This is a genomic window from Pseudidiomarina planktonica, from assembly GCF_900177775.1.
GTDB lineage: Bacteria > Pseudomonadota > Gammaproteobacteria > Enterobacterales > Alteromonadaceae > Pseudidiomarina > Pseudidiomarina planktonica.
Genome location: NZ_FXWH01000001.1, coordinates 57,672 through 288,357, shown reverse-complemented (window position 1 = coordinate 288,357; position 230,686 = coordinate 57,672). Strand labels below are relative to the sequence as shown.

198 protein-coding genes, 1 tRNA gene and 2 pseudogenes (2 of these 201 only partly in view) are annotated in these 230,686 nt (G+C 47.7%); 85 read left to right on the top strand and 116 right to left on the bottom strand.

The features are described 5' to 3' along the window. From CCE91_RS01285 to CCE91_RS01275, 3 genes are all read left to right on the top strand, one after another. Positions 1–539, top strand: partial view of a TniB family NTP-binding protein gene (locus tag CCE91_RS01285; RefSeq protein ID WP_086433454.1) — the 3' portion only. 352 nt of this gene lie to the left of the window's left edge; 539 of the gene's 891 nt are visible here — the last part of the coding sequence; its start codon lies off the left edge, out of view; the stop codon is at positions 537–539. Continuing rightward, positions 497–1,597: a TniQ family protein gene (locus tag CCE91_RS12395; RefSeq protein ID WP_157984148.1), complete on the top strand. Its 1,101-nt coding sequence runs from the start codon at positions 497–499 to the stop codon at positions 1,595–1,597. The genes CCE91_RS01285 and CCE91_RS12395 overlap by 43 nt, the downstream gene beginning before the upstream one ends. A 425-nt stretch (positions 1,598–2,022) precedes the next feature. Beyond that, on the top strand, positions 2,023–2,997 hold the full coding sequence (locus CCE91_RS01275) for a hypothetical protein (protein ID WP_126797186.1): 975 nt from the start codon (positions 2,023–2,025) through the stop codon (positions 2,995–2,997). Here the strand turns inward: CCE91_RS01275 and CCE91_RS01270 are convergent. The 5 genes from CCE91_RS01270 to CCE91_RS01250 form a co-directional block, all read right to left on the bottom strand. Continuing rightward, complete coding sequence (locus CCE91_RS01270) at positions 2,994–3,413, bottom strand: hypothetical protein (RefSeq protein WP_086433451.1); 420 nt, start codon at positions 3,411–3,413, stop codon at positions 2,994–2,996. The two genes, CCE91_RS01275 and CCE91_RS01270, sit on opposite strands and share 4 nt — an antisense overlap. Continuing rightward, entirely contained in the window at positions 3,404–4,327 is a 924-nt protein-coding gene (locus CCE91_RS01265; RefSeq protein WP_086433450.1) for a zinc dependent phospholipase C family protein, read from the bottom strand. Before CCE91_RS01265 ends, CCE91_RS01270 begins: the two co-directional genes overlap by 10 nt. Before the next feature lie 73 nt (positions 4,328–4,400). Beyond that, positions 4,401–4,871: a hypothetical protein gene (locus tag CCE91_RS01260; RefSeq protein WP_086433449.1), complete on the bottom strand. Its 471-nt coding sequence runs from the start codon at positions 4,869–4,871 to the stop codon at positions 4,401–4,403. A gap of 34 nt (positions 4,872–4,905) precedes the next feature. Then, positions 4,906–6,621: a hypothetical protein gene (locus CCE91_RS01255; RefSeq protein ID WP_086433448.1), complete on the bottom strand. Its 1,716-nt coding sequence runs from the start codon at positions 6,619–6,621 to the stop codon at positions 4,906–4,908. A 128-nt stretch (positions 6,622–6,749) separates the two neighbouring features. Then, positions 6,750–7,079, bottom strand: a complete 330-nt coding sequence (locus CCE91_RS01250) for a YegP family protein (RefSeq protein WP_086433447.1) — start codon at positions 7,077–7,079, stop codon at positions 6,750–6,752. Between the two features lie 369 nt (positions 7,080–7,448). Between CCE91_RS01250 and CCE91_RS01245 the strand changes: the two genes are divergently transcribed. Then, positions 7,449–8,354: a WYL domain-containing protein gene (locus CCE91_RS01245; protein ID WP_086433446.1), complete on the top strand. Its 906-nt coding sequence runs from the start codon at positions 7,449–7,451 to the stop codon at positions 8,352–8,354. Between the two features lie 60 nt (positions 8,355–8,414). Here the strand turns inward: CCE91_RS01245 and CCE91_RS01240 are convergent, their stop codons facing one another. Continuing rightward, positions 8,415–9,347, bottom strand: coding sequence for a DNA-methyltransferase (locus CCE91_RS01240; RefSeq protein ID WP_234996229.1), 933 nt, complete (start codon positions 9,345–9,347; stop codon positions 8,415–8,417). 71 nt (positions 9,348–9,418) lie between these two features. Between CCE91_RS01240 and CCE91_RS01235 the strand changes: the two genes are divergently transcribed. Next, complete coding sequence (locus CCE91_RS01235) at positions 9,419–13,663, top strand: DEAD/DEAH box helicase (RefSeq protein ID WP_086433445.1); 4,245 nt, start codon at positions 9,419–9,421, stop codon at positions 13,661–13,663. A 149-nt stretch (positions 13,664–13,812) separates the two neighbouring features. Here the strand turns inward: CCE91_RS01235 and CCE91_RS01230 are convergent. Then, positions 13,813–14,632: pseudogene (locus CCE91_RS01230) on the bottom strand (integrase core domain-containing protein). A 160-nt stretch (positions 14,633–14,792) separates the two neighbouring features. On the opposite strand from CCE91_RS01230, the gene CCE91_RS12390 reads away from it, so the two are divergent. Then, a complete protein-coding gene (locus CCE91_RS12390) occupies positions 14,793–14,948 on the top strand; it encodes a type II toxin -antitoxin system TacA 1-like antitoxin (RefSeq protein WP_086433444.1) in 156 nt (51 codons plus the stop codon). Between the two features lie 61 nt (positions 14,949–15,009). Here CCE91_RS12390 and CCE91_RS01220 read toward each other — a convergent pair whose 3' ends face one another. From CCE91_RS01220 to CCE91_RS01195, 6 genes are all read right to left on the bottom strand, one after another. Then, the gene (locus tag CCE91_RS01220) at positions 15,010–15,426 is read right to left on the bottom strand and encodes an MbcA/ParS/Xre antitoxin family protein (protein WP_157984149.1); all 417 of its coding nucleotides are present in this window, start codon (positions 15,424–15,426) and stop codon (positions 15,010–15,012) included. Between the two features lie 104 nt (positions 15,427–15,530). After that, complete coding sequence (locus tag CCE91_RS01215; RefSeq protein WP_159454929.1) at positions 15,531–16,142, bottom strand: DUF4760 domain-containing protein; 612 nt, start codon at positions 16,140–16,142, stop codon at positions 15,531–15,533. A 550-nt stretch (positions 16,143–16,692) separates the two neighbouring features. After that, positions 16,693–17,391, bottom strand: a complete 699-nt coding sequence (locus CCE91_RS01210; protein ID WP_086433441.1) for a hypothetical protein — start codon at positions 17,389–17,391, stop codon at positions 16,693–16,695. Then, a complete protein-coding gene (locus tag CCE91_RS01205; protein ID WP_086433440.1) occupies positions 17,384–18,055 on the bottom strand; it encodes an ATP-binding cassette domain-containing protein in 672 nt (223 codons plus the stop codon). The genes CCE91_RS01210 and CCE91_RS01205 overlap by 8 nt, the downstream gene beginning before the upstream one ends. Positions 18,056–18,061: 6 nt before the next feature. After that, positions 18,062–18,829: a hypothetical protein gene (locus CCE91_RS01200; protein WP_086433439.1), complete on the bottom strand. Its 768-nt coding sequence runs from the start codon at positions 18,827–18,829 to the stop codon at positions 18,062–18,064. Next, entirely contained in the window at positions 18,822–19,679 is an 858-nt protein-coding gene (locus CCE91_RS01195) for a hypothetical protein (protein ID WP_086433438.1), read from the bottom strand. The genes CCE91_RS01200 and CCE91_RS01195 overlap by 8 nt, the downstream gene beginning before the upstream one ends. 591 nt (positions 19,680–20,270) lie before the next feature. On the opposite strand from CCE91_RS01195, the gene CCE91_RS01190 reads away from it, so the two are divergent. Together CCE91_RS01190 and CCE91_RS12250 are read left to right on the top strand one after the other, a co-directional pair. Beyond that, the gene (locus tag CCE91_RS01190; RefSeq protein WP_234996228.1) at positions 20,271–24,119 is read left to right on the top strand and encodes a reverse transcriptase domain-containing protein; all 3,849 of its coding nucleotides are present in this window, start codon (positions 20,271–20,273) and stop codon (positions 24,117–24,119) included. Positions 24,120–24,363: 244 nt separating this feature from the next. Beyond that, on the top strand, positions 24,364–24,534 hold the full coding sequence (locus CCE91_RS12250; RefSeq protein ID WP_157984150.1) for a hypothetical protein: 171 nt from the start codon (positions 24,364–24,366) through the stop codon (positions 24,532–24,534). Positions 24,535–25,171: 637 nt separating this feature from the next. Here the strand turns inward: CCE91_RS12250 and CCE91_RS01185 are convergent. The 3 genes from CCE91_RS01185 to CCE91_RS01175 all read right to left on the bottom strand — a co-directional run bounded on the left by CCE91_RS01185 (position 25,172) and on the right by CCE91_RS01175 (position 28,693). Next, complete coding sequence (locus tag CCE91_RS01185) at positions 25,172–26,284, bottom strand: hypothetical protein (RefSeq protein ID WP_086433436.1); 1,113 nt, start codon at positions 26,282–26,284, stop codon at positions 25,172–25,174. Positions 26,285–26,852: 568 nt separating this feature from the next. Then, positions 26,853–27,758, bottom strand: a complete 906-nt coding sequence (locus CCE91_RS01180) for a magnesium chelatase domain-containing protein (RefSeq protein WP_086433435.1) — start codon at positions 27,756–27,758, stop codon at positions 26,853–26,855. Positions 27,759–27,865: 107 nt separating this feature from the next. Next, complete coding sequence (locus tag CCE91_RS01175; RefSeq protein WP_086433434.1) at positions 27,866–28,693, bottom strand: alpha/beta hydrolase; 828 nt, start codon at positions 28,691–28,693, stop codon at positions 27,866–27,868. A gap of 96 nt (positions 28,694–28,789) precedes the next feature. Here CCE91_RS01175 and CCE91_RS01170 point away from each other — a divergent pair, with 96 nt between their 5' ends. Next, complete coding sequence (locus tag CCE91_RS01170; protein WP_086433433.1) at positions 28,790–29,257, top strand: DoxX family protein; 468 nt, start codon at positions 28,790–28,792, stop codon at positions 29,255–29,257. On the opposite strand, the gene CCE91_RS01165 is transcribed toward CCE91_RS01170, so the two are convergent. From CCE91_RS01165 to CCE91_RS01150, 4 genes are read right to left on the bottom strand one after another with little or no spacing between them, the layout of a single operon-like run. Continuing rightward, on the bottom strand, positions 29,254–29,733 hold the full coding sequence (locus tag CCE91_RS01165) for a PaaI family thioesterase (protein ID WP_086433432.1): 480 nt from the start codon (positions 29,731–29,733) through the stop codon (positions 29,254–29,256). The genes CCE91_RS01170 and CCE91_RS01165 overlap by 4 nt on opposite strands. Continuing rightward, a complete protein-coding gene (locus CCE91_RS01160) occupies positions 29,730–30,269 on the bottom strand; it encodes a DinB family protein (RefSeq protein WP_157984151.1) in 540 nt (179 codons plus the stop codon). The genes CCE91_RS01165 and CCE91_RS01160 overlap by 4 nt, the downstream gene beginning before the upstream one ends. Positions 30,270–30,298: 29 nt before the next feature. Beyond that, positions 30,299–31,237: a ketopantoate reductase family protein gene (locus CCE91_RS01155; protein ID WP_159454928.1), complete on the bottom strand. Its 939-nt coding sequence runs from the start codon at positions 31,235–31,237 to the stop codon at positions 30,299–30,301. A 27-nt stretch (positions 31,238–31,264) separates the two neighbouring features. Further along, entirely contained in the window at positions 31,265–31,606 is a 342-nt protein-coding gene (locus CCE91_RS01150) for a hypothetical protein (protein ID WP_126797188.1), read from the bottom strand. A 222-nt stretch (positions 31,607–31,828) separates the two neighbouring features. On the opposite strand from CCE91_RS01150, the gene CCE91_RS01145 reads away from it, so the two are divergent. The 3 genes from CCE91_RS01145 to CCE91_RS01135 all read left to right on the top strand — a co-directional run bounded on the left by CCE91_RS01145 (position 31,829) and on the right by CCE91_RS01135 (position 35,270). Further along, a complete protein-coding gene (locus CCE91_RS01145; protein WP_086433428.1) occupies positions 31,829–33,265 on the top strand; it encodes an aminotransferase-like domain-containing protein in 1,437 nt (478 codons plus the stop codon). Positions 33,266–33,419: 154 nt separating this feature from the next. Then, a complete protein-coding gene (locus tag CCE91_RS01140) occupies positions 33,420–33,869 on the top strand; it encodes a rhodanese-like domain-containing protein (protein WP_198677996.1) in 450 nt (149 codons plus the stop codon). 87 nt (positions 33,870–33,956) lie between these two features. Further along, the gene (locus CCE91_RS01135; RefSeq protein ID WP_157984152.1) at positions 33,957–35,270 is read left to right on the top strand and encodes an FAD-dependent oxidoreductase; all 1,314 of its coding nucleotides are present in this window, start codon (positions 33,957–33,959) and stop codon (positions 35,268–35,270) included. 41 nt (positions 35,271–35,311) lie between these two features. On the opposite strand, the gene CCE91_RS01130 is transcribed toward CCE91_RS01135, so the two are convergent. From CCE91_RS01130 to CCE91_RS01120, 3 genes are read right to left on the bottom strand one after another with little or no spacing between them, the layout of a single operon-like run. Next, positions 35,312–35,689 (bottom strand): RidA family protein, encoded by a 378-nt coding sequence (locus CCE91_RS01130; protein WP_086433425.1) that lies wholly within the window; start codon positions 35,687–35,689, stop codon positions 35,312–35,314. A 24-nt stretch (positions 35,690–35,713) separates the two neighbouring features. Then, the gene (locus tag CCE91_RS01125; protein WP_086433424.1) at positions 35,714–36,127 is read right to left on the bottom strand and encodes a type 2 periplasmic-binding domain-containing protein; all 414 of its coding nucleotides are present in this window, start codon (positions 36,125–36,127) and stop codon (positions 35,714–35,716) included. A gap of 9 nt (positions 36,128–36,136) precedes the next feature. Continuing rightward, a complete protein-coding gene (locus CCE91_RS01120) occupies positions 36,137–37,264 on the bottom strand; it encodes a putative porin (protein WP_086433423.1) in 1,128 nt (375 codons plus the stop codon). Between the two features lie 181 nt (positions 37,265–37,445). Between CCE91_RS01120 and CCE91_RS01115 the strand changes: the two genes are divergently transcribed. Next, on the top strand, positions 37,446–38,021 hold the full coding sequence (locus CCE91_RS01115) for a TetR/AcrR family transcriptional regulator (RefSeq protein WP_157984153.1): 576 nt from the start codon (positions 37,446–37,448) through the stop codon (positions 38,019–38,021). Between the two features lie 99 nt (positions 38,022–38,120). Beyond that, positions 38,121–39,731 (top strand): methyl-accepting chemotaxis protein, encoded by a 1,611-nt coding sequence (locus CCE91_RS01110; RefSeq protein WP_086433421.1) that lies wholly within the window; start codon positions 38,121–38,123, stop codon positions 39,729–39,731. 27 nt (positions 39,732–39,758) lie between these two features. Here CCE91_RS01110 and CCE91_RS01105 read toward each other — a convergent pair whose 3' ends face one another. Further along, positions 39,759–40,160: a Rid family hydrolase gene (locus CCE91_RS01105; protein WP_086433420.1), complete on the bottom strand. Its 402-nt coding sequence runs from the start codon at positions 40,158–40,160 to the stop codon at positions 39,759–39,761. A 426-nt stretch (positions 40,161–40,586) separates the two neighbouring features. Between CCE91_RS01105 and CCE91_RS01100 the strand changes: the two genes are divergently transcribed. Both CCE91_RS01100 and CCE91_RS01095 read left to right on the top strand, forming a co-directional pair. Beyond that, positions 40,587–41,129 (top strand): sigma-70 family RNA polymerase sigma factor, encoded by a 543-nt coding sequence (locus CCE91_RS01100; protein WP_086433419.1) that lies wholly within the window; start codon positions 40,587–40,589, stop codon positions 41,127–41,129. Between the two features lie 5 nt (positions 41,130–41,134). Next, a complete protein-coding gene (locus CCE91_RS01095) occupies positions 41,135–41,965 on the top strand; it encodes an alpha/beta fold hydrolase (RefSeq protein ID WP_086433418.1) in 831 nt (276 codons plus the stop codon). Here CCE91_RS01095 and CCE91_RS01090 read toward each other — a convergent pair whose 3' ends face one another. Continuing rightward, on the bottom strand, positions 41,966–42,559 hold the full coding sequence (locus CCE91_RS01090; protein ID WP_086433417.1) for a DJ-1/PfpI family protein: 594 nt from the start codon (positions 42,557–42,559) through the stop codon (positions 41,966–41,968). It abuts the gene before it with no gap. Continuing rightward, positions 42,552–43,340, bottom strand: coding sequence for an HD domain-containing protein (locus tag CCE91_RS01085; protein WP_086433416.1), 789 nt, complete (start codon positions 43,338–43,340; stop codon positions 42,552–42,554). Before CCE91_RS01085 ends, CCE91_RS01090 begins: the two co-directional genes overlap by 8 nt. A gap of 91 nt (positions 43,341–43,431) precedes the next feature. On the opposite strand from CCE91_RS01085, the gene CCE91_RS01080 reads away from it, so the two are divergent. Genes CCE91_RS01080 through CCE91_RS01070 form a run of 3 tightly spaced genes read left to right on the top strand, consistent with a single transcriptional unit; the run spans position 43,432 to position 48,179 of the window. After that, a complete protein-coding gene (locus CCE91_RS01080; RefSeq protein ID WP_086433415.1) occupies positions 43,432–44,502 on the top strand; it encodes an efflux RND transporter periplasmic adaptor subunit in 1,071 nt (356 codons plus the stop codon). After that, on the top strand, positions 44,499–47,552 hold the full coding sequence (locus CCE91_RS01075; RefSeq protein ID WP_086433414.1) for an efflux RND transporter permease subunit: 3,054 nt from the start codon (positions 44,499–44,501) through the stop codon (positions 47,550–47,552). The genes CCE91_RS01080 and CCE91_RS01075 overlap by 4 nt, the downstream gene beginning before the upstream one ends. A gap of 15 nt (positions 47,553–47,567) precedes the next feature. Further along, positions 47,568–48,179, top strand: coding sequence for a TetR/AcrR family transcriptional regulator (locus tag CCE91_RS01070; protein ID WP_086433413.1), 612 nt, complete (start codon positions 47,568–47,570; stop codon positions 48,177–48,179). 24 nt (positions 48,180–48,203) lie between these two features. Here CCE91_RS01070 and CCE91_RS01065 read toward each other — a convergent pair whose 3' ends face one another. Further along, the gene (locus CCE91_RS01065) at positions 48,204–48,944 is read right to left on the bottom strand and encodes a ferredoxin--NADP reductase (RefSeq protein WP_086433412.1); all 741 of its coding nucleotides are present in this window, start codon (positions 48,942–48,944) and stop codon (positions 48,204–48,206) included. A gap of 129 nt (positions 48,945–49,073) precedes the next feature. Here CCE91_RS01065 and CCE91_RS01060 point away from each other — a divergent pair, with 129 nt between their 5' ends. Next, positions 49,074–49,754 (top strand): DNA repair protein RecN, encoded by a 681-nt coding sequence (locus CCE91_RS01060; protein ID WP_086433411.1) that lies wholly within the window; start codon positions 49,074–49,076, stop codon positions 49,752–49,754. A gap of 1 nt (position 49,755) precedes the next feature. Here CCE91_RS01060 and CCE91_RS01055 read toward each other — a convergent pair whose 3' ends face one another. After that, entirely contained in the window at positions 49,756–50,007 is a 252-nt protein-coding gene (locus tag CCE91_RS01055) for an accessory factor UbiK family protein (protein ID WP_086433410.1), read from the bottom strand. A gap of 110 nt (positions 50,008–50,117) precedes the next feature. Between CCE91_RS01055 and rep the strand changes: the two genes are divergently transcribed. Further along, positions 50,118–52,136, top strand: a complete 2,019-nt coding sequence (rep, locus tag CCE91_RS01050; RefSeq protein WP_086433409.1) for a DNA helicase Rep — start codon at positions 50,118–50,120, stop codon at positions 52,134–52,136. On the opposite strand, the gene CCE91_RS01045 is transcribed toward rep, so the two are convergent. Together CCE91_RS01045 and CCE91_RS01040 are read right to left on the bottom strand one after the other, a co-directional pair. Continuing rightward, complete coding sequence (locus CCE91_RS01045) at positions 52,133–54,715, bottom strand: sensor domain-containing phosphodiesterase (RefSeq protein ID WP_086433408.1); 2,583 nt, start codon at positions 54,713–54,715, stop codon at positions 52,133–52,135. The two genes, rep and CCE91_RS01045, sit on opposite strands and share 4 nt — an antisense overlap. Positions 54,716–54,966: 251 nt before the next feature. Beyond that, complete coding sequence (locus tag CCE91_RS01040) at positions 54,967–55,392, bottom strand: c-type cytochrome (RefSeq protein WP_086433407.1); 426 nt, start codon at positions 55,390–55,392, stop codon at positions 54,967–54,969. A 100-nt stretch (positions 55,393–55,492) separates the two neighbouring features. On the opposite strand from CCE91_RS01040, the gene dinB reads away from it, so the two are divergent. Continuing rightward, positions 55,493–56,551, top strand: a complete 1,059-nt coding sequence (dinB, locus tag CCE91_RS01035; RefSeq protein WP_086433406.1) for a DNA polymerase IV — start codon at positions 55,493–55,495, stop codon at positions 56,549–56,551. On the opposite strand, the gene CCE91_RS01030 is transcribed toward dinB, so the two are convergent. Then, positions 56,548–57,000, bottom strand: a complete 453-nt coding sequence (locus tag CCE91_RS01030) for a DUF4399 domain-containing protein (protein WP_086433405.1) — start codon at positions 56,998–57,000, stop codon at positions 56,548–56,550. The two genes, dinB and CCE91_RS01030, sit on opposite strands and share 4 nt — an antisense overlap. A 52-nt stretch (positions 57,001–57,052) precedes the next feature. Continuing rightward, positions 57,053–58,942: a methyl-accepting chemotaxis protein gene (locus CCE91_RS01025; RefSeq protein WP_086433404.1), complete on the bottom strand. Its 1,890-nt coding sequence runs from the start codon at positions 58,940–58,942 to the stop codon at positions 57,053–57,055. Positions 58,943–59,182: 240 nt separating this feature from the next. On the opposite strand from CCE91_RS01025, the gene CCE91_RS01020 reads away from it, so the two are divergent. From CCE91_RS01020 to CCE91_RS01010, 3 genes are all read left to right on the top strand, one after another. Continuing rightward, a complete protein-coding gene (locus CCE91_RS01020) occupies positions 59,183–59,974 on the top strand; it encodes an ETEC_3214 domain-containing protein (RefSeq protein WP_086433403.1) in 792 nt (263 codons plus the stop codon). A gap of 71 nt (positions 59,975–60,045) precedes the next feature. After that, on the top strand, positions 60,046–60,651 hold the full coding sequence (locus CCE91_RS01015) for a putative periplasmic lipoprotein (protein ID WP_086433402.1): 606 nt from the start codon (positions 60,046–60,048) through the stop codon (positions 60,649–60,651). Between the two features lie 62 nt (positions 60,652–60,713). Then, positions 60,714–61,904 (top strand): transglycosylase SLT domain-containing protein, encoded by a 1,191-nt coding sequence (locus CCE91_RS01010; protein ID WP_086433401.1) that lies wholly within the window; start codon positions 60,714–60,716, stop codon positions 61,902–61,904. Here the strand turns inward: CCE91_RS01010 and CCE91_RS01005 are convergent, their stop codons facing one another. Then, positions 61,905–62,444 carry a hypothetical protein gene (locus CCE91_RS01005; protein WP_086433400.1) on the bottom strand — a complete coding sequence of 180 codons (540 nt, stop codon included), beginning with the start codon at positions 62,442–62,444 and terminating at the stop codon, positions 61,905–61,907. Between the two features lie 166 nt (positions 62,445–62,610). Here CCE91_RS01005 and CCE91_RS01000 point away from each other — a divergent pair, with 166 nt between their 5' ends. After that, on the top strand, positions 62,611–64,779 hold the full coding sequence (locus tag CCE91_RS01000; protein ID WP_086433399.1) for a prolyl oligopeptidase family serine peptidase: 2,169 nt from the start codon (positions 62,611–62,613) through the stop codon (positions 64,777–64,779). A 148-nt stretch (positions 64,780–64,927) separates the two neighbouring features. Beyond that, complete coding sequence (locus CCE91_RS12245) at positions 64,928–66,844, top strand: methyl-accepting chemotaxis protein (RefSeq protein ID WP_086433398.1); 1,917 nt, start codon at positions 64,928–64,930, stop codon at positions 66,842–66,844. 32 nt (positions 66,845–66,876) lie between these two features. On the opposite strand, the gene CCE91_RS00990 is transcribed toward CCE91_RS12245, so the two are convergent. Then, on the bottom strand, positions 66,877–67,596 hold the full coding sequence (locus tag CCE91_RS00990; RefSeq protein ID WP_086433397.1) for a YebC/PmpR family DNA-binding transcriptional regulator: 720 nt from the start codon (positions 67,594–67,596) through the stop codon (positions 66,877–66,879). 179 nt (positions 67,597–67,775) lie between these two features. Between CCE91_RS00990 and CCE91_RS00985 the strand changes: the two genes are divergently transcribed. Next, positions 67,776–68,408, top strand: a complete 633-nt coding sequence (locus CCE91_RS00985; protein WP_086433396.1) for a peroxiredoxin — start codon at positions 67,776–67,778, stop codon at positions 68,406–68,408. Then, positions 68,360–69,502 (top strand): cell division protein ZapE, encoded by a 1,143-nt coding sequence (gene zapE, locus CCE91_RS00980; RefSeq protein WP_198677997.1) that lies wholly within the window; start codon positions 68,360–68,362, stop codon positions 69,500–69,502. The genes CCE91_RS00985 and zapE overlap by 49 nt, the downstream gene beginning before the upstream one ends. Here zapE and CCE91_RS00975 read toward each other — a convergent pair. The 6 genes from CCE91_RS00975 to egtB all read right to left on the bottom strand — a co-directional run bounded on the left by CCE91_RS00975 (position 69,470) and on the right by egtB (position 73,778). After that, positions 69,470–69,907, bottom strand: coding sequence for an aspartate/glutamate racemase family protein (locus CCE91_RS00975; protein WP_086433395.1), 438 nt, complete (start codon positions 69,905–69,907; stop codon positions 69,470–69,472). The genes zapE and CCE91_RS00975 overlap by 33 nt on opposite strands. Positions 69,908–69,920: 13 nt before the next feature. Continuing rightward, on the bottom strand, positions 69,921–70,457 hold the full coding sequence (locus tag CCE91_RS00970; RefSeq protein ID WP_234996227.1) for a cytochrome b/b6 domain-containing protein: 537 nt from the start codon (positions 70,455–70,457) through the stop codon (positions 69,921–69,923). 19 nt (positions 70,458–70,476) lie between these two features. Beyond that, a complete protein-coding gene (locus tag CCE91_RS00965; RefSeq protein ID WP_086433394.1) occupies positions 70,477–70,755 on the bottom strand; it encodes a PepSY domain-containing protein in 279 nt (92 codons plus the stop codon). Positions 70,756–70,852: 97 nt separating this feature from the next. Next, a complete protein-coding gene (locus CCE91_RS00960) occupies positions 70,853–71,527 on the bottom strand; it encodes an SDR family oxidoreductase (RefSeq protein WP_086433393.1) in 675 nt (224 codons plus the stop codon). 25 nt (positions 71,528–71,552) lie between these two features. Next, positions 71,553–72,479, bottom strand: coding sequence for an L-histidine N(alpha)-methyltransferase (gene egtD, locus CCE91_RS00955; RefSeq protein ID WP_086433392.1), 927 nt, complete (start codon positions 72,477–72,479; stop codon positions 71,553–71,555). 21 nt (positions 72,480–72,500) lie between these two features. Further along, positions 72,501–73,778: an ergothioneine biosynthesis protein EgtB gene (gene egtB, locus CCE91_RS00950; RefSeq protein ID WP_086433391.1), complete on the bottom strand. Its 1,278-nt coding sequence runs from the start codon at positions 73,776–73,778 to the stop codon at positions 72,501–72,503. Between the two features lie 189 nt (positions 73,779–73,967). Here egtB and CCE91_RS00945 point away from each other — a divergent pair, with 189 nt between their 5' ends. From CCE91_RS00945 to CCE91_RS00935, 3 genes are all read left to right on the top strand, one after another. Then, positions 73,968–74,258 carry a hypothetical protein gene (locus CCE91_RS00945; RefSeq protein WP_086433390.1) on the top strand — a complete coding sequence of 97 codons (291 nt, stop codon included), beginning with the start codon at positions 73,968–73,970 and terminating at the stop codon, positions 74,256–74,258. 154 nt (positions 74,259–74,412) lie between these two features. Continuing rightward, positions 74,413–74,934, top strand: a complete 522-nt coding sequence (locus CCE91_RS00940; RefSeq protein ID WP_086433389.1) for an RNA polymerase sigma factor — start codon at positions 74,413–74,415, stop codon at positions 74,932–74,934. A gap of 3 nt (positions 74,935–74,937) precedes the next feature. Further along, positions 74,938–75,306 (top strand): DUF6768 family protein, encoded by a 369-nt coding sequence (locus CCE91_RS00935; protein ID WP_086433388.1) that lies wholly within the window; start codon positions 74,938–74,940, stop codon positions 75,304–75,306. Position 75,307: 1 nt separating this feature from the next. On the opposite strand, the gene CCE91_RS00930 is transcribed toward CCE91_RS00935, so the two are convergent. Both CCE91_RS00930 and zntR read right to left on the bottom strand, forming a co-directional pair. Further along, a complete protein-coding gene (locus CCE91_RS00930) occupies positions 75,308–77,164 on the bottom strand; it encodes a methyl-accepting chemotaxis protein (protein WP_086433387.1) in 1,857 nt (618 codons plus the stop codon). A 177-nt stretch (positions 77,165–77,341) separates the two neighbouring features. Further along, positions 77,342–77,776, bottom strand: a complete 435-nt coding sequence (gene zntR / locus CCE91_RS00925) for a Zn(2+)-responsive transcriptional regulator (protein ID WP_086433386.1) — start codon at positions 77,774–77,776, stop codon at positions 77,342–77,344. 162 nt (positions 77,777–77,938) lie between these two features. On the opposite strand from zntR, the gene CCE91_RS00920 reads away from it, so the two are divergent. Together CCE91_RS00920 and CCE91_RS00915 are read left to right on the top strand one after the other, a co-directional pair. Then, a complete protein-coding gene (locus CCE91_RS00920) occupies positions 77,939–78,868 on the top strand; it encodes an alpha/beta hydrolase family protein (protein ID WP_086433385.1) in 930 nt (309 codons plus the stop codon). A 63-nt stretch (positions 78,869–78,931) separates the two neighbouring features. Next, on the top strand, positions 78,932–79,669 hold the full coding sequence (locus tag CCE91_RS00915) for an SDR family oxidoreductase (protein WP_086433384.1): 738 nt from the start codon (positions 78,932–78,934) through the stop codon (positions 79,667–79,669). A gap of 35 nt (positions 79,670–79,704) precedes the next feature. On the opposite strand, the gene CCE91_RS00910 is transcribed toward CCE91_RS00915, so the two are convergent. After that, complete coding sequence (locus tag CCE91_RS00910) at positions 79,705–81,198, bottom strand: Ppx/GppA phosphatase family protein (RefSeq protein ID WP_086433383.1); 1,494 nt, start codon at positions 81,196–81,198, stop codon at positions 79,705–79,707. Between the two features lie 2 nt (positions 81,199–81,200). Beyond that, positions 81,201–83,273: a polyphosphate kinase 1 gene (gene ppk1, locus CCE91_RS00905; protein WP_086433382.1), complete on the bottom strand. Its 2,073-nt coding sequence runs from the start codon at positions 83,271–83,273 to the stop codon at positions 81,201–81,203. Positions 83,274–83,513: 240 nt separating this feature from the next. On the opposite strand from ppk1, the gene katG reads away from it, so the two are divergent. Next, on the top strand, positions 83,514–85,697 hold the full coding sequence (gene katG / locus CCE91_RS00900) for a catalase/peroxidase HPI (protein WP_086433381.1): 2,184 nt from the start codon (positions 83,514–83,516) through the stop codon (positions 85,695–85,697). Positions 85,698–85,838: 141 nt separating this feature from the next. Continuing rightward, positions 85,839–86,651, top strand: coding sequence for a UDP-2,3-diacylglucosamine diphosphatase (locus CCE91_RS00895; protein WP_086433380.1), 813 nt, complete (start codon positions 85,839–85,841; stop codon positions 86,649–86,651). A gap of 39 nt (positions 86,652–86,690) precedes the next feature. Here CCE91_RS00895 and CCE91_RS00890 read toward each other — a convergent pair whose 3' ends face one another. From CCE91_RS00890 to CCE91_RS00810, 17 genes are all read right to left on the bottom strand, one after another. Further along, entirely contained in the window at positions 86,691–87,749 is a 1,059-nt protein-coding gene (locus CCE91_RS00890) for a carbohydrate porin (RefSeq protein WP_157984154.1), read from the bottom strand. A 166-nt stretch (positions 87,750–87,915) separates the two neighbouring features. After that, positions 87,916–90,807 (bottom strand): TonB-dependent receptor domain-containing protein, encoded by a 2,892-nt coding sequence (locus CCE91_RS00885; protein WP_086433378.1) that lies wholly within the window; start codon positions 90,805–90,807, stop codon positions 87,916–87,918. A gap of 350 nt (positions 90,808–91,157) precedes the next feature. Next, positions 91,158–91,802 (bottom strand): response regulator, encoded by a 645-nt coding sequence (locus CCE91_RS00880; RefSeq protein WP_126797194.1) that lies wholly within the window; start codon positions 91,800–91,802, stop codon positions 91,158–91,160. After that, a complete protein-coding gene (locus CCE91_RS00875) occupies positions 91,799–92,542 on the bottom strand; it encodes a sensor histidine kinase (RefSeq protein WP_157984155.1) in 744 nt (247 codons plus the stop codon). Before CCE91_RS00875 ends, CCE91_RS00880 begins: the two co-directional genes overlap by 4 nt. Then, positions 92,517–95,546 (bottom strand): serine/threonine-protein kinase, encoded by a 3,030-nt coding sequence (locus tag CCE91_RS00870; protein ID WP_086433375.1) that lies wholly within the window; start codon positions 95,544–95,546, stop codon positions 92,517–92,519. Before CCE91_RS00870 ends, CCE91_RS00875 begins: the two co-directional genes overlap by 26 nt. An 82-nt stretch (positions 95,547–95,628) precedes the next feature. Continuing rightward, positions 95,629–96,480 (bottom strand): GAF domain-containing protein, encoded by an 852-nt coding sequence (locus tag CCE91_RS00865; RefSeq protein ID WP_086433374.1) that lies wholly within the window; start codon positions 96,478–96,480, stop codon positions 95,629–95,631. An 11-nt stretch (positions 96,481–96,491) separates the two neighbouring features. Next, positions 96,492–97,313, bottom strand: coding sequence for a DUF6689 family protein (locus CCE91_RS00860; protein ID WP_086433373.1), 822 nt, complete (start codon positions 97,311–97,313; stop codon positions 96,492–96,494). A gap of 116 nt (positions 97,314–97,429) precedes the next feature. Further along, a complete protein-coding gene (locus CCE91_RS00855) occupies positions 97,430–99,937 on the bottom strand; it encodes a S8 family peptidase (RefSeq protein ID WP_234996226.1) in 2,508 nt (835 codons plus the stop codon). Positions 99,938–100,102: 165 nt separating this feature from the next. Then, complete coding sequence (locus tag CCE91_RS00850) at positions 100,103–102,436, bottom strand: S8 family serine peptidase (protein ID WP_234996225.1); 2,334 nt, start codon at positions 102,434–102,436, stop codon at positions 100,103–100,105. Between the two features lie 298 nt (positions 102,437–102,734). Further along, positions 102,735–104,171: an amidase family protein gene (locus tag CCE91_RS00845; protein ID WP_086433370.1), complete on the bottom strand. Its 1,437-nt coding sequence runs from the start codon at positions 104,169–104,171 to the stop codon at positions 102,735–102,737. A 237-nt stretch (positions 104,172–104,408) separates the two neighbouring features. Next, positions 104,409–105,872, bottom strand: coding sequence for an FAD-binding domain-containing protein (locus tag CCE91_RS00840; RefSeq protein WP_086433369.1), 1,464 nt, complete (start codon positions 105,870–105,872; stop codon positions 104,409–104,411). 167 nt (positions 105,873–106,039) lie between these two features. Further along, positions 106,040–107,002: a hypothetical protein gene (locus CCE91_RS00835; protein ID WP_086433368.1), complete on the bottom strand. Its 963-nt coding sequence runs from the start codon at positions 107,000–107,002 to the stop codon at positions 106,040–106,042. Between the two features lie 166 nt (positions 107,003–107,168). Further along, positions 107,169–108,107, bottom strand: coding sequence for an HAAS signaling domain-containing protein (locus CCE91_RS00830; RefSeq protein WP_086433367.1), 939 nt, complete (start codon positions 108,105–108,107; stop codon positions 107,169–107,171). Further along, positions 108,107–108,457: a PadR family transcriptional regulator gene (locus CCE91_RS00825; protein ID WP_086433366.1), complete on the bottom strand. Its 351-nt coding sequence runs from the start codon at positions 108,455–108,457 to the stop codon at positions 108,107–108,109. Before CCE91_RS00825 ends, CCE91_RS00830 begins: the two co-directional genes overlap by 1 nt. Before the next feature lie 230 nt (positions 108,458–108,687). Next, the gene (locus tag CCE91_RS00820; protein WP_086433365.1) at positions 108,688–109,899 is read right to left on the bottom strand and encodes an NAD(P)/FAD-dependent oxidoreductase; all 1,212 of its coding nucleotides are present in this window, start codon (positions 109,897–109,899) and stop codon (positions 108,688–108,690) included. Between the two features lie 133 nt (positions 109,900–110,032). Further along, on the bottom strand, positions 110,033–110,626 hold the full coding sequence (locus CCE91_RS00815) for a hypothetical protein (protein ID WP_086433364.1): 594 nt from the start codon (positions 110,624–110,626) through the stop codon (positions 110,033–110,035). Continuing rightward, positions 110,619–111,140 carry an RNA polymerase sigma factor gene (locus CCE91_RS00810; RefSeq protein ID WP_234996224.1) on the bottom strand — a complete coding sequence of 174 codons (522 nt, stop codon included), beginning with the start codon at positions 111,138–111,140 and terminating at the stop codon, positions 110,619–110,621. Before CCE91_RS00810 ends, CCE91_RS00815 begins: the two co-directional genes overlap by 8 nt. 185 nt (positions 111,141–111,325) lie before the next feature. Here CCE91_RS00810 and CCE91_RS00805 point away from each other — a divergent pair, with 185 nt between their 5' ends. The 5 genes from CCE91_RS00805 (at position 111,326) to CCE91_RS00785 (ending at position 117,162) form a co-directional block, all read left to right on the top strand. Then, a complete protein-coding gene (locus tag CCE91_RS00805; RefSeq protein WP_086433362.1) occupies positions 111,326–112,789 on the top strand; it encodes an amidohydrolase family protein in 1,464 nt (487 codons plus the stop codon). 11 nt (positions 112,790–112,800) lie between these two features. Continuing rightward, complete coding sequence (locus tag CCE91_RS00800) at positions 112,801–113,067, top strand: superinfection immunity protein (RefSeq protein WP_086433361.1); 267 nt, start codon at positions 112,801–112,803, stop codon at positions 113,065–113,067. Between the two features lies 1 nt (position 113,068). After that, positions 113,069–114,016, top strand: coding sequence for a DUF3667 domain-containing protein (locus tag CCE91_RS00795; protein WP_086433360.1), 948 nt, complete (start codon positions 113,069–113,071; stop codon positions 114,014–114,016). Positions 114,017–114,106: 90 nt separating this feature from the next. Continuing rightward, a complete protein-coding gene (locus CCE91_RS00790) occupies positions 114,107–114,757 on the top strand; it encodes a cupin domain-containing protein (protein WP_086433359.1) in 651 nt (216 codons plus the stop codon). Positions 114,758–114,831: 74 nt separating this feature from the next. Next, positions 114,832–117,162: a DUF748 domain-containing protein gene (locus CCE91_RS00785; protein WP_086433358.1), complete on the top strand. Its 2,331-nt coding sequence runs from the start codon at positions 114,832–114,834 to the stop codon at positions 117,160–117,162. A 76-nt stretch (positions 117,163–117,238) separates the two neighbouring features. Here the strand turns inward: CCE91_RS00785 and CCE91_RS00780 are convergent, their stop codons facing one another. From CCE91_RS00780 to CCE91_RS00770, 3 genes are all read right to left on the bottom strand, one after another. Continuing rightward, on the bottom strand, positions 117,239–117,589 hold the full coding sequence (locus CCE91_RS00780) for a GGDEF domain-containing protein (protein ID WP_268802167.1): 351 nt from the start codon (positions 117,587–117,589) through the stop codon (positions 117,239–117,241). A 68-nt stretch (positions 117,590–117,657) separates the two neighbouring features. Further along, positions 117,658–119,289 (bottom strand): methyl-accepting chemotaxis protein, encoded by a 1,632-nt coding sequence (locus tag CCE91_RS00775; RefSeq protein ID WP_234996223.1) that lies wholly within the window; start codon positions 119,287–119,289, stop codon positions 117,658–117,660. Between the two features lie 87 nt (positions 119,290–119,376). Next, entirely contained in the window at positions 119,377–120,246 is an 870-nt protein-coding gene (locus tag CCE91_RS00770) for a LysR family transcriptional regulator (protein WP_086433356.1), read from the bottom strand. A 145-nt stretch (positions 120,247–120,391) separates the two neighbouring features. On the opposite strand from CCE91_RS00770, the gene CCE91_RS00765 reads away from it, so the two are divergent. Beyond that, positions 120,392–121,078 carry a glutathione S-transferase family protein gene (locus tag CCE91_RS00765; RefSeq protein WP_086433355.1) on the top strand — a complete coding sequence of 229 codons (687 nt, stop codon included), beginning with the start codon at positions 120,392–120,394 and terminating at the stop codon, positions 121,076–121,078. 28 nt (positions 121,079–121,106) lie between these two features. Here the strand turns inward: CCE91_RS00765 and CCE91_RS00760 are convergent, their stop codons facing one another. Continuing rightward, positions 121,107–124,925 (bottom strand): Ig-like domain-containing protein, encoded by a 3,819-nt coding sequence (locus CCE91_RS00760; protein ID WP_086433354.1) that lies wholly within the window; start codon positions 124,923–124,925, stop codon positions 121,107–121,109. 207 nt (positions 124,926–125,132) lie between these two features. After that, on the bottom strand, positions 125,133–125,255 hold the full coding sequence (locus tag CCE91_RS12335) for a hypothetical protein (protein WP_268802159.1): 123 nt from the start codon (positions 125,253–125,255) through the stop codon (positions 125,133–125,135). Positions 125,256–125,534: 279 nt separating this feature from the next. Between CCE91_RS12335 and CCE91_RS00755 the strand changes: the two genes are divergently transcribed. After that, a complete protein-coding gene (locus CCE91_RS00755; protein WP_086433353.1) occupies positions 125,535–125,855 on the top strand; it encodes a helix-turn-helix domain-containing protein in 321 nt (106 codons plus the stop codon). Next, positions 125,852–127,177: a type II toxin-antitoxin system HipA family toxin gene (locus CCE91_RS00750; RefSeq protein WP_086433352.1), complete on the top strand. Its 1,326-nt coding sequence runs from the start codon at positions 125,852–125,854 to the stop codon at positions 127,175–127,177. Before CCE91_RS00755 ends, CCE91_RS00750 begins: the two co-directional genes overlap by 4 nt. A gap of 140 nt (positions 127,178–127,317) precedes the next feature. Here the strand turns inward: CCE91_RS00750 and CCE91_RS00745 are convergent, their stop codons facing one another. Continuing rightward, a complete protein-coding gene (locus CCE91_RS00745; protein ID WP_086433351.1) occupies positions 127,318–128,487 on the bottom strand; it encodes a methyl-accepting chemotaxis protein in 1,170 nt (389 codons plus the stop codon). Between the two features lie 445 nt (positions 128,488–128,932). On the opposite strand from CCE91_RS00745, the gene CCE91_RS00740 reads away from it, so the two are divergent. The 3 genes from CCE91_RS00740 (at position 128,933) to CCE91_RS00730 (ending at position 135,953) form a co-directional block, all read left to right on the top strand. After that, positions 128,933–130,105, top strand: coding sequence for an EAL domain-containing response regulator (locus CCE91_RS00740; RefSeq protein ID WP_086433350.1), 1,173 nt, complete (start codon positions 128,933–128,935; stop codon positions 130,103–130,105). A gap of 15 nt (positions 130,106–130,120) precedes the next feature. Next, positions 130,121–133,255: a PAS domain-containing protein gene (locus tag CCE91_RS00735; RefSeq protein WP_086433349.1), complete on the top strand. Its 3,135-nt coding sequence runs from the start codon at positions 130,121–130,123 to the stop codon at positions 133,253–133,255. A gap of 94 nt (positions 133,256–133,349) precedes the next feature. Then, positions 133,350–135,953 carry a hybrid sensor histidine kinase/response regulator gene (locus tag CCE91_RS00730; protein ID WP_234996292.1) on the top strand — a complete coding sequence of 868 codons (2,604 nt, stop codon included), beginning with the start codon at positions 133,350–133,352 and terminating at the stop codon, positions 135,951–135,953. A gap of 78 nt (positions 135,954–136,031) precedes the next feature. Here the strand turns inward: CCE91_RS00730 and CCE91_RS00725 are convergent, their stop codons facing one another. From CCE91_RS00725 to CCE91_RS00685, 8 genes and pseudogenes are all read right to left on the bottom strand, one after another. Further along, the gene (locus CCE91_RS00725; protein ID WP_086433347.1) at positions 136,032–137,816 is read right to left on the bottom strand and encodes a sensor domain-containing diguanylate cyclase; all 1,785 of its coding nucleotides are present in this window, start codon (positions 137,814–137,816) and stop codon (positions 136,032–136,034) included. Between the two features lie 118 nt (positions 137,817–137,934). Next, positions 137,935–140,943: a hybrid sensor histidine kinase/response regulator gene (locus tag CCE91_RS00720; protein ID WP_086433346.1), complete on the bottom strand. Its 3,009-nt coding sequence runs from the start codon at positions 140,941–140,943 to the stop codon at positions 137,935–137,937. A 591-nt stretch (positions 140,944–141,534) separates the two neighbouring features. After that, a complete protein-coding gene (locus CCE91_RS00715) occupies positions 141,535–142,800 on the bottom strand; it encodes a serine hydrolase domain-containing protein (protein ID WP_086433345.1) in 1,266 nt (421 codons plus the stop codon). A gap of 81 nt (positions 142,801–142,881) precedes the next feature. After that, on the bottom strand, positions 142,882–143,952 hold the full coding sequence (locus CCE91_RS00710; protein ID WP_086433344.1) for a helix-turn-helix domain-containing protein: 1,071 nt from the start codon (positions 143,950–143,952) through the stop codon (positions 142,882–142,884). A gap of 727 nt (positions 143,953–144,679) precedes the next feature. After that, positions 144,680–144,808, bottom strand: a pseudogene (locus CCE91_RS12210) (integrase core domain-containing protein); the annotation flags it as partial. Positions 144,809–145,059: 251 nt separating this feature from the next. Continuing rightward, positions 145,060–145,136: transfer RNA gene (locus CCE91_RS00695), tRNA-Arg, on the bottom strand. 198 nt (positions 145,137–145,334) lie between these two features. Then, positions 145,335–145,943 (bottom strand): outer membrane beta-barrel protein, encoded by a 609-nt coding sequence (locus tag CCE91_RS00690; RefSeq protein ID WP_157984156.1) that lies wholly within the window; start codon positions 145,941–145,943, stop codon positions 145,335–145,337. 177 nt (positions 145,944–146,120) lie between these two features. Then, positions 146,121–147,065, bottom strand: a complete 945-nt coding sequence (locus CCE91_RS00685) for a helix-turn-helix transcriptional regulator (RefSeq protein WP_086433341.1) — start codon at positions 147,063–147,065, stop codon at positions 146,121–146,123. A 126-nt stretch (positions 147,066–147,191) separates the two neighbouring features. Here CCE91_RS00685 and CCE91_RS00680 point away from each other — a divergent pair, with 126 nt between their 5' ends. From CCE91_RS00680 to CCE91_RS00660, 5 genes are all read left to right on the top strand, one after another. Next, positions 147,192–147,806, top strand: a complete 615-nt coding sequence (locus CCE91_RS00680; protein WP_086433340.1) for a glutathione S-transferase family protein — start codon at positions 147,192–147,194, stop codon at positions 147,804–147,806. A 161-nt stretch (positions 147,807–147,967) separates the two neighbouring features. After that, on the top strand, positions 147,968–150,058 hold the full coding sequence (locus CCE91_RS00675) for a TonB-dependent receptor (RefSeq protein ID WP_086433339.1): 2,091 nt from the start codon (positions 147,968–147,970) through the stop codon (positions 150,056–150,058). 3 nt (positions 150,059–150,061) lie between these two features. After that, positions 150,062–151,114: a PepSY-associated TM helix domain-containing protein gene (locus tag CCE91_RS00670; protein WP_086433338.1), complete on the top strand. Its 1,053-nt coding sequence runs from the start codon at positions 150,062–150,064 to the stop codon at positions 151,112–151,114. A 97-nt stretch (positions 151,115–151,211) separates the two neighbouring features. Further along, positions 151,212–152,996 (top strand): lysophospholipid acyltransferase family protein, encoded by a 1,785-nt coding sequence (locus CCE91_RS00665; protein WP_086433337.1) that lies wholly within the window; start codon positions 151,212–151,214, stop codon positions 152,994–152,996. A gap of 68 nt (positions 152,997–153,064) precedes the next feature. Beyond that, positions 153,065–153,931: a prephenate dehydratase gene (locus tag CCE91_RS00660; protein ID WP_086433336.1), complete on the top strand. Its 867-nt coding sequence runs from the start codon at positions 153,065–153,067 to the stop codon at positions 153,929–153,931. On the opposite strand, the gene CCE91_RS00655 is transcribed toward CCE91_RS00660, so the two are convergent. Beyond that, positions 153,921–155,072 carry a GGDEF domain-containing protein gene (locus tag CCE91_RS00655; protein ID WP_086433335.1) on the bottom strand — a complete coding sequence of 384 codons (1,152 nt, stop codon included), beginning with the start codon at positions 155,070–155,072 and terminating at the stop codon, positions 153,921–153,923. The genes CCE91_RS00660 and CCE91_RS00655 overlap by 11 nt on opposite strands. A 160-nt stretch (positions 155,073–155,232) precedes the next feature. Here CCE91_RS00655 and CCE91_RS00650 point away from each other — a divergent pair, with 160 nt between their 5' ends. Together CCE91_RS00650 and CCE91_RS00645 are read left to right on the top strand one after the other, a co-directional pair. Continuing rightward, the gene (locus tag CCE91_RS00650; protein ID WP_086433334.1) at positions 155,233–157,299 is read left to right on the top strand and encodes a S9 family peptidase; all 2,067 of its coding nucleotides are present in this window, start codon (positions 155,233–155,235) and stop codon (positions 157,297–157,299) included. A gap of 3 nt (positions 157,300–157,302) precedes the next feature. Continuing rightward, positions 157,303–157,764 (top strand): hypothetical protein, encoded by a 462-nt coding sequence (locus CCE91_RS00645; protein WP_086433333.1) that lies wholly within the window; start codon positions 157,303–157,305, stop codon positions 157,762–157,764. Between the two features lie 2 nt (positions 157,765–157,766). Here CCE91_RS00645 and CCE91_RS00640 read toward each other — a convergent pair whose 3' ends face one another. Further along, on the bottom strand, positions 157,767–159,146 hold the full coding sequence (locus tag CCE91_RS00640; RefSeq protein ID WP_234996222.1) for an amidohydrolase family protein: 1,380 nt from the start codon (positions 159,144–159,146) through the stop codon (positions 157,767–157,769). Between the two features lie 126 nt (positions 159,147–159,272). On the opposite strand from CCE91_RS00640, the gene CCE91_RS00635 reads away from it, so the two are divergent. From CCE91_RS00635 to CCE91_RS00625, 3 genes are read left to right on the top strand one after another with little or no spacing between them, the layout of a single operon-like run. Further along, positions 159,273–160,700 carry a phospholipase D family protein gene (locus CCE91_RS00635; protein ID WP_086433332.1) on the top strand — a complete coding sequence of 476 codons (1,428 nt, stop codon included), beginning with the start codon at positions 159,273–159,275 and terminating at the stop codon, positions 160,698–160,700. A gap of 2 nt (positions 160,701–160,702) precedes the next feature. After that, positions 160,703–161,125: a YqaA family protein gene (locus CCE91_RS00630; RefSeq protein ID WP_198677998.1), complete on the top strand. Its 423-nt coding sequence runs from the start codon at positions 160,703–160,705 to the stop codon at positions 161,123–161,125. Between the two features lie 15 nt (positions 161,126–161,140). Continuing rightward, the gene (locus CCE91_RS00625) at positions 161,141–161,626 is read left to right on the top strand and encodes a YajQ family cyclic di-GMP-binding protein (protein WP_086433331.1); all 486 of its coding nucleotides are present in this window, start codon (positions 161,141–161,143) and stop codon (positions 161,624–161,626) included. A 7-nt stretch (positions 161,627–161,633) separates the two neighbouring features. On the opposite strand, the gene CCE91_RS00620 is transcribed toward CCE91_RS00625, so the two are convergent. Continuing rightward, the gene (locus CCE91_RS00620) at positions 161,634–162,197 is read right to left on the bottom strand and encodes a glutathione S-transferase family protein (RefSeq protein WP_086433330.1); all 564 of its coding nucleotides are present in this window, start codon (positions 162,195–162,197) and stop codon (positions 161,634–161,636) included. A 74-nt stretch (positions 162,198–162,271) separates the two neighbouring features. Between CCE91_RS00620 and CCE91_RS00615 the strand changes: the two genes are divergently transcribed. Together CCE91_RS00615 and CCE91_RS00610 are read left to right on the top strand one after the other, a co-directional pair. Continuing rightward, entirely contained in the window at positions 162,272–162,907 is a 636-nt protein-coding gene (locus CCE91_RS00615; RefSeq protein WP_086433329.1) for a DUF502 domain-containing protein, read from the top strand. Between the two features lie 2 nt (positions 162,908–162,909). Continuing rightward, positions 162,910–163,566, top strand: a complete 657-nt coding sequence (locus CCE91_RS00610; RefSeq protein ID WP_086433328.1) for an alpha/beta hydrolase — start codon at positions 162,910–162,912, stop codon at positions 163,564–163,566. On the opposite strand, the gene CCE91_RS00605 is transcribed toward CCE91_RS00610, so the two are convergent. The 6 genes from CCE91_RS00605 to CCE91_RS00580 form a co-directional block, all read right to left on the bottom strand. After that, a complete protein-coding gene (locus tag CCE91_RS00605) occupies positions 163,563–165,707 on the bottom strand; it encodes a GGDEF domain-containing protein (RefSeq protein WP_086433327.1) in 2,145 nt (714 codons plus the stop codon). The two genes, CCE91_RS00610 and CCE91_RS00605, sit on opposite strands and share 4 nt — an antisense overlap. A gap of 80 nt (positions 165,708–165,787) precedes the next feature. Then, a complete protein-coding gene (locus tag CCE91_RS00600; protein ID WP_086433326.1) occupies positions 165,788–166,876 on the bottom strand; it encodes an ATP-grasp domain-containing protein in 1,089 nt (362 codons plus the stop codon). After that, a complete protein-coding gene (purE, locus tag CCE91_RS00595; RefSeq protein WP_086433325.1) occupies positions 166,873–167,364 on the bottom strand; it encodes a 5-(carboxyamino)imidazole ribonucleotide mutase in 492 nt (163 codons plus the stop codon). The genes CCE91_RS00600 and purE overlap by 4 nt, the downstream gene beginning before the upstream one ends. 68 nt (positions 167,365–167,432) lie before the next feature. Further along, positions 167,433–168,494, bottom strand: a complete 1,062-nt coding sequence (locus CCE91_RS00590; protein ID WP_086433324.1) for a GGDEF domain-containing protein — start codon at positions 168,492–168,494, stop codon at positions 167,433–167,435. A 139-nt stretch (positions 168,495–168,633) separates the two neighbouring features. Then, complete coding sequence (gene cydB / locus CCE91_RS00585) at positions 168,634–169,635, bottom strand: cytochrome d ubiquinol oxidase subunit II (RefSeq protein WP_086433323.1); 1,002 nt, start codon at positions 169,633–169,635, stop codon at positions 168,634–168,636. A 3-nt stretch (positions 169,636–169,638) separates the two neighbouring features. Then, on the bottom strand, positions 169,639–171,027 hold the full coding sequence (locus tag CCE91_RS00580) for a cytochrome ubiquinol oxidase subunit I (protein ID WP_086433322.1): 1,389 nt from the start codon (positions 171,025–171,027) through the stop codon (positions 169,639–169,641). A gap of 236 nt (positions 171,028–171,263) precedes the next feature. On the opposite strand from CCE91_RS00580, the gene CCE91_RS00575 reads away from it, so the two are divergent. The 4 genes from CCE91_RS00575 (at position 171,264) to CCE91_RS00560 (ending at position 174,606) form a co-directional block, all read left to right on the top strand. Continuing rightward, entirely contained in the window at positions 171,264–171,812 is a 549-nt protein-coding gene (locus CCE91_RS00575) for a hydrolase (RefSeq protein WP_086433321.1), read from the top strand. 208 nt (positions 171,813–172,020) lie between these two features. Next, positions 172,021–172,227, top strand: coding sequence for a cold-shock protein (locus CCE91_RS00570; RefSeq protein ID WP_086433320.1), 207 nt, complete (start codon positions 172,021–172,023; stop codon positions 172,225–172,227). Between the two features lie 221 nt (positions 172,228–172,448). Further along, the gene (locus CCE91_RS00565) at positions 172,449–174,023 is read left to right on the top strand and encodes a methyl-accepting chemotaxis protein (RefSeq protein WP_086433319.1); all 1,575 of its coding nucleotides are present in this window, start codon (positions 172,449–172,451) and stop codon (positions 174,021–174,023) included. 79 nt (positions 174,024–174,102) lie between these two features. Next, the gene (locus CCE91_RS00560; RefSeq protein ID WP_407681270.1) at positions 174,103–174,606 is read left to right on the top strand and encodes a TIGR00645 family protein; all 504 of its coding nucleotides are present in this window, start codon (positions 174,103–174,105) and stop codon (positions 174,604–174,606) included. Here CCE91_RS00560 and cysE read toward each other — a convergent pair. Beyond that, on the bottom strand, positions 174,603–175,469 hold the full coding sequence (gene cysE, locus CCE91_RS00555; RefSeq protein WP_086434786.1) for a serine O-acetyltransferase: 867 nt from the start codon (positions 175,467–175,469) through the stop codon (positions 174,603–174,605). The genes CCE91_RS00560 and cysE overlap by 4 nt on opposite strands. A 185-nt stretch (positions 175,470–175,654) precedes the next feature. Here cysE and CCE91_RS00550 point away from each other — a divergent pair, with 185 nt between their 5' ends. Beyond that, the gene (locus CCE91_RS00550; protein ID WP_086433318.1) at positions 175,655–176,932 is read left to right on the top strand and encodes a metal-dependent hydrolase family protein; all 1,278 of its coding nucleotides are present in this window, start codon (positions 175,655–175,657) and stop codon (positions 176,930–176,932) included. 9 nt (positions 176,933–176,941) lie between these two features. Here the strand turns inward: CCE91_RS00550 and CCE91_RS00545 are convergent, their stop codons facing one another. The 3 genes from CCE91_RS00545 to CCE91_RS00535 all read right to left on the bottom strand — a co-directional run bounded on the left by CCE91_RS00545 (position 176,942) and on the right by CCE91_RS00535 (position 178,995). Further along, positions 176,942–177,394, bottom strand: a complete 453-nt coding sequence (locus CCE91_RS00545; protein ID WP_234996221.1) for a DUF2489 domain-containing protein — start codon at positions 177,392–177,394, stop codon at positions 176,942–176,944. Between the two features lie 12 nt (positions 177,395–177,406). Next, complete coding sequence (gene yihI / locus CCE91_RS00540) at positions 177,407–177,880, bottom strand: Der GTPase-activating protein YihI (RefSeq protein ID WP_086433317.1); 474 nt, start codon at positions 177,878–177,880, stop codon at positions 177,407–177,409. Between the two features lie 491 nt (positions 177,881–178,371). Next, positions 178,372–178,995, bottom strand: a complete 624-nt coding sequence (locus CCE91_RS00535) for a c-type cytochrome (RefSeq protein WP_086433316.1) — start codon at positions 178,993–178,995, stop codon at positions 178,372–178,374. 250 nt (positions 178,996–179,245) lie between these two features. Between CCE91_RS00535 and yihA the strand changes: the two genes are divergently transcribed. Beyond that, positions 179,246–179,872, top strand: coding sequence for a ribosome biogenesis GTP-binding protein YihA/YsxC (yihA, locus tag CCE91_RS00530; RefSeq protein ID WP_086433315.1), 627 nt, complete (start codon positions 179,246–179,248; stop codon positions 179,870–179,872). After that, positions 179,865–180,770: a DMT family transporter gene (locus tag CCE91_RS00525; RefSeq protein WP_086433314.1), complete on the top strand. Its 906-nt coding sequence runs from the start codon at positions 179,865–179,867 to the stop codon at positions 180,768–180,770. Before yihA ends, CCE91_RS00525 begins: the two co-directional genes overlap by 8 nt. Positions 180,771–180,916: 146 nt before the next feature. Here CCE91_RS00525 and polA read toward each other — a convergent pair whose 3' ends face one another. Next, positions 180,917–183,730 carry a DNA polymerase I gene (gene polA / locus CCE91_RS00520; protein ID WP_086433313.1) on the bottom strand — a complete coding sequence of 938 codons (2,814 nt, stop codon included), beginning with the start codon at positions 183,728–183,730 and terminating at the stop codon, positions 180,917–180,919. 519 nt (positions 183,731–184,249) lie between these two features. Between polA and CCE91_RS00515 the strand changes: the two genes are divergently transcribed. Continuing rightward, entirely contained in the window at positions 184,250–184,534 is a 285-nt protein-coding gene (locus CCE91_RS00515; RefSeq protein WP_126797196.1) for a hypothetical protein, read from the top strand. On the opposite strand, the gene CCE91_RS00510 is transcribed toward CCE91_RS00515, so the two are convergent. Next, a complete protein-coding gene (locus CCE91_RS00510; RefSeq protein WP_086433311.1) occupies positions 184,531–185,268 on the bottom strand; it encodes a TetR family transcriptional regulator in 738 nt (245 codons plus the stop codon). The two genes, CCE91_RS00515 and CCE91_RS00510, sit on opposite strands and share 4 nt — an antisense overlap. 28 nt (positions 185,269–185,296) lie before the next feature. Further along, positions 185,297–186,130, bottom strand: coding sequence for a shikimate dehydrogenase (gene aroE, locus CCE91_RS00505; RefSeq protein WP_086433310.1), 834 nt, complete (start codon positions 186,128–186,130; stop codon positions 185,297–185,299). A gap of 22 nt (positions 186,131–186,152) precedes the next feature. On the opposite strand from aroE, the gene CCE91_RS00500 reads away from it, so the two are divergent. Further along, positions 186,153–186,560, top strand: coding sequence for a group II truncated hemoglobin (locus CCE91_RS00500; protein WP_234996220.1), 408 nt, complete (start codon positions 186,153–186,155; stop codon positions 186,558–186,560). Here the strand turns inward: CCE91_RS00500 and hemF are convergent. From hemF to CCE91_RS00470, 6 genes are read right to left on the bottom strand one after another with little or no spacing between them, the layout of a single operon-like run. Further along, positions 186,557–187,474, bottom strand: coding sequence for an oxygen-dependent coproporphyrinogen oxidase (gene hemF / locus CCE91_RS00495; RefSeq protein WP_086433308.1), 918 nt, complete (start codon positions 187,472–187,474; stop codon positions 186,557–186,559). The two genes, CCE91_RS00500 and hemF, sit on opposite strands and share 4 nt — an antisense overlap. After that, complete coding sequence (locus CCE91_RS00490) at positions 187,471–188,049, bottom strand: Sua5/YciO/YrdC/YwlC family protein (protein WP_086433307.1); 579 nt, start codon at positions 188,047–188,049, stop codon at positions 187,471–187,473. Before CCE91_RS00490 ends, hemF begins: the two co-directional genes overlap by 4 nt. A gap of 42 nt (positions 188,050–188,091) precedes the next feature. Further along, positions 188,092–188,490, bottom strand: coding sequence for a DNA topoisomerase family protein (locus tag CCE91_RS00485; protein WP_086433306.1), 399 nt, complete (start codon positions 188,488–188,490; stop codon positions 188,092–188,094). Then, a complete protein-coding gene (locus CCE91_RS00480) occupies positions 188,491–188,964 on the bottom strand; it encodes a DUF494 family protein (protein ID WP_086433305.1) in 474 nt (157 codons plus the stop codon). A 2-nt stretch (positions 188,965–188,966) separates the two neighbouring features. Further along, positions 188,967–189,998 (bottom strand): DNA-processing protein DprA, encoded by a 1,032-nt coding sequence (dprA, locus tag CCE91_RS00475; protein WP_086433304.1) that lies wholly within the window; start codon positions 189,996–189,998, stop codon positions 188,967–188,969. Positions 189,999–190,034: 36 nt separating this feature from the next. Further along, a complete protein-coding gene (locus tag CCE91_RS00470; RefSeq protein ID WP_126797198.1) occupies positions 190,035–191,138 on the bottom strand; it encodes a LysM peptidoglycan-binding domain-containing protein in 1,104 nt (367 codons plus the stop codon). A gap of 83 nt (positions 191,139–191,221) precedes the next feature. Here CCE91_RS00470 and def point away from each other — a divergent pair, with 83 nt between their 5' ends. From def to trkA, 4 genes are read left to right on the top strand one after another with little or no spacing between them, the layout of a single operon-like run. Continuing rightward, positions 191,222–191,734, top strand: coding sequence for a peptide deformylase (def, locus tag CCE91_RS00465; protein WP_086433302.1), 513 nt, complete (start codon positions 191,222–191,224; stop codon positions 191,732–191,734). Positions 191,735–191,736: 2 nt separating this feature from the next. Beyond that, positions 191,737–192,690: a methionyl-tRNA formyltransferase gene (fmt, locus tag CCE91_RS00460; RefSeq protein WP_086433301.1), complete on the top strand. Its 954-nt coding sequence runs from the start codon at positions 191,737–191,739 to the stop codon at positions 192,688–192,690. Between the two features lie 2 nt (positions 192,691–192,692). Further along, positions 192,693–194,003, top strand: a complete 1,311-nt coding sequence (rsmB, locus tag CCE91_RS00455) for a 16S rRNA (cytosine(967)-C(5))-methyltransferase RsmB (RefSeq protein ID WP_086433300.1) — start codon at positions 192,693–192,695, stop codon at positions 194,001–194,003. After that, complete coding sequence (gene trkA / locus CCE91_RS00450) at positions 194,000–195,376, top strand: Trk system potassium transporter TrkA (RefSeq protein ID WP_086433299.1); 1,377 nt, start codon at positions 194,000–194,002, stop codon at positions 195,374–195,376. The genes rsmB and trkA overlap by 4 nt, the downstream gene beginning before the upstream one ends. A gap of 36 nt (positions 195,377–195,412) precedes the next feature. Here trkA and CCE91_RS00445 read toward each other — a convergent pair whose 3' ends face one another. The 4 genes from CCE91_RS00445 to CCE91_RS00430 are packed head-to-tail and all read right to left on the bottom strand — an operon-like array spanning position 195,413 to position 200,797. Then, positions 195,413–196,864, bottom strand: coding sequence for a TrkH family potassium uptake protein (locus tag CCE91_RS00445; RefSeq protein WP_086433298.1), 1,452 nt, complete (start codon positions 196,862–196,864; stop codon positions 195,413–195,415). Between the two features lie 2 nt (positions 196,865–196,866). Continuing rightward, positions 196,867–197,481, bottom strand: a complete 615-nt coding sequence (locus tag CCE91_RS00440) for a YigZ family protein (protein ID WP_086433297.1) — start codon at positions 197,479–197,481, stop codon at positions 196,867–196,869. A gap of 3 nt (positions 197,482–197,484) precedes the next feature. Next, positions 197,485–198,816, bottom strand: a complete 1,332-nt coding sequence (gene pepQ / locus CCE91_RS00435) for a Xaa-Pro dipeptidase (RefSeq protein WP_086433296.1) — start codon at positions 198,814–198,816, stop codon at positions 197,485–197,487. 10 nt (positions 198,817–198,826) lie between these two features. Next, complete coding sequence (locus CCE91_RS00430) at positions 198,827–200,797, bottom strand: transglycosylase SLT domain-containing protein (protein WP_086433295.1); 1,971 nt, start codon at positions 200,795–200,797, stop codon at positions 198,827–198,829. Between the two features lie 135 nt (positions 200,798–200,932). On the opposite strand from CCE91_RS00430, the gene fadB reads away from it, so the two are divergent. From fadB to tusA, 3 genes are all read left to right on the top strand, one after another. Then, positions 200,933–203,077 (top strand): fatty acid oxidation complex subunit alpha FadB, encoded by a 2,145-nt coding sequence (fadB, locus tag CCE91_RS00425; protein WP_086433294.1) that lies wholly within the window; start codon positions 200,933–200,935, stop codon positions 203,075–203,077. Positions 203,078–203,100: 23 nt separating this feature from the next. Beyond that, positions 203,101–204,264, top strand: coding sequence for an acetyl-CoA C-acyltransferase FadA (gene fadA / locus CCE91_RS00420; protein WP_086433293.1), 1,164 nt, complete (start codon positions 203,101–203,103; stop codon positions 204,262–204,264). Positions 204,265–204,406: 142 nt separating this feature from the next. Further along, positions 204,407–204,646: a sulfurtransferase TusA gene (tusA, locus tag CCE91_RS00415; RefSeq protein WP_086433292.1), complete on the top strand. Its 240-nt coding sequence runs from the start codon at positions 204,407–204,409 to the stop codon at positions 204,644–204,646. Here tusA and CCE91_RS00410 read toward each other — a convergent pair. Both CCE91_RS00410 and CCE91_RS00405 read right to left on the bottom strand, forming a co-directional pair. Then, positions 204,643–205,158: a GNAT family N-acetyltransferase gene (locus tag CCE91_RS00410; RefSeq protein WP_086433291.1), complete on the bottom strand. Its 516-nt coding sequence runs from the start codon at positions 205,156–205,158 to the stop codon at positions 204,643–204,645. The genes tusA and CCE91_RS00410 overlap by 4 nt on opposite strands. A gap of 6 nt (positions 205,159–205,164) precedes the next feature. Then, positions 205,165–205,761 (bottom strand): DNA-3-methyladenine glycosylase I, encoded by a 597-nt coding sequence (locus CCE91_RS00405; protein ID WP_086433290.1) that lies wholly within the window; start codon positions 205,759–205,761, stop codon positions 205,165–205,167. Between the two features lie 77 nt (positions 205,762–205,838). On the opposite strand from CCE91_RS00405, the gene glyQ reads away from it, so the two are divergent. Both glyQ and glyS read left to right on the top strand, forming a co-directional pair. After that, complete coding sequence (gene glyQ / locus CCE91_RS00400) at positions 205,839–206,774, top strand: glycine--tRNA ligase subunit alpha (RefSeq protein ID WP_086433289.1); 936 nt, start codon at positions 205,839–205,841, stop codon at positions 206,772–206,774. A 2-nt stretch (positions 206,775–206,776) separates the two neighbouring features. Beyond that, entirely contained in the window at positions 206,777–208,843 is a 2,067-nt protein-coding gene (gene glyS, locus CCE91_RS00395; protein ID WP_086433288.1) for a glycine--tRNA ligase subunit beta, read from the top strand. 86 nt (positions 208,844–208,929) lie between these two features. On the opposite strand, the gene gyrB is transcribed toward glyS, so the two are convergent. The 4 genes from gyrB to dnaA all read right to left on the bottom strand — a co-directional run bounded on the left by gyrB (position 208,930) and on the right by dnaA (position 215,070). Beyond that, on the bottom strand, positions 208,930–211,347 hold the full coding sequence (gene gyrB, locus CCE91_RS00390; RefSeq protein ID WP_086433287.1) for a DNA topoisomerase (ATP-hydrolyzing) subunit B: 2,418 nt from the start codon (positions 211,345–211,347) through the stop codon (positions 208,930–208,932). A 2-nt stretch (positions 211,348–211,349) separates the two neighbouring features. Beyond that, on the bottom strand, positions 211,350–212,462 hold the full coding sequence (recF, locus tag CCE91_RS00385; protein WP_086433286.1) for a DNA replication/repair protein RecF: 1,113 nt from the start codon (positions 212,460–212,462) through the stop codon (positions 211,350–211,352). A 12-nt stretch (positions 212,463–212,474) separates the two neighbouring features. Beyond that, positions 212,475–213,575, bottom strand: coding sequence for a DNA polymerase III subunit beta (gene dnaN / locus CCE91_RS00380; RefSeq protein WP_086433285.1), 1,101 nt, complete (start codon positions 213,573–213,575; stop codon positions 212,475–212,477). 61 nt (positions 213,576–213,636) lie between these two features. Further along, the gene (dnaA, locus tag CCE91_RS00375) at positions 213,637–215,070 is read right to left on the bottom strand and encodes a chromosomal replication initiator protein DnaA (RefSeq protein ID WP_086433284.1); all 1,434 of its coding nucleotides are present in this window, start codon (positions 215,068–215,070) and stop codon (positions 213,637–213,639) included. A 333-nt stretch (positions 215,071–215,403) separates the two neighbouring features. Between dnaA and rpmH the strand changes: the two genes are divergently transcribed. The 5 genes from rpmH to mnmE are packed head-to-tail and all read left to right on the top strand — an operon-like array spanning position 215,404 to position 219,266. After that, positions 215,404–215,538 (top strand): 50S ribosomal protein L34, encoded by a 135-nt coding sequence (gene rpmH / locus CCE91_RS00370; protein ID WP_086433283.1) that lies wholly within the window; start codon positions 215,404–215,406, stop codon positions 215,536–215,538. A 32-nt stretch (positions 215,539–215,570) separates the two neighbouring features. Then, positions 215,571–215,963 carry a ribonuclease P protein component gene (rnpA, locus tag CCE91_RS00365; protein WP_086433282.1) on the top strand — a complete coding sequence of 131 codons (393 nt, stop codon included), beginning with the start codon at positions 215,571–215,573 and terminating at the stop codon, positions 215,961–215,963. Further along, a complete protein-coding gene (gene yidD, locus CCE91_RS00360; RefSeq protein WP_086433281.1) occupies positions 215,897–216,181 on the top strand; it encodes a membrane protein insertion efficiency factor YidD in 285 nt (94 codons plus the stop codon). The genes rnpA and yidD overlap by 67 nt, the downstream gene beginning before the upstream one ends. A gap of 2 nt (positions 216,182–216,183) precedes the next feature. Beyond that, the gene (gene yidC, locus CCE91_RS00355; RefSeq protein WP_086433280.1) at positions 216,184–217,878 is read left to right on the top strand and encodes a membrane protein insertase YidC; all 1,695 of its coding nucleotides are present in this window, start codon (positions 216,184–216,186) and stop codon (positions 217,876–217,878) included. Positions 217,879–217,892: 14 nt separating this feature from the next. Next, complete coding sequence (gene mnmE / locus CCE91_RS00350; protein WP_086433279.1) at positions 217,893–219,266, top strand: tRNA uridine-5-carboxymethylaminomethyl(34) synthesis GTPase MnmE; 1,374 nt, start codon at positions 217,893–217,895, stop codon at positions 219,264–219,266. A 12-nt stretch (positions 219,267–219,278) separates the two neighbouring features. Here the strand turns inward: mnmE and CCE91_RS00345 are convergent, their stop codons facing one another. The 7 genes from CCE91_RS00345 to CCE91_RS00315 form a co-directional block, all read right to left on the bottom strand. Next, positions 219,279–219,782, bottom strand: coding sequence for a hypothetical protein (locus CCE91_RS00345; RefSeq protein ID WP_086433278.1), 504 nt, complete (start codon positions 219,780–219,782; stop codon positions 219,279–219,281). Beyond that, a complete protein-coding gene (locus CCE91_RS00340) occupies positions 219,779–220,768 on the bottom strand; it encodes a tetratricopeptide repeat protein (RefSeq protein WP_086433277.1) in 990 nt (329 codons plus the stop codon). Before CCE91_RS00340 ends, CCE91_RS00345 begins: the two co-directional genes overlap by 4 nt. Then, positions 220,761–221,279, bottom strand: a complete 519-nt coding sequence (locus CCE91_RS00335; protein WP_086433276.1) for an Ig-like domain-containing protein — start codon at positions 221,277–221,279, stop codon at positions 220,761–220,763. The genes CCE91_RS00340 and CCE91_RS00335 overlap by 8 nt, the downstream gene beginning before the upstream one ends. Before the next feature lie 12 nt (positions 221,280–221,291). Beyond that, on the bottom strand, positions 221,292–222,827 hold the full coding sequence (locus CCE91_RS00330; protein WP_407681279.1) for a DUF4331 domain-containing protein: 1,536 nt from the start codon (positions 222,825–222,827) through the stop codon (positions 221,292–221,294). A gap of 143 nt (positions 222,828–222,970) precedes the next feature. Next, the gene (locus CCE91_RS00325; protein ID WP_086433275.1) at positions 222,971–223,645 is read right to left on the bottom strand and encodes an anti-sigma factor; all 675 of its coding nucleotides are present in this window, start codon (positions 223,643–223,645) and stop codon (positions 222,971–222,973) included. Beyond that, on the bottom strand, positions 223,642–224,181 hold the full coding sequence (locus CCE91_RS00320; protein ID WP_086433274.1) for a sigma-70 family RNA polymerase sigma factor: 540 nt from the start codon (positions 224,179–224,181) through the stop codon (positions 223,642–223,644). The genes CCE91_RS00325 and CCE91_RS00320 overlap by 4 nt, the downstream gene beginning before the upstream one ends. Before the next feature lie 77 nt (positions 224,182–224,258). After that, the gene (locus CCE91_RS00315; protein WP_086433273.1) at positions 224,259–224,759 is read right to left on the bottom strand and encodes a DUF4199 domain-containing protein; all 501 of its coding nucleotides are present in this window, start codon (positions 224,757–224,759) and stop codon (positions 224,259–224,261) included. A 175-nt stretch (positions 224,760–224,934) separates the two neighbouring features. Between CCE91_RS00315 and CCE91_RS00310 the strand changes: the two genes are divergently transcribed. Beyond that, positions 224,935–226,401, top strand: a complete 1,467-nt coding sequence (locus tag CCE91_RS00310) for a diguanylate cyclase (RefSeq protein WP_086433272.1) — start codon at positions 224,935–224,937, stop codon at positions 226,399–226,401. 22 nt (positions 226,402–226,423) lie between these two features. After that, positions 226,424–226,744 (top strand): putative signal transducing protein, encoded by a 321-nt coding sequence (locus CCE91_RS00305; RefSeq protein WP_086433271.1) that lies wholly within the window; start codon positions 226,424–226,426, stop codon positions 226,742–226,744. On the opposite strand, the gene CCE91_RS00300 is transcribed toward CCE91_RS00305, so the two are convergent. Next, entirely contained in the window at positions 226,741–227,256 is a 516-nt protein-coding gene (locus CCE91_RS00300; RefSeq protein ID WP_086433270.1) for a DUF6702 family protein, read from the bottom strand. The genes CCE91_RS00305 and CCE91_RS00300 overlap by 4 nt on opposite strands. After that, positions 227,256–229,694 carry a M1 family metallopeptidase gene (locus CCE91_RS00295; RefSeq protein WP_198678000.1) on the bottom strand — a complete coding sequence of 813 codons (2,439 nt, stop codon included), beginning with the start codon at positions 229,692–229,694 and terminating at the stop codon, positions 227,256–227,258. Before CCE91_RS00295 ends, CCE91_RS00300 begins: the two co-directional genes overlap by 1 nt. A gap of 215 nt (positions 229,695–229,909) precedes the next feature. On the opposite strand from CCE91_RS00295, the gene dgt reads away from it, so the two are divergent. Beyond that, a protein-coding gene (gene dgt, locus CCE91_RS00290) for a dGTPase (protein WP_086433269.1) crosses the window boundary here: on the top strand, positions 229,910–230,686 show its 5' portion. The gene runs 684 nt beyond the window's last position; the window shows 777 of its 1,461 coding nt (coding positions 1–777); the start codon lies at positions 229,910–229,912; the stop codon falls past the right edge of the window.

The following is a 230,686-nucleotide window of genomic DNA, read 5'->3' as shown; positions in this document are numbered from 1 at the left end:
GGGCCCCAATTACTCCCAACGAGACCCTTGCCATGCTCCGGCGTACAGCTATCGACCAAATGATGCAGAGCAAAACAAAATTATTAATCATTGATGAGTTCCACACACTTATGAATGGTACCGCTAGAGCTCGAAGTGAAATACTGGCGGAGATTAAACGAATTTCAAATAAACTTCGGATCCCAGTAATTGCAAGCGGCGTCCCTAATGCTGCGAATGTGATAAGAGAGGATGCTCAGATCCAGAGTCGCTTTTCCATCGTTCGTTTACCTCTTTGGGAAAAGGGAAAAGATTTTATTTCGTTGCTAAAAACATTCGAAACAATGCTGCCCTTGCGTAAACCATCGAACCTTGCGAGCCGTGAAATTGGTGAGAAAATTCTTAATATCTCAAAAGGAAATTTAGGAAATATTCACGGACTACTGCAAGTTTGCGCAATAGAAGCTATAAATAATGGAACAGAGCAGATTGATAAATCAATCGTGGAGTCTTTCTCGTGGTATACACCAACGGAAGGGCCGCGGGAAATTCAGTTGTAAGAGGTCCATGGCCCGCTCGACTTAAACCCCTAGATGATGAGAGCTTATCCTCTTGGCTTGTTCGTGCAAGTCTAGCCAACCGCTCGACGCCCTCACAAATTGTTAATCACGTATGGCCAAAGTGGCGTGCTTGGACACGGGATGTTGACCGTGGTTTAGATGTTTCTCAAACGAATGCACTCACCCAAATTTCTACACTTCATCCTGAAGTAATTAAGCAAATGTTACTAGCCCCAATAGTTCAGAAAATCACAGGCAAAGATAGTCTGAGCAACTCAATTGCATGGAAATGGGTAGTTCAACGCAGTACTAGAAGCGTAAACACCAACCGTTCAACTCAGTTCTGCCCTGAGTGCCTGCGCACTGACCATAAACCATACTTGCGCCTTAAATGGCGACTCTCCTTCATTACTATCTGTACCAAACACCAAGTAGAACTTCTTGACTGTTGCCCGCAATGTGGGGAGTCTGTTGAGATCCACAAGCTCAAACGAGGAAAACTAAAGTATTGTGCTCATTGTCGGTGGGATATCAGTGATACAGATACGGTAAATTGTAACCCAGGCATCCTAATACTTACGGAACAGCTTATAAGTGAGCTAAGAAATAAAGAGAAAGCCGAGTCTAAGTTTGAGTTGTTACGTTTCACAATAGCATTGCTTCGTCGGTTAACTGATTCAAAATACGCCATTACAGATCCACTGCTTCTGAGTCTCGCAGCACAAACGGATGAATGCAGACTTTCTGATATTAGGAGGCTATCGTTTGACTGGCTCAACTCCGACGACCGCCGCAACTTACTCACAATGACAGCTCCGCTTATAGAACTGCCACCAAAGGAGTTAGCTTCTGTTCTCCTAAACTCAGGCATCCCAATTGGTCGACTTAGAAGTTTCGTGCCACACCTCCCAAAGTCATTAGAGCAACACTTTCCACGAAGAGAGACTAAATCATGTCGATTAAATAAAACTTCACCTAAAAGCTCACTTAAACCAACACCCAAGCGACTTGTCCAAAGACGCTGGGAAACGTTCTTGAAGAAGCATGGGCTGTCATGATGGACGATCTAAGACAATGCGACCAATGCAAACAATACGCAGATACTATTCATCGTAAGTATCGCGGTAAGCGTTACTGTGGCCCATGTTATACATACTTTTTTATAAAAAGAGAGTGCTCGAATTGCAACAAAACAAAACGCATTCACCGTGCGGAAAAGCGTCCTCTATGTTATCAATGCTACTCCAAAGTAACGCCGTGCAGACGCTGCGAACGTATTGGCCGTCCGGTCGGAAAGATCGATAAATTCGGCTTGTTTTGCAGTTCATGCGCAAATGAATTAAGGCCAGAAAGTAAGTGCTCCCTTTGTGGCCGAGTAGCAATATTATCTATCGGTAAGAAATACAACTTAAGCACAGCATTATGCAGAAATTGCCGTTATCGCTTGAATCCTAAATGCCCTCAATGCGGTGCTAGGCGGGCTTTGCACGAGATAAAATCAGGCATATCTATCTGCTCTGGCTGCGCGAATAGTAAAATCTATTTTTGTCAGGGATGCAACACACCAACTAAAGGCGCTAGAAATGCCTTGTGTGATCATTGCTCAGCCCTGAGGCGCAATGGCAAGCGCAAAGACATTAACTGTGCAGGTTTTACATCCCCACGTATCGAGCAGTTATTCTCAGGTTTTGTCGATTGGTTGACTCTGGAAGTGGGCGCTGAAAAATCAGCGTTTACTCAGAATCGGTTTGTAGAATTCTTTATGCGACTGCAGGAAAGTCCTATTGTTTGGACAGAAGATGTATTCTTTCTATCGTCTATTCACGGCGGGTTCCTCAGGGCATCTTCGCTACCGAGACGATATCTAGAATCAACCGGCACTCACTTTCATCGCCTGGCCCTAAAAGAAGCCATGGACCTGCGCACAATAAATAAGAACTTGGATATTATTAGACTGAAATCTGCCGCAAACTGCATCCCCCTTGTTGAAACTTACTTTGCAGATCGCATTGATGAGTATAAGACTGGGAAAACGAAGCTTCTAACCATACGACTTGAATCAACTAGCGTGCGATTGTTATTTGAAACCATAACTGACCTGAATCTCATCGAAGATGGTCTATTAACATTGGCAATAAAATCGCCCGGAGTGCGGTGCTCGCTAACCCGATTCATCAGCTACTTATCTCTGTTTGTCGACCGCCCATTGATGTACCCAAATGTCAGCGCAGAGTTAAAACTAAAACACTTAGTCGAAAGTTGCTTAACGCCAACAAATGAGCCGCTAAATATCCGAGAATACTTAGCGACTTCGATATCATATCTTCATCACATCAGCGCTTGGGCACAAGACATAACAGAATTTAATACCGTCGAAGATGGTTTTAGTGTCTCTCTTTACGGAGAGAGTTACTGGGTACCTAACCCCCTGACACGCCTAAGGGCTAAACAGAATTAGTCACATACTTTGTCAAGGTTAAGAACAAAACTGCATTGATTTGCTACGTCGGTATTCCAGTGGTGAAGATCAACTTCAGGCGTGCATCCCGAATCCTCGATAAGCGCTATATCATCATCACAAAGCAAAACAGATGAGCGTTGTCCGTCCACTCGCACGCGCAAGGTGTAATCGCTAAAGATCTCTAATCTAGATTCGTCGTTATCGATAGCCTGCAGTATCAAGTTAGACTCAGAGAGTTCATTGCCATTACCATATTTAACAAGCCCCTGAACTGATGTTGATATATCTTTTAGCTCTGACGCGATATCGTACATAGTTTCCGGATCTTTGGTATCAGCGTGACTATTGCAGCCGGATAATAAGACTGCCAAAACAACTGCAATTCCCGTGACTGTTCTATAAATCATAGCCATGCCGTTAACTCCTGATGTTCATCCTTTCCGTTATCAAGGTTCCAGTTCTTAAACTCATCGAGCGAACCGTCAGAGAATACATATCGGCCTAAATACCCGACGTACTGCTGAATATTGCTTACAGCTAAGTCAAAAATATCGTCGTAGTGCATTTTCCCTTTTGGAGTATCTAAGTCTTCTATGTATGTCATTTCCAGCTCTTCAGGAGTTGGGTAGGCAATGCCGGCACCAAGTGCAGCTGATACATGTCGGGCCCATTTAAATAAGCGCCGATATCCTTCTTCAGCATTGTCGACAACTCTTTGAAAACCATTGTGCCAATCACTCATTTGCGGGGGAGCTTCACGGGCATAACTCGGATGAACTTCGAGCAACCCAGCCTCCCATATACTTTGAATGTCTGGATCAATATCACCGCTACGGTCAACGCAATCACCAATATTTAACTTAACGCGATCAGCGACACCTATTTGGCCTAAATTTAAACGTTTCCAAATATAGGTATCCTGGTTCATTTCGCAGGTCCTATGATCACTTTGATTCTGTTCATATTCTCCGACTTTCATCTCGACAACCGGATGAATCGTTATGTCGGCGATAACATGTGAAATGTATCCGCAAAGCCAAGCAAAAACCTTTTCCTGAGGCTTTCCATTCATTTCCTTACAGCGCCTCGCCAACTCTTTAATTAACTCACCAGTATGCTCATAGTGCATTAAATCTGCCCACTTATTCTGGACTGAATTACCAAGTACTAGGTATGGGTAGTCTGGAGAGACGCACCCAAGCTCTGTAAACTTAATGTTCTGACTTAAAATTAGCCGAGCGCTGTTTGGAATCGCTATTTGATCTAAACTATTTGTACCTGCAAAAGCTAAGTTAGCAGCTGTAATGTGCGCGAAAGCTCCTGGCATATCAATTCTCCTTTTGAAATGGTTCAGTTATGTTTGTTGAAGTAAGCTGTCATTCCCATCCGTGAGTAAGATGCTAATAATGGCTCTTATAGTCAGACTCAATGTCCGATTGACATGCTAATTGGTCCAGTATTATTTTGCCTAAGCTCATCAGCCTAATATTGCGTTTAACATCATATAGTTCGATATCACCAGATTTACCACCATGAAATAGATTATTCCTTACTGCTTTTAAGTACGCGACTAAAACGCATAAGTCGTTGTTGCAGTGGTTCAGTTTTGTTTTAGCCCAAATCAGTCCGCCGGTTCCTGATATATACTGTGTTTTAGGGACCAGCTCTATTAGCTCTGCTGCTTCCGATGAAACCACGTATGTGCCTTTGTACCTATTGGTAAAGCGCTCCCAACAAGGGCGAGCTTTGGATCCCTCAGTTCGGTCACGAAGATACGATTTTTCTTTTAGAGCAAACTCAAATCGCGCAAACCAGTAAAAGAGTTCAAACGCTGCGTCCTTGGCAGCAGTATCAAGTGCTTCATATCGCATAATTTTGTTCCTTATCATAAAGCCGCTATCCCCCTTAAGAACTGCTGTCGCTAAGCTTTAGCTTCATTCGAATTTGAGATGCGATACTTTTTGCATTTCCTGAATGAGTAATAACCCTGTCCAGCGAATAGTCGGAATCAAAAACCTTCTTCCAAACGCCTTTGTGTATTTCTAGAACCATCGCGATTGCGCCCAAAGAATTAACAAATTCTTCTTTACACCCCATATCAAAGATAGCCGTTCGAAAACTCTCTTTTTTAATTCTCTCGATAGCAACAAAAAAATATGAAGAGCCATTGATCGACATATGAAAAACACCAAGAACACGGGGAGAATATATCTGTTTGCCATTAATATTCATTAAAACATTAGTTCTATTGACGCCCCATCTTTGACGGCCAGGTAGTTCATATAACTCCGATAAACCGGCGTCAATAGCGCTAACCCACTCACCATTTTTGTTTAAATATTCAATCTCATTCGTCGACAAAGTGTTCGATAGTATGGTCAACGCTCTTTGTATCAAAGTGACTGCATTAGGCATCGTTTTTGGACGCTCCGATGTCTTGTTATCCTCCTCGGGATTTCGAGTCAGATTAGCTTTACCTGCTGTTGAGTTAGATTTGTTCATCCCGCTAGGAGATACATTTCCAAGATCGCTTTCTTTAGGTGGGAGTGTCAGCTTTTTAGTTTTGTTCTCTTTCGGAATCGCTTTTCGAAGCTCAGTGCTACCCCATAGTTCATCTTCACCAGACATTTTTATATCAGTTGGAATCGAGTTGCTGCCGGGACGAGTCTTTGATGCTGCAGTCGGTTTAGTATTCGTGTTTTTCTTTTTGCCAGGTCGCGGTTTTTCCTCTTCTTTATGCTCTTCTGCAGCAATATTATGGTTTTCACGGACTACAAAGAAATTCGGACTCGACGGGTATTGGAAATTCAAAATTTGTAATACGAAAAATCGCTTCCGTTCACTTAGCCAGACACCTTGAACTTTCCAATAATGATCTTGATTAAACCACGGCTGAACCTCGATATAACTTTTTTTGCTGCGATTCTCACTTAATTGCCGATATATCTTATTAACCGCATGTGCTGCATTAATGGCCGTTTTTAGGTGATACAAAAAGTATCTATCGTTATCGCGTATATCTTTCGCAAGCCCAATCACCACCTCATCTTCTGTTGGTTGCTCTTGATAATCCTCCACATCGAAGTCCGTAAACTCCATCAGTTTCATCGAATCCTCAGCACTATAGTTAAATACAATCTGCTTGGCTTTCATGCTGTGCCCGAATAACCCGTCAAACAGAGTTATTGAGCTCACGATGACTTCAGTCCCGTCTTTGGCATAAAAAACGTGGAACCGACAGTCTCTGAGTTCTTTAGGGATATAATAACTATAGGGCGGGATATAAAATAATTTAGGGGTCTCGGAAACGCTAGAAATTATTGGTTCCCAAGGCGTGATGCTTTTACTGTATTCGAGCGTGTCAAATCTAAATTCTGTTTCTACAGCATCGCTACGCACACCAATTCTCTCACCCTTGAGCCAAATCGTTCCCTTTGTCGCGTACAATGTGTAGCTTTTTGCAATTTTCACGATCTTGGTCTTTTTCTGTACTTTATTCGTGAGAACAACTTCTATTAGGGGTTCGTCAGGTAACTGCTCATTCCAACTAACATGCCTATACTCGATTACAGTCCAAGGAATATCATCTTGAGGGAAATCCTTAATCACTAATTCAGTCATCAATAACAGCCTTACTAATTTTAAGAGGCAGCATTCTTCCTTATTCGGAGAATAAGGGTCCAAACTGCGCATGCGTGCACAAATAATGGAGCCCGCGCGGGGCCCCAACTTGGTCCTAAAGGAAGTAACTAAACGTAAGTTATTGGTGCAGTCGGCCCATTACGCTTAACAGACTCAATTCCGTCATCACGAGATGAGCTGGTCGTATAGGTTTCACCGACACCGATAACTTCGTTGTTGGCTGCTTTTAACGTGAAGTAATGCTGCTGATCAGCGCTACGCAAACGCGAGTAATAATGGTCGTGGGGGCTATGCTCTCTAACCGATCGGACGCCATTTTCTGCGCCTTGGCGGGAGAGATACCCTTCACTTTGTAAAATCACCTCGCTGTTGGCAGCTTTAAGACGGAAGTAGTATTGGGTGTTACGGGCTAGGAAAATCTCATATCGTGCTGACATGCTACTTCTCCTTCCGAACCCCTTTAAAAGGGGCCCCGTCTGATTTTACATCCATGAATTGACCCGTTGCAGAGTCACGCTTAACCCAATGACCACTTTGAGTCTGAGAGCGTTGGCGCACAGCGCCACGGCGTTGGTTATCACCAACAGGGGGATTGGTAGCCATAGTTGCTACTCCTATATCTAAATGATTTGACACTAATCAGGAGTTAATAGACACTATGGTTCTCACACGACAGTGGTTACTAACTCCAGTTAGTTACCTCAGAGAAAAAGCTACCAAAGGTGGCTTTTTTTCTGCACTTACGATAATACTAGTCATATTGACGTAGTCAAGCTTTTTGATTAGTTTTTCCGATCGAAATTTTGATGCTGATCGATTTTTCCAATGGAGAGCGGATGTTAAGCAAACTTACTGGGTATCAAAAAGAACTGCTCGCACATATAGAGTTTATGGGGCGTTTCTACGGAGTAGTCTCACGAGCTGATCTGACTTCCCGTTTCGAAATTAGCGACGCCAGTGCAACGCGGACGTTCCGGATTTATAACGAATTAGCGCCAGATAACATCATTTACAGGCCTAATATCAAACGTTATGAGTGGCAGGAAGGCGCACAACCAATTATTCCTGTATCTACAGCAAAGTGTGTAAGTACATTAACAGATGGCTTTGGTGATAGCTTTGCACATATAGAAGGGCAAGCGATTGCAATTAAGAACTCATTGTTCAATGTCGACCTAAATATCTTGTCTGCAGTAACAAGAGCGATTCGACGGAACCAGGTTATTTCAATATCTTACCTCTCCAAATCAAACCCTGATGGGTCAACTAGAGATATCGTACCTCACTCAATTGCTGATAGTGGATTACGTTGGCACGTAAGAGCCTTTGATCGGAAAAGAAATCAGTTCATAGACTTCGTTATCAATCGAATTTTGTCGGTAACAAAAAGCACAAGTCAGATAATAAGTAGTGAAGAGAAAGCTAAAGCAGACGATGATTGGAACACTTTTGTAGAGTTAGAGATACAGCCCCATCCTCGACTGCAAGGCAGTACCAACGTAATCGCCCATGAGTACCGCATGGAAGACAACTTGCTCTGTAAACGAGTTCGTCGGGCGTTGGCCGGCTATTTGCTCGATAGCTGGAATATTGATGTTTCAGTTGATGCTTTATTAAACGGCGATCACATTATGCTGCATTTAAGAAACACATCGACTGTTCACTTTCCCAACAAGCATTTAGCACCTGGAGGGGTACCTGACTCTACTTAAATGCCCAATTTCAACGATCTAACTACTACTTAAGAAATATCACATCAATTATTCTAAGGGCTACGGAGCGAGCGGAGCCATGTGAGGGCACTCGCCTTTTTTTCTGGATTTTGGTTTAGATTTAGGCTTTATGGTTAATCCTAGTGCCTTGTTTATTTTATCACAGCTCAACTTGACATACTCCTCACTCATTTCAATCCCAATAAATTGCCTTTTCAATTTAATACAGGATAGCGCTGTTGTACCGGAGCCCATGAATGGATCTAAAACTACGCCTCTCTCACGAGTAAATAGCTTAATAAACCAACTAGGTAGTGATTCAGGAAACGCCGCGGGGTGACCCACGTTTTTACAGTTTGTCGCTAAGCTGAGGACATTACTTGGGTAGGCTTTATCACGTTTCTCCCAGTTAGCAATATTCTTCGCAAACGAGTTGCCAACTTGCGAAGCGTGTCGCTCTAAATCATTACCTGTCAGATACTTAAATCGCTTGTCCTTCCAGTCGCCCATCTCGACCATTACTGAGTCTTGATCCATATAGAAGCTTTTATCCAAATTAAAGTGTAAACACCTTTCGAATGAATCTCTGAATCTATTTGGCCACTTTCCTGGAAACGCATTCTTCTTGTGCCAACTATATTCCTCAGTCCAACGCCACCCCATTTTCCTCAATGCTAAGATTAGTTCGAGAACATAAGTATGTCGCTCACCGTTCTCTACGTGCTCTTTAATATTAAGAATGAACGAACCATCTTGGGTTAGAACCCTTTTAAGTTGCTCCGCAATGGGAAGAAACCACTCTACATATTCATTTGGCTTTACTCCGCCGTATGATTTAGAGCGCTGGTTAGCGTATGGCGGAGATGTGATTATAAAGTCCACGCTATTATCAGCGATTGATTTCAACATCTCAGCGCAGTCGCCTTGATAGATTTTATTCTGGAAATTGGTTCCCGGTATTGTCGTTTCAGGTTTTAGCATGGTCTTTCGCATTTACAATAAGGTTACTATTACTTTAACATCGTGTTAAAACATGGTCCAGTTAAAAAAGGATTTTGTAAACCATGGCAACTCTAAAAAAGAAAGCTTTATCTCACTTTTTACGCACTAATTGCGCTCGCCGACTCAGACTCGATTTATATCCCGAGGACTCGAACATTGAAGCTCGTGATGAGCGGGCGGCGCAACTCACCATGCCACCTGCAGACTCAGGACGGCCAGCTCTAGTTGGCCTCACAGAAGCTGGACAAGCGTGGGAAGAAGAGGTTTTTAACGACCTCATAAAAGTGTTCTCCGATGAGGTCCTGTTTAAAGTCAATACCAAGTCAAAATTTACAAGCTGTAGCCTTCTAGACGTATTAAATCGAAGCGAGCTGCCACGGTTTATTTTAGAGCCTTCTTTCACTGTCTCTCCCTCCTTCGAAAAGACATTTCAATTGAACTACCTCTCTGAGCAGTTGAAGAAGCGAGGTGAACATGGACTAAGATTCTCCAAAGAATTTCGCCCAGACATAATAGAACTAATTACGCCAAATGACGACGTTGATAGAGAGGCCATATCCAGTAACGGAGAAATTGAAATAGCTTCCCAAAACCTTATTGGCTTGCGGGTAATTGATATAAAGCTGGCGGCAAGTGCATCAATCCCATACTTTGGTGAGGTCGCATTTTATTCAATGATACTCGCCGCGTGGCTTGTCGATAATAATTTGAGTGATCGTTTCTTTGTATCGGCCAAAGCTGCAGTTTGGCCCGGAAAACACTTGGGCTCGACGTTAGGAACAAAATACTTAGAAGCGGAAAAAGCGAAAGTCATACTTTCCTCAGAGGAAGCTACGAGCTCCCTGCATGAGGACCTAACTGTTCTACCGAAAGACGTATATACATCCCGTGTCAAAGAGTTCTTAGAGGAAGATCTTCCTCAAGTTTTATTGGAACAAAAATGGGATGAATTGCCATGGCATGTTTCTCCGGCCTGTATCGGTTGCGAATACCTAGGCTATAAATGGACTAAGAATACCAAAATTCACGAAGAGCACTGTTGGCCGAAAGCGGTGGATAAAGAAGAACTATGCCAAGTGATTGGGCTCACTCGAGGAGCTTCTGATGTTTTAGTTAAACATAAAATAAAAACTATTAAAGATCTATCAGCTTTGTCAGCTACGGACAAAGTATATGACAAACACTATACGTTAACAGCGTCTCGCTCAGTTCTCGCAGAACGAGCTTCAGCGCTAGGTTCACTTACAGCAAAAAGAGCTCCACGTTCAAGTAATACCTTATTACCTAAGTCTATAAGTGTTTATGTTTTGCTCGGCGTTGAGTTTGATATTTCTTCTGGCCTAACTTTAGCTTTCTCGTGGAAAGCCTGGAAACTTCACAATGGTAAAAGGGAAAGTTTGAAGAGCGACGTTTATATTGTTGAAGAGAAAAAGCATGATACAGAGCGATCAATACTCCTTTTATGGCTGACCAAAATAACGCAATTTTTAAATGAACATAAAACCGAAAATGATGAATTGAAATATCAAGTATATTTATGGGATGAGACTTCCTTTGCTCAACTAAAAAGAGTGATATCAAGACATTTAACAGATATTTTAAATTCTCCGGATGACTTGGCATCATTCAGTTGGATGTTTCCATCCGAGGAGGTTTTGCCCGATCCTAAGTACGCGAATAGCAGCCGACCGTTATCTATAGTTAAGTCATTAATTATGAACTCTGTATCTGCAGACATTCCATTCTACTATAATATGACCTTGCTTTCGCAGCAGTACTATCCAAGCTTTTTTGATGCTGCCCCAAGTAGTGTTTTTTCAACAATGTACAACGATCCTTTATCAGATCACATCCCCTCAGAGAGGGCCCACGATATTTGGTCGAAATCAGAGCGAAACAATTTCCACTACAAAGAAATTGAAAAGCAGGTTATTCAGACGTGCAAAAACAAGCTAAATAATTTAGATCGAATAATACTAAGAGCCAATGAGGATTTTCCTCTCAAAGCAAGGCCAAATGGTCCCGCTTTAAAGTTACTAGAGCCGAGAAACGATCTACCAGGAGTTAGCCACGATGGTGAGATTTGGTACTCATTTGCTAGCCTAAACAACGCCCTTCAAGAATTTGAAACAGATAGAGTCCAAAGCTTAGATGAATATGAACGAGAAGCGCGATTCTACTCTATTCGATTGGACCAACGAATCACTGGAGCAGACGCCAAGAAGATTCTGAAGGAGCATAACCTTCACTCAAAAAACACTATGGTTTTCAAAGTTTGCGCTCGCTCTATACACTCAAAAATAAAAGTGAACTCCATTGGGTATTCTATCTTGCCGGAAAAGCTATCTTCAGAAGCATCATACAAAGTAATATATTTTTTAAGAAAGCTAGGCTTGGATTACCGGAACTTTGCGGATAAACACAAAAGCATCTTGAATAAACCATTACGAAATCTCTTTGACATAACAGTTGAAGTATTTGACAGAGATTCAAAATATATTGTTGTTAGATTCAGGGACTGGGGTTCAGAAATCAGGAGTAAACTCTTCAGTACAGGCACGGTGGACTTTTCAAGCATCACTGCGAAAAACCGAGCGATCATTGATCCAATCCATATCAACTTTTCTCTAAAAAAAATAAAATCCAGCATAAAAGCGATTAAGAACCCCCCATTAGCTAATAGCAAACCTGTTTTATCTGTTCCTAATCGGATAAAACCTCGTCAGAAGAGGCGTTCTATAACCCCTACGGTACCATGTGAGAGTTTTATATGGGCAGCAAGCTCGCTCCCCACCAAAGCCAAAAAACCTAATGAGATACTTAAAACTTTGGACCTGTTAGAAGCATCGGAAAACTCAAAACTTAATGAAAGCCAGCGCGATGCAGTTTCAACCATTCATGATAAGAAACTAGGAATTATTTGGGGTCCACCGGGGACAGGAAAAACATCAACCCTTGCCAGAGGCATTGCGACCCTTATCCATCATAGAAACATCAACGAAGAAGCACCATTAAGAGTGCTTGTGACGGCTAACACCTGGGTAGCAATTGACACTTTATGTCGCAAGTTAGCAAACGAGGTAAACAATTTTAATAAAGATTTAGAAATTGATTTATATCGGCTATTTTCCAGCCAACTGGTTACTCCAAAACACTTGAGCGAGCCAATTCGTCTAGTAGCAACTAGTGATGAAAAAAATCCTGACTTGCGTCAACTTTTGCATCAATTAAGGACCAAAAATCGTCATACAGTAGTATTCGCAACCCCTCAGCAAGTTTTCAACATTCGTAATAAAATGGCAGGAAATGAATGTAGCACTGAGCCAATGTTTGACCATATTATCGTTGACGAAGCATCGCAACTAGATATGGCATCAATGATGATGGTATTTCCAAGCTTTGCGGAAAACGCATCTCTCACGGTTGTGGGAGACGATAAGCAAATGCCTCCGATATTTCAGGCGGAAATGCCTCTTCATTGTGAAAGCCAGCTCGGAAGCATTTTTAATTTCTACACCGGTTATTGGAACATAGAAAAGACCATGCTTCAGTTGAATTATCGTTCGAATGAAGAAATTGTTGCTTTCAGCAGAAATGCCGGCTACAGAAAGGAATTCCGCTCTAATAACGCGCAATCTAAAATCGCTTTACAGCGCACGAATACGCCAAGCCGACAATCCGATAATTGGTTAGAGTTTGTGGTCGATCCAGAAAAAGCTCTTGTTTGTATAGTCCACGACGACACCACAAGCCCACAGAGAAGCACTGTCGAAACAGAGTTGACTGTAGAAATTATCGAGGCTTTATATGGAAGTTTAGCTCCTAGCGAAAAGTCACTAGCTTACGGACATGACGATTTTTTTGAGCATGGGGTGGGTATCGTCACTCCACATGTCGCGCAGAAATCATCTATATATTCCTCACTGACCAAAAAATTGTCGAGCCCTAGTATTGATAAATCAAAAATATATGATGCGATTGATACCGTAGAGCGTTTCCAAGGCCAAGAGAAAGATGTAATTATTGTTTCTTACGCTTTAAGTGATAGAGACTCGATCATGCAGGAGGAAGAGTTTATTTTTGGTTTAGAGCGCTTTAATGTTGCTATCTCTAGAGCAAAGCACAAAGCTATTGTAATTATTAGCAAAGAATTAGTAAAACACATACCCAAAGAAATAGAGGTGGTTGAGGCCTCCCGTCTCATAAAGCTCTATTCATCGAACTACCTAAGAAATTCGAAAAAATTTAGCCTTTCTGATCCGAAGTACGAGATGAATCTTAACATTAAATACTCAGATCGAAGCTAATACACGCCTTTAAATACCTAAGATTGAATATTGGAGCATCACACTATATACAGCGATATTTAAAGAGGCGCATAAAAAACATTGCTTTGAAGAACTAAGTTTATGTTCATCTCAGTATGTAAACATCCCTTAGTTAGTGCTACGCATTTTTAGAGGTCTGTTCGTTCGTTTTTACCAATCCGTATTCCGACGGTGTGACGGTGTGACGGTGTCAGGTTACCGAGTGATTCATGTGGTCGCTCATCGTTATATTGTGGCAACCAATTATCAGTTATATCCCGGACTTCTCTCAGGCTTCTGAATACGTAGCAATCAAGCACTTCATTGCGGTAAGTTCGGTTAAATCGTTCAATATATGAGTTTTGCGTCGGTTTTCCGGGCTTGATGAACTCAAGGTGAACCCCGTTTTCCTCCGCCCATTCAGCCAGAGCGATTGAAATGAACTCGGGTCCATTGTCGACGCGAACCTGCTCTGGATAGCCACGCCAGGCGGCTAGACGCTTCAATGTTCTGATCACTCGAGTTGCCAGTAGGTTTAAATCAATCTCTATCGTCAACGTTTCAATGACCTCGTCTTCTTTGCTTGTATCAGGTTGATAGGTGTAAACAGAGCGGCTCAGCTTTAGTACTTTGCAGCTGCGTCTTACACTCAAACCGTGCTCTGATATCAAGTAGTCGACGGTTTCGCGCTTGTCTGCCGGCGTCAGAGCTTTTTTCTATGACATCCTTGAGCGCGGTGTTTTCCAGCGCCATATCCGCGTACATGCGCTTAAGCTTGGCATTCTCTTCCTCAAGCTCCTTCAGTCGCTTGATGTCTGAGACGTCCATACCACCGTATTTTGATTTCCAGTTGTAGTAAATGGCGTCGGCGATGCCGTATTCACGGCAAACATCCTTTACCTGGCGGCCTGCTTCAACCTCTTTCAAAACCTTCAGGATCTGAGTTTCTGTAAAACATGATTTTCGCATTTTATTGTCTCCGTGGTTAAGGGTATTATCCACAGACACACTAAAAATTCACTGGTCCTATTTTAAGGGATGCTTACATCTGCAGCTGGACCTATAATTAAGTTCAGAGACGGCAAACTCAGTATCAGTAGGAGCTCAACTCGAAAGGGTTTGATAAGATATGGACAAAGTTAATAAGCAAGAAGAGGCTGAAAACAGATTACCGCAACCGAGGGTCATGAAGCTTAACCCTCATGCGTGGAAGAAATTATTACAATCTCTCGATACCCCGCCAGAGCCTACTAAATCGTTAGTCGATTTGATGAAGGATAAGTAGCGCAGATTAACGGAGCTTAACGTTTTCGAATATTTCGTACGCTTATATTATTCTTAGTCATTTAGTTTCGAACCGCATCTAAATATCGACGTATATCGTATAGGTTTATCATTGACCCCATTACCATCACGGCTTTTGGTGACAATTCATTTAGACGTTTGTTAGGATTGTTGACCCACTTAGCGTGGTGCATATCTTGGACAAAAATGATGCGAAGAGCCTTATAGATACCCAAGATTAAGGAAATGCGAGTTCTGCAATCTGCAGTTAAACGCCTCTTCATTTCTCCTCGTTTGTATCTGCGAAAAGTTGAAACAGAAATATCACCAAGAACTTTTGCCTTCTCTTGGTCGTTAAACCCCCAAAAATCCAACATTCTAACGGCGATATCAAAACATCGTCGGTCATCATCAACGCTAGCGCCGCTATGATGTTCTTGAAATCGGTTCGGGTCTTCAGTGAGTGTATTCGTTTGCACAATATATTCCCTCAGTCGTTTGAAGGCTCCTTTTCGCATCGACTTTCTTACATAAAATAGCGCTGATCAAAAATCGCCTGATAGCTTTTACTGCAATCAAAATATTAGCGTCTTGTCCGGAAACGAAAAAACGATCCTTGGGTCACATCTGGCTTGCCTTTTCCGTTTAACAGATCATATGGATTGTCCTTACGGGTGACAAAACAAATCTTATACTCGACTCCATCTATTTTCTTCGGGTCAAGAGGACCATTCCAAGCCTTCCCGAATTTTTCTAAGTACTCAAAAATATTGTCATTACCAGAACTCTCTCTAATAGCGTACACATAATCTTTGGAGGCATGCCAATCATGTACTAAAGAACCCCGCATCCATTTAAACATAATGAGCTCATCAATAGCTCCATAGTATATTCCTATACATAGTAATTCACATTGGTTAAGGTAATTGTCGATTAAAAACTGTTGGCTTTTTAAAGCTTTTTCTGACCCGCCAGTTACTCTTTCAAGAAGCTGCGACATTGCGAGTAGCCCGCCTTTGCCATCACGCACATCTCTGAACGCCTCTGCAGCGTCCTGAAACTCTTTATCCGCTTCTAGAGAGGCGAGCATATCAATTGCCGCGCGTTTACGGTTAACCTCTCGTTGATTAACTATTCCCAAGTAAGCCATCAGAGCAGCAGCGGCGATAGAGATTATATAAATTGTTACAGGCACTTGAGATCCTTCAAAAACGATAGTGATGCTTTGGTTCTTGACCATACATAATCACGAGGACTAACCTCGTGTCGAAGCATTGATAGGGGTTGCTAACCATTCGAAACAATTTTGTATAAAAAAAATGGCCTAACGGCTTTAAAACCGCTAGACCATTTTTTTATACACAATTGGGTTAAACGCCTTTTTTCTCATTGATACTCATACTTGCTCCTCCTAGTACCTTTACGACTACTCTTTCAAGCTTAAATCTAGTACAACATTCTAAACATAGTAAGCCTAATTATACAACATTTTCCGAAATCACTCTCGAGGTACTTGAGTCGCTACTAGCTCACTAGATACTCGGTAGGCGCTTTTTTTTAAGACGTTTTCACATTCTACTGCCAGAAATATCAACGAAAATTAGAATCTAGACAATGGGAACGGTCATCTCTTACGATTGATGGGCCAGGTAAACTTGCAGTGTGGACTCATTGACCGTATCGAATCCGAACTATAGAGATCACCTTGACTAAAAGCGTAGTAGAGAATGACCAGATCCTTGGACTTAAACCCCCCCAGTTCTTTTTTTTCTGTAGAGAGTGTAATCAAAAGTCTTGAATCCTATCGCTGATAAAGCTGTAAATAGTAGCGAGTAAATTGCTAAGTAAATAGCCGTAGTAGAAGAAAATCCTTCGCTTATGACGAAGAAAGCTTCATATGCATAAGCCAGATATAATAAGAGTGCGACCATTATACTTGATATAATAGATACTAATTCGTGTTGCTTAACAAAAAATAGCGCACTACCAATAGAGATTGAAATACAAACAACTACGGGAATCAAAATAACATAATAAATAATTATATCTATTATCATGCCAGTATTAGCTTGACTAAGATCGAACATGAATTTCAGAACGAAAAAGTAAATTAAAAACAATAATATATCGTAAGGGATTCTGACTAGGACTCTCGCGGCAAGCGTTTTCTTGTAGGAATAAAACGATGTAGTTAGAACGCCTAACATTTTGTTATCAGTATCGTTTTTAATACTGCTAATTACATGAGATATGACTCCAGACAGCAATACCCATAACATATAATAAGGAAGATATTGAGTTATCTTACTTTGCTCTTTGTCCGTAAACCAGAAAATACCAACAAAAATCGCACAGAGAAAAATCGTGCCAAACAGAACTTCTATCTTTTTAGCGTTTAACTCTTGTAAGAAAAATAAAGCTTCATTTTTAATTTTATTAAGCATTTTCTAATACACCGTCAGAGAGAGAGGATATGTCAAAAGATGTACTTTTTTTCGATACACTCCCATTGGCAACAAAGTAAAAAGAATCAGACACATTTTCTACAAAACTCAGGTCGTGCGACGTAAGTATTATCGTACATCCACAATCTACAAGCTCTCTCAAGAGCGAATGAAGTTTTCCTAGCGCTTCGAAATCTAGACCTAATGTTGGCTCATCCAAAAAGAGATATTTAGGCCGGGAGCTTAGTAACGATATAATACTAGCTAGGCGCTTGTTACCGGTGGAAAGCTCAGAACAACGAGAGTCTATTTTGTCTTTAAAGGATAACGCATCAGCTAGATACTCAATGTAGTTGTCAGTGGCTTTCACACCTCGACAAGAGGATAAATATTTTGAGTTTTGTCTCGTTGTATGTGTCGGATAGAAGCAATCACTGCCTTCTATTAAAACAGACGTCTCCCGCCGAACAGAAGCTGCTCTAAAGTTCGGTGCAATAGAATATTCATCACTCTCTATTATCCCTATAAGAGATTTGATAAAGGTTGATTTTCCGCTACCATTTTTTCCTACGAAAGCATTTATGCAACCATCATCTATTTTTAAGTTTGACACTTCTATCGAAAATCCAGATTTATATTTATGTTTCAATGATTTAATATGCATAAACGATCACTTTAGTAGATTACCTTCATTTCTTTGGTTAAAATTTATAAGGCCCGTGGCCTTGCTGAAAGTCTTTAATCTACCTTCTGTTTCATCGTTAAAAAAGTAGCCTGACAACTCCAGTATCGATTTTCCTATTTCATTTCTAATAGGTCTAATTATTTTTTGATTTTCAATATCAAATTCAAATTGCTTTGTTGACGAACCAGAGGATTTTAAGATATTGAGCGAGATGCTTAGTTCGTTAGGCGGCAATTGTACGTGAATATCATGATTACCTTTCATGAACAATGCTGATCCTTGGGTTAATTTGAAGGTGCTACAATCACTGAGCTTTACATCTTCTCCTTTGAACCCTGTCACAGCATCCGCATCATATGAGTACATATAGGTAGTGTAGCCTGTACCAAGGTAACCTATAGTTAACAGGTCAAAATTGTGGTCATGCGCTAATCCGTACGCAAACACTCGACTTGATACTAGTTCACCATCAGGGATCCAGACTGGGGCTCTTATGGTGTAATTTTCCCTTTCCGCCAGGATGAATACTTGGCTTGTGTAGTGATTAATATTTTGACTATCTGGGTTTTCAAGATAGTTTTTTACAACATCCAAGAGAAACTCTCTATTTGCATATAGGCGCTGCAAAAGATGCAAGGTTTTATCGAAATGTTCTTTTGAAAAGATGGAGTCACCTAGTTTGTCTAGTTCATCCAAAAAGACATCAAGACTGATGGGCTCAGGGGCATTTTTGAGTTCGTAATAACTAGCCATTATAAGTGACTCCATTCATCTCTAAGGATTTTATAGCCGCATTTTTTAAATCTGGATGGGGTTGACGTGATGCGTCAATTAGTAACTCTGTAGCTAAATTGGTTGAAATGCAGCTCGCCGCTTCAATAGCTTTCCATTTTATGTAATGTTGACTTGTACTGTGGTAATGCTTCCTTACAACATCTACACAATCCTCTTTTCCCAAACACGATATTATGTCAAGTGCAACCGCGGTTCTTGCGTCAAGTATGCTCCCCGAAGAAAGATGAAGCATTTTTTCCGTTTGTACATCAAAGTTCCATACTAAAGGCTGGTGCGAGTTAGAGCTTAACTCTAGAAAAGCCAGGTTGCGATTCGAATTTATTCTAAACGCATGTATCCCTGATTTAAGGTAAATTACATCGCCATCTTTAAATATGGACGTCGTTTTACGTATGAGTTTTCTGTTGTGATTTAAAATGTCATTATTTGGTTCATCTTCAAACTCATAAACCGTTGCTTCACACTCGCCCTTACCAAAAAAAATTATGCAGACGTCGTTAGGTATAATGTATTGCTTTCTTTCTGTGAGTGGTCGCGATGTATCTAATATTCTAACTACTGCCGCCGACCGTTCTCCTCTTCCGAGCCTGAACTCAATAAAGCTGTCAACGTCATTTAATTGGACAGTGTTTAAGTAATTATTGAAATTACTCGCAGCTGGATTCTCTAAGAGATCATTAATCTTCTTAGCCACCTCTTCTTTTATATCATTTTTTTGTATGATTTCGTCGAACTGACCAAGTGGATCAACATCTAAATCGAGAAGTTTATCTAGAACCTTAGAAGATGTGCTTTCATAAAATTGCATAAATTTTCCCTTTAAAATGTGGCTCAAATCACTCTGAGCCACATTGTCCTTTACAGAACTTCTGCTCTATTTATTTTGCAACAAACAGAACAAGAGCAATTACCATGCATGGTCCACCGACAAGGTTCGCACCATCGCTCGCAGTTGCAACTTGGTTTTCTAGTTTTGCTAATTTCATCTTTGCTTCCTTTCTTGTTGAGTTTAAAGTTTGTATCTAGACATGTATTGAGGAGGGCGATAAACATTTGTATCTCGCAGTGACCTCCATATCTTTTTAAGATACCTAACGACCCTATCAGCCATAAAAAGTAACCGCAACAAAAAATTAACAGATTTACAGCCATTCATTCCTCTTATAGCTATTTTTAATTCGTGTAGCTAGGTACAGCATCGCTATAAAATTTTAGCGCACTCATAAAAACACCAAATAAAAACATTATTAATCAATACTATAAATAAAATCAAAAGACTTTAGGCTTATTGATAATCGTCAATTACTCTGATTACAAATGTTATATTTTTTAACGTTTACTATTAACATTCGCTTACATAATGTGTAATTTAAGTACGTCAAAACCCGATGCGGATATCATGATGAAATTATTACGTGAAAAATATTGGAAGTTAAAACCTTCGTTTGATTTACTTTCAGACGAATTGATACTTACTCAGGCATGGAAAAAATCTCATTCTTACATCCGTACGCGTAATTGGTATGCAGATACATTAGCCCTTGATGTATCTGCACTCACCATCGAAGAATCCGTTAAGAAGTGGCGGAGTGATTTAGGCCCAAACCTTACTACTCACAAAGCGGAACTGATATTAGCTGGCAAAAGTGAAACTTGGGAATTTAGTGATAAGCAAGGGTGGCAACCTACAGAGTTAGTTAGTTCATCAAAGAGTAAATCTGGGAAATCGAACTCTCGTTTACCATTACGCCCGCTTTCACACCTTTCGGTGAGAGATCAGACATATGCAACCGCTGTTATGTTGTGTCTCGCTGATTGTATAGAGAGTCGTCAAGGCGAATGTACAGAAGATCCGTTCTCAGACCAAAGAAACAAGGTATGTAGTTATGGCAACCGATTAGTTTGTGATTGGCGAAGCCCTCATGACGCTTGGTTCAGGTGGGGCAACTCAGAGTCTTATCGGAAATTTTTTGTCGATTATCAGAATTTTCTAAGCCGCCCCGCCTCTATTGGCCAGAGCATTCAAAAGAACCTGTCTGGTGAGCGCGAAGTATATATTGTTAGCTTAGATTTAAAATCCTTCTTCAACTCAATCGATCTGGCACATTTAAATGATCTACTTCTGAAAATGTCTAATGAAGATAAAAGTACTCATACGTCAGATAAGGATGAAGTATTTTGGCTAACCGCTAAACGAGTTTTAAACTGGACTTGGGATATAGACGAAGTCAAGCATGCGACAAAGCTTGGCTTGAAAGATGTTGCAAAGGGGCTACCTCAAGGCCTAGTAGCATCAGGTTTTTTTGCAAACGTCTATATGATCGAGTTTGACGAGGCAATTATATCTAAGATTGATAAACCTATTACAAAAACCCAATCCGTTTGGCTTCATGATTACTGCCGCTATGTGGACGACTTACGTCTTGTAGTGAGTGCAGAGATTAACAACACGGAAGAGTTAAAGGGTATCGTTGATAAGTTTGTTCAAGAGATTTTAGATAATTCGAGTAGATCGACATTAAAAATAAACAAGGATAAAACTAAAGTAAATCCTGTCGCCGACTTGGCGAGTTCTGGGAGTATGTCTCACCGTCTGAGATCAGTTCAGCAGGAGTTAAGTGGTCCCAATGACCGGGATAGCCTTGATACAACGTTAGGTATTTTAGAAAGTTTATTAACACCTCCATCATCAGCTCCTGGAAAAAATACCCCACCAAGTAACAAACATGAACGGCAGTTGTACACGTTAATCCAATATGATCATGATGTACGAGCCGATACATTAAAGCGATTCGCCGCAAACCGGCTCGAGTCGGTAGTAAAAGAAAAGAGACGCATCTCGCTATCAATGGTTAGTGAAACCGACAATGAACTGTTGGCTGATACCGAGAATGAGCTCTTAGCAAAGAAGCTCATTCATGCCTGGACTACAGACCCTTCATTAGTGTTGTTGATTAGAAAGGCAATGGAAATCTACCCCGATGCAAAGCTATTCGAACCAGTACTTCAAGTTATCTTTGACCGGAGTTCTTTCGCAGATGCTGCAGATAGGAGTGGATCTAAAAAGAATAGCGATACGATAAATCAAGCTATTATGAATTTCTTGTTGGCAGACCTCTTTCGTTGTGGTGTCGATTTTGTATATTATTTCAACAAAATGGATTTCCCCAGTAGTCTTGAACCAAAATCTATCCTCGAACTCTTATCCAGATTTGCCGTAAAAACGCTTAACCGTGAGTTCAAATATGCCACATTCGTCCGTCGTCAGGCCTTAATGCTTCTGGCGGCCTTAAATCGCCCTACGTTAGTTGGAAATCTTAAAAGCTCTGATAATAGTAAGTCACCAAATTTTGACGGCATTCAACAACTAACGCTACAAAACGAACTTCTCCGAATTTTATCGGGGTTAGATATCCAGTATCGCCATCAGACCGCGGTATTATTCGAAATCGCAAGTCAAATTACAGGTCAGTATGACAGTTACGCGAGACGATTTTTAGAGATTGCAAGTAAGAGAACAACTCGACGACTTAATGACCGATTACTTCCGTTTGCAAAAAGAGGTGGCTTATTTTGGGAGAATATCTGGACTGAGCTAGAGCAAAACCGTAAGCAGTACAGTCCAGTATTAGACGAATTTAAATGGGCCAGGCCATATCGCTCCCATACACTTCGACGCGATAAGCAAACTCTATTCGACTTGATAACTTCCAACGACCATATCTTCGCTTATGAACACTCGCTTTTGAAACTAGCAAAAGCATTACTTATGCATTTTAAAGCGACCGAAGCCTTTTTCCCGATCTCGTTACACGGAATTCCTATAAAGCTTGGAAAAGACTCTACATGGAATGAACTTCACCGACCATCAACTGATATTCATATATTGAAAGATGAGGTGGCGTCAGATAAATCGAAAGATCCAAGATACATTATTCCAAACTGGATAGACGATGACGAAGATAAGCGAAAAGTATACTGGATAGGCATGGTTCTTAGAGCCGCAATCCTTGGATCACCAGATTATACTGGTAATCTTTGGCACAACAGCAAAGTAGATTCTTATAAAGGTGTGAAGGCTACTTGGTTTAAAAGGCGTATGGCCATGATGCACTCACCGGAGTCCATGGTCGGCGAAGATGCAACGGTGTCAGATTGGTTTTCAGAGCTATTGATGAAGTGCCTGCAATGGCCTGGTTTTGAAGTTAGTAAGATACAACATAGAGATATAGCAGGTGCAGCTGATATTTCGCAGCTTATTCAAGTTATTGAAAATAGGATAGTCAAGCTCGATTCATTGTACTGCGGAGTTACTGATGTACCTAGTTTACCAACTCGGGTGGGACCGAATCTTGACTTGAATAATTTCCGAATCGTAACAGTTCAACCCGTACTACCAAAGCCAGAGTGGTTCACAAACGATATAGAGCTTAATCGAGCAACAGTTAGAGCATCTCATCGCGAGCATATTGCATCGGTCTGCAGCCTAGTTTATAAAACGTTAGAAACAAGATCCTCTGCGGCTGGGAATAAAGATAAGCGGAGCGCAAATCTAATTGTTTTTCCTGAGATATCGGTTCATATCGACGATCAAGATTTAATTAAAAGTTTGGCGGACAAGACCAAGGCCATAGTTTTCGCTGGTATGGTGTTTAACCAAAAAGATGGCAAATTAGTTAATTTTGGGCGTTGGTTCATACCTAATTACAGAGGTACTGAACGCACTTGGATGTTCCGGGACCAAGGTAAACAAAATTTGATCCCATTAGAAAAGGCAAATGAGGTGCAATCCCACCGCCCATGCCAACACTTCCTAGAGGTTTTCGGTGACGATGGTAACTCTCGTCTGATTACTGGCGCTATTTGCTATGATGCTACAGATATAAATTTATCAGCAGACTTACGTGATAAGTCAGACCTTTTCATTGTCGCAGCCTATAACCCAGACGTCGCAACGTTCGATAATATGGCCAAAGCTTTGCACTGGCATATGTACCAACATGTCGTCATAGCAAATATTGGCATTTACGGCGGTTCTACAATCCAAGCTCCATACAAACAACCCTACGACAAGATAATTGCTCACGTCCACGGTTCCGGACAGATTGCTATCAACATGGCAGATATAGATTTAGACGCATTTACTAGGAAGGTGGAAGAGTACAAGCAAGTTAAATCTCGGCCAGCCGGATTCGAGCGGGACCGCGTCCGAGCGACAGTAATAAGACGTAAAAGAAAACATAGATAAAAAACGATGTAAGTTAAGAGTCGTCACAGCAGGCTGCGGATTTTAAATACGTCGGAGCCCTTTCGAAGGACTTGGCGTAATTCACGCTATCTTAAACCCTTCAATTGGTAGTAGATCTCGGCGTCGTTAGTTCAGAGCCTCATTTCCTACAACATTGTCAGATATTACGTACACGCGGGGTAAGGCAGCTCGAGCCATAAAATCATATAATAGGACGAAGAATACTCTGAATGGGAAACTAATCATGACGAAAAAGTCGAGCGGCGAGTTAATTGAATATATTGATGAGCTAAAGAAAATCAGACGCGTTTGGCAATGGGCTTACAGTAACGCAGAGAGTAAAATACACGACTTGTCTGAAGAGATTCACCGCAACGAGGAACTGTTAAATTCAACCGGCGAATCGACAGGCTAATTAAACATAGGCGCGTTTAATAATTCGATATTAATGTTAAAATAGTTGGTGACAGTACATATAGGTAGCGTGGGAGAGTGGTTCGAATTTTTAACTAATATACTGGCGGTTTCTGTTGCCCCATATGACTTAACAATTCACTTTAACAATCACTTTGGAGTTCGAATCTCCACAGAAAATACCGAGGTACTATCTATGAACGAAAGTATAAATAATTTGACCACAAGAAACTTGAATAAAATCAAAACATCCATTTTGAGAGGCGTCAATTCAGTCTACTTTCGATCCACTCTTTTTCTGCTAGGTTTGAGGGTATTCCTCTCGCTACCTATGTGTACTGAACTTTTAACTCGTAAAAGCAGTCGAGTCCTTTTGCAGACATATTTTTGAGGGGTTAACATTTACCCCTCGCTACTTGCTGGAGCAGTTCCGGTTATTTCAAAAGCAACAGTTCAATTCATTCTGCGAGAAATTCTTAAAATGAGAGTCTATCAATAGTGACCCTCCCTAAGAATAGGGCCACGATATCGATGAAATTTCCATTAAATTGGGTCAAGTGGGGTAGAGTACTTCATATACACTGGCCATACATTTAAAGGTGTCAAATAACACACACCATCCATTGTGGAATTTGACTCTAAGTCTGGAATTGTTCACGGAGGTCGCTCTCTATCTGGCTTAACTCGTCGATAGGAGAAAGTTCGTCGGGAACAGTCAACCCACTCTCTTGAAGTATCTTCAACATCTCCCATGCCTTGAAGTCATGGAACGGATTCAGACCCATCACGTTGCCGAGATCAGGGTCGAAACTCTCTGAGGAACTCGAAATCGATGCAAACAGATCTGCTGCCTTAGCTAAATCCCAATCTTTTACAAATAAAAGAAGTGCTGATAGTGCAAGTACACAACTAGCGACCTCACCATTCCTCTTTTTGTTTGCCGACACCAAAGGCCCGTAATTAGCGGATATAAATTTCGCAAGCGAAATGCTCTGAATATACTCAGCTTTGAGCGCGGTTGGATCAAAAACATTCTCGCCACTATAGCGTTTTGCTAATGATTCAACACGAGTTGAGAGTTCGTGAAGCCAGAGACGCTTATTCTGGATAGTCTCTAAAGTAGATTTATGGCGTGTAGCTAAAACCCTCTTTGCTGCGTATTTCCAGTCGAAGCCTGGCATGGCCACAATTTTGGCTGACAGAGGTATACTGACCGAATTCACCGCTGGTAAAGCGGTATAATGCAGATTCTTCAGCCAGTTAGGAAGGTGTGGGTCAAGATCCACATATAATAAGGCAGTTACTTTTTTCTGGAAAAACCATTCTCGCATATCTCGAATGGATTTTTGGCTAAATGCTCTGTTTTGTATTCCCTTGCAAACCAGCTCTCTAATAACTCTAGTAAGGTTTGATCTTTCTGTGCCGAAAGCAACTAGATTTTCAGGAATAAAACCAAGAGAATCATTTTTGGCAAAATCACACTCTGGTTTGTGACCAGGAGAGGAAAACCTAAAATAGCCCTGCCTTACTACCTTCTGAGAGGTTTTGGAGATGCTTTCTTGAACAACATCTACGCCAGTAACAAAACAACATGGGCATTCAATATCGGTTCGGAGAAATGTCCTCCACTTCTCTGGTATTTCATTCGATTTTACCGGGTATTGTGTCCCATACCGAAGCGACAGGAGATTCAAGACTTGATTAACATCGACCTCTCTTTCTTCGGTTCTTGAATACGCCGTCAAAGGCATCTGAATTCTCCAATTATTTATGTGGAAATCTTATCCTAGCAAAAAGCGCTGCGATTCAGTTCATCTATCTATTGCGAACAACACCAACTAAGTCTTTTAGACTTTTGTATCGTTCACGCTCTAGATTATCGAAAATACCAAAAAGCTCCCCGTCATTCAGCATGTTGTCATGCCGTGAAGAAGCTACTATCCAATACTTATACAACATAATGCAAAATCTAATTATCAGTCTTTAGCAGTAAAGATGATATTCGCTCAACAGTAATGGCACTCAGCGTCATAAGCTTTTTCCGGAAATTTTTTTTATTCTCAAATACAGGTGTCGCACTATCGTTGCCATAAAGGTCAGTTATGAACGGAACCAAAGCCTAAAGCATGGCTGGTTAGTCATATTCCAGGCATTGAGTAGAACATGACAAGACTGGTCGTCATAATGTTGAGCCTTTAGTCGAAGCTACGGGAGTCGGTTAGTTCCATTTAGAAACTAAACCACTCAGCACGTAGCTATTGCTAACGAGATGAGATATCCCACTGATTTTAATACCTTCTATTCGATAGTCGTTCAAAATCATTTATTTGCGCTTATTATGGGAAATTTGCATTTATTATGGGAATTGACAGAACCACCACCAACCAGTGCGGCCGCCGAACAACTATGATGCGGTGCTCGGCAACTTCGCTGACGCCAGTGCTTAGGTTCAAAGGGTTGACCACTTACGGATCGCAACGCTGCCACTTCCAGCGCCTGAGTTTCTGACAGCGCGGGCAGTAACCCTAGCAAGCGCTGCGCCAGCATGGTTTTGCCGGTGCCAGGCGGCCCCACAAAGAGTAAATGATGCCCACCTGCCGCCGCTAATAACAGCGCACGTTTCGCCTGCTGCTGCCCAACAACATCGGCAATATCGCCAAAGTAGTCATAGTCTTTTTGCTCGGCCAGCGGCTTGATAAATGGCAACGGATGCCGCCCATGAAGATGCTCATAAACATCGGCCAGGCTAATACCTGCTACACATTCTTGTTGTTTCAGCACGCTGGCTTCGGCTTGATTTGCCTGCGGAATAACGGCTTCGCGACCTTCATCGCGACAGGCGATAACGGCTGGAAGCACTCCCGGTACCCCGCGTAAATCACCGGTTAAAGTAAGCTCGCCATAAAATTCACGACCTGCAACCGCAGCTTCAGGGAGCTGGTTTGAAGCCACCAAAATGCCAATGGCAATAGCGAGATCGTAGCGCGCGCCCTGCTTGGGAACATCGGCAGGCGCCATATTTACCATTATTTTAGTGGCCGCAGGAAAATCGAAGCCAGCGTTTACTAAGGCCGTTTTCACCCGGTCACGGGCTTCCCGTACCGAAGCTTCGGGCATTCCTACAATAGTAAAAGCTGGTAAACCGTCGGATAGGTTCACTTCTACGGTTACTTGCGGCGCGCTAATACCCTGCACCGCTCTGGTAAACACCGTTGCGAGTTTCATGCCACATCCTTGTTGGCTAAAACTACCAGACTAAATAGTTTGCCCCAGCCAAACTAGCGGTGAAAGGATGCTTCTTCTGTAGCTATTTGCCGACAGCGCAGCTCGGACTAGGTGTTCGCAAACTCAACGATCTTCGCAATCACAGAGTCAGCCTTTAGAACTCGGCGATGCCCAAAGCCAATCGTGCTCATACACTCTCCGGCAGGAATGGCCTTAGCGAGCGCATGTCCCTCATCGTGTGGAATCTCTTTGTCTGCATAATCATGTATAACCAAGGTTTTTGCTGTTATCTGTTGGCCTGCAACAAGTAAGTCCAGCTCGCTAACCGGACGCTTCACATAGTCACTCACATAACTTATAAAAGCCTGTTGGTGTGAACCCGGCAAGCCGATAAATTGGCAAAAGCGCTGCAATACATTCTGAAATGATGATGGTGGTGCAATAAGTACCATTTTCTTTGGTAAGCTTAGGGTCGAATCGCCGGAATCAGCCCCAAGCGCAGCGGAAACGCCAGCCCCCATAGAATAGCCAACAAGCAAATCAATGTTGTCTAAACGCTTCGCCACTTCCTGCAAGCTATCTAAGAATTTAATTGGGTGCGACTCAGATTCTTTCGCACCTTTATGCCCAGGCGCAGCAATTGAGTGAACACTCCACCCCTTCGTGTATAGTTTCCGGAATAACGGCTGAAACTGCAGGTAGTTACCCTCCCAACCATGCAGAAACACCGCTGTTTTATTACCCCCATACCAACTGTATAACATGCCGCCGCTAGCCAGGGGTGAGGCCTCAGGATTTGGCAAGTCGTTAAGCTCTCGCAGTGGCTTATTGCTCAGGCGCGGCGTCATTAAAAGCTTACGCGCGCTTTCGCGGGCGCGCACCGGAAATAGTCGTGCGTAGCAATTGAAACCGAATCGGAATAATTTGAGCAACATAATTTGCCTACCTGTTTCTAAAATTCACATTTACTTTTTTAAATGCGCTTATACAATAACCAATATTAACACTGTTAACTTGAAAAAGGAAAGAACATGATTGTTTTATATATATTGCTCATAGCGATACCTGTATTCGAAGCCTGTCGAAGGCTGCTCACACCGCACTGGCAGTTTGCCTCTGAACTGACCTGGCAGCACAGTTTACGTCTGTCGGTAGCGGTTGTGTTTGTCACTACTGGCATTGCCCACTTCACCGAGTTGAAACACGACATGCTGGCCATGCTGCCCAGCCCGGTGCCAAAACAGATGTGGATTATTTATGCCACGGGCCTGCTTGAGTTTGCCGGTGCCATTGGCATACTTGTTCCCCGCTTCGCAAAACTCACCGGTATTTGTTTAATCCTGTTTCTTATCTGCGTGTTCCCGGCCAATATAAATGCGGCACTGAATGACATTCCATTTAATGATCGGCCAGCAACGCCCCTATTTTTACGTACCTTTATTCAGGCACTACTCATTGGTGTTATTTATGCTGCTATCAAAAAAACGAAAGCGAATTAACGCCCTGCAGCTTTTTCGCCTCGCAGTGTCATAACGACGCTGCTAGCCAGTGCCGCAACCTTGCCATCATCGCGAACGATCTGGCATTGGTAATGCGTAATAGTGCGGCCCGACTGCACGGGTCGCGCAATAGCCTTCAGTCGATTGGTCCAAACTGGCCGGAAGTAATTCATTTTCAGCTCAATACTAGTGAACGACTCGGTTTCACTCATTAAGGTAGAATGTGCGGTGCCTATTGCCGCGTCGGCCAATTCCGCCAGTAAACCGCCATGAACAGTTCCCTGCTGATTACCGTGAATGTCGGGGTCGGTATCCATTTCTATGGTCGCTATTCCCTCGCCTACGTCCACAATTCGCATTTTCAAGGTTTGCGATATGGCAGTTGGATACAGCATGTGGGTTTTATCGCCGGGTTGAAGATGGCCAGCAACCAGTTTGTTCAGGTAGTCGAGCACTGACAGTGTTTTTCCACTCATAACGTAAATTCCTCAACTGGGGTTTTAAAGAACACTTCAGCCAGGGGCATGAAAATCATATCGGTACTACCGAAGTCATCCACATACTGCGAAATCATGGCGGTAAGCTGACCGCGATGATGCGTTTGATGATTAAACAAATGAAATAACAATAACCCGAGTGGTAGTGATTTTTGCTTGCCAGATTGCATGCTGTTGTAAGTTACGGATTCGTCTAAATCGGATTCACTTAAGCCTTCAACGAACTGGCTGAGCTGCTGTGATAGTGCGGTGTGAGCCAAGTGCAAGGTTTCGAAATCACTGAATACTTCATCGCCCAGCGACTTACCAACGCGAAGAACGCTGTCATTACAGCGCGAGAGCCATAAGGTATCTACCAGGTAAATATGATTAAAAGTGCCGTGAATAGACTTAAAAAAAGCACCAAGATCGCGCTTACGCTGACTGTCGGTTAATTCTGTGCAGATTTCATAAAGCTGATGATTCATCCAAATATTGTACTGGCTCTTAAATTTTAAAATTTCACACGTGGTCATAACTACCGGCTCCTGCATCTATTTGTTGCTTACTTAACCTTAAGCCCCAGTTGCGACTTCGCTGCAATCATGTTGCCAAGCAACTCAATTTTCGGTAATTCAAGACTAGGACTAAGCGCCCGCGCAATGCGTGCAATCTCCAGGTTCAAGAACTCTATTTCAGTAGGCCGGCCGGTGTTTATGTCTTGCAGCGTGGAAATGTAGAGCCCATCGGAGCGACTGCTAATAGTCATGATTTGGGTCATTAGCTCGGCTTCATCCAGATCGATGGCAAGCTTGCTGAGCAGCAGCAAACATTCCTGCACAAGCTCACGCGCCAACTGTGCTGCACTGGTGTCGCGAACAAAGATGCCATTATCGACACCCAGCAGCGGGCAAATGGAGTTAAAGGCCACATTTACTATGGTTTTCTTCCAAACTTCACGATGAATGTTTGGCTGGCGACAGAATGGAAACTCGTCGGTATGAAGCTTGGTTATGCAGCTAGACAGTTCAAATTCATTGCCATTTACTATGCCTACGGGCGACGGCCTTACCGGCGTTACGCTGAAATCATATTCGGAATAAGACTGACTGGTTAGGTACAGTACACAGCGATAAATATTGGTAAAACCGGCATCAATAAATGCCTGCTCAACACCAATGCCATTTTGCATCACTATAATAGGGCCCTTAACCGATTTTTCTTTCAGAGCATCGGCAATGGTTTTATTGGCGTACGACTTAGAAGCAATAACCACGATGCCATCAAGTTTTGGCAGCTTATTTAACGAAATGGTTTTTACTGCAACACTTACCGGACGGCCATTGTGATGCATAGTAATCGCCACCACACTGGACGAAATATCGCTGCGACTGCTACGCACAGCAATCACCGAGCGACCGGCAAGAGTTAAGCAAGCCGCCAGGGGGAAGCCGATAGCACCAGCACCAATCACGTAAACGGGCTTTTCTTCTGTTGAACTCACAAACTCATACTCCTGCACCTAGTTCCATTACACAGAACTGATAATGATTTGGAATTTGTCACACCGCTTGCTAACCACTTCAACTTCAAACTTATAGCCTCTGGCTAAATAGCTTTTTAAGGTTTGATGGTGATTGGCAACTCCACCTAATAGCTTTCCATGCCGAAACACTGCTACTACCTGCAATGGACCGACTTTATAAAACCCTAAATTCAGTGCGTCACCGACCTCTAAACTTGCCGTTTCTGTTAACGACGGCGTACTGATGTAAGTTCTGATTTCCAGATTCCCTCCGAACTTGCTGCGTTCCCTTGCTTCAGCACTTGCCATAAGCCCAGGGGGCGGTTCTGTAGTTTGCTGACCTGACATCATATGTCTCCCGAGTAATCAGGCCATTCAGATTTCGAACTCGAACACCTTAGCTCACCCTACCAATCTAAATACCTGCAGGCGCATCCACCAATGAGTTGCACCGTGAATTGACAGGCTAGTTGCTTACACTTAATCTATACAGATACAGACAACCAATGAAATGACCAGCACAGATGAACACAGAGCCGTCTGCGCCGGTAACCTTTGCGGGGTATCGCCATGTCGTTTTTGTATCAAGAACTCGCCGACGAGCTGAAAGCTGAAATTGTGAATGGCCATTATCTGTCCGGTGACCGGCTGCCCGGTATCCGCCGCATGAGCATTCACCGCAATCTGAGCATAGCCACGGTGCTAGCGGCCTACCGACAATTGCAGGATCACGGTTATCTGGAAACCCGCCCCAAGTCCGGCTTCTTTATCCGCGCCCGCGCTGACATTAAAACCATTAAGCAAAGCGATTCGAATAAGCAGGCCCAACCCTGTGCAGTAGAAGGGCAAGAAATGGTTATGGCGATGGCGAAAGCCGCCAGTGACCCGCGTGTTATTAAGCTGGGATCGGCCATTCCCGCGTCCGCATTTTTACCGCTGCGAGGTATTGAGAAGTCACTTGCCAAAGCGATTCGTACGCAACGCCGTTTGGCCAGCTACGAAATGCCCGCCGGAGCCCCCGAATTAAGGCAACAGCTGGCTCGTCGAATGGCTGAAACAGGCGCTATGGTGACGCCGGACAATATTCTGATTACTAACGGTTGTCAGGAAGCGCTAACGCTGGCACTGCGCGCCACCACTAAACCCGGCGATATAGTAGCTATTGAGTCACCGACTTTTTATGGTGTGCTACAAGTTATTGAATCGCTGGGTTTGAAAGCCCTTGAAATACCGACTCACCCAACCGAAGGAATTGCCGCCGACGCTTTGCAGGTAGCACTGGAAAACTGGCCGGTAAAGGCTTGCGTTATTGTGCCGAATTTTAGTAATCCGCTCGGTTATGTCATGAGCGACTACCGCAAGAAAGCTATTCTGAAACTATTGAAATCCAAACAAGTTCCGTTAATTGAAGACGACAGCTTTGGTGATCTTGGTTTTAATGGCCCCCGGCCATCGAGTTTTCTTGGATTAGATGACACCGCAGATGTTTTGTATTGCAGCGGTTTCGCCAAAACAATAGCACCCGATCTGCGGGTTGGCTGGCTTACCTCCAACCATCGTCAGAGCAAGCTGGAGTTTTTAAAGTTCACCACCAATTTAGCCTGTCCATCGGTTACCCAGCTAGCCGTTGCCTATTTTTTGGAGTCGGGAAAGTACGATCGCCACCTGCGTCAGGTTAAAGGTGAATACGAACGTGCCCTGAACAGAACGCAGCAGTTGCTGGAAGAGTTTTTCCCTGATGAAATTCGCGTTAGCAAGCCGCAAGGCGGCTATGTGCTTTGGCTAGAACTGCCGGAACACATAGATGCCGTAATGTTGGCTGGGCAAGCCCTCGACAAAGCCATTTCCATTGCACCAGGTCCAATTTTTTCACCCACCGGCAAGTTTAGAAACTGCTTGCGAATATCCTTCGCAAGCGCCTGGGAAGCCGAGTTCCGCACTGCTATGAAAGCTCTTGGAAGTTTAATTACCCGCGCGAACCGGAGCCGATCGGCATCTGTGGCCTGAATTCACACTTTGGCTCATCAGTGTAGTCACAGCTAAATTCACAGCTGTGCATAGCTTATGCTCTGCAAGTGTATCTATTCTTTGCCCAACACCAAACGTACTCTCGTTAATCCACAAGTGACTAGCCTCAGCAGAGGCTTTAGCGAGGATACCCATGATACATTCAGCGACAGTTTCCAAAGTAATGGCTACGCCACCTGCAGACCCCGATGAGAGTCAGCTCTATTTTGCCGCTAAATTGCAATTTGAAACCGACTGCGCGGATGTTTATGAAGCTTATCAAACCGGCAACGTCGACTTCATTTTGCTCGACGTTCGCAGTAAAAAGTCATTTGAACAATATCACTTGCCGGGCGCAAAAAATTTTCCTCGTAGTGAACTAAGTCGTGCCGAACTTCAGATGTTACAAACCGGGCACGAAGAACGCTGCTTTGTTGTTTACTGTGCCGGAACTCACTGCAACGCAGCAGATAAAGCCGCCGCAGCCATTGCCGGATTTGGCTTTAGAGTAAAAATCATGCTTGGTGGTATTGAAGGTTGGGAGCGCCAGCGCTACCCTTTTGATGGCAAGCTGGCGCATGCACTGGCCTTTCCAGAACTATAGCTGAGCATAATGGAGTATGTAGCACTGCATCCATTCTCTAACAGGCGCGTCTTGGTTGGTGACTATCACCAACGAAAGGCACTAGTAATGGAATCTGTATTAAAAAGCCATGACTATAAAGTCGTGATTATTGGCGCCGGGCCAGTTGGCCTTGCCGCCGCAGCACATCTCGCCAAACGCGGTATGTCATTTATGGTTATTGAGCGAAGCGATCGTGTTGGCGGACACATGGAAGAATGGGAGCATGTAAAGCTATTCTCCCCCTGGCAATATAACCTTGATCAAACCGCTGTGGAGCTACTGCAGGCGTCAGGCTGGGAAGCGCCCGATGAAAACGACCATCCTACTGCAGGTGAGTTTTATCAAGCCTATCTGGAGCCTCTAGCGCAATTACCTGAAATAGCACCTTTCATTCACTACGAAGAAACGGCTGTCGCTATTTCGCGTGAAGCCTTCGATAAAGTAAAAGTAGTTAACCGCGAGCAAGCTCCTTTCGTAATAAAAACCCGAACCTCGGGAGGTGCCTGCAAGGAATATCTGGCCGCAGCTGTTATTGACGCAACCGGCACCTGGGGTCAACCAAATCCTATTGGTGCGAACGGCCTGCCTGCGGACGGCGAAGATGATGCTGCCACCTATATCAGTTACGGCATGCCCAATTTGGCTCACGAATCACTTTGGCTAAAACGTCGTGTGGCGGTAATTGGTTCCGGCCATTCTGCCGCCCACAATCTGATTTCACTGGCAAAAGCCGCCGGCTCCAGAAACGACCTTGAACTGTTCTGGATTTTGCGTGGTAATGATACCCGTCGGGTTTTCGGTGGTGGTATTAACGACGAACTGCCGGAGCGAGCTCGCCTTGGTAAACAATTACAACAGCTGGTTGAAAGTGGTCGCTTGAAAGTTTTAACTGACTTTAAAGTGTATGCCGTTTCTGAAGCTATTAACGGCGTGTATCTGGCCGCAACGACAGCTTCAGGCGACTTTACCGAACTAAGCGTCGATCACGTGATTGTTGCCACCGGCCAACGCCCCGATTTAACCATGAATCGTGAGTTACGAGTTGATTTAGACCCGGGCCTTGAATGCGTTCGCAGTCTTGCGCATATGATAGATCCGAACTTCCATCACTGCGGCACCATTGCTCCCCACGGAGCCAGAGAACTAAAACAACCGGAAGCGAATTTTTTTATTGTCGGGAATAAGAGCTACGGGCGCGCACCAGGATTTTTAATGATTGTAGGTTATGAACAAGTTCGTTCTGTGGTTGCCTACCTGGACGGTGATTTCGACGCAGCTTTTGATGTGAAGCTATCCTTGCCTGCTACTGGAGTTTGTAGTTCCGAAGATAACCCCAACTGCTGTCAGACGGTTGATGCAACCACTAACTCCTGTTGCTAAATTTATTATTGGTAAAAAAAAGGCATGAGCAGTGCTCATGCCTATGCCAATTTAATAACAGCATCAATTTGCACTTTCGCGCCTAGGGGTAAACCTGCAACCGCAATGGTTGTTCTAGCCGGATATGGCCTAGAAAAGTGAGCACCGTATAATTTATTCAAACAATCAAAATTCTGATAATCGCGTAAATAAATACAAATGCGAAGAACGTTTTTTTCAGTTACGCCAACCTCTCTTAGTAATACTCGTAAGTTATTTAGGGTGCCCAGAAGTTGTTGCTCGAAATCCTCGGCCTGCAATAAACCGGATGTTGGGTCCTGAGCGATAATTCCTGAAATAAACCCCAGCCCCTGGTCTTCAACATAATGTGAAAATGGGGCTGAGGATTGAAATAACTTTCTGCTAAATACATGCTTCACTGCAGCACCTCTGAACCAAGCACATTAGTCTACCGACAACACAACTTTTACGTCACCAGTAGCATTCTCACTGCTAATGTAACCAATGATATTCGGATTGCTCTTCACCAAATCAATAACTTCCTGATCGGAATCAACCTCTTTCGGTGGCGTTCCTTTACCGGTAAACAGAAGTTTCGACCAGTGTGCTTTAATTTGACTGGACGAACGCCCCAGTACTTTTTCGTCAAATACAGCACGCACAGCAACATCTTCGGTAAGATTCACCGGAACCGCAGTGCGCCCGTCCGGAAAGGTTTTACTGCGCCCGGTAAATAGCCGGGTTACGTCGTCCGCCGTTAAGCTAAAGCTATTGGAAGGATGAACAATGACACTGGTTCCGGCTTGAGCCTGAAAGGTCAGCAAAGTTAAGATTATCAAGCTTACTAGTTTTGACATGGTGTCCCCTTAAAAAACCAGATCGATACCGAAAGTTAAAAGCTGGTTTTGTTCATTGGTAATTTTGTTATCAGAGTGCGTCAGTTGAACTTTAAACGCAGCCGAAGAATGAAAGTCATAGCGCATACCTAAGCTCCATGCTTCTCGGTCCACTGCGAGGCTATCTATAAGCCCCGCCAAATCTGAGTAAAACGGCGCCGTTTGAGGTACGTCAGCATATATCTCTCTCTTGGCGGAATCGTCGCGCTTTTCGTACGAAATATAAGGAGTGAATGATTCCATTCGGTGCCCCAGCGAAACATAAAAACCAGTTTGTTCAGGTACAAAAGAATTCTCGAAGGTCACATTGGTAAGCTCACTAACCAGAACCCAGTCATACTTGTCGAGGGTAACGGCTAACCCATTAAAATCGGAGTGGCTATCATCAAGTAAAAGGTCGTCAGCTAAACTAGCGTAGCCGATTCCTCTTAGCATTTCGGTAAAACCATTCAACTCAGGATCTGATGCTGTCAATTCGCCACCTAAGTGCGCCAGACGAACCGTAAAGAAATCTCGGTTTAGCTCCCAGATAATGCCGTAACCACCTCGAACCTTCCCATCAACTTTACGACCAGCGATTTCTGGTCTCCCATCATTACTGCCAGCAGTAAGATGTAGGGTTGAATCGAACCCCATTAGCTGAGATGTGTAGTACAGCGACACGCCGTCAAGGTTGGTGAAATTGAGGTTGTACACAGACTGCGGCACTCGCACCCAGTCATACGCATAGCCAACATCAATGAAGTCGGTGTATTTATAGAATGGCGTTCGAATTCGACCAGCATTAAACTTGAGATTGTCGGTTATTCGATAAGATATATAAGCCCACTCAAGATTCGTTTCATAGCTTTCGCTACCTCTACCAACTAGCTGAGCCGTTACCGAAAGATCTTGTTGTAAATCGGCCCCAAACTGCAGTCCCACCAGAGTTTCATGTCGCCAACTCAACTCATCTTCATATTTATAAAGTGTTTCACCGCTTCCAAGCGTTGTTCCTGCTTTCACCGATGCAAATCCATTAAATCTTATATCTGCGTTGGCTTTGCTGCTAACTCCCAGCGAAAAACCGATGATTAGTGTGTATATAAGCAATCGCATTTTCTTACCCTCTTTATATGATGATCATAATTTAATCAGAAGGTTTTACCGATGCAAGTAGAAAATTTTGAGCTGTATTGCGCTCCAAAATAGCCGCTAGCCGTTGCTACAAAGGCGATTGAAACGGATCGAGCTTCGGTTATACTTACCAGTACAGCTTGTTAAAAAACTTGAGGTTCAGTTGCGGTATTCCAAAGATCACAAGGCCAGAACCCGGCAACATATACTGGAAGAATCGGCCAGCAGCTTTAAGGAAAACGGCGTAGACGGCACCGGCGTAAGTACGCTGATGAGCCGCGTAGGGCTTACGCACGGCGGCTTTTACGCGCACTTCCCGTCGAAGAACGCGCTGGTTCTGGAAGCCGTAACCTTGAGCTTCAATCAGGTTCGTGAACGCCTGGCTACCAAGGCCGACGCTGAGCCCGATGCTACGGCCCAACTGATCGCATTGATTGAGCAATACCTTGCGGTTGAGCATCGTGACACTCCTGCCCAGGGTTGCGCTGTTGGTGCGCTGGCAAGCGACATCGCCAGACTACCCGCTGACCTCAAAGCTCAGTTTTCAAGCCATGTACAAGCTTGGCTGAATGATTACGCCGAACGCGCCGGCGACGCGCGACTGGGTCATCTTATCGTTACCTCTATGCTCGGAACTATTCAGCTAGCGCGAATAGTCAGCAATGACGAATCTATTGCGTTGTTAAATGAAACACGCGCGACTCTGATCGAGCTGGTACGAAACAGAAGCGCGGGCTAGCCCGGTGTAGCGGTTTTTTACACACTCCCTGTACCTATATTTAGACCTTTCAAACACTTAACTTCGAAATCTTAAAGTTTGGTTTGTGAGGCGTTGCGAGTGTTAAACCACTTATCCATTTTACAAAAAATTTGGCTTATCATTGCTATGGCCGCCGTAGCTTTTGCTTGCGTGGTAGGCTCATCCATCGTTTTCACCATGAAAAGCAACACCGGACTGGCGCTGGTGAAAGACCAGATGTACGACGTTTCTATGTTGGCTTCTCAAATCAAAGTTGAATTCAAATCAGTTGACGAGTTTTTTACTCAAGCAGTGACCTTATCCGACCCGGATTTGCTGAATAATGCCAAAGAACGCAGCAGTTATCTGGCCAAATTAATTCAGCAGGTTACTCAAATTGACCCCAGTTATAGTCAGCTCACTAAGTCCAATCAGGTGCTGGAAACCTATACCCAGCTGTCCTCCCGAATTGCATCTTCATTTGTTGATGGCACCGTTGACTTCAACACCGTTGGTAAAAACATAGAGCACAAAACCGAGCTTTTTAATCAGTTGACCCAAGCCTTCGACGACTTTGACCAGCATGCGCATGCCGCCTTTGAGCAGGAGCTAAACGAAATAACCGAGAATATGCAAAGTGCCTTAACGGCCACCACAACTATTGGTGTGGTCTTGGTGTTACTAATCGCTGTAACCGGCCATTTTATCGGTCGTTCTATTGTTGCGGTGGCAAACTCGTTGGTCCGCTCCCTGCATGAACTTGCCACCGGCACCGGGTCGCTGTCGGTACGCTTAACCATTAACAGTAACGATGAACTTGGCCGCGTTGCGGAAGAATTCAATGCTTTTATCAGCCTGTTGCAAAACTCTTTCGGAGATATTACTCAGCTGATAGAACCGCTAAGAGATAGCGCACAGAACCTTCGTCAGGGGATGGACTCATTGAATCAGATGACAGACCATCAGGCGGAAGAAGTGCAGCAAGTGGCTAAAGCCATGCTGGAAATGCAAAGTTCGGTGACCGAAATTAGTGAATCCGCACACGAGGCTTCTGACCGCGCTGAGAACGCGAAATCTGTTGCCGGCACCGGCTTAGCCAAAGCGAACAAGTCGGTTTCTCATTCACGCTCACTAACTGAACAAATGGAAACCGCCGGACAAGTTATTCATAAGCTGTCAGAGCAAACCGGTCAGGTCACCGACATTCTGAAAAATATTAATGACATTGCCGACCAAACCAACCTGCTGGCCTTAAATGCGGCTATTGAAGCAGCTCGTGCAGGTCAGCATGGCAAAGGCTTCGCGGTGGTAGCGGAAGAAGTTCGCCATTTGTCATCAAAAACGGCGAGTTCGGTTTCCAACATACGCAACGTGTTAAATGAGTTGGTCAAGAACATCGACAGCACCGTGAGCATTGTTGGGGATGCTATACAAACTGCCAGCGAAAGCGCTCAACTGACCACCGATGCGGGTGGTTCTATTACCAGTATTAACCTTGAGATTGATGAAATTAATACTCTGAACACGCAAATTGCCGCGGCAACCCGCCAGCAATCAAGCGTTGCGGCCATGATAGTAAGTAATACGGAAAAAATGACGTCGTCGTTTAGTCAGGCGCAGGATTTATTGAAAGATGTTGAGTCAATTTCTGGCGAACTGAATAACCTTTCTCAAACACTTTCCTCGGTATCTTCAAAGTTCAAAGAGTAAGCTCACACCCCCCTTTGCTTGCGAGCTTCACTTTGCGAATTGAAGTTGCGATTGTTGCTCGGAGTTCAGACGAACCACAGCGTCTAATTGAATCTTCGCACTCAGCGGTAATGAAGAAACCAGCACCGTGGCGCGTGGAACTTTAAAGTAGTTTGAATAAAGCTGATTGAGTTCTTCCAAGTGAGAATAGCCGCACAGCTGAATACAGGTACGTGAAATGTCCTGGCTCGACAAACCGAGCTCAGCTAGCAAGGCATTTAGGTTATGAAAAGTTTGTTCAACCTGCTCTGAGAAGTCACCAGAGATTAGTTCTCCGGTATCCGGATGCTGCGCAATAACCCCTGAGATAAAGCCAAGACTGCCCTCCTCTATGTAATACAAGAACGAACTGCTGGATGGAAAAAGCTGCTGACTGAAGGGATGTTTCATCGCATTTCTCCTGATCAGGTCATAGAATGGTTGTATCTTTTTTAGTCGTTTTCTAACTGACGCTGTACCTCAGGAAAAGACGCATCTGTGTATAGAAGTAAGATTTTGTAGTCGTATGATGAAACCAAGCTTGCATCTTTTTTGCGTCTTTTTGGTCTTGCTCAGGAACGTGAAAGCCACCTAACAAGAGGAATGCACCATGTCACACGCACCAGATAAAAGCCCATCAAGCGCTGATCAACAATCACCGCAAACACCGGTGTCAGGTTGTTGCACCCCAGCTAAACAAGAGAGCTGTTGTGCGCCCACTGAAAAAGCTCAGTGCTGCGGTAGCCAACCAGCGAAATCAAAAACTGGCGGCTGCGGTTGTCAGTAACGATTAGACGCCGGGCTATTTAGGCCCGGCGCCTTATCAGGAGTAACGGTATGAGAATTGAAGAGAAACTCTGGCAAGATCACAGTCAGGCGCTGCTAGCCTACTTAATTGCTAAAACTAAAAACGCAGATCTGGCTCAGGAAATTCTGCAAGACACTCTGGTAAAAGCATACGAGGCGCGAGACACCTTAAAGGATTTAGGTAAGTTCAAATCCTGGTTGTTTACTATTGCCAGCAATAAGCTGAATGACAGCTATAGGTATCAATCCCGATTTGAAACCTTTGATGAAGTTATTCATGATCAGGCCTTCGACGAGCCGCTTGAGCGCGAAGGCAATATCAGCCAGTGCCTGGCTTCCTTAGCACACAACTTACCGGATATTTATCGTGATGCGGTTATTTTGAGTGATTTAGAACGCCAAAAACAAAAGGATGTAGCTGAGCACTTACAACTTAGTTTGCCGGCCACAAAATCGCGGGTCCAGCGCGGGCGAAAGCTGCTTAAAGACGCTATTTTTAGTTGTTGTCCACTTACCTTTAATGCAGCAGGAACGCCGGTTGCCTGTCAGTCCGCTGGCTGCAACGCGCACTAATAAACATGGCAACCAACAAACAACAATGGCCGTTAAAGCAAAGCTTCTATTTCCAAAACCGGCTGGTGAAATGGGACTCGATAGGCGCTGGTGAGCCACTCATAGTGGTTCATGGAACACCCTGGTCTTCGTATAACTTGCGCTTTATTATTCGCGCCATGGCGCAGCACTACCGCGTATATTATTTTGACTTACTTGGCTTTGGCCAATCGGATCAAAGCGACCAGGATTGCTCGCTCGGTATTCAAAACGAATTACTCACCGCTCTTATTCAGCATTGGAAGCTTCAGAGCCCATTTATTATCGGACACGACTTCGGTGGTACTACGGCGTTGCGAACAGCTTTATTGAACCAACAAGAGTTTCGAAAAATAGCGCTCATTGATCCCGTGGCTATTCGCCCCTGGGGTTCTGATTTCTACAGGTTAGTGGCGGCACATGAAGACGTGTTTCAACAATTACCAGCGGCCATTCATAAAGGTCTGGTCAGGGCCTACATTGAAACTGCAGCATTTACTGAAATCAGCGCTGACGTTATTGACCACACGCTGTCATACTGGTCAACGGAACTGGGACAACCCGCCTTTTACCGCCAGATTAAGCAATCAAGTGAAACTTATACGGCTGAACTAGAAGATAAATTTTGTAATCTAGCTACCGAAACCTTGATTATTTGGGCTGAGCAAGACAGTTGGTTACCGGTTTCATACGCGCAAGAATTAGCGGGCGCGTTACCAAATGCCCGAGTTTCCTATATTGCCAATGCGGGCCATTTGGTTATAGAAGAAAAGCCCGCCGAGCTGGTGCAGAAGTTACGCCGCTTTTTCGCTAATTAGTTAGCGTTGATACTCCATATACGCCGCTGTCTTGTCTGCTACTTTCTTACCAAAAAAGCGCTCCACCACGTGAAATGCGCCATCAATGCCTGCCGAAATACCGCCTGTGGTAATGATTTTGCCAGTATCTACAAAGCGGGCTTCGCGATTAAGCTTAGCCTTTGGCGCTAACTCAGCAAGACTTTCATAAGCCTCATGATGAGTAACTACTTCAAGGCCATCGAGCAATTTCATTTTTGCTAATAAGCGAGCGCCGGTACAAATTGAAAGTACCGTAGATGCATGTTCGGCAAGACGAGTTAAATCTCGCAAAAGCCCTTGATGATTCATGGCTAACTTAGAGCCTGCACCGCCCGGAATAACCAGAACATCGGTTTTTTCAAGCTCTGATAACACATAGTCAGGAACAACCTTGAAACCATTTACGGCATCGTAAATACGCTTATCTTCGGCTACCAAGTTTACCCGCAGTTTGGTTTCGGGTGACAATTGGCCGGTAACCGCGAAAACCTCAAATGGCCCGGAAAAATCAAGTACTTCAGCACCATCGTAAATCAGAATACTAACCGTGCGATCCCTGAGCGGCTTATTCATAGGTTTCCACCATAGTGTCAATTTTGTTTGTCGATGCGAGCTTTTCAAAACCCAGCTTAGCCAAAAAATGCGCGTGCGAGCCTACTGCATGTTCAATATTTTGCATTGAACCAACAATGGCCTCAGTAAAACCGTCGCGCGGCGCGAATTTATTAACCCGCTGAATAACTTGCTTACCCAACTGGTGATGATTCAGGCCAATCACATCGAGCATAGCTCCACGTTGCAGCAAGGCGGCTTCCACAGTTTGGTCAGTAAAAGGCACAAAAGGATTCAGGTGATAGCTGATACTTTCATAAAGCGGAACGCGGCGTGAAGCCAGTTGAGAATGGCGTTCGGCAAAGTCATAGGCATAGCGCGCCCCAACAACCTGGAAGCCCGTACTTGTGCACTGACACTGATTGCTACTGGTTAAACCAACATCGTGAAGTAAGCATCCTGTATACAGTAGTTCAAAATCCGGCTGTTGGTTATGGTACTGGCCGAATAAACAGGCAAATAAGTAAGTTCGAATACAGTGAAACATAAGTTCCGGCGAGTAAATAGTTAGCGCTTCCATATGCGCGGCTTTGCAGAAGCTAGTATCCGGCGCCTTAATCGCATCGAAGTTTAACCGGGCAAGATTTTGCTTATCTAATCCCAGCTTTTGCCCTAGCCGGCTAAAAGCTTGCCCAAGCTGAGATTTTACCAACAACTGCAGCACCTTCAGCTTGTCCGAACCGCTCAAAATGCCATTCGAGTGCTCGCCCCAATCAAAAGAGCCAAGGTAAGGTTTCGCCATTATTGTTCCCTCAATAAACTTTTTATTTGCTAAATTTACACCGTTAAGTTTACACTGTAAATATATTTTCGGGTTAGGCGAGGAAAAACCCATGAATACATTACATCGATTTATTTGGCTGCTGGTACTGAGCAGCCTAACCAGCACTGCCTATAGCACGGACAACTCGAACAACCTGCAATCTGTTGCAATGCCGGTTGGTAGTTATCAACAGCAAGAATTCGTAAACATTAGTGCCCAATACACAGGTGTTATCGAAGCTAGTCGTGAAGCCAACCTTAGCTTTGAGTTTGCCGGTAAAGTCACGCAGCTGCATGTGGATGACTTTGCCCGGGTAGAGCGAGGGCAGTTATTAGCTGAGCAAGACGTGAGCGTGCTAGCTGAGCGCAAAGCTGGCATTGACGCAGCGCTGCGCCAGCAAAAATCTGAAACGGAACTCGCCCAGCGTAGCTACCAACGAGTAGCCAGCCTATATGCTAATAGCCGTGTATCGGAGCAAGAATTTGATAATGCCAATTACCGCTATCAGGCAGCATTAGATGCAGTAAGCCAACTGGAAGCCGAGCAGTCACAGTTACAGCTGGAAATTGCAAAAAAGAAACTGTACGCGCCTTTTTCCGGCGTTATTACCAAACGTATTACCAATAACAATGAGTTTGTTGCCAGTGGGCAGACGGTATTTCAGCTTGTTGATCCGCAGGATTTACGCGCTCGAATAGGTTTACCCAGTCAGCTGTACCAGCGCTTTGAGTTCAAGCAGCCGGTAAAACTTGATGCGGATGGCCTTAAGCTTACCGGCCGCTTAATGGGTCGCGACATTCAGCAAGCGCAGCACAGCCGCACTATCGACTTACTCTTTCAGCTTGAACCTGCCCCGGTTTACCCCGGCCAGCTAGTTCGGGCAACGGTCACCAATCGGCTGGAAGAAGCTGGCTACTGGATACCTTCCACAGCGCTGACTTCTGAAGATAAAGGTCGCTGGGTCATTTATTTGCTGGACGAACAGCAACGCATTCATCCGTACGCTGTAAAAGTACTACATATGGAACACGAGCAAGCCTATATCCAAGGTGACCTGCCCCGTGAGATTGTCATCATTGAGGCAGGTTTAAATAAAGTAGTACCCGGCCAGCACATAACGGCTGTAGGCCTACACCCATGATCGCCCTGATGTTCTATCGGCAGTGGCGCTACCTGGCTCTGTTGATTGTGATGCTTGCGGTGGTTGGTTATACCTCGCTCAGTTCGGTTGGCCGTCAGGAAGATCCAACCATTACCAACTTGTTTGCCACTATTGTTACCAGCTTTCCCGGTGCAACGGCTTCTCAGGTAGAGGCCCTGGTTACTGAGCGTATTGAAACTGAGTTACGTGAAATTGACGAAATTCATGAAATTAACTCAACCTCGCGCCAGAATATTTCGGTAATTCAAATTGAGCTTTCTTCCTTTGTTCCCGCCGACACTATTGAGAGCATCTGGTCAGAAGTTCGTGATGCCATTGCTCAGGCACAGCCTGCCTTACCCGCCAGTGCATCAGCCCCGGTGTTTGATAGTGACCGAGCTGGCGCTTACACCAGCATTGTTAGTATTACGCCTAGCCGCTCGCAAGATATTGCGCTGGCTCAACGCTACGCCCTGAGCCTTCAGGATCAATTGCGACTGGTTCCTAACACTAAGCTGGTTCGTATTTTTGGGATGAATGAAGAACGCATTCGCGTTGCCGTTGATTTGCAAAAGTTGCAGCAAGCCAACCTAACGCTGACTGATCTTGTTGGCATACTGGCACAACATGATATTAAGCAAAGTGCCGGTAAAGTGGAATCTGCTGGCTCCGACCTACTGTTGCAACCCGGTAATCAGTTTCAGTCGGTTAACGACGTTATGAATACCACCATTGCTGCTGCAACCAGCGGCCAAACGCTATTACTGGGCGATGTTGCCAGCGTAGAAAAAGGGCTTCGCGAGCCGTTGTCCCGTGCGGCTTATCATAACCAACAGCGCACTATTTTAGTGGGCGCTCGCATGCAATCTGACAAACAGGTTCATGTTTGGTCAGGCGCTATCAACAGCAGTCTTGAACGGTTCACCAGGCAATTACCAGACAATATCGAACTGGAAACTATTTTTAATCAAAACGACTACACCACTACAAAAATTAATGACCTACTGGCTAATCTGGCTATAGGTATTGTGCTGGTTATTGCCATTTTGATTGTCACTATGGGAATGCGGGTAGCGCTTATTGTTGCCAGTATTATTCCGCTGGCAACCCTGTTAAGCATGATTGTGTTCCGCTTTATCGACATGACGATTCATCAAATGTCCATTACCGGGCTTATTGTGTCACTGGGCTTGTTGGTTGATAGCGCTATTGTGATGACCGACGAGATTAAGAAAAACCTGAGCCAATTGACTGTACAGGAATCCATTCAAAAGGCCGTTGCCCGCTTGTGGATACCGCTTTCGGCCTCAACTATTACAACTATTTTAGCCTTTATGCCAATGGTGATGTTGCCCGGACCTTCCGGCGACTTCGTTGGTTCTATTGCCATTTCAGTCATAGTAATGCTGGTTGCATCACTGCTGTTATCACTCATCGTAACCCCGGCTATTGCAGGTCAGGTGCTAACACGCTTTCCAACACCACAACGCGAATGGCAATGGCAACAAACCATTGCATTGAAATTCCGCAACTCGCTGGTGTGGGCGTACTCTCACAAACGCAAATCCATACCGCTGGCGCTACTGTTACCTATTGCAGGTTTCGCGCTATTCCCCACTTTAACGGCGCAGTTTTTCCCGGGCGTAGACCGCGATCAATTTCATATTGAAGTACAGTTTAGTGAATTGTCCTCACTTACGGCGACCACGGAACAGTTGCAGCCGATACTGGAATACTTAAACCAAACCGAGGGTGTAAAGGCTGTCAGTCATATTGTTGGCGAGAGCTTTCCGGCGTTTTACTACAATATTCGTAGTGGGAAGGACAACACCCCTAGCTACGCGCATATTTATGTACAAACTGAAGATGCTGAGGCCACTGGGCAGCTAGTGAAACGTTTACAACCCGAATTGGCAACCCGCTTCCCTGCTGCCCAGCTGCTGGTTCGTAAACTGAACCAGGGCCCACCGGTTGATGCGCCTGTTGAAATTCGCGTTACCGGCACCGACTTGCACATATTGCAGCGACTGGGTGACGAACTGCGCCTGCGGTTGGCAGGCATCGAATCAGTCACCTCCACTCGAGCCTCATTAACTGCAGGCGCCCCCAGCTACCAGTTAGATATTGATGCCGCTTCGGTACGAGCATTACAACTAACGCCCGCCGAAGTGTCGGAGCAAGTTCGTTTGGCAACTATTGGCGCCCCGGCCGGCTTCATTCTGGAAGATACCGTACAAGTGCCGGTTTGGCTTAAGTCCAATGTCAGAAATCGCGAATCTATTATCAATATACTTAGCTTACCCATACAAACACCCGCTGCTGGCACAGTCCCGCTGGAAGCCATAGCGTCGGTAACGGTAACCCCTGCTGACGGTGACATCACCCGATTAAACAGCGAACGAGTGAATATTGTGCAGGCATTTATTGATACTCAGGTATTACCCGATGTGGTGTTTCAACAGGTTCAGAAGTCACTGGAGTTGAATCCACTGGCGGTGCCGGCGGGTTACGAAATTAGCTTTGGGGGTGACGCGGGTGAACGCGCTGAAACACTTCGCAATCTGGTAGCAGTGCTAGGCCTGGTTGTTTCTTTAACCGTGATAACTATTGTCATGACGTTTAACAGCTTTCGGGTGTCGGCTATTGCGCTGTTGGTGTGTTTACTGTCGGTGGGCTTAAGCCTGCTAAGCTTGATTGTTCTGCGCTACCCGTTTGGAATACAGGCCATTATTGGTCTTATAGGGGCCATTGGTGTTTCCATTAACGCAGCTATTATCATTCTGACATCACTACAAGCAGCCGCGGCCAATCAGCGTTTGCAGGTTCACAACGTGGTACAGGAAGTAATGCATTCGTCTAAACATATTACCTCCACCACGCTTACCACCTTCTTTGGTTTTCTGCCGTTAATTTTAGGCGGTGGAGCATTTTGGCCACCATTTGCTGTGGCCGTAGCCGGAGGTGTGTTACTTTCAGTATTACTGTCCTTTTACCTGGTGCCCTGTCTGTTTATACTTTTGGCAGGCAACCAACAATCCCAATCTTCCTAAGAGGCTGGCGTAACATTGAAAAGTCCTTATCATCACGGCAATTTGAAAGAAGCGTTATTAATTGAAGCCGAGAAAATCCTCGTGAATGAGGGCATGAAAGGTCTGACCCTGCGTGCCCTAGCGAAAGCTGCCGGCGTTAGCGCTACGGCGCCTTACAATCATTTCAATAACAAGGATGCGTTGTTAGAAGCTCTGGCCACAGAGGGTTTCATTCAATTACGTAAATATATTGATGAGTCGTTGCGCAGTAGCTCAGCAGAGTTAAAGGCCGAGCGTATTGCATTGGGATACATTAACTACGCACTGGAACACCGGCAGCTATTTCGTTTGATGTTTGGTAACGAGCTATCGCAAATGACTGCGTCGACTGAACGAGAAACTGCTGGCCGGCTGAGCTTTGAACCTATTCAGCACGCCGTAGGTGAAGCTCTGCAACAGACCAACCCACACCAGCTAAATCACCATGCAACCACCCAAGGTGCCTGGTCACTGGTGCATGGGCTGGCAACGCTAATTATTGACGATAAGATAGATTTACCTGCCGAGCCGGCACTTCGTCAGGCCGAAATTCTAAAAGTTATTCGCCCATTCTCGTTAGGCGTTTATAGCCAAACGGAAACCAGCTAACGCCGGCTCTGGTAAAGGATTCCCTTACCAGTATTGCTCAACGGTAACGTTACCTGGTTTCCGGCGTAAGTTCTTCGGTAAGCCTTTCGCATCCAGAATCACTTTTGCGTCTTTAATCATGTCTGGATTTCCGCAAATCATAACCTGCGCGTCGCTAGTTAACTGATCACCAACTGCAGCCTCCAGTTCGCCGCTTTCAATTAAGGCAGGAATACGGCCGCGAAGCGCGCCTTCGCAGTCTTCTCTTGATACTACCGGCACATAGTTGAACTGCTTCGCATGACTTTGCTCCCAGGCTTCTAACTGCGCCCGATATGCCAGATCTGACGTATGGCGTACCGCATGCACTAAATGAATTCGTTTAAATCGTTGCCACGGAATGTCGGTTGCCAGCATCGATAAATACGGTCCTATGCCTGTACCCGACGACAGTAACCATAAGCTGTCGCCATCCGGAACTTCATTCAAGGTAAAGAATCCACTTGGCGGCTGACTAACCTGCACAGTTTGACCCGGTTGAAGGTGATGCAGTAGTGGTGACAGCTTGCCGCCTTCCACTCGCGTAACCAGAAAATCCAGCACCTCGGCATCAGGACCATTCACCAGTGAATAAGCTCGTTGTACACGCCCATCTTCGGTGGTAATTCCCAACCGAACAAATTGCCCGGCCACAAATTCAAACGGCGTGGTTCGCACCCGAACGCTGAATAATTCCTGATTCCAAGCATAATTCTCTACTACTTCTGCATCTAACCACTGTGCCACGAATGCTACCTCCACGGGACCATTTTAAGATATTGGATATTCGAAAAGACGCCTTTATGGTATGCTGGCGGCCTCTTGCGGTGCCGTCAACCCACGGCCAGATAAAAATTTACGTTACGGAAAAATCTCATGAAAGCTTACAACAGCTACGCAGGTATTGCGCTATTATTCTTGTCTAGCGGCCTGGTAGCATGCTCACCGGAACAAAGCCGGGCGCCAATTAAAGTTGAACCGGTTTCACTGGCTAAAGTTTGTGATTTTTCCCAAAACTTAACAGAGTACGCCGCAACACCTGACGATACTCGCACCCTGCGGCTGTTAAATGAACGCTGGCGAACTTTGGTTAGTGATGATCTGTTTCTGTCCGAAGAAGCCGCACAACAAAGCCGTAAACGCCTTACGGTTCTGAACTACCAACTGGCGGAAGAATCTTTACAACTGCTCGAGCAAACCACCGCCATTGCCGCTGAAACTTTTCAGAAGTTGGAACCGTTGCGTCAGTACAGTAGTGGCAACATGGGTTCTCCGCGCTCAGTGGTTCGCGAGCTAAATAACCGACTGCAGGAATGCTGCATGGCGAAACTTGATGCCAACGCAACTGCATTAGTTAGGGAAGACAAAGAGTCGGTATTGTATGAAGTGGGTGAAATAGCCTACTACGTGCAGCGTGACCTGGGGCATTTAGTGCAGGGCGAACTCGACTTTGCTGAGTATAGACAGCAATTAGCTGCGGCTACCGAGCGCTTTAATAGCACCGAGCAGCCCGACTATCCGCCACAAGACTGGGCGCATTGCAAGCGCCGCAAATAACTTAATCGCTGCTTTTGTTCGTGTCGTTTTGGGCTGCCAGTTGTGCCTCTAAGGCTTCAACGCGCTGACGTAAACGCAGTAGCATTTGCTGTTGTAAATCGAGTTCTTCGCGAGTTACTACATCCAGCTTACTCAGTTGTTGCTGCAAAATCTGTTTAATGCGACTTTCCATATTGCCGGCAAAGTCTTTCATACCTGCTGGAATGCTATCGTTAATTTGACGGGCGATATCTTCAATTTTCTTTGCGTCCACAGGTGTTACCTCGTTACTCAGTTGAATACCATTTAGCTTAGCAGGAGTTTCGGTTAAAATCGCCTGCTATTGCCTTTTCCCGAATCATCAAAGGATGCTACCGCACCGTTATGCTATTAAATTCCAGCCAACAGGAAGCCGTGCACTACATTAGCGGCCCTTTGCTCGTGCTTGCCGGTGCTGGGAGTGGGAAAACGCGTGTTATTACGGAAAAAATAGCCTACTTGATTCAGCGTTGTGATTACTCACCACGCCATATAGCAGCGGTAACTTTTACGAACAAAGCCGCGCGTGAAATGAAGGAACGGGTAAAACAAACCATGGGCCGCAAAGAAAGCCGCGGCTTAACGGTTTCCACCTTTCATACCCTGGGCTTGAATATTATTCGGCGTGAAGTGGCAACGCTTGGAATGAAGCCAGGCTTTTCACTGTTTGATGATCAAGACACTTTCGCCTTATTAAAAGCACTGACCGAAGACGAGCTGGATGGCGATAAAACCATGCTAAAGCTGCTTAGCAGCCAAATTAGCAACTGGAAAAATGCCATGCTGAGCCCTGAGCAAGCCGCCGCACAAGCTCAATTGCCAGACGAAAAACTGTTTGCCGAGTGCTACCGCCGTTACCAGCAAAATCTACGTGCCTGCAACGCACTCGACTTTGACGACTTAATTTTATTACCTACTCTGCTGATGCGCGACAATCCAACAGTTCGCGAGCGTTGGCAGAAGAAGTTCCGGTATTTACTGGTAGACGAGTATCAGGATACCAACACCAGCCAGTATCAGTTAGTTCGGTACTTAGTTGGTGAGCGCGCGCGTTTTACCGTGGTGGGTGACGATGACCAGTCGATTTATTCCTGGCGCGGTGCCCAGCCCAAAAACCTGGCGCTGCTACAAAATGACTTCCCGCAACTTAAAGTGATTAAGCTGGAGCAGAACTACCGATCGCACCGGCGCATTCTGAAAGCCGCCAATATTTTAATCGACAACAACCCGCACGTTTTCGAGAAGAAGCTATTCTCGGAAATGGAGTACGGTGTACCCCTGAAGGTTATCTATGGCCGTAACGAAGAGCATGAAGCCGAACGTGTGGTTGCCGAAATAGTACGGCAACGATTTCTGGCCCGAACCCCCTATCACCAGTTTGCCATTTTGTATCGCGGCAACCATCAGGCGCGGGTATTTGAAAAAGCACTGCTCAGTAACCGTATTCCTTATCGCATGACCGGCGGCCAGTCATTTTTTGCGCGCGCAGAAATCAAAGACATCATGGCGTATTTGCGATTGTTGGTGAATCCGAATGACGACACGGCGTTCATTCGGGTGGTAAATATTCCCAAACGAGGCATAGGCCCGCAAACACTTGAACGGATTGGCCTGCTGGCCAACGAGCAGCATATTAGTTTGCTGGAAGCCGCTCAGCATAGTGGTTTAACAACCCAACTGGGTACGCGTGCCATGCAAGCGGTGCAAGAGTTTGTGCAGCTTATTACCTCCACCGCGCGCGATTGCGACAACCGTGAGTATGCAGCGCAGGCTATTTCACGCCTGCTGCAACATATTCACTACGAAGACTGGTTGTTTGAAACCAGCGCCAGTACTAAAGCCGCTGAAATGCGTTACAAGAACGTGAATGAACTGTATCGCTGGATTACCGAAATGCTCAAAGGTGATCCCGAGCACCAGCCCCTGACGCTGGATGAAGCGGTGAGCAAGCTCGCCCTGCGCGATATGTTGTCACGCGACGAAGAAGACGAACAAGGCGATCAGGTGCACCTGATGACGCTACATGCGTCCAAAGGACTGGAATTCCCGCACGTATTTATGGTGGGTATGGAAGAAGGTATTCTGCCGCACCAGAGCAGCGTTGACGACAATATGGTGGACGAAGAGCGGCGTCTGGCTTATGTAGGCATTACCCGTGCTCAGCATTCATTAATATTTACCATGGCCAAAGAACGGCGCCAATATGGTGAAGTGATTCGGCCTGAGCCAAGTCGGTTTTTGTGGGAACTGCCGCAAGACGACGTGGAATGGGAAGACACCAAAAAGCCTGTGAGCGATGAAGAGCAGGATGAGAAAAATGCAGTTGGTATTGCTATGCTCAGGAATGCTTTGAAAAAGCGCTAAGCGCAATCAGATAAGACTTCGGTTGGAGATTTAAGCAGGCGTGCCAGGCCAGTGTGCTCGCCCTGCCCAAAACGGACACCAAGTTCAAGCAGCAACGCCTGCTGTTGCTTGGTTTCAATACCTTCGGCATAAATTGAAATACCCAAGTCGGCGCACAAGGCAACCACGTTTCTCACCATGGCCTGCGCTCTATCGCTATCAATTAAGTGCGCCACAAATTGTTGGTCTAGTTTCAGGAAATCGAACGGGTAGGTGTACACCACCTGCAAGGGACCTGAGCCACGACCGAAATCATCTAATGCCAGCTTGATACCGAACTCCGACAGCGTTCTTAAGCTCGACAAGGTGCGTTTACCATGGCTAATAAGCTCAGTTTCAGTGAACTCAAACACCAACTGTGATGGCTCTATGCCGGCCGTTTCGACAATTTTTATTAATTCGCGCACGTAAGCACTTTTTACCAGATGGCTCACCGATAAATTCACGTGCAAGTATGGTGTTTCAACCTTTTGCTTAGCTCTGGTTTTTAATAATTCACATGACTGCTGCAGCATCCAGCGATCTAAATTAATGATCAGTCCCGATTTTTCTGCCTGTTGTACAAACTGCTCGGCACTCACCAGCTCTTTACCACGCTGCCAGCGCAGTAAAGCTTCCAAGCCTTTAATTGCACCGGTTTCTAACTCAACAATCGGCTGATGGTAAACTCGGAAGTCTTTGTTCAGGTGCGCCTGACGCAACGCGGTTTCCTGGTTAATAGAAGCCACTAAGCCTTGGTGAATACTGTCTTCGAACAATACAAAGCGACCGCGACCTAGCCCTTTGGCGTGATACATGGCTGCATCGGCATCGCGCAACAACCGCTCGGCTGAATCTGTTTCGGATTTACATTCCGCAATACCAATACTGGCGCCGGAGTAATGCTCGCTGCCACTAAAGTTAAAGGGCTGACGCATTTTTTCAATAATACGCGCGGCTACGTCTTTGGCATCTTCAATGGAGTACATGCTGTCCAGCAAGATAACAAACTCATCGCCACCTAAACGGGCAACGGTATCGTTCTCACGAACACAATCACCAATACGACGGCTTACTTCTAATAAGAACCGGTCGCCGGCGGAATGGCCCAGGGTATCGTTGATATTTTTAAAGCGGTCTAAGTCGACAAACAACACGGCGAAGTTGTCTTTCGGATGCCGTTTCTTGTGATTCAGCGCGTGCTGCAGTCGCTCGGTGAAAAATGCGCGGTTCGGCAACCCGGTAAGGGTGTCATGATGCGCATCATGATAAAGCTTGGCTTCAATTTTCTTACGCCGCTCGATTTCGCCAACCAGCTCTTCGGTGCGCTCGGCCACTTTCTTTTCCAAGAAGGCATTTACCCGCTGAATTTCTTCAGCATTGCGCTTGCGCTCAATGGCAACGGCTACGTGTTGCGAGACGAAGTTCAATAGTTCCAAATCTTCCTGCTGATACACAAACTCTTCTTCGTAGCTCTGTACCGCCAATACGCCAAACACTTCGTCGTTCATCATGAGCGGCGAACCCAGCCACTGAGCCGGCGGTTTGCCGTACTTAGAGTCATGTTCGATTTCGCCGGCCTTCACCAGCTTTTGGTATTTGGCACGATCAATAAAGGATGGGCTCTTGGTACGAATAACGTACTCGGTCATACCTCTGCCTAAACGGCGGCGACTACCTTTTTTATCGGCCTGGTCGGCGTAATATGGGAACTGCAGGTGTTTTTTATCATCGGTCAGTAAACCAAGAAAGAAGTTTTCTGCATGAATAAGCGTACCAATTTCTTTGTGCAAACTTTGGTAAAAGCTATCCATGTTTTCGGAAATATTGGTGAGCTCTGAAATCGCAAACAGCACCGCTGTTTGCCGCTCGGCACGCTCGCGCACTGAGATTTCTTTCATCAGGCTTTCATTCGCGTGGCGTAGCTCAGCGGTTTGATGGGCAATTTCATTTTGCATCATTTCGCGCTGCTGCAAACGCTCAAGCGCGTTCACCACGTGCTGTGATACGAAGGTTAATAGCTCTTTATCAGACTCATCGTAACGCACTTCTTCGTTATAACTTTGCACAACCATAGCGCCCAGCACATTTTGGCCTGACGTCAGCGGCACACCAAGCCAATCAACTGGGGCTGCCCCCATAGACTCTACTTCACCGCGCGCTTTCAGTTCATCAAAGGCATCGGTAGTGCACAAGAAAGGCTTACCCGTGCGCAGAATGTAACCCGTTAAACCACGACTTAAGTCAGCCACGGGTAATTGGTCGAAAATGTCCATTTCGTCATATTCATCAACGAAATAAACAAATTTAACAATACCTTCGGATTGGTCATACAAACAGATATAGAAGTTTTTGGAAGACATGAGTTCGCCAATAATGGCGTGCACCGAGGGGTAAAAGTGGCTCATATCACGAACCGAAGCTGCCAGTTCAGAAATTCTGAACAGCGCTTTTTGCACGACTTCAGCCTGACGGTATTTTACGGTCAGTTTTTTCAGTCGGTCGATCACTTTCTGCTTGCGCGCCAGATCGTGATGATTCGGATTGGTTTTGGTTGTCATGTGCCCTTGGTGAATCCTTTACCTTTAAGTGTCGATTCGACACAAGCGTCTTATATTCTAATTGTTATAAATTCAACGAGGCTTTAAAGTTTCTCCAACCTTTGGAGTATAACGCTAGTTGCGCTGGATGAAAAGCATACGAAACAAACTTGAACTGTTAGTTTTAGCGCATTTTTTAATCAATTCCTACAAAAAAACCGCCAACGGGCGGTTTTTAAAAATTAATCTTATTTTTATAAATTACGGGTTAATTAAATATCCGCAATCATGTAATCAATAGCAGCCTGAATTTCTTCTTCGCTACAGTCGTTACAGGTGCCTTTCGGAGGCATAGCGTTGTAACCGTCCCACGCGTGGTTAAACACAGTTTCCATACCCTGTTCCAAACGTGCTTCCCAGTCAGCTGCCACATTAATTTTTGGTGCACCTAAAGCGCCCGAAGTGTGGCAAGCCATACAAAACTTGTCATAAACAGCCTGACCCGAACGCGGACCATCTGATGATGCTTGCTGGCTGCTTTCTTCATCACCCGCCAGTTTTACTTTACCGATTGCTTTAATGCGCTCGGCAATGGCTTCGTCAGACATGTCTTGCGGCATCATTGCTGCACTGGCGGTGCCCATTGCAAAAGCTAATAACATAGCCACTACACGGCGGGATTTCACTACTTTCAACATCTTCACGTCGTTCTCCTGCAAGTTACTGGTCCGGTTGCAGACCCAGCGAGTTGTTGCGATTATAGCCATATTCAACGAAAGGTTAAACAGTTCATTAACTATGCGTAAAATCGCCCTTTTGGATCTCGATGCGTTTTTTGCCAGCGCCGAAGTCTTACGCGATCCAAGTTTAAAGAATCGCCCCTTTGCTGTGGGTGGCGGTGGTGTTAGGGGCGTAGTCGCAACCGCTAACTATCTGGCCCGCCAATTTGGCGTGCGCAGCGCCATGCCCGGCTCGCAGGCGCGGCGCTTGTGTCCGCACCTGCACTTTGTTACCCCCGACCATGCCTACTACCGCTCGCTGTCTAAGCAAGTGCTGGAATGCCTACATGAAGTTACCGATCGGGTAGAACCTGCCTCTATTGACGAATTTTATTTAGATTTAACCGACAACACTCAGTTTCAGGGTAGCGCCACTTTAACCATGGAAGCGGTACGAGCAAGCATCCGGGAACTCGGCATTTCGGGTTCGGCCGGCATTTCGAATCAAAAAATGGTGGCCAAAATAGCCAGCGAAGAGCGCAAACCAGATGGGCAATTTCTGGTAGCTCCGGAGCAGGTATATGCCTACTTAGGCGCCCTGAGCCTGAAAAAAATTCCGGGGGTTGGCCCTAAGAGTCTGGACCGGTTACAGCGTGTTGGCTTTCATAAAGGTGCCGACGTACAAGCCGCTTCCATGTCGGATTTGCAGGCAGTACTGGGCGAAAAGGCTGGCTGGTTGCTACATCAACGTTGCGCGGGCATTGATAACCGCGAGGTTATTACTGAACGGGTGCGTAAAAGTGTCGGGGTTGAGGAAACTCTGGAAATTGATTTCCAGCATGTGCGACAGGCAGAACAATTCTTAGAGCGGTTCTTATTACCTAAATTGCAACGCCGCTTAGGTGGCAGACGCTGGCAAGACACACCAATAAAAACACAAACGGTAAAAATAAAGTTTCAGGACTTTAACCAAACCACCGTAAGTAAGGCCCGGGCGGTAACCTCGCCGAGCCTGTTTTATCAACTGTTGAATGAAGCCTGGGCGCGTCGGCAGCAACGTGCCGTGCGCCTGATAGGAATTAGCGTGGCACTGCCCGAACCGAATGAGCAGCACCAGCTGGAGCTTGATTTAGATTAGTCTTCTACCACAGTAATAGTTACAACTTCAGAAACCACGACCGGATCATGTGGAACATGATTCATGTCGCCCAGAATGATTTGCAAGGTGTGTTCACCTGGCTCTAATTCCAGTTCCGTTTCCGTTTGACCGGCGCCAAAGTGAATCACGTCGCCACCCATAGGCTTATCCAGTGCCGGCAATTCTGTTTTATCTACCATTAAGTGGTGGTGGCCAGTGTGTGGTGCATTAACACCTGCCGGAGCTACGCCCATGCCAGTTAAGCCGAATTTCACTTTGAATTTGGTCGATACTTTTTCACCATTTTGCGGTGAAATAATGTAAGCAACAGCGTCGGCAGGTGCTTCAGTGCGCTCGCTATGCGACTTATGCTCATGCGCTTCGGCAGGCGGCATCATTAAAATTCCTGCTGACAAACCTGCTGTAAGTAATAATCCTAAATTTTTCATCTTCGCTTCCTTTAATTGGTTGTCGCTGACCGGGCACTACAACACCTTTTGGTTACACTTTAAAGCGTTGCACCATAGCTTCCAGTCGTTCGAATTGTTCCTGCAGCGCTGTACAAGCTGCATTAGTGTCTCGCAAGTTCTGAATGCCTTGCTGATTTAAATCACTAATATCATGTATGTCATTATCGAGCGTTTTGATCACTGTAGTTTGTTCTTCGGTTGCCGAGGCTACCGAGTGATTCACCGAATCCATTTCCGCAATTGCCGTATCAACGTCTTGCATATGTTCTTCAGCTTCGTGTGCCGTTTTTACACAGGACTCACTGGTTTGCTGACTTTGGGAAATAACATCCACAACATCTTGCGTCCCTTTTTGCAGCACTTCAATCATATTTTCAATTTCTTGCGCTGAATCCTGGGTACGTTGCGCCAGCCCACGCACTTCGTCGGCTACTACCGCAAACCCACGCCCGGCCTCACCGGCTCGCGCCGCTTCTATAGCCGCGTTTAGCGCCAGCAAATTGGTTTGTTCAGTAACGCCTTTAATAACTTCCAGAATCTGCTCAATATTGCGGGTGTTGTCATCTAGCTTGGCAATGGCAGCGCTGGATGCTTCCATTTTGTCTGACAGCTCGGTAATGGCGTGAATATTCGCCTGCAAAGCCTGCCGGCTAGCCGCTGACATTTTCGTGCCATGACTAGCTTGCGCCGATGCCGAGGAGGCGTTTTCCGCAATTTCAGACGAGCTCGCATTCAGTTGGTTAATGGCTGTAGCCACAGCGTTAGTGCGAGCACTTTGCTGGTCTGAAACCGTTAGTGAACGCTGCGTTGCATCGGTCATATCTTTAACATTGGCTTCTACTTGCAATGCCGCTTGATTCACTTCCGATATCGCATGATGGATTTTTTCTAAGAAAGTATTCATAGAACCCGAAAGCTCACCAAACTCATCTTCTGTTTCAACTGGCAGGCGGAAGGTTAAATCTCCTTCCCCTTCAGCCAGATCTTTTACCGCCGCATTCAGCCGGTACATAGGTCGTAGCAAAATACGCAATAGCCATGAAAACAGCAGCACTACCGCTACAACCCCGCCAACCATAAAGGCTATGGCGGTGATACCGAAACTGGCGACATTGGCGAACGCAGCGTCGCGGTCAATAGCCACAGCAAGGAACCACTGCACGCCATCAATGCCTTCAACGCGCTGGAAGCTCACCATATGCTCTTTACCGGCAATTTCGTAGTCATTAAAAGCAGTCTCAATAGTGGCATTTGAGCCCAGATATTCACTAATGTTTTTATCAACCCACTGCTGGTTAGTGTGAGTTAGAACTTTGCCATCGGCGTTTACTAAAAACGCAAAACCAAGCCCCATAAAATCAACCTGATTCACAATAGTGCTAATTACGTCCAGCATCATGTCGCCACCGGCCACACCACCAAAGCTGCCGTTGTGCTCAATTGGCATAACGGCAGAAATGGTTAACTCATTGGTGGTTACATCAATATAGGGTTCGGTGAACGTAGCCTGATCTTCGGCTACCGCTAACTGATACCAGGGCCGTGACCGGGCATCATAGTCCGCTGGTAAATCAATGGTTTGGTCATCAAGAATAAAGGTGCCGTCGGGCAAGCCTACATACACATTTTTGAAGTCACCGGCGCCGCGTGATTGCTTTACTTTGGCTAAAATGGCGGCCTTGTCGTCGCTGGCAGTAACCGCATTTGCCGTGGCCACAATAATGTCGGAGCGCACGTTCAGCCAATTGGCTATATTTTGCGAAACCGACTGCGATAGCGCCTGTAATTGCTGTCGCAAATCTTGCTGGGTTTGGGCGCGCATTTGCAGGAAATTGCTCAGGGTAAAAGCCCCAAACACAACCACAAGAATAGCGGCGGCGGTAGCTACCACCTTGTGAGTAAACTTCATTGAACGGAGCATCGGGTGCCTCTTATTATATTTTCCACTTCATTTTGTATCGGCAGCGGGGTACAAAACTCGACCTATCAAATTCAAATATCCGCAGTATGTATGAGATAAAGCTATGATTTAATCTTTACACCATCTTAACCTTAGGTAAAATCAAATATCAGGTTTAGACTGATTTTTATACTATTCGATGCACATTGTGGCAGTGATGCAAGGAATGCAGCGAGTACACGGATGGCCAGGAGTGCACCAATGAGCACCGATCAAAGCCCCAATAGCAACCAGACTATCGAGACTGTTCGCATCAAACGAACCCCATGGCTACGTATTCGTGACGTAATTATTGGCTTGGGTTTTGTTATGATTACCTTCGGTCAATTTGCTGATACCAAAGAATTGCTCACCTACGCGTACCACAGTTTTATTACCCACTTCACCGACCGTGTCGAGCTAAACAATCTGGCTGAAGTGTCGGTAGGTTCAAACCCACATTATCTGGAAGAGGTTTTTGGTATTGCGCGGCTAATTAAGCCCAGCCAAATCGACCCTGACTTAGAATATCGCTATTACCATGCACCAAAATACTTGCTGGGCGTTGCCGTAGTCAGCGGGCGAGTAAAAGGCTACATGGTCACTTCTCTGCGCGACAGCTTTTATCCTTCAGTGCGATTTTATAATCGTGCGTTAAGCGAATTTTCGTTAGCTGAATACAGCCGTTTTAATGGCCGCTTTACTACTGACAGCACTAATCTCATGTATTACCTTGAGGGGCAGCAACTGGGTCGCCAAGGCTTATTTTTGAATCAGTATATGGGCTACATTGATTATGCCGCTCAATTTTCCGACCGCGAGCTAGTGTTAACCAATATCAGCGCCCTGAATGACGAGTTACTAATGAGTGAAGAAGAGGCCGTGAATGAGCGCATTCAAACTTTACGCCGAAATCTTCGCCCCAACTTTTTTGTAGTTGGCGACTTTGCTATTGAAACTGCAGCAGACATGGTGTTAACGCGGTTTGAGTACCAGTCGCATTTTGCGGACTAACCCGATATTGCGCAAAATTTGTACTATAACCTAAACTATCCGTCGGGATGTTAACCAAGGAAAGCACTGACATGAAAAAGCTTCTTTTACCAATTGTTGCCGGCCTGGTTTTGGCTGGTTGTAGTTCTTCTAATCAGGGCAATATTTCTTACGAGGAATGCACTTACCCTGACGCACCTGAGCAAGCCGCACCATTATGGCTGTGTGAACAGCCCGTGGAAGGTATTTGGGTACAGGCCGTTGGTTATTCTCGCAAGTTGGCTGCTGGCCCTGGCGTGATGAAAGATGTTGCCGCAACTGAAGCACGGGCTGCGTTATCGAATAACTTTACCGCCGACATTAAAGCCAAGTTGTCGCGGGTTACAACTGATACTACTGCAGATGGTGAGAACGTAAACTCTGACAGTATTGAAAACCTGACCAAAAACGTAACCGCTATGAACTTAACGTTCTCACGTATTTACCGCACTCAGGTAAGCCCAACTGGTGGCATGTATGTGTTAGTTGGCTTGAATGAAGCCGGTTACAAAGAAAACGTTAATTCATTGGTGAATCAGTCCGTTGGTGATGATGACCCCGAGCTATACCGTCAGTTTCTGATTGCTCAGGCCGAGCAAGAGCTGGATGATATGGCCAAGCAAGAGCTGGATGATATGGCCAAGCAATTAAAACAATAACGCTAAGCAGCTAAGCTCAGGGTTAGTCACCTAACTCTGGAGCGAACCATAAGGACAATGCAATGCGTCCATTTTCATTTGGCGCGTTTACATTCTATGTCGTTGCTATGGGATCCTTGGGTATTGCAGCAACAGGAACCTCCGCTCCTGTTGCTGCACAATCCAGCGACTACGAGCAGTGGAAGCAAACGCAGCAGCAACAAAAAAAAGAGTTTTACCAAGCCTACCTCAGTAATTACAAGGCCTTTAAGCAGCGTCTCGAGCAACATTGGGGTGAACAAGCTGAGTTACCGTCGCAAGAAAAATTCGTCGATTACTCTGAAAACCTCGATGAAAAAGTGGTGATTGACTACGAACTTGGCGAAATCCGCATTGAAATGCTAGTTGATGCAGAGTCAGAGCCTGACGAAGATGCGGTTCAACGCACGCTGTCTCGATTAGAAACACAATCGGTTGGCGATACCTTAGCGCAGGCCGAACTCACTTCGGGTATGCGTATAGTAAATGACCGTAAAGTGCTCTCAACCTTTGCACCCGAAGTATCAGTAGCTGATTTAGCGGCTACCGCGGTAGCGGAAGAAGAAGCGCTGGTTGTGCCGCCGAAAAACCTATCTGAACCCGCAGCAACTGACGTGGAACAGCCTAAATCTGCTGTTGAAAAACGCATTAAACGGTATCGCATTAAAATTTCCGGGGACGATATTTATCAGCGCCGGGCACAGGCTTATGCCAGCAGCATCGGCGCTTACGCTAGTGAATATGATGTAACACCGGAATTGGTATTTGCGATTACCCAAACTGAATCAAGCTTTAACCCCCTGGCGCAATCCCCTATTCCAGCCTTTGGACTGATGCAAATAGTGCCTAGTAGCGCAGGCTTAGACGTAAACCGGTTGGTGTTTGATATACCCGGAATGCCGTCTGAGAGCACCTTGTTTGATGCCGACCAGAATATTCGCATGGGTACGGCCTACATACACTTGCTGCAAAGCCGTTATTTAAAACAGATTACCGACCCGCAAAGCCGGTTGTACTGCGTGATTGCTGCTTATAACACCGGCGCAGGTAACGTAGCCTCGGTGTTTCATCCGCAAGGTAGAAAGCAGGTGGCGGGCGCCGTTAGCGTTATCAACAGCTTGTCTGCTGATGAGGTTTACCAGCGGCTAGTGAATGAATTGCCGTATCAGGAAACCCGCCACTATCTGCAAAAGGTGACATCGGTATTACCTAACTATCAAGCCTCGGCTCAGTAGTTAGTTGCTATCAATATTGAGTTCGCCTTGCACTGCATCCATGTGCGCCAGCACTTCGGTTATCTCGGCTTCCACAGCTTCCAGATAACCGTCGGGCTGCTCGCGCATTAACGCAATCACCGAGGCCGGATGAACCAGCAGGTCTTTCGCGTGATAACAGGTTTCAGAAGGCATTTCGCCTAAAGCGCCGTCCTGGTGATAATCATTTTCCAACACTTCCACACTGATGGTGTTGATACGTGGTACTACATCTTTAACCGCACGCAAATAGGTATCACACTGTGGATATTGCTCGCGAAAGCGGTCTACCAAATTAATTGAATAATCGACCATTTGATTGGCGTTACTAACGATAGTGACTTGGTCGCCTTGTTTCACGGCGCCGATTAGCTCATTGCCGAGCTTCGTGTAAGCCGTCACTAATGCTGCCGAACCTATGTCGGCGCCACTTTGGTCAGTGACTGGTACATCGGGCTCACCCTCGCACGCGGCTAACGTGAATGCCACCAAGGGTATGGTTAAAAATTTCATAGAACGCATAGTTTGCCTCCTGGCTGCTTGCTTTTGGAAATCCTCAGATAAGGTTAGGTATGAAGTAGCGGCTGTGCAAGATCATTACCAAGCCGAAGGAATACCTTTTTGTAGCATTTCCTGATAGCTTATTGCCCAATCATAATAACAACGAACTCTATGCAGGAGCTTTGTCATGAAATATCTGGTTGCCAGTGCGCTGGCTCTAACCTTAGCTACCGCTTGCTCAGGCGAAGCGGATAAACCCACCAACACAAGTAGTGCCAAAGATTCTATGCGAACAGCTGAAATTAAATATCCAGAAACCCGTCAGGGAACTGTGGTCGATACCTATTTTAATACCGAAATAACCGACCCATACCGCTGGTTAGAAGACGACCGCAGCCCGGAAACTGAAGCCTGGGTAAAAGCACAAAACGAAGTGACTTTTGCGCATCTGGATCAAATTCCTTATCGCGAGCAAATTCGCGAGCGGTTATCTACTTTATGGAACTACGAAAAAATTAGCGCTCCTTTTCAGGAAGGCGACTACACCTACTTCTATAAAAATGATGGCTTACAAAACCAGTACGTGGTTTACCGCCAAAAAGGCGATGGCGAGCCGGAAGTGTTTCTTGACCCGAATACCTTTAGCGAAGACGGCACCACATCGCTGGCGCAACTGAGCTTTTCCAAAGACGGCTCTATTGCTGCCTACTCGATTTCTGAAGGTGGTAGTGACTGGCGCAAAATCATTCTGATTGATGTTGAAACCAAAGAGCAACTTGAACCTGAACTGGTTGATGTGAAGTTCACCGGTATTGAATGGTTCGGGAATGAAGGTTTCTATTATTCCAGCTATGACAAGCCGGAAGGTAGCGAGCTTTCCGCGAAGACTGATCAGCACAAGCTTTACTATCACAAGCTTGGCACTGATCAGGCCGACGACCCGGTTATTTTCGGTGGTACTGAAGCAGACAAGCATCGTTATGTCGGCGCTGATGTTACCGAAGACGACCGTTTCTTGTTTATTTCTGCGGCCAACTCAACCTCGGGCAACAAGTTGTTCATGCGCGATTTGAGCAAGCCTGATAGTGAGCTGGTAACCATTCTTGATCACACCGATTCAGATACTTCGGTATTGGCTAATCGCGGCACTACTTTGTACCTCTCAACCAACCTGGATGCACCGAACGAGCGCGTTGTCAGCGTAGATGCCGGCGCACCTCAGGTGGCGAACTGGCAGGACTTTATTGCGGAAACTGAGCATGTGCTAAGCCCGGCTACCGGTGCCGGTTATATTTTCGCGGAGTATATGGTTGATGCCATTGCGCAAATTAAACAGTACAACTACGAAGGTGAGTTGGTTCGGGATGTAACGCTACCTGGCGTTGGTAGTATTGGTGGCTTCTCGGGCAAACAAGAAGACGAAGTCATTTATTACACCTTCACCAACTATAACACCCCACAAACCATTTACAGCTTCGCCCCGGAATCGGGTGAGTCGTCTGTATACGCCGAATCTGGTGCCAAGTTTAACTCGGATAATTATGTGTCGAAGCAGGTGTTCTACACCTCCAAAGACGGTACCAAAGTACCTATGATTATCACTCACAAGAAAGGTCTAGAGCTGGACGGTAGCAACCCAACCATTTTGTATGGTTACGGCGGTTTTAATATCAGCCTAACGCCATCATTCAGTATCACCAATGCGGTATGGCTGGAAATGGGCGGCGTATATGCCGTAGCTAACCTGCGTGGCGGTGGTGAGTACGGTAAGGAGTGGCACGATGCCGGCACCCAGTTGAACAAGCAGAATGTGTTTGATGACTTTATTGCCGCGGCTGAACATTTGATTGCCGAAGACTACACCAGCTCTGACAAGCTTGCGGTTCGTGGTGGTTCAAACGGCGGCTTACTGGTAGGCGCGGTTATGACTCAACGCCCTGAGTTATTCGCCGTAGCTTTACCGGCGGTTGGCGTACTCGACATGCTGCGCTACCACACCTTCACCGCTGGTGCGGGCTGGGCCTATGACTACGGTACTTCGGCGCAAAGCGAAGAAATGTTCAAGTACATCTTGGGCTATTCACCAGTACACAACGTTGAAGAAGGCGTGACCTACCCGGCAACCTTGATTACCACAGGTGATCATGATGACCGTGTAGTTCCGGCGCACTCGTTTAAGTTCGCGGCCGAACTGCAAGCCAAAGCGTCCAAAGAAACGCCGCAGCTGATTCGCATTGAAACTAATGCTGGCCATGGTGCTGGTACGCCGGTATCAAAAACCATTGAACAGTATGCCGATATTTTCGGCTTCACACTGTTTCATATGGGTGTAGAAGAGTTGCCGGAACTGAATTAATGACCGGTTTGCAAACGAAACCAAAGCCCGCTCCATTGAGCGGGCTTTTTTATACAAGCGACCCCTTCAAGCGTTAACATTCCGTCATAAAAGTGTCATCAAGGTGCTTTATAGTAGCCACACAATTTAGTTGTGGTACCCGCTTGCTATGCGCGTTTCTGTATTCAGCCGAATTTCCGCTCTGGTTTTAACCGCTCTGTCAGTTCTCTTTTTGGGTGTGTTGCTGTGGGCAAACACTCAAATCAACTATTTCGATAACCAAAGTCGCAGTTATCAGCACATTGAACAGTCTATTCAAAGTGATGTGGTAGCGCCGCTGAACAGCTACCTGTTATCAGGTAACGCCGTGCTACTAGGTGAGGCTCGGGAAGCTATTACCGGTGTGCTAACCAACGAGGTTGTACAAGGTAACTCACTGTTTACGCAACTAAGCGGTCAACTTGAGCAAATACAACAACAGATAGACACCGACTATCGCGCTATAGGTAAGCTCTCTGGTGCTGCCAACGGGCTGATTATTAACGCGGAAAATGGGTTGTCCAATGAGATTGCCAGCCTGGTGGATTATGCCAATGAAGGCCGCACCGATTCACCACAAGTTGCCGGCGACTATTTAACTGGCGCCAGTGAATTGATTCAGTTGTTAAGCCAGCTTATACATCAGCGCGAAGCCATGCTCAGTAATGGGTCAGAAGCCACGCTTACCAACACTCTGGGTGACATGCAGCAAACCATAGAAAAGCTTGCCGAGTTACCGCTGCTGGGGGTTATGGAAACCCTACCCGACCAGTCGATGGTGTTAGTGCCTCGCGAAGCCAAAGACTTAGGCGCGGGTATTATTGGCGAGCTACAAAGCCTGGTGCGTCGTTACCCTGGCGAGCTAACTCGCACTATTGAACAAAACCGCCAACGTCAGCAAGCATTCACGCAACTTAGCGCTCAACTGGAATCTCTGAAACAAACTGTGGTAGGTGCAAAGCAATCACTCACGGAACAACAACAGCAACGTCAGGCAGAAATTAAAGTACTGGTATTGGTATTCGTAGTACTGCTCTTGGCGGTTGCCGCATTCAACTTTGTGTTACTACGTAAAATGGTACTGCAGCCACTGCGCATGTTGCGTGATGCCATGCGCAAACTGGCGGACCAAAGCGACCTGGACTACTTGCCCGGAGCCGACAAAGACACTGAAATGGGTGAAATTGCGGCGGGCTTTAATGCACTGCTAGAGCGAACCAGCTCTGAAGCTGGCCAGAAAAAACAGCAAATGGATGTGGTGAAAGACGCGCTGGAGTTAATTTCACGCGAAGTTACCGAGATTATTTCCCGCTCTCGTGAAAGCACTGATAACGCCACCCGTAAGCAACAAATACTGGTAGATTTAAGTGATCTGACCGAACGTTTAGCGGCCAGTTTTGGCGAGCTACAAACCAATGCCGATGACACTTTCCAGTCTATGCAGGAATGTCAGCAGGACAACAAACGCTTGTTGAATGCCACTGAAAATGCCAGCCAAACCATTGGTAATGGCCAGTCGGCCCTTGGCGAACTGAACAGATCGGTAAATGAAGTTGAGAATATTCTGCAGGTTATTGCCGGTATTGCCGACCAAACCAACCTGCTGGCGCTAAATGCGGCCATTGAAGCAGCCCGCGCGGGTGAGCATGGCCGTGGCTTTGCGGTTGTAGCGGATGAAGTCAGAAAACTATCGCAGCAAACGCAAACCTCGCTGACCGATATTCGCACCATCCTGACCGGTCTGGAAAGCGCAGCCAGCAATATTTCCGGCCACTATACGAACATTAACGATGCGAATGAAGAACAACAGAATCTGGTTGCCAAACTCACCAAAGTGCTGCTGGATATAGAAGGGAAAGCGCAATCATCCAGTGGTTTGGCGAATCAGTCAGCCGAGCTGATGGTGCAACAATCCGAAACTATTGCAGCCTTCCACCAGCACATGACCGAGCTATTAGGCGAGTTTGATAAATCGTCGCAGCTACTGAACCACGTTAGCGACCAGGTTAATCAGCAACAGTACAAAATAGAGAAGGTATTCGTTTAATACCTTCTCAAGCCATTCTCAAAACGTGGCGCTTAAACGATTTGGGCGTTGTGATACACGTTTTGCACGTCGTCACAGTCGTTTAGCATATCCATAAGCTTCTCAAACATAGGAATGTCGTCACCGCTTACTTCAGTGGTTACTTGCGGAATAAACTGAATATCGTCGGCATCAAATTCGATTTCGCCAAAGGCATCGACCAACGCCTGCTTCATTTTTGCGTATTCAGTAGGCGGTGCAAATACGGTTAACCGGCCGTCTTCGTCTTCAATATCAGTTACGTCTACGTCGGCTTCCATCAGCACTTCCAACACCGCGTCTTCTTCCTGACCACTAAAGGCTAGAATGGCACAATGATCAAACATGTGTGCAACGGTACCCGGCGTGCCCAGCTTGGTTTTAGTTTTGGTAAAACAGTTACGAACGTCACCTATGGTGCGGTTGGCGTTGTCAGTTAAACAGTCCACAATCACCATGCAGTTGCCCGGACCAAAGCCTTCGTAGCGCGCTGGCACGTAGTCTTCGCCCGCTCCGCCCTTGGCCTTATCAATAGCTTTTTCGATCACGTGCGCAGGTACCTGGTCTTTTTTGGCACGGTCAATGAGGCCGCGCAGGCTTAAGTTGCCATCTGGGTCAACGCCACCTTGCTTGGCTACCACATAAATTTCGCGGCCATATTTACTGTAGACTTTGGTTTTTGCATTGGCGGTTTTCGCCATGGATTCTTTACGGTTCTGATAGGCGCGGCCCATAGGTTTATCCTGTTAAGCAATCGAGTCAAAAGAGGCCGAATTTTACACAGGGAATTGGCAAAGGTCTATGCACGGATGATTTAGCTATGAGTTATTCGTAAATATTATAATCCGAATAAAATGAAACTCTGCTATGGTTTATTCCATCACTCCCTTACGACACACATGAGGATATACACATGGGATTACGTATTGGCGACACCGCACCAAATTTTCAAATAGACACCACTCAGGGCAAAATTGACTTTCACGACTGGGCGAAAGGCTCCTGGGTATTCTTTTTCAGCCATCCGGCCGACTACACCCCGGTCTGCACCACTGAAATGGGCCGTACTTCGCAACTGGCTCCGGAATTTGCACAGCGCAACGTGAAGCCACTGGGTTTATCTACTGACACCGTAGAAGCACACCAAGGCTGGATTAGCGACGTAAACGACACCCAAAATACAGTGCTGGAATTTCCGATTGTGGCGGACAAAGAAAAGAAAGTAGCTGAGCTGTACGACATGATTCACCCGGGCGAGAGCACTACGGCAACCGTTCGTTCAGTGTTTATTATCGACCCGAATCAAAAAATCCGGCTGATTATGACCTACCCAATGACTGTGGGCCGTAACTTCAACGAAATTCTGCGGGTAATTGATGCGTTGCAAACCACAGACGCACAGGAAGTTGCCTGCCCTGCCGACTGGCAGCCGGGCGATGACGTAATCATTCGTCCAACGGTTAGCGACGAAGACGCCAAGAAGAAGTTTCCACAAGGTTGGGAAACTCTGCGCCCATACTTACGGGTAACCAAATTAAACAAATAAGCTTTACTCACTGGGCTGCCCACCGACAGTTGGTCGTAGACCCCAAACAACGCCAGGTTGCCAAGCAGCTTGGCGTTGTTGCATTGCGGCTGCAACAGCAAGATACCTCTGTTGCAGGTGTGTATCTGTGGGGACCGGTTGGCCGTGGCAAAACCATGCTCATGGACTTCTTTTACGAGCAAGTGCCGTTAACCCGAAAAGTACGCCTGCACTTTCATCATTTTATGGCGCAGGTGCACGCCGAGCTTAATCGCTGCAGCGGTATTGAAGACCCACTAAAAGCGATTGCCGCAGACTGGGCAGAACAATACCAATTGCTGTGTCTGGATGAGTTTTTTGTGGAAGATATTGGTGACGCTATGCTGCTGGGCCGGTTATGGCGCTATTTGTTTGAGCATGGTGTGGTTTTGGTAACCACCTCCAACGCTCCGCCTTCCCAGCTTTATCGGAATGGCCTACAACGCCAACGCTTTGAACCTACTATTGCGCTGCTGGAAACCTACTGTCGGGTAATAGAATTAGATAGCGGTACCGACTACCGTCGGTTAACCCTGACTGATCTTCATTACTACCACGTTGATGCCCCAGCGAGTGTGTTGCGACAGCAGGCCGAACAACTGTACGGCACAACTCAGCTACATGCTTTTGAGCCTGTGCTAGGACGAGAGATTCCGGCACTGTGGCGCAATCAACAAGTGATTGCGTTCACCTTCGACGCCTTGTGTGAAGGCCCCCGTAGCCAGCGTGACTACATGCAGCTAGCCGGTAGCTACGAGGCCATAGTGGTACATGATGTACCGCAATTCACCTACATAGCTGAAAAAGACATTGTGCACGGTGTGGAAGAAAGTTATCAACGGGAACATCAAAACCTGCAGGTGAGTAAAAAAGACAATCAGGCGCGCCGCTTTCTTGCCTTAGTAGATGAATGCTATGACCGCGGCTGCCTGCTGTTAGTAAGCGCAGCCGTTGCCATTGATGATTTATATCAGTCTGAACAATTGCAGTTTGAGTTTGCCCGTTGCCAGTCGCGCTTATACGAAATGCAGCGCTGGCAACCACTAACCATGACTGGTGCTGCGCGCCCAGGTTGAGTCGCCTAACGCATAGTTCACGGCCTTAGTGGCATGAATATCGACAGCATTCAACAGTGGCACTTCAGTATCTGTTTGCGCTAGCAACAGGCAGAGATCGTTGCTACCAAGAATAACTGCATCAGCCCCCTGCTCGGCCAGATCTTCAATAACTTGCAGGTACTCTTTTTTACTGCCCCCACCTGCTTTCGCTTGCTTGCGCTCGGCCTCACACAGGAGCTCGCTAATACCGTCCCAATCATCACCGCGCTGCATGCGGTCGACAGCCGCGAAGTCAACGCTATACATGACTAGTTTGGCGGAATGTAAGCCGCCTTTGGCATCGCGTATTCCCTGATTTATAGCGCGATAATAAGCCAGCGTGCTTTCCCATTGCATACATCCTAATAAGCCTATGGTTTTCATGAGCTTCCTCCTGTCATTCTTTAGGTAGCCGCCGCTTGCCAGTGAGCATAGGTCGTAGCAACTGGATGCGACCTATCCATGCAACCAGTACTACCGCAACAACATGAATGAGCACCAGAACGAAAATGGCATCAGCCGTATAAGCATGTACAGCTTCTACCTCGTCACTTCCGAAAAAGTAGTCCACCTCTTCCATTAAGAATCCGCTGCCAGCTTGCAGCACAAACAACCCCATCAACGCATAAATCATCAGCGCACCAACAGGGTTGTGTCCGCTGTTGGCAGGTAAACCACGCTGACGCAAGTGGGCCAGATGTTTTCGTAGTGCCGACCGCGATGGCTTGAAGTTAGCAAAGCGCGCATAATGCGAGCCGTAAAAACCCCACACGAAACGCGCAATAATCAACCCCGCGATGCTATAGCCAGCTATCTGATGCAGAGTGCCACCAGGCTCGAGAACAAAATAATTCAAACTAAACAGTACAACGAGCAGCCAGTGATACACCCGAATAAAGCCGTCCCAGATCACAATGTCGCGTTGCCGGGTCATTTTCTGCACAGCTTAGAAATTAGTGTGATTCTTCTTTCACAATGGAGCCATCAACGGGATCGAAGTAAATTTCGACTTTGTCACCATCAGCATTGGTACCATAAATTTCATAGCAATTGCCGGGCGTTACTTTGAACTCATTAATTTCATAACCCTGAGCTTTTAACTCCTCCTGAAAAGCGTCCTGCTCCTGCCAGGTTGCTTGCGCGGCTTTCGTACATTGCGTAACCGACTCCGTACTGCAACCAGTTAAACCAAGAACCGTTACTGAACCTAATGCGAGCATAAATACTTTCATAGCTTTCTCCCTATTTGCTACGGATAACTGATTAACTTATCAAGGTAATTCCCTTGTTAAGCATAGACCATGATAACGACCCGGCGCCAAACACCGACTAATTGGCCGGCATCAGGAATACTTCGCGTACGCAGTTACGCGGATGTGCATTAATGGCGTATAGCACGGCATCGGCAACATCATCAGGATCTAACTTATCCGGCTTAGGTTCATCAAAGAAAGGCGTGTTCACCATGCCCGGGGCGATAGTGGTGCAGCGACCCTGCCACTCTTTCATTTCCTCCGCCAGGTTCTGCGCAAAACCATGCACAAACCACTTGGTAGCCCCATAAACCGAGCCTTTTAGAATAATTCGACCCGCTGCCGAACCAGTCATTAGAAAATGTCCGGTACTTTTGCGTAAATGCGGCAAGGTTAAGCGGGCCGTGTAAATCAGTGCGTTAATATTCACACCTATCATAGTGTCCCATTCTTCCGGATCACCTTTCTCAACACCAGGCGAAGATACGCCTGTGCCGGCATTGGCAAACACCGCATCCAACTGACCAAATTTGTCGATGCCTTTTTGCACCACATTTTCTAGCTCTTTATAGTTGGAAACGTCGGCGGCCACACCAATGGCGTTGTCGTCGCCAAATTCGTCTATCAGCTTATTCAATAGCTTCTCACGCCGTGCAGTAAGAATTACTTTAAGGCCATCGGCTACCGCTTTACGTGCTGTTGCTTCGCCAATTCCACTAGAAGCACCGGTAATTAGTAATACTTTCGCCATGAGTTTCCTCCTGTTAATTTCAAATTTAATTCGCCAGCAGCATGACTGCAAAAATACCGTCGGGCGCCAGCCACAAACATTCGCGGCGCCAGCCCGCGGCCGTGGCTAACTGATCAAACTCTTCCGGATGGTATTTATAAGAATTTTCAGTATGAATAGTTTCGCCTTTTTCAAACTGAAAAGTCTCTCCCGACACCTGCACTTGCTGAGCAGTCAAACTGCGCAAATGCATTTCAATTCGGCCAAGCTGTTGGTTGTATGAGGCTACATGTTCAAACTGGTCCAGCTCAAAGTCCGCATTCAGTTCACGATTAATTCGCGTCAGAATATTTTTATTAAAACGCGCCGTAATATTGCGGCTATCGTCGTAAGCATCTTCCAGCATTTGCTGATCTTTCTTGGTATCAACACCCAGCAGCATATAGCTGCCTTCGCCCAATGTGGTACGGGCATTTTCCAGAAACTCCCGGGCGTCTTCAGGATCAAAATTACCAATAGTAGAGCCGGGGAAAAAGCCCATGGGGGTAGCCTCAGAAACTTCTAACTTAATCGGTTTGGTAAAGTCACCTTGCGCCACCTTAATTGGTAACTTCGGAAAACTTGCAGCCAATTCAGTTGAAGCTTCTTGCAAATGCTCGCCGGAAATATCTATAGCCGTAAATTCGGTCACCATAGTTAGCTCTTTCAGCACCGGTTTCACCTTGTGCAACGAGCCTGCGCCAAACTCAACCAGTTGAATGCTACTAACCGATTTTTCTTTAAAGTACTGCTTCAATTCACGCGCAACTTCAGGCAATAAACTTAGCTCGGTGCGATACGGATAGTATTCTTCTAACTCGCAAATTTGGTCGAAATACTTTGAGCCCTTGGCGTCATAAAAGTACTTGGGAGAAAGCGCTTTTTGCGGCAAGCGCAATCCCGCCAGAACATCCTGTAGAAATTCATCTTTCATAAACCGTCCTGATTTTGAATTCTATTTCGCCAAACGCAGACTGGTAAACTGCCAACGCTGATGGGCATAAAAAAAGTTACGGTAGGTTGCCCGCAATTGCTGCTTTGCCGTTGCACATGAACCGCCGCGCAGCACCCACTGATTAGCCATAAACTTACCGTTATATTCTGCCAGTGCACCCTCGGGCGTGGTGAAGCCGGGATAAGGAATAAACGGACTTTGAGTCCATTCCCAGGCATCACCAAATAGCTGCTTAAGCCCTGGTTGCGGTGGTGCTGCTTGTGGCAATAAATGCCCTGACTCCAGAAAGTTGCCATTAATTTCAGCCGCTTGTGCGGCAAACTCCCACTCAAACTCGGTTGGTAAACGGCACCCCCGCCAGCGCGCAAATGCGTCGGCTTCGTAATAACTTATATGGCAAACTGGCGCATTCAGATCTAACGGCACCCGGTTTTGCTGAGTCATAGTCATCCATTTTTCACCATCACGGTGCCAATATAGGGGCGCCTGCCAACCTTCTTGTTGCACAGTCGCCCAGCCGTCGGAAAGCCAAAGTTGTGGATTCTGATAGCCGTTGTCTTGCATGAATTCCAGCCACTCGCCGTTGGTCACCAGTCGTTCGCACAAGCTAAATTCGGGAATGAAAACCTGATGGCGGGGCTGTTCGCAATCATAGGCAAAACATTCGTTAGCATCAGTGCCAACCTGCGACAAACCACCGGCGAAATAAATAAATTCCGGACTCTGCTGAGTATCTGAATTAGCAGCTTCAGGCGAAGCTGCGGCATCAAGATTCAGAGCGTACGGATTTAGTGACAACGCGTGTTTAATATCCGTTTGCAATAACTCCTGATGCTGCATTTCGTGATGCAAACCAATAGTTACCGCAGACTCAATTTCACTGGTTGGCGTCGCCAGCAACCGCTGCATACCGGCGTCAACGTGCGCACGATAGTCTAAAATTTCAGTTAATAGAGGACGCGAAAGTAAACCACGCTGAGGCCTGGGGTGGCGTTCGCCTACAGTTTCGTAGTAAGAATTAAACAGGTATTGATAAGCCTCATTAAATGGCTGGTAACCGCTTAAGTGAGGTTGCAGCAAGAAAGTCTCGAAGAACCAGGTGGTATGCGCCAGATGCCATTTGGTCGGGCTTGCATCAGGCATCGACTGCAACATCATGTCTTCAGCACTTAACGGCTCAATGAGCGCCATGGTTTGCGCGCGCACACTCATGTACTGCGCGAGTAAAGTCTGTTCCAACGAGCTTCCTTCAGCAACAGACGATGCAACACTCGGCATTGGTTTTCTCCTACGGCTTGCATCAGTTTGCAACAGCAATGACATAAACCATAGTCGGTGGAACTTACCCTGTCGACCCATACCATGCGGTTAAGTTGTAAGGTAAGCTAAACAGTGTGATCGCTTGGGTAGTTAACTGCGCCCAACGCTAATAATAAATGATTAATCATTACTAGAAGGAAGAGAAGTTTGTATAAAAAGCTATTAGTAAGTACCTGTTTGTTAGGTTTGGTGGGCTGTGGTCCCCAAATGGCTTCTGTTGATCAGGAAAATCTGTGCGAAGTTAGCGACTGGCAAAAAGATATCACCGCCGCTAGCTGCGAAGTTGGGCAGAAAATTGTGTTCTTGCCGAAATCCTTTGGTAACGATCAATTACCCGTAATTTTTGCAGCCGTAAATTGCGACCACAGGTTCAGCATAACAATGACCAAAGGTGGCGTGTCTTGTATTTATTCGCCGCTTAAAGCAAACGACGCCTAACCCCTGCGGGCCTCATTTCAAATGAGGCCCTTGTTAAAATCCATTCCTTTAAAAAAACTTCCCCCTACCGAACCTGATGCCGATTTGCTTCGTCTTGTTATAAAGTCGATATTAAAACCCGAACGAACGACTGAGCAATCAGGGCATTCAATAGATGAAAATACAGCACATTGAAATTCTGGTGTTAGCGGCACAAGAAGGCAAAAGCGAAGCGCTTGCTGCTCTGTATCGCCATTTTTTTAACCCGATGAAACGTCACGCAGTGCTTCGTGTACACGACGCTATGGTTGCCGAGGATCTGGTACAAAATGTGTGGCTGAAAGTAAGTAAGCGCTTACGTTTACTACAAGATGTGAGGGTATTCAGAAGCTGGCTATTCCGCGCCTTGCGCTGGGAAATTATTGACTGGGCGCGCCAGAACCGAGCCGCTAGCACCGATCAAATAGAAGAATCTCATACAGTGATAGGACAGCCTAACCCAGAAATTCTGGACGTTGCGCCTTTACTAGCAGGTTTGAAAGAAGATGAACGCGATGTCATTGAGTTGTTTTATTTGAATGAGTTTTCCATAACCGAAACCGCGCTGGCGTTGTCGATACCCGAAGGCACGGTGAAATCGCGATTGCACAAAGCGCGCGAGAATTTACGAAACAACTATAAAAGTCAGGAGCAATAAACCATGAACATTGATGAGCAAATCAAAAAAGACCTGGCCGAACAAGCCAAAGAGCTAGACAAATTAATGGATCACGACGAAAGCTTGCTGGGCTACATGAAACAAGGCTTCAACTATGGCTATGCCTGGCTGGTAAAAGTGGCTTTTGTGTTGGCCTTAGTGCTGTCAGTACTGCTGGTGTTCTGTGGCTATCAATTCTTTACCGCCGCACCTGAGCACGAACTGTTCTGGGGAGTACTGTTAATTCTAACCTTTAACGCACAAGTAGCCACTAAGCTTTTCATTTACATGCAAATCAACCGGAATCACACCGCGCGTGAAATCCGGTTGCTTGAGTTGCGTCTGCAAGCCACTAATCAGCCTGACGGTTGAATTAGCGCTTTTTAGAAACCCGGAAGCGCGTAACTTGCGTTTGTAAATCGGCTGCAAGTTGCGCCAATTCCTGACTGGATTGCGCGCACTGATTGGCGCCAGTAACGACTTCTCGCACGCTATCAGACATACCATTCACGTTCTTGGTTATGTCATTGGCAACCGTAGACTGCTCTTCAGTAGCGGTAGAAATCTGAATATTCATATCCGTTACTGTACTGATTGCGGTGCTTACGCCTTCAAATGACTCACCTGCCTGACGGGCCAGTTCGGCACTTTCGTTGGCCTGCTCTGACGACACTTTCATGGCTTCCATAGCTTCGCGGGCACCGCGCAATAAGCGCTCGGTGGTAGCCTGAATGGTTTCAGTAGATTTTTTCGTGTTTGCGGCCAAACTACGTACTTCATCGGCAACTACCGCAAAGCCACGCCCCTGCTCACCGGCACGCGCGGCCTCAATGGCTGCGTTCAGTGCCAACAGATTGGTTTGCTCGGCAATGCTCTGAATTACATTCACCACATCGCTGATTTCCTGGGTGCGATCGTTCAGAATTTGCAGGCGCTCACTGGTGCCTGTTACCGACAATTGCAAATCTTCCATTGCCTGAATGTTGTCAGCAACTTTTTCGCGACCACGGCGTGCTTCGCCATTGGCTTCATCGGCCGACTGCGAGGCTTGCTGAGCATTTCCGGCTACCTCTTGAATGGCCGACGCCATTTCGGTAACCGCTGTGGCTATCATGGTGGTCTGGTTTTCCTGATCGACCGCTATATTGCTAACTTCTTCACTGACCGAACTGAGTTCCTGCGACGCTGCCGAGAGCTGGTCCGAGGCATCATTCAAGTTCTGAATAACGTCTTCGAACTGGGTCATCATTCGGTTGAAACTCACATTTACGAAGGTCAGCTCGTCTTTACCGGATTCATCCAGACGGCGGCTTAAGTCAGATTCGTCCGCAATTTCGCCGATGGCGGTTTCCATCTCTACGAGCGGACGAATAATACTTCGGCTAATTAATACGTTAAGCAGCACCACAATAAGCAAAACAAGCACCGCAACCACTACAAATAAAGTATTCAAATTTTTACTGGCGGTTGCCATTTGCGTATTAAGACGCTGGCTGAGGTCGGCTAAATTGGTTTCGCTATCGTGCACAGCAGCACGCATTTCGCCATAAGTGCCACTCTTCGGATCAAGGCCGATAAAAACACGCTCATCTACATACGCATTGAAAGCATCCTGATAATCTTCAAGCGCGCCAACTACGCCAGCATCGCTTGCTGCATCCAACCATGCATTGGCATCATTATTAAAGCGCTGCTGATAGGTTAAATCCTGACGCATGATGAAATCTTTTTCGTGCCGACGCAGCGTTAACAAGCGCACACGTTGTTCGTCGCTGTTTACTTCATCTTCAAGCGCATAGGCACGCTTGCGCATGGTGCCCTGCAAACCTAGTTCTTGGGTAAGACCGGAACGAGTAGTTGCAGCAACAACGGCCTCAAAGCGATCACGATAAGTATCAATATTGTCGTCAAACTTCTCGATCAGGTCGATACGCATGCCGTGACGTACTAAAACTTGCTGTAATTCGGCGCTTTCCTGCAACAGGCTCTTCGCATTATTTTCGAAAGTGTTGAGGTATTTCGGGTCCTGTCGCATCAAGAAGTCTTTCTCGTTACGACGCAGTGTGAGCATGCTACTGCTAAGCGCTTCGGTTAACACCTGCCCACGTGCCAGCGAATCTTTCTGAGCATTCTGATATAGCCCGAGCAGCAATAGCGCCACAATACCAACGGCAAGTACTGCAGTACTTAGTATCAGGCGTTGTTTGATCTTTAGGTTGCGCATGCTCATAGCTAACTCCGGTCCGGAAACTTTCAAGGCGGCGATTATAGAGAATAACTAATACGGATTCTGTTGATAATTGGTTGCTTTTTAGTCTTTTGGTACAGACAACACTTCCTACTGGGGGTTACCCAAATCAACAATTAACGAATCGTTAGCTTAGCAGTTCTTTACAGAAGTGCCGCTTTACTCAGCCCCTGCCGGTGGCTTTAATTTCACAGCATCGCCTGTTTCCAGCGAGTCTAAAATAGAACAGGCCTTGGCACTCACTGGCCCACCGCAGCAGGCATCCGAGAGACGCTCTAACGAACTGTAGAAACCTTTTAGCCGAGTAATTTGCGCTTCAATCTCCGCCATTTTTTCATCGACTTTGGATTTTACGTGTTCACAGCTCCAGGCCGAGCGATTGTCTTCTATCTGCAAAAGCTCGCGCACTTGCTCCAGACTAAAACCGACATTTTTTGCCCGCAAAATGAACCCAAGCCGCTCACTGTCGCCTGCAGTATAAATTCGGTATCCGGCGTATGACCGGGCTCTTGGCTGTATCAAACCTTTCTTTTCGTAGAAACGAGCGGTATCAACGCTAATGCCATGCAACTTAACCAATTCGCCTATTTTCATCGTTTTACCTATTGGTTTTTCCATCAAGATTGGCACTAGTATAAACTCTGGAGTAAAGACTAGGGTAAAGCAGTTTTCGCATAAACCATAAGTAATTAATTTATTTGGAACTTATCTGGAAATAACGCTCTAAAAATAACGCTAAGCCAAGAACAAATACTCATGACTCATAAACTTATACTCGCCGTTTTTTTGTTGTTACCGCATACCGGCCTAACCGCCGAACCCGAAATCACTCGCGACGACGGCTCGGCGGTTGAGTACTACCTGGATAATCCTGACTCGGACAGTTTGCTGGTTGTTTTTCACGGATCTGACTGTAACAGCGTTCGTCATAGCAACTCGATTAAGCAAATATGGCAGACGCTTCAACATGATGCTGCGCTGCTCACCATTGAAAAATACGGTATTGATGAATCATTAGCGCATAAAACCGGCGAACGAGACGACTGCCCCGCCGACTACCTGCAGCATAACTCTATAACCCAACGCGTTGCAGATGCTGAGCTCGTGCTACAGAAAATAATGAAAAGTGATAAATACGACTTTCAGAATTTGGTGATGACTGGCGGCAGCGAAGGCGGATCTGTGGCGCTTGCGGTTGCCGCTAAAATACCGAAACTTGACGCCGTGATCGCGATTAATGCCGGCTCCGCAAGCTTTCAGCACGATGTTGAATACAGTATTGGAAAAACCGTTCCTGCCGAGCAACTGCCCGATGTTTTGGCAGGTTTTCGGGGCTTCGCTGAGCAAATAAAAACAACTGATGAGCCTTTTGCTATGACTATGAGTGGTCACGGCTACAGCTTCTGGAAAGACGCTCTGGGGCGAAACCTACACGCTCCCCTCAACCATATTTCGGCGCCTGTACTCATTATGCAATCGGCTAATGATGAGAGTGTGGATCCGGTTAACACCGAGCACGAAATTAAGACCATTATTGCAACAGGCGCCTCAAATATTGAGCTACGCATGCTACCGGGTCTTAACCATGGCTTTCGTGACAGCGCCGGAGACTCTCAGTTAGAAGCTGTTCTTGAAGAGGCCGCCCAGTGGCTTACAAATCAACCCCAAATCGCCCCCCTCCCTTGAAAAACAGTCTCACACCCTCATGCACTATAGGTACACGAGTTGTAACCATTAACGGAGGGCATAATGTCTGAAGTAAAAGGAAAAGTAGTCATTATTACCGGCGCCAGCAGTGGTCTGGGTGAAGCATCCGCAAAAATGTTGGCAGCGAAAGGTGCCAAGCTGGTGCTGGGTGCGCGTCGCGAAGAGCGTTTGAAAAAACTGGTTGATGAGATTAAACAAAGCGGCGGCGAAGCCATTTACAAAACCGTTGACGTAACCAAGCGTGATCAGGTTGAAGCGCTTGCCAAAGCTGCCCGCGACGAATTCGGTCGTATTGACGTGCTGGTAAACAATGCCGGCCTAATGCCACTTGCACCACTGGACGAATTAAAAGTAGACGAGTGGGACCAGATGATAGACGTGAATATTAAAGGTGTAATGTATGGTGTGGGCGCAGTGCTACCAACCATGCGTGAACAGCACAGCGGTCACGTTATTAATCTGTCATCCGTTGCCGGTCATGTGGTATTTCCGGGAGCGACGGTTTACTGCGCGACTAAGTTTGCAGTGAAAGCTATTAGCGAGGGTATTCGCCAGGAGTCAAATGGCGAAATTCGCGCTACCAATATTTCACCGGGCGCGGTAGCCACCGAACTGACTGATCATATTAGTCACAAAGATTCGAAAGAGATGGCTGACGATCTGTACAACGATGCGATCGACTCGAATGCCATTGCCCGTGCTATTACCTTTGCCATTGAGCAGCCGGGTGAAGTTGATGTGAATGAGATGATTATTCGCCCAACTAAGCAAGAATTGTAATTTCAAGTAATGTAGCCCGTGGCGCCCGCCACGGGTTAATTTTCACCTACCAAACGCAACTGAATACCTAACTTTTGCTGTTGCCTTACTTCAGCCTCTAAATCGCTAACCAACATAGGGTTTTCCCACCCTTCCGCGGTTAAATACAGCAGCAATAAATCACCTTTCACCTGCAGTTGGTCTAACAGTAGCGATGGCTGTCGATCGGTGTTAAATAATACCGCCAGACGCAGCAGCCCAACCAGCCGATTCACGTCGTGCCCTTCGAATAAATGCAACGTAGGAAGGCGATCAGATCGGATTCGCTTACGAAAACTCCGCACCAAAGTCGCCAGTAGCAGTTGCTCTTCTTTACTAAAGCCCGGCATGTCGGCGTTTTGCACAATATAACCCGAGTGATTTTGAATGCCCGTGGAATTAATGTGCAAACCAACTTCATGCAACTGCGCTGCCCATTGCAAGCGTTGCTCCCAATCTTTGGCATCCAGCTTCCACTGTTTGGCCACCTGACTCAGCATTAACATAGCAGTTTTCGCAACCGTATCCGCATGGCTGTTATCAATGCGATAGCGTGCTGCCATAGCTTCCACCGTGCGCTGGCGTACATCCTGATGCCCAATCACCCGATCGGTTAACTCGTACAGCACACCTTCGCGCAGGGCCGCGTCATGAACTTCTAGTGACTTAACTTCAAGCTCTTCCATTAACGCAATCAGAATGGCAAGCCCGGCTGGCAATATGGCTTTGCGCTCTGGCTCAATGCCAAGGGCTTCGAAGGTAGCAATGTGTTTATGCTGCAACAACTCTTGCCGACATTTGTACGCCTGCTCCAGCGTCACTTGGCCGGATGCCGACTGGTCGCGCAATTGCATCCACTTGCTAATGGCTTTAATCATGCCCGAAGTGCCAATCACCCGCTGGGCAGCAAACTTACGAACATTCGCCGCAATAGGTTCCAACTCACTACGAGCGGCAACCAGTGCTTTTTTAAACCGCTTTTCGGTTACTTCGCCAGCAGCAAAATAACGTTCGGTAAAGCTTACCGAGCCCATTGATCGAGAACTTAGTAGGTCAGGTTCGAATTCATGTCCGGTAATCACTTCGGTGCTGCCGCCACCTATATCAAACACCATGCGTTTGCCCTGATAAGGGCTGGTTTGGGCGACTCCTTTATAAATCAGCCGCGCTTCTTCATGACCGGAAATGATATTAATAGTGAAAGGAAACACTTCAGCCGCTCGAGCCAGAAACACGTCGGCATTATTTGCCTCGCGTAACGTGTGGGTAGCTACCACTTGTACATGCTCCGGAAGAAAACCATCCAGCCGCTGCGCACAAAGTGCAAGCGCATCCAAACCTCGTTGCATGGCGTCTTTGGTGAGTTTCTTCTTTTTATTCAAACCACCCGCCAGCTGCACCTTTTGCTTAAATTGCAGCAGGGGTTGCAGATGTCTGTCTATTACTCGGGCGGTAACTAAGTGGAAGCTGTTTGAACCTATATCTAGTGCCGCAAAATGCTCTTCTTTCATCGTTACGGCTCCGTGCTGCCAGGCTCATTAGCTTTCATGTTGCGCGCTTTTAAATAGTCATAAATAGCGAGTTGTGAGCGAACTTTTTTCTTGTTGCCGCGTTTTTTATAGTGATTACTCTGAGATGCATCTATCACGCGCGCTTTGGTGTTATCGCGCCAATGTATTTCTAAAATCGACTTAATTTGTTCTTTCAATTCAAGACCAAAAATGGGGCAGGTAAGCTCCACCCGCTCTTCAATATTGCGGGTCATTATGTCGGCCGATGAAATGAATATACGCTCATCACCACCATTGTAAAAACAGAAAACGCGCGAATGCTCCAAAAAGCGATCGACAATGCTAATCACTTCAATGTTTTCGCTCAAACCTTTAATGCCAGCTTGGAGCGCGCACATGCCACGCACAATAACGCGTATTTTCACGCCGTGCTGTGAGGCCTCGTACAGCTGTTCAATAATAGCGTCATCAACCAGATTATTTACTTTTAAAAACACTTCGGCGCGCTGACCATGTTTCGCGTTTTTCACTTCAGTTAGCAGCATTTTCCCGAATTTATGCCGCGTATTCACTGGCGACACCCACACGTGCTTGAAGTGAAAGTGGCGGTATGGCGCTTCCAAAAACTCGAATACTTTTTCAACGTCCTCACCAATCTCCTGGTTGGAGGTTAACAAGCTAATATCGGTGTACTGTTGCGCGGTTTTCTCATTAAAGTTGCCGGTACCCACATGAGTATAACGACGCACCACGCCTTCTTCTTTGCGCTTAATCAGAATGAGTTTCGAGTGAACTTTCAGGCCTTTAATACCAAACAGCACGTGAATACCTTCCTGAGTCATCCGCTTGGCCCACTCAATATTCGCCTCTTCGTCAAAGCGCGCCTGTAACTCCACCATCACAGTTACTTTTTTGCCGTTGTTCACGGCTTCAATTAACGAGTGCACAATGCGTGAATGCGGCGCAACCCGGTATATACATATCTGAATACTCTGCACCAGCGGATCGTAGGCCGCCTGGCGTACTAATTCAGTGACATGCGCAAACTTATGGTAGGGGTAATTCAGCAGAATGTCGGCTTTGGTTAAAGCGTCAAACACATTCCTGTGATTCACCAAATAAGGGTGCTCCAACGGCGTAAGCGCCGGATTCACCAGTGACTTGTGGCCCCAGTTTTCAAACTTTACGAAGTCGCGGGTATTACGATAGCGCCCGCCGGCCACTAACGAGTCATGGCTGGTTAACTCAAATTTATCATGCAAAAAATACAGCATAGCGCGTGGCATACTGCTGTCGTACACCAATCGCACAGGTTCGGCTTCAAAGCGCTGTCGAATACCTTCTTCCATTTGTTCCAGCACACTTTGATCAATGTCATGCAGCAGACTGTAATCGGCGTCACGAGTTAGCTTAAACGAAAAGGCGCGCAGCGAATCAAAGGGTACTATGCCTTCATAGAGTTCGTTCAAACATAAGCAAATCACGTTATCCAGCAAAATCACCCGCTTGTTACGCTTGGTGTTTTTAAACGGCAGCTTAATAAAACGGGATAATTCGTCGCGTGGTACTTCCAACGCTGAATAGCTTATTTCGCCATTGTGAACTATTTCCACACACAGGTAGGTGGCGTCTTCATTAACAGCCTTAATCAAGTCAGTGGTAGCGGTAATTTGCAGTGGAACTATGTAGCGCTTAATTTTTTCGTGGAAAAACTTGGTTAACCAGGCGCGTTCTTCGTCGGTGGTTTGCAGCTCATCAATCACTCGTATGTTCTTGCGCAGTAAAGCCCTTAACACCTCCCGATAAGTGTTATCAAACTGCTCTTGCTGGCTTAGCACTTTTTGCTGAATAGCGGCCATAAGCTGCTCGGCTTCAGCATGTTCGGCCGTGGTTTGTGCATAGAAAATACGGCGACGAACATCAGCCACACGGACACGGAAGAACTCATCCATGTTGCTTGAAAAAATACCCAGAAAGCGCATGCGCTCAATAACCGGAACCGTTTTGTCTGCTGCTTCTTGCAGCACGCGTTCGTTAAACGCCAGCCAACTAAGTTCCTTCGGAAAAAATCTCATAGCCCCTCCACGACTTTTCAGGGCACTACTGTACTTGAGCACAGCGTGAGTATTATGACGTTTATGTTACATAACACCGCAGCAATCCACTTTCGTGATTATGTACGTATAAATTCGATAAGAAATGTAATGAATCGTAAAAAGCTATCAACGCAGTCGAATAAACCCGCTTTTTATACTATGGCGGCAGATCTATACTCGATTCATATTCAAAAGAAGTAAAAATAAGGAGTTCACTACATGAGTAATGACAACACTTCGGGTAAATGCCCAGTGATGCACGGCACCAACACGTCGGCATCTGACAACGTGATGGCATGGTGGCCAAAATCACTTAATTTCGATTTGCTGCACCAGCACGACAACAAAACAAATCCACTAGGCGAAGATTTTAACTACGCCGAAGAATTCAAAAAACTCGACCTTGAAGCCGTAAAAACCGACTTAAAAGCTTTAATGACAGACAGTCAGGACTGGTGGCCAGCCGATTGGGGTCACTACGGTGGACTGATGATTCGCTTAGCCTGGCACGCCGCTGGTAGTTATCGCGTGGCCGACGGCCGTGGTGGTGCCGGTACCGGTAACCAACGTTTTGCGCCGCTAAATAGCTGGCCAGATAACGCTAACCTGGATAAAGCACGCCGGTTACTGTGGCCAATTAAGAAAAAATACGGCAACAAACTCTCCTGGGCTGATCTTATGATTCTGGCCGGTAACATGGCGTACGAGTCAATGGGCTTTAAAACCTTTGGTTTTGCCGGTGGCCGTGAAGACATCTGGCATCCGGAGAAAGACATTAACTGGGGTCCGGAAGAAGAGTGGCTGGCAACCAGTGATAAAGAAAATAGCCGCTACTCCGGCGAGCGTGATCTGGAAAATCCGTTAGCCGCGGTAATGATGGGCTTGATTTATGTGAACCCAGAAGGCGTTGACGGAAACCCTGACCCGCAAAAAACCGCTCACGATGTGCGTGAAACATTCAAACGAATGGCGATGAACGACGAAGAAACCTGCGCATTAACAGCCGGTGGTCACACTGTGGGTAAATGCCACGGTAACGGTAAAGAAGAAGATTTGGGCCCCGAACCTGAAGCTGCTGAACTTGAAGAGCAAGGTTTTGGTTGGAACAACCGCAAAACCAGCGGCGTAGGCGGTGAAGCTGTAACCAGTGGCCTTGAAGGTGCCTGGACAACCAATCCGACACAATGGGACAACGGCTACTTCCACTTATTGTTGAACTACGAGTGGGAATCGAAGAAGAGCCCTGCTGGCAAGTGGCAGTGGGAACCCATCAACATTAAAGAAGAAGATATGCCGGTAGATTCTGCCGACCCAAGCATTCGTCGTAATCCAATTATGACAGATGCCGACATGGCCATGAAAGTGGACCCTGAGTACCGTAAAATTTCAGAGAAGTTTTACAACAATCCGGAGTACTTCGAAGAAGTCTTTGCACGTGCATGGTTCAAACTAACGCACCGTGACTTAGGTCCGAAAGCGCGTTACTTAGGTCCGGATGTGCCAAGTGAAGATTTACTGTGGCAGGATCCGATTCCAACCGTTGATTACACGCTTTCTGACAGCGAAATTAGTGAGCTGAAAGCCAAAATTCTGGCAACTGATTTAACTGTTGCTGAGCTGGTAGCAACCGCATGGGACAGCGCTCGTACGTTCCGTGGATCAGACTTCCGTGGTGGTGCCAATGGCGGTCGTATTCGCCTGGAGCCACACAAAAACTGGCACGCCAATGAGCCTGAGCGTCTGCAAAAAGTGCTGAGTGTGTTGGAAGATGTACAAAGCGGATTATCGAAGAAAGTCAGTATTGCTGACTTAATCGTTTTAGGCGGCAGCGCAGCAATTGAAAAAGCAGCGAAAGATGGCGGCGTTAATGTCACTGTGCCATTCGCGGCAGGCCGTGGCGATGCCACCGCCGAGCAAACTGACGTGGAAGGCTTCGAACCACTGGAACCGATACACGATGCATTCCGTAACTATTTAAAGCACGACTTTAAGGCGAAACCGGAAGAGTTGATGCTCGATAAAGCGCAGCTACTTGGTTTAACGGCGCCGGAAATGACCGTGCTGTTAGGTGGTATGCGTATGCTGGGAACTAACTTCGGTGGCAGTAAGCATGGTGTGTTCACCGATCGCGAAGGGGTATTAACGAATGACTTTTTCGTAAACCTGACCGACATGAACTTCCAGTGGAAGCCAACCGGTAAAAACTCGTACGAAATTGTTGAGCGCAACACCGGTAACGTGCGCTTCACAGCAACTCGGGTTGACTTGGTATTTGGTTCAAACTCTATCTTGCGCTCTTACGCTGAAGTGTATGCGCAAGACGACAGCAAAGAGAAGTTTGTGAAGGATTTTGTGAAAGTCTGGACCAAAGTGATGAACGCTGACCGGTTTGATTTGAACTAATAACAATAGGTTCGAAACTAGAAGTCACCTGCATGCAGGTGGCTTTTTTATTTTGCACATGTCACAAAAGCTTAAATGAACTGTCAACGCGCGTTCACTAAAGCAACGGAGTATTGACGAAACCCACAGTGGGAGACCGTGATGCCCCAAGCTCGTCTGAATGCCCGAACCTTGTTTATTTCTGATGTACATCTTGGCTCGAAGGACTGCAAAGCCGAGTTCCTACTACACCTACTCAAACGTGTTGATGTTGAACGACTCTACTTAGTTGGCGATATCGTCGACTTTTGGGCTATGAAACGGCAACTCTTCTGGCCTACCCTGCACCATCAAGTTATTCAGCAGATACTTGGCATGGCGCGCAATGGTGTTGAGGTTATTTACATTCCCGGCAATCATGACGAAGTGATGCGCAAGTATCGTCACCCCGACGTGGCCAGTATTCGCATTCAACGTCAGGCCATTCACACCACGGCGGCAAATAAGCGGTTACTGATCATGCACGGCGATGCGTTTGATGCGGAAACCTGCCACAGCAAATTGCTTTCCTTTGTAGGCGACCACTTATATGATTTTCTGCTGTGGCTGAATCGACAAACCAACCGGGTGCGGAACCTGTTTGGCCACAATTATTGGTCGCTGGCGGCTTACATAAAAAGCCAAATTGGGAAAGCCGAAGAAGTGATTGGTCACTACCGCGCCGCAGCGCTGCGTGAAACGAATAAACGCGGCTTAGACGGTATTATTTGCGGTCACATTCATCACCCAGAATTAGTAGAATCAGATGATCTGATCTACGCCAACACAGGTGACTGGGTGGAGAACTGCAGCGCGCTATTCGAGAACCATGACGGCCAGCTGTCGTTAATGAAGTACACCTGCACAGAAGCACGCCCTGCCGTACTGGCGTTTGGTCGAGACTACATTGAGACTAGCAAGCGGCGTGCCTCATAATTAGCTTGCACGCAGCTTGTGACCAGCTTCAGCAAGGTTTTACTGGTAAAGCCAGGTTAGCCGCACGCCCATAACCGTAGCACTCTGAAAACGCTGCACATCGCCGGTAAGCTGTAAGCTCGGCATTAAATTATAGCGCAGGAATAACTCGTAGTGATTAGTATCACTTCGGGTTGAGCCCGGTAGCTTAGACGATTCAAAAGTGCGACCAAAAGCAACGCCGGTGGTTAACTTATCCCACTGGTAACGGTAGGCGATACTGGCGAATTTAGCTGCCTGACTGGTATCCGCGTTAGCGGCGCCCACACGAACATTTACAGCATGCTGCCCACGAGCGTATTCGGCCAGCGCATAAGCCCCGTAATTGGTCAGGCCGTCTTCCGTCATATCCAAACTTTGATGATCCGCAGTATTTAGCCAGGCGCCAGCACGAAACAGCCACTCGTTTGCTTGCCAACTGGCCGATGTAATACCAAACATCCCTTTGCCATCAGCAGATAGCCGGGCTAACTCTGAATATGAACGCTCTGGGTTATCAGCTAAGCCATTTGAGCTGGCAATGGCTGACCGCCATTCAAGGTTGCTCGATAACTTAGAGTTATGAACAACGCCTAAGGTGTAATCCGGAAATTCGATGGTGATATTTCGGGCAAACGAAGAACCAAGAAACTGTGTGGTCTCGTCGCTGGCTATCTGGCTTTGATCAAAAAGCCCCGAAAGGTCAATTAAGCCAAGAGATACACTCTGCCGATTACGAAAAGAATGGGTATAGTATAATTCTGACAGCTGGATACGGCCATTGTTGTTCTTATCAAGTGCGGACCCTGCGTCTTCATTTACCTCAGGATAAACCGAAGACACCCCGTCTGATGTTGGAGCACTGCTTGCCTCCACGTGAGCCAGCCACTCACCAGAGCCAAGTTGTCGCGTGATCACCAGGTCGCCTGAGGCGCTAAACTCAGTTTCAGCATTTATTTCGTTTGTGCTTTGGTGAATAAGCACTGCGTTACCGTTAAGGTTCCAGTCAGCGCTTCCGGCAACAGCATGCCCAGCAGCGGTTGCTAGAACAATTCCAAAAATAGCTTTGATTAATGGCATTGCGATATCGTCCATCATCTTTGAAATATGGCTGTTTCTATTGATAGTCCTAAATTGAATTACGTTTAAAGCGCCAAAATCGATTATCGAATCTTTTCAGAGTCGACATTTGAATAAAAAAAAGCCCTCACAAAGAGGGCTTTTTACTTTCCAGGGAGTGTATTACTTAAAACGTGTACTTAACGCCGGCAAAGAAGCGGCGGCCAACCAAGTCATACAAGGCATTACCTGTATAGCCTGGAGGAGTTTTATCGAACACGTTACGGATACCTGCGTTTACGCTAAAGTTATCGCTTACATTGTAGTTAGCTGACAAATCATGCGTTACCAGAGAACCGATGTAGTTAGGTGATACGTTTTCATATGACTCTAACCGTGGTGTTACATCAAACAATGCAGAACGGTCGATATAACGCGCTGACCAGTTCGTGCTTAGGTTGTCTAATGCATAGGTTACCGACAAGCGAGCTTGCCATTCAGGGTCACCTACTTCACCGCGTTCATCATTGTTCAAATCAGGCTGGTCTTGGAATTCAAACGATTCCAATTCAAGCAAGTGATTGATGAACAAGTTGGTTTGCAATACGCCAGGCAGGTCGAAACGCACCAAGTCGGTGCGATAGTTGATATCAACTTCAACACCTCGGGTATTCAACGCTGCCGCGTTTAAATAGCCAGACTGTACTAAAGAAATATCGTTGCTTTGGGGATCACGAGTAACTTGTGTACAGAAGGTATCTGACGGGCCGCCTTCAGAGTCCACACAGTTGTCAACAACAGTTTGTGCAGCAATAAAGGTGATCGCGTCCGAGATCTCGATGTCATACAAATCCGCAGTAATTGAGAAATTTTCAATGAATGATGGTGTATAAACCACACCAAAGGTCATTGAATCCGATTCTTCAGCGGTCAGATTTGGGTTACCCCCAGAAATCAGATCAACACTCACGTTATCATTTGCCTGGAAGCCCTCGGGAATGCCCAAGGCTGCACAGTTTGATGCGCGATTAGGATTCTGATTAATGTTATCGGCGTCACATGGATCCGATACATTTGCGAATCCAGGCGATTGCGGACTAAAGGCCTCGGTGATGTTTGGCGCACGAACAGCTTTGCCTAAAGTACCGCGAAAACGAATGTCATCAACTGGGGCATAAACAACACCAACTTTCCATGCATCTGCTTTACCTGCATGAGAATAATCAGCTTTGCGGAATGCAGCATCAACACTCAGCTCTTTCGCGAAAGCAACATCAGCAAGAAGCGGTACATTTACCTCAACGAAGGCTTCGCTTACGTCGTAATCCGCATATTCATTTGGAGTTGCGGCGTTAGCAGTTAAACCACGACGGGTAAATTCGTCAGTAATGGTTTCAGACGTTTCTTCGCGATATTCAAAACCGAAAGCCACGTCAATATAACCAGCAGGAAGTTCTAGAAAACCGCGTGTATCGGTAACAAACGAAGCTCCAACGTACTCCTGAGTAATGGTGTCGCTGCGCGTAACGTCCGCCGATACGTAGTCAATAGCGTCTTGTGAAGCTTGACCAAAACCGAACGGATTGTAAGGCACACAGTTTTGTGGGTTCACGCTAGCTTGCGATGGATCTGCACAAACGGCATCTCCGGTTTCAGGATCAATCTCTGAGTTAACCGCCGCAACAAAGTTACCAGGAACTATCGAATTAAGTGTTTTACGAGTGTTCGACGTCTCTCCGTACGAGTAATACAGGTCGTAATCTAGCAGCGTAGAACCGATATCCAATGCGCCTTTCACACCAGAAACAACACGAAATGTTTGACGTTTGTTATCAGCAGTACGATTACCCCATTCGTCAAAAAACTTAGCCATACTGACTGTTGACTGACCGTTGTCCAGCAACTCCTGCCGCAACTGTTCGTCAATAAATGCGTTATTTTCTACGTCGATAGAGATGTTTCCGAAACGAAATGACGGTTGAAATTGCTGTTCGATATCTGCACGCGAGTATTTGAAGTCGCCATACAGTTCAGCTGAATCGTTAATACGGAAGTTCAGCGTAGAACCAACAGTTTCACGACGCAGCTCTGGTTGATAGTTAACGTAGTCTTGTCCAAAGAAGCAAGTATCGCAGCCATCCGGGAAACTACCGAATGCAAAGCTATTATCTAAATCGCGAGTTTGCTGTAAGACTGGATCACCGTTAGCACCAAAGGTGTAACGCGGACCACCACCGAACGGGTTAATAACACCGAAACGGTTAATCATTTCTGAACCAACGTTTTTCGCGTATATCCGATCAGGAATACCATCTAAACGACCAGTATCTTCTGGGTTTAAAACTGTTCCCCAGCGTTCAAATTGGCGAATGTCGTTTTCAAGAGTTTCTTGTAAACGAGTTTGCGTCATAAAAAACGTTGCGTTACCACGACCATTCAAAAAGTCGCCGCCACCAAGAATAGTAAATTGATGTGCTTTAGCGCCAACACCTTCAGTAGAACCTGAACCTGTTACGCTTAATTCCAAACCTTCGTAATCGTCTTTCAAAATAACGTTTACAACGCCTGATACCGCGTCTGAACCGTAGATAGCCGAAGCGCCGCCGGTAACTACTTCAACACGCTTAATCATGCTGGAAGGAATACTTGATAAGTCGACCTGAGCCGAGCCTGGCTCGCCGGCAACATGACGTTTGCCGTTAATGAGTACCAACGTACGAGCTGCACCAAGACGACGTAAATCAGCAGAGCTCACGCCTGCGCTGGCACCGGATTCGCGGTTACCGATTACCGTGTCAGTTGCGCCAATGGCTGGCAATTCGGCTAGCATTGAACCTAAATCAGGTGTACCAAAACGTTCGATTTCTTCTTCACCGATAACCAGTAAAGGTGCGGCTTGCGATAGCTCAGGCCGTGCAATCCGAGAACCGGTAACCTGAACACGTTCGACGCGTTCTTGGTCGTCTGCGCCTTCTTGCTGTTGATCTTGCGCAGATGCAGGTACAGCGAACAATGCTGAGCTAACACCAGCGAAGAGAATCGTTCGGATGGAACGAGTCAATACTGACTGTTTGTGCATGGGGAACTCCCTGAGTTTTTATTATTTTTTAAGTTGTATGATTATTGCGAAATGTAACTATATGTAACAGTTCAATACAGCCCGATCATTAGACCGCGCAGAAGAAGAACAACACAACTTAAATACATTTGCAATAAATTTGTAACCAAGCGTTACCAGTAAGTTGTATATATAAGAAAATATAAACGTTTCGTCATGGCGAATGCGACTTGATTCATTAAGGAAAGCACTAATAAATAGACGGTTATGTTTAATTGCCTGACTCTGCCGACCTAACATAGGGTAAAGGTCCGCACAGGAATTTAAGCTATCTGAGCGGGGTAATCACAACAGACTTACTATTAGGCTAATCAGGGCTCTAACAAACCACTCTTCGCCGCAAAATGAATTAGTTCGACAGTATTTGCTACTTCCAACTTCTTCAATACCTTGCCGCGGTGATTTTCGGCTGTTTTCGGTGACATTGCGAGCAAGGCCGCTATTTCCCGCGTCGACCGACCAGCAACCACTAGAAAAAACACCTCCCGCTCACGACGTGTCAATCTATCTAATTGCGCGCCGGAAAGTTTATTAACGTTATGTGTCGATACCTTGTTAGTCGACCTCTCATCACTAACTGGAAAGAATGTTTTGCCATTCCATACGCGCAAAATAGCATCGGTCAGTTCTTCGGTCGTGGCATCTTTGAAAACATAACCGCGTGCACCTCCTCGGCGAATCGCATCAATGTACTCTTGGTCGCTGTGCATGCTAAGGGCTAAAACCTTCATCTGCGGTCGCTGCTGAAGTATCTTTTCAAGCGCCACAAAACCATTCATTTTGGGCATGGATATATCCATTAAAATCACATCGGCTGGAACGCTTAATGCGGCACGGTATAATTCATTTCCATCCGCACACTCACACTCTACAGTGAATTGACCTGTAGCCTCTAAAGACTGAGCAATCGCGTGCCGCACCAAGGTATGGTCATCAGCCAGAATCAATTTGATCATAATAGGTCAGAAGCCATGGGCATTTCCTTGTACTGATAAGGAAGGCTGATAGATATCTGGCACCCATTACCAGGTGAACTACTGATTGTAAAATGAGCCCCAAACGCCTCGCAGCGATCTCGCATGCTCTGTAAGCCTAGTCCTTCAGTCTCTTTACCCACAACAAAGCCTTTGCCATTATCAAGCATATCTAGCCGCAAGCTGTCGGACGCGTACATCAGATAAATTGAAAATCGCTGAGCTCGCGCATGTTTAACCGTATTCACCATGGCTTCCTGAATAATTCGAAAAAGAAATATTTGGAGATCCATATCAATGTTAGATGGTATATCCAACTCGGTTTCACAGGCGACTCCGGCTGGTTGGAGCATCTGTCGATTAAGCCATGAGATAGCCGCCGCTATACCCAGATCGGTTAAAACGGTTGGGTGCATCAATCTGGATAGCGAACGGATACTCTCCACCGCAGCACTAGCGGTGTGGTACAAACTCTCTAATTCGTTATTTGTTTTAGCAGCCTGCCCCAGTTGGGTTTTTAAACCGGTTAATAACTGGCCCACCCCATCATGAAGCTCGCGTGATAACTTAGCCCGCTCATGCTCCTGTTGCAGCCAAAGGCGACGAGCCAAAGTCTGCAAGGTAGTTTGCTCCAGTCGCAATTGCTCACGCAGAGCTTCTTGCTGCGTGCGCAACTGTTTAACTAGTTCAAGAACATCAGCGGGAGCTGACAAATTTTTCATAGGCTTGTCGTTGCTCATCATTCATCCGACTATAAAAGCGTTGCAATGAGCTTGATGCACGTTTTTTTGTATCATCATAAGATAGCTCCGAGAAGTACTCATAATTACGCCAATATTGAGGGTAACGCTCTAATTGTGTCAGCAGACTTTGCTCTGCACTGGTTGAATCTTGCCCAGACAGATATGCCATATACGCCTCGTACATGGCAGGACTAACAATCTGCTCCAGCCGCGCCCAAACTCCGTTATTTTCTGGAAAGTCAAAGCGACTTACCAAATCTGAGAAAATTTTTGCTTCCGTAATACGTGACAGCGGTTGCTCGAGAACTTTTCCAATGAATGCTACTGCCTCACCGTAAGCTTCGGCCCTATCTGAAGCTAAACTTTTTCTAATTAGCAGCCACTCATAATAAACTCTCTGTTCCCTATTAAAGTCAGTTACTAATTTATCAAGTTCGCTTAAGTGGTTATTAAATTTTTCCATTTGATGCAAGTTAGCCGCGATTTCTGCAGCCCAAAGTAAACTCTCAGTTACCGCTCGGTTATCCGTAATCTGCTTCGCTATGGCAATAGCTGTCGAAATGTTTTCCGCAGCAACATTCGCTCGGCTTTGCGCAAAGTTCAACTTACTTAATTGAAGGTAGGTCGCAAACTCTGCTTCGCGACTCAAATCGTTGTCAGACAAAATTTCAGAAAGCAGTTGCTCCGCTTGCTGAAATTGCCCACGTATTACCAACAATTGAGCAAGGTTAGTCTGAGTGCTGTGTAGTACTGCGACTTCTTCCATGTCCTTTAAAACGTCTACCGCTTGTCGCCAATACACTTCTGCTAAGCTGAAGTCACCCAACAGAAAATGAATAAACGCAACATGGTTAATACTCTGACTCTGCAGGTAGCTTTCACCAACTTGCAGTCGTATATCAAGTGCTGTTTTATAATATCGGAGCGCTTCCTGATAAAACCCTTGCTCTTCCATCAATAAACCACGCTCATTTTCGATGTGCGCCAATCCCAAGCGGTCGTTTAATCCCACAGCCACCTGTTGCGCTTCATTCAGGCTCTTATCTGCGGCCAGATAATTACCCTCAATAGCCTGAGCAGTGGCTAAATTGGACAAGGTCGTTACTCGTTCTGCCGGTGCCAAATCTGCCGTTCGATATACCAACGACTGCGAAAAATAGTCGGCAGCGGCGCTAAACTCAGCGAGTCGTAAATGCGCAACACCAAACGCATTTAGTACAAGACCTTGGCCTTCCACATCCTCGCTCTGACGAAACTTTACCAGTGCCTGCAGCAGTTCATTATTCAATGCAGGGCGAATATCACCTTGTATAATTTTAATTTTCGCTAACTCAAACCACCACATAGCTTGACTCGGATCGCCTGCTACTGCTTGCTCATAAAATTTCTTTGCATCTGTCAAATCATTCGTGGCGAATGCTAACGCCCCTCGCTCTGCTAACAAGTCAGGTCTATTTGGATAGCTTTTCATTAACCTATCTAAAACTTGCTTTGCCTGTTCAAAGTTGCCTTTATTTGCAGCAAGCAATGCTTCGCCTCGGAGCACCCAAAATACACTTACCTTTCTTTCTTTAAGTTGAGCAAGAAGTTGCTCCGCTTTTTCTTTATTATCTTGCGCGAGAGCCTGATCGATAGACTGAAATAGGGAAGCTACTGATTCATCATACTCAAGAGGTTCCAAATCTTGATCCAACTGACTCATGATTATTTCTATAAAAAATTCCGGTAGTGTCGATAATTTATAGTTAGCCAAATCAAATTGAGTATTTACCAGAACACGGTCACCCGGGGATTCGGTAATTAGAAGATGAATGAAATTACTTCCGTCAAGTTGACGACGGCTCAGAACAAGTAATAGCTGACTATTAACTAGTTTAGCTAAACGTTCACGGTCACCTGACGAGTCACTTGGTACTATCGCAAGGTTATTCTGAATCCTTTGTACCTGACTCAGCTCTAACGCGTAAATACTCGGTTGTATCTGCAAGGACAACTGGGTCATTTCAGCAATATCAACCAACTCAGCGTCGTTAAATTCGGTACTAATAGCAATGACTGTGGTCGCACTATCCGCTGCTCCATCCGCAGTTTCGTCGCCATACCACTGCAAACTTAGTAGCCCAACGATTATGACAAGCACTACCCCGATAAAACCAATCACAAGGTTCGAAATCGAGCTTCGCCTTGCTTCGAGTAAGTCTTTACAAGCAGCTATAGATAGCCGTTGATATGGCGCCGGATGTTGCAAGCCAATAGCAATATGCTGACGCCGTCGTCGCCAACTTGAGAGTCGACTGGGTGTCTTGTCGCCACTCATGGCATTTAACATAGCATCAAGGACCTTGCCGGCAGCATAACGGTCACTGGCCGCTGAAACGCTACCGGACTCTTTCACTTCAGGTGCCAAAAACTCATTTGTACCCGCTGTTTGGATGGGTTCTGCTAAATGTTTACCAATCCCAAAATCGACGAGGACTAATTCATCGTCAGCGGTAATCATAATATTGGCTGGTTTGACATCCCCATGCACAATATCGGCTTCGTGACAAACCTGCAGTGCATCAAGAAGCTGCTTAACCCAATAGTCAATCTGCTCCGGTTTTATGCCTTGTTCCAATGCAGCAGCCAGAGAGTTACCCGAAACTAACGCCATGGTGAAAAAAACATAGTCGCTGGTTTGATAAAATTCGTAGATTCGAACGATATTAGGATGGCTCAGTTGTCGTGCGAGCAGAACCTCATTGCGTAAGCTATCGATTTCCGATTGTGCTAGCTGATGACCAGTTGAAACGATTTTTAATGCTACTTCCGTCGCCAATACCTGGTCGTAAGCGCGATACACTTGTGCCTGTCCGCCGTGCCCTAGTAACTCAGTTATTTTGAACCGTTCAGCCAACAACGTGCCTTTTGCAAGAAACGAACCTCCTTGCAATGATTGAGTAACAGTGTTCATAGGTGTTGATCGCGAGTCGTCCTGAACCATGCCCAGTTTACTCCATAAAGACACAACATAGGATGCCTACAACCTAGCACAAGATAACGTGAGGTATGAGTTTTTTAGAATATTAGCCGTAGTGTCTGTGCAGACGGTGTTCAAGCTGGTCGAATTGCTCATCGATACTTCTCAAGGCTAAATGAAGAGACAATTGCCGTGCATAGGCCTGTAAAAGATCGATATCCTGCTGAGTAAAACGATGATGATCACGCAGGCTGTCCGCGTAAAAAACAGCTATCACCTGACCCGCTTGAATGACCGGGCAAGCTATTGCCGCTTTTATTCGATGCCGTTGAACACTGGGTTGATACTTTAAATGATGATGGGTTTGAGCATTATTAGCGGCAACGGGAGCAGCCGTTTTTACCGCCTGCTTGATTAGCGTTGTAGAGCCATCGAAAGCCTCATCCATAAGCCACTGAGGATAACCTCTGCAAGCAAGAATAGAAGCGTTTGAATCAAGAAAAATGAGTGCCGCCCGGTCGCTGCCGAGCAACGCGTTGGCGGTCTGTTGCGCGCTACCTAGCATACCTTCTATAGACTTCTCGTTCGCACACTGAATCAGTGCCGATTGCACTCTTTTGCGAAGCCAGGCAGCATGATTTATATCGGTCGTTAACTCAACATGGCTGATAGGGGTTAGCTGCAAATCCAACGAGCCAAGGGTTAGCACCATAGGTGTATCAAGCTGGAATCGATTCCCTCGCTGCCCATTTAGACATATACCATTGGTGCTATTTAGGTCATTAATTTGCCAATGCACGCCATCAAAACGAACATGAGCGTGACACCGCGATACATCCGCATGATCTAAAATAACGTCACACTTTGAATCGCGGCCGAATAAATAGTCTCTTTGTTCGAACAAGGTGACCTTAGGTACAAAGCGGTCACGAAACAAAATTTGACAGCTGATCGGCATAATTCACTAGCCTAATTAATTCGCAAGCTATAGCGAAGTGTCTGGGTCAAACTAAGCAAACGTCCTCGAACATTAATTACGTCATCAGATGAACGCCAAACATCCGGATACAAAGTGCCGTTGTCTGACTCCAGTACATGAATGAGCTCATTGAGTGCTGTCATCGCTTGTGGATGCTGACCTTGGTCTAAAGCACTTGACAGCTCTTGCACTAAATCAACCAGTTGAGTTTCTGCATCAAAGCTCAGTTGTTGTCTTACCGCGTTGGTAAAGTTTTCTAATTGCGAAACTTTATCACTGATAACGTCTAGGTTATCGCGTAAATCCACCAAGATAAGAAAGTCCGAAAACTGACCCGTACTCCCGCGAACACGATAACTTCCGGATCCTGTCATTAAAGTAATATCCTGGAAGGTTTCATCGCCATGTGCGTGAAAAAGGCGCAATGGTGTGCCTTGGGTATAATGCAAACTCTTTGTGTACAACTCGATAGTCGCGGCGCCACTAAAAGCAAATCCCTTGGTTGGGTCAGGCTCAACAGAAATCAGCACTGGAAATGCAGCTGGTAAACTCGTTAACAGACTCGTCGGTAAACGGTTGACCACTCGGGGATCTGTCAAACTGACCAATTCCGCATCAATACTGAAATTTTGTGGCGTTAATCCCACCGCTTTCTCAAAGCCAACGGAAAAATCTAAACTTACCGTTGACGATAAATCGATCTCGGCATTCACCGAGTTTGCAGCCTGGTTAAAGTTAACATCAACCGATAAAGCTTTCGCTGAAGCTGGCAGCAGTAAAGCTGTTAAAAATATAAGGCGTAAAAGCGTCATTATTGAGCCTCCATATGTAGAAACATTTTGAAACATTTTGTAAATAAGTTACTCCTTACTGTACAAAATGTCACCCCTTGAAAATAAAGGGGTTCTTTCGAACCCCCAAAGTAAACTTATTGAACTTCAAAGTAGTTGGAATAGAAGCGGCCAGCGATAACAGCAAAACGTGCTCGGCTGATACTTTCATTGGCTGAGAATTCGGCTGTTAACTTAGGTTCCAAATCAAAAGCATCTTGCTCGACGCCATATTGAACATTTAGCAGTGAGTAGTTGATTGCTAATTGCACAAAACCTCTGAGCGCAGCAGGAATTTCATCCTGATCTTTCAAAACGATTTGTTCACCACGGTAATCAACAATAATGTCTTTATTTGCCCCAAAAGCTTTTGCTTCTTCCTGAAGGCCAAGCGCGCTTACCAGCATATAAGCTAAATCAAGCTTGCTCACGGAACCCTTTCCGTCAAAACCATTGGTATTAACAAATAACGGCTCCTGCTGTTGCAGCTCATCTTTTAGTACTGACCCACGGCTTGAGACCGCTTCTGCAAAAGCTTCATAGCCTTGATTCACGCGACCCAAATTTGGCGCTGGTTCATTTAACAAATCCCGATATTGGCGCACGGCGGAACCCATCACCAAATACTGCGCTAAGTCTTGGCGTTTCAATTCATGATCAGGGCGAAACTTCACTGTATTGAAACCGTCCATCAATCGTTCAGAAACCGCAAACTCTATCGCATTTTGCTGCGGATGCCCTTCAATGTCGTCAACGCCTTCATAGCCTCCGCTATTCAAAAAGCTAATGGTGCCAGAGATGACTTCCGGCACACCCGGACCATTGGTTACATCAAGTGGGTCAGGATCTACTCCCGATAACGATGTTAATCCATAAACATAAACTTGCCATGTACCCACTGCTGCTGGTGCCGAGACTCTCATGCCAGTGTTTAAAACGGGTAAGGTAAGGTTTCCGAAATATTCGGTGCCATCGGGCGCTACCAGTACCAATTTCGTCGTGTTAGCGTCTGTATTCGCGCTGACTTTTACCCACGCCGCTTCAGGCCCAACGTTGAAACTGTATGTTTCTGGCTCTCCTACTGGGCTATAAAGCACCTCGAAATTGTCCACGCGATCACTCGGTTCCATTAATGCATTGGCATTAAAAGTAGTCAGGTTATTTACACTGGATGCGTACTCAAGATCGTTACCCAAGGCTCCCGCAACAGCTGCTTTCGCATTGGCGTAACCGCCACCCACTTCCCACTTTTCAAAGCCAGGCATATTGGTGGCTGTTTCTTCTAACAAGCGCTTAATTTCGAGCGGCGATAAGTCTGGGTTTGCTTCAAGCATCAGCGCGATAATACCCGCCACATGCGGTGTGGCCATTGAAGTACCAGAAATCATGGTGTAGAACGGCAAATATTCCGCTTCAATAGCTTCTAAGTCAGAGTCTCCGCCATTAGCCGCTAAGTTTGTACTCGCTCGGACAGAAATGATGTCAACTCCGGGTGCAACAATAGTAACCTCATTCTCATACGTCCATTCCTCACCATCTGGCATAGTGAAAGTACCAGACTCACCTTGCAAACCGCGTGAGGAAAATCCGGCAAGATTGCCAAACTTATCTCCGGCACCAACTGAAATACCCCATGGAATTTGTGCATAAGGATTATGACTGTCTTCGCCCGGCCCTGAGTTACCGGCGGCAAATACCGACAGAATACCCAGCTTGTATGCTTTGTAAGACGCAATACTTACAGGGCTATCCGGGCTGAATTTGCCGCTTGTGCCCCAGGAGTTACTCATAACCCGAATCGGCGACTTAAATGCGTAGATATTATTTATTGCATAGTCATAGCCACCAACAGCGTCGAGAATTGAAATGGCGGCTCCTGAACCATACCCAACGATATCAACATCAGGGGCTGCACCCTTGTACTTGCCGTCAGACATAGACCCGTCACCGGCTACGGTCCCCGCAGCATGTGTTCCGTGCCCACTATTTAAATCGGTATTCACCTGCCCCTCTAAAACAAAACCATCTGTCGGTGCAACTAAACGGATTGCTTGAGCGTGGGTAAGCGCTTGCACATTTTCTACCACGGTGTCGCCGAATAGCAGATCTTGATGTGCAGCATCAATACCACTGTCGTTAACCATTATCGTTACGCCGTTGCCAGAGAACTGAGTATTATTACGTTCAATAAACTCGTTACTCTGTAATTGCTCAACGCCGGTTATCTGTCGCGCGTCTGCATTGTAATAATCTAACTGGCGATTCAGCCATATTGAACGCACATCGCTTTGTTTAGCTATCTGTTGAATTTGATCCGCAGTCGCTAATACACCAATAGTCGGTAAAGAAGAAAACTGAACACCATCGGTGATATTCAGATTTAGTAGCGATTGAATTTGCGCTTCGGATACTGGTTCAAGTTGATCATAAGTAATGACTGCCATCACCGTTTCAGTTGCCGCTAAAGTTGGAAGTTTTGCTTGCAGCTGCTCGCCAATAACAGCTTCAATGGCTGCTTGAGCTGGTGCAACAGACAAACTCAATGCTGCGATAGTGGATAGAGTGAGTTTTTTCATTATTTTTTCCTGTTGTTCATTCAATGTCACAATTTTTTCACATCTGAAGAGTTACAGGATTGGGCTGTTTTTAATATGAGGGATCACCCTCATTTTTGATCAGAGAGAGAAAGACGGCGCAACTTGTTCGCAGCTATAAAAAAAGTCCGCGTAATCTTTCGAGCACGCGGACTTATCTCTACAATTTTTGAATAATTACTGACTAATAAGCGGATGTAAGCGTGTTACTGCCTTAGCTAGCTCAGCGCGCGAAAAGTGCCGCTCAGGAGCAAAAGTTGCTGTCAATGTTGGTTCAAGGTCAAACGCATCTTGCTCTACTTTAATTTGCGCATTAAGTAGACCCATGTGCAAAGCTACTTGTACGTAACCCTTAAGTTCTGGTGCAATATTATCACTATCACTTAAGGTCACAACCTGATCAAAAACCACAACCTGAACATCCTGAGCCGGATCAAAGGATTTCGCAGCAGATTCTAAACCAAGCGATTGAACCAACGAGTACGCCAAACGTTCATGGGTTACCAATTCATCACTACCAAAAAAGTCTGGAGACTCTGCCGGCAATACCGAAGCAAAATCATAGCCAGCGTCTTTCAAAGTAGCTCCTTTTTGACTTACCGCATTAAGCATTGCTGCATTTGTTGATGTTGAGTCTAAGTATATTTGCTTATTGCCTTCCTGAGCCTGACGGACCGAGCCGCTCAAGGTTAAGACATCAGCCAGAGTTTGTTTGGCTACCGACTCATCTGGATTGAAGCCGTCAGCTTCTGCATCCATTAATCGTTCGCTAATTGCATACTCAATGAAAGCGCGACCCGGATGACCCGCGGCATCGTCAATACCGTCGTAACCGTTGGTTTCTAATAAACGGATACTGACATCAACCGAACCTGGAAGCCCAATACCGTTTGTGAGTCCCGTAGGATCGACCGATACGCCACTAACGCTGCCAATACCTCGAACGTATACTTTCCAGGTACCCGGCATTCCCGGCGCCGAGGTTCCCACCGATGAACCAAGCACTGGCAAACCTATACCTGATCCGTAGGTGTTTCCAGCAGGATCTTCCAGCACGAATGCGGTACCACTTTCAATATTTGCACTCGCTAATACAAGTGACGTGCTGTCATTAACGTCAAAGGTTTCAAAATCGCTTTCACCAGCAACCGTGTAATCAACGGTGCGAGTGAAACTCTGCCCTTCTGTAACATTAGCGCTGGCATTAAATTCACGATTAAGTTTAGTGGTATCGCCAAATCGTTCGTCCATTTCAATTGCAGCTTTTACCGCAGCGTAAGCGTTAACATAGCCAGCACCTACTTCCCAGGCTTCGCGTCCTGGTATTACTGTTGCCGTATCTTGCAGTATCTGTTTGACTTGTTGCCAGTTAAGATTTGGATTCGCTTCCAGCATCAAGGCAACAATACCGGATACGTGCGGCGCAGACATCGAGGTACCGCTTGATGTGGTGTAAAAGGCCAAGTGTTCAGGTGCAATCAACTCTTCGTCTTTTGAGGCACTTAATCCCCCCAGACTCGATGTTGAAGCACGGGCTGAAATAATATCAACACCTGGCGCTGTGACTGTAGGGCGATCCTCCCAAACATACTCGATACCATCTACCGTCGCGGTTCCTGATTTGCCATCAACTCCGCGTGAACTAAAATCGGCAAGGTTGCCATCTTTATCACCAGCCGCAACAGTAACTACCCAAGGTGCTTTCTTGAAGTTTCCTGTAATAGTCGACTCACCCGGACCTGAGTTGCCTGCGGAGAACACAGTAATGATCCCATTATCAGCAAGCGCTTTTGAGGCGACGTTGGTTGGATGGTCAGGGTTAAAGTCCGTGCCTGTGTCAGCGGTACTGCCGAATGAATTAGAAATCACGCGTATGTTATATTCGAACTGGTGAGTAAGGGCATAATCAAAGCCCCCCAAAGTATCCAGAATAAATAATGCAGCACCAGAACCATACCCGATAATGTCGGCCCCAGGGGCAACTCCAGCATGCAAGCCATTGCTCATTGCGCCGTTACCGCCAACCGTACCTGCCACGTGCGTACCATGCCCACCACCAATATCTGTATTCGCAACGTTCTCGCGATAGGTAATAGGTAATAAGTCACTGAAGCTCTGCAAATTTGTTTGTGCTAGCACGTTCTGAACAACATGCTCAGGAAAAATTAAATCGCTATGCGTGCCATCGACACCCGAGTCATTCACGACCACACCAATTCCTCGTCCTGAATAGGGTATCCCATTCTTACGAAGGTCCTGATCGCCGCGGAGCTCTTGCACTCCAGTTAGCTTTGTTGCGCCATCATTTTCGTATTCCAAAGCTTCATTATTCCAGACGGATAACACGTCATCTCGCGCATAAATCGTCTCGATTTGCGCCGAATTAGCCAGCGCACCTACGATCGGAAGTTGGCTCAAACTCACGCCGTTAACGCCAAGTTTAGATAAGAAAGTAAGCTGCTCAGAAGTAGGCGCACCTGCTTGATCGAAAGTAATAATTACTTGATGCAAAGTATCACTGTTACTAGCAGTAACTATTTCTCTAAGGTTAGGATCGAATGTCTTTGCCCAGACAGAGGCAGCAGGAAGGCTTAGAGCCACCGCAAGTGATACTGAAGTTAATTTATGTTTTATTATTGATTTCATGACTTCACCTGTTCTAACCGATTAAAAAACGGCCTTCAGTGTTATACAGGTGTTGTATTATGGGCTATAGGGGATTCCCCTCATATTTATAAATACAGTAAGAAACTCAGTCCAAATCCAACTTCTGGATTCGGACTCGTTCGCTTTGATGGGACGATAAACGCTAGTTGGTAGCTTCTAAATTCAGCAAAAACTGCGGTGCTCTAAAACCACCAAGTTCCGCTTCGAGCATGGCCGCTAAACTGAACAAAGAGGCTTCACTCCAGGGTAATCCCACTACACTTAGACCCAAAGGTAATGGCCCCTCTTGTCCCAGCGGAAGCGTAATCGATGGGTAGCCTGAAACAGCTGCGGCAGTTGAAGTTCCAAAGCTGAAACCCGCACCTTCTTGCGGCGGTGTTGGCCATGCCGGACCGTAGGACGGCATCAATATAGCGCTTGCACCTTGCTCTTTAAGGTAACGGTTCAAGTGTACTTCAGCCAAACGACGACTGGTAAATAACGCATCGTTATAACTTTTAGCGGCATCCTCAAGATCAATAGCCACAGCCTGTTCAAAGTATTCCTGCCCAAATAGCGCTAGCTCAGATTCTGCGTTCGCATTGTTGTAATCGATAACGGCCTGCATATCCGCGGCGGGCGCTTTAAATTCCGCTAACCAACTAGTCAAATCTCGTTTAAATTCGTATAGCAAAACCTCAAACTCACTAGCATAAAGTTCATCTGGTAAATTCCATTCATCCACCTCAATAACCCTAATCCCTTTGGTCTCCAAAGCACGAACCAGGTTATCAGTCATTGCTTTGACGCCGTTAAATTGATCGTCGTAGGCGCGAACCACAACCACCGATTCACCAGTAAATCTCTGCTGCGTGGCCTCAGCAAGGGATTTTCCGTAACGACTTTTTGCCTCAATGGTGGCCATTGCATCTAACAGCAGAGCCGACCCGAAAACGTGCCGTGTCATTGGCCCAGCAATGTCCTGTGCTGCAGCAATAGGAATAATGCCGTAGCCTGATACTGCACCTCGCGTTGCTTTCACACCAACAACACCGTTTACCGAAGCCGGGCACATGATCGAACCGTCTGTTTCTGTACCCACCGCAAGCAAACTGAAGTCAGCTGCAACAGCGGCTCCTGAGCCAGCACTAGAGCCGCAGGGATTATGCGTCAGGACATAGGGATTACGTGTTTGGCCACCAAGACCAGACCAACCACTGACAGAGTTCTGCCCGCGAAAATTGGCCCATTCCGATAGATTGGCTTTGCCCAGAATAATAGCGCCGGCATCGCGCAGTTGGGTTACTAACGCGGCATCTTTGGTCGTAATAAAACCGTTCATCACTGAGGCACCAGCGGTAGTGGCCATATCATCATTAGTGGCAATATTAGCTTTCAATACCACCGGCAAGCCATGCAAGGGACCACGAACCTGACCTCTTTGACGTTCTTTATCCGATTGCCGGGCAAGCTCAAGTGCTTCCGGATTTACTTCAATAATCGCACGAATATCATGGCCCTGGTGATTGTTCGCAGCGATCTGATCAAGATAGTGCTGCACTAAATCCACGCTGGAGAGTTCGCCCGAGCGGAGCTGCATTTGAACTGTTTCAGTATTCGTCCATTGCAACGGCTTCGCGGTTACCTCAGTTGGTGTTCCGCTGCACCCAGCAAGGAAAAAACTTAGCGCAACAGCTAATGGGGCAAGGTTCAAACTTGTCAGTATCTTCTTGAGACTAATCACAACGACTTCCTATTTTAAAATTTATACAAGTTCATGAGCATGCCTTTTAGAACAAGTATTTTCCACTAAAATTGTTCAAGACAAGTTCCTTCGTCATCGACGAGGCTTGGTATGCGTAGCCAATAAACGGGCGCTGTGCTGTTGTACTTGCGGGCTTTTTCGCCATGACCATAAACGTTCACGGGCTTCACGCCCGGCGGCTTCAAGATCCACTATTGGAGTCGGATAATTCTTGCCCAGAGTAAATCCATACATTGCCTGTTCCATGTCGGTAAGTTCCCATGGTTGATGCACTAGCGCGTCGGGCACCTCCGCAAGCTCCGGCACCCATTGCCGAATGAAGTCACCTTCAGGATCCTGCTTTTGACCTTGCTTCAGCGGATTATAAATACGGATGGTATGAATACCTGTTACCCCCGCTTGCATATTCAGTTGCGGATAATGAATGCCCGGTTCGAAATCAAGAAAGGTTCTCGCCAAATGGGGCGCCCCGAGGCGCCAGTCGATATTCAGATGGTGACTTAAAAAACTCACCAGCATGGCACGCATGCGAAAATTCAAAAAGCCAGTTTGATTAAGGCTACGCATGCAGGCATCCACCATGGGAATGCCGGTATTGCCCTGCTGCCAGGCGGTTAGGTCTGCCTCAACCTTGGCATCACTGCGGTACGGGTAGTCTTTATACGCCGGATTAAAATGCTCCAGCTCCATGCCATGCCCGCTTTCAAATTTTTGCACAAAGTGACAACGCCAATGTAAACGTGAACTGAAAGCCTGCCATGGTCTAGCCCCTAACTTACTCTTGTTAGCGAAGGCGTACTGCCACACCTCACGAACGCTTAGGTTACCCCAGGCCAGATAAGGCGATAGCCGCGAACAGCTAAGCCGGCTCGGCCCCGGCTTTGATATATCCAAATGATAACGTTTGCCGCGGCCGGCAAAGAAATCATTAAAAACTCGCCATGCTTGCTTAGCCCCGCCCGCTTGCCGTTGTTCATCGGCAGTCACCCAGCTTCGTGGCGGCGTCATCTGTGTCAAACCTGCCTCCGCAGCAGTGAGCACCTGGGCCTGCTGCCAAAGAGCTTTAGCTGGAGTTTCCAGCGGCGCCTGCATAACTGTGTGCCACCGTTTCTGCCAGCCCTTTCTGTTCCGTAAAGCTCGCTGCACTGCCCCGTAAGGAAATTCTTGCCAGTTAACTCCATACTTTTTACACCAACGCGCGAGCGCTTTATCGCGGGCAAAGGTGCTGGCTATACCGACTTCTTCATAGCTATAAATAGTGTCGATGCCATGGCTAGTGCGTAGTTGATTCAAGATACCTGATAGCTGCCCGGCGCAAATGCACAACTCATGCTTATACCCGTTCAGCTGTTGTTGCATGGCCATTAATGACTGCCAAATGAAACGCCAATGCTGTTCACTATAGTGAGAATCTTCGAGCAGGAAATCCTCAACTACGTACAGCAGCACCACAGGCTTTGCTGCTTGCAGGGCTGCCAGCAGCGGAGCATGGTCGGTCAGGCGTAAATCGCGCTTGAACCAAACAACATTAATCATGGAGAGGCGAGTTCTGGGGTCATGCCCGTTAAAACGAGATTAAAGGGCAAATGGATTGATTAATTAATGGGTGCTTAAGGCGCTATACCGATTTATCGGGCACAAAAAAAGACCGATGCCAGAGAAATCTGATATCGGCCTTCCATGCACGTTGCTAATTCACTGTGTTAGTCATAATAGCTTTGAGCTACCAGCGCTTCCAAATCATTTTTAATGCTTTCACAATAAGAGTTACTGGTTAGTTGCTCACCAAGGCGATAGCACGTTGGGCTATCACTGAGCATGGCATTCGCAAATTGCATATAACCGTCAATTTTGCCATCAAGTAGAAAATAACGAGTATTTGGCACGCCTTGCATCCAGCTCAAGCCGAGTTGGCGGCGGTCACTGATGACCTCGGTAACAGTCAAAACATCACCACTGCTAGTACGCGCTAAATTCACCGAACTGCCTACGCGTTCGCCATTGTTAAAGTCACTGATTAAATGCTGATCAATGGTTCGTGGTTCAGGAGAGAAACTAAAACTAGATATGTCTCTGTTGGTTGCACGCAACTCACCATGGGGTACGCCATTTTTCATGGTGCCTTCGGAGCGCCCAATCATTTGGGTGCTGCTGGACATGTTTGGGCTAAGGAAACTGTAGTCATAACGATATAGTGCGACAAAATTACCCTCGAGCTTACCCTGGCGGCAGTTCCCGCTAATTATCGTAACTTCGGCCGGTGATTGTGTGCGTGTGCCAAGCTTGGCTTCAGCTTCACGCGAAGCTCTTAGCTGTTCCGAGCTCACTTGATACACCACCCAATCACGCGTCGCCGCATCCAGGTTACAGCCGACAGCCTGCGAATTTCCAGGATTCAAATAACTTTCTAAATCGGTATCCGCATGGGCTCTCAGCCGCTCTTCAAATCTAACTGATTGGCCGCTGGGCATTTGCCAAAGGTCGCCGCGGGTAGTACCGGCATTTTGATATTCGCTTAGTGCACGCGCCAGGTAAGCTTGCGATTGTATCGCGCTAGCGCGCTGATGCTCCTCGTACATACTACCGCAACCACTTACCCCTAACGTGATTAGCGCCAGAGAGCATAACTTGAGGGTGCTTTTTTTACTTAACAGCTGAATACTCATCAGTGATTTCTCCCGCAGTGAGCAACCTTGGCTTTGTTGGTTAATTGTTGCTCTTTACAGTTTTACCATAACCGCCCTGCAAACGCGAAAATCAATATTGTTTTCCTGGAACTTGCCTAACTTTTCAACGCGTGCTCGCGAGAAACGTGAGGGTTAGTTCGTTTAGCTACAGGCGAAGCAGCCGGCGTATATCGCGGATAATTTCATAAGCCACGATAAGTGCAATTACCAACATGGTAACCTGAACACTTCGCTCAATAATTGCGATGGCCACTTCCCCTCGCCATACGTTCTCATTGATTTCCACCACAGGACTTAGCATTAACCATATCGCAACGATTAAGAACGCGGCGTTCACGGCTATGTTAAGCATCAGCATATTACGGCTCCATAACCTTGTGCGTAGTTGCCATAAGCTATGTGCAATAGCGATTGCGATCACGGGGGTAAACCAGCTTAAAATAGTCAGTGTTTCCGCGGTAAAAATACTCTGCGCGCGGCTGTCTGGTTGCCATAGTGGATACCAAATCAACATCACTAAAAACAGCAGTGTTGCAAGTTCAGTGAAGATGTCTTGTAAACTAATATGCTGCCAGCTTTTGTTTGCGCTCGGGAGCTTCTCGGGACTCCACTTGCAGGTTTCGACAACGTCCGCAGTGTCCCGCTTCCGATCGCGGCTCATCACCGCGAAACCGATAGTAATTGCCGTAAAAGCAAAGTAAGCATTGTTGAGGAAATCACTTGCCAAGGCTTTCATGAACAATAGCAGGCCCATTTCGGCACCACCAAGCCAGCGACCGGTGATTTCAATGGTTGAAATCACAAACAACACACCAAGCACCATATATAGCGTAAGCAAATACAACGGCATAAGTTGCGTGACTACCAGCGGTGTTGGTGGACAGAACTGCAGGGCTACCTTACGAGGGTGTCCCATTGTCTTGAGCAGTTCAGCTACCTCATCATCAGATATTTTACCTTGCTGTGCTTCTAATGCTTCGATCTGATCCAGAATGTTGGACTTCAATTCGCGGCCAATATCATCGCGCTTTTTTTCTGGCAACTCGCGCTGCACAGCGGCTATATAACGTTCGACCATATCCATTAGTGTTGCTCCTCATCAGTTTTGCCCAACAGTAGGGGGCCAATCGCGCTGTTGAGCGAGGTCCACTCCTGGGTTAGTTGTTCTAATAGCTCCGCGCCCAGCGTTGATAATTGGTAATAACGCCGTTCACGCCCTGCACCTTGCTTCCATTCACTTTCAAGTAACCCTTGCTCAGCTAATCTTCGGATGAGCGGATATAAACTACCTTCATCAATATCCACGCCAGCATCTTGCATTTGCTGACGCAGTGAATAGCCATAATGAGGTTCACGCAAAGAAGCTAGAACAGCTAGAACCAGTACGCCGCGGCGCAGTTCTAGCTTGAGTTTATCCAGTGGTGCAGTAGCCATAGTGTGTCCTTATTTATACTGTGTATTACATACTGTGCGTTACACAGTAATTTGTATACTAGGTGTCATACAGTATAAATGCAAACATTTATTTAACTGTCACATGTTCAGGAGCTATATGGACGTTTTTACGATGAGGGGAAATGTGTTGCAGTAATTAGTTAAACTTGAACACAATCATATGCTGTTCAAGTTAGTAGATATGCCGCCGCGTTGTCAGTTCGTAAAAACTAGTCAACGCGGTCAAACGAAAACAGTTTTGTTAATTCATGCTCCGTTCCTTCAATTTGGTCACGGAGCAATTTCGCACCTATCATGCTGTAGGTAATACCGTTGCCACCGTAGGCCATAGCGAACAGTACACGTGGACCGTATTGTTCGTTGGACCCAAAAAACGGTAAGCCGTCGGACGTTTCAGCAAAGGTACCCGCCCAGGAAAAGGTAGGCTGTAGTTCAAGGCCTGAAAATAGCTCGGACATACGCGCCACCATTTTTTGGCATTTGCTTTCCACGCGGTCATCACGCCGCGCGGGAATGTCAATATCGTCGTCTTCGCCACCCACCAATAAGCGACCTTCGCCGGTACTCCGGAAATACAAATAGGGGCGCGCCGATTCCCACATCATGGTATTGGCAAGTTGCCCCAGTACATCTTCATCCAGCGGATCGGTAATGAACACATAGGTGCTACGATTCTCAGAAACCTTTTGCTTCAACCATTTTTGCGAGGCATAACCAGCTGCCATTACCACATACTTACAGCTAATTTGAGCACCTTCTTCAGTGCGCAACGTAACGCCGGTGTCGCTTGGGGTGATTGACTCAATAGTACTTTGATCAAATACCTGCCCACCGCGCGAAACTACCCTGTCCAACAACTTATAGGTCATACGATACGGGTCAATGCGGGCTGCATGATGGGTCAAAATGGCCCCCGACGAGGACAATCCATAGCGTTCCTGCACCGCATCAGCTTCAAGCCAGTCAACTTTAAAGCCATGGTTGCGGCGCAACGTGAACTCATTGTGCAGAACATGCTCGTGTTTAGGCTGGCTGGCGAAATATAGGCTTTGCTGACGCGCAAAATCTACGTCACCCACTTCGGTAGCAAGATCAGCGAGCGAGTTAATAGCATCGGCACAGCCCTGATAAGCTTTCACACCGTTCTCTTCGCCATACCAGTTAACCAAATCCGACAAGTGCGTATCAATTTCATATTGCAGCAAGGCGGTGCTGGCTGAGGTGCTACCCCAGCCGATATCACGCTGCTCCACCACAGTGGTTGAGAAGCCGCCGGCCACGAGTTCGTCAGCAATCAAGGCGCCGGTAATACCGCCGCCAATCACTACCACATCGCAGTTTATATCGGATTTTAGAGCCGGAAATGTCGACATAAGACCATTCTTCATGGCCCAAAACGGATACCCACTTTTCAGATCCATTGCTACTCCCAAGAGCCTGTAAGCCTATTCTTTAAGCCTAGTTGGGTATAGCTGCTCCGGCGTGAGCACCGGTGTAAATAAAGCGTAAACACTCGATGAATAGGGAGCTTGTGCCGAGTGCGAACCGTTAAAACTAGTGGTCTTGCTCAAAGTCTTTCGCTAACGCCGACAATTGCTGTAGCTCAACGGCTTTCTGCCGTATTTTTTGCTGCAACTGGTAAATTGCTATCAGGCATAACGGCGACACCAGCACGCTGTAAAACAGCAGCAAGTGACTTGCGACTTCAGCCGGTTGCCACCAGTGCAGCAGCCAGAGTAGCGCCGAAAAGAGTATCAGTGCCGCACAAGAAAACTGGGTGTAACGGTAGTAACGCAGGCTAAGCTGGCAGGTGCGACGACGAAATTGTAATAATCCGCTGCTGCTCCAGTTGTCATACGCCAGTATTGGCCGGTGCACCTGCCGACTGACATAAAATGTACTAAGCGCGCCAAGCATTAAAAACGCCGCTGATAAATACCCAAGCCAACCCGGAATGGCCAGCAACAACCACACAGCAGCTATCTCCATTACCAAAGCACCCAGCCATTCAATGTACATTAGCGCGCGTTGTTTACGTTGGCGGCGGCTTGCCTGAGCTAAATCCTCGGCGCCCGGCGTGCCATCAGTTGGGGTTTGCTGTTGTTGCCATCTTTTTGCCAGTGTTTCAAAGTCAAAGTCATCAGCCATGTTGCATCAACTCCATAAGTTCTGTTTTGGCGCGATTTAACCGCACCCTTACCGCACCCTGGCTGATCTGCAAAATATCTGCGATCTCAGGTGCATCCAAATCTTCCAGCGCCAGCAAAATGACCTGCTGATTGGCCAGTGATAATTTCTGCACGGCCAGCATTAACTGCTGGTTTTGTAGCTGCTCATCAACTTGTTCTGAGGGGCAGTCATCCAACAAGGTTTGCTGAATGTGCTCGTCTAGCGGCTGCCATTTATTCCGTTGTGCCCGGGCAATGTGGTCTACCGTCACGTTATGCATAATGCGGAACAAGTAAGCACGCGGATTTTCAGCGGCCTGCAAACGCGCCGCTGATTGATGCAGCGCCATGAAAATATCCTGTTTTAGATCCTGCCGAGCGGCTGGGTCTGCTTCAGAAGCCAACAAAGTGCGGCTGATGGCCTGATGGTTTTGCTGCCATAACTGCAGTAAAAACGCTTCCGGCGTTATCGCGTTGGTATCAAGTATGGTCAAAACAGCCTCGCTGCTAAATTGCTTCTGCTCTCGCGCACAAGTTCTCATCTTCTCTCATCGTGCTTATCTGACTAGTCTGCCCCACCCGGCAAAGTGTTACACAAAAAAATAAAATAAATTCTGTAACAGCACACGGCAGTGCACCGACTTAACAGGCAAACACACCAAACATCAGGAAAGTTACTATGAAAAACTCACTATTATTATGCTTGCTAACCTGCCTGTCGATTTCGGTCGCTGATGCTAGCGAACAGGCGAATGAGCAAGAAGGCACTGTGCTTTATCACAACGCGACCTTAATTAATCCAGCCACCGAACAGCAGCTGAACGATGGCTGGTTGCTGGTAAAAGGCGACCGCATTATCAATATGGGGCAACAACAAAACGGCCAGGTTAACTTACCCGCTGCTGAGCAACAGATTGATTTACAGGATCAGTATGTTTTACCCGGCCTGATTGACGTGCACCTGCATTTGACCGCAGGACCGCCCAGAGCTGAGATGCAGGACGACCAACCCGTGCTGACCATGAAAGGTCACAACGAAATAACCCGTTATCACGCGCTCAGCACCCTAGCCACCGGTGTTACCACGGCCTTTAGCCCTGCCGGCGAGCCGGAAGCCAATGCACAGTATGCCCGCCATCAGCAAGCTGGTGACTGGCTTGGGCCTGAGCTGACTTATGCCGGCTACATATTCGAACCCACCCCAATAGTGGCAGGTTCAGTGTACCCGCAAAACGAGACCGCATGGCAGGAAGAAATACTCCGCCAAAAATCGCTTGGCGTAGACTACATCAAACTTTACACCGGCCTGAATAAAGACGAAGTAGCACTGGGCAACCGCTTAGCCAAAGCTGCGGGGCTAAAAACCGTAGCCCACCTGGACAAGGTGAGCTGGCAATATGCGGCTGACCTGGGTATTGATGCGCTAACCCATGCCCTGCCGACCAGCCCTGAACTATTAACTGGCTCCGCCAAAGCAACTTATGAAGCAGAGCGGGAAAACCCTTTGAACCAAAGATTTATCTACAGCTGGTTCCAGCATGCCGACTATGACAGTGAACCCATGCAGAAATTATTCAGCACCTTGTCTGAACAGCAAACGCATGTAGATTTCACCATGGTAGTCAACGAGTTATTTTACTATGCACACGAACTAGATGCCTTATACTCGGAACAGGACATGTGGATATTTCACCCAACGTTTCGTAGTCGTTGGCGTGCCACTATGGCAGCTCCAAGCTATGACTGGACCGCCGAAGACTTTGCTGCAGCCAAGCAACAGTTGCCAAAGGTGCAGCAGTTATTTAAACGGTTATACGATGCGGGTGTGCCATTAGCTATTGGCACTGACAGCGTTGCCAGCGGACCCTTTTATTTGCGCGAGCTGCAATTAAGCAAAGCAGCCGGCCTGAATAACTGGCAGGTACTGCAGTTGGCAACAGTTAACGGCGCTCAACATTTAGGACTGTCTGACACGGGTCAACTGGCCCCGGGCTTTGCCGCCGACTTTATTGTGTTAACGGCTAACCCCGTGGCAGATCTTAGTGCACTGAACACGGTGGAAACCGTGGTTCAAAAAGGTAAAGCAGCACAAGTTGCCGATCTTAAATCGAAATTGTCCACACTTACCAACGTTCAACTTTAAAGGATTAACCAATGGAAATTTTAGAAAATTACTTTAGCGCTGTGCAGGACGCCGACCCTATTTCACTAGTCATTTTTGGTGTGCTATTTCTGGCAGTATGGTTTTTACCAGCGATTCTGGCCGTATTTTTTAACCGCAAACACCTGGTTAAAATTGCCGTGCTAAATGTTCCCGCCGGCCTATCGGTGATAGCCTGGGGCGCTCTATGTGTTTGGGCTGCAACCGGAAAAATGAGTGCTAAGCTAGCCGCTAAAGCGCGTTTAAAACCAGTGGAATAATATGGAAACCTCGGAACAGCAGTGCGATAACTGTTACACCACCTTACACGGTAAGTTCTGCCATCGGTGCGGTCAGGAAAAGAAAAGCTATATTCGCAACCTGGCTGGGGTGGTAACAGAGTTTTTGGGTGAGTTCAGTAACTGGGACGCCCGGCTCTGGCGCACACTGTTCCCTTTGTGGTTTCGTCCAGGTTATTTAAGTAGCCATTATGTACAGGGGCACCGGGTGCCCTTTGTACCGCCGCTACGCATGTACTTGTTTACTTCTATTATTGCCTTCTTAATTCTGGCGCAATTAGTACCCGACCCGTCCAGCGACTCAGAACCGGCAGTAATTAACGCAGAGCAAGTGGTTAGTGACACTGCAAAGCAGAATGCAATAGCAGAGACCACCGAAATAGAGTTGCCGCAAGAAACTCCGGTTCCGATAAAAAATGCCGATGGTAACGAACAGTTCACGCTGGAAATGCCGTTCCTATCAGAAACTGCGCAACAGCGCGTGAACCGGCAATTCAGCGCCGTTGTTGCTAACCCGGAACTGGCAACGAATAAGTTTTTTTCACTGGCGCCGCAAATGATGTTTTTACTACTACCATTGTTTGCCCTGTTGTTAAAGATTCTATATATACGTTCCGACCGCTATTATATGGAACACCTGATTATGGCTTTGAATAGCCACAGCTTTATTTTGCAGGTGGGCATATTTTATCTATTACTTGGGGCCTTTCGAGACGCCATCGCTATACCTTGGCTAGCCAGCATTGTCGGCTGGCTAGAATGGGTGGTGTTGTACTGGATTCCGTTGTATTTATTCCTCTGCCAGAAGTTTTACTACCAACAGGGCTGGGTAAAAACCTTTCTGAAATTCGGCTTAACCTGCGTTCTTTATGGTGCGATTTTCTTAAGTGCATTTATGCTACTGCTCTCACTTAGCGTGCTGTGGATGTAACTAATTCCTGCGCGCACCACTGTGGCGTGAACTAATGAGTATGTGTTTTACGTAAATGCAATTACGTTTTACTAAGGTAAGATATATTTCATGTTAAATTTAGACTTCTCCAAACGCGTTGTTATAAAAACCAGCGAACAAGATTGGGTGGACAGCCCTGCCGCAGGCGTTCGTCGTAAATTGTTAGAGCGCGAGGAAGCCGAACGCGGCCGCGCCACTAGTCTGGTTGAATACAAACCAGGTGCCTCTTTTAAAACCCATCAGCACCCTCTCGGTGAGGAAATATTTGTTCTTGCAGGCGTTTTTTCAGACGAAAACGGTGACTATGGTGCTGGTACTTATATTCGTAACCCACCAGGCAGCGAGCATGCACCTTTTAGCGAGCAAGGTTGCAAACTTCTGGTGAAACTTCACCAGTTTCAACCCGACGATTTAGTCAGCGTGCGGATTAATACCAACACAACGGACTGGCTGCCGGGCCATGGCGGACTAAAAGTTATGCCGCTACATAGCCACGGTACCGAACACGTAGCACTGGTGAAATGGCCGGCTAACGAAGTTTTTAAACCACACAGGCATATGGGCGGCGAGGAAATCTTGGTTCTATCCGGGGAGTTTTGTGACGAGCACGGTCGCTACCCCACTGGAACCTGGCTGCGCAACCCGCACATGAGTACGCATCATCCGTTTGTTGATAAAGAAACTGTTATTTTGGTAAAAACCGGACACTTACCAATTTAGCTCGAGTAACAATGACGCGCCTATTAAGTCCGTCTACACTGTGCAGTATTGTTCATTCCAACAAAGGCTGACTTATGCACAGCAGTTCACTCAACCAATTCGGTAGCTATGTAAGAACAAAATGGGCGTCGCCACGCCGAATTCGGTTCTGGCTGCTGGTGCTGGTTATTGTGTACACCTTGCTGGGATTTTTCGGCTTACCATGGATAATTCAGAGCGTGGCGCAGAGTACCGTGAAGGAAGACTTTGGCCGCGAACTGCGCATAGAGTCAGTACAAACCAACCCCTACACACTAACTCTACGCATTAACGGTGTTGAACTTGATGATACAGACAATCGGCAGTTGCTGAGTTGGGACCAACTGTTTGTTGATCTTGCCTGGTCGAGCATAACTAACCAGGCCTGGATCATCGAAACCATTCAGCTGAAGCAGCCGGTTATTCAGGAAGAGCGCTTTGTTTCCGGTGAAACGCGTTTCACTAGGCTGGCCGCAAAGGACAGCACCGAAGAAACCGCTGACGAACCCGCCCCGCTGCCAGCACTACGAATTAACGAGCTGCAGGTAGAGGGTGGAGTTGTGCGCTTTGCTGACAACCTTCCGAGCGCCAATGACGATGAGCCAACTCAGGTGTCGCTGGCACTGCAGGATATTGGCTTGTCGGTAGAAGATTTCTCACTGCAAGAAGGCATGAGCTTTCCGGTAACTATGAACGCGCAAGTGGCCGACGGAGGCAAGCTTGAGTTCAATGGCAGCGTGCAACTGTTACCCACCTTCACGTTGGAAGCCAACGCTAGTTTTACTGAACTTGCATTAAAACAAGCCGAACCTTATCTGCAGCAGTTCGTGAACGTTCAATTGGATAGCGGAACAGTAACCGTTAATGGGCAATTACACACAAACGCCGAACAGCCTTTTGCTTTCGATGGCTCAGTTAGCGTCGATTCGTTGGGCATACGCGAAGGCTCGAATAGTGAGACACTTATCGGCTGGCAACGGCTTCAAACCGAACAGCTCAAGCTAGATTTGGCCGATAAGCAGCTAACCACGGCACCAATCAATGTTGAGGCACTAACCGGACGAGTGGTTATCTTTGAGGACAAAAGCACCAACTTTGGGCAACTGGTAGTTAGTGGCCCGGAAAGCACCGATACAGAAGAAAGCGAACCAGCAAACCCATTCAATATCACTATTGAAGGCATTGAGCTAAGCGATAGTGCTTTGCACTTTGCCGATAATTCACTGCCGCTGCCTTTCGCAACCCGCATTCACACTTTGAGCGGCGATATATCTACCTTAAGCTCAAGCTCGGCTGAACCGGCGCGCGTTAATCTTGAAGGCGAGGTAGCAGAGTTTGGACTGGCGCAAGTTGAGGGTGAAATACACGCCTGGCATCCCATGCGGCAAACAAGTATTCACGTTATCTTCCGTAACCTTCAGATACCTGAATACTCGCCGTACACGGTGGAATTTGCCGGTCGTAAAATTGAAGGCGGCACCATGGATCTCGACCTCGACTATACCGTGAACGAGAACCAACTTGACGGCAAAAATAACCTGCTACTTCATGACCTGAAACTTGGCGAGAAGATGGAGTCCAGCAATGCTATGGACTTGCCACTGAACCTGGCTATTGCCTTGTTGCAGGACAGTAACGGTGTGATTGACCTTACGCTGCCGGTGAGCGGTAATGTGGATAACCCGCAATTCGACTTCGGAAAAATTATCCAACAGGCAGTAGGCAACGCTATTACGTCAGTGGTTACTGCGCCGTTCCGTTTTCTGGCAAACCTGATTGGCGCCGACTCAGAAGACCTTGGCAAGGTTGAGTTTGCAGCAGGCCGCAGCGAGTTGCTTCCACCTCAGCGCCAGCGCATTGCCAAGCTGCGCGAAGCCTTGAATGAGCGCCCGAATCTGATTCTGGAACTCGCCGGCCCTTTCAATCAGGATTTCGATGGCCCTATCCTGCAACGCGAAAAGGCCATAAAAGCCTTACAGCAGCGCCTTACTGAAGAAAACCGCGAAAACAGTGACGCCAGCCTTACCGCCGAGTCGAATCAGGACATTGTTGAAGCCATGTTTATCAACCATTACTCGGAAACCAGCCTGACGGCCTTAAAAGAGTATTTCACTGAAGAACCAGAAGACTCAGCGGACGAACCTAGCTTCGATGCTCTGGCCTATCGCAACCAACTGGCCAAGCAGATTATTGCTGCACAGTCGGTTTCACAGGCTGAGCTTCAAGACATTGGCAATGCGCGCGCAGAAGCAGTGCGAAACGCGCTGGTTAATGCCGACGATGAAACCAGCATTGCAACTGACCGAGTTCGTATTCAGGAGCCTAAGCAAGTGGATTCTGTAAACGGCGAACGCGTTGCCATGGAAGTTGGTGTTAGCGCAGACTGAGGTGAGCCGCTAGCGCGGCTCCCTAGTCCTTGGTTTGTTAAATCCATCTGATGAACAAGCTGCTCGGCGTTTCAGCTTAGTCTTTATGTATGACCACGCGGTTTCTACCGTCACGTTTACCAATGTAGAGCATTTCGTCGGCGCGGCTAATCAGGGCTTCCAGATCAGACTCATCATTGTGTGAAACGGCGATACCAACGGTAATGCTTAGGTCCACATCGTTCATGTCGTGTTCTAGCTGAAGCTCAGCGACATTTTTCTTTAAGCGTTCGGCCAGGGTTTGTGCTGCGGAAGGGGAGGTATTCGGAAGCGCGACCACAAACTCTTCGCCAGCAAAACGACCAATAACATCGGTGGACCGCAGCGAATGCTCACAAACTTCCGCGACCATGCGCAATTGTGCTTCGAGTGATTTCCGATGGCCTATTTCGTTAACTAAATCGCGATTTCGACCTTACACCGGCGATAGAATCGCCGGTTACAGGTAGCTACTAGTTAAACTTTAAAGCTGTCTGTTAGCTCGCTCAAACGGGTGGCGAGGCGCGACAATTCAGCGGCCGATGAACTCGTTTGTTCAGCCCCCGATGACGTCGAATCTGACAAATCACGAATACTCACCAAATTCCCATCAACATCTTTAGATACTGCAGCTTGCTCTTCTGCAGCACTCGCGATTGAGGTATTGCGGTTATTTATTTCCGCAACAGCAATGGCGATTTCACCCAAAGCCTTGCCGGCGTCAGTCGCAATTTCCAACGTTGATTTTGCGCGCTCAACACTCACGTCCATATCGCTAACAGACTTCGTTGATGAATTTTTAATGACTTCCACCAATTCTTCAATTTCAACCGTGGACGTTTGGGTGCGGCTGGCCAAAGCCCTAACTTCATCAGCAACAACAGAGAATCCACGCCCAGACTCCCCTGCTCGCGCAGCTTCAATAGCTGCATTTAGCGCAAGTAAATTAGTTTGGTCCGCAATACCCCGAATAACTTCCAGTACCTTAGTGATTTGATTCACCTTCGTAGCTAGCTCATTTACACTCTCTGACGAAAGTGTCATGCGTTCAGAAAGTTCGCCGATTGCATCTACAGTTTCCGATACCTGAGCGCGACCTTGCTGAGCTTTTTCATCGGCATAGTCCGACGACTCGGATGCACTTTGCGCATCTTGCGCCACTGTTTCAATGGCGACGGTTAACTCATTTACCGCTGTTGCCGCTTGTTCTAATTGCTGTGACTGCTCTTGAATATTCCGTGCAGACTCATCCGTAACTGAATTGAGCTCCTCTGAAGTGGTAGCCAACTGTGTTGCCGAATCTGCAATAGTGCCAATTGAGTCGCGCAGGCTTTGTTGCGTTTCTTTTAACTGTCCAATTAACGTGCTGACTTCATCATTTCCTTCAACCTTAAAGTCATGGGTTAAATCTTTCCGGGCGATTCGCCGGGCAATTTCTACTGCTCCTCTTAGCGGTCTAATCACACTACGCGTCAGCACAATTGACATGAATACAATAATGATAGTGGTAAAAACAATCACCGTGACCAGCGCCGTAAAGGTTGCGGCTCGACTTTCATCCGCTTCTATTGTGACGTTATCAATAGCAGCAACTTCGTACCGCATAAAATCATCCAACAGCATTGATAATTCTTCCGTCAACGGCAGTTGAACGTTTTGTCGCAGTTGAATTGCTTCCTCTTCGCGGTCCGCAGCTTCTAAATCAATATACTCTTGTTGTAATTGCCAATAACGCTCATCCAGTTTTAGATAACGTTCGAATAGTGTTTTTGCCTCATCGGTATGCACAATATCACGTAACTGTTGCTCAATTTCATTGGCGGCATCGCGAGCGGAAGCTAATTTATCTTCAAAGTATGCGATTTGCTCTTGATTGGCGGCATTTTGCAAATTTGCTGTGTGTACCCGAGCGCGCAAAAACTCACTATCTAATCGGCTTACTAACTCTAAACTGACGGCTCGTTGATCCGTCACATAATTAAGCTGGTTGCCTAAATTGTTGGTTTGCACAATGGCGAAAATGCCAAGGCCGAGTACTACGAGTCCAATTAAGCCAAAGGCTAAGGTGAAACGCAGACCTAAAGTCAGGTTACGAAGCATAGAAAGCATAAATTTCCTTTTTATTATTGTTATTAAATTGAGCGCAATTAAATGGGCTATCGGGCCATGCCAGAAAAACTAAAGTTAAGATTTGGTTCAAGCAGGCCATTCCTTCGAAAAGGCCTTTGTTAAGTGCTGCATAACCAGTTTTATTCGTTCAACATTGCGTAAATCAGGATGTGTTAACAACCATAAGTTGCTCGGTTTACTGTCTGGAATACCAAACAGCTTTGTTATTTCCGGTCGAAGTTGGTCTTCAGGCAAAACTGCCAAACCTTGACCTGATTCGGCAAAATAGGACATCGCAGTCAGATCGTCACTGCGGGTTATAACTTGATCGGCAAAGTGTTTATCCAGCCAGCGGAATGCCGGCAGATTACTCATGGCTCCTGTAGCACCAATTAAAGAATGATTTACCAACTCACCAATATCATTTGGCAAACCAAATTTATTGGCATATGCCTTACTGCCAAATACACCCCAATTTAGCGTGCTTACCTGCCTTCCTACCAAGTGTTCCGGCGGTGACGGTGTTGCTCTCACCGCAATATCAGCTTGTCGATTCGACATATTGAATTCTTGATTACTCACCAACAGCTCGATGTGTATTTCGGGATAAAGAGCATTGAATTCGGAGATATAGCGGGGTAAATAGCGATAGGCGATATTATTGGGTGCCGTAATTTTCACAGTACCCTTGGGTTGAAAGTCTTTGCCAACCAGGTGGCGACTTATGCTATCAAAAGAATCCTCAATGTTTTGTGCAAGGCCAAGCAGTTCATGTCCCAAGGCCGTCAATTCATAGCGGTTACTAATACGTTCAAATAACTGCCCACCGATTTCAGCTTCAAAGGCTTTCAGACGGCGGAAAATGGTCGTGTGATTAACGCCTAAATCCTCGGCCGCGCCAGATAAAGACCCCCGACGAACAATCGACAGAAACACTTTCAGTGAATTCCAATCCATAAAGCACCTCCGCGCATTGCAATTATGCAATATTAATTTGCATATTCTGCTAATTAACTAGCAACTGCGCAAGATTTATACTTTACCTAGTTAGCCATTATTTTCGATCAAAAAATCACGACTCCGCTTTTAGGGAAACCAAGTTATGAAACAACAAAGTCTCCACCTCGTTACCCACATATTATGCCCCTATGTGCAACGCTCGATTATCACTTTGGAAGAAAAGAGCATTGCCTATACCAGAGTCGATATTGATCTTGCCAACAAGCCCGACTGGTTCAAACAAAAATCGCCAATGGGAAGAGTTCCCATTTTGTTGGTTGATGAAAACCGTACCTTGTTTGAATCAGCGGTTATTTGCGAATATCTGGATGAAGTGACAGCCGGTTCGTTGCACCCCTCTGATAGCCTAGAGAAGGCCTATCACCGAGCCTGGATAGAATTTGGTTCTGGTATACTGCAAAGTATATCCGGCCTATACAACGCCAAAGACAGCGCCAGCTTCGATAAAATTCATGAGGAAATACAAAGAAAATTCGGGATGCTTGAAGAGATAGTTTCTGGTGGCCCGTTTTTCACCGGCGAACAGTTTCATTTGCTAGACGCTGTGTATGCACCCATATTTCGCTATTTTGATGTGTTCGAAAGCTACACTAATTTGAATACGTTTGCGGATTTACCGAAATGCCAGATTTGGCGTTCAGCATTGCGACAAAGAAGGTCTGTGCAATTGGCGGTTGCCGAAAATTACCCAGACCTTCTTGTGCAGTTCTTAAAAAGTAGAGACAGTTATATGTCTCAGCTTTTAGTTACAGAGATAAACAACGACTAACGTCAGACCTCTATTTTGGTCACATCCGTTAGTCTGCCGGTACATTGATCACGGTGTTAACCATCGTGACCGATGCCCCCAGAGACAGCGCTCGACCGTCTATGGTAACGATATCAACGTTTCCTGCCGTAGAGATAGTGACACCTTCTTGTGCGATGATGGTTCCTTTCATGACGCCACCACCGCCAGCATTAATTGTTGCTGCACTTCCTACTTGCCAGAAGATATTTTTCGCTTGGGCACCATTGATAAGAGTGACGCTTTGCGAAAAGTCTGCCCCCGGTCCACCAACGGTTAAAGTGGTCGCCATTTGAAACACCCATACAGCATTCTGGTTACCTTGACCATCTAACGTCAGGTCGCCACCTTGAATACGGAATGCACCACTTTGCGCAGTGTAGATACCCGGAGCCAAAGTCAGACCACCAAGATTCTCATTACCTGGATTCTGACCACCAGGCATATTGGCCGGCGTCAGTTCATTGTAAGCCGATTCGGCATCAAGTCGCGCTTGCGTTGCAATGGCTTCAGTTTCTGCGGTGCCGTCCTGCGGACAACTAACTGTTGGTGGTGGAGGTGCGGTGAATATTTTGCCGTTCACCTGACCTTCATTCAGCGTGGTAATGGTGTACTCACAACCAGGCTCAGAAACAAAGCCTGTCACAATGGTCGAGGTACCAGTAGTACCAATGTCACCGTTGATAACTGTCAGCACACCCTGATTGGTAATGCCTGCAGTGCCACCGAAGGAACCAAAAGGTGCGGCCGACTGAAGGTTAACTGGCACCAGACAGCTTTCCACTGGGGCAACAGTGGTGAAAGTCCAAACGTAATCATCCAGCATTTCATTGCCTGGCAGCATTAGGTCTTTCACGCCATCACTACCACCCACAAGGGTTACACGGTAGGTAACATTTTCGGGTAGCTGCTCCTGCGGAATGAAAGTAACCACAGTACCAGTGTCTACATCAACCTGGATGGATTCGGCTAACACGCTGATCAGTGGGTTAGCGTCCTCAACAATTAAGAAGGTCATATTGTTTACGGTAGCCGGATCAAGGCGACTGCCCGACGGAATATCAAAAGTAGCGTTTATACTCGCATTTGGGCATACCGCCATGGTTCCTGCATCTAATGGATCCGTGCTTAACACTGAAATGTTAGTAGGCGCTATTGGGGCAGTAGTCGTAAAGCTCCAGATATAATCGCTGGCACTGGTAACCGGCCCCTGATTGCCCGCTAATCGGTTCCCTGCTAAATCGGTAATCGTACTCACTAGCGTTGCGGTATAGGTTTCACCTTCAGCTAAGTTTTGCTCAGGTGTAAATACTGCACTGCGCGACGAGACATCGTACGAAACATTACCAATCGGAGCGGTACAAGGCTCTTCACAGGTCAAGGTGAAGCTAGTTCCGGTAATTGTAGTAGGTGATATAGCTTCGCTGAAAATCGCCTTGATTTGAGTATTAACCGGTACATCTGCCGTAGGGCCTGGCGACGTTGTCGCAGGTTCGGTTAAGGTCACCCTTGGGCGAGTCGTATCCGGAGCTAGCCCTGTTGTAAACTGCCAAACATAATCACTTGGGTCAGTTACCGGGCCCTGATTACCCGCCAGCTCATTTCCCGCCAGATCGGTCACGCTTCGACTAATTGTCGCGGTGTAGGTGGTTTCCGGCTCTAAATCTTGCGCCGGACTGAAGCGCGCGGATTTTGTATCGACATTGTACGACACCGTTCCAACCGGCGCGACGCAGGGCGCCTCACAGATTAAGGTGAAGGTAGTGTCGGTGAACATCGACGGTACCATGTTCTCATTAAATACAGCCAACACTGAGGTATTAACCGGTGCATTTGCCGTCGGACCTGGCGACGATGTCGCAGGTTCGGTTAGTGTCACCCTTGGGCGAATGGTGTCCGGGGTTAACCCTGTTGTAAACTGCCAAACGTAATCACTTGGCTGAGTCACACTACCCTGATTGCCAGCCAGCTCATTGCCGGCCAGATCGGTCACGGCCTGACTAATTGTCGCGGTGTAGGTGGTTTCCGCCTCTAAATTCTGCGCCGGACGGAAACGTGCGGATTTCGCATCGACGTTGTACGACACGGTTCCAAGCGGCACAGCGCAGGGGGAATCACAGGTTAAGGTGAAGGTGGTATCGGTAAGTGTTGCCGGTGCCATATTCTCATTAAACACAGCCAACACTGAGGTGTTAACCGGTACGTCTGCCGTCGGACCTGACGATGTTGTCTCAGGTTCGGTTAAGGTTACCCTTGGGCGAGTCGTATCCGGTGCTAGCCCTGTTGTAAACTGCCAAACATAATCACTTGGGTCAGTCAGCGGACCCTGATTACCCGCCAGCTCATTTCCCGCCAGATCCGTCACGGAACGACTAATTGTCGCGGTGTAGGTAGTTTCAGCCTCTAAATCCTGTGCTGGCACGAAGCGAGCGGATTTTGCATCGACATTGTAGGAAACGGTTCCCAGCGACGTGGCGCAGGGGGAATCACAGGTTAAGGTGAAGGTAGTATCGGTAAAGGTCGACGGTACCATGTTCTCGTTAAACACAGCCAACACCGAGGTGTTAACCGGTACATCTGTTTCCAGTTCTGGCGATGTTGTCGCCGGATTGGTGAGAGTCACCCGTGGGCGAGTCGTATCCGGTGCTACCCCAGTTGTAAACTCCCAAGCATAATCACTTGGGTCGGTCACCGAACCCTGATTGCCCGCCAGCTCATTTCCAGCCAAATCGGTCACAGCCTGACTGATTGTCGCGGTGTAGGTGGTTTCCCACTCTAAGTCTTGTGCCGGTTTAAATTGTGCGGCCTTCGCACTCACGTCATACGAAACCGCTCCTTGCGGCCCAGTGCAGGGCGCATCACAGGTTAAGGTGAAGGTTGCATCGGTAAACGTTGCCGGAGCCATGTTCTCGTTAAATACAGCCAGAACCGAGGTATTAACCGATACATTCGCTGGTGACGTTGACGCCGGATCGGTCAGTGTCACCCGTGGCCGAGTAGCGTCCGGAGTTGACCCTGTTGTAAACTGCCAAACGTAATCACTTGCCTCAGTCAACGGACCCTGATTACCCGCCAGCTCGTTTCCCGCCAAATCCGTCACGGCCTGACTGATTGTTGCGGTGTAGGTGGTTTCCCACTCTAAGTCTTGTGCCGGTTTAAATTGTGCGGCCTTTGCACTCACGTCGTACGAAACCGCTCCTTGTGGTGCCATGCAAGGTGCTTCACAGGTTAAGGTAAAGGTGATTTCAGTGAACATTGCCGGGGCCATGTTCTCGTTAAATGCAGCCAGAACCGATGTATTAATGGGTACATCTACCGTTGTACCTGAAGAGGTTGTCACCGGATCGGTTAGTGTGACCCGTGGGCGTATGGTTTCCGGTACAACACTGGTGGTGAATGACCATATGTAGGGATTTTCAAGTACCAGCCCATTATCCTTGCTTTGGGCGTAATGGACAGTCGCCGTATAAAGGGTCGACCCATCTAAAACGGCGGGCGCCACTGGCGTAAATGTTGCTACAGTACCCGCATCATTCATGGAAACCGTACCGCTTGGACTGGTACATGTATCAGAACAAGCAAGGGTGAAATCATCGTTACTTAATGGTTCTACCGGTACGCTAAATCGAGCCGTAATGGACGCTCCGTTGATAGCCACATCGGTAGCGTTATCCGCAGGCGTAACCGCTATAACGGTTGGAGACAATGCCACATTACCGTCGTATCCCAGAATCGGATCGCGATCGCCACAGGCCGCCAAAACGGTGCTCACCAAGAACAGCATCAGCAAGTTCTTAATCCTGGACAAGTTAAATAAGTTGGAGTACATGGCAAAATCCCCCGGTCAAGTTAAACATTCATCGCCGACCAGTTAGCCAATTCAAGGGTCGGCCTCATCTTAAGATTAGCTTGCTTTCGAGATTTATCTGTGCGGTAACGCACTTAAAAGAAAAAAATTCGCTGCTAAAAGGGTTTGCATGAGGTTCAACAAAAAAGCCCAGCACACATCGTGCTGGGCTCTGGGTTGCGTAATTAATTACGCTTTTTTGCCAGGCGTTTGCTGAGGTTGCTTTTGGTCTTTTTGCTGACCAGGATTAGCATGCTTTTGTTCGCCTGGTTTGTTCGGCGTTTGTGAACCTTGATTTTGTTGCGTAGTCATCATTAACTCCTTAAAGAGCTGTAAGCATCACCCTATTATGACGCTATTTTGAAATCTAAATTGCTCTCAAAGGGACGTCTGTTCGTTACCGCACATAATTCGATATTTTTTATGTTGTTGTTTGTAAACATCTGACAAGATTTCGACCAACCATAATCTCATGCGACCCATCCTTGGAAGTATATTCTGTATAAGGGCTTTTATTTATATATAATTGCGTACCTTAAATAGTCTGCTAAACTCACTTTATAGATTTAAAGACTACATAAGGTTCTTTATATGGATTCTGAACGTATTCCGGCAATCATTGGTCGAAGGGTTAAGCAGTATCGGTTGAACCAGGATTTAACTCAGGAGGACTTAGCAACTTTAGCGAAGGTCTCTCTTAACGCCGTTAAAGCTGCTGAAAGTGGTAAAAGCACTCTAGCAACTTATGTCTCAATTCTTCAGGCTTTGGGTCATATCGACAATTTACTTGCCGCATTCCCGGACGAGGGCGTTTCCCCGGTGCAACTACTAAAAAGTAGTACCAAACAGAAGCAACGAGCGAGCGGTAAAAAGCGCGTGAAACCTGCTGACAATGAGGAGCTGGACTGGTGATTAATACTATTGAAGTTCGCTACAAAGGTGAGCCTGTCGGTGCCTTAAGTTATAACAAAGGTGACACGGCTGCGCGGTTCGAGTACTTAGCTGAATTTGTCGAAAAAGATATTCCGCTTGCGCCTTTAACCATGCCCGCTGAGAAGGGACGAATTTACTCATTTCCGGGGTTAAATTGGGACACTTTCAGGGGATTGCCGGGCATGCTCGCAGACTCTTTGCCCGACGACTTCGGTAATGCGGTATTAAACCAATGGGTTGCGCAACAGCCAGATCGCACCGAACCGCTGAGCCCACTTGAACGACTTCAGTATACCGGCGAACGGGGAATGGGTGCGCTTGAATACCACCCTGCACGGAAGAAGCAAACGAATGCCAAGAACAGAGACATCGAGCTTGAGAGCTTAATGAAACTAGCACAAGAAGTGCTCGACTCAAGAACTGGCTTTCGGCAGCGCACGCACTTCGATGACGCGGCCGACAAAGAAATGATGCAGGCCTTACTGGCCGTTGGCACCAGCGCAGGTGGAGCCAGACCGAAAGCGATTCTGGCATTTAATCATGATTTTAGTCAGGTTCGTTCCGGCCAGGGCATTGTGCCCGCAGGGTTTGAGCATTATCTGCTGAAGTTTGACGGCGTAAAGGAGCGGGACCCTTCTCAACAAACCTTTGGCGACCCGCTCGGATACGGCGCCATGGAATATGTGTATTACTTAATGGCCACCAAGGCTGGCATTACTATGATGCCGTGTCATTTGCTGGATGAAGGCAACCGACGCCATTTTGTCACCAAGCGCTTTGACCGAATAGGCAATGAGAAAAAGCATATTCAAACACTTACTGCCATTAAACACGTGAACTACCACGATATCGGTGCCTTTTCTTATGAAGAGCTGCTCCAGGTTGCCCGCCAGCTAAGGTTGCCACGGGCGGACGCTATCGATTTATTTCGCCGTATGGTGTTTAACCACGTCGCAACAAACCACGATGATCACTCCAAAAATTTTGGTTTCATGCTGGAGGACAAGCAATGGCGGTTGAGTCCGGCTTACGACATTGCCTTTAGCTATAAACCCGGAAACCCATGGGTAGAGCAGCACTGGATGTCGTTAAATGGCAAGCGTAGCGGCCATACCCGCGCCGATTTTTACGCGCTTGCCAACGCTCAGCTTCCACGCGTAGAGCGTGAAGAAATAGATGCCATTATTGATGATGTCATCAACTCGGTGTCTCAATGGCGGGAATTAGCCACTGAACATGGGGTTCCAAAAGCACTCGCCGACTCAATAGATAGTCATCTCAGACTAAAAGACTTTTCTTGAGAGTGTTTCCATAAAAGTCCGAGCAATCAGCCAGCTTTGTGAACCGCGTGAGATAACACTATTATTGGCAATCATTCGATTACCAATATCCTCACCATAATCAAGCGTGGGCACACGCCCCACCAACTATTTGGAACCATTTAATCGTCATCAAGCTTATCGAGCTGCTTAACTAATTCAGAGCTCATACGATTCAATTCGTCCGTATTTTGTGAGAGTGTTTCAGACTGCTCTAACGCCCCGTCACATAAGTCGCTCAACACTTGAGAGCTGCGACTTACGCTATCAACAGCTTGTTGTTGCTGCTCGCTTGACTGCGAAACCGCATCTAACTCTTTATTAATAGATTGGATTTCTGCCAAGACATTTTCAACCGATTTTGTAGCCTGAGAGGTGATTGCTTCAGCTTCCTTTGAAGATGAAAGTGCTTCGTCACTTATTTTTCCTGCTGAAGTCATAACCTCTTTCAACTCATCAGTCATCGCGACGATATCCGTCGTTGTACTTTTAGTCTTCTGTGCTAATGAACGAACTTCATCAGCAACAACCGCAAATCCCCGACCATGTTCACCCGCACGAGCTGCCTCAATCGCTGCGTTCAGTGCCAGTAAATTAGTCTGTTCGGCCACTGACTCAATTAACTCAACAAAATTATTAATTTTGCTAGCACTACTTTCCACTTTATTAAAGCTTTCATCGAATCTTTTGACCGACTGTATAAGAGCACTAACGCATTGGCCCAATTTTGCCATCAGCTGCTCAGAGTCACGACTCACCGAGGCAACGTTATCACTATTCTCATTGACTCTTGTTATTGCGTGTACCATCTCATTAATACTGGCATTTAGCTCCTCCATTGTTGAAGCCAATTGACTCGACTGCTCACTCAATTTTTCGCTAGTGCTATGAGAGCGGTCAGAAAGCGCAGATGTCCGATGCGCGAATTCACTCAATCCATCCGAGGTTCTATCAATTTGCTCGATGATGCGTCCGAATCGTTTAAGCGCCCGATTGAGCGAGCGTGCGATTTGTCCAAACTCGGTCGCGCCGCTGAGTTCAACACGAGCATCAAGGTTCCCCTCGCCAATCTCATTAGCCATTTGCTTTAATGCATTTAACGACCTACCAATCACACGGCGGGTAACAAATTGTGAGATAAATCCCACAACTAAAAATACGAGCGTAAGGCTACTAAAAAGAACTTCGTACTTCTCTAAAAACAAAAAGGCGCTTTGCATGGCGAGCGCCAGCGCGATAATAAAAAAGTTGAACGCGTTCACCCGCGAGAAAGGTAGGTTAGCCAAGCTCATACACGCTCCAGAGGAAATAATTTTAGTTGGCTCAAATTTTTAATAATTTATTGTTAATCGTAACATGCCAAAATTTGTTAATTGTATAATATTAAATGAATTTTTTCGTACGATTAACTCATATAAACAATAGTAAACATAATGAAATTCGATTGTAATCCTGAATTTTGTTTCGATTAAATCAACATCTTTTGCAAAATGCGAGGCACTAACTTGGTGATGTTTACACTGCCACCTAAAAGGATGTTCGAATTTAATCTGCCATTACATTTTATCTCGTGTAAATAATGCTGATCCTATTACATTTAAAGCAGAAAGAGAGTGTGCTTTGAAATTTAGATGTGTTATTTAAAATCTTTAATAAGCCAATTGCGATTTTTGGTTTGCATACACTTTGGCTGTTCTTGGTCAAATTTACACGGCGGTGTAAAAACGAGGGGTTATCATGGAAGCAGCAAAAAACTCAGGTCGCCTATTGGTTTTGGACGATGAAAAAGATGTCGCGAGCACGATCTGTTTTATGGCCAAATCTTCATCCTTTGAAACTGATTTTACTGGTGATGCTGATGTCTTTATGCAAAAGGTCCGTAGCTGGTCCCCCTCTCACGTTATCGTCGACCTTCAGCTGGCGGACCGTGACGGTATTGAGGTCATTCATGAGTTAGCTAAAGCAGATTGCCTGGCGGCTGTAGTTGTGATGTCAGGACTTGGAGGCCGTATTTTAGATTCATCGGCCAGAGCTGTCCGCGAGAACGGTCTCAAATTACTGGGCACGCTATCGAAGCCCTTTTCCCGAACAGAGTTGCTGGCCTTGCTCGCATCAGATACTGAGGAGATCGCTCCGTTACGCAAGCCTTACATGCAGCCAGTGAGCGTTGACCAACTTCGTCAGGCGCTCAACAATAATGCTTATGAGGCGCATTTTCAGCCCAAAACCTCCTGCTTTACCGGCAAGTTAGTAGGATTTGAGTGTTTAGCTCGTTGGCCACAGAAAGAAGGCGGAATGATTCCTCCAGATCAGTTCATTAGCCTCGCTGAACAGTCAGGCCTCATCAATGAACTCACGCGCCAAATTTACCGTTATGCGTTGGCCAATCTACCACTAACAGCACGAGATCAGAATCTTAAGTACGCCCTCAACCTTTCACCACTTAATTTGCTTGACCAAACGTTTCCTCGCTGGTTGCTAACCGAGTGTCAAAAGAATGATATTTCTCCATCGAGTATCATTTTGGAAGTAACCGAAACAGCCAGTATGGATAATCCACTTGCCTTACTGGAGAGCTTGACGCAGTTCCGCATCCGTGGCTTTCAGTTATCTATTGATGATTTTGGCGTCGGCTACTCTTCACTAGTACAACTAGCACGACTTCCTTTCTCGGAATTAAAAATCGACCAGATGTTCGTGAAAACATTGTCCACTTCTGAGGAGTCTCAGAAAATTGTCGCTGCTGTAATTGGGCTTGGCAAATCATTAGGTTTGAACGTGGTAGCAGAAGGTGTAGAGGACGAAATCGCTTTCAATTACCTCAGAGATCTGGGTTGTGATGAAGCTCAGGGCTACTTTATAGCTCGCCCCATGGACTCGTCAGCCGCTTCGGCTTGGAGCAAAAAATAAGGGGAAATATAAAAAATGACCAAATCTAATGATGCCTTTTACCAGCGACTCTTCCGAGCGTCACCGGGAAAAATCCTGGTACTGGCGCCCGAAGATTTTGAGATTATTGCGGTTACTGATGAATATCTGAAAGCGACGATGACACGGCCGGGCGATCTGATTGGCAAAACACTATTTGAAGTGTTTCCAGACAACCCTGATGACTCCTCAACAGATGGAGTTAAAAGCCTCTCCGCCTCTTTACAAAAAGTCTTGTCGATGAAAACTGCCGACATTATGGGTGTACAGCGCTATCCCATACGATTGCCTTCCGGTGAGTTTCAAGAGCGGTTCTGGAGCCCTGTTAATAGCCCAGTAATGGACAGCTCGGGGGCAGTAGAGTACATCATGCACCGAGTGGAAGATGTTACAAAAATAATACAAGAAGATAATACAGATTCTCTTACCGAACCTGGTAATCGACTTGCTCTCCAAGACATTGTGGTTCGTTCAAAGGAATTGAGACAGACGCTGTCGAAGTTGCAAGAGCATGAGGTTCGCATGAAAACGGCCGAGCGACTGCTAAGCCTCGGTACTTGGGAATACAACCCGAGAACCGGCGATCTGAATTGGTCCAGACAAGTCTTTGATATTTACGATGTACCCCATTGGTTTTCGGCACCTGATATCGAAAAATATTTTACCATGGTGCACCCGGATGACCAGGACGCTGCTCGAGCGATTTATCAAAGCTTTTCTGACGATCATCTCGACCAGATCCTGTTTGGTCACCGAGTGATCGCCCGTGATGGAAGTATTCGTCACATTAAAGGTGTTGGCGAGCGTCATATAACTCCCGAAGGAGAAGTCGTTGTCGGATACGTTCAGGACATCACTTCTCTCGTCACAACACAGGACAGATTGACCCAGGCTGAGCAACTTGTTCGCCTGGCAGGAGAGAAGGCAAAGCTTGGTGGCTGGCGCGTCGAGCTCGATTCCATGTCGGTATTCTGGACGCCGGAGACCGCTAATATTCATGGCATGCCTGAAGATTATTCGCCTGAACACGTTAACAAAGCAATACAATTCTATGCGCCGGACTTCCGCCCTATAGTTGAAGCTGCGTTTGAGCAATGTGTCCAGTACGGAAAAGCTTTTGATATAACTTGTCAATTGCAACGCCCGGACGGACGGCATCCTTGGGTTAGGGTTATTGGTGAGGCGCAATACAATGATCAGAATAAAGTCACTGCAGTTCAGGGAGCTTTCCAAGACATTTCCATCTTACGCGACGCGCAGCTCCGGGCTGATGAGGCGGAAGAACGTCAACTCAATATCCTTGAAAGTATCAGTGATGCTTTTTTTGCATTGAACCACCAATGGCACTTTACTTATCTGAACCAACAGGCGGGTGTGCTATTGAATCGACTGACGGAGCAGTTACTGGGAAAAAACGTTTGGGCTGAATTTCCAGAATCTAAAGGAACTCTGGTAGAACAACAATATCAGAGAGTGCTGGAACATCAGGAAACCGTGCGTTTTCGGGAATTCTTCCCTCCCCTGAACAAGTGGTTTGACATCAGCGCCTACCCAATTCCCGACGGCTTGGCTGTTTATTTCCGCGATGTGACTCGGGAACATGAACACCAAGAACGGTTTAATCTCATATCGAAAGCCACCAATGATGTTATTTGGGACTGGAACTTTAGCACCGATCAAATCTGGTGGAATGAGTCAGTGACAGAGTTGTTCGGCTACTCAGTGTCGGAACTAGAGTCGGGGCCTGAGTCCTGGACAAGTCGTATCCATCCGGACGATTTAGACCAAGTGGTTAATCGGATCCATGACGTCATTGACGGTGACCAGGAGTATTGGAGCGACGAATACCGCTTCATCAAGCAGGATGGTCAAATTGCCAACGTAATTGATCGAGGGTTTGTCATCCGTGACGCAAACGGCAAAGCTATTCGAATGGTTGGTAGTATGCTCGATATCACCGAAAGAATGGAGTTAGCGGAAAAACTGCGAGAATCGCAAAAGCTTGAGGCTGTCGGTCATCTAACAGGAGGCGTCGCCCATGATTTTAATAATTTGTTAACCGTTATTTTAGGAAATGCGGAAATGATGGCAGAACTGGCGACTGATCCCGAACAGAAGCTCATGGCAGAGATGACGGTTTCGGCCGCGACGAGAGGCGCAGAGCTTACGAGCCGCTTGTTAGCTTTTGCTCGTCGTCAACCACTTGACCCTAAACCTACGGATATAAATCAACTCGTGGAGTCGATGCGAGAGCTTGTTCGCCGCACGCTGCCTGAGAATATTCAACTTGAATTCTCTTCGGCAGCTGACCTTGGCGTTGCCGAACTTGATGCCAACGAACTCGATACAGCCTTACTAAATTTGATAGTTAATGCACGTGATGCAATGCCTGGTGGAGGTAAGCTCACTATAGAGACAGCCAATGCAATGCTGGACCAACATTATGCAGAGCGACACGCCGAAGTCACGCCTGGTGAGTACATTATGATATGTGTTTCAGATACCGGAGTAGGGATGAGTCCCGAAGTGGCTCGGCGTGTATTTGAGCCGTTTTTTACCACAAAGTCACTAGGCAAAGGTAGTGGTCTGGGCTTGAGTATGGTTTTTGGCTTTACCAAACAATCAGGTGGGCATATCAATATTTACTCAGAGCCCAACGAGGGCACCTCCGTCAAACTCTACTTTCCGCGGGTAAGGGGTATGCAGCAAACACGCTATCAACCTGCTTCAGATTCGTCGCCTCAGGGCGGTAAGGAGCATATTCTGATTGCCGAAGATGACTCCTTAGTATTACAACATTTAGAACGGCAATTGCGTTCTTTAGGCTATCAGGTTACAGCCGTTTCTTCAGGGCCTGACGCTCTCCAAGCGCTCGCAACAAATAACAATATTGATTTACTTCTAACAGACATTGTCATGCCGGGTGGAATGAACGGTCGCGAACTGGCAGATAGTGTAGTAAAAACGCATCCATCTCTTAAAGTTCTGTTCACCTCTGGCTATAGCGAAAATGCGATAATCCATCATGGACGTCTAGACCAAGGCGTAGAGCTATTGAGCAAACCATACACCCGTCTTGAACTGGCGACTAAAGTGCGCCAGGTTCTCGATGCTGAGGCGTCACACCAATGAAAATCTCTCTCACATCGTTCAATAAACCTTATACTCGTGCAGAACTGATAACAAAAATACGTCGCGCACTTCGAGGTAAACCCTTGTGAAAAAAATGACGACCTTTTTCCCTAATACCGCATTCAATATCGCTTTAGTTTGGGCCGGTTTTATTCTGGTCTTTCTGACGGACTTTCTAACGCCACTAGGGTTCGCCCACGGCGCTCTGTATGTGCCTGTGCTCATCTGTGCTATGACATTGCCCGGTATTAGTAAGCGCAATCAAATTGGCGTGCTTTTAGCTGCTTTATTAGCAACGGCGGCCTACTATATATGGGCACCAAACCTTTCCAACCTGCCGGAAGTTTATATCGTCAGCAATCGCGCACTGTCCGGGTTAGCATTGTTACTAACCTACGTTTACTTTCGAAAACTGCACACAGTGAGTCAACAAAATACTGAGATCAAGAGCCTGGAGCAAGCTCAGCGCAAGACGATGGATGACTTTATAGAAGCCATGCCGGTGCAAGTCTGGTCGGCCAATGCTAGCGGAGCTGTCGATTTTGTCAGCAACAGTTTGGCTCAATTCTCTGGAAAATCAAAAGAACAGGTGGTTAATGACTGGCTTGCACTCCTCCATCCGGATGATCGTGAAAATACTATAAAGGTATGGAGTCAGTCAGTGAATACTGGAGACCCGTATCAGGTTGATTTTCGTTTACAGCGCCATGACGGAGAGTACATTTGGTTTAAAACTCAAGCGGTAGCTCAACGTGACGAGAAAGGAGAGATTGCTCGCTGGTTTGGTTCCTCAATTGACATAGACGACCTTCGCAGATTACAGGAAGAGACGAACCAGCTCGCATCAAAATTCCGCCACACAGTAGAAAGTATTACAGATGCATTTTTCACCCTTGACCATGAGTTCCGTTTTACTTATGTGAACCAAAAGGCGGCTGAAATACTCGGCAGCACAGCTGACGAGCTCTTTGGTGAAATTATTTGGGAAAAATGCCCTATTGGATACCACAGCCCTTTCGCCGAGCGATATAGATTAGCGTCAGATAAAAAGCAAAAACTCCATTTTGAAGAGCACTTTTCACCGAGAGATATATGGTTGGAGGTTCACGTCTACCCATCCTCAGACGGCATATCGGTTTATTTCTCAGATATTACAGTGCTCCGCATTGAAAGAGAAAGGCTTAAACTGTTAGACCTTGCGGTGTCAAGGCTAAACGATATCATTATCATCACTAAATCCAGCCCGTTGAATGAGCCGGGCCCAGAAGTTGTTTATGTTAATCAAGCCTTCGAAAAAATAACCGGCTATTCCGCAGACGAAATCATCGGCAAAAGCCCAAGGATGCTGCAGGGTCCTAAAACCGACCGAGCAGAACTAGATAAGATAAAAGCTGCACTCACACAAGAGCAGACAGTTCGCGCGCAACTTATTAACTACACTAAATCAGGCCAGGAGTATTATCTCGAAATTGAGATCGTGCCCCTTATTAATGACCAAGAAGAATGTACACACTTAGTTGCAATTGAACGCGATATTACTGAGCAACTTGAAATGGAGAAACGACTACGCGAATCTCAAAAGCTCGAGGCAATTGGGCATCTCACAGGAGGAATAGCACACGATTTTAATAATTTGTTAACCGTCATTCTCGGTAATGCCGAAATGATGATAGACCGCGCTACTGATTCCGATCTACGAGAAATGACTGAAATGACCTTGTCTGCAGCACGCAGAGGCGCTGAGCTGACGAGCCGTTTACTTGCATTTGCCCGTCGCCAACCGCTTGACCCAAAGCCGACAGACGTGAGTCAATTGTTGAAAGGAATGCAGCCGCTTATTCGTAGGACACTGCCAGAGGATCTCGAGTTTGAGCTTGTAAATAACCCTCAGCTTGGTATTGCAGAGCTTGATGCAGGAGAGCTTGAAACTGCCTTATTAAACCTTGTCATTAATGCCCGAGACGCTATGGACAGCGGTGGAAAACTAACGATAGAGACCAATAATGCGATTCTAGATAACGATTACGCCAATCATCATTCGGAGGTTATACCCGGTGACTATGTCATGATTTGCGTATCAGACACCGGAATAGGAATGGATGCCGATACAATCAACCAAGCCTTCGATCCGTTTTTCACCACTAAGGCTATAGGAAAAGGAAGCGGGCTCGGCTTAAGTATGGTTTTTGGTTTTACCAAACAGTCCGGTGGACACATCAAGATATACTCCGAACTTAACGAAGGCACTTCCATTAAACTGTATTTTCCTAGAGTTCGGAATGTTACGGAGAGTTATGAAACAGCTAAACAACATCTACCTGTGGGTGGTACAGAACATATTCTGATTGCTGAAGACGATGATTTGGTGATGCAGAATCTAGAGCGTCAGTTGCGTTATCTCGGATATAAGGTCACCGCTGTCGGCTCCGGGCCCAGCGCGCTTGAAGCTCTTGAAAAAAATATCGATATAGATCTCCTTTTGACAGACATCGTAATGCCGGGTGGGATGAACGGTCGCGAGCTGGCAGAAAAAGCGAGAGAAAAATACCCTGCATTGAGGGTTTTATTCACCTCAGGCTATACCGAAAACGCAATAGTCCATCATGGCCGTTTGGATCGCGGAGTTCACCTTCTTAGCAAGCCTTATACTAGACTCGAGTTAGCATCTAAGGTGCGCTTGGTATTGGAGCAAGATTAAAAAACAGACCTAATAATAAGGCACGAATCATCCTAGTAGGCTAGTTACCGTAAATAGCCTGTGGTGACATCAGCGGCATCAAAGATACGAGTCATCTACACAAACTTTGCGTGCCCCTTCCCTTTTAGCTTTGTACATCGCCGCATCAGCAAGCTTTAATAGCTCATCGGCATTACAATTACCACGATGTAACGCAACACCAATACTGGTTGTTAGTACTAAGCCGTGCCCAATAGCAAGAGGAGCTGTAATACTTTTCAGCACTGTGTTGGTAATAACTTTACAATCCTCTTTAGGGTCTTTAAGTTGCTCCGCAACAATCACAAACTCGTCCCCGGACAAACGCGCAACAGCGTCAGCTGCCCGGACTGCGCCCTTAATTCGGTTGGCAACTGTTTTTAGCACCTCATCTCCAACCTGGTGCCCATATGTATCGTTAATATTTTTGAAACCATCTAAGTCTAAAAAAAACAGAGCTGACACGTTACCAGAGCGTTCCGCTCTGGCTATCGCACCTGCCAATACTTCCATTAATGCACCGCGATTAGGCAACCCCGTCAAACTGTCGTGAGTAGCCTGATGTTTTAAGTCGTGCTCAAGCTTTTTTTGCGCCGAGATGTCATGGAACACCACGACGGCACCACCATGCTTTGCACTTTCCGATCCGTACGCTGAACCGTTAGCGATAAACGTTCGCTCTGGTTTACCCGTAAGGCGTACAATAAGTTCGACATTTTTTAAAGTCTCTCCCATCCAAGCTCGATAAAGCGGCAATTCCTCCGCCTTAAGCAACTGCTCTCCCGCACCGTCATACACCTGATAATGTTGGGCCCATTCCTCAGCCCCTGATTTTATCGGTTCCCCGAGATACTCGCGGGCAGCTCGGTTGAAAAAAGTTAAAGTACCCGATTCATCGCAAGCAGCCACACCAGCATCTAAATTGTTCAAGACCGCCTCAAGCAACTGATGTTCATGTTCGCTATTTTGCAGTAAATGTTCTCGCTCAGTAACATCAACAATCACAAGGGTGAAACCGTTTTGCTGACCATCCAGTCCATTTAATGGCGCTACTGATAAGTCAAGATGCCGGTGGCATCCGTTGGCTAATCGAATATCGAACAACTCATCCCGTACAATGCCTCCTTTAGATATTTGCTGGGACATTTCGAATAATTTATCTGACAACGCTTGACTGATATCGGCTAATTGCTTGCCAGCCGCGTTGTTCGCCGTAACGCCAATCAACGTCTCTGCACTGGAGTTCCACACATCTATATGTTGATTCAGGTCGCAAGTAATAATGGCTAACGGCGAAGCTAGAATAATTGCTGCTAATTTTTGATTGCTTCGCTGTAATTCAGCGCTAACAGATTCCAATTCTACATGCCGCAATTGACCTTCCACAATTTTTGCGACATCTTGCAATGCATCAATATCACTTGTCACTATCTCGCGAGTGCTAGTGTCAAGCACGCAAAGCGTACCGACAATATGATCACCAGGCCCACGCAAGGGAATACCTATATAAAAGCGAACCCCGGGCGCACCGCTTACATAAAGATTATTCGTAAAGCGCGGGTCTTGCGCTGCATCCTTTACGATGAAAGGTGAATAACTATCAAGTGCATGACTACAAAATGAAAATTTACGTGGGGCCTCACATACATCCATTCCAAAATGGGCTTTAAACCACAGTCGATTTTCATCTACTAGGCTAATAAGTGCTATTGGCGCATCTAATATATGCGCAGCGAGACGCGCTAAACGATCAAATCGCTTCTCGGCAGGGGTATCGAGGATCTGTAGACTTTTGAGTGCCGCAAGACGCTCAGCCTCATTCATCGGAATTTTTACTGGTGTCATACAAATAACCCTACAGAAAATGAATAAAATTTACATCACCCAACGTAACGAAAGAAATCAGAGACCTTGCTCTGCCGCCGGGGCACCCAATGTATCATTCCCTGTCGACTGCAGGGGGTTAAGGCAATGAGGCCCCATCGGTACCCGCCTTCTTTGTGGGCAGGATCACATCAAAAGTTGTGCCCGAACCAATGCGTGATGCAACCTCGATACGGCCACCCGCATTATTCACGATACCATAGCTGACTGATAGCCCCAGTCCGGTTCCTTTACCCACTCCCTTAGTTGTGAAGAACGGTTCGAAGATCCTCTCGCGTGCCTTTGCAGAGATTCCCACACCAGAGTCTATTACCCGGATATGAGCCCAGCCGGGTGCGCCGCATGCTACCTCGATGCGAATACTGCCCCCAGCTGGCGTAGCATCACGGGCGTTAGTAACCAGGTTAAGCAGCACTTGCTGAAGCTGTACCGGATCAATCACACAGATGCCGACGTCATCGCTGGCATCGATTGTCAACTTTATTGAAGACGGCACAAGGCGCTCCACGAGCCCCGAAGCCCGGACCACCTCATCCCGCAGCGACACCGCCGCAGGGCGCCCCGGTTCCTGGCGTGCGAAGGTAAGCAGTTGGCGCGATAGACCCACTCCTTGAGCCGCGGCGTTGAGTATAGGATTAATATCGCGCTGTATGTCTGCGTTGTCGGTGAAGCGCAACTGCAATGTTTCGGCACCACCGATAATAACCTGCAGGACATTATTGAAATCGTGCGCCACTCCGCTGGCCAACAGACCTATGGACTCCAGCTTTTGCGCCTGTTGCTGCTGCATTTCGCGCTGGCGCCGGCGCTGCTGGTACAGATGATAGAAGGTGCCTGCTGCTAATAGCGCCAACAATGCCAGTACACCCCAGAACAGTGGCGTTTGCAGCAAATGACGCCTTACAGTAACCGGAATTTCGGTGGATGACGACCATGGCCCCCGATCAATCCTCGCCTGCACGTTGAAGGTGAAATTACCGGCGGGCAGACCGTGATACAGCGCATGGCGCTCCGTGGCTGGGTACCAAGCGTCCTCCAAACCAAGCATGCGGTAGCGGTAGTTTACCCGCTGCGAATTAAGATACTCGGGTGCGGTGTAGCTAAACCTGAGCGGCGGCGGGTTCGGTGAAAGCTTAATGCCGGCATCGGTGGACAATGAGACCTCGCCAGCGTGCACTGCGTCGACATAAACCTGAGGTATGCGGGTATCCGACGCGACTAATGATGCCGGGTCGAACACTGCCACACCATCACTCGTCGGATACCACAGGCGACCATCGTTGCTACGCCACGCAGTGGGCTGGAAGCCGCCGTTGGTCTCGGTCCTAGGCATACCGTCTGCGGCGGTGAAGCGCTCCGTATATTCCAACTGCCCCCCCTCTTCCGCAACTGACTGCAGGGCATCATGAGTGACCCTGAATACGCCGCGATTGCCACTGAACCAGAAGTAGCCAAGGCCATCATCGAGCATGGAAAACAGGTGGGGGTCAGGCAGGCCGTTTGCCGTTGTCATGGTACTGGAAGTTTCACCATCATGGCGAAGCAGACCCCGCGCTGTCATAACCCACAGGTCGCCGTTTTCTTGTTCGTGAAAGGCAAATACCAACGGGCTCGGAAGATCCTTATTGTAGATCGGGCGTTCGAGCACGTCGTTCTTAAGCTGGTACACCCCATCACCATCGGTAGCAATAAGAAGCGTACCATCACGACGGCGGAATATCTGAGTGACTGCGGAGGTGACGGGTTTGCCAGAGGTCGTGTACGTACGTAGTTGACCATCCTGCAGACGCGCGAACCCCGTTGGAGAGCCAATCCACAACCCTCCAGACTCGTAGAGGATCGCCACTGCCGTCGTATTCATTAGCCCGTCACCCATGGCAATTACATGATCCAGCGACCCCTCGCGCAATAGCGATATACCCTCTCGTGTGCCGACCCATAGATCCCCATTCTCACCCTCGCTCAAGGAAAAAACCCAGTTGCTGGTAAGACCATCACGCTCAGTGATGACTTTCGTGTTGCGACCGTCATAGCGGACCAGCCCCCCTCCAAAGGTACCGATCCAGATCACGCCATTGCCCGTTTCTAGCACTGGCAACGCTGGACGTGACGGCAAGCCTTGCGCTGCAGTCAGTGGTAGCGCGGCACCGCGCGACAAGTGCACTAGCCCTCCGCCATGCATGCCAATCCAAACACTATCATCCGCGTCCTTGAGGAACGCCTTGATTGGGCCAGCGGGTAGTCCATGCTCCGGCAACAGCCAGTCGATTCCTTCATTGGCACACAGACGCCCGATGCCGCCGTCAGCAAGCCCTATCCAAATGGCTCCCTCCGCATCCTCGAGCAAGGCACTGACGTTACTCTCGACGCCCGCAACTCGCTTAAGAATTCCGGCTTCAAAACGAAAGAAACCTTCTCTTGCGCCAATCCAGAGTCCCCCTGAGCTGTCCTCCATTAGAGACAACACACTAAGTGTCTCCAGAATGTCATCATTCGCCGAAATATCGTAGACCCGTTGCTCCTTCGCGTACTGGACACCGGCGTTGCCATATCCAATCCAAACGCCACCTTCGCTCCGAGGCGCCAATACACTGATCTGCAAAGAGCGGGTATCTTCTAATACTGTCGGTTCACCGCCTTCTGGCCAAACGCGCACACCTTCCGAGCGCGAGCCCATCCAAAGGTTCCCGTCCGGTGCTTGCAGCAGTTGTCGCACCGGGATATCCACCGAGAGCAGTGCCGGATCGTCCGCACCCAGTTGCAGCAGTCCGGGTGAAACGCTCCCGGCAAGCAGGTCCCCATCAGGCGTCACAGCGAGCGACTGCATGTATTCCGGCGCATCGCCCAATACCAAGCCAAGATCGACGCGCTGGAACTCAGTACCATCGAAGCGCGCAAGACCATCCTCGGTCGCAATCCAGATAAAGCGGTCGGGTGTCTGGGCGATAGCGTACACCGCATCTAGAGGCAGACCATCGTCTGTCTGCCATGCCTTCATCCGGTATTGCGACAGCATCTGCCCACAATCGGCTATCGCCACGTTAGACAACAGCAAAAGAGAAACTGCAATATTAAGTCTTAAGGCCACTGGCTTGTTCCCCTTTCACGCCATGCTTTCATTCTAAATCGAGGTCTAGTCGTTCGTGAACTACAACAATAGCGAAAGATTAATAGGAAAGAACGCCGATAAGAATTTTTAAGCTATCTTCAAACTTGGATTTTGTCCAGTTTCGTGACATTAGCCTAAAACATTTATTTCGCTGCAATATCTACACGTCAAGCAGATTTTTAATGTGTAAACTTAAACGAGTAACTTTAGGTCAGGACAGCCCATTGCTACCTTAATCGCGCTACTCGAGCAAGCCTCATTTTGAGGTGTCAGGGTTGCCTTTAACGGAATGGATAAAAAAACAATAGATAGGGAAGGCCTGTTGCATGCTAAAAATTTTATACCTTCGGTACTGCGCATTGAGGCCATCGAGAAGTTGAAGTGGCATCAACAAAACGGAGACAGAGTCGTTATATAGACCTCGACAGCTATAACAAAATCTACGCCTACGGTGATACCAAAGAAGATGATGGATTACTTGCGTTAGCCGATGAAAACGAGCGGCCGCTTCCTTATTTGTCAATTTATAGATGTGCAATTAATCACTATATGTATATCAATACCGATACTTTATTGGGACTGCGATTGTTGCTGAGCCTTTATAAAAAACCGGGCAAGCTCAGTAGAGACACTGCCGAAATCCCAGAAGGTGTCGGTTTTGGTGTTTATATTCACCGCTACCGCCATCTTGTACTGGGGAATAACCATCAGCCAGCTCTGTGAGCCGCGCGAAACGCCACCATGATTGGCAATCATCAGCTCACCAATACCCTCACCATATTCGTACGTGGGCACGCGCCAGCCAAGAGCATACTTTTGCTCATTTTCTTCGCCGTTGTTGAGCCTTTGTACTGTCCAGAATTGCTTGCGAACCTCGGCCGAAATAAATTCATTATTCAGGAACCCCTGCCCTAGCTTAACCAAATCTGAGGGCGTTGAAATAAAGCCACCACCGGCCAGCCGATGACTCAAATCTACATTTCGCCAAGGCCTGACAACGGGTTTCGACTCATCGCTGCGCCAGTAGAAGCGCGCCATATCGGCCGTGGCTTCACCTATAGGCGGCTCGGGGTAAGTGTGTTCCATACCAAGCGGCGCAAACACTTGGGTTTGCATCAATTGCTGATAAGGAGCGTTACCGGCTTCCTGCATCACCGCACTAAGTAACACTGTGCCCAGGCTGGAGTAACTGAAGTCCTCGCTTGGGGCAAATAACAGGTCACTGTCGTCAAACAAATGAACCGCATCCAGTACATTCTCATAACGGGTGTTGATGGTCATAAATCGATAAAGACCTGCCCACTCCGTACTTTCACCGTAATGCGGAACGCCCGCCATATGCGAGGCCAGTTGCCGCGGCGTAATGTTTCTCCAGTTCGGATTCAGATTACCCACGTGCATGGTTGCCAAAGGCGTATCTAGACCCAAGGTATTTTCCTGCACCAGACGCGCCAACAACGTTGACGTAAGAGCCTTTGAGGTACTGCCGATACGAAACTGTGTTTGTCTGCTAACCGGCTTGTCAGCCTCTATGTCGGCCCAACCTGCGCCTCCTGCCCACACCAGCTTACCGTCAATCGCAACCGCAGCTGAAATACCCGGGCTGTTAATAGTTTGGCGATGCGCTTCAAGTATTGAAGTCGCGTTTTCGGCAGCTTGTGCATATCGATCATCTTCTACCTGAGAAAAGCTGGGGCTGTCAGCGGGAATTGTCACGTAGCCCCACGCAGGCATGGGAACCTTTCCTCCGTGGGAATAAAACTGATAAACAGGCGCGAGCATAATGTAGCTGGCGATAAGAATAAAAATAACGATGAATAAAGCAAACTTGCGCATTGCATGCTCCTGAACTTTCAATTAATGATGGTTCAGGAAACTAGACAGATTGGCGGTTAATGTCTTATTGATACTGAAAAGTTATGATCGTTTTTGAAATCGATCACGATATTCGCGGGGAGTCATGCTCATTTGTTGTTTGAAGGCCCGGTTAAAAGGCGCAATAGAATTAAACCCGGCTTCCAACGCAATGGTAAGTATGGACTCTCTGGCACGGTTTGGATCCGACAAAGCATCACGTACGGCCGGTATTCGATAACTATTCACGAACTGAGTGAAGTTATCAAAACCCATTTGAGAATTGATTACCTTGCGCAACTGATGCGACGGTACTTTTAATTCACTGGCCAACTGATTTATGGACAAACCATTGCGAGTGTAAAAACCGCGCTTCATGGTGTCGGCAAGCAGAGCAACTAACGGGTGCTCGTTGCTCTCAGTGTCTTTCTTTTCTGCACTAGAATTGTCTGGGACAGAAAGAGATTCCGTTGATGCGCCTTTTGAGGTCTGGATATATCTCCAGGTGAAGTAAACACTTACCAGCAACGCCGTAATTGCATTGCCAAGGCTGAACAGCCAGTAGTCTTTAAAATTCGACTGGCTGAGCTCAACCAGTGTTAACAGCACCATATAAAAACTGATAGCGGTGATCATAATCAGCCGAAGTCGCCGGCGCCTTTCAACCAGATCATCTTCAAAACCTTTAATTGCATCTATCAGAATGTACACCAATATCGACAAGCCCAACACGTGGTGCAGGTCGTGATAAATTCCCCGCCCGGCCTCGACCAAGAAGAAATAGCTCAGCCACAACAGCCACCCGACGACAAGCAACTGTACCCACCGGGGCGCAGCGGACAGTATTAATTTATCTCTGGTATGCAGCCAGTAAAGGTTTAGCAGTGCAAGCGGAGTGAGGTCTGTGAGCAATAGCAGCGGTGGGCGCAGCCAGCCATAGTGGTGATTCGCAATAGGTGCGGTAAGTAGCAGATAGGCAATACAACAAACCAGCAGAAACACATAGCTTAAGGCTAGTTTTGGCGCAGCGCGATAACAGATATTCAGCAGCAAACTGAACAGCACGCCAACGGCGGCAAAGCGACCAAATAAGTCCACAATCTGCAGCGGGGTCAGCAGTATAGAATTGTCCATAGGGTGGTACTTAACTCAGACCGTTGAGAATTACGAGAGTAAAACTTATGCGGGGGTTATTCAACAGGGAGTGTCTAGTGAACTAGTGGCGATTCATATAGCTGAATTAAGCTAGGCATATGACGACTAGCTTTAATCAAACTCTTATCAATCGTTTGATAACTAAATAGTTATAATTGAAATGTTTATGACTTATCAATTTAAAAAATATAAGAACCACTAAAGTCTATTATTATCATTCCTATTTCGGCCTAAGTAAGAGAAGCCAATGGCTACTGATATCACGGCAAAAAAATCAAACAAGAGGTCAAGATACTTGATGTAAAAAGTTTTATCTCCCCAAAAAATGGAGGGGAGTACAATAAAAATAACGTATGGGATCGTTATGATTAATATGATAGACACAGCAGTTCTAACATTTTTTTTCATATTGCACCTAAATTTATAAAGAGCGGCCAATAATGGCCGCTAAAATATACTAGTCTCATTTATCACCCAAATAGTTTTCTGTACGCATATCGTCTCGGCCGCTCGTGCAAGGCCATATCCAAAGCTTCCTAATTGACCCAACCCGAAACCGATAGGCCCACCGATAACGGCTCCCAAAGGCCCTCCAACTACAAGGCCTATACCGCCACCAGTACAGTACTCGAGTAACTAATTGATGTCTCTACAGCATTGACCTTTCCCCTGAAATAACACCACATTTTCAATGAGATTTCAGTTTTTATGCCACATGTTTTGCATATTCAGCTGGCGGTAAATAATTCAGTGAACTGTGAGGTGTTTCCTCGTTGTAATGGCGCTGCCACTACTTAATGTCGTAACGTGCTTCGTCCAAAGTGCGGAACCAGTGCAGGTAAAAACTATTGTCCTTTGCATAATCGATCTTTTTACTTTGGGGTAGTATTAGAAAAGAGGCAAAGGTCAAAATCATTGGTCTAAATTTTAGCGATGAAAACCCCGGTCACGATCTGGACACAGAATGGACACAGCCTTGATCCACCGAAAAATCAGTCACAACAGCTAGCGGCCACACCGAAAAAGCAGAAAAGAGAAGAATTTAGAGTAGATACGAAAGGGATAAAATAACTGCAGACCAAGAAATGGCGCACCCGAGAGGATTCGAACCTCTGACCTCTGCCTCCGGAGGGCAGCGCTCTATCCAGCTGAGCTACGGGTGCATTATTAGGTTGTGACTTTGGCATTGCAGCGGGGGTTGCTGATGCGTTAAGTCGCGCTAGCAGCAGATGTGTTAGCGAGCGGGGATTGTAGGGAATTATGGGGCGTATGTCTAGCTTGAAGAAGGTGCGCAGAGAGCTTCAGGCACAAAAAAACGCGGCACCTCAATAAGTAACCGCGCTTTTGTTTAACCGACAGGTTTAGAAGTGGTAGCTAAGGCCCACTTTAAAGCCGTCTAAATCGCCAAACTGAGCTTCACCCGTCGCAGCAAAGTTCTTCGTGATAAAGAACTTCACGCCAGCTGAGTATGAAGTAAAGTTTTCGTCTTCCATGTCGACCCAGCTTGCTTCACCGTTTAGCTCAATACGATCACCCAGCATAACCTTCACGCCACCGAAAGCACCGTAGTCAGTTTCGCTTTCTGAAGCGATATCAAACTCGCCATCTGAGCCAAAACCGAAGTCCGCTTTCAGGTATTGAGCCTGTGGACCAAGGTAGAACGCTGCATTTTCAGCGTCACCGACAATGAAGCCTAAGCGTGCATAACCGACATCCAAGTCAAGTTCTTCTCCGCCGGTCCAGTCGCCTGAAAGTTGTGCGTAGCTTGCGGATAAGAACCAGCGTTCACCTAGCTGGCTGGAAATTTCTGCTTCATAACCATCAAACGTAGTATCAGCTTCATCGAGCTCGATGTAGCTACCACCGATGTAACTAAAGGATGGCTCTTGCGCTTGTGCTGACGGAGCAGCTAAGCCTAAACAAAGAGCGGCAGAAATAGCAGTAGGAATAAAAAGTGTTTTTACGTTCATGTAACTAACCTCCATTGAAATCATTGGCGTAAGATTGGCCCTGAACATCAGGTATTACAAGGGTTTGCAGCCGTCTTAGCGTAAAAGTTCAGTTAAGAAAGAGGTTTTTTACATTTCCTTTTCAGTTGGTGGTCGTTCTCTCGTCACATTCTTTACATTCGCCATCGTCACTAACTGTTAACAGTAACTCATAAGCTTCTCGGCGCGCTCACGCAAGGCTTGTTTCAAGCTGTCGGGGCCTATAATGGTAAAATCGAACGGTAACCGCGCCAGCCACCAGGCAAACCAGTGCGTGCTGTCCACCATGGTTTCAATATATAGCGCGTCGCCCTCAGGCTTTAATATGCTGGCACTTGAGCCCAGCTCTCTGGTGGCGGTGTCCAGATCGGTATGTAGTAAAACGCGAACCGCCAAATTTCCGGGCATGTTACACAGGTTCTCATTGAACTGCTCGGCGGCGTTGTAGTTGGTGGGCCGTTCAAACTTATCTTTAAGTAGTGTTACTTCTGCTAGGCGGTCTAACCGGAAAATGCGCAATGCCTGGCGCAGGTGGCAAAAACCACCGATATACCAATGGCCAAGCCTGTAGAACATGCCATAAGGATCTAACTCACGCTCTAACCCGGCTTTCTCTTTGCCAACGTAAATTATCTGTACCCGCCGCTGGCTTTCTATGGCTTCCATTAATGGCATGAGTAACGCCTGCTCTTGCGGCAAGCCACCGTCTGGTAATAGCAAATTCGTGTGCTGCGTAATGGATCGGGCGCGTGCCTGAATATGCTCTGGCATCACCCGCTCTAATTTAGCCTGAACGCTGGTTAGCGCAGGCGAAGCATCTGTTAATTGCAGTGTTTTCGCGGCCAGCAACCCTAACGACAGCGCCAGCGTTTCTTCGTGGGTGAACATCATGGGCGGCAGCTTAAAACCAGCCACTAGCATATAACCACCATGCGGCCCCTGCTCTGTGGTTACCGGAATACCTAAATCTTCAAGCGCTCGAACGTAACGCCTTACTGTGCGTTTATCTACGCCAAGCATTTCAGCAAGTTCGCTGCCGTTCAGGCGTTTATGGGACTGCAGTAGCTCCAGTAACGCTAATACTCGTGTGGTTGGCCCAGTCATTTATTTCCTATGCATTAAGTTCTAAAAATAAATTTTCGTAAAGATTTTTATATAGGACTAATAATGACCTATACCACGACTATAGTTCGAAATAGTAGTAAACCCCATTAAAAAAGGAGCAACCTGATGTCAAAAAATAATAAAGAAATCGTGTTCTACACTAACCCTGAATCCCGGGCCTGTATTGTTCGCCGTATGCTGGAAGAGGTTGGCGCTAAATACACCACGAAGGTGCTTGATTATAACGGCCAGATGAAAACGCCTGAGTATCTGAAAATTAACCCTTTAGGTAAGGTTCCGGCAATAACGCACGGCGATCTGGTGGTTACCGAAACAGCCGCTATTTGTGCGTATCTTGCCGATCAGTTTCCAGAAAAGAACTTAGCGCCGGCCCCAGACAGCCCTGAACGTGGAACCTACTACCGCTGGCTGTTCTTTGGTGCCGGTCCGGTAGAACTGGCAACCAGTGCCAAAGCCTGTGGCTGGGCTATTGAAGGGAACGAGCAGATGGTTGGCTCGGGCACTTTGAACGAGGTTATGGCAGCCCTTGAACTGGCCATTTCCAAAGGCCCATTTATTTGCGGCGAGCAATTCACCGCCGCCGACGTTTACATTGCAAGCCATATTGGCTGGGGTATGCAATTCAAAACGCTGGAAGAGCGAGACTCGTTCAAAAGCTATGTGGAACGCGTTGACGAGCGCCCGGCTATAAAGAAAGCGGCCTACTGGACGCGGAATTGATTGCTAATAAAGCCAGCGCTTAAATAACTTAAGGCATAGGCGGCCAGAGCTTGTGGCTGCCTATTTCACTGACTAACAAGAACAATATAAACCTATCAGCCTTGACTTCGTAATGAGAATGATTATCATCAGCATAAAATTTGTGACGGATAAGGATTCTCATGTTTAAGAAATCGCTTTCGCTAACTATTGCTGCTTTGTTATCAACGTCTGCTGCGGCTCAGCAAACGGATGTTGATGAAACCATTACCATTACGGCCTCTCGCACCACGGTTCCACAAAGTGCTATTCCGGCAACAGTTACTGTTATTGAAGGTGACGAACTCCGCCAGCAACTAAGCGTAGCCGAGTCTTTATCCGATATTCTGGGTAACCTTATTCCTGCTTATTCTCCATCGCGTCAAAAGCTCACCAGCTCCGGTGAAACGCTGCGTGGCCGCGAGCCGCTTTACTTAATTGACGGCGTGCCGCAGTCAAATCCATTGCGTAACGGCGCCCGAGCAGCTTACACCATCGACCCATTCATGATTCAGCGCGTGGAAGTTATTCATGGCGCCAGCGCTATTCAGGGCATGGGCGCCAGTGGCGGTATTATTAATATCGTGACTAAGAGTGCAGAAGAAGGCACCAACCACGAGGTGAACGCCGGCTTTACTGCACCCGATTCGGAGTTCTCTGACGGCCTAGGCTATCAGGCTGGTTACCTGCTGCGACACGACCGTGGTCAGTGGGACTTAGTGTTTGGTGCGCAATACCGCGATACCGGCATGTACGTAGACGGCGAAGGCCAGTTAATTGGTGTGGATACCGCCCAAGGCGACACCATGGACTCTAAGAGCTACGACTTATTTACCAAAGTTGGTTACGACATTGATACGCAACAACGTCTTGAGTTCATGTTGAATCGTTTTGATATGTCCGGTAACGGTGACTATTACTCGGTGGGCGGCGACCGCGCTGCAGGCGAGCCAACTTTATCGGTAAAAGGTGCCTACCCGGGTGACGCACCAGAAAATGAAGTAACCACCTCAAGCCTGACGTATAGCAACAGCAACTTTCTAATGGCAGATTTAAACTGGCAGCTGTTCTTGCAGGACTTTTCGGCGCTGTACGGCGGCGGCACTTATGCCACTTTCCAAGATCCGGCCTACGGCGACGAGCTCTTTGATCAGTCGCGTAACGACTCTCGTAAATATGGTTCACGCGTTACCTTAAACTGGAACAATATTCAGCAGTCACCAATCTCTGTCAGTGCTGGTTTAGATTTCTTAAACGACAAAACCTTTCAGGAGCTGGCGCAAACAGGTCGCAAATGGGTACCGGAAACTGAATTCCAAAACTGGGCGCCATACGCGCAGCTGCGATATCAAGCCAACGGCCTGACTTTAAGTGGTGGTTTACGCTATGAGTACGGCAAGTTAAAAGCAAATGACTTCACCACCTTAGCCTCGTACGGTTCGGTTTTTGTTGAAGGCGGTGAACCCAGTTTTAATGAATTACTGACAAACGTGGGTGCGGTTTATGCTTTAACTGATCAATGGCGCGTATTTGCCAGCTACTCGGAAGGCTTCAGCATGCCCGATGTGGGCCGTGTATTACGTGGTATTTCGACACCCGACTTAAGTGTTAGCAACTTCCTGGACTTGCAGCCGGTTATTGCTGATAACGAAGAAGTTGGCCTTGAATATCGCGGCGACGCACTCACGGCGTCTATCAGCTATTTCCGTTCGGGTTCCGACTTAGGTGCTCGCTTGCAGGCCGACGCTGATGGTTTTTACAGCGTTCAGCGGGAAAAAACGGACATTGATGGTATTGAATTCAGTGCAACCTATGCGCTATCTACCAACACCGCCATTGGTTTGAACTACGCCGACACTAACGGTAAGTACGACAGCAATGATGATGGCTCGGTCGACACTAAGCTGGGTGGTCGTAATATTGCACCGAAACGCGCCAACTTGTTCTGGTCGCAACAGTGGACAGACTTGGTCAGTAGCCGCGTACAATTGAATAAGCTCTTTGACCGCAATATTTATACTGGCGCGGAAGCCATTAATAACTTTGACGGCTACCACACGGTAGATGCGACCTTTCTGATTGAAACGCGCGATATGGGACAGTTCTCGGTTGGTATCGAAAACCTACTGGACGAGTACTATTTCACTTACTACGCGCAAACCGTAGGTGGTGACAACCGCAACTTCACCGGGCGCGGACGTACCATGAGCCTAACTTGGAATTATCAGTGGTAAGCAATGACGTTTAAGCGAAAGCTGCCCACACTGACACAATGCCATCGCTGGCTGGGCTTAACGCTCAGCCTTTGGCTTTTGTTAATGGCGGTGAGCGGCAGCATTTTGCTCTACAAAAATGAGTATTTAAGCTGGCAGTACCCTCAACTGCAACTGGCGGAGCCTGTAACTCAGCACCAAGCCGCCAAAATACTTGACCACCATCATACCGGGTACGCGCTTATGCCGACACATGATCGCCCCTGGCTGGAAATCGTTGACACTGATAGAACCCACTATTACTACAACGCTACCGGAGGCCTGTTGCTAGAGCGCACCTATTTGGGTGACCTAACCAGCTGGCTAGTCGAATTACACCATGATTTACTACTAAAAGAACTTGGCAAGGACATTCTGGGCGTTCTTGGTATTGCCAGCCTCGCTTTAATCATTACTGGCCTGGCCCGCTGGTGGCCGCGTCAGGGGGTGTCGCTGCGGGCCTTAACGGTGCGATTTTATAACCCTTTTTCCCGCCGTGGAATGCAAACTCTGTGGCAGTCACACCGTTTTATCGGAGTGGTGCTTTTTATTCCTATTTTCATCGGGCTAAGCACAGGCACAGCCGTTATGTATGCTGCGCCTGTGAAGTCATTCCTAGTGGCAGTGTTGCCGTTTCAGAGCAAGAATAATCAGCCGCACCAACTTATTAATGAGGTTACTGCCAAGAACTGGCAGCAACGCCTGGATGTTGCGCAGCAGACTTTGCCAACAACTGATGCTCGTCTCCTTTATTTAGAAGAGCCGCGTATTCGTTTGAAGCACCATGATGAGTGGCACCCGAATGGACGCAACTATGTAAACTTCAGTGACACCGGCACGCTCAGTGAAGTAACCAATACCCGTCACACGCCGCTTGGCAATCAGGTTTCCAATACCATTTACCCGTTACATGTTGCCGCTATGGGTGGCTGGTTGTATCAACTGGTGATTCTGTTGTCCGGTATTGCGCTTATTTTACTGCCGGTTAGCGGCATCTGGTTTTACGCGAAGCGCTGGCAACGCACTACGCATTCATAGTTCAACGAGCAAGCTGTCACGAAAGCTTCACTGAAATGTCACCAGAATCTCACCTAAACAGCACAGGATAGGTCAAACCCATAATGGGAGATTGACCATGCACCAGGCTCGTCCGAATTCAAGTATTGAAGAACAAATTTTCGCTCGTTTACCCGCTATTGCTCGCCAGCCCTGGCTTGAGCGTCCGGTTCGCAAAGCCCTGAAAAGTTTATGTCACGAGCAGGACTTCGAAAGCTTTCTAAGCACGCACAGCCACCGGGTTGGTAGTGACTTCGTTAGCGACATTCTGGATTATTTCGAATTTGACTATTTAGTGTCGCCACGAGCGATCGAAAATATTCCCCAGCAAGGCCGGGTGGTTATTTACGCCAACCACCCTATTGGCTCGCTGGACGGCATTGCGCTGCTGCACATGGTGCGGCAGGTGCGCCCCGACGTGCGTATTGTTGCCAATCAATTGCTGTGGGGCTTAACGCAACTGCGCCCTATGCTGCTGCCGGTTACTAATATTGGCGGCCGTGCCGGCAAGCTGCAATTGCAGCGTATTCACGAATTTCTGGCCAACGAAGGTGCGGTCATTATATTCCCCTCGGGCGAGGTTTCACGGCTGCGCCCGCAAGGTGTGCGCGACACGCACTGGCAATCGGGCTTCGTTAAAATTGCCCGGAAAACCAATACGCCTATGTTACCTATTCATGTGCAGGGGCGAAATTCCTGGTCGTTTTACGGCTCGTCCATGGTTCACAAAACTCTGGGTACGCTACTGTTGATTAAAGAAATGTTCCGTCAGCGTGGTGGGCAGGTGCGCTTTACTGTGGGTCAGGCTCATCAACCGGGTGTTGCCAATATGAACTCTCGCGAAGCCGCAAGCCACCTGCGCAAGCAGTTATATAGCCTGGCTAAAATTGCCAAACGTAAAGCGGCGCCTGCAGCCAACGCCCCCCGCGCCATTGCCTATGCCGAGTCACCGTTGGCGGTTCGCGATGCACTGACGCAACAAGAGTTATTGCTGGAAATGCCGAACGGCTTACAACTTTACCTTTACTACGCACAACCCGATTGCCCGGTGCTGCGTGAGCTCGGTCGCGTGCGTGAGCAAGTGTTTCGGGCCATTGGCGAAGGTACGTCTAAGCGCTGCGATGTAGACACTTATGACCAAAGCTTTGCGCACCTTATTTTATGGCACCCACAGCATATGAAAATTGCCGGAGGCTACCGCCTTGGTGTTGCCGATGCGAACTTTCAGCAGTTCGGGCAAGGTGGTGTTTACACGGCGTCATTGTTTAACCTGCGGCAGGCTTTCTCACGCTACATTCGCAACGGCATTGAGCTGGGTCGCAGTTTTGTATGCGAAGCCTACCGTGATCGCTACAGTCTGGACTACTTGTGGCTGGGCATTGGCGTGTTTCTGCGCAAGTATCCACAGCAACGCTATTTATTTGGTCCGGTGAGTTTAAGCGGTGATTTTCCGGCGCCCGCAAAAGACTTGATTGTGGCTTATTATCAGCACTTTTATCCGGCCTCAGCGCCGTTAGCGGAAGCGAACCGGCCTTTTGAAATCAGCGCAGCACGTACGCAGCAATTCCAACAGATGCTGGCAGCCGCTGCAGCAGATAGCAGTGACCTAGACGCACAAAAAGCCTTTGTATTTCGCGAACTAAAAGCACAGCTGAAATTATTGAATTGTGCTCTGCCACCGCTGTTTAAGCAGTATAGCGAGCTATGCGAAGCCGGCGGCGTGCAGTTTGCGGCCTTTAGCGTCGACCCTGACTTTAACAATAGTGTGGATGGTTTGGTGATTGTGGATTTACACAAGCTGAAACCAGCCAAGCGCCAGCGTTATCTTGAGCAGCACAACAATGACATGGCGAAAGCGTCATAAACACTAGCGGCAGCCCGCTACTTTAGGCACACTGGAGGTTCACTCAAACAGGCACAAGGAAAAGGTACATGAAGTTGGTTACGCTGGGCCCGGCCGGGACATTTTCCGAAATTGCTGCCCGCCGCTATGCCGCTCAACTGGCTACTAGTCCTGAGCTTTGTTTTGAGTCCAGTTTGCAACGTACCCTGGCGCGGCTGAACGACGATTGCGATATCGCCGTGGTGCCAATTGAGAATATTGCTGAAGGCTTTGTGTCACCGGTAGTCGATTACCTGTTGCGCACACCGCTACAAATTGTGGCTGAACTGCGGGTACCTGTGCATTTTAGTTATGTAAGTAATAGCCTCGCGCCCACCAAAATCTACGCGCAATTTGTGGCGCAAGGTCAGTGCGGTGAGTTTTTAGCCAGTACATTCGCTGCTAGTTCGCAAACAACTCAACTGGTTACCACCGGCAGCAACACCGAAGCCCTGCAGGTGCTACTGAATACCCCAAATAGCGGCGCCATAGTGCCTACACATTGCGTGGCAGAGCTTTATGCAGACAATCTTCGCGCGGCAAACTTGCAGGTTACGCATGAAGTAGCCGACTACCCCCACAATGAAACGCGTTTTATTGCTTTGCAGAACAAGCAACAGCGGCTAGCACCCCAGCCTGGCGTGGCCTATAAAACCAGTGTGTTGTTAGTAGATGACGACGACCACCCGGGTTTGCTGGCCGACAACTTGCAGCTGTTTGCGCGCCACCAAGTGAACCTGACCTCTATTGTGTCACGGCCTACAGGCACTAAATTTGGGAATTATCACTTCTTTTTAGATTGTGAAGGGCATAGTGAAAGCCAAGGTTTAATGCAGGCAGTTGCGGCTATTCGCCGCCAAAGCCGGCTGGTGCTGCTAGGTAGTTACCCAAGTGCCATAAGCGCCGTTAATGACTAACCACCACCTGATTACGGCCGCGCTCTTTGGCTTCGTATAGTGCGGCATCGGCTTCGGCTAATAGCTCCTGCAAATGTTCATGCTTTTGCACTCGATTAATCACGCCAATACTTACCGTCAGGTTAATCGATTTGCCCTCTACTTCACACGGATGCTCTGCTATCTGAGCACATATACGTTTACTGACACGCTCGGCTTGAGCACCGTTGGCGCCCGCTAGAGCAATGGCAAACTCTTCACCACCAATGCGCGCCGGCACGTCTGTTTCACGTAACTCGGCTCTTATATGCTGAGCCACCCAGGCTAAACAGTGGTCTCCCACCACATGCCCGTACTCATCGTTCACTTGTTTAAAGTAATCTAAATCCAGCATCAACAGACTAAAATTACTATCGGTGTGCTTGGCTTCTATAAACTGCTTGCCGGCCCGCTCAAAGAAGGCACGGCGGTTTAGCAGTTTGGTTAAATCATCAATATTGGCCAGATTGGTCAGGTGTTGCTCGCTGGTCACAAATACCAGTAATGGGAACACCATGGCGGTACACACGGTAAGCAAAATATGGCTGATCAGCAGGGTTTCTAGCAGCAATGCCACCTGCCCCGACTCGCCGAAGTACAATGAGGTACCCAACATAGCTGCCTGCGACAGCATGGCCACCGCATGAATACCGAAGAGCATGGTAAGCAGGTATTTAGGTAATGGCGGCCTGCTATTAAGGCCACGCAGTAAAACCACGGCGCGGAAAAATATAACTGCAATAACGACACTGGTAACCAGTTGCGCCCACGCCGGTTTAGAGAACGACATCGCCAACGCAAGAGTAACCAGCGCAGCGCTAACTAGCAGCCATAATTTAAAGCGCCTGCTCATACCTCTACCCAGATATGAGCGAATGCCCAGTAACGCCAGCAGCGGCCCGCCGATAAACAAAATATCGGCAACGAATATGGTGAGTAGCGGGAAATCGATAACAGTTCGGGTGCTGGCCACAATAGCCGCAATGGCAAATACGAAACAAGATGCCGACCAGTAAATAAAGCAATCCAATTTGCGATGGATTTGATAAACCACCAGCATTAACGCAGCGAGCAAAAAGTTCACCGTAATAGCAATAATGATCAGGGTGGGCAAATGCACCATAGTTAACCTGCACCTAGTTACGATAGCTAAATGATAAGCTAATTTTTTGTTAAGCAACAAACCGTTTATCGGTATTGTGGCAGCTTTGGTCTATTAAGCATTGCATGCTTACGTTAGCTTTGCTTAGCTAGACCACTATTTGTTGACGCAGGAAATTGCTATGAACCTTCTGAAAACGGTTGTACCCGCACTACTAGTAGTGGCTATGGGCGGAATGAATCCGGCTCAGGCCAATACTGACAAGCCTCATTTGGCTCCGGAAGATATCTTCGAGCTTGAGCATGCCAATAGCGTACAAATTTCGCCTAACGGCAAGTATGTGGTTTATGTTCGCAGCAGCTTTAATGTTATGACTGACAACACCAGTCACAGCCTGTGGTTAATTGACGTAACCACTGGCAAGCACACGCCTCTGTTTGCCGACCAACACAGTTATGGCAACCCAAGCTGGGCACCCGACAGCAATCGTTTAGCATTTACTTCGAACCGTCAGGGTCGCAATCAAATTCATGTGCATTGGCTGGAAGAACAACGCACCGCACAAATTACTGAAGTGCAACAGTCACCTTCGCAACTAAGCTGGTCAGCAAACGGGGAACAGTTAGCCTTTATGATGGGCGTGCCAGCAGATGCAACCGACTTTGCCCGCAGCGTGTATCAACCGAAAAAGCCGAAAGACGCAGAATGGGGCGCAACCCCAATTGTGGTTGAGCGCACCTATTACCAGCGTGACGGCCGCGGGGTGATGTCGTCCGAATACAGTCAGATTTTCGTGGTTCCAGCCACAGGTGGCAGTGCTCGTCAGTTAACCGAAGGACCGTATAACCACAATGGTCCGTTAACTTGGTTACCGGATAACAATACCCTGGTATTTTCCGCCAACCGTAACGAGAATTGGGAATACGAAGGCTCAGAAAACAATTTATGGCAGCTCAATGTTGCTTCCGAAGAATTGACCCAGCTAACCGATATTCCGGGGGCAGAATATGCCGCTACGCTGTCTCCAAATGGCCGTAAACTCGCCTTCCTGCATCGTTCCAACGAACCGGTCGCTTACAAAAATACTAAGCTGCACGTGATGGACTGGAATTCAAAACAAACCACCGCACTATTAGCCGACTTTGACCGTTCGGTAGAAAGCCCAAGCTGGCTAAACAATACCAAACTGGCATTTCAATACGCCGATAGAGGCCGCAATAAAGTGGCTGAAGTGGACCTGAATAGTCGCCGCAGTGATTTGGTGGATGATCTTGGTGGTGTGTACGTAAGCCGCCCTTACTTAAGTGGCATGTACTCAGCCTCTGCCGGCACCGGTGCTATCGCCTATACCCGTGGCACTGAATATCGCCTGGCCGATGTCGCTGTGTTTGACAGCAGCAAAGCGAAAGGTAAACAGAAGCAGATATTTACTCAGTTGAATGAAGACGTACTTGGCCAGCGTAAGCTTGGTGAAGTGCACGAAATCAACTATGAATCCAGTTTCGACGGTACTGAAATTCAGGGTTGGTACATTACCCCACCCGACTACGACCCATCGAAAGAATACCCGCTGATTGTTGAAATTCACGGTGGTCCGCATTTGGCCTACGGACCTTTCTTTGCAGCTGAGCATCAGCGTTATGCGGCTGAAGGTTATGTGGTGTTCTACAACAACTACCGCGGCAGTACTTCTTACGGTGAAGACTTCGCCTTGTTGTTGGATGGTTTCTATTCGTCTGAGCGCGACTTTGCCGACCACATGTCGGGCATTGATGCCTTAATTGAAAAAGGTGTGGCCGATGCTGACAACCTTTATATCGCCGGTGGCTCTGCTGGTGGTATCGCAACCGCTTATGCAGTTGGCTTAACCGATCGATTTAATGCGGCCGCAGCCACGAATCCGGTGATAAACTGGGTGAGCAAAACACTAACGGCTGATAGCTCCATGGGGCAAATTGCCAACCAATTCCCGGGCATGCCATGGGAAGAGTTAGACCATTACTGGAAACGCTCGCCGCTGTCTGTGGTTGGTAATGTGAAAACGCCAACGCTATTATTTACTGGTGAGGAAGACCGTCGGACGCCAATTTCTGAAACTGAACAATTTTATCAGGCCCTGCAGTTATTGAAGGTAGATACTGCTATGGTACGCGTACCTGATGCTTATCACGGCGTAACCGCCAAGCCGTCGCGGGTTATTGCTAAAATTGAGCATACGCTGGCCTGGTTCGCCCAATACCGGAAATAATTGATGAAATACGCTCGCTGGTTGCTGCTGATTGGAATTGGAGCTTTGGTTCTGCTGGGGTCAGCAGGCAACTGGTCAGTGTTTTTAAACCCTTTCCCGGTGTTTTTTATACTGTTCTACGTAATTTCAGGAACCGTATTAACCGGCGGGGTGAAAGGGCTTAGCGCCACGGTTCGCGGTGCGAAACTACTGCGCGCCCGGGCGCACATGTCTACCACTACTTCGCAGAACTTATTACGCCTGTTCCGGCGTCAGCTTTGGGCTACCTATTCAGCTGGCGTTGTGGCGTTTGGTATTGGTGCTATTTCGATTCACTTTTACGCCAGCAAAGCTACTATGACACCGGACTACAGCTATGTGTATGCGGTGAATCTGGTGAGCTTGTTTTATACGGTAATTATTGCGGAGTTTGTGTTTCGGCCCCTGCTGCGTAAGCTGCAGGAGCCGTTTCACTTTTCTATTTAAAGCTATTCGGCGTAAGCCGCGCTTATTTCCTTCAGCTTCTTATCCATTTCAGCACGACTGTGCCAGTGGCCTTGCGCCATGACACCTAAAGGCTCAGCTACAGTGCTAAGGTCGTTCAATGGGTTCTCAGAAACCAGCACTAAGTCAGCACGGTGACCTACGTCAATGGACCCAAAACGGTCGTTCTTAGCAAAGTAATCACCCACTAACCGGGTTGCCGACCACAGAATGTCGCCGTTGGAAATGCCGGCTTCCGACATTTTCGCCATTTCGTGACGAACGGAAAAGCCCGGCACACTGAACAACTGCGGCGCATCGGTACCAAACAACACCGGCACACCACCATCGTGTAAAGCTTTCAATAAGCGGTCACGATTGTCTGCCTGAATTTCAGCTGTGGTGGTATTCAAATAAGGGTTGTCGCGCTCGGACAAAAAGCCCACCCAACGTTCACGCACTTGCGCAGGCACGTATTGTAACTCTTCGTAGCTCGTAAGCTCGGAGCTGTCGGCGGCTCCAATTAACGTTTCCCACAACGCCTGAGTAGGTACTACGGCACCACCGTATTCGCGCGTAAGCGCTACTGCCTGATGCAATTGGGCATCGGTAATAGGCGTGGTGAGCGCATTCACGTACTCCAAGTACCCGTCCAGATGATCAATGGTGCGCTGACCGGCCATTAAAGCTCGCCCTAACCCTACGGAACTTGGCACATGGCCGGCAAAGTCAATGCCCAGAATACGCGCCAGCGAGGTAACCTCGCGATACTCTTCCAGCGTTAACCCCGGGTGAATCTTAAGCAAGTCCCAACCCTCTTCAACCTGGTCTCGTACCCGCATTAGCGCCTGTTCAGTGGAGCGCACTGAATTACCGCTAAAGCTTGGTCCGGCCAGATAAAGTGTTGGGCCTACCCGGTCGCCCGAACGAATGTCCGATTTTAGCTGTAGCTGGTGCGAATGCCCCAACATGCCGCGCACCGTGGTAACGCCGCCAGTTAAATACAAATACAGCACATCGTTTAAGTAGCGCGAGGGAATACCTTCAAATGAATTAGCTGGCGGCACATGGCCATGCATTTCGGCTAAGCCGGGTATTAAATAGGCCTGATTTGCATCAATGACCATGGCATCGGCCGGAATATCCACATTCGCGCCAACCGCAATAATTCGATCGCGCTTGATCAGCACTTGCTGATTACGAACAACCTGGTTGGCGCTGCTCACCATGGGTAAAACATTCACATTCACAATAGCCCGGTATTCACTGTCAGAATCGGTTTGCACCTGAGTAACCGGATGGGTTTCGCTGTCGGGCGCTGGTTGCTGCGCACAAGCGCTCAGCAGCAAAGCGGTACCTACAGCAAAGATACGATAGAGGTTCATCGACGTTCCTGTTGTTTCAAATAAAGCATGCTAAATTAGTAACATGTTTTTACCCTAAAGGACTATTCAATTCGGTGATTATTGCCATCTGTTTGTCTCCATTTACTACCCCAAGGTTAGCTTATCGTGCTTGATAACACCGCCGTTACCAGCGGCCGCTGGGCCGAGTTTGTAAACCAACACGCTGCGGCCAGTGTTAGCAGTGGTTATCGCCTTTTAGCCAATGGGGCTGACGCTCTGGAAGCACGCCAGGTCAGTACCCGCTGCGCGCACAGCCGCGTTTGTATTCAAACCTATATTTGGGAAGACGACGACAGCGGCCGACTATTAATGGCTGAGTTGTTAACCGCCGCCAAACGCGGAGTGCAAGTATACCTGCTGCTGGACGACATGGATGTGCGCGGCAATGACTACGCGCTAGCCCTGCTGGATCAACATCCAAACATTCATATTCGTTTATTTAACCCCTTCCGGTTTCGCTTTTCACCGGTACATGCGTTGGTTGAGGTTATTCTACGCGGTAGCGAATTAAACCATCGTATGCACAACAAAGCCTGGCTTGTTGACGGCCTGTTCGCTGTGATTGGTGGCCGCAACATTGGCGATGCCTATTTTGACCGCAGCCAGGAAACGAATTTTATTGATTTGGATATGGCAGTGGTTGGCGGCGAAGCGGCGGCAGCGGAAACGTCGTTCTGGAGTTACTGGCAACACCCATTAGCCATTCCCGTTCATCGGCTAAAACGATTGCGCAAAGCGGCCCGCGCCTGGGAAAAGCACCCACTGTGGCTTAAATTAAAACATCTTCCTGAAATGGCTGATGCCATAACCCAAAAGCCACCTAAGCTAAATGACGACAGTCGTTGGCTTTCGCCAAATTATTATCAGTGGCACGCCAATGCTCAGTTTATTGCTGACAACGCCAACAAAGTACAACGCACCAACCAACAGTCCGCGGGTGTGCTGCAAGCCATTTTGTTTCGCTTTGCCCGGGCCAAACAACAGGTGCACATTATTTCGCCCTACTTCACCCCGGGCGAAGCTGGAGTTGCTATGCTGGCTTCCATGGTTGCAAAAGGTGTGGAAGTGAAAGTGCTGACCAATTCCTTAGCCAGCAACGATGTTCTGTTCGCGCACAGCGGTTATGCCAAGCGCCGCCGCAGCTTGTTAGCCGCTGGCGTAAAGCTGTTTGAAATGAAAGCCGAGCAAAAGTCCCGCCTACGCTTGAGTACAGCCAAGGCAAGCCTGCACAGCAAAGCCTTGGTAATTGATCAGCAGGAGGTTTTTGTAGGTTCATTCAACTTGGGTGCCCGCTCGGCGATGATCAATACAGAACTGGGCATTTTCATTGATGATAACGACATGGCTAACCGTCTTATTAATATTTTTACCGAAAGCACTCGCAGTGAAATTTGCTACCGCCTGCGTTATATCAACCAGCGCGTGGTGTGGCAGGACACTCAGAACTGTTACTTGCGCGAACCCGATAGCCGTTGGTGGCGCCGCCTGTTAGCATGGTTGGCACAACAGCTACCATTGGAGTCACAGTTGTAATCATGGCTTATCTGAGTTTATTTGGAATGGCCTTTTTAGCCGCCACCATTTTGCCGGCGTACTCAGAGATCCTACTGATAAAGCTGCAGAATGATGGTTACCCGGTAGCCTGGTTATGGTTTTGGGCAACACTTGGAAACACGCTTGGTTCGGCGGTGAACTGGGTGCTAGGTCGTTATTGCCTGCACTTCCAGGACCGCCGCTGGTTTCCGTTTAAGAAAGACAAGCTGGCAAAAACGCAGGCCTGGTTCCAAAAGTATGGAGTATGGACTTTGTTGTTAGCCTGGGCGCCAATTGGCGGCGATGCACTGACTTTTATAGCCGGTGTGATGCGGGTTAACTTCTGGCTGTTTTTCTTACTTACGATGATCGGAAAAGGCGCGCGCTACGCCGCCGTGCTTGGTATCATACATTGGCTATTTTAATGGAGGAAATACCCTATGCCATCTTTTGATGTGGTGTCTGAGGTCGACGAAGTCGAATTACGTAATGCGGTTGAAAATGCCCGGCGGGAACTGTCCACTCGCTTTGATTTTCGTGGTGTGGAAGCCAGCATTGAACAGAAAGAATTTACCATAACGCTGAAAACCGAATCGGATTTCCAACTGTTGCAGCTGCGAGACCTTTTTTATGGTAGTTGTGCAAAGCGCGGCATTAGTACCGCTGGTGTTGAGTGCGAAGATGAGCCGGTACACTCAGGTAAAAGCTACAGCTTTAATATCAGCTTTAAGCAGGGTATTGAGCAGCCGGTTGCCAAGAAAATGATCAAGCTGTTAAAAGACAACAAGCTGAAAGTGCAAGCTGCGATTCAGGGCGATAAAGTTCGCGTTACCGGAAAGAAACGCGATGACCTGCAAGAAGCCATCGCGGTACTGAAGAAATCAGACATTGAACAGCCGCTGCAATTCGAAAACTTTCGCGACTAACAAGTTACTAACCCAACGCCGGGTGAGTATTGGCAAAACTTGGATGCTGATCCACCCGCGCTAGCATGGCTTGTAGATTTGGCCAGTCGGTAATAGTAATGAGCTTGCGGAAAATAGCCCAACTTAAATAACAGGCTAAGCGCAGTTCGCCGTCACTAACGTCGGCACCCACCTGGCCCCAATCGCGCTTTTCTAATGCAACCAGCGAGGCATCAACCCGTTCTTGCTGGCGCGTTAAATAGCTACTTTGCTCTGGTGTTAAGCCATCTTTACTGAGTAAAAATAAGTTAATACTGGTATCGAGCAAGGTATTTGCCAGGCAAAATAGGTCATAATCCTGAACTGAACTAAAAAATTCCTGACCAGCCTGCTCGCGAATATACTTTAGAATAGCTGCGGAATCATGCAGCACCAGCCCATCAACTTCAGCAAAAGGTACTCGCTTAGTTGGGCTTAGCTTGCCGCTCGTCGCCTGGTCGGCTTCTGCAAACGTATAGTTCTGCCCAGTTTGTGCCAGCGCAACACGGCAATGGCGCACAAATGGCGATGTATAACTTCCATAAAGCTTCATAGCCACACCTCATTTTGGAATATGGTAAAATTTCTGAATCCACTCAAGCCTAGTGCGAAACAAGGATGACTACAATGAAAAGAGTGCTGCAGTCGTTAGTTAAAGGATTGGCAATACTACTGCCAATTATTCTCACCATAACGCTAGTTCGCTGGTTGTTAGTCACTATGGAAACCTGGTTAAAGCCATTGTGGCTGATGGTGCTGCCAGAATTCTATTATTTTCCTGGGTTAGCTTTTATAAGCTTTTTGATTATTGCCATCATTATGGGATTCAGTTCACGCTGGCGCTTATTTTATGGTGTATGGATGATTCCCGGGCGCGTAATGGAAAAACTCCCGGTGATGCGCCAGCTATACGCCACCATAAACGATATTTTCGAATTAATGTCGGGCAAAAACTTTACCGAAGAATCGGTGGTGTTGGTAACCTTACCTGGCTCGCACATGCAGCTTATTGGCATTGTTACCAAAAAGAGCGGTGTAAAAGGCGATATGATTTCGGAATGCTTAGACGAAGACCAAATTGCCGTGTATTTACCCATGAGTTACATGGTGGGCGGTTACATGGTCATGGTGCCGCGCAACTGTACCACCAACCTGGATATGAGCCCTTCAGATGCCATGCAGCTGGTTATTAGCGGTGGTTTAGGCAAAGGTCAGCGTACCGAACCTGCAGAATCTGATACTAAAAACAAATCAAAGGAGTAGTCATGGCATACTTGCCAGCGGTTGAAGTTGAACCTAAAAATACGGCCACCAGCAGCGTTATCTGGTTGCACGGCCTCGGTGCGGACGGCAACGATTTTGCGCCTCTAGTACCACATTTAGGGCTTTCGGATAACACTCGGTTTATCTTCCCCCACGCGCCCCGTATACCTGTGACCATTAATGGCGGCATGGTGATGCCAGCTTGGTACGATATTCTGGAAATGAGTATTGCACGTAAAGTGGATACCCCGCAGCTGGAGGCTTCCGCTGCCGCTACTCAAGCGCTAATTGAGCGCGAGCTCGAGCGCGGCGTACCTGCTGAAAAAATTATTGTGGCTGGATTTTCACAAGGTGGTGCGGTTGCCTATGAAGCCGCTTTGAGCTTTCCAAAAACACTCGGTGGGTTGCTGGTGTTGTCTAGTTATTTCGCCACACACGAAACTCTGGTTCGTCACGATGCGCAGCAGCAACTACCGATTATGATTCAGCATGGCACGCAGGACCCGGTGGTACCAGAATCTCTGGGGCAGCAAGCCTATCAAGCGCTGCAAGAAATGGGTTACTCGGTGCAGTATCAACACTACGAAATGCAGCACCAGGTAGTGCCGGAGCAAATTCAACGCATACGTAACTGGCTACACGAGCGTTTAAACGGTTAGTGTTCGCTTACTGGGGGCGTATATTGCTCAACGCGATTACGCCCACTTTCTTTGGCTTTATAAAGTGCGTTATCGGCGGCTACCATCACGTCATCTTCATTGTCGAAAATGGCGTTAAACTCCGCCACACCGAAGCTGGCGGTTACTTCTACATCGGGCTGAGCGGCGCCCGGTGCCAGCAAGTCCAGTGAGGCGATAGCAGCGCGTAGCTTTTCGGCCACCAACATCGCGTCTTTCGCACCGGTTTGCGGTAACAACAGCGCAAATTCCTCGCCACCCATGCGCGCAAACACGTCTACGTCGCGCAGCAGTCCGTGCAGTCTACCCGCCACCGCTTGCAATACATCGTCACCAAAACCATGCCCGTAGGTGTCGTTTAACTGCTTGAAGAAATCAATGTCTACCATAACAAAGCTGCTAGTCTGCTCGGGGTAACGCTGGTACCGCGTCCACTCATGCGCCAACTGCTGCATCATATAACGGCGGTTCGGAACCTGAGTTAGTTCGTCTATCAATGCCTGCCGTCGTAGCTTCAGTTCCAGCTCTTTATAATCAGTAATGTCCTGCACGGTGCCAACCATACGGAACGGCTGGCCGTCCTCGTCGCGTTCCAGTGACGCCAGTTCATGTACCCAGCGAACCGAGCCATCGGGCCTCACAATACGGTGTTCAACGTCATGCTCACCAGATTCTATGGCTTTTGCCTCACTGCTTAACACGCTGTCAAAGTCGTCACGGTGAATGAGCTGATTAAACAACTTCACGCTAGGAGTTACTTTGTCGGGGTCTAAACCAAACATCTGGTAAATAATGGGCGACCACCACAGCTCACCGGTAGCCATGTTCGAGGTCCAGTGGCCCAACTGCGCAATTTCCTGAGCCTGATTTAACCGAATCAAGTTTAGTGCCAGATCGTCCTCCAGCACTTTACGCTCGGTAATGTCCTGATGGGTTCCGCAAATCCGGGTGGGATGCCCATTGAAGTTACGATCGGTTACTTCGCCATGCGCTTCTATCCAGCGCCACTCGCCGTTGGCATGGCGCATTCGGAACGTTGCATAATAGCTTTCCGAGTCACCCTTAATATAGGACGTTAACGCCCCCATCATTTGCAGGTAATCATCCGGATGAACCAGTTCACGAAAAGTACTCATGCTCTCGTCAAGCTGGCGTACCTTACGACCTAACATCGTCGCCCAGGTATTATTAAAGTAAACATGATGGCTTGGCAGGCGCAAATCCCAGGTGCCGATGCCAGCTGCGCGTAGCGCATAGTGCTTCTGATCCAGATTACGGCGAGTTTCAATAGAAATAGACGCAATAACAGCCGAGGCAATAGCCAGTGACGTAATATAAACCCAATGCGCTTCCTGAGTGTACTTCAGATCGGTGAACACGCCGTGCCCACTCAAAGTGCCTGCAGAAGCAATAATAGTGAACAACAAAATGGCCAGCGACGATACCTGCAAATTGGTGGTCATAGCTATCCACACCACCAGCAGCATAGGCAGTACCAATAAACCGTCGGCAAAATTGAAGTAATTAACGATAAAAATTTCAACTGCCAGTATCAGCAGCAAGGCAGTGGCTAAGCCACTAAAACCCCGAGTTAACGGCCGCACTGTTGAGCGGGCGATAGCAAGTATGGGTAGCGCTAGCAATAAAATGCCAGCAGCGTCACCAAGCCACCACATTAACCAGTCGCGCGGCAAATCTGGTAAGGCTATTTTGTCTAATAGATAAAGCTGCGCGGTTCCAGCAAAAGCGCTCAGTGCAGACGTTAAACCCACCCCAACAAACAGGAATAAAAATAAGTCGCGGGAGCGCTCGAACATGCTGCTGAATTTTTGGCGTTGTAGTAAATGGGCAGTAAATAACGGCACCAGGGTATTGGTGAGGCCAATACCTGTGCCTAAAGGAAACGGCAGGTCGGAAACAAAAAAAGCAATGCACAATTCAGCCAGCAAAATAGCTGGCCATAAATCCAGTCGCCAACGCAGCAGCAAGCCAAGTGCAATACCGGCGGGTGGCCAGATTAGCGTAACAAACACACTTTCTTGTGTATAGAACAGCCCCAATGCGCCGCTCAAAAAATACAGCAGCGCTAGTGTCAGAAACTGCAATGCATAGCGTTTGTTCATCGCGTTATGCCGAATCCTTTATTCGTGCGAGCTCATCTACACGAACTTAACTGCTTCATAAGTTCTTATAGTCTTAATTTTTAGTCGGCGAGTTGTTGTAGCCGGGGCGCCCAGAATTCGGCTAGTTTTCGGCCTCGCTCAGGCGTATCAATAATAAAGTTTACGTGACCTAGCTTACGTCCTGGCCGCGCTTGCTTATTATACCAGTGACAATCCGCTGCTGCGGCCTGCCAAAGCTCACCGGGAATGGTTTCAACACCGATAACATTCACCATTAAGGTGGGCGCACAGAGTAAATCCGGCAACGGCAACCCAGTTAAACAACGCATATGCAGACCAAATTGATCACAGTTCGAGCCACTCATACTCCAGTGTCCCGAGTTATGCACGCGTGGCGCAATTTCATTTACCAGCAGGTGTTGTTCATTGCCTTCGGCTACCACAAAGAACTCAATAGCCAGCACACCAACGTAATCCAAGGCCTTAGTGATGCTTTCAAAATAGCTTTCGGCTTGAGCTTGTAAGTGCTCACTCACCCAGCCCTCACCGGCAATGCTGTAACTTAGGATGCCGCGGTCATGAACATTAGTAATCAACGGATAACAGCGAATATTGCCTTGTTTATCGCGCGCACCAACTAATGACACTTCATATTCAAACGGAATTAAATGCTCGGCAATACCCGCTTGTTGGCCCGCACTTTTCAGCAATGGTTCAGCGTTTTGTTGTGGCTGCCAGCGCCATTGGCCTTTACCGTCGTAACCACCACGAGCGGCTTTTAATACCAACGCCTGAGGAGATTGCTCCAACACCTTCGCCAGCTCAGTTTCGTTTTCAAATGCCTGCCACGGTGAAGTTGGCACCTGACAATCGTCAAACAACTGTTTTTCGGAGCGACGGTCGGTTAATGCCGTGATTTTTTCCGGATCCATTAAAAACTTGCTGCGCGCCAGCTCAATGATGTCGGCTGGCACGTCTTCGTGTTCCCAGCTCACTACGTCAGCCCAGGCAACCGCTTCGGCCAGGCTCAGCGCCAGTGATTCGGTGCTGGCCAGCGGCATCACCTGCTGCGTGCGGGTGGAATATAATAAGCAATAATGCCCTTGCTGAATTGCACTGCGGCCAAGCATATGGCCCAGTTGCCCATCACCAATCAGCAGTACTTTCATTCGTCCAGCTCCAAATCAGGGCCAGATAGAACCTTGGCACGCTGAGCTTCACGGAATTCATTTACACGTTGGCGTACTTGTTTATCACTGACACCAACAATCTGTGCCGCCAATAAACCTGCGTTCGCAGCGCCAGCAGGGCCAACGGCCAAAGTACCAACCGCAACACCTTTTGGCATTTGTACTATAGAAAGCAGGCTATCTAAACCTTTCAATTGCTTGCTCGGAACCGGAACACCAAGCACTGGAATAGCTGTAAAAGCAGCCAGCATGCCCGGCAAATGAGCAGCGCCGCCAGCACCGGCAATAACTACAGGTACGCCGTCAGCTTCCGCCTGTTGCATGGTCGAGGCGAGTAAATCCGGGGTTCGGTGAGCGGATACAACCTGGGCACGCCAGGGAACCTGCAGCTCTTTCAGCATTTTTGCCGCTTCTTGCATCACCGGCCAATCGGATTGTGATCCCATTAATATTAGAACTGGTGCCATTAGTTATTCCTCACCGACCTAAAAAAGAAAGGCACGAATTGTAGCCAGACCTAAGCAGTGGTGCAAATTTAATCGTCTTTGTTGGAGGGGTTGCCGGCATCAGAAGTTGTATCTGATTGCAGCACGACATTATTACGGCCGTTATTTTTTGCTTCAAATAAAGCCTGATCGGCACGGCTCAGCCATTGCGACCAGGCCTGGCCGGGTTGGAGTTCGGACACACCGGCGCTGGCCGTGATGAAAACAGTTGCGCCTTTGCCCTCGAACGGCCGGCTGCCAATTACTTTAATCAGTTTTTTGGCGGCAACGTTGGCGTCCTGACTGCTGGTATTAGGCAGCACCACCAGAAACTCTTCACCACCAACGCGGAACAGAGTATCGGTGGCACGTATAGCACCAAGTAAACGTTTCGCCGTTTGCTTCAGCATTTGGTCGCCAAACAAATGACCATGTTCGTCATTCAGGCTTTTGAAATGGTCCAAATCAATCATGATCAAACTGGCGGGTCGCTTATAACGTTCTTTCTGCTGAATATTTTCAATTAAGGTTTGGGTTACCCTGTTACGGTTATAGAGACCCGTTAAAGGGTCGGTAACTACCAGCTCTGTCATGCTTTTCTGTAGCCGCTGCAGCAACACAATAAAAGTGCCGCCCAGAACTAAAATCATTGCTAGTGAAACCGCAAAGCGCCAGCTGTGAGTAAATGAAAGCGCCAAATAGCTGCTCACTACAAAGCTGCCGTATACAACCGGAATAACGATCAGCGTCAAGCGGCGGTTAAACAGAAAGAATAAGGAGCTCATTACCGGATAGGCCCAGTACAGGCCCTTAATTCCGTTTTCTATAATCGAGTAATTAACCGCAATGCAGGTAACAATAACGAACACCGCATGGTATTTCTGCGGTAACAATCTATGCCGAGATTGCAGCGCAGCCCAGATAAAGAGAATAGAAGCAACGCCCAGCAAACCAGCCAGGCCGTGGTGCCCTATCCAGCCTTGCACTGCGGCTAACACCACAGAGCCAATGGTGGCGCCCCAGTATATGTTGCGCACCACCTTCTGCCGAAATCTGCGTAAAGCAGAATCGGGAGAATCACGTTTGGCGTTAGGTGCTACATAAGCTGTCATAGGTTCCGTTTGTACTTTGGTTAAACTGCATCAGGCATGAGTACCGCGCGGATTGCCAGGCCGATTATACTAATGCACAGCACTCCGGCCACCCACAGTGCAATGAACCATAGTATTTGCTTCCAGGTTTGTTTGCGCATTAGTCGTGGTAGCCAGAATCTGCGTCAACTTTGCCACGAAACACCCAATAGGTATAGCCAGTGTAAGCAAAAATTATTGGTAGTAGCACTACCGCACCCACCAGCAAGAATATCAGGCTGTTGTCTGGTGCGGCGGCTTCCCACAGGGTAATACTACGCGGTACCAAGTAAGGAAATATACTAACCGCAAAGCCGGCGAACGAAACTAAAAATAGTGCCAACCCCCACAAATAGGGTCGCACCTGCTGGCCTTTTTTAAGTGACCACAACAAGCTGAAGGTGACGAAAGCCAACACTAATGGCAATACCCACAACCACAGTGACGCCGGAAAACTAAACCAACGGTCGGCTATGTAATCGAACCGCCAGGGTAAGTAGGCACTCACAAACACAATACAGGCCACTAACCCTAGGGCAAAATAGCGTGCAAACTGATAGCTCCGCAGTTGCAGGTCGCCACGGGTCTTCATAATCAGCCAGGTTGAGCCAAGCAGCATATAACCAATAACCACGACTAGTCCGCAGAACACAGTGAATGGGGTGAGCCAGTCAAACCAACCGCCAGCGTATGCTCGCCCGGTAACCTTAATACCCTGCAACATGGCGCCCAGCATGATGCCCTGACTGAGGGCGGCAATGAGCGAGCCGACAATAAAAGACAGATCCCAAATGGGTTTCGCCCGCTTCGTTTTGAACCTGTATTCAAAAGCTACGCCCCGGAAAATAAGTCCCAGCAGCATGGCAATAACCGGCATATATAAGGCTGGCATTAATACCGCGTAAGCCAGCGGGAATACCGCCAGCAACCCGCCACCACCCAGTACTAGCCAGGTTTCATTGCCGTCCCATACCGGCGCTACCGTGTTCATCATAATGTCGCGATCTTCCTCGCGTTTAAACCACGGAAACAGCAAAGCAACGCCCAAATCAAAACCGTCCAGCGCAACGTAGGCGAACACCGACACCGCAATCAAAATAGCCCAAATTAATGCGTAATCCATGGTCTAGTCCTCCTCGCCAACTAAACGCTCGGCCGCCAGGCCAGGTTTTTTCGTACTACTTTTAGTAACCTGAATGGCATCGGCGTTACCGGCCATTTTCCGCAAGATGTAGAAAGTACCGGCTCCAAACACCAGAAAATACACCACAATAAAGGCAATTAAACTGCCGGCTACGCCTTCTTTGGCAATCGGCGACGCGGCATCAGCGGTGCGCAATAAACCATAAATAACCCAGGGTTGCCGCCCTACTTCAGTAACTACCCAGCCAGCCACCACCGCCACAAATCCAAGCGGCCCCATTAGTAGCACAAACCTTTGCAGGGTACGGCCTTCATACAAGCGCCCGCGCAAACGTTGCAAGCCTGACCATAACCCAGCCAGGACCATTAACATGCCAATACCAACCATAATGCGGAAGGCCCAGAATACGATGGGAACGTTTGGCCATTCGTCTCTGGGGAAAGCATCTAACCCCGTTACCTCGGCATTTACATCATGCTTCAAAATAAGACTACCAAGGCCTGGAATGGCAACTCCGTAATCTACTCGCGCTTCGTCCATATTTGGCAGCCCGAATAAATATAGCGGTGCTTGAGTTTGGGTTTCAAAGTGCCCTTCCATGGCGGCTACTTTGGCAGGTTGATACTCCTGCGTATTTAAGCCGTGCAAGTCGCCCACCACAACCTGCAGCGGGGCTACTAACAGCGCCATCCACATCGCCATAGAGAACATTTTGCGAGCGGCTGCACTGGTTTTGTCTTTCAGCAAATGCCAGGCGCCTACCGCGCCGACCACAAAGGCTGTGGTTAAATAGGCAGCTAGCAACATATGCACTAAGCGATACGGAAATGAAGGATTGAACACGACTTTGAACCAGTCTTCTGCGACAAACTGACCAACTTCGTTAATGCCATAGCCTTGCGGGGTTTGCATCCAGCTGTTTACTGACAGTATCCAGAACGCCGAAATGGCGGTGCCTATGGCAACCATTAAAGTGGCAAAAAAGTGTAATCGCTCACCCACCCGGTTCATGCCAAATAGCATGACACCTAAAAAGCCGGCTTCCAAAAAGAATGCGGTGAGCACTTCATAGCCCATTAGAGGCCCTATCACCGGGCCGGCCTGATCGGAGAATACTGACCAGTTGGTACCGAATTGGTAACTCATGACAATGCCCGACACCACCCCCATACCGAAGGCAACGGCGAATATTTTCACCCAAAATTGAAAGAGTTGCTGATACACCGGCTTACGCGTTTTCAGGTAAAGCGCTTCAAGCACGGCCAGAAAGCTAGCCAAACCAATGGTAAAGGCAGGAAAAATAATGTGGAAAGCCACTGTAAACGCGAATTGGAAACGCGCCAGCGACAACGCATCAAAGCTGTCGAGCATGGGTAACTCCTTTCAGATCCGTGTGGCTTCAGTATACGCCGATGCGCAAGTAATAAATGGCTCAAGGCCAGGTTTTCACCGGACCATATCTAATCGTTGCCTTAGTTTTATTTGGTCGAAATTTATACAAGCAGCGACTATCCGACTATCGGCTCATAGCATCCTGATTATTGTTCAGGCACAATTTACCTATAATTAGTTTCATTTATTGTTAAGTAAAGCAGCTGAGGCACCCCATGCTACTTCAAGTTGAACAAAGTGTTCTGGTGATTATAGACGTTCAGGAGAAACTCGCTCCGGTGGTACATCAACGCGACCAGTTAATTACGCGTATGCGCTGGTTGGGCGAAATAGCACAAGAGTTAAGTGTGCCAACACTGGTAACTGAACAGTACCCGAAAGGGCTGGGTTACAGCGTGAACGAATTGTCCGGCGTTATTGAACAAGCGCAAGTGATCGAAAAAATGCACTTCAGCGCCATGCAGGAAGAAGAATTTGCCGATACCTTGAAACAGCAAAACCGCCGCCAGGTGATTCTAATGGGTATTGAGGCGCACGTTTGTATTCTGCAAACCGCTATGGACCTAGCCAAGCAAGGCTATTCGGTTTATGTGGTTGAAGATGCCGTAGGCTCGCGCCGCGACAGCGACAAGCAAGCGGCATTAAGCCGGCTACGCCAACATGGCGTCATTATAATTACTTCGGAAATGGCTGCTTACGAGTGGATGCACAGATCAGGCACCGATCAATTCCGCCATATCACGAAAAATTGGATCCGTGGTTAAGCTAATACCCACTAAGCAGTTGTCATTTAATAACATTATTTGACAGCCAAATGGATCGGTGTATACTTAACCCCGCTAGAAAAGTTCGGCTATTTTATTGCGGCCTGTTACGAAGTCGTTTTGCTGTACCTCGTTTTGTAAGTCCCAAGTAATACCTACGTTTTTAGCAATACCCTAGAAATTCACATGCACTACGAGGAATCACAGCATGTCTACAGTAACTGGTAAAGTAAAATTCTTTAACGAAGCTAAAGGCTTCGGTTTCATCGAACAAGAACAAGGCGCAGATGTATTCGTACATTTCAGCGCGATTCAGTCTGACGGTTTCAAAACCTTAGCTGAAGGCCAACAAGTACAGTTCACTATCGCTCAAGGTCCTAAAGGTCCTCAAGCTGAGAACGTACAGCCTTTATAATTCGTGATTCACGAAAAGAATTAGTTAAAAACGCCGCTTCTTAGCGGCGTTTTTTTATGCTCCCAATTTATACCTGTTAGTAAACCAAAAACCCGTCAAATCAGCTATTTCTAGAATAATGCTTGAGAAAACAGACCCTCTGGTCGATATATCTTTACATTAGTTCTAGACTTACCTCATGCCAAATCACTTATACAACTTAAACAAAGGATTGTTTTCCTATGCGAAATAATCAACCGGTTACGCAAAAAGAGCGTACGTTCCCGCAAGGATATCGTTTGATTTCGTCAACCGATGCCAGAGGTGTCATTAAGCACTGCAACGAGGAATTTGTTGAGGTTAGTGGTTATTCTCGCGAAGAAATTATTGGCGCCCCACACAATATTTTACGCCACCCTGATATGCCCGCGTCGGTGTTCAAACACATGTGGGATACCATTAAAAGTGGTAAACCATGGATGGGGCTGGTCAAAAACCGCTGTAAAAACGGTGATTATTACTGGGTTAGTGCCTATGTAACCCCCATTCAGGAAGACAGCAAAGTTATTGGCTATGAATCGGTGCGAGTTGCCGCCAGTAAGACCGAAAAAGAACGTGCCATGGGCATGTACGAGCGCATTAATGCTGGCAAACATGCGCTCACCTTCTCAAAACGCTTAGCTTTAACTGCACGAGATCTGCTACCCGTAGCGGCGCCAACCTTTATCGCGGCGGTTGCCTTATGGTTTACCCATGGTTGGATGGCTGCAGCAATAGCCGCAGCAGGTGGCCTGGTAGCTATCGTCTTGTATGGCTGGTACATCGGCAAAATGATGCAAGGTTTTCTTGATATTCGAAAGGACGCATTTTCGTCTGAACTGGTGGGTATGACCTACACCGGCCATCAGGGACGCGAAGCCAGATTAGGCCTGCTACTCATGAGTGAAGGTGCTCGTAATCGCACCGCACTAGCTCGCATTGGCGACGCAGTTAATAACCTCATATCCATCGCGACAGATACACGCGAACAAGCTAGTTCCAGCTCAGGCAAAGTGCAACAGCAAACCGCAGCAACCGAACAAACAGCTACCGCCATGAACGAAATGGCCGCTTCGATTCAGGAAGTTGCAGATACCGTAGAGAAGAACGCCGAGTACGCGGAAAGTGCCGCTATTAATGTGCGCTCCAGTGTTACTCTTGCGCGCGAGGCCAGCGAAGTTATTCGAGGCCTGCACGGCGCAGTTGAACAAATTGCGAATACAGTGAAAGCGCTGGATGAATCGACCGGTGAAATTGGCGCGGCGGCGGACTTAATTTCTTCAATAGCTGAACAAACTAACCTGCTGGCACTGAATGCGGCTATTGAAGCTGCCCGTGCCGGCGAGCATGGCCGTGGCTTCGCCGTTGTAGCCGATGAGGTTCGCTCGTTAGCGGGTCGCACGCGTGACTCCACCGAAGGCATTCACACGGTAATTGACAACCTACGCGAACGTGCGAAAGAAGCAGTGACCGTGTCTAAGCAAGGCGAAGAAGCCGCCGCTGACGGTGTTGCCAAAGTACAAAAAGCCGATGAAGCGCTGCAAGAAATTGATGAAGCTATTCAGCAAATCTCAGATATGTCGGTACAAATGGCCTCAGCAGTGGAAGAGCAAAGTGGTGTTGCGGAACATATTAGCGAGCAAATCACTGAAATTTCATCACTGGCGCAGGACACTCTGGAAAATGCGCGCGCAACCGACCATTCCAGTGCGGAACTGCATGAAACGGTGCAAACGCTACGCTCCCTGGTGGCACGTTTTTCAAGCCACACCAAGTAGCCTAAATGAAGACTTTACCCGGCCTTAGGGTCGGGTACAATAATGCCCTGTAAGTCTACTAACGCCCACAAGGAAGACTATGATAGAACGCTTTATTGAAAAATCCATGTACGGTTCGCGCTGGTTACTGGCACCCATTTATTTTGGATTAAGCATTGCTGTATTGCTGCTGGGATTAAAATTTTTCCAGGAGCTTGCGCATGTAATTCCTTACCTGTTTAGCACCTCAGAAGTAGACCTGATACTTCTAACCCTAACCCTTATCGACATTGCGTTGGTTGGTGGTTTACTGGTTATGGTTATGCTGTCCGGCTATGAAAACTTTGTATCTCAACTAAATATCGGATCGGATACCGAGAAGCTTGGTTGGTTGGGTAAAATAGATTCAGGTGGTCTGAAAAACAAAGTAGCGGCCGCAATTGTGGCAATCTCTTCCATTCATTTATTGAAAGTGTTTATGAATCTGGAAAATATCGAAGAGAGCAACATTAAATGGTACGTGATTATTCACATGACCTTTGTTGGCTCAGCGTTTGCCATGGGCATATTGGAAAAGCTGACTCAAAAAAAGACGACTGATTAGTCGTCTTTTTCTTCTTTAGGCGTAACTTTGGTTACGGTTTTAGCTTTAGTGGCGCGCTTTTTAGTTGTTGGTGATTTTGCCGAGGCGCGCTGCCGTTCCGCTTGATGACTCGCATCAATAAAATCTACATCATCGAGCTCTACTTCCGGAATTTTGTCGCATACATCACCGCCTAAGGTGTTCACCGCGCGACATAAATCGCTTACTTTCTGATCCAATACATGCACGTGATCGAGCATACGGCCCATAGCTGTGGCCACAGGATCAGGGTTATCGGCTGAAATTGCGTAGGCATCAAACCCGTACTCTTTGGCTATTTCTTCACGTTTGCGGGCTTTTTCTTTGTCGGTGCTGGAGCTGGCTACACGAGCAGGAATACCTGTAACAGTAGTATTTGCTGGTACGTCTTTTACCACCACCGCGTTGCTGCCAATGCGAGCATGCTCACCAATGGTCAACGGCCCCAACACTTTGGCGCCAGCACCAATAACAACGCCGTTACCAAGCGTTGGGTGGCGCTTACCGCCGTTCCAACTAGTTCCGCCTAAGGTTACGCCATGATACAAGGTTACATCGTCGCCAATTTCGGCGGTTTCACCAATCACCACACCCATACCGTGATCAATAAAGAAACGTCGTCCAATTTTTGCACCAGGGTGAATTTCAACGCCGGTAAACCAGCGTGCCAGTGTTGAAATAAAACGCCCCAGCCAATACAGCCGTAATTTCCACAGCCGGTGACTCAGGCGGTGAAACCAAATGGCATGCAAACCGGGATAAGTTGTCAGAACCTCGAAGGTATTACGCGCTGCAGGGTCACGTTTGAATACGCTGCGAATATCTTCTCGTATGGTTTTAAACATCAGGAATTCCAACTCAGGCTTTGGACAAAAAACGAAAGAGTGACAAGTATAACGAATTTCATCGCCAAATAGCAGATACCCACCGCGAAACTGGTGTGAAACCCGGTACAAAGCTTGACCATGCACCACAGCGCTGTTTAATGTGATCATGAACCCTAACAAATCTAATAACCAAGGAGCTCGTGGTGCGTAAATTAACTTTGGCGCTTGCCCTGACTGCACTTAGTGGGCACGTTCAAGCCGACACTCTTATTCATGCTGGTACTTTAATTGACGGTACTGGTGCCCAGCCCAGAAAACAAGTTACAGTTGTGGTGAATAATGACCGTATAGCTGCTATTGAAGATGGCTACCGTGAAGCGGGCGAAGGCGATACCGTAATTGACCGCCGCAACGCCACTGTGATGCCTGGTTTTATTGACATGCACACCCATTTAACCTCACAGCTAGGCCCGGGCTCTTATATGGTTCGTTACACCGACAACGCTGCCGATGTAGCCTTAACAGCCGCAAACTTTGCTGAAAAAACTTTAATGGCCGGCTTTACCACAGTGCGCGATCTCGGCGACTCGTTTAAAGCCAGCATCTCGTTACGCAAGGCTATTGCGCAAGGCAAAGTAGTAGGCCCGCGGGTTTATACAGCAGGTAAATCTATTGCAACTACCGGTGGTCATGCCGATCCAACCAACGGTCATCGTGACGGCCTGGTAGACGAGCCTTCTCCGTACGACGGCGTAGTTAATGGTCCACTGGAAGCTCGTGAAGCAGTACGTGCGCGCTATCAGGACGGCTCAGATCTGATTAAGCTCACTGCCACTGGCGGTGTCTTAAGTGTTGCCAAAAGCGGCCAAAATCCGCAGTTCATGATTGACGAGCTTAAAGCTGTGGTAGATACAGCGCGTGATTATGAAATGAAGGTAACGGTGCACGCTCACGGTAAAGAAGGCATGATTCGCGCCATTAAGGCTGGTGTTCACTCAATTGAACACGGTACTTACATGGACAAAGAAGTCATGGACTTAATGAAAGAGCATGGCGTGTATTACGTACCAACCATTACAGCCGGTAAATCTGTGGCCGAACGCTCGAAAATTGACGGCTTCTTCCCGGAAATTGTGCGTCCAAAAGCGGCAGCTATTGGCCCTAAAATTCAGGCTACCTTTGCCAAAGCTTATGAAGCCGGTGTGAAAATTGCGTTCGGTACCGATGCTGGCGTGTACGACCACGGCGAGAACTATCGTGAGTTTGGTTACATGGTAGAGGCTGGTATGCCGGCACTTGAAGCCATTAAGGCAGCAACACATGATGCCGCTGACCTGCTGGGCGATACGCAAATTGGTACTCTTGCACCAGGTAAAATGGCAGATATTGTGGCTGTTTCGGGTAATCCGTTAGAGCGCATTGAAGCCATGGCCGACGTTAACTTTGTAATGAAAGCCGGCCACGTTTACCGTTCGAACTAACAGTTTTGACTAAAAACGTTCCAGCAGCTTGCGGATGTCAGTTTTAATGGCATCTGCAAGCTCCTCTTCATAAGCTTCCCGCTCAGCATCCATTTTACGAATTTCCGGTTTCGGATAGGTTTTACGAGCCTCATGCGTTGGCATGTGCTTAATGCGCTCGTACATGTCGTGTAAGCCCGGATACTCTTCAACAAAGTTAGGTTTTGGCTCTAACACCATTAAGTCTAACAACACCGTTAAGCGTAACGCGCCTTCAGAGTAGGAACACTGGTTCTGATCCATAGAGCGGGCAATAGTAACAATGCTTTCAATAAGACGTTCATTACGGGCTTCTGCGGCTTTCTGCTGCCGTTGCTGTTGACGCTTCAAGCGACCTAACAGGCTACCTGCGTAAAATGCTAAGCCAACAATAATAGCCACACCAATAACTATCGCACTAATCCACCAGACGTTCATTGTCATACTTACTACCCCTTAGTAATCTTCGTCGTCGTCCTCGTCGTCAACATCAAGCCCCAGGGCTTCAGCCAACTGCTGAAAACGTTCTGTACAGTCATCTACGTAAGCGGTGTCGGAATCGTTCAAGTCTTCTCCAGCTTCCATACGCTCGAGCAGATCTTGTAAGCGAGTATCGTTTTCCAGTTGCTGCAATTGTTTCTGCAACTGCTCGGTAGTAGGCGGCGCTGTAGTAGCTGTTTTGGCAACACCAGTGGTAACGGCACCCGGCTGCACTAGTTGTACCGGCTTCTTACTGCCGTGGCGCGGATCGGTTTTACTACCGCCCGTGTTACTACCTGCTTTGGTCACTTCTGCAGATGAGTGACGGCTACCAGGTTTATGGCCTTTACCGCGCTTCACTGAGTCTTTCGACTCACTCTTGGTTTTCGCCTGAGTGGATTTGCTCGGCGCCAGCGGGCCCGATTTACGTGTTTTCTTGATGCGAGTCATAACAACCTTTTATGTGTGTTCAATTACGCTAGTGTTTTCGAGTGTTGTGCACGGGAGTGCAGGAACAGAAGAAGGTTATGAGGAGTAGTTTAACTGATTTATAGATTTCTGCATGCTTCAGGCAATAAAAAAGGCGATGTTGCCATCGCCTAATTTATTCTCATCCACACAGCGCACGTGTGATATTCGAGAACGGTTGTCACAATTCTTCCGTGTTATTATGTGTATCGTCCGTAATATTTATTATTATTATTATTATTTTTCTAGCGCTTAAATCAGACTTTGTTGTTGTTTTTTTGTCTAATTTAAAGTTGGCCTCCTGGCCTTTTTTTTATTCCCTGGATTTTAAACTTTACTAACTTTTTCTGGTCAAAGGCCGATAAGGCCTTATCGAACGTGATGTAAGAGTACGTGAACCAGATATTAATTCAATGATTTTTATGATCTAAAAAATCACTTTTTTATAACCAAAAATCAACTAAGCGGTTCCGTTAGTACAAGCCGCCTAAATATTTTGACAGTAAATCAATATCTTCGTCAGTTAGTTTGCTAGCAATATCACGCATCATGCCATTCGGGTCATTGGCCCGCTCACCACTACGAAACATTTCTAATTGTTGCTTCACATAAGTTGCGTGGTTCCCTGATATATCTGGGAACTTGGCTAAGCCCATGCCATCGCCACGCGGGCCATGACAAGCCGCACAGGACGCAATGCCGCGCTCTAAGTCACCACCACGATATAATTGTTCTGCTCGTGCAACCACATCTTCAGGTGCGGTGCCAATTTCAGGCTCCTGCGCTGCAAAGTAAGCTGACAAGTCGGCGATATCTTCATCGCTCAAGCCCATTGCCTGACCCTGCATAATCGCGTTAGCGCGACCTTCTTCACCATTCGTTTCGGCAGCTAATTTGTAATCATGCAACTGCTTAGCAATATAAGATGCATGCTGACCCGCTAGTTTCGGGTACATGTCTACCGCTGTATTACCCTGCGGACCATGACAAGCAGCACATACCTGCGCTTTCTCCTGGCCAGCTTCTACATCACCGTTGGCCAACGCATAACCGCTGACAGCAACGTACAGTCCGAATAACACTGCAATTTTTTTCATGCTTGATATCTCTGTATTGGTTGGCGCACTGCGCCCGTGTACGCACAGACAAAAAATTCAACAGACGCTATTTTACACAAAACGAGTAAGGTTTAAATGGCTAATCGTCGAAACCACCATAGTTCGTGGGTGTATTTGTAACAATAACGATCATTGGCGGAAATAGCAGCATCGGTGATACTATGCGCAATAACAATAGTTTCAAAGCGAAACACATGTCATCCCTCTGTCAGATAAAGGTTATGTTCCGGTGAGTGTTATCAATTTCCAGCCTACGCGTTTTATTACCAGCGCCCCAGAAATCAGTAAATTACCAGCGGACGAAGGTATTGAAGTCGCATTCGCAGGTCGCTCTAACGCAGGTAAATCCAGCGCCCTGAACACCTTAACCCGACAGAAAGCTCTGGCACGAACCAGTAAAACGCCTGGTCGTACTCAGCTTATCAACGTATTTGAAGTGAAACCTGATCAGCGCCTGGTGGATTTACCCGGTTATGGCTTCGCGAAAGTGCCGTTAGAAGTAAAAGAAAAATGGCAACTGGCCCTTAGTGAATACCTGCAAATGCGCAAATCTTTGCGCGGCCTGGTGTTACTTATGGACATTCGCCACCCCTACCGTGAAGTAGATCAAGAACTGTTGCACTGGGCTACCGACAGCAAAATTCGAGTATTGGTACTGCTGACCAAAGCAGACAAATTAAAGCCCGGCGTACGCAACTCAACCTTATTAAAAGCCCGCGAAGCTGCACTGGTGTTCGGTGGCGATGTAACCGTTGAGGCATTCTCGTCGCTCAGTAAACTTGGTCTGGATAAAGTTGAGGCCAAATTAACCGAATGGTTTAACGATCCTAACCCGGTTACGGCAGACGATGAATGATATTCCACGCAGCGCCTGGCTGCTGCTACTGTTACTTGCGCTAATTTGGGGTAGTTCTTTTTTATTGATTAAAAAAGGCCTGCTGGCATTTAGCCCAGACCAACTTGCCGCGATTCGTATCGGCTCTGCCGGCTTTGTATTACTCCCCTTTATATGGAAACGCTTTCGCGCCATTTCCCAGCGTCACTGGCTAAAGCTTATATGTGTAGGCTTGGTGGGCAGCTTTATTCCCGCATTCTTATTTGCCTTTGCACAAACCCAGCTCACCAGCGGCGTAACTGGTGTACTTAATACCTTTACCCCACTTGCCACCCTGTTGTTAGGTACTTTGGTATTTAAACGTGAAGCGCTGATGCAGCAATGGCTGGGCGTTATTATTGGCATGATCGGTACGGTGCTGTTAATTACCGCCAGCGCCAGTGGTGACTTACAGTTCAATAGTTTCGCGTTATTGGTTATTGCCGCCACGGTTTGCTACGGCCTGAATCTAAACCTCATTAAATACCACATTGCCGATTTGCGTCCGCTGACTATTACTGGCGTGTCGCTGTTTTTGGTAGCGCCGCCGGCTGTTCTCTATTTATTCCTGGGCACCCCAATAGAACAAACCATGCAGCAACCTGATGCCTGGTTTGCTCTTACCGCTATTTTGATTTTGGGAATTATAGGTACTGCGGCAGCGCTGGTTATTTTCAATACACTAGTGCAAATGACCAATACGGTATTCACCAGTTCGGTTACTTATTTGATTCCGGTGGTTGCGGTCATTCTGGGCATTCTGGATGGCGAGCCGTTCTGGCTGCAACAAGGCATTGGTTTTGCTGGCATCTTAGTGGGCGTTTGGTTCGCAAATCGCAAGCAAAAAAAACCCGGCCAAGAGGCCGGGTATAAAATCTAACAATCCAGGGAGAGAACATCTCTGAAGGGTTTTTCGTGCCCTTCATATATTCAGACTTAGCCCCTTTACGAAAGTTCAGAAAAATCAAAATAATTTTGATCCTCCTTTTATTTCAATAACTTAATTGGCTCATTTATTAGAACTAATTAGTGTGCCTCGTCCCAGTTATTGCCCGATCCGGCTTCAGCAATTAACGGCACGTCCAGCTGTGCCGCACTTTCCATTACTTTCACTAATTCGGCCTGCAACGTTTCCAACTGCTCCGCTTTTACTTCAAACACCAGTTCATCGTGTACCTGCATGATCATCCATACATCACCACGACTGGTATTTTGCTCTATCCAATCTGCCACTTTAATCATGGCCCGCTTAATAATGTCCGCAGCAGTGCCCTGCATAGGCGCGTTAATGGCGGCACGCTCGGCAGCTTTACGGCGGCCCCCGTGTTGCGCGTTAATTTCCGGCAAGTGCAAACGTCTACCGTAAATGGTTTCTACGTAGCCCTGTTGTTTGGCTTTCTCGCGCGTGGTTTCCATATATTCCAGTACGCCCGGAAAGCGCTCGAAATACTTGTCCATATAGTGCTGAGCTTCGTGGCGTGGAATATCTAACTGGCGCGCCAAACCAAATGCAGACATACCGTAAATCAAACCAAAGTTAACCGCTTTGGCACTACGGCGCTGCTCATTGGTTACGTCTTCCAGGCTTACCCCAAATACTTCCGCGGCCGTTGCCTTATGAATGTCCTGCGCCCGCGCAAATGCCTGCAGCAAGTTTTTGTCCTGCGACAGATGCGCCATAATGCGCAGCTCAATTTGACTATAATCTATAGCCAGCACCACATAACCTTCAGGTGCGGTAAACGCCTGACGTACCCGGCGCCCTTCTTCGGTACGAATCGGAATATTCTGCAAATTCGGATCGCTTGACGACAAACGCCCGGTAGCGGTAACCGCCTGATGATACGACGTGTGAATGCGCTGGGTACGGTGGTTCACCATTTTTGGCAGTTTGTCGGTGTAGGTAGACTTCAGCTTGGCTAAACCCCGATGCTCCATAATGACCGCCGGCAACGGGTAATCCAAAGCCAGTTCCTGCAGTGTTTCCTCGGCCGTAGACGGCGCGCCTTTTGGCGTTTTCTTTAAAATAGGTAGCTTTAACTCTTCAAACAGAATGCGTTGAAGTTGCTTGGGTGACCCTAAGTTAAAGGTTTCACCGGCAATTTCGTAGGCTCGTTCTTCTAAGTTCTGCAACTTCATAGCAAGTTCGTGGCTTTGTTTGGCCAGCAACTGGGCGTCAATTTGCACGCCGCGTTGTTCCATGTCGCACAGAATCGGAATAAGCGGCACTTCCATGTCGGTTAGCACCTGCTTTAATTTGCCTTCACCACTGAGCGTTCCCCATAAGTGCTCGTGCAAGCGCAGGGTCACGTCGGCGTCTTCCGCAGCGTAGGGAATAGCCTGCTCAAGTGCTACGTCATTAAAGGTAATTTGCTTGGCACCTTTGCCGGCTACATCGGTATAGCTAATGGTTTTATGCTGCAAATACTGCAGACTTAAGGTGTCCATATCATGACGCGAGCCAACACTGTTATACACATAAGAGGCCAGCATGGTGTCGCTGAGTATGCCGTCTAGACGAATATCGTAGCGACGCAGAATATGAGCGTCGTACTTCAGGTTCTGGCCGACTTTCTTCGGTGAATCAGCCTCAAGTAACGGTTTTAACTTGGCCAGAACCTCATCGCGAGACAGCTGATCCGGCGCACCAGGGTAATTGTGCCCCACTGGTATATACACGGCTTCGCCAGGCTTTATCGCCAGCGACACGCCTACTAACTCGGCTTCCATGTAGTTCAGGCTGGTGGTTTCGGTATCGAAGGCAAAATAGTCAGCCTTGCCGAGCTTCTCCAGCCATTGGTCAAACTCGGCCATCTCGGTAATGGCGTAATAATCACAATCTTCAAACTGATTGGCGGTAAGTGCGCTGTCGGACCCAGTGTCGGAATCTGCCGCGGAGCTTACTGAGGCTGCAGAGTCTGCCCCACGCTGTAACGCCTGATCGGTCACAGCGCCCTGCGCTAACAACTCACCTAACCATTGGCGGAATTCGCAACGACCATACAGTTCTTTCAAGGCTTCGGTATCGGCCGAAGAAATAGTGAGTTCTTCCGGTTTAAAGTCGAGCGGTACGTCACATTTTATGGTGGCCAAATCGCGCGACATATACACCTGATCTTTATGCTCTGCCAACTTGTCGGGCATAGTTTTAGCACCACGGAACGACAGCTCGGTAACAGCCGCGGTGTTCTCGTAAATGGCATCAATACTTTCCAACCCCTGCAACAACGCCTGCGCGGTTTTCTGACCGGCTTTTGGTAAACCCGGAATGTTATCGGAGCTGTCGCCCATTAACGCCAGATAATCAATAATTTGATCCGGCCGCACCCCAAACTTCTCTTTTACCGCTTCGGTGTCGGAGATATCGCCGCTCATGGTATTAATCAGGTATACGTGGTCGTTTACCAACTGCGCCATGTCTTTATCGCCGGTACTAATAAGCGTAAAGCGCCCTTTATCACCCGCCTGTTGCGCCAGGGTTCCAATCACATCATCGGCTTCCACACCGTCTACGCAAAGTAATGGCAAGCCCATGGCCTGCACAATTTTATGCAGTGGCTCTATTTGTGAGCGCAAATCATCGGGCATGGGTGGGCGATTCGCTTTGTATTCCGAATACATTTCGTTGCGGAAAGTTGGCCCTTTGGCGTCAAAAATGACCGCCATGTGCGATGGTTTGTAGCGCTTCACCAAACTGCGGAGCATATTCACGACGCCATAAATAGCACCTGTAGGTTCGCCGGCGGAATTCGTTAAATGCGGTGGCGCATGAAAGGCGCGAAATAAATAGGAGGAACCATCAACCAAAATAAAGGGATTTTCAGGGATTTTTTTGTTCATAAAGTGCGTTCGATCTCGTGGCGTATCGGAATGCCACAAGCATGCCACAAGCGGCGAAATCAAGCCAGCGCGGGGAGTCCATGAGGCTGTGGATAACCAGTGGATATATCTGTGAGCAACGATCCGCGCTACCAGAGAAAATTATATTTTCACTAGTATCTGAATAGACGTAAGTCTTTGATATAACAGGGAGTGTGACTTCTGACGTGACCCTGACAGCTTATTTTTATATTTTTTTGTCAGTTGTGGAAACTGATTTTACCGAGGACAACGATTAACCCGGGGAACTACAATCTGCCGTGTTTCGACAGGACAGTTAGACTACCACAAAAGGATCTTAGATCCAGTATTGGATCATCCTTTTTTAGACTAATTTCCTTGGGTAATTTCATTTGTTTAGATTCGTTTGGAATTGACTAACGCTAACCGCTTGAATTCAAATATAAAGACGAAAACTGGTAGTTTTTGATGATAGCCATTATGCTAGCACCATTGCATAAACAGATCCTGAGCGCTCCCATGCCACTAACAGAGAAAGAACAAGCGCAGCTGCAGCAGTTCGAGCGGCGCCGGGTTGAACTCACTACACATCAGTGGTGGGAACGTTTGTCTATGGAGCAGAAATTCGGGGTGTACCAGTTGCAAAAATTTGGTTATGAGCTGGCTTTTATTCGCAATGAAGAAGACGGCCCTATTGCCATAGTAAAACGCGATGGCGAACTGGCCACGGTTGATAAAAACGGTGACGTGAACTTAACCCCGGATGTAAAACTACGCGACCGCCGCCCTACCCCAAAAGGTTAACGCGGACGCGAGAACCACCCACCTAAACTTGCCCCTTTTTTCTGCGGCTGCGATTGCTGCTGATATTCCCGCCACAGTAATGTACAAACGTGGGTAGTGCTCTGCCGAAAATTAATTTGCAGATTTCCGCCAGCGGAGTTTTGCATTAACCGCGACAACGCCGCCGGCGCTTTACTGAATTGCCATAAGCCAACCATGCTGGCATAAGTTTGCAGCAATACTGGCAGTGCTGACTGCCCGGCAGGCATTTGCAGGAAGGTTTGAATGCGTTCAGCCGTTTGTCGGAACTGTTGTGCCATGCGGGTGCGAAACGCCAGCAGCTTCTTAGTGTCAATGGCCGGTTCCAGCACGGTTTGATTCAGCGCTGCTAAAGTCCACAAATGCGGCTGTTGATGCTCCCAGCATTGGAAGGCTTGCACTAATTGAGGCAAAGGATCTTGCTGCGGGCGTTTCAAAGCTTTTTGTACAGCAGCTAACCAACTGGTTAACTGTTGCTCTAATAACGCCTGATAAATTTCTTCTTTGCTGCTGAAGTAAATGTAAGCAGTGCCCTTGGCCAGTTGCACTTGCTTAGCTACTGCGTCCATTTTCGGTAACTGCCCATTACCTTGTAAATAAAGAGACAACGCAGCCTGTAAAATGGCATCCCGGCGTTGTTCTTTCTGTTTGGGCTGACGGGCGCGCTGCATTTTCGGAGTTGAGTCCGCCGCTGCCAGAGCATTTGTTTCCGCCATAGTTACTGTCCTCAAATTAAGCTGAACGCTATTCGTTAGTATTTCGTTCCAGCAACTTAGTTATTACCGCTCGAGAATCGGGTAACAGCCCGTCGTGCCACAACGCAAAGCTCAGTGCCGCTTGTTCAACCAACATACCCAAACCATCTAGGCAATTTGCACAGCCATTCGCTGCCGCCCACTGTAAAAACTTCGTGGGCGTTGCACCGTAACTCATGTCATAGCACAACACCGCCTGTGCTGCTAGGTTCGCAGGCAAAGTAAGCGCTTGCTGCTGCAAGGCAACACTGGTGGCCTGAATAATAATATCGGCTGCCGGAAGCTCATTCATACTGCAATAAGCAAGCCTGCTATCGGCAAACCGGTCTACCAAATCAGCGGCCTTTGCTTCGGTACGGTTGGCAACCGTTAGCCTGGCCACACCAGCATCCAGCAAGGGGCCTACCACACCGCGCGCCGCGCCACCGGCACCTAACAACAACACCGTTTTGCCACTTAAGTCACCTACTTGTGCCTTAGCTAAATGCCAACGCAAATCCGCCACCAAACCTAACCCGTCAGTGTTGTCACCCAGCACTTGCCCGGCGCCACGGCCCATAAGGGTATTCACCGCGCCAGCCTGACGTGCTCTTAAGGTGGTGTGAGTAACTAATTGATAAGCTTGTTGCTTGAAGGGAACAGTGACATTGGCGCCACTGCCACCATGTCGAAAAAAATACGCAACGTCGGCGGCAAAACGCCCCGGCGATGATAAACTACGGCGATATTCATTCACCAGGCCAAATTGGTCCGCAAATTCCAACTGAATTTGTGGCGACAGGCTATGTGCAATTGGGCTACCAAATACCGTAAATAAAGCCATGTGGAAATTCTTTCGTAAGCTTATGAGAAAGCAACAAACTAACACACCTTTAACACCGTATCAGCAATTAGGTGGTGAGCCCGGTGTGCGCCAACTGGCGGAGCGTTTTTACGACATTATGGAAAGCGACCCGGCGGCAGCAGATCTGCTGGCAATACATGCACAACCGCTAACGGGCATTCGCCAGAAATTCTTTGAGTTTCTAAGTGGTTGGTTGGGCGGCCCGGCGTTGTTTGAGCAAAAATACGGTCATCCGCGCCTGCGCGCCAGACATATGCCTTTTCGGATTGATACCAAGCTACGCGATCAATGGCTGCTGTGTATGTATCAGGCGCTGGACGAGCAAGTGACAGATCCGCTGTTAAAAATGCAGTTACGCAGCCAGTTTACCGCGCTGGCTCACCACATGATTAACAGCATCGATACCTAAAGTTCGTTCAGCCAGTCGCGCGGGTGAAGATAATCGCTGGTTAAGCGTGCTTCGGCACTATCGGGTTCGGTTTCATAGCCGTACTCCCAGCGCGCCAGCGGTGGCATCGACATCAGAATAGATTCGGTACGTCCGCCAGTTTGCAGCCCGAATAATGTGCCTCGGTCCCACACCAAATTGAACTCCACATAGCGGCCGCGTCGATACAGCTGAAACTCACGTTCGCGCTCACCAAAAGGCATGGCTTTACGGCGTTCAATAATAGGTAGGTAAGCAGTTAAGTAGGCATCACCCACCGCGCGCATAATAGCGAAGCTTTCCTCAAATTCACGGTCGTTCAGATCATCAAAGAACAAGCCACCCACACCGCGGGTTTCTTCACGGTGCTTCAACCAGAAATAATCGTCGCACCATTTTTTAAACTTGGGATACAGGTCGTCACCAAATGGCTTCAGGGCGTCATGCGCAACCTGATGCCAGTGCTTAATGTCTTCATCAAACGGATAAAACGGGGTTAAATCGAACCCGCCACCAAACCACCAAACCGGATCGGCATCGGCCTTTTCGGCAATAAAAAAGCGCACATTGGCATGGCTGGTAGGTACATAAGGGTTATGCGGATGCATCACCAGAGACACGCCGCAGGCGTTGAAGTCACGACCGGCTAATTCGGGTCGGTGGGCCGTTGCGGACGCCGGCATCTGGTCGCCGTGCACATGCGAGAAACCAACCCCGCCCTGTTCAAATACACCACCCTGTTTTAGCACCCGCGACCGGCCACCGCCGCCACCCGGCCGTTGCCAGCTGTCTTCGGCAAACTCGCCACCACCGTCGGCAGCTGTAAGCCCGGCACAAATTTCGTCCTGTAAGTTCAGTAGGTAGGTTTTTACTTGTTCAAGTTGATGTGTGCTCATAGCCCGTTACGTACCACTTCGCCCGTTAAAGGATTAATAATTTTGGACGGCGTTTGTGCGCCGCCAACCGGATGCTGATAAATCCAACCCAGGCGGTCTCCAAAGCTCTGTTCAACTTCCGCTGCACTGGTCAACGCTGGTTGCTGACTCAAGTTCGCACTGGTGGAAACAATGGCTGAGCCAAGCGCTTTACACAGCTGTCGGGCTGGCTCAAAAGCTGTAACCCGGGTAGCAATAGTCATGTGCTCGCCACGTAACCACTGGGGGCAATCGGCCCGCGCCGGCAACAGCAAAGTAACCGGCCCTGGCCAGTGCGAAAACACGCTGAAGCGCTTGTCCTGACCTATGGCTTTATCATCCACGAAGGGTAACAACTGACTGTAATCGGCAGCAAGCAGAATCAGGCCTTTTTGCACGGGCCGTTGTTTTAGATCAAGCAAACGCTGAACCGCTTGCTCATTGGTGGGGTCGCAGCCCAACCCAAATACCGCTTCGGTTGGGTAAGCCAGCAGTTCACCGCCGTTAAACGCTTCGCGGGCACTAGTCCAATCAGGTGTTGCCGATACTGTTGTCATCATGGTTTCATTTTAGTCGCAGTTAAAAAAGGTGGTAATGCGTTAGCTTAAGTCAGATTTGTAACCGCACTCTTTGCGGGCGCAAACCAAACGTTCTCCGGCTGCGGATTTTTTTCGCAACAAGATCGCATAGTCACAACTTGGGCAGGCCTGAGCCACCGGCGGTAAGTTTACTGAAAATTTGCATTTTGGGTAAGCGTCACAGGCATAAAACGAGTTACCGAAGCGGCTGGTTTTTTGTACTAAAGTACCATTTTTACACTCGGGGCAAGGCACGTCGGTGCCCGGATCGAAATCCGCGGAGGTCATATATTCGCAATCAGGATAGGCGCCACAACCAACAAACAGGCCGTAGCGTCCTTTTTTTAGGAGGAGTTCTTGCCCGCACTGAGGGCAAGGTACGCCCAGTGGCTGTGGCTCAATAAAGGCATCGTTGGTCATTTAATGCAACGGACCATCCGGTTCCTCAAACAGTAAGCCTTCCATTTGATCGTAGGCGTCTTCCTGCCCCGGCACATTAAACAGCACCATGAGCACCACCCACTTCAAATCGTCCAGCGTAAACTGAGGTGTATCCAGTTCCATCACCCGGTCGATTACCATTTCGCGAGTTGCGAAATCTAATACGCCCAGGGTTTCCAGATAAATTAAGAAACCACGACTGGAGCAATCCAGACGCGCTACCTCTTCGGCAGTATAAACCCGTGTTGCACTGCTCGGAGAACGGTTTAAATATGGTTTATCCTGGCTGTCCTGCAAGTCAGCCAAACGCTCCAACCACGCCAAAGCTTTGCTTATTTCTTGGCGGTGAAAACCCGCACGGGTTAACTCGTCGGTTAGTTCATCGTGATCAATCACCACTTCCATTTCGGAGTGAATGTAGTTCTCGAACAAGTACATGAGGATATCAAACATCGTTAGCGCCTCCCCATTCTTATAAAACCGCCAGGTACTGAAGCTACGAGGCCCTCTAATTCTAGTAAAACCAGTTGCTCGGTTACCACTTCAACAGATAAGCCACTGCGTGCAACCAGAACATCTATGCTCGTTACTTCATTTCCCACATTAGCCAACAACGGGGCGTTTGCCAAGCCTTCTAAACATTTATTTTCGGTACATTTGGCGGGGGTTATCGGCCCGTTCAGCAATGTTGGAAACTCACTGATGATATCTTCTTCAGTCAATACCAGCTTGGCCCCCTGCTGGATCAATCGGTTACAACCAAAACCGGCCGGCTCCCACATTGAATAGGGTACCGCAAATACCTCGCGACCCTGCTCTAAAGCAAACCGTGCCGTAATAAGTGAACCACTGTTTTCTACCGCTTCAACTACCACTACGCCCTGACTTAACCCGGCAATAAGACGGTTACGCCGGGGAAAGTGATCGGCCTTAGCTGGCCAACCCGGTGGAAATTCACTCACAACTAGTCCAGCGCTGGCCAGTTGTTGCTGTAACTGGCGGTTACGTGGTGGGTAATAGCGGTCGACGCCAGTGCCGATAACCGCCACGCTAGTGCCAACGGCTAATGCCGCTCGGTGTGCCGCGGCGTCTATACCTAAGGCCAGGCCGCTGGTAATAACAGCACCCCGTTCCGCCAGCTTTTCAGCCAAAAATGAGGCGGTATGAAGGCCGCTGGGGGAGGCTTTGCGGCTGCCAACAAAGGCAATCTGAAAGGCCTGCAACAGATCAATATTGCCCTGACAAAACAGGGCCAAAGGTGGCTTATGGATAGCACGCAGATGATCCGGATAGGCTGGATGAAACCAATGTACAATGTGGGTGTTGTCGGTAGTAAGCCAACTTAAAGTACGCGCCACCAGAGCTGGGTCGGGTTCCGGCAATTGCGCGCACGCGCTAGCAAAACTATTGGCATGGCGTAATGACCGTTGTTGACGGCCCGGCGCCAGTGCCAATTGCAAAGCGCCGTTAAGGTTGTCAGCATCCATGCTGTACGTCCTGTGGTTAGCAAATTACCAAACTGGTTAGCGGCTCTGAGCAGTCTCCTGACCACTAGCGTCATTACTTAAAGCAATAAAACGGTCACCAATTCTGAGCCAGTCGTGGCTGCGCAGAATAATGGCAAAGCTTGCGGTTTCGGCGGTATCTACCACCATCATTTCAGCGGTTGCGGCTTCCGGTAATTGCACCTGGCGGCCAGTTCCGGCAACCAGCTGTTGCCATTTATCGGCGTCGGCTTTCACTACCGGCCGGTCGTAGCCCATAAGTAACTCAATACCCGGGCGCACCGCCTGATAAAGCTGACCTACTTCAACGCCATCTCGACGGCCTTTGTCCAGCACTACTACGTCGTACTTACCCTGCTGCAACTGACTATTCAGGCTGGCAACCAGTTGACCCGACAGCCCATTTACACCGCTTTCGGTACGGTAGTTTAATGGATAACTGGCGTCGCTTAACGGTAGCACTAAATCGCCGCGTCGAACTTCTCGCTGCAACCGGCTTAGTTCACCTTGCCATAACCCGTCTTGCTGGCCTTGCAGTTTTACATCAGCAATGTGACGAACCAATACGCCCTGCTCTAACTCATTCACTACCGTGAAAATGCCATACCGGCGAGCTTCCAATTCACTGCCTTCAACAAATACTGGCGCGTGGCCTGATAGGCGCTGTGCCGCGGTATTGTTACCGATGATTTGGGCGGCCGACTCAGCAACTTCGTTGCTCAGCAACTGATGATAGGTTAGAAAAGGTTCCAGCATACTGTGCGAGAACATATTCAATGGCTGTTGTGATTTGCGTACTATGTCGCCGCTTGGTGTTAGCTCCCGCATTTGTTTGCGGGTGAGCACCGGCCGACCATCGCGCCAGCTTAGGTAAAGCTTGTCACCCGGATAAATCAGGTGCGGATTGGCAACCTCTTCATTGTGCTGCCACAATTCGGGCCACCGCCAGGGATCTTCCAGAAAAAGTGCCGAGATATCCCACAGGGTATCGCCGGGTTTCACCACATATTCCTGCGGCGCATCTTCACGCATTCGCAGTACGTCGGCGTGCGCAGTAAAAGTGACTAAACCAACACACATACTGATAAACAATGCGGCTATTTGCTTCGTGACATAGTTCAAGCGGCTGCGCTCCTTGTAAAACTGTCTTTTACACCCCAGTTTAAGTTAAACTGACTATAGCTGAATTAACTAGATTAAACGATATGAGCCTACTGACAATATTAACTTACCCAGATGAACGCTTACGCACCCTCGCCGAGCCTGTTGCTGAAGTGGATGACGCCCTGCGCGCCACCATTGATGACATGTTTGAAACCATGTACGAATCTCAGGGTGTCGGCTTAGCGGCCACCCAGGTAGACGTACACAAACGCTTGTTTGTTGCTGACTGCAGCGAAGATCAAAATGAGCCGCTGGTATTTGTGAACCCTGAAATCATTGAACGTGACGGCGAATTCACCAATGAAGAAGGTTGTTTATCTTTCCCAGGCGTTTACGCCAAAGTCGACCGCGCCGGTACGGTAACGGTCAAAGCATTGGACAAAAACGGACAGGAATTTACCAAAACGGCTGAGGGTTTATTAGCGATTTGTATTCAACACGAAATTGACCATTTAAATGGCAAGCTGTTTGTTGATTACTTATCTAAGCTAAAACGCGACCGTATTCGCAAGAAGTTGGAAAAAGAAGCACGCTTGCAACAAGCGGCTGAGTAACTATGCGCATTATTTTCGCTGGAACGCCCCCGTTTGCGGCACAGCATTTAGAAGCACTACTTGGCGCCGGGCACGACATTGTTGCAGTTTATACGCAACCTGATCGTGCTGCGGGGCGAGGCAAGAAACCTCAAGCCAGTGCCGTAAAGCAACTCGCATTAACGCATAACCTGCCGGTTGAACAGCCCCAGTCACTGAAAGACGCCAGCGCACAACGGCAATTAGCCAGTTATAACGCTGACGTGATGATAGTTGTGGCTTACGGCTTAATACTGCCGCAAGCGGTGCTGGATATGCCTACCCATGGCTGTATTAACGTGCATGGCTCCCTGTTACCACGCTGGCGTGGTGCTGCTCCCATCCAACGCGCTATCTGGAACGGCGATCAGCAGTCGGGCATCGCTATTATGCAAATGGCAGCCGGACTTGATACGGGGCCGGTGCTGCTGCAAAAAGAAATAGAACTGGCGGCCAATGAAACCTCGGCCAGCCTGTATGAAAAAATGGCCAACTTCGGCCCTCCTGCGTTATTAGAAACTCTGGCTAACCTGCCGGCCCTGCAACAACAGCAGCAGCCGCAAGACGACAGTCAGGCAACTTACGCACATAAATTAGACAAGGCCGAGGCCGAGCTCAACTGGAGTCAGCCAGCAGCAGTGTTGGAGCGTCATATTCGCGCCTTCAACCCCTGGCCGGTAAGTTGGCTGGCCTTGCCAGAAGGTGTAGTGAAGGTTTGGCAAGCCGAGGTTCAAGCCGATGCCAATAAAGCTCCGGGTACCATTTTACAGGCCGATAAGTCAGGCATTGTGATTCAAACAAGTGACGGTGCGCTACGCATTACTGAGCTGCAACCACCGGGTAAGAAAGCCATGCCCGCCGCAGCCTTTTTAAATGGCAGAGCAAGTTGGTTTACGCCCGGCCAGGTATTGGCGTTACCCACGCCAACGGACTCTTAATTATGCACCCCACCCAAACATCAGGCGCCGCGAGTCGCGCCGCTGCCGCCAAAGCCATTATGGACGTATTGGAGCATGGCCGCTCGCTCAGTCAGGCCATTCCAGAGGCAACGGAAAAATTAAGCGGCCGCGACCGCGCCTTGGTGCAAAGCATTTGCTACGCCGTGATGCGCCAGCTGCCACTATTTAATTTTGTACTGGCGGAGCTGCTGGAAAAGCCACTCAAAGGCCAGCTTAAAATATTGCATTACCTGCTACTGGTTGGTACCTGTCAGATCCTGGCACTGTCTACCTCGCCTCATGCGGCCGTTGCGGCAACCGTTGATGCTGCCATGTTGTTAGGCCGTAGCCGACAAAAAGGCTTAGTTAACGGCGTACTACGTAATTTGTTACGGCAGCAGGAAGAGCTGTTAGCTAAAGCCGCAGCACGGAAAGAGCTTGCTCACGCGCATCCACGCTGGCTGCTAGAACGTATTCAGGAAGCTTATCCGCAGCAGTGGCGGGACGTTGTTGCAGCCAATAATGAGCAAGCGCCCATGTGGTTGCGGGTAAACACGGCAAAAGTTGACGCGCCAGCCTATTTAGCGCGGTTACGCCATGCCGATATCGCTGCCGAATTATCAAGCGAAGTTCCAACCGCGATTCGCTTAGCGCAACCTGTAGACGTAAGCCAACTACCAGGCTTTGAACAAGGGCAGGTGTCGGTACAGGACGTTGCTGCCCAACGCGCTGCTTTGTTGCTGGGTGCGCAAAGTGGCGACCGGGTGCTCGACTGCTGCGCTGCTCCCGGCGGAAAAACCGCTCATATTCTGGAAACCAACCAAGACCTCGGTCAGGTTATTGCGCTGGATAGCGATGCCCAGCGACTAACGCGGGTGAGCGAAAACCTGACCCGCCTGCAGCTATCGGCGAAAGTCCTTTGTGCTGATGCCAGCGAACCCAAAACCTGGTGGGACGGCACGCCGTTCCAACGTATTTTGCTGGACGCACCCTGCTCGGCTACCGGCGTTATTCGCCGTCACCCCGACATTAAGTGGTTACGCCGCGCCAGCGACATTGATACCTTGGTCGCTATTCAGGCAGATATTCTGAACAGCATGTGGTCGGTGCTGGCCCCTGGTGGCACCCTGTTATATGCAACCTGTTCTATACTGCCTGAGGAAAACCATAAACAAATCAAATCTTTTGTGGAAAACCACGAGGATGCGATATGGTGTTCACTCACCGAGGGCCCGCAGCGCGACTTGCAGTTTATTCCCGGACAGGCAGGTGGCGACGGCTTTTACTACGCGAAACTGGAAAAACGTAAATGAAGATCATTATTCTAGGCGGCGGTCAGGTTGGTGGCACACTAGCCGAAAACCTGGTTGGCGAAAAGAACGACATTACTATTGTTGATACCGACAAACGCCTGCTGCAGGAGCTTGCCGACAAATATGATCTGCGCGTAGTGGAAGGTCATGGCTCGCACCCCGAAGTGCTTGAGCGTGCCGGCGCCGAAGATGCTGACTTACTGATTGCGGTAACCCCCAGCGATGAAACCAATATGTTGGCGTGCCAAATTGCCTACACCCTATTTAATACGCCAACCAAAATTGCCCGAATTCGTTCCGAAGCTTTCATTGCCTATAAAGACCGCTTGTTCCACAACCAGGACATTCCGGTTGACCACATTATTTCGCCTGAGCAGTTGGTTACCAGTTATATCAAACGCTTAGTAGACTACCCCGGCGCACTGCAGGTGATGGAATTTGCCGGCGGACGTGCCAGCTTAGTGGCGGTTCGCGCCTATTACGGCGGCAAACTGGTGGGCCACGCTATTTCCCATTTAAAACAGCATATTCCAAATATAGATACTCGCGTCGCTGCTATTTTCCGCCAGGGGCAACCTATTAAGCCCATGGGCACCACCATTATTGAAGCCGACGATGAGGTGTTCTTTATAGCTGACACACGCCACATTCGTACGGTAATGGAAGAGCTGCAGAAGCTCGAGAATCAATATCGGCGCATTATGATAGTGGGCGGCGGTAATATTGGTGAAGGTTTAGCCACCCAGCTGGAAGATACCCACCGGGTGAAGCTCATTGAACAATCCTTAGAGCGTGCTGAAATGCTCTCACAGCGGCTTAGTCATACGCTGGTGTTTAATGGCGATGCGTCTGATCAGAAGCTGTTGCTGGAAGAACATGTAGAGGACACCGACGTATTTATTGCGGTGACCAACGACGACGAAGCCAACATCATGTCGGCCATGCTGGCCAAGCGTATGGGCGCGAAAAAAACTATGGTGCTGATTCAGCGCAGCGCTTACGTTGATTTGGTGCAAGGGGGTGAAATTGATATCGCTATTTCACCACAGCGCGCTACTATTTCGGCGCTGCTTACCCATGTTCGTCGCGGCGATATTGTGAATGTGTACTCGCTGCGTAAAGGTGCCGCGGAAGCCATTGAAGCTATTGCGCACGGCGACGAAAGTACATCTAAAGTAGTTGGCAAAGCGGTTGGTGAAATCAAACTACCACCAGGCACCACCATAGGCGCTATTGTGCGCGGCAGCGAGGTGCTGATTGCCCATGATGACACTATGCTGCAATCAGACGACCACGTGATTCTGTTCTTAGTTGATAAGAAATATATTCGTGAGGTTGAACGCCTGTTCGAACCTAGCGCTATATTCTTCTAAGCAACTTCCGCATTCTCAGCAGACTGCTTTCAGCAGTTAAGAACGCCAGAATGCGGGGGTTAATAACACCAGCAAAGTAAACACTTCCAACCGGCCAAATAGCATAGCTAACACCAGCAGCCACTTCGCCGTGTCAGAAATGCTGGCGTAGTTAGCCGCCACGGCTCCCAGCCCCGGGCCAAGGTTGTTCAGGCAGGCTGCGGTAGCCGAGAACGCTGTTAAATCGTCCAGCCCGGTTGCCAACAAGCCCAGCATAATCACAATAAATACCAGCGCGTAAGCCGAGAAAAAGCCCCATACAGCTTCCACAACGCGACTTGACAAGGCTCGGTCGCCCAGCTTTACTGAGTAAACGGCCCGAGGGTGCACCAGCCGGTTTAATTCACGTACACCCTGCCGGAACAGCAGCAATACCCGCACTACTTTCAGGCCACCGGCGGTTGACCCTGCACTACCACCGATAAAGCTGGCGAATAGCAGCAAAATGGGTAAGAAAAGCGGCCAGGCAGAAAAATCTGCAGTTGCGAAGCCGGCCGTGGTACTTATCGAAACCGCCTGAAACAGTGCTTGATCAAAAGCGGTGCCCACGTCGTCATACAAGCCATGACCAAGCACAGTTAAAAACACAATGAGTATAAGCGCGGCTTGCAAGGTGAAAAATGCCCGGCATTCGGGGTCGCGCATATAACTGAATAAACTGCGCCCGGTTACCGCAGCATAGTGAACCGCAAAATTAATGCCCGATATCAGTAAGAAGAAAACGCAAATACCGTTAATTGTGGCGCTATCAAATGCACCCATACTAGCATCGTAGGTGGAGAAACCACCAATGGCTACGGTGGAGAATGAATGCGCAATAGCGTCGAACCAATTCATTCCGGCTAGCTTGTAGGCCACTGCGCAGGCAATGGTTAAAAAGGCATAAATATACCAAAGATGCTTAGCCGTATCGGCAATTCGGGGGGTCATTTTGGAGTCTTTCAGCGGACCAGGCATTTCCGCCCGGTACAGCTGCATACCACCAATGCCCAGCATCGGCAGAATCGCCACAGCTAACACGATAATACCCATACCGCCCAACCACTGCAGCTGCTGCCGGTAGAACAAAATACTGTGTGGCAGGGTCTCGATTCCGGTAAGGATAGTCGCACCGGTAGTGGTTAATCCCGAAAACGACTCGAACGCAGCGTCGGTAATAGACAGCGGCAATTCCTGGGTAAAAATCAATGGCAGCATACCCACCGCGCCAAGTACCGTCCAAAACAATACGGTTAGCAAAAAGCCATCGCGGGCCTTTAAATCAGCGCGATAACTGCGCTGCGGGTACCACACAATAAAGCCTACCGCTAAGCTTAAAATAAAACTAAACAGGAACGCCAAACCGCCGCCATCTTCATAGATAACAGCAACTACTGCCGGTGGCAGCAGGGTCAAACTAAACAAACAAATCAATAAGCCCAGAATTCGTAAGATGCCGCGATAACGCACGGTTAGTCCTCTTGCGGTTGTAAGGTGACACGACCTTGCGTTTGCCCGTGCAACACCTGATTAAATGCATCAACCTTTTCAGGTTCCAGTTCCAGCGTTAACTTTACCTGTTGCAGGTACTCTGCGGTACCCAGCTTGGCGTCAAATTGACCCATAGCATAATCTACAGCCGCTTGATCGGCATAATCGAAACACAAAATATACTCGTTGCGCAGCACTTTCACTGTAGTTTGCAGCAACTGCATCGCTTCAACCACCACCTGCGAATAGGCACGTTGAAGCCCGCCCGTACCTAACTTCGTGCCACCAAAGTAACGCACTACCACTGCGGTAACTTCACCCACCTCTTGCTTCATCAGCACCTGCAGCATAGGCCGACCGGCCGTACCGCTGGGCTCACCATCATCACTCATGGCATAGCTCTGCTCATGGTTTGGCGCGCCGGTAATGGCCGCTAAACAATAATGGCTGGCTTGTGGCCAACTCTGCTGCGCCTCTTGCACAAACTGCCGCCGTGCTGCTACTGACGGCGTATGCCCAACCACCGCAATAAAGCGGCTGCCTTTTACTAACAATTCATGCGCAATGGTTGTTTGCGGAATCCTATAGCCGGCCACAGCTTAATTTAAGCCATTCGCTCGGGTCATGTTCTCGTTGCGCTCACGATGCACAATAATATTGTCTTCAATACGTACGCCACCATAGCGACGGAAGGCGTCAACCCGCTGCCAGTCCACATGCTTAGCTTGTGGCGAAGCTTTTAGTTTGCCCAGCAGGCTGTCAATAAAGTACAAGCCCGGCTCAATGGTATAAACCTGACGAGGCTCCACCGTTCTGGTGGTGCGCAAGGTTGGGAACTCGTCCGGCGGTGGTATGTTCGTACCGCGCTCATCCAGCATAGTACCACCCACATCATGTACCTGCAGGCCCAAGCTGTGGCCCAATCCGTGCGGCAAAAACACCTGTGAAATTTTCTGCGCCACAATAGCCTCTGGTGACAGTTTCACAAAGCCGTAAGCATACAGAAGTTTGGCAATTTGCTCATGCGCCAGCGCATGTAAATCACCAAACCGGGTGCCTGGCTTTAATAAATCTATTAGCGCCAGGGTAACTTGATCAAGCGCCGCTACTAACTCACCGAATTCGTCTTCGCGGGCGCTGTAGGTACGGGTAATATCGGCGGCATAACCGTTATAATTGGCGCCTGCGTCAATTAGCATGGAATGGCGCTGCCCCGGGGTCAGGCGCTGCCGTGACTGCACCATATAGTGCAATACCGCCGCATGTTCGTTCTGGCCAATAATATGCCCATAAGGGGCATCGTTCTCGCCCTGCCCGGTGGCCTGCATGTAAGCCAGTAAACAATCGAACTCAGAACCACCATCAAGAAAGCTCTGGCGCGCCGCATGATGACCACGCACAGCTATTTGATTGGCGTGGCGCATGCACTCCAATTCATAGTCAGTTTTAAATAAACGGTGATAATGCAGAAAGTTCAGCACCGGATCCGGGTTTATATGTTCAAACCCCAGCGCCTTGGCAACTTCAACATGCTCGCCCAGATAAGCACTACGAACTTTATCGTAAGGCAGTACCTGCTCAATAGCTTCGGGGGACTTAATAGTGACGACGTCAAACACATGTAACCAGTCGGCCTGCAGAATGGGCGGCTGATAATGCCAAAAATCGTCTGGCTGCAGAATAACTAAACGCGGACGTTGCTCACGACTAATCAACAGCCAACAGTGTGGCACATCGTCAAGTGGGCACCAGGCTTTAAATAAAGGGTTCGCCTTGAAGGGGTAGTCCATGTCATCCAGGAACTGACGCTTGATTTGTCCGGAGTGAATGGCCAGTAATTCCAGGTTTTCACGTTCCAGTACTTGCTCAGCACGTTGCAGCTGTGTGGCAACATGGGCCTCAAAGCGCGGTAATAAACTCGCCAGATTCATGGTTCGCTCCCTAACGACGAATATTCATATCAACCAGTTCATTGAAAAGATTACGATTATCACCCAACAGCATGCTGTAGATCTGCTGATAAGCCAAGACGTTTTTTACGTACTCACGGGTTTCTTTGTAGGGAATGGTCTCAATCCAAATATCCACTGGCATGGCGGTTTCCGGCAACCATTCCCGCACCCGGTAAATACCCGCATTGTAAGAAGCGGTGGCAAGCACCCAGTTGTCCTGCATGCGTGTTTGTAGCTCACCCAAATAGCGGGTGCCCAGGCGCACATTGAAGCCTGGTGCGTGCAACTGAGTACGGCTAACGTCTTGCTTGTGCAGGTATTTAGCCGTGGACGGCAAAATCTGCATTAAACCGCGGGCGCCAGCTGAGGAAAAAGCATCCGCACGAAAAGCACTTTCCCGGCGGGTAATAGCCAACGCCCAGGATTCATCAATGCCGGCGTTCTTAGAAAAGCTGCTGAGCACATCGTAATAGGCAAGTGGGAAGCGCAGCTGTACCGCATCAAAGTGACCAATAGCCGCCAAGCCAAAAATAGCCTGATCATGCCATTCCCATTCATTCGCTAACACCGCCGCATGCTGTTGCTGCTCAGCCGTGAGCTGCGACAGTAAGTAATTCCATTCCCGCCGCGCCTCTAGGCCGCGCCCCATTTGTAGAAATTCGTAGGCGCGGATAGCCGCTGGATGCTGTCTGACAATATCCAGCTGCAACGGGCTGTACTCTATGTTTTTTGCTTCCAGTGAAGCTGGCAACTGTAGGTGAGCAGCGGCCATGAAACCATAGTAATGACGCTCCTGTGCTAATTGTTGCAACAATGCCTGCGCAGCCAATTCATCGCCCTGCTCAAGCAATGCCCGTGCTTGCCAGTAACGCCACTGATTCCCTTGCGCAACAGCAGCCGGAAGCTGATTAATGAGTTGCGAGAGCGTACTGAAATCCTGCTGCCGCAGTAAATCTGCAAGTCTCCACTGCAGTACCGCTTCACTGGCATTATGTAGCGGAACTTTCGCCTGCCACACACTAGATTCAGGATGGTTCTTATTGCTCAGCGCCAACGCAAATTTTTGGGTTACTTCGTCCAGCTGCTCAGCCGAGAATTCAAAAAACTCCTCGGCTTCAGGCCAGTTCTGCAGAGCTAAATCGGGGTCGCGCCAAATCAGTCTACCGTACGCATAGGTTGCAATAGCCGCTTGTTCGGCAGTGTCTTCACCAGCTTGAAACAAGGATAACCGAGTAACCTTACTGGGATCGCGGCGCATCATGTGATAAACGTGCGCCAAATAGGTTTGTTCGGCTGGCAGTAAGCCGGCCAGATAAGGCAGCAAGGTATGGTTGCCGCCTTCCGCTGCCAACTTAACGCGCTGCCACACCATATCAGGAGTGCGGTGTCCGGCGTCGGCCCACCATTTGAGAATTTTATCGCAGGCGCTTGGTAATGATTCGCCGGTAAGCCACAACTGCCCTACCGCCCGATGAAACGCCTCGCCCGGCATCAGCTGTTGCTGGAACTGAAATTGCAAATTATAACAACGGTGTTCAGTGGTTCCGGGTGGCTTAAAATCTCGTAAGAAGCGCGTTTGCTCATTGTTGCTAGCCAAATAGTCCAGCCAGGGTTGACGCAGTTGCCAGTCGAGCGGTGTGCCGTCGTAAGCCTTTAAAAAATCTAATACGCGATCTTCATTCGCTAAGTAACCTACCTGCTGCAGGCGCTCTAACTCTAAATAAGGTGTTAACGGATAGTCGCCCAATTCGTTCAGCAACAGCCGATATTCACTTAAGCGTCCGCGCCGTGCCGCATACTCGGCCTTGCGGAACAACTCGCGCTGCTGCTCCAGCTGTTCGCTGGTAACTGCTGACGCACTCGTCTGGGTATCGGCCACACTCATGGGTGCCAGCAAAACGCTGCTGGATGCGACGCTTAGCGCAACAAGGAATCGAGCTGTAAATAATAGTTTCAGCATGTTTTCAAACGCACGTTTAAATAATCATTGAAATATCGAAGTATTCGGGCCAAACTCTCTCTACTCTAACCGAAAGCCATCCGAGAATCAGTAAACTCCAGCACTATATATGCTGGAATGTGAGGGAGACCGAAAATGATTTACCAAGGTGACAGCATTCAGGTTCAATTTGTTGAAGACGGAATTGCCGAACTGCAATTTAATGCAGCTGGGTCCGTAAACAAGTTTGACCAGAAAACTTTGGGCGAATTCAGTGATGCGTTAACCGCACTCGCCGACACCAAAGACTTGAAAGGCCTAATTGTAACCAGCAGCAAATCAACCTTTATTGTTGGCGCTGACATTACCGAATTCCAAACCTTATTTGCCGATTTAGCGCAAACTAAGACCTGGGTTGCAAAAGCCTCGCGTGTATTTGACCAGCTGGAAGACCTTCCAGTTCCAACCGTTGGTGCAGTAACTGGTTTTGCCTTAGGTGGCGGTTGTGAAGCGCTACTGGCCTGTGACTATCGGGTAGCCGATACCACCGCAACTATTGGCCTGCCGGAAGTGAAGCTGGGTTTAATTCCTGGTTTCGGCGGCACCATGCGTTTACCGCGCATTATTGGTCCTGATAATGCACTGGAGTGGATTACTACCGGTAAGAACAACAGCGCCGCCAGCGCCCAGCGCGATGGCCTGATTGATGCTGTAGTAGCTCCTGAAAAACTACGTGATGCGGCACTTAGCATGGTGCGTAGCGCACTAAATGGCGATCTGAACTGGCAAGCCAAACGTGCGCCTAAGCTGGAGCCGTTAAAAGCGAACGATACTGAGCTAACCATGACGTTGGTTACTGCTAAGGCCATGATTGCTGCCAAAGCTGGTAAACATTATCCAGCGCCACACGCTGCAGTAAAAGCTATTGAAAATGGTGCGCGCAGTGGTCGTGAAGAAGCATTGAATGCCGAAAACGAAGCTTTTGTTGGCCTTACGCAAACCGACGCCTGTCAGGCACAGGTTGGTATTTTCATGGCCGACCAACTGGTTAAAGGTAAAGCGAAGAAAGCTGCGAAAACCGCAACCAAAGACATTAAAACCGCCGCCGTACTTGGTGCCGGCATTATGGGTGGTGGTATCGCCTACCAGTCAGCCTACAAAGGCGTTCCTGTCGTAATGAAAGACATTAACCAGGACGCTCTTGATTTAGGCATGAAAGAAGCTGGCAAACTGCTGGAGAAAGCAGTGCAACGGGGCAAAATGGATACCAAGAAAATGGCCAAAGTGCTGTCTTCTATCACCCCTACCTTATTAGATGATGCGGTAAAGGGTGTCGACATTGTGGTAGAAGCCGTAGTTGAGAACCCGGACGTAAAAGGCAAAGTACTGGCCGATGTTGAAAGCCGGGTGAGTGACGACGCCATTTTGGTTTCCAACACCTCGACTATTTCTATTGACCGCCTGGCGAAGAATTTGAAAGACCCATCGCGTTTCTGTGGCATGCACTTCTTTAATCCGGTTCACAAAATGCCGTTGGTAGAAGTGATTCGTGGCGAGAAAACGTCTGATGAAACCGTTGCAGCAGTGGTAGCTTACGCCAGCCGCATGGGCAAAACCGCCATTGTGGTAAACGACTGCCCTGGCTTCTTAGTAAACCGCGTGTTGTTCCCATACCTTGCCGGTTTTGCAGGCTTAATTGATGAAGGCGTAGATTTTGCCGGCATCGACAAAGTCATGGAGCGTCAGTTTGGCTGGCCTATGGGCCCTGCCTACTTAACCGACGTAGTTGGCATTGATACCGCTGACCATTGCACCAAGGTAATGGCCGACGGCTTCCCAACACGTATGCCGCGTGATGAAAACAATGCCATTGCGAAGCTGGCAGCAGCTGATCGCTACGGCCAGAAGAACGGCAAAGGTTTCTATGAATACGGTGTTGATAAGAAAGGCCGTCCACAGAAGCAAAAAGACGAAGCCGTATACAAAATGCTGAACATTACTGGTACTGAAAAATCCGCTGAAGAAATTATTGCGCGGTGCATGGTGCCTATGGTGAACGAATGCGTACGCTGCCTGGAAGAAGGTATCGTGAGCTCAGCAGCGGAAGCAGACATCGCCATGTTATATGGCATTGGCTTCCCTCCGTTCCGTGGCGGACCTTTCCGTTACCTGGAAACTGTTGGACTGAACAAGTTTATTGAAATGGCTGACCGTTACGCAGATCTGGGTGAGATTTACCAGGTAACTGATGGATTACGCGAAATGGCGAAATCCGGCAAATCATACTTTGCACAGTCTTAAGCGCGCCATTACAGGAGGATTTTATGAAAGACGTAGTGATAGTTGATTGTATTCGTACCCCAATGGGGCGCTCGAAAGGCGGTGTATTCCGCAATGTACGTGCTGAAGACTTATCGGCGCACCTGATGAAAGGCCTGCTGGAACGCAACCCAAATGTTGATGTGAATGAATTAGAAGACATCTATTGGGGCTGTGTGCAGCAAACTCTTGAGCAAGGCTTTAACATTGCCCGCAATGCATCGTTACTGGCCGGTATTCCGCATCAGGTAGCTGGTGTTACCGTGAACCGCTTGTGTGGCTCGTCTATGCAGGCTATTCACGATGCCAGCCGCGCCATCATGCACGGCGACGGCGAGATCTTTATTGCTGGTGGTGTGGAGCACATGGGCCATGTACCTATGGATCACGGTATTGATTTCCACCCGGGCTTAAACAAATCTGTGGCACGCGCTGCAGGTATGATGGGTATGACCGCTGAGTTACTGGCACGTAAATTTGATATTTCCCGTGCCATGCAGGACGCCTTTGGCGCCCGTTCACACCAGTTGGCTCATAAAGCCACGGTTGAAGGCCGCTTTGCCAAAGAAATTCTGCCAATAGAAGGTCACGACGCCGACGGTACTTTGCACTTAGTGAAAAACGACGAAGTAATTCGTCCGGAAACCACGGCTGAAGGCCTGGCGCAGCTTCGCCCGGTGTTTGATCCAGCCAACGGTACCGTTACCGCAGGAACCTCATCAGCCTTGTCTGACGGTGCTGCTGCTTGCTTGATTATGTCGGCCGACAAAGCGAAAGAGCTGGGCTTAACGCCACGCGTTCGCATTCGCGCTATGGCTGTCGCTGGTTGCGATCCGTCCATCATGGGTTACGGCCCGGTGCCGGCCACAGAAAAAGCACTGAAACGTGCTGGCCTGAGCATTAAGGACATTGATTTATTCGAGCTGAACGAAGCCTTTGCCGCGCAGTCACTGCCGGTATTGAAAGGCCTTGGCTTGCTAGACCAAATGGAAGACAAAGTGAACCTGAACGGCGGTGCTATTGCACTGGGTCACCCACTGGGTTGCTCAGGCGCACGTATCTCCACCACACTGATTAATTTGATGGAAGAAAAAGGCGCTACCTTAGGCGTTGCCACCATGTGTATCGGTTTAGGTCAGGGTATTGCTTCGGTATACGAGCGTATCTAGGCTTTGAAAGCTGCAGCTTTGTACCCGCTGTAAAAACGGGTAAACTAAAAGCCGCTCTGCTGACACATCAGTAGAGCGGTTTTTTTATGTCTTTTTACGCGGCGTTTTATGAGTGCAAGGCCAACCACAAGAGAATGTGTCAATGAGTAGTGCTGATCAGAGTTTGGACACCCTGGGTTTGAAATGTCCCGAGCCAGTTATGCTGGTGCGCGCGCAAATCCGGCGAATGGCGGTTGGCGAGGTGTTAGAAGTAATCGCCGACGACCCGGCGACCACGCGCGATATTCCCAGCTTCTGCCGCTTTATGGACCATGAGTTGGTGCTAGCTGAAACCAGCACCACACCCTATCGCTATTACATTCGCAAGCAAGTTAACGGCTAAATGCCTACCGGCTGGCCGTCGTGCTCGCCATGGCCAAGGCTATACTGCCAAAACTCAGCTTTACCTAAAGTCTCGCCTAACTCGTAAGGTTTGAAACCAAAGTTTTTGTATGCGTGTTTGGCTGGCGTGTTGCCTTCCAGAACTTCCAAGGTCAGCTTACAACAGCCGCGGAACTCAGCCAGTGTGGCTACTTCCTGCAATAATCGACGCGAAATGCCCTGGCCGCGATGGCTTTCTGTAACGGCGATATCATGAATATTCATAACCGGTTGCGCCGCGAAAGTAGAAAACCCTTCCACACAGTTGGCAATACCAACGGCTTGTTCGCCGTCAAAGGCCAGCAACGAAAACACATGGTCGCGTTTTGCCATTTCATCAATCAAACGCGCTTTCACATCTTCTGAAATCGGCTCGCCACCACCCATAGGATCGTTGGCATAATCGTTCAGCATTGAGATAACTGCCTGGCGGTGTTTCGGATTTTGATAATCAGCTAGGGTAATTTCAATCATAACAACTCATAGGTTAAAGGCGCGCATTTCTGCACAAACCGGTTCATAACAAGGGCAAGTAACAACATGGTCATTCACCATGCCAACTGCTTGCATAAAAGCGTAACAAATAGTGGTTCCAACAAAGTTAAACCCTTCTTTTTTCAGGGCTTTTGCCATGGCGTCAGACTCTGCACTGCGCGTTGGGAAGTCATCACCCACGCGCCAAGCGTTTATAATCGGCTTTCCGCCCACAAACTGCCATAGATATTCGGCGAACGACGCTTCTCGCTCGTTAATTCGAAGGTAGGCTTCGGCATTCTTGAAAATCGACTCAATTTTTAACTTATTACGCACAATACCGGCATTGAACATCAATTTATCGCGTTGCTCAGCCGGCATGGCCAGAATAGCTTCCGGCTCGAAGCCACAAAAGGCTTCCTGATAATTCTTTTGCTTACGTAAAATGGTTATCCAACTAAGCCCGGCTTGCTGCCCATCCAGGCATAATTTTTCAAACAACTCGCGGCTATCGGCCACCGGACGACCCCAAACCTGGTCATGATAAGCCACGTAATCGGCGTCAGTGCCACACCAACTGCAGCGTTTTGAGTTTGTGTCCATAGTAAGCCCTATAACCTGCGCAGAACACAGGTTATAATCGACTGTATTCGACGCAATAGAATATCGAGAGATAATACATGGCCAAGTATGATGTGAAAACCTTTCAAGGTTTAATTCTCGCGCTCCAGGATTACTGGGCGCAACAAGGCTGCGCAGTAATACAGCCGCTGGATATGGAAGTAGGTGCTGGCACCTTTCATCCAATGACGTTTTTACGCGCCATTGGCCCGGAACCGGCAAGTTTTGCCTACGTGCAACCTTGCCGTCGCCCTACTGACGGCCGTTACGGCGAAAACCCGAACCGGCTGCAACACTATTACCAGTTTCAAGTCATGCTAAAGCCGTCACCGAAAAATATTCAGGAGCTTTATTTAGGCTCACTTGAGCTGCTGGGCTTCGACCCACTGGTTCACGATATTCGCTTCGTGGAAGACAACTGGGAATCGCCTACGCTTGGCGCCTGGGGTTTGGGTTGGGAAGTGTGGCTTAACGGCATGGAAGTAACCCAGTTTACCTATTTCCAGCAAGTTGGCGGTTTAGAATGTCGCCCGGTGGCTGGTGAAATCACTTACGGCCTTGAACGTTTGGCGATGTACATTCAAGGCGTAGACAGCATTTACGACTTGGTATGGGCCGATGGCCCGCGTGGCAAAATACTTTATGGCGATGTGTTTCATCAAAACGAAGTGGAGCAATCTACTTACAACTTTGAACACGCTGATGTTGAAGTGTTATTCAACCGTTTCGACAGTTGCGAAAAAGAATGTGAGCACCTACTTACTGCGAATCTGCCGTTGCCAGCTTATGAGCAAGTAATGCGTGCCTCGCATGCGTTTAACTTGTTAGATGCGCGCCATGCTATTTCAGTGACTGAACGGCAGCGTTATATTCTGCGCGTTCGGGCCATGGCAAAAGGCTGCGCTGAAGCCTACTACGCTGCTCGTGAAGCGCTGGGCTTTCCGCTGGCCGACACTGACGCGTCATCATCGCAACCTTCCAAGGCAGGAGCATAAGCGTGCAAACAGAAACTTTACTTGTTGAAATTGGTACCGAAGAGTTACCGCCAAAAGCGCTGAAGCAACTAAGCATAGCCTTTGCCGATGGCTTTAAGCAGCAGCTAAACGATCATGAACTTGGTTTTGAGCGGGTTCAACCACTTGCCTCTGCGCGCCGTTTGGCGTTGCTGGTGCATGGTTTGGAAGCTAAGCAAGCCGACAAAATAGTTGAGAAGCGTGGCCCCTCAGTAGACGTTGCCTTTGACGCTGACGGCAATGCAACCAAGGCCGCCGAAGGCTGGGCACGTTCTAATGGTATTACCGTAGCCGAAGCTGAGCGCCTGGAAACTGACAAAGGCACCTGGTTGCTATACAAAGACGCCGTAACCGGCCAGCCAGTTAGAGACTTAGTTGCCGGCATGACCGAGCAAGCCCTGAAGCGCTTACCTATTCCAAAACCTATGCGCTGGGGTAGTAGCGATGTTCAATTTATTCGACCGGTGCATACCATTACGCTGTTGTTCGGTAACCAGCTAATCGCTGGTGAGGTGCTTGGCGTTGCCAGTGGAACCCTGCTACAAGGTCACAGGTTTCACTGTCCTGAAGGTACTCAAATAAGTCACGCCAACGATTATATTGAAACCATGCGTGCCGCGCATGTAGTCGTTGACTTTGAAGAACGGCGTAAGCTTATTGAAATGGCGATTGCTGAAAAGGCTGCTGCATTAGGTGGCAAAGTAGTAGCCGACCCGGCATTACTTGACGAAGTTACGGCTTTAGTAGAGTGGCCAGTGGCCCTTACCGCCAGCTTTGATAAGAGCTTTTTGGAAGTTCCAAAAGAGCCGTTAATAGTGACGATGAAGGACGACCAGCGCTATTTCCCATTAGAAGATGCGCAAGGCAACCTCATGCCTGCCTTCATTTTCATCACCAATATTGAAAGCAAAGATCCGCAGCAAATTATTTCCGGCAACGAAAAAGTGGTTCGCCCACGGCTTGCCGATGCGCGCTTCTTCTTTGAAAGCGACAAGAAAGCAACACTGGAATCGCGATTGAATGCATTAGACCAGGTTCTGTTCCAGAAACAACTTGGCTCTATCAAAGATAAAAGCGAGCGCATTGCGCGCCTTGCGGCAGAAGTATCGGACCGTATTAAGGCAGACAGCCATGTGGCCGAACGCGCCGGTTTGTTAAGCAAAGCTGACTTGGCTACCCATATGGTTTCTGAGTTCCCGGAAACCCAGGGCGTTATGGGCATGCACTATGCTCGTCACGACGGCGAAAAAGACGCTGTGGCGCAGGCTATTTTTGAGCACTACCTGCCACGCTTTGCCGGCGACATACTGCCCTCTTCTGCAGAAGGCTGTGCTGTTGCTATTGCCGACAAGCTGGACACTTTGGTGGGTATTTTCGGAATTGGTCAAACGCCGAAAGGCGATCGCGACCCCTTTGCTCTGCGCCGTGCGGCCATTGGCTTGTTACGCATTCTGGTTGAGAAACAACTGAAATTAGACTTAGTTGATTTAGTAGAAACGGCAGCAGCCGGGTTCAAAACACGCCTGACCTCTAAAACGGTCACTACTGATGTTGTCGACTTTTTACTAGCTCGTTTTCGTGCTTTCTATCAGGAAGACGGTATCGCCAACGAAGTGGTTAGCGCGGTTCTGGTTCGTCGCCCTACCGAGCCAGTGGACTTTGACGCGCGCGTTCGTGCAGTGAATAAGTTCCGGGAACTGCCGGAAGCTGAAGCACTAACCGCAGCAAATAAACGCGTTAGTAATATTCTTGCGAAGGTAGAAACCAGCATTCCGGGCACTATTGACGAGAGTAAGTTAAAAGAGCAAAGCGAAGTTGTGTTATTTAAGGCGCTAAAAGAAGCTCAGAAAGCCTCAGCGGCTGCGTTAGCAACTCATGATTATTCTGCCGCTCTTGAGGAATTCGCAAGCTTACAGGAGCCCGTAGACGCCTTCTTTGAGAATGTCATGGTAAATGCGGACGATGCGGACATACGTAATAATCGTTTAGCCTTGCTACAGCAGTTACGTGAACTATTCTTAGACATCGCTGATATATCTGTGCTGAACTAATAATCTAGTTTAAGCACGCATAAAAAAAGGAGCCAAATGGCTCCTTTTTTATTTGTTTTCAATTGCTTAGATTGTAGCAGATAAACCTAAACGTCCAGGTTAGCCACTTTCAGCGCATTGGTTTCAATGAAGTTACGGCGAGGCTCAACGTCGTCACCCATTAGCGTGGTGAACAACTGGTCCGCACCAATAGCGTCTTCAATGGTAACCTGCAGCATACGGCGACTGTCCGGATCCATGGTGGTTTCCCATAATTGCTCAGGGTTCATTTCACCAAGACCTTTGTAGCGCTGCACATAGATGCCACGCTTAGATTCACCGATAAGCCATTCAACGGCCTCAACGAAGTCATCCACTTGTTTCTCTTTGTCGCCGCGACGAACAAATCCGCCCTCTTCCACTAAGCCGTTAATTTTCTCACCAATAGAAACTAGCTGGTCGTAGTCACGCGACATAATGAACTCGTAATTCAGCGGGTAATCTGTGTCGATACCATGCTGCCTTACTGTCATTACTGGCAAGAATACGCTTCGCTCTTCATCCCGACGCACTGAAACTTTGTACGTTGCTGATTTGGTTTCACGTAAGGTTAAGTCTTTTTCAAGCTCATTCACCCAGGCGTTTACCGCAGACTCGTCTTTCAACGTGGCGGCGGTTAGGCGTGGCGCGTATACCATACGTTGTAAAAAGTCTTCTGGCATACGACGCATTAAGCGCTTAATTGTGTTCTGAGCCAGTTGGTAATCATTTACCAGCGTTTCCAAATGCTCGCCTGAAATACCAGGGGCATCAGCATTCACATGCAACGAAGCACCATCTAAGGCAAGACTGGTTAAATAAACAATCAGAGCTGGATCATCTTTAATGTATGTCTCTTGCTTACCCTTTTTCACCTTATACAAAGGTGGCTGGGCAATGTACATGTAACCGCGTTCTATCAGCTCTGGCATTTGACGGTAGAAGAACGTGAGTAGCAGTGTTCGAATATGCGAACCATCCACGTCAGCATCCGTCATGATGATGATGCGGTGATAACGTGTCTTATCCGGATTGTACTCGTCACGACCAATACCACAACCAAGTGCAGTAATAAGTGTCGCTACTTCTTGTGAAGAAAGCATCTTGTCAAAACGTGCTTTCTCAACGTTCAGAATTTTACCTTTCAATGGCAAAATAGCCTGGTTCTTACGGTTACGACCCTGCTTCGCAGAGCCGCCCGCCGAATCACCCTCCACTATGTAGAGTTCAGATAGTGCCGGGTCTTTTTCCTGACAATCCGCAAGCTTACCTGGCAAGCCAGCTAAATCCAGAGCGCCTTTACGACGCGTCATTTCGCGTGCTTTACGCGCCGCTTCACGCGCACGAGCTGCATCAATAATTTTGCCAACAATGATTTTGGCATCTGTTGGTTGTTCCAACAGGTAGTCGTTCAAGCGCTCGTTCATTGCTTGTTCAACAGCGGTTTTCACTTCTGAAGAAACCAGCTTGTCTTTCGTTTGCGAAGAGAACTTAGGATCCGGTACTTTCACAGATACAACTGCGGTCAAACCCTCACGAGCATCATCGCCGGTTGCAGAGGTTTTGTGCTTCTTATGAAAGCCCTCTTTTTCCATGTATGTGTTCAAGGTTCTGGTTAGCGCTGCACGGAAACCTGCAAGATGAGCACCACCATCGCGTTGAGGAATGTTGTTCGTGAAGCAGAAAATATTTTCCTGGAACGAATCATTCCACTGCATAGACACTTCAACCGTAATTCCGTCTTCTCGTTCTTGGGAGAAATGGAATACGTTCTGATGAATCGGATTTTTGTTCTTGTTCAGGTATTCAATGAAAGCTGCAATGCCGCCTTCATATTTAAAATGATCGCTTCTGTCATCGCGCTCATCCGTCAAACGAATAGATACGCCAGAGTTCAGGAACGACAACTCACGTAAGCGCTTGGCAAGAATATCGTAATGGTATTCAACATCTGCGAATACTTTAGGGCTTGGCCAGAAACGCAGCTCAGTACCACGCTTAGTGGTATCGCCAACACAGGCTAAGTCGGCAACAGGAACACCCATTTTATATTCTTGTTCGTACACGTGCCCTTGGCGACGAATAGTCAGTTTCAGCGTATCTGATAATGCGTTTACAACTGAGATACCAACACCGTGCAAGCCACCGGAAACTTTGTATGAGTTATCATCAAATTTACCGCCGGCATGCAGTACGGTCATAATAACCTCAGCCGCTGACACGCCCTCTTCTTCGTGCATATCAACAGGAATACCACGGCCATCATCACATACGGATACAGAACCATCTGAATGGATAGTGACGAGAATATCGTTACAATGCCCGGCTAAAGCTTCATCTATTGAGTTATCGACGACCTCAAATACCATGTGGTGAAGGCCTGAGCCGTCATCGGTATCGCCAATGTACATTCCAGGACGCTTTCTTACCGCATCTAGGCCTTTTAGTACTTTTATACTGGATGAACCGTAATCATTTTCTGACATAACTAGTTTCTCTGTAGTTCCTTGATGGTTCCATGTTCCACGTGGAACATTTTCGTAGTCTGGTGAACAAAAGCGGTATTAACCGACTTTGGGTCTATCGCAGTTACGAAAACCTGTGAATTCGATGCACTAAGTGCATCACAAAACTTCCTCTGACTTTCTGAATCTAATTCAGCCGTAATATCATCGACTAAATATATGCATCGTCTATTTGTTTTCTCTTCAAGATATTCACCTTGAACTAACTTTAACGCTGCAACCAAAAGCTTTAACTGACCCCTCGAGAGTAACACACGAACGTCTTCACTGTTCGCATACATTTTCAAGTCAGCTTTGTGTGGCCCGACCGTAGTATGGCCATATCGGTGGTCCTGTTCTTGATGCTTCAAAAGTGCATCATGAAGACTTACACCGCTTTCCCAACCACTACGCAATTCAAATTTAAACTCGTATTGCGGAAGAAAAAAACGACACCTCGCCGCCAAACTCTCGAGAAAACCATCTAAGTAATCTTGTCGGTACCTTTGTATCTTCTCACCCAGCTCAGCGAACTGCGCATTCCAATAACTCATTTCTTCGCTTTTACTTCGCTTCTTGAGCAAGCTATTGCGCTGTTTGAGTATTCGAGAGAACGTGACCCAGTCTTGGTAGAACTGATGTTCCACGTGGAACACTCCCCAGTCTACAAACTGGCGCCTAACTTTCGGGCCACCCAATACCAGCTCAATACTCTCCGGTGTCATTAACTGAACCGGAACCATTCGGGCCAAAGCAGCAAAGCGTTTTTCGTTTTGCCGATCAATTCTCAGCTCGACATTTCCTTGAGTATCACGTCGAAATCCAACCTGATGCTCATCGTTATCTTTCTGGTCCTGCGTTTCTTGCTCTTCGCGCACTCGCGCAAAAATTGTATAAGCGGTTTCTTCATTCCGTATAAGCTGGCGAAATGAGCCCGGCCGAAACGAACGCCCAAAACCCAAACAATAAATACTTTCTAATAAACTAGTCTTACCGCTGCCATTATCGCCGCATAGTAAGTTAACCGAATGCCCTGGCCAAATTCGCGCCTGTTCAAAATTTCGAAACTGGTCAAGCGCAAGCTCTGTTATCAGCATAAGACCCTTAAACTACAACCGCATCGGCATAACAACATATACCGCGGATTCGTCTTCGCTGTCTTCCATTAAGCCACTGTTATCAGAGCCGGCTAAAGTGAACTTCACTTTTTTGCCGGACAAGGTATTCAGCACGTCAATGATGTAGCTTACGTTAAAGCCGATTTCCAAAGACTCGCCCTGGTAATCCACTTCCATAATTTCTTCGGCTTGTTCTTGCTCTGGGTTGTTCGCCGTAATGCATAATTCGCCTGGCGACAAATTAAGACGAACACCACGAAACTTTTCATTCGAGAGAATGGATGCGCGCGAGAACGACTGCTTTAAACTTTCCCGATCTGCCACAATGATTTTGTCGCCGCCGCTAGGCAACACGCGACGGTAATCAGGGAAACGACCATCCACTAGCTTACTGGTGAAACAAACGCCTTTGGCTTCCACTCGAATATGATTATTACCAATAGCTACTTTCACTTCGTCTTCAACGTCGTCGAGTAACCGAAGTAGTTCCATAACGCCTTTACGCGGCACTATTACTTGTCTTGCAGGTAATCCAGATTGCCCCAGATTACAGCTGCTCATAGCCAAACGGTGCCCGTCTGTAGCCACGGTTCTCAACACACCACCGTCAGTCTCGAACAGCATACCGTTTAGGTAGTAACGAACGTCTTGGTTCGCCATTGAAAAATGCGTTTTTTCCATTAAATCTTTCAGCAGCTGCTGACTGGTAACAAGCTGGATATCACTACTCCAGTCGTCAATATTCGGATAATCTTCAGCTGGTAACGTACTTAAGGTAAAGCGACTGCGACCAGAACGTATGGTGACCTTATCTTCACTCGCTTTAAATTCAATTTGAGCGCCATCAGAAAAACTGCGAATAATATCCAGCAGCTTTTTGGCTGGCACAGTAATCTGGCCCTCATCAGCACCCGACAGAGCACTAGTAGAAACTAACTCAACCTCTAGATCGGTACCTGTTAAACGCAACTCGTCGGCGCTAGCTTGCACCAAAACGTTCGCAAGTATAGGCAAAGTGTGACGGCGTTCTACCGCACCACTAACAACCTGAAGTGGCTTTAAAAAATCATCACGGCTGATTGTAAATTTCATACCCACGTTCCCCTGTTGTGTTGCCGCGCTTCACATCGCATAGCCGCAACGAACTTTGAAGTTAAGCTGATAAGGTTCTGATTAAATTACGATAATCTTCTTTTATGTCGTGCTGCGCTTCTTTTAATTCTTGTATTTTCCGGCACGCGTGAAGCACTGTTGTGTGGTCGCGCCCGCCGAACGCATCACCTATTTCCGGTAAGCTGTGGTTTGTTAGCTCTTTCGACAACGCCATGGCCAGCTGCCGAGGCCTGGCAACAGAGCGGCTCCGGCGCTTAGAAAGCAAGTCGGCCATTTTAATATTGTAATACTCAGCTACGGTTTTTTGAATGTTATCAATAGTAACCAGCTTTTCCTGAGCTGCGATTAAATCGCGCAGCGCTTCACGAACAAAATCTATAGTGACCTGGCGCCCGGTTAAATTCACATTTGCTGCAACCCGGTTTAGTGCACCTTCTAATTCGCGCACATTCGAGCGCAACCGTTTGGCAATAAAAAACGCCACTTCATGGGGCAAATTAATACCACGTTCTTGCGCTTTACGTATCAATATAGCCACCCGGGTTTCAAACTCCGGCGGCTCAATAGCTATGGTTAAGCCCCAACCAAAACGAGACTTCAGCCTGTCTTCAACGCCCTCAATTTCCTTGGGGTACAAATCACTGGTCATAATGATTTGCTGGTTACCCTCAAGTAAGGCATTGAATGTATGGAAGAATTCTTCTTGAGTACCCTTTTTGCCAGCAAAGAAATGAATGTCATCAATTAATAACGCATCCACCGAGCGGTAATAGTTTTTGTATTCGTTTATGGTGCCGTTTTTAAGCGCGTTCACCATATCCTGCACAAAACGCTCCGCCCGCATGTAGAACACCTTGGCGTCTTTCTTATGCGCAAGAATGCCATTACCTACCGCATGCAGCAGGTGGGTTTTACCCAAGCCCGTGCCGCCATAAACAAATAAAGGGTTATACACGCCACCCGGATTTTCAGCTACCTGAGTAGCCGCCGCTCGAGCTAATTGATTCGACTTACCTTCGACAAAGTTATCAAAGGTGTATTCAGGGTGAATATTACTCTCGAATGCAATTGCGGGTTCTTCCGTCTTGCCGTTCCAGCTGTTGCGTGACGCACCATTAGTATTGGTTCGAATGCCGGTCTGAATACCGCTTTTTGAAGCTGAAGGGCGAGGCCGAGACTGCCGCGGGGCGTTTGATCCTGAAGAACGACTCTCGGATCCATTTAAACCACCAACTTCGAAGGAAACCCGGGGTACTTTATTGCCCTGCTGTTCGCAAAGCTCAGTAAGGAATTCGTTGATAGTGGCCAGGTACTTGTCTTTTACCCAGTCGACAACATAGTTATTCGGGGCAAATAGCGTAATGGCATCAGCGCTTGCTTCTGCCTGCAAAGGTCTGATCCAGGTATTAAAATGTTGCGTCGACAACTCGCCCTGCAAGCGTTCAGAACATTGTTGCCAAAGCGAATTATTCACACCCAGTCTCCCTTACACTTTATTATCTATTGTTGTTATATATGTCTTAGAATTGTACTGGATGCACCATAGGATCTCTATACTTTTTCTGGCTTAAAGCGGAATAATTTGGCTTAAATACCGGCCTGCTTATAGCAAAAAAACGTAAGCAACTAAGGGCGTCCCTGCAACCTCAAGCCTAGCAGCTTATCCACAGTTGTGCGACTATCGCCCACTACACTGTGGATAGCTTTAAACGTTGACTTTGATCCTTTTAATCGGTATTATCCGCGCTCTTATTTTTAGCTCGTGTTTTATACATATTAAACACCAACTGACTACGGATACGACGTCATGAAAAGAACATTTCAACCAAGCGTACTAAAACGCAAGCGCGCCCACGGCTTCCGTGCTCGTATGGCAACAAAGAATGGCCGTCAGGTTCTGGCTCGCCGCCGCGCGAAGGGCCGTAAAGTCCTGTCTGCGTAAGTGATCCATTCAGTGGTTACTAAGGTCACTGAATGAGACACCTCTCTTATGTGCGGGAGTTGCGTCTGCTAACTCCCGCAGATTTTCAAAGCGTATTCTCGCAACCCCCTGTCAAAGCTGTTACCGCTGAACTAACCATGTTGGCATCCCCAAATACTCTTGGGCACGCTCGTATTGGCGTTACAGTGAGTAAGAAACGTGCGAAGCGTGCGGTCGATCGCAATCGAATAAAACGCCAAATCCGCGAGACCTTTCGCTTGAAACAGCATAAAATACCAGCTTTTGACATTGTCATTATCGCCAAGCCAGGCATTACTGCACTGGACAACGAGACAATGCGGTTACGATTAGACTATTTATGGCGAACTATCAGCAAGCGCTGCGCGCAATACCAATCGGCATCATCCGACTCTACCAGTGGCTAATTAGTCCGCTGCTGGGGCCGCGTTGCCGTTTTTCGCCAACTTGCTCGCAATATGCCATCGAAGCGATAAAAAATCATGGTATGCTGCGGGGCTGCTGGCTTGCCAGTAAACGAATTATTAAATGCCATCCCGGACATCCGGGCGGTTTCGATCCGGTTCCTGGTACCACGCAAGAATCGGAAACTAACGAATCAACGCAAACGACAGAGACGAAGTAATTATGAATTCGCCACGTACTATTTTGTTTATCGCGTTTTTGGTTGTGACTTTCTATCTCTACCAAAACTGGGTGATAGACACCGCCCCGGGTGTGCAGCAACAGCAAGCCCAACAGGAAAACGCACAGCGCTCTTCCAACCAGGATAGCTCTGTTCCGCAAGCCATGACCGATAATGACGCGGTGCCAAGTGCATCCAACCAAGGTCAACAGGCAAGCAGCGACATGCCGGCAGCAACCAACAGTGCCGCTAGTGGCCAACGCATTCGTGTTACTACCGACGTGCTGGACATTCGCATTAATGCGCGCGGCGGTGACATCGTTGCTGCTGAGCTAAAAGAATTCGCACGTACGCAAAATTCAGAAGCACGCTTCGAATTATTGCACGCCGACCCTGCCAAGCTTTACATCGCGCAGTCAGGTTTAGTTGGCGAAAACGGCACCGACTCTGCCAATGGCCGCCCAATGTTCCGCGTGGAACAAACTACCTTTGAAATGACTGGCGACACCTTAGAAGTGCCATTGTATTTCACCGCCGAAGACGGCACCGAGATTCGTAAAATATTCTCCTTTAATAAAGGTGGCTACGACATTGGCGTGCGCTATGAAATTACCAACGCCACTGATACCACCAAGTCACTTCAGTTTTACTCCCAGTTAAAGCAGCTGATTACCGAAGGTTCAGGCAACATGATGATGCCTACGTACCGCGGCGGTGCTTACTCATGGGACGAAGACCGTTACGAAAAGTATGACTTTGACGACATGCGCGACAAGCCCTTAAGTATTTCTACTGAAAGTGGTTGGGTTGCCATGCTTGAGCATTACTTTGTGTCGGCGTGGATTCCACGTGAGCAATCACAAACTCAAATGTTCTCGCGGGTTGTCGGTGGTAACACAGCCATTATGGGCATGATGTACCCCACCACGCGTATTGAGCCAGGTGCTACTGAAACCATCAGCGCTACTATTTTTGTGGGTCCTAAAGACCAGGACGCTATGGCCGCTGTGGCTGAAGACTTAGACTTAACTGTTGATTACGGCTTCCTGTGGTGGTTGGCACAACCAATCTTTAAGTTGCTGCAATTTTTACAGGGCTTCCTGATTAACTGGGGTCTGGCCATTATTGCCACCACCGTGGTTATTAAAGCGTTGCTGTACCCGCTAACCAAAGCACAATACGTGTCGATGGCGAAAATGCGCCTGATTCAGCCGAAAATGGCGGCCATGAAAGAGCGCTTAGGCGGCGACCGTCAGAAAATGTCGCAAGCCATGATGAAGCTATATAAAGAGGAAAAAGTGAATCCTCTGGGTGGCTGTTTACCCATGCTGCTGCAATTACCCATATTCCTGGCGTTATATTGGGTACTGCTGGAAAGCGTTGAATTGCGCCATGCACCATTATTCCTGTGGATTGAAGATTTATCGGCGAAAGACCCGTACTACATTCTGCCCCTGCTAATGGGTGCCAGCATGTTCTTAATGCAGAAGCTGCAGCCTTCACCGGCAACAGATCCGATGCAACAGAAACTGCTGCAGTACATGCCGGTTATTTTCACCGTGTTCTTCCTATGGTTCCCGTCCGGCCTGGTACTTTACTGGTTGGTGAGTAACTTAATTACCATTGCACAAATGCTAATTATTTACCGTGGCCTGGAGAAGAAAGGTTTAATGACCCGTAAGGGCAAAAAAGCCTAACTAAAAGGCCGAATATGAACACTGAATTTACCAACGACACCATAGTGGCACAGGCGACACCGCCAGGTCGGGGTGGCGTTGGTATTGTTCGAGTTAGCGGGCCTGCCGCCGTGCAGGTTGCCGAACAGCTACTCGGGCACTGCCCGGTACCACGCAAAGCCGAATACCTGCCATTTAGAGACCAACAAGGCGCGCTGCTTGACGAAGGCATCGCGCTTTATTTTCCGGGTCCAAATTCCTTTACCGGCGAAGACGTACTTGAACTGCAAGGCCATGGCGGCCCTGTACTCATAGATATGATTGTACGCTCGGTGCTGGATATTCCTGGTATTCGTCCGGCTCGCCCGGGTGAATTCAGTGAACGCGCTTTCTTAAACGACAAACTTGACCTGACTCAGGCCGAGGCTATTGCCGACTTAATCGACACTACCTCAGAACAAGCCGCCAAAGCTGCACTACAAAGCTTAAAAGGTGAGTTTTCGCACCGAGTTGATCAGCTCGTAGATGCCGTTATCCAACTGCGTATGTATGTTGAAGCGGCCATTGATTTTCCCGACGAAGAAATCGACTTTTTAAGTGACGGGAAAGTTGCCGGTGATTTAGAAGCGGTAATTGACCGATTGCACGATATTCATGTGCAGGCGAAACAAGGCAGCTTATTGCGCGAAGGTATGCAGGTAGTTATTGCTGGCCGTCCTAACGCGGGCAAGTCGAGCTTGTTAAACGCTTTGGCCGGACGTGAGTCGGCTATTGTTACCGCTATTGCCGGTACCACTCGCGACGTATTGCGTGAGCACATTCAAATTGACGGCATGCCGCTGCATATTATTGATACGGCAGGATTGCGGGAAAGCCCCGACGAAGTGGAACAAATAGGTATACAGCGTGCCTGGGACGAAATTCGTCAGGCCGACCGCGTACTCTTTATGGTGGATGCCAGCGAAACCAATGCCACCCATCCGGAAGACATTTGGCCGGAGTTCTTTGAGCAGCTGCCAGAAGCGCTACCTGTTACTGTTATTCGCAATAAGTCGGACCTAACTGCCGAACCTATCGCCATTGACGACATTCAAGGCATTCCCGTGATTCACCTTTCCGCCAAAACCGGTCATGGTATTGAGCTGCTACGCGACCACCTGAAGCATTGCGTTGGCTATCAAGCCACTGGTGAAGGCCATTTCATGGCCCGCCGCCGTCACTTAGATGCACTGGAAAAAGCCCGCCAGCACCTGCTTACGGGCCAGGAACACCTGGAATATAACCTAGCTGGCGAACTTTTAGCGGAAGAACTGCGCATTACCCAGCAACACCTGAACGAAATCACCGGCGAATTTACCTCTGACGACCTGTTGGGCAAAATCTTCGGCTCCTTCTGTATCGGCAAATAACCGCAACTAAGCTTACTCAACCTGCCAGGTTGTTTGTGCCTGACTTAACACGCCGTGTTTTTCTTTGTCGCCAATTTCAATAATCACTTTGTGGTTCTTAATTTCAGCAAACACCTTATTCACCTGAACCTCTTTCAGTAGCGCCAACGGGCAGCCACCGTGGCCATGAATCACCACAAACTCTTGCCCGGCGTAAACCTCACGGGTTAGCTGAACAACAGGTAGTACTTCCAGCGAGCATTCGGCATTAAAGCTCACCCTGGTGGCGACAAAATCTGCGAAGCTCTGTTGTTGAGCTGCCAGCTCGGCAAGCGGTAATAGTTGCTTCTGATTATTCACCAGAAAAGGCGCAACAACCGCTAAGTCGTGCTCAACAATGCGCCAGCTCCAATCAAACTCCTGCGGATGATCCTGGCCGCTATCTAATTGCAAAAAGCTGGTACTAAATCGATGCGCCTGCGCAGGCTCGGTTAAAAACACCAATACCAATAGAGTTGCGACTACAAACTTGTTCATGGTTGTATCTCCTGAGCTGCCTTTAGCAATGCCCGATCAAAAGGTTCGCGCGCTACCGCACTATTTAGTTTTGCCCAATGCACTGCTTGCTCAGCATCAGGTTGAACGTAGGTAAAGTAATAAGCTAAATCGGAGGTGTGTAATTCATCAGCTCTCAACTTGCGCAGCTGCATACGTTCCTGCGCGACCTGTCGCCAGCAATGTTGTTTGTTTTGAAGGCTTTCAGCGTGCGCAATTCGAACTAACAGGCTGTCTACCGGCAATTTGCTCACGGCAGGACACTTTCCCGTTAACTCTAATACTTCATTTCCCCGACCCATGGCCAGCAACACATCCAGTAGTTGCTTCTGCACCACCACAGCTTGCTGCTGGTAATTCGGATACCCAAGCCACCGCAAAGCTTCATCGTATCGTTCCAGCAATTGCGCTTGTTCGGCTAAAATTTGTTTGCGCCATTTAGTAAGCGCTGACTCTGGATTCTGATTACGCGTATGTAACCGTTGTAACGCTGGATAACTTGTTGCTAACTCACCTGCTCGCCCCTGCACTTCCAGCATACAGGTGGCCACAACATCCATAGGGGCATGATCAACTAATTGCTGACAGGCAGTGTTTGCCGCTGCTAAGTCATGGCGTGTTAACGCAATTCGTGCTTGTATCAGGTAGGCGTTTTCTTGCAATTCTTGCTCTTTCAGCACCTTATCTATGGCCTGCAAGGCCTCGTCGAAACGATGCTCAAACTGAAGTAAATCAGCATGCGCCAGCCACCAACGAGCTCTTTCCTTACTTGGTAAACTAGCTAATTCAGGCTTAGCCTGTTGCCATAACTCAGCCGCCTGGTCATGTAATTCATGTTGAGTTTCATCCTTTCCCGCTGTCACATAAGCGGCATAGCGCTCGGCCTCAGAAAAAGGGGCTGCGGCAACGCCGCAGCCCAAGGGGGTGAACACTAAAAGGACCAGAACTCTGAGTCCATTTTTAGTCATTGCCGGAAACCTCCCCGGCCGCAACCAGGTCATCGAACTCAGCCGTATTCATCACGTCTTGCTCGTAATTCCGACCATTTACTGCCAGTGGTGTTGCTTGCGCGCTCTGTGAATAAGCGTCACGAACAGAGTCGCGAAACGACACCTGCAGAACCTCAACATTAATGCTTATGGTGCCTTCGTCACTTAACTCACCATCTGACACCGAGAAGCTGAAGCTGTCGTCGCCAACAAACTCCGCATTCGGCGTGTAAGTGTAAGCACCATCGGCAGCAACGGTAACAGAACCATTTACCGGCTCAGCGGCAAGACTAAATACAAGCTCGTCGCCTTCGCCATCAGATCCTGCTAACTGCCCCATCAATACCGTATCGGTCGAGGTTGAAACGCTATCAGATAACGCTTCCGGAGCCGTATTTGGGGTTGGCTCTTTATCTCCTGACCAATTACAAGCACTGACCGCGAAGGTGACACTAAGCACGATAGCTAACTTCTGTATGTAGCTAGACATAATTGGCACTCCTTACTGTGGTGAACCGGATAAAGGCGCAGCTAAGAACGGAAAGCTGTCATTTACAAAGCTTGCGTCCAATGGCGCACCATCAGTGAAAGGTGCAGTACCAACATTAGCGTCTTCCGGAGAACATAATCCCAGGTTGGTTGGTTCGCCATTCACGGGAATATCGTGACATAAGGCACCCATAACTACGCGCAGTGCAATATCAACCACATCATCACCAGGACGACGACCATTTGGGAAACCCGCTAAATCATCGCCGGCAACGCCGAACGGAGATTGCAAATCAGCTGCTGTGGCAGGAATGTTAGTATTCAATCGCAACATTTCCGACGGTGTAACCGTTTGTTGCTGATTCACGCCAGCAAAACCGGTTAGAAAAGCAGCTACCAAGTCATTCCGTGGGTAATTAGTTGGTGCGATAGTTTCAAAATCCGTTCCCAATGTGGCATTAACCGCATCTTTGAACAGCAGGTCCAAAATGATCGGTAAGGTTGGATTCGTGACGTAAGTTGCAAACTGACCATCGTCCGAAGGATGTGCCGAAGAGAACCGGTCTTTGTCATCAATACCAATAACCAATTCATTAACCAACGGCGAACCTAAGCGGGAAACTTGCACTAAAGCGCCGCCATTTACTTCCGGCTTCGCTAAGGTTGCATTCGGATTCAGAATGCGCGCTTGCGGCAAGCTGGCTGTGGTCCAGGCACCAATAACGCCGTTACCATTACCGGTTAGACAAGATTTTGGAACTTCCAGCGCTATGGTATTTACGTTTTTGTCGTTTAAGTCGTCATTCGCTGTCGACTGGGTAATACCGCCGGGGAAACCGCCGCCATCACCAGCACCAGGTGCACTGTCGCCTTCAACTGGCACGTAATTAACCAAGTCAAAGGTTTCACCCAGGTTTACCGTGAACGAGTCTTTGCGTTGCCCTACAAATACACGACCCATGGCACTACAGTTTGGAATCGACACGTCGTATTCGTATTGCTGGGCATAGGCTTCGTAGTCAGCAGTTGAACCGAAGGTTTTCTCACCAACATAAGCGTAAGGTTTAACGAACTCAGATTCACCACCAGCGCCAGTTACCGCGGTTCGTGAACCAGAAGATTGTGGCCCGGAAACCATCTCAATCGAATAGGTTTCGCTGAAGTTCAAAGAGCCATTGTTACCTGCACTAATAGCACCCACATGCTTCAGGGGTACGCTCACTTCTACACCATCCGGACCCACTGGCAGTTTAATGCCGCCATTTGGTAGTTCGTTGTCAAAACGGAATTCAAAGGTAATGTCTTCTACCGCATCGCCGTCAGAATCTATATGCAGCGCGTAAACGGCCGCTGGATCCATTGCGAAATAGTTAGGTCCACCGTAACTATCCTGCAATGGAATATAATTGGCGATAATAGTGACGTAGTCTTCCCGACCAGATTCGTAGCTATTAAATACGTAGAAGTCGGTTGAATCTACCGTTGGAAAGCGCGCAACATTAGGCGCCTCACGGTGACTGGAGGCAAAGGCTGTGCTTGCACAAGCCATAGCAGCAACAAGTGCTGTTGTAGAGAATAGAATTTTGTTCATTAAAAAGCCCTCTTGATCGTTTATAGTTAACGTTCAAACCCGACAACTCTTAGCGGGTCTAAACAACTTACGATCTCGAGGGCACACTAGATGCAACTTTTTTACAAAATAATCAAATCAGTTGTATAGAGAACTGGCCCAGTCGGTATCGACTCTGGCGATCCGCCCAATGGCTCCCGGCTTACCGCAAGTGCCGCAACTTCGGTTAAGTTAATGCGCGAACTAATCGGCAAGCTGACTTCCCCTTGTTTTGGCAATAATCCGAGCGATATTGGTGCCGTCCCATCAGCGGGTAACATCCATAACTGATAGTCCTGATCAGGCACTTGCTCAATAGCGCCAATTGCGGCCACTTCGAAGGTTTGCTCGCGTTGCTCAATAAGCCATAAGGTACGTGCTTCGGCATTTTGAATCACCGCTACCCGATCAATTGGCGTGGGCACAACGCTGTCCGTTGAGGTGAGTAACACCACATTCACCAGCAACAATAAACTGGCAAAAGCGCCAATCAGCCAGGGCCACTTCGCCAATTTTTGTTTGGTCCGCACAAAACCAAGACGTTCTTCAATGCGCTGCCAAACCCTGTCGTTAGGCTGTTGCGGAGCAATCACATCGGTCAGCTCGTATAAATGCTCTTCCCAAAACGCCACTTCTTCGCGCAGCTTCGGAAAATCCATTAACAGACGCTGAAAACGTTTTCGGGCCGAACCTCTCATACTTCCCACCACATAACGTGCAGCAAGTTGGTGTTGTAGTTCCGTTGATTGGTAATTCATCGTTGTAAGCACCTCTTTAAGCTGTCTAGTCCACGGCGAATCCAGCTTTTCACTGAACCCAGGGCTTCACTTAAATGCTCACTTACTTCCTGATGACTTAAGCCGAACACAAACGCCAATTGAATGCATTGTCGGGTGGTTGGCTGAAGTTCGTCCATACAAACCTGCAGTTGCCTGGACTGGGTAAGTTTGTCTAATGAGGCGTCCAGTACCTCAGGTGCGGGAAGATCATCAAAATCAGTGGATGACAATTCTTGGTTGGCTCGTTTGCGCAGCAAATCAATCGACCGATACCGCACAATACTGATTAGCCAACTCATTACTGAGCCCTTAGTGACGGAGTAGTCACCTGCAGAATGCCAAACTTTAATAAAGGCATCTTGCAAAGTTTCCTCAGCCCAATCAGTGCGTCGAACAATGGTCAGGCTAACAGAATATAGTTTCGCTGAAGTTGCTTCATATAAGCGACGAAACGCAGCGGTATCGCCAAGCGCGATATAGTGCAAATCACGCTCGAGGCCCTTTGGGGTTGTCATAGTTAGTGTTCCTTCGGGTTGTCGGTATAGCAAGGTTCGAACAAACTGCTCGTTCGGATGCAAATTTATAGCATTTTTTAATCGGAATCTTCTTCCACCACCGGCGGCTTCTTCACGAAAAAGGCCACAATGGCAGAGGTAATCACACCCATAATTATGGCGCCAATAAACGCCTGCATGTAATAGCTGGAAAGCGAGAAGTAGTTTTCGGCCTGGGCCTGCGTCATATTCTCTGTTTGTACGGCTAAGGCCGCTGCATTGGCAAAGTAATCCGGCGTAATAACGTTGTGCGTAATCCACTGCGCAAGCGGCGACAAAATCGCAACCACAACAGTAATCTTCACACCACAAACAAACCCCTCTTTAAAATTCATAATGCCGCTTAGCTGATGATCACGCTTAGCTCGCAACGCAAATACATAAATGGCAACAGCCACAATGGCGAAGAAGTTGGTGTAAATCAGGTGTTCATCAATATAAATGGTGTGCAGGCCAACTAAGCGCTCCAGCAACATCCACAATAAAGTTGCTACGGTAAAAATGATGCCCCAGCGAATTTCAAATGCGTGATTTTTCATTGTTTTTCTCCACGTGCATTCAGGCAATGCTTAAAATAACCGCCTGTCTTATTCAGAGAGTGTAGCAACGAACCTCCAACAGGCAATACAAGTGCTCTGATTTTGCTGATAAATTTCTTTCCATTCGGCATTTACTCCCCTATTCTGATTGCATACAAGTGTAAGCGAGCCAGTTATGACTGCCTTCACATCAAGCCTATTGCGTCGCGTTACGGCCATGCTGATTAGTGCCAGCTATTTGCTTTTGGGCGGCATAACCACAGCGCACGCCCAACAAGACAACCTGCAACGCAGTAATTCCGAACCCATCAGCTATTGTGTCGATCCTAACTGGATGCCCTATGAAGCTATTCGGGACGGCAAGCACACTGGCTTGTCGGCAGATTACATGGCGTTAATAAGCGCCCAAAGCGGCCTCACCTTCAAACTTATTCCCACCAGATCCTGGCAACAATCGTTGCGGTTTCTGGAAGAGCGCCGGTGTCAGTTTACGCCGATGCTGAACAAAACTGACAAACGCGAGAAGTATCTTACTTTCAGCAATGTCTATTTCCGTTCTCCCAATGTGTTGGTGTCGCAGCGCGAACAGCCATTCTTGCAAGGCTTCGAAAACATAGGCCAACGTATCGTGGCTATTCCTACCGAATACCGGTTAATGGAATACGTGCGCGAGTACCACCCAAATACCAATGTACTGCCGGTACGAAATGAGCATGAAGGCCTTATTGCGGTTGCCGAAGGCGATGCTGACTTATTTATTGGCTCGCTTTATTCGGTGAATGCTTACATTCAGAGGCAGAAGCTGAATAACCTCAAGATTTCCGGCTGGATGCGCCCGGAAGACGAGCTACGCATGGCGGTTAGTACAGGCAGTGAACACCTGCTACCGACTATCAACGCGGCCTTGGCGCAAATAGATGAAGAGCAACACCTGCAAATATTTCAGCGCTGGAATAATATTTCAGTGATTGACGACACCAACCATGAGTTGATTTGGCAACTTGGCTTCGCCGCCCTTGCCGTTATTTTGCTGCTTACCTGGTGGTCGTGCATGAGTTATCGGTACAACCGCAAGCTTAGCGCCAGCAACAGCCAGCTGGAACAGCTCCGTGAAAAGCTTGAGCAAACGGTCGACAAGCTTGAATTTTTATCTCAGCATGACCCGCTAACCACTTTGCACAACCGTTCGTTTCTGCAACAAATGATGGTGCGCCATAATAGCGATCAGCGCGAGCATGCGCACGACAGCGACACTAGCTTAATCATCATCGACATAGATTTCTTTAAGCGTATTAACGACACCTTCGGGCATAGCGCCGGCGACAAAGTTTTGATTGAATTTGCGCAGTTGCTACAAGAGCAAACTCGCGAATCTGATATTTTGGCGCGTTGGGGTGGTGAAGAGTTTGTGATAGTTTGTGCCCACTCTAACGCTGCTGATGCGCGCAAGCTATGTGAACGCATCAACAATGCACTCCAAGAGTACAAGTTCTCGTATCAGCCGCAGCTGACTTGCAGTTTCGGCATTGCGCAGGTGCAGCCTGGTGAACCTATAGAAAGCTGTTTTGACCGCGCCGACAAAGCGCTTTATCAAGCGAAAAAGTCCGGTCGTAATCGCATTTGTTCAGCCGAAGACGACTAATCATCACAACCGAGGAGTCAACATGCAGCCAGAATCCGACTGGATTACCGTATACCATGCTGCGAACCCGGTTGAAGCAGAACTTGTGGCTGGTTTACTACGAAGTCAGGGCCTGTCAGCCGGGGTCAAAACGAACTCGTCTACCGGCGCCATTGGCGAACTGCCTGCCAATGCCCTGGAAACCGCTATAGCTGTTGCTCCCCAACACGACAAGCAAGCGCGCAGCGTGATTCAAAATTACGAGCAGAATGCCGAACGAGAATGGTATTGCCAGAATTGCGGTGAAACCCAGCCGGGAAGTTACGAAATATGCTGGAATTGTGGAGGTAACAGCCCCGATTAGGGCTGTTTGTCTTCGAAATACACGGTTAACCAGGTGTCATCGCTAGTAAACAACAAGGTTTGGATAGCGCCCTTACCTTCTATATTCACCATGTTTTCCTGATCCGCCCACACTTCCTGCAGCGCACTATAGCGCATGCTTAAGCCTTTCAGTTGCGCCGGAATTGGCGTTTCCTGATAAACCCAAAAGTGTGGCCCATCAATTTGATAACCAACCGTGGACAATTCCAGCGGTTGCTCATCCAGATCCGTCATTGCAAAGTGCTTTAACACATACTCGCTAAAAGCCTGTTGCGAGGCTTCACTGGCATGTAAATCCGCACCACCTTCAACCACTTGTGCAAGCGCATGCTCGGCGTCGTGCAAATAGAAGCGATGCATCACTTCTATATTTTCCGTACGCTCATTAAACAATACCGTAGTAATAGCGGTTTTTAATTGATGTGCTGCCGCGCTGGCGTTCACCAGCAACGACAGCGTCAGCACTGCAATCAAACTAACGATCAGGCGCATTAGTCGTTGTTCTCTTCGTCAGTTTTAAGCTCCGCTTTCGCGTCTTGCATCACATCACGCGACACGTGATCAAGGTCACGCTTGTATTTATAAGCTTCAATACGCGAGCGAATAATCTTACGCGGATAGTAGTTATTAGCCGTATCTACGTCAGCAGTTTCCCAGTTCGGATCCACTGCAACACTTACTACCTGCTTGTCGGTAACAACCAGCTTGCTCACCTGCTTGGCGTTACGACGCCAAATCTCGGCAGCAATGTACATGTCTTCCGTAGTACCGTCGGCGTAAGTTAATTGCAGCAATATAGGCATCACTAAACCGCCTTTGTTGCTGAAATCTAATACATAGTAGTTTTTGTCTTCTTCAACCGCACGCTCAAATACCCGACGTTCCCATGGCTCTAATTTGTCCAGGAAACTCTGATATTCGTTGCGTTGCTTGTTGGTTACCGTAAAACGATCATTTTCGTCGTGGAAGTCAGTCACGTCCGGATTTAACTCAACCCAGGTTTTACGACCTTCCTGCTCGTTACGGCGCACATGGTAAGACACCGGCTTATCCGCTTGTTCCTGACGACGACGTTCCCAGTCAATGTCCGGATCTTTGGTATCAAGCTGTAATTCATAAACCCGGTCAACGGAAATATCAACGTGGTCAGTACTGTAGAACCAGCCGCGCCAGAACCAATCTAAATCAACCCCGGAGGCTTCTTCCATAGTGCGGAAAAAGTCTGACGGTGTAGGTCGCTTAAACATCCAGCGGCGGGCGTACTCTTTGAATGCAAAATCAAACAAGTCACGGCCAAGAATCACTTCACGCAGAATATTCAATGCAGCAGCAGGTTTGGTGTAGGCATTCGGACCTAACCGCAACACGCTGTCTGACTGCGTCATAATTGGCACTTGTTGCTGTGACTTCATGTAATCAATAATGTGGCGCGCTTCTACGCCCCACGGAATATTCGGATCCCATTCGCGACCGGCAACGCCGTCTAAGAAGCTGTTCAGGCCTTCGTCCATCCAGGTCCACTGACGCTCATCAGAATTCACAATCATTGGGAAATAAATGTGGCCAATTTCATGAATCACCACACCAATAAGGAAGCGTTTTTCCGCTAACGAATAAGTTCGGCTGCCATCGTCCTGCAATTCAGTACGAGGGCCATTGAAGGTAATCATTGGATATTCCATACCGCCCACCGGGCCATTCACTGACTGTGCGGTAGGGTACGGATAATCAAACGAGAAGCGCGAGTAAACTTCCATAGTGTGAATCACAGATTCAGTGGAGTATTTCTCCCACAGCTCGCCACCTTCTTTCGGGTAGAACGACATGGCCATAACCAGTGGTTGCACTGAACCACCTTGCTGGTAGCCTTTCGCGTCCCAAATAAACTTGCGTGATGATGCCCAGGCGAAGTCACGAACGTTCTCAGCTTTAAAATGCCAGGTTTTACGCTCAGAAGTACCAGCCTTTTCGTTTTCCAGGGCTTCTTCCGGCGTTACCACAAATACTGGACGGTCGGCGGTTTCGGACTCTTCCAAACGTTTCCTCTGCGTGTTGGTTAACACTTCATCCGGGTTATACAACACACCGGTAGAGGACACTATATGATCAGCAGGTACGTTAATTTCGACACTGTAATCGCCAAATTCCAGTGCGAACTCACCGCGGCCTAAGAATTCTTTGTTATGCCAGGCTTCATAGTCGCTGTACGACACCATGCGTGGGAACCACTGCGCCAGCAAGAAGATGTCATTACCGCCTTCGCGGGCGTCATCTGGGAAATGCTCATAACCATTACGGGCGCCCATGGCGTCTTCTTCAACCATGTTAAAAGCAAAATCAATGGCAAATGACATTTGCTCACCAGCTTCTAATGGCTGCGGCAAATCAATGCGCAAGTTGGTGCCAACTAAGGTGAACTTCAGTTCTTGGCCATTGGTAGCCTCTAACCGGCTAATGTCGTAACCCAGCTCGTTGTCCTGCATAAACTGCTGGCGACGTAACTGGTTCAAACTCAAGCGCGCTGGCTTATCAATACCGCCTAAATTGGTTTCCTGCGACGACTCAAAGGTGGACGTCATTTCGGCCATTGAATCGCTACGGAAAATGTTTTGGTCCAGCTGCACCCAAAGGTAGCGCAGGGTATAGGGCGAATTATTGGTATAAGTAATGGTTTGCGAGGCTTCAATACGGCGCTTGTCTTCGTCTAAACGCACTTTAATGTCGTAGTCGGCCTGTTGCTGCCAGTATTGGGTGCCTGGTTCGCCCGCTGCATTGCGGTAAACATTCGGCGTTGGTAACACTTCATCTAATTGACGAAATTTGTCTTCAAAATCTACTTTCGTTTGCTTAATTGCCGCGCTTACCGGCAAGGTCAAACTTACCAATAGAATCAGGCTGGCAGTTAAGCCAGAGTTCTTTATCTGGATCATGTGAGGGCCCTAAACGATTATTAAATAGTTTTTATTATTTCGTTAGGGTATCAGCATGCCCCCCACAGGGCTAGCTTCGCTGGCCGTAAAAATAACTCCGTTAGTCGTTAATTAATACCATAATAGCCGCCACTGCTTTGTTTATGGTTTACTTCACTTACAATGTAATTTCAGAAAGCTTGGTTTCTATCCGTAAAGTATTCACAAGGCCGCGTATGACTATTAATTTTAAACGTAAGATTACCACTCAACGCCCGTCAGGCTCTGCGGCACCAAGCGAAACGCCGGATGCTATTTTGCGAGCTTTTGAAAGTGACCGTGGCCGTATTATTCAGTCTGCCGCCGTACGCCGCCTGCAACAGAAAACCCAGGTGTTTCCGCTGGAACGAAACGCTGCCGTGCGCAGCCGCTTAACCCATTCGCTGGAAGTGCAACAAACCGGCCGCTTTATTGTTCGTACCCTGATTCAAAAACTAGGCCCGGATGTTGCCAAACTAGGCCTGGAGCCACCTTACGAACAAGCGCTTGAAACCCTGGTAGAAATGTCCTGTTTAATGCACGACATTGGCAACCCACCCTTTGGTCATTTTGGCGAAGCCGCAATTCAGAACTGGTTTGCGCAGAATATTAACGAACTATTCGGTCATCTTGATAACAGCTACCAGCATCATGACCTGCTGCAACAAGATTTAATTCACTTTGAAGGCAACGCTCAGGCCATCCGCCTCACCGCCACTCTGCTGCGCCTGAATCTTACCTATAGCCAAACCGCCGGATTAATGAAATATACCCGGCCGGCTTATGAACCCAAGCGAGATGATTGTTACCGGGCGAAAAAGCCTGGCTATTATTACTCTGAGCAAAAGCTAATTGGTGATTTACAGCAAGCACTGGATATACAACCCGGTTGCCGACACCCACTGGCTTATATCATGGAAGCCGCCGACGATATTTCTTACTGCCTGGCCGATATTGAAGATGCGGTAGAGAAA

Coding starts and splice junctions, on each gene's coding strand:
- CCE91_RS01270 (WP_086433451.1), bottom strand. CDS start 3,413: ATGGCTATGATTTATAGAACAGTCACGGGAATTGCAGTTGTTTTGGCA.
- CCE91_RS01265 (WP_086433450.1), bottom strand. CDS start 4,327: ATGCCAGGAGCTTTCGCGCACATTACAGCTGCTAACTTAGCTTTTGCA.
- CCE91_RS01260 (WP_086433449.1), bottom strand. CDS start 4,871: ATGCGATATGAAGCACTTGATACTGCTGCCAAGGACGCAGCGTTTGAA.
- CCE91_RS01255 (WP_086433448.1), bottom strand. CDS start 6,621: ATGACTGAATTAGTGATTAAGGATTTCCCTCAAGATGATATTCCTTGG.
- CCE91_RS01250 (WP_086433447.1), bottom strand. CDS start 7,079: ATGTCAGCACGATATGAGATTTTCCTAGCCCGTAACACCCAATACTAC.
- CCE91_RS01245 (WP_086433446.1), top strand. CDS start 7,449: ATGCTGATCGATTTTTCCAATGGAGAGCGGATGTTAAGCAAACTTACT.
- CCE91_RS01240 (WP_234996229.1), bottom strand. CDS start 9,347: ATGCGAAAGACCATGCTAAAACCTGAAACGACAATACCGGGAACCAAT.
- CCE91_RS01235 (WP_086433445.1), top strand. CDS start 9,419: ATGGCAACTCTAAAAAAGAAAGCTTTATCTCACTTTTTACGCACTAAT.
- CCE91_RS12390 (WP_086433444.1), top strand. CDS start 14,793: ATGGACAAAGTTAATAAGCAAGAAGAGGCTGAAAACAGATTACCGCAA.
- CCE91_RS01210 (WP_086433441.1), bottom strand. CDS start 17,391: ATGCTTAATAAAATTAAAAATGAAGCTTTATTTTTCTTACAAGAGTTA.
- CCE91_RS01205 (WP_086433440.1), bottom strand. CDS start 18,055: ATGCATATTAAATCATTGAAACATAAATATAAATCTGGATTTTCGATA.
- CCE91_RS01200 (WP_086433439.1), bottom strand. CDS start 18,829: ATGGCTAGTTATTACGAACTCAAAAATGCCCCTGAGCCCATCAGTCTT.
- CCE91_RS01195 (WP_086433438.1), bottom strand. CDS start 19,679: ATGCAATTTTATGAAAGCACATCTTCTAAGGTTCTAGATAAACTTCTC.
- CCE91_RS01190 (WP_234996228.1), top strand. CDS start 20,271: ATGATGAAATTATTACGTGAAAAATATTGGAAGTTAAAACCTTCGTTT.
- CCE91_RS12250 (WP_157984150.1), top strand. CDS start 24,364: ATGACGAAAAAGTCGAGCGGCGAGTTAATTGAATATATTGATGAGCTA.
- CCE91_RS01185 (WP_086433436.1), bottom strand. CDS start 26,284: ATGCCTTTGACGGCGTATTCAAGAACCGAAGAAAGAGAGGTCGATGTT.
- CCE91_RS01180 (WP_086433435.1), bottom strand. CDS start 27,758: ATGAAACTCGCAACGGTGTTTACCAGAGCGGTGCAGGGTATTAGCGCG.
- CCE91_RS01175 (WP_086433434.1), bottom strand. CDS start 28,693: ATGTTGCTCAAATTATTCCGATTCGGTTTCAATTGCTACGCACGACTA.
- CCE91_RS01170 (WP_086433433.1), top strand. CDS start 28,790: ATGATTGTTTTATATATATTGCTCATAGCGATACCTGTATTCGAAGCC.
- CCE91_RS01165 (WP_086433432.1), bottom strand. CDS start 29,733: ATGAGTGGAAAAACACTGTCAGTGCTCGACTACCTGAACAAACTGGTT.
- CCE91_RS01160 (WP_157984151.1), bottom strand. CDS start 30,269: ATGACCACGTGTGAAATTTTAAAATTTAAGAGCCAGTACAATATTTGG.
- CCE91_RS01150 (WP_126797188.1), bottom strand. CDS start 31,606: ATGTCAGGTCAGCAAACTACAGAACCGCCCCCTGGGCTTATGGCAAGT.
- CCE91_RS01145 (WP_086433428.1), top strand. CDS start 31,829: ATGTCGTTTTTGTATCAAGAACTCGCCGACGAGCTGAAAGCTGAAATT.
- CCE91_RS01140 (WP_198677996.1), top strand. CDS start 33,420: ATGATACATTCAGCGACAGTTTCCAAAGTAATGGCTACGCCACCTGCA.
- CCE91_RS01135 (WP_157984152.1), top strand. CDS start 33,957: ATGGAATCTGTATTAAAAAGCCATGACTATAAAGTCGTGATTATTGGC.
- CCE91_RS01125 (WP_086433424.1), bottom strand. CDS start 36,127: ATGTCAAAACTAGTAAGCTTGATAATCTTAACTTTGCTGACCTTTCAG.
- CCE91_RS01120 (WP_086433423.1), bottom strand. CDS start 37,264: ATGCGATTGCTTATATACACACTAATCATCGGTTTTTCGCTGGGAGTT.
- CCE91_RS01105 (WP_086433420.1), bottom strand. CDS start 40,160: ATGAAACATCCCTTCAGTCAGCAGCTTTTTCCATCCAGCAGTTCGTTC.
- CCE91_RS01100 (WP_086433419.1), top strand. CDS start 40,587: ATGAGAATTGAAGAGAAACTCTGGCAAGATCACAGTCAGGCGCTGCTA.
- CCE91_RS01095 (WP_086433418.1), top strand. CDS start 41,135: ATGGCAACCAACAAACAACAATGGCCGTTAAAGCAAAGCTTCTATTTC.
- CCE91_RS01090 (WP_086433417.1), bottom strand. CDS start 42,559: ATGAATAAGCCGCTCAGGGATCGCACGGTTAGTATTCTGATTTACGAT.
- CCE91_RS01085 (WP_086433416.1), bottom strand. CDS start 43,340: ATGGCGAAACCTTACCTTGGCTCTTTTGATTGGGGCGAGCACTCGAAT.
- CCE91_RS01080 (WP_086433415.1), top strand. CDS start 43,432: ATGAATACATTACATCGATTTATTTGGCTGCTGGTACTGAGCAGCCTA.
- CCE91_RS01075 (WP_086433414.1), top strand. CDS start 44,499: ATGATCGCCCTGATGTTCTATCGGCAGTGGCGCTACCTGGCTCTGTTG.
- CCE91_RS01060 (WP_086433411.1), top strand. CDS start 49,074: ATGAAAGCTTACAACAGCTACGCAGGTATTGCGCTATTATTCTTGTCT.
- rep (WP_086433409.1), top strand. CDS start 50,118: ATGCTATTAAATTCCAGCCAACAGGAAGCCGTGCACTACATTAGCGGC.
- CCE91_RS01045 (WP_086433408.1), bottom strand. CDS start 54,715: ATGACAACCAAAACCAATCCGAATCATCACGATCTGGCGCGCAAGCAG.
- CCE91_RS01040 (WP_086433407.1), bottom strand. CDS start 55,392: ATGTTGAAAGTAGTGAAATCCCGCCGTGTAGTGGCTATGTTATTAGCT.
- dinB (WP_086433406.1), top strand. CDS start 55,493: ATGCGTAAAATCGCCCTTTTGGATCTCGATGCGTTTTTTGCCAGCGCC.
- CCE91_RS01030 (WP_086433405.1), bottom strand. CDS start 57,000: ATGAAAAATTTAGGATTATTACTTACAGCAGGTTTGTCAGCAGGAATT.
- CCE91_RS01025 (WP_086433404.1), bottom strand. CDS start 58,942: ATGCTCCGTTCAATGAAGTTTACTCACAAGGTGGTAGCTACCGCCGCC.
- CCE91_RS01020 (WP_086433403.1), top strand. CDS start 59,183: ATGAGCACCGATCAAAGCCCCAATAGCAACCAGACTATCGAGACTGTT.
- CCE91_RS01015 (WP_086433402.1), top strand. CDS start 60,046: ATGAAAAAGCTTCTTTTACCAATTGTTGCCGGCCTGGTTTTGGCTGGT.
- CCE91_RS01010 (WP_086433401.1), top strand. CDS start 60,714: ATGCGTCCATTTTCATTTGGCGCGTTTACATTCTATGTCGTTGCTATG.
- CCE91_RS01005 (WP_086433400.1), bottom strand. CDS start 62,444: ATGCGTTCTATGAAATTTTTAACCATACCCTTGGTGGCATTCACGTTA.
- CCE91_RS01000 (WP_086433399.1), top strand. CDS start 62,611: ATGAAATATCTGGTTGCCAGTGCGCTGGCTCTAACCTTAGCTACCGCT.
- CCE91_RS12245 (WP_086433398.1), top strand. CDS start 64,928: ATGCGCGTTTCTGTATTCAGCCGAATTTCCGCTCTGGTTTTAACCGCT.
- CCE91_RS00990 (WP_086433397.1), bottom strand. CDS start 67,596: ATGGGCCGCGCCTATCAGAACCGTAAAGAATCCATGGCGAAAACCGCC.
- CCE91_RS00985 (WP_086433396.1), top strand. CDS start 67,776: ATGGGATTACGTATTGGCGACACCGCACCAAATTTTCAAATAGACACC.
- CCE91_RS00975 (WP_086433395.1), bottom strand. CDS start 69,907: ATGAAAACCATAGGCTTATTAGGATGTATGCAATGGGAAAGCACGCTG.
- CCE91_RS00970 (WP_234996227.1), bottom strand. CDS start 70,457: ATGACCCGGCAACGCGACATTGTGATCTGGGACGGCTTTATTCGGGTG.
- CCE91_RS00965 (WP_086433394.1), bottom strand. CDS start 70,755: ATGAAAGTATTTATGCTCGCATTAGGTTCAGTAACGGTTCTTGGTTTA.
- CCE91_RS00960 (WP_086433393.1), bottom strand. CDS start 71,527: ATGGCGAAAGTATTACTAATTACCGGTGCTTCTAGTGGAATTGGCGAA.
- egtD (WP_086433392.1), bottom strand. CDS start 72,479: ATGAAAGATGAATTTCTACAGGATGTTCTGGCGGGATTGCGCTTGCCG.
- egtB (WP_086433391.1), bottom strand. CDS start 73,778: ATGCCGAGTGTTGCATCGTCTGTTGCTGAAGGAAGCTCGTTGGAACAG.
- CCE91_RS00940 (WP_086433389.1), top strand. CDS start 74,413: ATGAAAATACAGCACATTGAAATTCTGGTGTTAGCGGCACAAGAAGGC.
- CCE91_RS00935 (WP_086433388.1), top strand. CDS start 74,938: ATGAACATTGATGAGCAAATCAAAAAAGACCTGGCCGAACAAGCCAAA.
- CCE91_RS00930 (WP_086433387.1), bottom strand. CDS start 77,164: ATGAGCATGCGCAACCTAAAGATCAAACAACGCCTGATACTAAGTACT.
- zntR (WP_086433386.1), bottom strand. CDS start 77,776: ATGAAAATAGGCGAATTGGTTAAGTTGCATGGCATTAGCGTTGATACC.
- CCE91_RS00920 (WP_086433385.1), top strand. CDS start 77,939: ATGACTCATAAACTTATACTCGCCGTTTTTTTGTTGTTACCGCATACC.
- CCE91_RS00915 (WP_086433384.1), top strand. CDS start 78,932: ATGTCTGAAGTAAAAGGAAAAGTAGTCATTATTACCGGCGCCAGCAGT.
- CCE91_RS00910 (WP_086433383.1), bottom strand. CDS start 81,198: ATGAAAGAAGAGCATTTTGCGGCACTAGATATAGGTTCAAACAGCTTC.
- ppk1 (WP_086433382.1), bottom strand. CDS start 83,273: ATGAGATTTTTTCCGAAGGAACTTAGTTGGCTGGCGTTTAACGAACGC.
- katG (WP_086433381.1), top strand. CDS start 83,514: ATGAGTAATGACAACACTTCGGGTAAATGCCCAGTGATGCACGGCACC.
- CCE91_RS00895 (WP_086433380.1), top strand. CDS start 85,839: ATGCCCCAAGCTCGTCTGAATGCCCGAACCTTGTTTATTTCTGATGTA.
- CCE91_RS00890 (WP_157984154.1), bottom strand. CDS start 87,749: ATGCCATTAATCAAAGCTATTTTTGGAATTGTTCTAGCAACCGCTGCT.
- CCE91_RS00885 (WP_086433378.1), bottom strand. CDS start 90,807: ATGCACAAACAGTCAGTATTGACTCGTTCCATCCGAACGATTCTCTTC.
- CCE91_RS00880 (WP_126797194.1), bottom strand. CDS start 91,802: ATGATCAAATTGATTCTGGCTGATGACCATACCTTGGTGCGGCACGCG.
- CCE91_RS00875 (WP_157984155.1), bottom strand. CDS start 92,542: ATGAAAAATTTGTCAGCTCCCGCTGATGTTCTTGAACTAGTTAAACAG.
- CCE91_RS00870 (WP_086433375.1), bottom strand. CDS start 95,546: ATGGTTCAGGACGACTCGCGATCAACACCTATGAACACTGTTACTCAA.
- CCE91_RS00865 (WP_086433374.1), bottom strand. CDS start 96,480: ATGCCGATCAGCTGTCAAATTTTGTTTCGTGACCGCTTTGTACCTAAG.
- CCE91_RS00860 (WP_086433373.1), bottom strand. CDS start 97,313: ATGACGCTTTTACGCCTTATATTTTTAACAGCTTTACTGCTGCCAGCT.
- CCE91_RS00845 (WP_086433370.1), bottom strand. CDS start 104,171: ATGCAGCTCCGCTCGGGCGAACTCTCCAGCGTGGATTTAGTGCAGCAC.
- CCE91_RS00840 (WP_086433369.1), bottom strand. CDS start 105,872: ATGATTAATGTTGTTTGGTTCAAGCGCGATTTACGCCTGACCGACCAT.
- CCE91_RS00835 (WP_086433368.1), bottom strand. CDS start 107,002: ATGAGTATTCAGCTGTTAAGTAAAAAAAGCACCCTCAAGTTATGCTCT.
- CCE91_RS00830 (WP_086433367.1), bottom strand. CDS start 108,107: ATGGATATGGTCGAACGTTATATAGCCGCTGTGCAGCGCGAGTTGCCA.
- CCE91_RS00825 (WP_086433366.1), bottom strand. CDS start 108,457: ATGGCTACTGCACCACTGGATAAACTCAAGCTAGAACTGCGCCGCGGC.
- CCE91_RS00820 (WP_086433365.1), bottom strand. CDS start 109,899: ATGGATCTGAAAAGTGGGTATCCGTTTTGGGCCATGAAGAATGGTCTT.
- CCE91_RS00815 (WP_086433364.1), bottom strand. CDS start 110,626: ATGGCTGATGACTTTGACTTTGAAACACTGGCAAAAAGATGGCAACAA.
- CCE91_RS00805 (WP_086433362.1), top strand. CDS start 111,326: ATGAAAAACTCACTATTATTATGCTTGCTAACCTGCCTGTCGATTTCG.
- CCE91_RS00800 (WP_086433361.1), top strand. CDS start 112,801: ATGGAAATTTTAGAAAATTACTTTAGCGCTGTGCAGGACGCCGACCCT.
- CCE91_RS00795 (WP_086433360.1), top strand. CDS start 113,069: ATGGAAACCTCGGAACAGCAGTGCGATAACTGTTACACCACCTTACAC.
- CCE91_RS00790 (WP_086433359.1), top strand. CDS start 114,107: ATGTTAAATTTAGACTTCTCCAAACGCGTTGTTATAAAAACCAGCGAA.
- CCE91_RS00785 (WP_086433358.1), top strand. CDS start 114,832: ATGCACAGCAGTTCACTCAACCAATTCGGTAGCTATGTAAGAACAAAA.
- CCE91_RS00775 (WP_234996223.1), bottom strand. CDS start 119,289: ATGCTTTCTATGCTTCGTAACCTGACTTTAGGTCTGCGTTTCACCTTA.
- CCE91_RS00770 (WP_086433356.1), bottom strand. CDS start 120,246: ATGGATTGGAATTCACTGAAAGTGTTTCTGTCGATTGTTCGTCGGGGG.
- CCE91_RS00765 (WP_086433355.1), top strand. CDS start 120,392: ATGAAACAACAAAGTCTCCACCTCGTTACCCACATATTATGCCCCTAT.
- CCE91_RS00760 (WP_086433354.1), bottom strand. CDS start 124,925: ATGTACTCCAACTTATTTAACTTGTCCAGGATTAAGAACTTGCTGATG.
- CCE91_RS12335 (WP_268802159.1), bottom strand. CDS start 125,255: ATGACTACGCAACAAAATCAAGGTTCACAAACGCCGAACAAACCAGGC.
- CCE91_RS00755 (WP_086433353.1), top strand. CDS start 125,535: ATGGATTCTGAACGTATTCCGGCAATCATTGGTCGAAGGGTTAAGCAG.
- CCE91_RS00745 (WP_086433351.1), bottom strand. CDS start 128,487: ATGAGCTTGGCTAACCTACCTTTCTCGCGGGTGAACGCGTTCAACTTT.
- CCE91_RS00740 (WP_086433350.1), top strand. CDS start 128,933: ATGGAAGCAGCAAAAAACTCAGGTCGCCTATTGGTTTTGGACGATGAA.
- CCE91_RS00735 (WP_086433349.1), top strand. CDS start 130,121: ATGACCAAATCTAATGATGCCTTTTACCAGCGACTCTTCCGAGCGTCA.
- CCE91_RS00730 (WP_234996292.1), top strand. CDS start 133,350: ATGACGACCTTTTTCCCTAATACCGCATTCAATATCGCTTTAGTTTGG.
- CCE91_RS00725 (WP_086433347.1), bottom strand. CDS start 137,816: ATGACACCAGTAAAAATTCCGATGAATGAGGCTGAGCGTCTTGCGGCA.
- CCE91_RS00715 (WP_086433345.1), bottom strand. CDS start 142,800: ATGCGCAAGTTTGCTTTATTCATCGTTATTTTTATTCTTATCGCCAGC.
- CCE91_RS00710 (WP_086433344.1), bottom strand. CDS start 143,952: ATGGACAATTCTATACTGCTGACCCCGCTGCAGATTGTGGACTTATTT.
- CCE91_RS00690 (WP_157984156.1), bottom strand. CDS start 145,943: ATGAACGTAAAAACACTTTTTATTCCTACTGCTATTTCTGCCGCTCTT.
- CCE91_RS00685 (WP_086433341.1), bottom strand. CDS start 147,065: ATGACTGGGCCAACCACACGAGTATTAGCGTTACTGGAGCTACTGCAG.
- CCE91_RS00680 (WP_086433340.1), top strand. CDS start 147,192: ATGTCAAAAAATAATAAAGAAATCGTGTTCTACACTAACCCTGAATCC.
- CCE91_RS00675 (WP_086433339.1), top strand. CDS start 147,968: ATGTTTAAGAAATCGCTTTCGCTAACTATTGCTGCTTTGTTATCAACG.
- CCE91_RS00670 (WP_086433338.1), top strand. CDS start 150,062: ATGACGTTTAAGCGAAAGCTGCCCACACTGACACAATGCCATCGCTGG.
- CCE91_RS00665 (WP_086433337.1), top strand. CDS start 151,212: ATGCACCAGGCTCGTCCGAATTCAAGTATTGAAGAACAAATTTTCGCT.
- CCE91_RS00660 (WP_086433336.1), top strand. CDS start 153,065: ATGAAGTTGGTTACGCTGGGCCCGGCCGGGACATTTTCCGAAATTGCT.
- CCE91_RS00655 (WP_086433335.1), bottom strand. CDS start 155,072: ATGGTGCATTTGCCCACCCTGATCATTATTGCTATTACGGTGAACTTT.
- CCE91_RS00650 (WP_086433334.1), top strand. CDS start 155,233: ATGAACCTTCTGAAAACGGTTGTACCCGCACTACTAGTAGTGGCTATG.
- CCE91_RS00645 (WP_086433333.1), top strand. CDS start 157,303: ATGAAATACGCTCGCTGGTTGCTGCTGATTGGAATTGGAGCTTTGGTT.
- CCE91_RS00640 (WP_234996222.1), bottom strand. CDS start 159,146: ATGAACCTCTATCGTATCTTTGCTGTAGGTACCGCTTTGCTGCTGAGC.
- CCE91_RS00630 (WP_198677998.1), top strand. CDS start 160,703: ATGGCTTATCTGAGTTTATTTGGAATGGCCTTTTTAGCCGCCACCATT.
- CCE91_RS00625 (WP_086433331.1), top strand. CDS start 161,141: ATGCCATCTTTTGATGTGGTGTCTGAGGTCGACGAAGTCGAATTACGT.
- CCE91_RS00620 (WP_086433330.1), bottom strand. CDS start 162,197: ATGAAGCTTTATGGAAGTTATACATCGCCATTTGTGCGCCATTGCCGT.
- CCE91_RS00615 (WP_086433329.1), top strand. CDS start 162,272: ATGAAAAGAGTGCTGCAGTCGTTAGTTAAAGGATTGGCAATACTACTG.
- CCE91_RS00610 (WP_086433328.1), top strand. CDS start 162,910: ATGGCATACTTGCCAGCGGTTGAAGTTGAACCTAAAAATACGGCCACC.
- CCE91_RS00605 (WP_086433327.1), bottom strand. CDS start 165,707: ATGAACAAACGCTATGCATTGCAGTTTCTGACACTAGCGCTGCTGTAT.
- CCE91_RS00600 (WP_086433326.1), bottom strand. CDS start 166,876: ATGAAAGTACTGCTGATTGGTGATGGGCAACTGGGCCATATGCTTGGC.
- purE (WP_086433325.1), bottom strand. CDS start 167,364: ATGGCACCAGTTCTAATATTAATGGGATCACAATCCGATTGGCCGGTG.
- CCE91_RS00590 (WP_086433324.1), bottom strand. CDS start 168,494: ATGACAGCTTATGTAGCACCTAACGCCAAACGTGATTCTCCCGATTCT.
- cydB (WP_086433323.1), bottom strand. CDS start 169,635: ATGGATTACGCATTAATTTGGGCTATTTTGATTGCGGTGTCGGTGTTC.
- CCE91_RS00580 (WP_086433322.1), bottom strand. CDS start 171,027: ATGCTCGACAGCTTTGATGCGTTGTCGCTGGCGCGTTTCCAATTCGCG.
- CCE91_RS00575 (WP_086433321.1), top strand. CDS start 171,264: ATGCTACTTCAAGTTGAACAAAGTGTTCTGGTGATTATAGACGTTCAG.
- CCE91_RS00570 (WP_086433320.1), top strand. CDS start 172,021: ATGTCTACAGTAACTGGTAAAGTAAAATTCTTTAACGAAGCTAAAGGC.
- CCE91_RS00565 (WP_086433319.1), top strand. CDS start 172,449: ATGCGAAATAATCAACCGGTTACGCAAAAAGAGCGTACGTTCCCGCAA.
- CCE91_RS00560 (WP_407681270.1), top strand. CDS start 174,103: ATGATAGAACGCTTTATTGAAAAATCCATGTACGGTTCGCGCTGGTTA.
- cysE (WP_086434786.1), bottom strand. CDS start 175,469: ATGTTTAAAACCATACGAGAAGATATTCGCAGCGTATTCAAACGTGAC.
- CCE91_RS00545 (WP_234996221.1), bottom strand. CDS start 177,394: ATGACAATGAACGTCTGGTGGATTAGTGCGATAGTTATTGGTGTGGCT.
- yihI (WP_086433317.1), bottom strand. CDS start 177,880: ATGACTCGCATCAAGAAAACACGTAAATCGGGCCCGCTGGCGCCGAGC.
- CCE91_RS00535 (WP_086433316.1), bottom strand. CDS start 178,995: ATGAAAAAAATTGCAGTGTTATTCGGACTGTACGTTGCTGTCAGCGGT.
- CCE91_RS00525 (WP_086433314.1), top strand. CDS start 179,865: ATGAATGATATTCCACGCAGCGCCTGGCTGCTGCTACTGTTACTTGCG.
- polA (WP_086433313.1), bottom strand. CDS start 183,730: ATGAACAAAAAAATCCCTGAAAATCCCTTTATTTTGGTTGATGGTTCC.
- CCE91_RS00515 (WP_126797196.1), top strand. CDS start 184,250: ATGCCACTAACAGAGAAAGAACAAGCGCAGCTGCAGCAGTTCGAGCGG.
- CCE91_RS00510 (WP_086433311.1), bottom strand. CDS start 185,268: ATGGCGGAAACAAATGCTCTGGCAGCGGCGGACTCAACTCCGAAAATG.
- aroE (WP_086433310.1), bottom strand. CDS start 186,130: ATGGCTTTATTTACGGTATTTGGTAGCCCAATTGCACATAGCCTGTCG.
- CCE91_RS00500 (WP_234996220.1), top strand. CDS start 186,153: ATGAGAAAGCAACAAACTAACACACCTTTAACACCGTATCAGCAATTA.
- hemF (WP_086433308.1), bottom strand. CDS start 187,474: ATGAGCACACATCAACTTGAACAAGTAAAAACCTACCTACTGAACTTA.
- CCE91_RS00490 (WP_086433307.1), bottom strand. CDS start 188,049: ATGACAACAGTATCGGCAACACCTGATTGGACTAGTGCCCGCGAAGCG.
- CCE91_RS00485 (WP_086433306.1), bottom strand. CDS start 188,490: ATGACCAACGATGCCTTTATTGAGCCACAGCCACTGGGCGTACCTTGC.
- CCE91_RS00480 (WP_086433305.1), bottom strand. CDS start 188,964: ATGTTTGATATCCTCATGTACTTGTTCGAGAACTACATTCACTCCGAA.
- dprA (WP_086433304.1), bottom strand. CDS start 189,998: ATGGATGCTGACAACCTTAACGGCGCTTTGCAATTGGCACTGGCGCCG.
- def (WP_086433302.1), top strand. CDS start 191,222: ATGAGCCTACTGACAATATTAACTTACCCAGATGAACGCTTACGCACC.
- fmt (WP_086433301.1), top strand. CDS start 191,737: ATGCGCATTATTTTCGCTGGAACGCCCCCGTTTGCGGCACAGCATTTA.
- rsmB (WP_086433300.1), top strand. CDS start 192,693: ATGCACCCCACCCAAACATCAGGCGCCGCGAGTCGCGCCGCTGCCGCC.
- trkA (WP_086433299.1), top strand. CDS start 194,000: ATGAAGATCATTATTCTAGGCGGCGGTCAGGTTGGTGGCACACTAGCC.
- pepQ (WP_086433296.1), bottom strand. CDS start 198,816: ATGAATCTGGCGAGTTTATTACCGCGCTTTGAGGCCCATGTTGCCACA.
- CCE91_RS00430 (WP_086433295.1), bottom strand. CDS start 200,797: ATGCTGAAACTATTATTTACAGCTCGATTCCTTGTTGCGCTAAGCGTC.
- fadB (WP_086433294.1), top strand. CDS start 200,933: ATGATTTACCAAGGTGACAGCATTCAGGTTCAATTTGTTGAAGACGGA.
- fadA (WP_086433293.1), top strand. CDS start 203,101: ATGAAAGACGTAGTGATAGTTGATTGTATTCGTACCCCAATGGGGCGC.
- tusA (WP_086433292.1), top strand. CDS start 204,407: ATGAGTAGTGCTGATCAGAGTTTGGACACCCTGGGTTTGAAATGTCCC.
- CCE91_RS00410 (WP_086433291.1), bottom strand. CDS start 205,158: ATGATTGAAATTACCCTAGCTGATTATCAAAATCCGAAACACCGCCAG.
- CCE91_RS00405 (WP_086433290.1), bottom strand. CDS start 205,761: ATGGACACAAACTCAAAACGCTGCAGTTGGTGTGGCACTGACGCCGAT.
- glyQ (WP_086433289.1), top strand. CDS start 205,839: ATGGCCAAGTATGATGTGAAAACCTTTCAAGGTTTAATTCTCGCGCTC.
- gyrB (WP_086433287.1), bottom strand. CDS start 211,347: ATGTCAGAAAATGATTACGGTTCATCCAGTATAAAAGTACTAAAAGGC.
- recF (WP_086433286.1), bottom strand. CDS start 212,462: ATGCTGATAACAGAGCTTGCGCTTGACCAGTTTCGAAATTTTGAACAG.
- dnaN (WP_086433285.1), bottom strand. CDS start 213,575: ATGAAATTTACAATCAGCCGTGATGATTTTTTAAAGCCACTTCAGGTT.
- rpmH (WP_086433283.1), top strand. CDS start 215,404: ATGAAAAGAACATTTCAACCAAGCGTACTAAAACGCAAGCGCGCCCAC.
- rnpA (WP_086433282.1), top strand. CDS start 215,571: ATGAGACACCTCTCTTATGTGCGGGAGTTGCGTCTGCTAACTCCCGCA.
- yidD (WP_086433281.1), top strand. CDS start 215,897: ATGGCGAACTATCAGCAAGCGCTGCGCGCAATACCAATCGGCATCATC.
- yidC (WP_086433280.1), top strand. CDS start 216,184: ATGAATTCGCCACGTACTATTTTGTTTATCGCGTTTTTGGTTGTGACT.
- mnmE (WP_086433279.1), top strand. CDS start 217,893: ATGAACACTGAATTTACCAACGACACCATAGTGGCACAGGCGACACCG.
- CCE91_RS00345 (WP_086433278.1), bottom strand. CDS start 219,782: ATGAACAAGTTTGTAGTCGCAACTCTATTGGTATTGGTGTTTTTAACC.
- CCE91_RS00340 (WP_086433277.1), bottom strand. CDS start 220,768: ATGACTAAAAATGGACTCAGAGTTCTGGTCCTTTTAGTGTTCACCCCC.
- CCE91_RS00335 (WP_086433276.1), bottom strand. CDS start 221,279: ATGTCTAGCTACATACAGAAGTTAGCTATCGTGCTTAGTGTCACCTTC.
- CCE91_RS00330 (WP_407681279.1), bottom strand. CDS start 222,827: ATGGCTTGTGCAAGCACAGCCTTTGCCTCCAGTCACCGTGAGGCGCCT.
- CCE91_RS00325 (WP_086433275.1), bottom strand. CDS start 223,645: ATGAATTACCAATCAACGGAACTACAACACCAACTTGCTGCACGTTAT.
- CCE91_RS00320 (WP_086433274.1), bottom strand. CDS start 224,181: ATGACAACCCCAAAGGGCCTCGAGCGTGATTTGCACTATATCGCGCTT.
- CCE91_RS00315 (WP_086433273.1), bottom strand. CDS start 224,759: ATGAAAAATCACGCATTTGAAATTCGCTGGGGCATCATTTTTACCGTA.
- CCE91_RS00310 (WP_086433272.1), top strand. CDS start 224,935: ATGACTGCCTTCACATCAAGCCTATTGCGTCGCGTTACGGCCATGCTG.
- CCE91_RS00305 (WP_086433271.1), top strand. CDS start 226,424: ATGCAGCCAGAATCCGACTGGATTACCGTATACCATGCTGCGAACCCG.
- CCE91_RS00300 (WP_086433270.1), bottom strand. CDS start 227,256: ATGCGCCTGATCGTTAGTTTGATTGCAGTGCTGACGCTGTCGTTGCTG.
- CCE91_RS00295 (WP_198678000.1), bottom strand. CDS start 229,694: ATGATCCAGATAAAGAACTCTGGCTTAACTGCCAGCCTGATTCTATTG.